Genomic DNA, 218,572 nt, shown 5'->3' with positions numbered 1-218,572 from the left:
GGGACTCGAACCCGCGACCAGGGGAGTGACAATCCATGGAGTTCCATCGGCATTCGCCATGCGTTCGGGTGCAGCGACAAGGGATGGCGGGATCTCCCGCGCCGCGGCGGACCGCGATGCGGGCGAGGCTTCGAACCTCACGGCTTGCGCCGCTCCCAGGTAATCCCGCCCGGCATTCGCTGCGGTCTACGGTCCTTTCAAAGGTTGCGCGGGTGCGGCGACAAGGGTTTGCGAGAGCTTTCCTGAGCTACCGGACCTCGCGGCCCGGGGCGGATTCGAACTGCCACCTCCTGCCTTTCGGCAGGTGCTCTGACCAATGGACTCCCGCGGGCATTCGCCGCGCGAGGGGTGTGACGACGAGGGGTGGCGAAACCATTGCTCGACCGCTGAGCGACGGGGCCGGTGATGGAAACCGGACCCGGCGGGAGTCGAACCCGCCTACATGGAGTTCCACCGGCATTCGTCACGAAACGATCGGCCGGGGGAACGAGGGATGTCGGGACGACCGCCGCCGAAGCGGCGCCTGCTTTTGACGGCAGGTTTTCAATGTACTCCCGACGGCATTCCCCCCGGCTTCCGGCCGTCCCCACCGGCCGGCCGCCGGCCCGGCGACGAAGGGTCGGGAGAGAAGCCCCGCACCGGGGTACGTTGCTGGTCGGTGCGAGTGTACTCTCCGCGGCATTCGCCGGGCCGGCGGCCGGCCGGAGGGATCCTCCGGCCATGGCGACGAGTGGTGTGCAGGAGGCGAGCTTCCGACACGGGGTCGGAGGCGTGTTTCCGGCACGCCACGCTCAGGGGGTGGATGTACTCCCGCACGGCATTCGCCATGATTCTCGGATCTCCAACCGGGAGGACGAGGGTGCCGGGACGACCGCCGCCGAAGCGGCGCCCCGTGCGCAGCCGGTTGCCCGGCCCGCCTGCGGGGTCCGATGGAGTCCCGACTGCATTCCTCCCGGCCGGGACCGGGCGCCCGGTCTCCCGGACGCCCGGCCCCGATCCGTCACAGCACGATCCGCTCGATCTCGTCGACCCAGCGGTCCGCGCCCGACCCGGCTTCGGCGAAGGCGGCGATCGCGTCGAACACCGCGTCGGAGAAGCCCCCGACGTTGAGGATGTCCGCCCGCTCCTGCGCCTGCGTCGTGGCGTAGGGCTGGATGTCGATGCAGACCAGCCTGGCCTCCGGATTGCGCTCCTTCAGCCGGGCCCAGGCCTGCATCAGCCCGGTGCCCTGGTGCGGGTGCTTCGCCGCATCGACCCAGGACTGGTTGTCCGAGACGAAGACGACGAGGTCGACCGCGGCGCGCTCCGCCACCAGCCGCTCGACCGGGGCCGAGCAGTTGGTGCCGCCGCCGCCGATGGCGGCCAGCTTCCGCGCATTGGTCATCACCGAATCGCGCGGATTGAGGTCGATCTCGACCACCCTCTGCTCGAACGGGATGACCCTGGCCGACCGGTTGGCCCGCAGCACCGCCGCCGCCACCAGCGCGGCGACGTCGATGCAGCGCACCGAAGTCGTCCCGCCGGCCCGGTGGCCGGTGACCGGGGAGCCCATCGACCCCGACACGTCGGGGCAGACGACCACCCGACCCGGCAGCGCCGGGACGTTGCCGACCGCGACCTCCATCGCGTCCTGCAGCGCCTCGCGCACCACCGCCGGCACCCCCGCCCCCGCCATGGCGTACGCCGCCATCAGCTGGTACGGGAACACCCGGGCCCGCCGGATCGCCTCCGGGTCGCGCAGCCGGGCCGCCACCCGCTCGGCGAACCCGTCCACCTCGAACACGCCGTGGCGCGCGAAGGTGTTCAGGTTCATCCGCAGCATGTGCCAGCCGGCCTTCTCCCCGATCGCCGCCCAGTGCTCCCGCGTCAGCGGCAGCGCCGTCAGCATCTGGAAGGGCACGTCCGGCACGGGCGCCGACGGGTCGCGCTTGAAGGCCTCGAAGGCCCGCACCACCTCCGGCAGCGCCGTGGCGTCGTACGGCCGGCCGATCAGCCAGCCATACAGCGCCTGGCGCGACGGATCCGCCGGCTTCGGGTGCACCATCTTGACCACGTCGGCCAGCGAGGGATCCTGCCCCACCGCCGCCCGCATGATCTCGATGTCCGAGGCCTGCTCCAGCCATGCCTGCACCAGCCGCTTCGGCCGGGTGCCCAGCGACTTCCGCCCCACGGCGCCCGACCGCATGATCTGCACGAAGCTGCGCAGCATGCGGCCGTTGTCGACCATGCGCCGGAAGGCCGGCGCGAAATCGGGCGTCTCGAGGGTGGACAGAAGGGCGACCAGCAAAGCCGGCATGTCCTTCATGTGCCCCCGCTCGCGGGCATGGACCGCGGTGCGGGCGATGAAACCGGGCTCGACCTCGCGGGCGAGGGCGAGCACCTGGTCCAGCTGCTCCCGCGCATCGGCGTAGAACGTCCGGTGGAGCGTCCCGGTCGCCGCCAGCTGCGCCAGCGCGTGGCGCGGCGTCAGGGCGTAGGCCTGGGCCCCCTCGTGGTTCACGGCGTCGCTGCGCGGAAGCAGCCTTCCCATCAGCGAAGCAAACACGGACTTGTTTGCCATGATCGTCATCCTTCGGTGTACGACCTCCCCTTAAGCGAAGCGCGTGCCAACTCCGGACGGCCGGTTCGCCGATTCCGCATAAGGGGCTGATAATGAGGGGATAAAAAATTTTAAGGCCGCGATTTACAGTGTGCTGATCATCGATGATGATGCTGAAATCCGATCCCATAGGATCGATATTTATCTTATAGGATAAATCCATGCCGAAGCGACGGGTGGTCATCGGCTTCATCGGCACCACCATGGATGCCGGCAAGCTGGACAGCCGGTGGGAGCGGTGGCGGCCCACCGTGGCGCTGTGCCAGCACGAGGACATGCTGGTGGATCGGCTGGAGCTGATCCACGACACCCATTCCGCCGCGCTGGCCAAGCGCGTCGCCGGCGACATCCAGGCCGTATCGCCGGACACGGTGGTCCGCTTCAACCTGATGAACCTGCGCAACGCCTGGGACTTCCAGGAGGTGTTCGCGGCGATGCTGGATTTCGCCCGCGCCTACGACTTCGATACGGAGGACGAGGAGTACCTGGTCAACATCACCACCGGCACGCATGTGATCCAGATCTGCTGGTTCCTGCTGACCGAGGCGCACTACCTGCCGGCGCGCCTGCTGCAGCTGACCCCGCCGAAGCGGTGGGAGGCGGGCCATCCCGGCGGCTACGACGTCATCGACCTGGACCTGTCGCGCTACGACCGCATCGCCACCCGCTTCGAGGCGGAGCGGGAGGAGGCGGCGTCCTTCCTGAAATCCGGCATCGCCACCCGCAACGCCGCCTTCAATCGCATGATCGACCAGATCGAGCAGGTGGCGATCCGGTCGAAGGCGCCCTTGCTGCTGATCGGCCCGACCGGGGCCGGCAAGTCGCAGCTGGCGCGGCGGATCTACGATCTGAAAAAGGCGCGGCACCAGGTCGAAGGGCCGTTCGTCGAGGTCAACTGCGCCACGCTGCGCGGCGACGGCGCCATGTCGGCCCTGTTCGGCCATGTGAAGGGCGCTTTCACCGGTGCGCTGCAGGACCGCGCCGGGCTGCTGCGCTCGGCCGATCGCGGCATCCTGTTCCTCGACGAGATCGGCGAGCTCGGCGCCGACGAGCAGGCGATGATCCTGCGCGCGGTGGAGGAGAAGCGGTTCCCGCCGGTCGGCGCGGACAGGGAGGTGGCGAGCGATTTCCAGCTGATCGCCGGCACCAATCGCGACCTCTCGGTCGACGTCGCCCGCGGCCGGTTCCGCGAGGACCTGCTGGCGCGGCTGAACTTGTGGACCTTCACCCTGCCGGGGCTGCGCGACCGGCGCGAGGACATCGAACCGAACCTGGAGTTCGAGCTGCGCCGCCATGCCGAGCGGGAAGGGGTGCAGATCACCTTCAACCGCGAGGCGCGGGACCGCTATCTGGCCTTCGCCACCTCGCCCGAGGCGGTGTGGAGCGCCAATTTCCGCGACCTCGGCGCCTCGATCACCCGGATGGCCACCTTCGCCCCCTCCGGCCGGATCAACGAGGCGGTGGTGGAAGAGGAGATCGAGCGGCTGAAGCGCATCTGGTCGCGCGCCGGCGAGGATGCGGGCGAGGCGCTGCTGGCCGGGCTCTTGGGGCCGGAGCGGCTGGCGCGGATCGACCTGTTTGACCGGGCCCAGCTGGCCGCGGTGGTGGGCGTGTGCCGGACCAGCAGCTCGCTCAGCGCCGCGGGGCGGACGCTGTTCGCCGCGTCACGGGCGCAGAAGACCAGCGCGAACGACGCCGACCGCCTGCGCAAATACCTCGCCCGCTTCGGGCTGGACTGGCAGGCGGTGACGGGCGGGGCTTGAGGGTGACGGTCATCAGGCAGACGGAGGGCGAGTCCACGGATTCACGATCGATGCGACCGAGGCCTCGAAATCCGAGACGTTGCGGGTCACCAGCGTGAGGTTGTGGACTTGGGCGGTGGCCGCCATGAAGGCATCCATGGCGCTGATCGGCCGGCCCATGGCGGCTCGCCGTGCAATGATAATGCCCCAAGCATCCGCCACGGCCGGATCGACCGACAGGATCCGGGACTCGAAGCGCATCGGGAGGTCATGAGTCAGCCAATGATCAAGCAGGTTGCGCCGCTTTCCATCGGGCAGGCGGTCGATGCCGTAGCGCAGCTCCGCCAGAGTGACGACGCTCAGAAACGTCCGGTCTTCATCGATGTTGGCCAGCCAAGCGACGACGCTGGCGTCGGGAGCGGGCTTCTTCCACTCCGAGACGACGTTGGTGTCGAGAAGGAAGGTCAAAGGTCGGTCTCGCGGGGGCCGTCTTTGAGCCGTTCGGTGTCCACTTCTGAGCCACGGAGAGGAGAAGCGGCAAAGAAGTCTGCGAGGGTGCCGACGCGCTTCGTTTTCCGTTCCCATTCCTCGGCGGACACCACCACGACCGCGGACTGCCCGTTCCGGGTGACAGTCTGGGGGCCTTCGCGGCGGGCACGATCGATGACTTCGCTGAACTTCGCCTTGGCTTCGGCGACACTCCAGGTTCCTGCACTCACGGTGATCTCCATCATGTGATGGTCATTATGGTCATATTGGTCATTCCGTCCCGAACCGCAAGTGCCGATGCGAATGGAAAGGGCCCGGCCATCGCTGGCCGGGCCCTTCCGCATTCCGCCCAGGATGGAATCAGCCCGGGAAGGTGTAGGCGGTCTTGACCACGGTGTAGAACTCCGCGGCGTAGCGGCCCTGCTCGCGCGGGCCGTAGCTGGAGCCCTTCCGGCCGCCGAACGGCACGTGATAGTCCACGCCCGCCGTCGGCAGGTTCACCATCACCATGCCGGCCTGGCTGGCCCGCTTGAAGTGGCTGGCGTGCTTCAGGCTCGTGGTGGCGATGCCGGCGGACAGGCCGAACTCCGTGTCGTTCGCCGTCGCCAGCGCCTGCTCGTAGTCCTTGACCCGGATCACCGAGGCGACCGGCCCGAAGATCTCCTCGCGGTTGATCCGCATGTCGCTGGTGGTCTCGGTGAACAGCGCCGGCGACAGGTAGAAGCCCTCGGTCTCGCGGTTCAGCCGCTCGCCGCCGACCGCCAGCTTGGCGCCTTCCTTGACGCCGATGTCGATATAGGACAGGTCCTGGTCCAACTGGCTCTGGTCCACCACCGGGCCGATATCGGTGCCCTGCTTCAGCGCGTTGTCGACCTTCAGCGACTTCAGCTTCTCGGTCATCGCCGCGACGAAGCGGTCATGGATGCCCTCGGTCACGATCAGGCGCGACGAGGCGGTGCAGCGCTGGCCGGTGGAGAAGAAGGCGCTGTTGGTGGCGGCCCCGACGGCGGTGTTCAGGTCCGCGTCGTCGAGGATGACCATCGGGTTCTTGCCGCCCATCTCGAGCTGCACCTTCTTGCCGCTCTCGGCGCAGCGCACGGCGATACCGCGGCCGGTGGCGACCGACCCGGTGAAGGTGATGGCGTCGACATCCTTGCTGGCGACGAAGGCCTCGCCGACCACCGAGCCGCGGCCCATCACCAGGTTGAACACGCCGGCCGGGACGCCCGAATCGACGATGATCTGCGACAGCGCCCAGGCGCTGCCCGGCACCAGGTCGGCCGGCTTGAACACGATGCAGTTGCCGTAGGCCAGCGCCGGGGCGATCTTCCAGGCCGGGATCGCGATCGGGAAGTTCCACGGCGTGATCAGGCCGATGACGCCGATCGGCTCACGCGTGATCTCGACATCGATGCCGGGGCGGACCGAGGCCAGCTTCTCGCCCTGGATGCGCAGCACCTCGCCGGCGAAGAACTTGAAGATCTGGCCGGCGCGGGCGGCCTCGCCGATGCCCTCGGGCAGGGTCTTGCCCTCCTCGCGCGACAGCAGCCGGCCCAGCTCCTCCTTCCGCGCCAGGATGGTGTTGCCGATCTTGTCCAGCAGGTCGTGCCGCTCCTGCAGCGTCGTCATCGACCATTTCGGGAAGGCGGCGCGGGCCGCGGCGATCGCCTGTTCCGCCTGGGCGCGGTCGGCGCGGGCGTATTCGCCGATCACGTCCGACAGGTCCGACGGGTTCACGTTCTTCGACGCGTCCGGGCCTTCGACCCAGGACCCGGCGATGTAGTTGGCGTGGACGCTCATCTGGTTTCCTCTCTCGACCTATTGTCGGATGAATGATGACTGGATAGGGCCCGCGGCCTTCCGATGCAACAGGGCTATGGCGTGTCTTCTTCCGCCGGGCCGTTGGAGGCGGTGGGCATCTCGGCCTCCGGCGCGTCCAGCTCCAGGATCGGCGCGGCCCGGTCCATCGGCAGCTCCTCCACCTCGCGCAGCTTGCGGTGGATGGCGCGGCTGCGGACGCCGATCTGGTGGATCACGTTCTGGCCTTCCTGCAGCTTCTTCTCGACCTTGCCCATCAGCTCGCCATAGGTGCGGAACTCGGTCTTCACCGCGCCCAGCACCTGCCAGATCTCGGCGGATTTCTCCTGGATCGCCAGGGTGCGGAAGCCCATGCGCAGGCTGGACAGGAAGGCGCCCAGCGTGGTGGGGCCCAGGATGGTGACGCGGTGCTGCTCGCGGATCGATTCGCGCAGGCCGGGGCGGCGCAGCACCTCGGCGAACAGCCCCTCGGTCGGCACGAACAGCACGGCGAAGTCGGTCGTGGTCGGCGGGCAGATGTACTTCGTGGCGATGCGCTTGGCCTCGTCGCGCATCCGCCGCTCCAGCGCCACGCCCGCCTTGGCCGCGGCCTCGGCGTCGCCGGCCTCGATCGCCAGGATCAGCCGCTCGTAATCCTCCTGCGGGAACTTGCTGTCGATCGGCAGCAGCACGCCCTCGGGCAGGCGGATGGCGAATTCCACCGTCTCGGTGCTGTCGGCGCGCGGCCGGGCATTGCGCACCAGCTGGTCCTCGGTCAGCACCTGCTCCAAGAGGGCGTCCAACTGCTCCTCGCCGAAGGTGCCGCGGGTCTTCACGCCGGACAGCATCTTCTTCAGGTCGCCGACGCCGCCGGCCAGCACCTGCATCTCGCCCAGGCCCTGATGCACCCGCTCCAGCCGCTCGCTGACGGTCTGGAACTGGGTCTGCAGCCGCGCCTCCAGCGTCGCCTGCAGCTTCTCGTCGACCGTGGCGCGCATCTGCTCCAGCTTCGCCTCGTTCTCCTTGCGCAGCGACTGCAGGTTCAGGTCCATGGTGTCGCGCAGCCGGTTCTGGCTCTGCGCCATCGATTCGGACAAGGCCTGCAGCCGGGCGGCGACGGTGTCGAGCCGGGTCTGCTGGGTCTCGCCGATCGCCCGCATGGCGCCGACCAGGGTCTCGCCGGTGTGGCGCAGCGACGATGCGATCTCCTGCCGCTGCCGGCTGTCCCGCGCCTCGGCCGAGGCCTCGCCGCGCCGCTCCGCCGTCTGCAGCTCCTGCTCCACCCGGGCCAGGTCGCGGCGCAGATCCTCGATCGCTCCGGTCAGCGGCGCGACATCCAGCCTGGGCCGGCGGAACAGCGCGACCAGCAGGGTCAGGACGGTGACGCCGAGGATGGCGAGGCCGAGGATGCGCAGATCTATCGAAGCGAGGTCGAAGCTCATGGACTCATCCGGTTGCGGGACGGGCAGAACACCCCGGAAGGGGTTACCCGCGCAAGACGCTTCGGCCGGCGAAGCGGGCGCGGGGGCCCAGCGCCTCCTCGATCCTCAGCGCCGCATTCCACTTCGCCATCCGCTCCGACCGGGCGAAGGACCCGACCTTCAGCTGGCCGACGCCCCAGCCGACCGCGAGGTCGACGATGGTGGTGTCCTCGCTCTCGCCCGAGCGGGCGGAGACGATGCCGCCCAGGCCGGCCGCCTTCGCCGCCTCCCAGGCCGCCCTGGTCTCGGTCAGCGTGCCGCGCTGGTTCGGCTTGATCAGCACGGTGGTGCAGGCCCGGGCCGTCGCGGCGTCGCGCACCCGCGCGGCATCGGTGACCAGGAAGTCGTCGCCGACCACCTGCACCCGGTCGCCGACCGCGGCGGTGACGGCGCGGAAGCCGGCCGCGTCGTCCTCGGCCACCGGATCCTCGACCGAGACGATCGGCCAACGCTTGGTCCAGCCGGCCACCAGCTCGACCATCCCGCCGGTGTCGTGATCCCGCCCCTCGAAGCGGTAGCGGCCGTGGCGGCCGAACTCCGAGGCGGCGACGTCCAGCGCGATCGCGACCTCCTCGCCGGGCCGGCGGCCGGCGCGCTCGATGGCGCGGACCAGCATGTCCAGCGCCTCCGCGGCGTCAGCGAAGTCCGGCCAGAAGCCGCCCTCATCGGCGACGCCGTACAGCTTGCCGGCGTCAGCCATCAGCGATCCGGCGGCGCGGTAGACCTCGGCGGTCCAGTCCAGCGCCTCGGCGAAGCTGCCGGCGCCGGGGCAGACCACCAGGAAATCCTGCACGTCCAGACGCCGCCCGGCATGGGCGCCGCCGCCGAAGATCTGGATCTCGGGCAAGGGCAGCAGGACGGCGTCCCCGCCGCCGAGATGGCGCCACAGCGGCAGGCCGGCGGCGGAAGCGGCGGCGTGGGCGGCTGCCATCGACACGGCGATGGTGGCGTTGCCGCCCAGCCGCGACTTGTCCGGCGTACCGTCGAGATCGATCAGCACCCGGTCCAGCCCGGCCTGGTCGGCGGCGTCGAAGCCGGCGAGGGCGCGGGCGATCTCGCCGTTCACCGCGGCGACCGCGCCCTGCACGTCATGGCCGCCCAAGGCCGCGCCGCCGTCGCGCTTGTCCCGCGCCTCGCCGGAGCCGGTGGAGGCGCCGGCCGGGGCGATGGCGCGGCCCGTGGCGCCGCCTTCGAGGCGGATCTCGGCCTCGACCGTCGGCCGCCCTCGGCTGTCCCAGACGCGCCGGCCGCGGATCCCGGCGATGGTGGTGGAGGTCACAGGCTCAGCTCCTCTGCCCAGGCGGTCCGAATGTCCACCAAGCGCGACGGCGGGTCCAGCAGCAGGGCCCGGGCCACGCGGCGCACGCGGTCCTTCTGGGCTCCATCGGTCAGGTACTCGACCGGCGACTTGCCGTCGACCCGGGCCAGGAACAGGCCGGGCAGCAGCCGGGCGGCGCGGGATTCGAAGGCGCCGGCCGGTTCCCAGTCCACGCCGGCGAGATAGACGGTTGCCATCGTGTCGAAGCAGACCAGGAAGTCCGGCGCCGACTCCGGCCGCCACAGCCCCTTCAGCAGCAGGTGGTTCAGGCAGAAGGCCAGGTCGAAGGCCGGATCGCCCCACCAGGCGCATTCGGCGTCCAGGAACACCGGCCCCTGCGGCCCGGCCAGGATGTTCTTCGGGCTGACATCGCCATGCACCAGCGCCCGCTTCGTCGTCCGGGTGGTCTCGACCAGCGCGTATAGCGCCGGGGCGCAGTCCGGATGGGCCGCCGCGGTCGCCACCAGATAGGGCTCGAGGCGGATGTCGGTGAAGATCGCGTCGGTCGGGAAGTCGGCCGCCAGGGCCGGGTCCCTCGCCGTGACGGCGTGGATGGCGGCCAGGCGCCGCCCGACCTCGGCGGCGAAGGCCGGGTCGGCGCGGCCGTCCCGCAGCTCGGCCTTCCACACCGGGTGGTCCTCCGGCGCCAGATAGGCCATGGCCAGCGCCCCGGCCGCCTCGTCCTGGCCCAGCAGCCGCGGCACCGCCGACGGCACGACCCCGGCGGCGACCCGCATCCAGCGCGCCTCGTACAGGTTGCGGGCCACCGGCGCCCGCCAGTCGGCGGCCACCCGCAGCTTGGCCAGGGCCCGCTTGACGCAGATCGGGCCCGCGGCGAGGTCGACCCGGAAGATGTCGGACGAGACGCCGCCGGTCAGCGCGGTGAAGCGCGGCGTCTCGCCCGGCCCGGCCAACCCCATCCGGCGCAGCGCCGCGAGAAGGTCGGCGTCGGCCATCGGCTCAGTAGGTCGCGCGGCCGCCCGACAGGTCGAAGACGGCGCCGGTGGTGAAGCTGTTCTCGGCCGAGCACAGCCACGCGATCATCGCCGCCGCCTCCTCGACCTTCAGGAACCGGCCGCGCGGGATGCGCGACAGCATGTAGTCGATATGCTCCTGGCTGATCTGCTCCAGGATCCGGGTCTTCGCCGTCGCCGGGGTGACGCAGTTCACCGCGATGTCGTGGCCCGCCAGTTCCTTGCCCAGCGACTTGGTCAGGGCGATCACGCCCGACTTGGCGGCGGAATAAGCGCTGGCGTTGGGGTTGCCCTCCTTGCCGGCGATCGAGGCGACGTTGACGATCCGGCCGTAGTTGCGGGCGATCATGCCCGGCACCACCGCCCGGCAGCAGTAATAGACGGCGTTCAGGTCCAGCTCGATCACCTGGCGCCAGGTGTCGATCGGATAGTCCCAGGTCTTCACCGAAGGACCGGCGATGCCGGCATTGTTGACCAGGATGTCGATCCGCCCCTGGGCTTCGACCGCAGCGGCCACGGCAGTGGCATCGGTGACGTCGATGGCGACGCCCTTGGCGCCGATCGCCTTCGCCGTCTCCTCGACCAGGGCCTGGTCGCGGTCCCACAGCACCAGCTGGGCGCCCGAGGCGATGAAGCGCTCGGCCACCGCCCGGCCGATGCCCTGCGCCCCGCCGGTGACCACGGCCAGCTTGCCGTCGAGATCGATCCTGTTCATCCGCGTTTCCCCGTGTTCCGTCGTTTTTTCTGTCATGCCCGGGCTTGACCCGGGCATCCAGAGTCTGTCGAGACCCTCTGGATTGCCGGGTCAAACCCGGCAATGACAGTAAGGGAGAGTGGTCCGTGCCCCGAGCCTACAGCGCCCGGACCGTCACCGTCTTCTCCTCGGCGCGCGCGAGGGGGTTGCGCAGGGCGCGGCCGAAAGCCTTGGCTTCGATCTCGAAGCGGTCGCCGGGCTCCGGCTTGATACCGTCGGTGACGCTCAGCGTCGCGGTGCCGAAGAAGTGCAGATGCACGTCGCCCGGCCGGCGGAAGAGGCCGTATTTGAAGTGGTGGTGCTCCAGATTGGCGATCCAGTGGCTCATATTGGCCTCGCCGCTCAGGAACGGCTTCTCCCAGATCGTCTGGCCGCCGCGGGTGATCCGGCTGGTGCCGCGCACATCCTCCGGCAGCGGCCCGACCAGGAGCTCCGGCCCGACCGAGCACTGGCGCAGCTTGGAATGCGCCAGCAGCAGGTAGTTCTGCCGCTCCAGGATGTGGTCGGAGAACTCGTTGCCGATGGCGAAGCCGACGCGCCAGGGCGTGCCGTCCGGCCCGACCAGGTAGCAGCCGGTGATCTCCGGCTCCTCGCCGCCGTCCAGCGCGAAGGACGGCATGGTCAGCGCCTGCTCGCCGGCGACGACGATCGACCCGTCGCCCTTGTAGAACCACTCCGGCGCCACGCCCGGCCTGCTGCCGTCGCGGCCGCCCTCCGGCTTGCCGCCGGCGATGCCGTCCCGGAACATCTTCATGCTGTCGGTCAGCTTCTCGGCCTCGCCGAGGGTCTTGTGCATCTGGTCGCGGGCATCGGCGCTGCCGAGATGGGTCAGGCCGGTGCCGGTGACGAAGCAATGCGCCGGATCGGGGTGGTCCAGCGGCGGCAGCAGCCGCGCCTCGGCGATCACCGCGTCATAGGATTCGGTGCCGGCGCCCTCGTCGGCCGCGACCAGCTCGGCGATGGTCTTGCGCGCGCCGATCGCCGCCTGGGCCAGCTCGTAGGTTGTGTCGAAGGCGGAGAGCAGCTTCAGCGAGTCGTCCCCGGTGACGATGCCGACGCGCCGCTCGCCGGCCTTGGTGCGCAGTTGGATCAGGTTCATTTCCGCCTCACAGTCCCGACGCCCAGCCGGCGTCCACAACGAAAGTCTGGCCGGTGCACATGGCGCTGTCGTCCGCCGCCAGCCACAGGGTCATCTGCGCCAGATGCACGGGCAGCACCTGGTCGGGGATGCACTGCCCCTTCCGGCGCTCCTCGTCCGCCTCCGGCGTCAGCCACAGATCCTTCTGGCGCTGGGTGATGACCCAGCCCGGCATCACGGTGTTGACCCGGATGTGCTGCGGGCCCCAGTCGCGCGCCAGGCCGCGGGTCAGCCCCTCGACACCCGCCTTGGCGGCGGTGTAGGCGGGCATGCCGCCCTGGCGCAGCCGCCAGGAGATCGAGCCGAAATTGATGATCGACCCGCCACCGGCGTCGCGCATCCCCGGCTGCACCGCCTGGGCGGCGAAGAACTGGTGGCGCAGGTTCACCGCCATGCGCTCGTCCCAGTAGTCGGGCTCGACCGTCTCCGGCGCGTGGCGCTGGTCGTGCGCCGCGTTGTTGATCAGGACGCGGATCGGCCCGATCGCCGCTTGAGCCTCGGCCACCGCGGCGCGCAGGTCGGCGATGTCGCGCAGGTCGCAGCGGCGGAACAGCGGCGCCGCCAGCCCCTCGGCCTTCAGCCGGGCGACCAGGGTGGTCGACGCCTCCTCGTTGATGTCGACGAAGAACACCCGCGCCTTCTGGCGGCACAGATGCTCGACGATGCTTTCGCCGATGCCGCTGCCGCCGCCGGTCACGAAGACCGGCTTGTCGCGCAGCGACGGATAGATCGCGTATTCGGTCATGATCCCTGTCTGCGAGGAAAGGGCCCGCCCCGGCCGGGACGGGCCCGGATCGTGCTCAATGGCTGTCGCGCGGCACGGCGTGACCGCGGCAGCCGACCAGGAAGTCCAGGTCGGCGCCCTTGTCGGCCTGCATCACGTGCCGGACATACAGCTCCTGGTACCCGCCCTTCATCGTCGGCTCCGGCGGCGACCAGCGCTTGCGCCGCTCCGCCAGCTCCGCCTCGGGCACGTCGAGATGCAGCCGCCGGCCGGCGACGTCCAGCTCGATCATGTCGCCGTCCTGCACCAGGGCCAGCGGGCCGCCGGCCGCCGCCTCCGGCGCCGTGTGCAGCACCACCGTTCCGTAGGCGGTGCCGCTCATCCGGGCGTCGGAGATGCGGACCATGTCGCGCACGCCCTTCTTCAGCACCTTCTGCGGCAGCGCCATGTTGCCGACCTCGGCCATGCCCGGATAACCCTTCGGGCCGCAGTTCTTCAGCACCATGACGCAGGTCTCGTCGATGTCGAGATCCGGGTCGTCGACGCGGGCCTTGTAGTGCTCGATGCTCTCGAACACCACGGCGCGGCCGCGGTGCTGCATCAGCTCCGGCGTGGCGGCGCTGGGCTTCAGCACCGCGCCGTCCGGCGCCAGGTTGCCCTTCAGCACCACGATGCCGCCCTGCTTGACCAGCGCGTTGTCCCAGGGGCGGATCACCTCCGGGTTCCAGTTGGCGGCGTTCCGGACGTTCTCCCACATCGACTTGCCGGTGACGGTCGGGGCGTCCTTGAACAGCATGCCGTTCTCGCCCAGCGCCCGGGTCACCGCGGGGATGCCGCCGGCGTAGTAGAAATCCTCCATCAGGAAGCGGCCGGACGGCATCAGGTCGACCAGAGTCGGCACGTCGCGGCCGTACTCGTCCCAGTCCTTCAGGGTGAAGTCGACGCCGGTGCGGCCGGCGAGGGCCAAAAGATGGATGACCGCGTTGGTCGACCCGCCGATGGCGCCGTTGACGCGCACCGCGTTCAGGAAGTTCTCGCGGGTCAGGATCTTCGAGATGCGCAGGTCCTCATGCACCATCTCGACGATGCGGCGGCCGGACATGTGGGCGATGACGTAGCGGCGGGCGTCCACCGCCGGGATCGCGGCGCAGCCGGTCAGGCTGGTGCCCAGCGCCTCGGCCATCGAGTTCATGGTGCTGGCCGTGCCCATGGTCATGCAGTGCCCGGCGGAGCGGGACTGCGCCTGCTCGGCCTCCATGAACTGCTGCAGGCTCATCACCCCGGCCTTGACGTCGGCGTCGAACTGCCAGACCGCCGTGCCCGACCCGATGGTGCGGTCCTGGTAGCGGCCGTTCAGCATCGGGCCGCCGGAGACGACGATCGCCGGGATGTCGCAACTGGCCGCGCCCATCAGCAGCGACGGCGTGGTCTTGTCGCAGCCGGTCAGCAGCACGACGCCGTCGATCGGGTTGGCGCGGATCGCCTCCTCGACATCCATCGCCGCCAGGTTGCGGTACAGCATAGCGGTCGGCCGCAGATTGGTCTCGCCGGTCGAGAACACCGGGAACTCCACCGGGAAGCCGCCCATCTCCCAGATGCCACGCTTCACATGCTCCGCCAGCTTGCGGAAATGGGCGTTGCAGGGGGTCAGCTCGGAGAAGGTCTGGCAGATGCCGATCACCGGGCGCCCGTCGAACAGATGGTCCGGCAGGCCCTGATTGCGCATCCAGCTGCGGTGCAGGAAGCCATCCTTGTCGTGCGGGCCGAACCAGTGGGAGGAACGGTAGCGCTTCTTGTTGTTGCCGGCGGCGTCGTCAGCCATTGCGAGGTCCTTGTTGGCTAGGCTGTGTTTAGGGTTTCGGCTTGATGTGCGGCAGGGCGCGGCGCATGTCCTGCGCCGCGTCCTCGAGCAGGATCCGCATCGCCCGGCGCGCCTCCTCCGGCTCATGCGCCAGGATGGCGTCGCGCACCGCGCAGTGCAGGGGCAGCGACACCTGCAGCGCCCCGGGCGCGTTGTTGGTGATGCGGAAGCTGGACGCCATCGCGGTTTCGATCAGGGCGCCCAGCGGCTGCAGGAACTCGTTGTTCGACGCCGCCAGGATCGACTGGTGGAAGCGCAGGTCGGGCTCGACCGAGGCGTCGCCGTCCGGTGCCGCCTCCATGTCGGCGAAGGCGCGGCTGATCGCCTTGCGCTGGTCGTCATCGGCGCGTTCCGCCGCCATGGCCGCCGCCGCCGGCTCGATGATCTGGCGGATCTCGAACAGGTCCTTGGCCAGGCGCTCCATCGGCTGGGTCGCGAACTGCCAGGCCAGCAGATCCGGGTCCAGCATGTTCCATTCGCCCCGCGGCCGCACCCGGGTGCCGGTCTTCGGGCGGGATTCGACCAGCCCCTTGGCGGCCAGCACCTTGATCGCCTCGCGCAAAGCGGTGCGGCTGACCGAGAACTGGGTCGACAGGTCGGATTCGTTCGGCAGCACGGCGCCGGGCGGGATGTCGCCGCGCACGATCCGGGTGCCGATGTCGTAGGCGATCTGGCCGTGCAGGGAGCGGCGCGAGAAGGTCTTGCTGCCGCCCTGCGTCTGGTCGGCGGGTCGCCGGTCCTCCTTGCGCCGCGATGCGGGGCGCGAGGCCACCGTCACCGCATCCGGATGGGCGGACGCCGCCATCGCGACCGATCCTTTCCCGACTGGGTTGTCCGGGTCGGACATCTGTTCCCCCTTTCCCGCGGCCGGTCAGACGCTGCCGAAGCCGCTCGGGCGCCGCAGCGTCCCGGCTTCGCCGTCTTCCGTCGGTCCGATGTTCTTGTTCCGGCCGATGCGCAGGTCGGGGCCGCAGACAACGATGCCACGGGTTGTCCGCTTGCCGTCCGCATGAACGACAGTCTCTCCGCTCTTCTCGACCACGGCCTTTCCTCAGCGGCGCGATCTGGCTTGCCGACCGCGCTCTTTGCTATTCATCATACAAATGGAGTATTGAGCCCTCGGCGGATCGGCGTCAAGCACTGCCGAACGTTGTGGGAAGGCACAGCCGAAACGGGAGGATGGAATGACGGTCGAGACGGTGCAATTGCGGGCCGGGGACAGCGGGGTCGACATCGTCCCGGCGATCGGCGGCGGCATCGCCGCCTGGTGGAGCGGCTCGGGGCCGGACCGGCGCGACTGGCTGCGCCCGGCCACGCCCGAGGCGCTGGCGGCGGGCGATCCGCTCGGCCTTGCCAACTTCCCGCTCACCCCGTTCTCGAACCGGATCCGCGAGGGCCGCTTCCGCTTCCGGGGGCGGGAGGTGCAGCTGCCGCTGAACACGCGCGAACGCCACCAGCTGCACGGCCATGGCTGGCAGCGGCCCTGGACGGTGCTGGAGCGGTCGGCGACGCGCTGCGTGCTGGTCGACGACTATGCCGCCGATTCCTGGCCGTTCCCGTACCGGGCGCGGCAGGAGTTCGAGCTGAGCCCGGCCGGCTTCGATGTCGTGCTCTCGATCGAGAACACCGGCGACGAGCCGATGCCGGCGGGGCTGGGCCAGCATTTCTACTTCCCGCGCACGCCGGAGACGGTCGTGACCGCCGGGATCGAACGGATGTGGCTGAACGATGCCGAGGTGATGCCGCTGGAGCTGGTCGAGCCGCCGCCGGAGAAGGATTTCCGGCGCGGCGTCCGGCCGGCCGCCGTGCGCATGGACAACAACTTCACCGGCTGGGACCGGCGCGCGGTGATCGAGTGGCCGGAGCATCGCGCCCGGCTGGTGATGGAAGCCGACGCGCCCTTCGACTTCCTGGTCTGCTACTCGCCCGACGACCCCTATGTCTGCATCGAGCCGGTGAGCAACGCGACCGACGCCTTCAACCTCGCCGAAGCCGGCCGCACCGACACCGGCATGGCGGTGCTGCAGCCCGGCGAGGTGCTGCGCGGCGTCGTCCGGCTGCGGCCGGAGATGGTCGCGGAGTGATCGCGTAGGTTCGTTGGGTTCGCCCTGCGAACCCAACCTACATCAAAGAATCAGTGTTGAATGGGCTCGCGGCCACAGATTCTGGGCGGCTAATTATCTTTCTCTCCTCTCCCGATCCACCGGCGACTCGAAGGTCGCCGGGCCTGCCCGCGCACCTTCCGGAACGCCGGGACACAAGGCTTTCTGCGGCTTTCCGGCGGGTGTAGAGACGGCGCCATCCGCACCGCCCCGGCGCCCTCGCCGCGGGGCGATCGTCTATATGGAGAGGCGTCATGACCAAGGTTCTGCTGCTCGGCGGCGGCAAGATCGGCACCTGCATCACCGCCCTGCTGACCGCCACCGGGGATTACGACCTGACCGTCGGCGACCAGGACCAGGGCATGCTCGACCGGCTTGAGGCCGGCGTGGCCAAGCGCCAGTTGCGCTTCGACGACCCGCAGGCGCTGCGCGACGCGGTCTCGGGCCACGACGTGGTGATCTCGGCCGCGCCGTTCCACCTGACGCCGCTGATCGCCGAGGCGGCGAAGGACCGCGGCGCCCATTATTTCGACCTGACCGAGGACGTCGAGAGCACCCGCCGGGTCAAGGCCCTGGCCGAAGGCGCAAAGACGGCCTTCACCCCGCAATGCGGCCTGGCGCCGGGCTTCATCTCGATCGTCGGTTACGACCTGGCCAAGCGCTTCGACGAGCTGCACACGCTGCACATGCGCGTCGGCGCCCTGCCGGTCTATCCCTCGAACGCGCTGAAGTACAACCTGACCTGGTCGACCGACGGGCTGATCAACGAGTACTGCAACCCCTGCGAGGCGATCCACGAGGGCGAGTTGCGCGAGGTGCTGCCGCTCGAGGGCATGGAGCACATCTCGCTCGACGGCATCGACTATGAGGCGTTCAACACCTCGGGCGGGCTCGGCACCCTGTGCGAGACGCTGGACGGCAAGGTCAAGTTCCTGAACTACAAGACCGTGCGCTATCCGGGCCATCGCGACATCGTCAAGCTCTTGGTCAACGAGCTGCAGCTGGGGCAGCGCCGCGATATCCTGAAGGACGTGCTCGAGGCGTCGATCCCGATGACCAAGCAGGACGTGGTCCTGATCTTCGTCACCGCCTGGGGCAGGAAGGAAGGCCGGCTGATGCAGGAGACCTACGCCAAGAAGGTCTACGCCAAGGAGATCGCCGGCCAGCTGTGGAGCGCGATCCAGGTGACGACCGCGGCCGGCATCTGCGCCATGGTCGACCTGCACCGCGCCGGCAAGCTGCCGCAGCAGGGCTTCGTGCGGCAGGAGCAGGCGAACCTGTCCGACTTCCTGGCCAACCGCTTCGGCCAGCACTACGCATAGGAACCGGGTTTAGGGACGGAAACGGGAAAGGGCGCAGCCGAGGCTGCGCCCTTTTCACTTGGCTCACGGCGATTCCAGCAGCCGGCGCTGCAGCAGGCTCTGCATGTCGCGCCGCCCGTCGACAACGCCGTGGACGACCACCGCATCCTCGCGGACCCGATAGATGATGCGATAGGGCTTGTAGTGTGCCTCGCGGAACTGGGTCAGTCCGAGGGCGCGCAACTCCTTCGAGATGTTGCCGCGTGACGGAAGGTTTGCCAGCCGCCGGATCACGTCGTCGAGCGATTGAAGGATGTGGCGGGCATTCTCCGCCGAGTCGTGATCGGCGATGAAGTCGACGATGTTTTCGAGGTCGCGTTCCGCTTCCCGCAGCACAATGACCGGCAGGGACACGAGGCTCAATCCCTGAGACGGGCCTCGAGACGGGCTTTCAGGTCGGAGAACACATCCTCGGCTGGCCGGAACTTGCCCGCTTCATAGTCGCGCTCGCCCAAGGCGAGAATCTTCAGCAGCGCCAGAGTCTCCTGGGTCTGCTCATAGCTGTCGATGTCCTGCAGCACCGCCTTGGCCTCGCCATTGACGGTGATGATGAACGGTTCCTGCCCCTCCCGCAGCCCTTGGATCACCTCGGGGGCGTGGGCCTTCAGGTAGCTGATCGGCTTGATGCGGTCGGACAGCTTCATCGCGGCCTCCTTGCCTCGGTCCGAATATAGACCGAATTCGGACCTGCGGAAAGCCGCCTCACTCCCGCCCCAGCACCCCATCGACGATGATGGTGGCAAGGCCGCTCGGGGTGAAGGAGGCCTTGACCGCCTTGCGGTCGTAGCCGCTCTCGACCCAGTCCCAGAAGCCGATCGGCTCGCGCGCATTGGCCTCGGCGTAGGCCTCAATGAAGCGGTCCAGCACGCCGGTCGGCGACTTCTTGAAGTGCAGGTAGCGCCAGTGCAGCTGCTTCAGCGCTTCGGCCGCCGGGCGATTGCCATGGGTGATCAGGTACAGCGCCGCCATCAGCCCGGCGCGATCCGAGCCGGACTTGCAGTGGAACAGGATCGGCTGTTCCGCCGTCTCCAGCACCTGCCGGATCCGCCGCAGCACCTCGCGCTTGGGCGCGTCGCGCGACTTGGTGGTGATGTCGACCAGGGTGATGCCGTAGCGGCGGCAGGCCTCGGCCTCGCGGCGGTAGGAGCCGCAGTCGCGCGGACCGCGCAGGTTGACGATCGTGCGGATGCCGTCGCGGGCCATGCCGCGGATCTGGTACGGCAGCGGCTGGCCCGAGCGCCAGACGCCCGGCGCGATCTCGACCCGGGTGTTGACGAAGGTCCGGAACACGCAGTGGTCGACGATCCAGCTGTCGAACGCGTCGGCCAGGCGGCCGCGGCCTTTGCGAGGCTGGTCGGGAACGGCTTCGGTCATGTCCATGGGCTATGCGGCGTCCGGAAAAACGAAGCCCGGCGGTTGGCCGCCGGGCTTCGCGCGAAACGTCCGGTCCGTCAGTTGCGGTTGCCGAGCAACCGCAGCAGGAACAGGAACAGGTTCAGGAAGTTCAGGTACAGGCTCAGGGCGCCCCAGACCGCGGTCTTGGTCTCGACCTCCTGGCCCAGACCCTCGGCATACTGCTCCTTCAGCCGCTGGGTGTCGTAGGCGATCAGGCCGGCGAAGACCAGGACGCCGATCACGCTGATGACGAAGGCCAGGCCGCTCGAGGCCAGGAAGATGTTGACCAGGCCGGCAATGATGAGGCCGAACAGGCCCATCACCAGGAACGAGCCGAAGGCCGACAGGCTGCGCTTGGTGGTGTAGCCGTACAGGCTCAGCCCCGCGAAGGAGGCCGCGGTGATGAAGAACACCCGGACCACGCTCTCGCCGGTATAGGCCAAGAGGACCGGCGCCAAACCGACGCCCTGCAGGGCCACGAATGCCCAGTACAGGGTCTGCAGCGTGGACGCGCTCATCGAGCGGATGCCCATGCTCATCCAGAAGATCAGGCCAATCGGCGCCAGCAGCGCCACCCAGCCCAGCCCGGTCAGGCCGACCTGCCCGAAGGCGTTGGCCGCCAGGAACACGCCGCCGAGCGGGGTGAACATCACCGCCGCAGCGGTCAGGCCGCTGACCAGCAGGCCGCCGGCCATGTACCAGTAGATCCGCAGCATGTACTGCCGCAGACCCTCGTCGAACGCCGCACGCTCGATGGTGCGCGCGCCGGCGCCCGGTGTCGCGTAACGGCCCTGTGGATCGAAGGCCATCTTGAAAACCTCTAGTGTGGTGAAGAACCACGCGGCTGAAATATTGGCAGCGCAGGGCCAGGATACAATATGTGCGCGCCACGTCGAAGGCTTCCTGCTGCCTATTCGTTCCGCAGCAGCGGCGCCGCCTTCTGGCCCAGCGCCACCCAGGTGCCGAGGAAGCCGAAGCCCAGGGTGATGGCGACGCACAGCGCCGCGGTGCCCAGGAGGGTGAGGGGCAGGAAGGCCCAGTCGATCTCCATCACGAAGGTCAGCACGGCCCAGGCGGCGACGCTGCCCAGCGCGCAGGCGATCACGGCGGTCAGCAGGCCCAGGAGGCCGTATTCGATCAGGAAGGCGCGCAGCACGTCGCCGCGGGTGGCGCCCAGCACCTTCAGCACCACGGCGTCGTAGATCCGGCGACGGTGGCCCGCCACCACGGCCCCGGCCAGCACCAGAGCGCCGGCCAGGAGGGTGACGCCGGCGGTCGACCGCACCGCCGCGCCGATCTGGGACAGAAGGGCGTTCACCGTCTCCAGCGCGTCCCTCAGGCGCACCGTGGTGACGTTGGGGAAGGCCTCGGTCACCGCCTTCTGCAGCGCCAGCTCCCCGGCCGCCGGCACCCGCACCGTGGCCAGCCAGGTGTGCGGCGCGGCCGACAGCGGCTTCGGCGACATGATCAGGGTGAAGTTGATGCCCAGCGTGCTCCAGTCGATGTCGCGGATGCTGGCGACCTCGGCCTCGATGTCGCGGCCCAGCACGTTGATCGTCATCCGGTCGCCCGGCTTCAGCCCGAAAGCCTCGGCGATGTCCTTGTAGACCGAGATCTTCGGCGGCCCGTCGTAGTCGGCCGGCCACCACTGGCCCTGCAGCAGCCTGTCCTTCGGCGGCATCGCGGCGGCGTAGGTGACGCCGCGGTCGCCGCGCAGCCAGTTCGATTTGCTGGGGTCGACCACCGCCTTGTCGGCCGGCACGCCGTTCACCGCCGCGATGCGGCCGCGCAGGCTCGGCACCTCGGCCAGGTCGGCGGCGCCCGGCGTATTGTGGATCAGGGCGTCGAACTGGTCCTTCTGGGATTTCTGGACGTCGACGAAGAAGAAGGACGGCGCCTGGTCGGGCAGGGTGTCGCGGATCTGCCGGTCCATGTTGCCCTGGATCAGGGCGATCGCCGCCAGCACGGTCAGGCCGAGCCCGAGCGACAGCACGATCTGCGGCGTCGGCGCGCCCGGCCGGTGCAGGTTGGCCAGCGCCAGCCGCAGCCCCGGCCGGCGCGGCCGCGGGGCGCGGCGCGACAGCGCCATGACGCCCAGCGCGGTGCCGGTGAACAGCAGGATGGCGGCGACGGCGCCGCCGACGAAGATCGCGGCCAGCTTCGGGTCCGCTGCGGTGGCGACGGCCAGGCCGGCCAGGGCGGCGGCGCACAGGCCGGTGATGGCGATGAAGCGCGGCGCCGGCCGGGCGTGGCGCGGCGCCACCCGGTCGCGGAACAGCGCCGCGGCCGGAATGCGGGCGGCGCGGGCCAGCGGCCACAGCGAGAAGGTCAGGGACGTCAGCAGGCCGAATCCCGAGGCCAGCAGCAGCGCGCCGGGATAGACCCCGATCCGCGCCTCGACGGGCAGCAGCCCCTGGATCAGCGCGGCGACCGCCGACGGTGCCGCGGCGCCGATCGCGAGGCCGATGGCGATGCCGAGGCCGGACAGCACCAGCACCTGCAGCAGATAGGTCTGGAAGATCAGCCGCCCGGGCGCGCCCAGGCACTTCAGCGTGGCGATGGTGGCCAGCCGCGCGTCCAGCCAGGCGCGCACCGCGTTGCCCACCCCGGCGCCGCCGACCAGCAGCGCGGTCAGCCCGACCAGGGTCAGGTACATGGTCAGCTGGTCGATGGTGCGGCGCAGCGACGGCGCCGCGTCGCGGTCGTCGCGCACCCGCCAGTTGGCGTCCGCGGTGCGTGCCTTGAGGTCCTCGGCGACCGCGCGCGTGTCGCTGCCGTCCGGCAGCGCCAGGCGATAGTCCCAGGTCAGCATCGATCCGGGCTGGATCAGGCCGCTGGCGTCCAGCGCGCCCCGGGCGATCATCAGCCGCGGCCCGATGGCCAGGCCGCTGCCGGCCTTGTCCGGCTCCCGTGCGATGGTGCCGCGCAGCTGCAGCACCGCGTCGCCGACCGCGATCCGGCCGCCGGCCGACAGGCCCAGCCGCGCCGCCACCTCCGGGTCGGCCACGGCGCCCCAGGCGCCGTCGCGCTGCGCCAGGGCCGCCTGCAGGTCGCCGCCGCCCTCCAGCTCCATCCGTCCGTACAGCGGATAGGCGCCGTCCACGGCCTTCAACTCGACCAGCGTCGTCGCCTCGTCCTGCGGATTGCGGGCCATGCCGCGGGTCTCGACCACCTCCGACACCCGGCCGGCGGCTTCGAACTGCGCCCGCTCCTCCGCCGTCGCCGGCTGGTACAGGCGGTGCAGCTCGATGTCGCCGCCCAGGATCGCCTGGCCGTCCTCGGCGATGCTGCGGCGGATGCCGTCGGCGACCGACTGCACCGCGGCGATCGCCCCGACGCCCAGCGCCAGGCAGGCCAGGAAGATGCGGAAGCCCTTCAGGCCGCCGCGCAGCTCGCGCCGGGCCAGGCGGGCGGCGTTATGCATGCTGGTTGCGCCGCCTGCGGCGTCGCGGGAGCTCATTTCAGCCGGGCCAGGGCGGCGGAGGGGGCGAGGCCGGCATCGGTGATGCGGCCGTCGACCAGCCGGACGATGCGGTCGCAGCGCGCCGCCAGCGCCGGGTCGTGGGTGATCAGCAGCAGCGTGGCGCCGCGCCGGCGCGACAGGTCGAACATCAGCTCGATCACCTGCCGGCCGGTCTCGCCGTCCAGGTTGCCGGTCGGCTCGTCGGCCAGGATCACGTCGGGATCGGCGGCGAAGGCGCGGGCCAGGGCGGTGCGCTGCTGCTCGCCGCCCGACAGCTGGCCGGGATAGTGGCTCAGGCGATGGCCCAGTCCGACGGCGCGCAGCCGCTCCGCCGCCTGGTCGAAGGCGTCGGCGGCCCCCGCGAACTCCAGCGGGATGGCGACGTTCTCCAGCGCCGTCATGGTCGGCACCAGGTGGAAGTTCTGGAATACGATGCCGACATGGTCGCGGCGGAACAGCGCCAGCTGGTCCTCGTTCAGCGCCGACAGCTCGCGCCCGGCGACCTCGACGCGGCCGCGGGTCGGCCGCTCCAGCCCGCCGATCAGCATCATCAGGCTGGACTTGCCGGAGCCCGAGGGGCCGACGATCGACACCACCTCGCCGGCGCCGACGGACAGGTCGATTCCGCGCAGGATGTTGACGGGGCCGGCCGCGCTCGCCAATTCAAGGTGCACATCGGTCAGCCGGATGGCGGGCGGGGCAGTCGTTCCGGCCCCGAAGCCGGCCTGCGGTGCAGGAGTGGTCCCGTCCATGCGCATCCCTTTCGCCCGATTCCGGACAGATGGCGCCGCGCGGCGCCTTTTCAATGCGGCGCTCCTGGCCCTGTGCACCGTTGCCGCGATCCAGAGCCCGGCGCAGGCGGGAACGATCCGCATCCTCGCCCTCGGCGACAGCCTGACCGCGGGCTTCGGCCTCGACGAGGCCGACGGCTTCGTGCCGCAGCTCGAGGCGGCGCTGCGGGCGAAGGGCCATGACGTGAAGGTGCTGAACGGCGGCGTCTCGGGCGACACCACCGCCGGCGGGCTGGACCGGCTGGACTGGGCCCTGGCCGACAAGCCCGACCTCGCCATCGTCGAGCTCGGCGCCAACGACATGCTGCGCGGCGTCGACCCGGCCGTGACCCGGGCCAATCTCGACAAGATCCTGGCCCGGCTGGGGCAGGAGAAGATCCCGACCCTGCTGGCCGGCATGCGGTCCGCGCGCAACCTCGGCCCGTCCTATGCCGCGGCCTTCGACCCGATCTTCCCGGACCTGGCCAAGGCCCATGGCGTGGCGCTCTACCCCTTCTTCCTCGACGGGGTGGCCACGGTCGCGGCGCTGAACCAGCCCGACGGCGTGCACCCCAACGCGGCCGGGGTGAAGGCGATCGTCGAGCGCATCACCCCCGCGGTGGTCGAGCTGATCCGGTCGAGCGGTCTGGCCCGGACCGGGTGAGTCCGCATCGCGGTTCCGTCCAGCGGCGTTTCCGGCTATAGCGAAATCGTCCGACCAATCACGATCCGCTCCCGGAGCCCCTGATGGAACAGCGTCCGCTCGGCCGCACCGGCCTCGACGTCACCGCGATCTGCCTCGGCACCATGACCTGGGGGCGGCAGAACACCGAGGCCGAGGGCCATGCCCAGATGGACTACGCGCTCGACCGCGGCGTCACCTTCTGGGACACGGCCGAGATGTACGCCGTGCCGCCGACCGCCGAGACCTATGGCCGGACCGAGGAGATCATCGGCAGCTGGTTCGCGAAGACGGGCAAGCGCAACCAGGTGATCCTGGCCTCCAAGATCGCCGGTCCGGGCGCGCATCTGAGCTACATCCGCGACGGCAAGCCGCGGCTCGACGCGAAGAACGTCAGGGCGGCGGTCGAGGCCAGCCTGAAGCGGCTGCGCACCGACCGGATCGACCTGTACCAGCTGCACTGGCCGAACCGCTCGGTGAACAGCTTCGGCAAGCTCGGCTACACCCATGACGCGGCCGAGGACTTCGTCGCGCCGGAGGAGACGCTGGCGGCGCTGGCCGAGGAGGTGAAGGCCGGCCGCATCCTCCATGTCGGCCTGTCGAACGAGACGCCGTGGGGCCTGATGCGCTTCGTCGAGGCGTCGGACCGCCTCGGCCTGCCGCGGCCGGTCTCGATCCAGAACCCCTACAACCTGCTGAACCGCAGCTTCGAGGTCGGCCTCGCCGAATGCGCCCATCGCGAGCAGGTCGGCCTGCTCGGCTACGCGCCGCTGGCCGCCGGCACGCTGACCGGCAAGTATCTCGACGGCCAGGTGCCGCCGGGATCGCGCCGCGCCATCGACGCGCGCAAGTCGCGCTACGACACGCCGAACGCCGAGCCGGCGACCAGGCGCTACATCGCCCTGGCGCGCGAGCATGGCCTCGATCCGGCGCAGATGGCGATCGCCTATGCCCTGTCGCGGCCGTTCATGACCTCGGTGATCATCGGCGCGACCTCGATGGACCATCTGCGCACCAACATCGCCGCGGCCGAGATCACGCTGTCGCCCGAGGTGATCCACGGCATCGAATCGATCCACACCGTCTATTCGAACCCCTGCCCGTAAAGGCCTCGCGGCCGGGTTGTCAGCCGGCCTCGATCCCCGGCAGGTCGGCGACCCGCCGGGCCAAGAAATCGACCAGCAGCCGGACCCGGGCGATGCCCGCCCGCTCCGGCACGATCAGCAGGCTCAGGGGCACCGGCGGCGGTTCGTAGCCCGGCAGGATCGTCTCCAGCCGCCCCTCCGCCAGCAGGTCGTCGACCAGCCAGCGATGGGTCGGGGCGATGCCGCGGCCGGCGGCCAGGGCCTCGCGCGCGGCGAGCCCGTGATCGACCCGGAACCGCCCGCCGAAGGGCACCGCATGGCGCTCGCCGCCCGGCCCCTCGAGGATGAGCGTGTCGCTGCCCGCGATGTTCGTCATCCGGATGCCCTCGTGGCCGGCCAGGTCCTGCGGCGCCGCCGGCCGGCCCCGCGCCGCCAGGTACTCCGGCGCCGCTACCAGCAGCCGCCGCGACCGGCCGAGGGGCCGCAGCTTCATCGAGCTGTCGGTGAGGGGGCCGAGGCGCAGCGCGATGTCCACCCCCTCCCGCACCAGGTCGACGCGCTCGTCGGTCAGGCTGAGGTCGACGCTGATCTCGGGGTAACGGTCCTGGAAGGCGAAGATCAGCCGGCTGACATGCAGCACCCCGAACGCCGCCGTGCAGGAGATGCGGATCGTGCCGGCCGCGGCGCCACGCGTGGCCCGCGCCTCGTCGCCCGCCTGCTCGACCAGGCGCAGGATCTGGACGCAATCGGCATAGTAGCGGCCGCCCTCGTCGGTCATGGTAACGCGCCGGGTGGTCCGGCTGAGCAGGGGCACGCCGACGGCCTCCTCCAGCTCGCGCAGATGCCGCGTCACCGTCGACTGGCCGATCCCGAGCTCGCGCGCGACGGCCGACAGGCTGCCGCGCTCGGCGACCCGGACGAAGCTGCGCATGCGCTCGAGCGTGACGTCCGGCTTATCCATTTACCGGCACAATCCTATTCATTCCCGACATATACCGGATCGGCTGCTCGCCGGCCATCTGGAGGTGCGGTTCTCTTGAAAGGATCGCCGACCATGAAAATCCTGCTTGTCTTCGCCCATCCCGAACCGGGCTCGCTCAACGCCGCGCTCCGTGACGTCGCCGTCCGGGAGCTCGAGGCCCAGGGGCATCAGGTGCGGGTGTCCGACCTCTATGCCGACGGCTGGAAATCCGAGGTCGACCGCGCCGATTTTCCGTCCCTGGCGCCGGGGGAGCGGCTGATACCGGTCGCGGCCTCCAAGAAGGCCTTCGAGGCCGATGCGCTGACCGAAGATGTCAAGGCCGAGATCGGGAAGCTGCTGTGGGCCGATGCCTTGATCCTCCAGTTTCCCCTCTGGTGGTTCGGCATGCCGGCCATCCTCAAGGGCTGGGTCGACCGGGTGTTCGCCTACGGCTTCGCCTATGGCGTCGGCGAGCACAGCGACAGTCGCTGGGGCGACCGCTACGGTGAGGGGACGCTGGCAGGCAAGCGCGCGATGCTGATCGTCACCGCCGGCGGCTGGGAGGAGCACTACGCCGCCCGCGGGGTCAACGGGCCGATCGACGACCTGCTGTTCCCGATCAACCACGGCATCCTGTATTACCCCGGCTATGACGTGCTGCCGCCCTTCGTGGCCTATCGGGTCGACCGCCTCGACCAGGCAGGATTCGAGGCCGCGGCGGAGCGGCTGCGCGAGCGGATGCGGACGCTCGCGACCACCGCGCCGATTCCCTATCGGCAGCAGAACGGTGGCGACTATCTGATTCCGAGCATGCAGCTTCGCCCCGGCCTGGGCGATCCCCAGGCCAGCGGCTTCGCGCTTCACCTGAACGGCACTGTAGCGGCCGGCTAGGACGCTCTGGTCAAGGATCCATGCGGTTTCGTATAGATGGACTTCGCCCGCCGGAGTCCATCTCTCATGGATTGGGACGACCTCAAGATCGCCTTCGCCGTGGCCCGGCACGGCTCGCTCAGCGCCGCGGCGCGGGCCCTGCGCACCACCCAGCCGACCGTCAGCCGGCGGCTGGACGGGCTGGAACGCCGGATCGGCGTCAAGCTGTTCGAGCGCTCGGCCGGGGGGCTATCGCCGACGCCGCTCTGCGCCGCGCTGGTCGACGGGCTGCAGCGGATGGAGGAAGGGGCGCTGGCGGTCGAGCGCCGGATAGCCGCGCGCGACACCGGCCTGCAGGGCGCCATCTCCGTGACCAGCCTCGACTGGCTGGGCGACTACGTGATCGCCCCGATCATGGCCCGGTTCGGGGCGCTGCATCCGCTGGTGGCGCTGGAGCTGCTGAACGAGCCGCGGCTGTTCAACCTGTCCCGGCGTGAGGCCGATGTCGCCTTCCGCTTCGTCCCCTTCGAGCAGGAGGATCTGGTCGAGCGCAAGGTGGCGGAGATCGGCTACGGCCTCTACGCCTCGCCCGCCTATTTCGACCGCCGCGGCGAGCCGGACTTTGCCGCCGGCTGCGCCGGTCATGCGGTGGTGACGATGTACGACTTCGCCGCCAAATCGGTGCAGGCGACCTGGCTGCGGACGATCGCGCCCGAAGCCCGGGTGATCCTGCGCACCAGCGGCCTCACCTCGCAGATGGCGGCGGCCGCGGCCGGCGCGGCGATGGCGGTGCTGCCGCGCCTGCTGGGCGACGCCAACCGTGGGCTCCGGCGTCTGGACCCGCCGCTGCCGGCGCCGCTGCACGCGGTGCGGATGGGGGTGCATGCCGACCTCCGCGACTCGCCCCGTATCCGCGCCTTCATCGACTTCACGGTCGCCGAGCTGAAGGCTCAAGCCCGCGAGTTGAATCCATAGCTATACGAATTCGTATGAGGATCATACGAGTCTCGCCGATGTGCGGAGAGCGCGTTCCTGCCCAAATCCGATCCGGCACCGCGAGCGGCGCCGTTCAACTGGGAAGAGGCGTGCCATGTCCGACCCGATCCGCATCCTTGGCCTGTCCGGCAGCCTGCGCCGGGCTTCGCTGAACACGGCGCTGCTGCGCGCCGCGGGCGAGCTGCTGCCCGCCGATGCCGCGCTGGAGATCCACCCGCTGCACGACCTGCCCTTCTTCAACGAGGATGTCGAGGCCGAGGGCCTCCCCGCCTCGGTGCAGGCGCTGAAGGCGAAGATCGAGGCGGCCGACGCGCTGCTGCTGGCCGTGCCGGAATACAACTACTCGATCGCGCCGGCGCTGAAGAACGCGCTGGACTGGGCGTCCCGCCCCTACGGCGCCTCGGTGCTGGTCGGCAAGCCGGTGGCCATCCTCGGCGCCTCGGCCGGGATGGGCACGGTGCGGGCGCAGCTGCATCTGCGCGATGTGGCGATCACCACCGGCCTGCATGTGCTGAACCAGCCGGAGATCTTCGTCGGCCGCGCCGCGGAGAAGTTCGACGAGGCGTTGCACCTGACCGACGAGCCGACGCGGGCGATCCTGGCCCGGATGCTGCAGCGCCTGGTGCACTGGACCCACACGATCCAGGCCAGCGCGCCGATCCGGGAGTCCGCGGCGTGACCGCAGCGTTCGCACGGGCCGAGGCGACGCCGACCCGCTGGGCCGCGGTGGCCGTGGTCGTCGCCTCCGGCGTGGTCGCGGCGCTGCAGGTCGGCAAGGGCGCCATCGCCCTGCCGGGCCTGCAGGCCGAGTTTGGCCTGGGGCTGGAGGCGGCCGGCTGGATCATGTCGGTCTTCGCTCTGCTCGGCGTGGTCGGGGGCATCCCGGCCGGCGCGGCGGTGGCCCGGTTCGGCGACCGCCGGCTGCTGGCGCTCGGCCTCGCTGCCCTGGCGCTGGGCAGCGTCGTCGGATCGATGGCGGGGAGCTTCCCGCTGTTGCTCGGCACCCGGATCGTCGAGGGGCTGGGCTTCCTTTTGGTCGTGGTCGCGGCGCCGGCTCTGCTGCAGCGCATCGTCGCCGCGCCGGACCGTGACCTCGCCTTCGGGATCTGGAGCGCCTTCATGCCGGCCGGAATGGCGATCGCGCTGCTGCTCGGCGCCTCGTTGCAGGGCTGGCGCCCGTTCTGGCTCGCCAATGCCGTGCTGGCCGGTGCCTTCGTCCTGCTGCTGCTTGTCTCTGTTCGGACGCAGGCTGCGACGGAAGACGGCCCATCATGGCGCGCGATTGGCCGTGACGCAGCGCTGACCGCGACCTCGCGCGGGCCGCTGCTGCTGGCCTCGGCCTTCGTGCTCTACAGCCTGCTGTACTTCGCCCTCGCCAGCTTCCTGCCGGTGCTGCTGATGGACCGGATGGGCGTGGCCGTCGCCGCGGCCGGCGCGCTCAGCGCCGTCGCGGTCGGTGCCAATGTCCTGGGCAACCTCGCCGCCGGCCTGCTGCTCGGGCGCGGCGCGGCCCGTTGGGTGCTGATCGCCACCGCTGCCACGGTCATGACCCTGACGGGCATCGCCGTCTTCGCCCTGCCCCTGCCGCCGCCGGTGGTGTTCCTGCTCTGTGTCGTCTTCTCCGGGGTCGGCGGGCTGCTGCCGGCCACGGTGCTGGGCGCCGCGGCGCTGGTGGCGCCGAAGCCGGGCCTGGGGCCGATGACGCTCGGCTTGACCATGCAGGGCAGCAATCTCGGCCAGGTGATCGGGCCGGTGGCGGTCGGCGGAGTGGTCGACGCCGCCGGCTGGCCGGCGGCGGCGGTCCCGGTCGCGGTCGCCGGACTGCTCGCTCTCACGGTCGCCGTGGCCCTGCGGCCGGTGTTCCGGGGCTAGGGGAGAAGATCGAGCAGCGCGGCAGCGGCCGGGGTCGGCGGGCGGTCGGCGGCGGAGACGACGGCGATCTCGCGGCGGATCGGCGGATCGGTGGCGATGCCGACGACCCGCTCGCCCGCCGGCGACAGGGCCAAAGGCGGCAGCAGGGCGACGCCGAATCCCTGCGCGACCAACTCCACCAGATCGCCGACGGTATCCGCCTCGCAGCGAATCCGGCGCTCCAGCCCGGCCTCACGGCAGGCGGCGTCGATGGTGGCGCGGAGGGCCGAGTCGGGTCGGTATTCGACGAAGTCGCGGTCGGCCAACCCGGCCAGGCGCTGTTGGCGCCGGGCGGCGAGCGAGTCTCCGGCGGCAACGGCCAGGACCAGAGCCTCCCGGCCCAGGGAGAGAACGGTGACACGGTCCGAATGGTGGCCCAGTGGGTGGTCGACGAACGCCAGTTCCAGCTCGCCCTGGGCGACGGCGGTGACCAGCGATCCGGCGCTGCCGTGGCGCAGCCGCAGCGTCACGCCGGGGTGCAGGCGATGATAGCGGGTCAGCAGGGCGGGCAGGGGGATCAGCCCGAAGGTCTGGATCATGCCGATCGCCAACTGGCCACGCAGCAGCCCGTGGACCCCGGCGACAGCGTCGCGGCCTGCCTCCGCCGCCGCCAGCGCCTGCCGGGCATGCGGCAGCAGGGCCCGCCCTGCCTCGGTGACCTCGACGTTGCGGGTGCTGCGGACGAACAGCTCGCTGTCGAGCTCCCGCTCCAGCGCCCGGATCGACGCCGACAGGCTGGATTGGGTCAGATGCACCCGACGGGCCGCGCGGGTGAAGTGCCGCTCCTCGACCACCGCAAGGAAATGCGCGAGCTGGCGCAGCTCCATCCGACTGCTCCATTCAGTGATCCTACCAATCACTGCCACAAAAATTATCCGTTTGATAGATCGCGGCGCGCGGGATTTCCTCTGTGCCGGCACATCCGATGCGGAGAGGATCATGGCTCACGAGGTCATCGCGGAACCGGACAGCACGGCGGTGCGGGTCGCCCTGTGGCGGGCGATGCATGTTGAGGTCGATGCGCCGCCGCCGGTGCTGGACGACCGGGTCGGCCTCCTTCTGGCGGCGCCGGAGGAGGGCTGGCGCAGCCGCGGCGACATGGACGCGCAGCGGACGCGGACCTTCCGCGCCTCGATCGTGGCCCGAGCCCGCTTCATCGAGGATCTGGTGGTGGAGCAGGCCGGGCACGGCGTCGGCCAGTACGTCATTCTCGGCGCCGGGCTGGACAGCTTCGCCCAGCGCCGGCCGGAGGTCGCTTCAGGCCTGGCCATCTTCGAGATCGACCAGCCCGGCACCCAGGCCTGGAAGCGGCAACGCCTGATCGAGCTCGGCCTCGGCATCCCGGACGGGCTGCGCTTCGTCCCGGTCGATTTCGAGGCGGGCGAGAGCTGGTGGGAGCGGCTGGCCGCCGCCGGCTTCGATCCGGTCCGGCCGGCGGTCGTGGCCTCGACCGGCGTCAGCCTGTACCTGACCCGGCAGGCGAACGCGGCCACGCTGCGCCAGCTCGCGGCGCTTGCCCCCGGCTCCACCCTGGCCATGACCTATCTCCTGCCGATGGAGCTCGCCGATCCCGAGGAGCGGCCGGGGCGCGAAAAGGCCGAGGCCGGCGCGCGGGCCAGCGGCACACCCTTTATCAGCATGTTCGCACCGGAGGAAATGCGGGATTTGGCCCGCGACGCCGGCTTCCGGGAGGTCCGGACGGTCTCGGCCGCAGACCTAGCCGAGCGTTATTTCGCCGGCAGGACGGACGGCTTCCGGCCATCGAAATCGGAGGAGATCCTGCTCGCGGCGACCTGAGCGCGCGCTCAGCCGAACAGCGCCCGGCTCTCCCGGAATAGGTCCGCCAGCGCGTCGGCCACCGCCCGCACCCGCGGCACCTCGGCGAGGTCGGGGCGGATCAGCAGCCAGACCTCGCGCGGGGGCGGCAGGGCGGGGAGGTCGACCGGCGCCAGCCCGGGATCGGGGTCGCCCAGGAAGCGCGGCAGCAGCGCCACGCCCCAGCCGGCGCGGGCGGCCGCGGCCTGCGCCATCTGGCTGTCGCAGCGGAAGGCCATCGGGCGGCCGGGATGATGGCGGACCAGCCAGGCGGCCTCGGATTCGCCCTCCGCGTCGCCGATCAGCGGCGGCACGCCGCCGGTCGCGGCCTCGGCCGCCACGGCGGGCGCCGCATAGGCGCGATAGGCGATGGTCGCCACCCGCCGCCCGACCAGCGCGCTGTCCGCCGGCCGGCCCAGGCGCAGGGCGATCTCGGCCTCGCGCCGGGCCAGGCTGGTGATCCGCGTCTCCAGCACCAGCTCCAGCTCGATGCCCGGGTGGCGCCGTCGCAGCCCGTCCAGCCGGTCGATCAGGAACCCCAGCGCCAATGTCCGCGCGGTGGTCAGCCGCACCGGCCCGGCTGGTCCTGCCTTCACCCGATCCAGCCGGCGCAGCAGGGCCAGCGCCCCGGCCTCCATCGCCTTGGCCTCGGCCAGCACAGCGGCCCCGGCCGCGTTCGGCCGATAGCCGTCCGGGCGGCGGTCGAACAGCGGCCGACCCAGCGCCCGCTCCAGCCCGTCCAGCCGGCGCGACACGGTGGCATGGTTCACCCCCAGCGCCCGCGCTGTCGCGGACAGGCTGCCATGTCGGGCCAAGGCGACGGCGTAGCGGACATCGTCCCAGTCCAAGGTTGTGCGGTTTCGATCGGGCATGGTGCAGGGATGATAGTTCATGCACAGGCCAGGCGGCAGCTAGAGTCGCGAATACCGACATTTCGCGAGGCCGTGATGACCCTGCTGCGCGCCGCCACCGTCCAGTTCCGCCACCAGGCCGACGACAAGCCTTACAACCTGTCGCGCATCCGCCACTTCACCGCGACCGCGGCGGCGGAGGGCGTCAAGATCCTGACCTTCCCGGAGATGTGCATCACCGGCTACTGGCATGTCCGCAACCTCGGCCGCGACGCCATCGCGGCACTGGCCGAGCCGGTGCCGGACGGGCCGTCGGTGCAGGCGGTGCGCGATCTGGCGATGGAGCACGGCATGGCGATCGGCGCCGGGCTGATCGAGGCGGGCGGCGACGGTCGCTTCTACAATTCCTACGCCGTCTGCCTGCCGGACGGGTCGGTGCATGGACACCGCAAGCTGCACGCCTTCGAGAGCGACCACATCGCCAGCGGCAACCGCTACACCGTGTTCGACACGCCCTGGGGCGTGCGGCTGGGCGTGCTGATCTGCTGGGACAACAACCTGGTGGAGAATGCGCGGGCCACCGCCCTCTTGGGCGCCGAGATCCTGCTGGCGCCGCACCAGACCGGCGGCTGCGCCTCGCGCAGCCCGCACGCGATGGGGCTGATCGACCCGGCGCTGTGGCACCGGCGGCACGCGGACCCGGCGGCGATCGAGGCCGAGTTCGCCGGGCCGAAGGGCCGCGGCTGGCTGATGCGCTGGCTGCCGGCGCGAGCGCATGACAACGGCCTGTTCCTCCTGTTCAGCAACGGCGTCGGCGAGGATGACGGCGAGGTGCGCACCGGCAACGCCATGCTGCTGGACCCCTATGGCCGCATCCTGGCCGAGACCGGCGTGGCCGACGATGCCATGGTGACGGCCGATCTCGACCTCGACCTGCTGCCGCTCTCGACCGGCCGGCGCTGGATCCGCGGCCGGCGGCCGGAGCTGTACGGCCTGCTGACCGAGCGGCAGGGTCACGAGCTCGACCCCCGCCAGGCCCGCTTCTCGCCGGATCCGGTGGTCAGACGCTGAGGCCGGCCGGGCGGAACCGGATCTCGCCGATCCATGTTCCGCTCATATGAGCGACTCATATGTGGCGAATCTCCTCGGCGCCTTCGGGCTGGCGGTGACCGATGCGGTGACGGCGGCGAGGATCTCCGTGGGCCTCGATGAGCGCGCCTGCGAGGCCCTGGTGCTGGTCGCCCACAATCGCGGGCGCAGCCTCGACTGGCTGCGACAGCGGCTGGCGCTGACCCATTCCGGCGCGGTGCGGCTGGCCGACCGGCTGGAGAGAGAGGGGCTGCTGCTCCGCTCCCGCTCCGGGCGGGAAGTCCAGCTCGCCCTATCCCCGGCCGGCGACACGGCGGTACGGCGTCTGCTCTATGCCCGCCGCCGTGCGCTCGACGCCTTGATGGCTCCGCTCGCCCTCGAGGATCGCGACCATCTCGTGCGGCTGATGGACGCGATGCTCGCCGCACCGCGCCGCAGCCGGGCAGAGGCCGACCGGGGCTGCCGGTGGTGCGACTGGCCGGCCTGCGGTCACGACTGCCCGATCGATCGCACCGCGCCGCCGGAGTGATGCCATGGCGATCTCCGGCGTGACCCGGCTGACGGCGGTGCTGCTGCTGGCGACGACGGCGGACCAGTTCATGCTGATCGCGCTGCTGTGGTTCGTGCTGGAGGAGTCTGGCGCGCCGGCGATGGCCGCGATGGTGGTGCTGGTGCATCAGGTCCCGGCGGTCGTCGCCGGGCCGCTGGCGGGCTGGCTGCTCGACCGCTTCGGCGCCGCCCGGCTGATGCTGGTGGACAACCTCGCCCGCGCCTTGTGCCTGTCGGCGGTGCCGCTGTTGCAGCTGGCGGGCGGTCTGGACCTGATCGTCATCTTTCTCACCGTCGCCGCGGCCGGGGCGCTGTCGCCCTTCACCTATGCCGGGTCGCGGGCGTTGCTGCCGACGTTGGTGCAAGGGCGCGGCCTGGCCGGCGCCAACAGCCTGCTGTCGATCGGCGACCAGCTGCCCTACATCTTCGGGCCGGCGCTGGGCGGCGTGCTGGCCGCGGCGATGGGCGGGGCGATCGCGGTGGCGGTGCCGGTCGCGCTTCTGCTCGCCGCCGGGCTGCTCGCGGCCGGGCTGCCGGCAACGGCGACTGTGGAGGCGGCGGAACCGGACGATAGCGGCGGCTGGCTGGGGTTCCGGCCGCTGCTGACCGACCCGGCGCTGCGGGCGCTGCTGTTCCTTGGCATCGTCTATTACGTCGCCTATGGTCCGCTGGAGCCGGCGCTGGCCGCCTTCGCGCGCGACCGGCTGCACGCCGGCGCCGCCGGCTTCGGCGCGCTGTGGACCGCCTTCGGCATCGGCGCCCTGGCCGGGCTGCTGCTGGTGAAGCCGCTGTCCCGCCGCGGGCCCGGGCGAATGAACGCGCTCACCGTCGTCGCCTTCGGCCTGGTCATCGCGCCACTGATGCTGGTCGACAGCCTGCCGGCGGCGACCGCGATCATGCTGCTCGGCGGCGTCGCCTGGGGACCCTATCTCGCGCTCGAGGCCTCGGTGGTCCAGCGGCGGGGGCCGGCGCGGCGCCTGGCCGGCACCCTCGCCGCCCCGCGCACCATCCTGTTGACCGTCTCGCCGCTCGGGGTCGGGGCCGGCGGGGCGTTGCTGACCGTGCTGCCGCCCGCGGCGGTGATCGGGCTCAGCGCCGCCGCCTGCATCGTCGCCGGGCTCGGCTGCCTCTTCATCCGTGACCTGCGGGCGGTGCGGGACCCGGACGCCGCGGCGCCAGCCGCCCCTGCCGCCGCGACCCCGCCGGATTGACGCCGTAGCGGGTGCGGAACGCGCGGGCAAGGGCGGAGCCGGAGGCGAAGCCGCAATCGGCGGCGACGTCGTTGACCGGGCGGTCGGTGTTTTCCAGCAGGCGCCGGGCCAGGGCCAGGCGCAGCTCGGCGTAATAGGCCTTGGGGCCGGTGCCGAGCGTGGCCCGGAAGCGCTGCAGCAAAGCGCGCGGGCCGATGCCCAGCTCCGCCGCGATCGCCTCGACCGGCAGCGGCGCCTCGATGTTCGCCTCCATCAGCCGGATCGCCCGCACCAGCAGCGGGTCCTGCCAGGTCAGCCGGCCGGCGGCGACCATGTGCTGCGGGTCGTGGCCGGGCGGCGCGCCCTCGTAGAGGAAGGTGCTGGAGACGGCGAGCGCCAGGCTCAGCCCCTGCTCGCGCCGCAGCAGGTCCAGCATCAGGTCCAGCGTCGGCAGCGCCCCGCCGGCGGTGATGCGGCGGCGGTCGACGACGAAGCGGTCGGGCACCGCGGTCACCGCCGGGAAGCGCTCGGCGAAGTCGCGCAGATCCTCCCAATGCGTGGTGGCGCGGTGGCCGTCCAGCACCCCGGCCAGGGCCAGCACATAGGGTGCCGATTCCAGCCCGGCGATCACCGCGCCGCGCCGGGCCGCCGCCCGCAGGAAGCGCCGCACCGCGGGCGTGGCCCGCGCCTCGGCCTCGTAGCTGGCGACGACGAACAGCGTGTCGGCGCCGCCGGCCGCCATCGCCGCATCGGCGTCGACCCGCAGCCCGCTGCTGCTGGTGACGGGCCCGCCATCCTCGCTCAGCACCGACCAGTCGAACAGCCGCCGCCCCGCCATCCGGTTGGCGGCGCGCAGCGGCTCGACCAGCGCCGCCAGGGTCAGGTTGGAAAAGGCGTTCAGCACCAGGATGTCGATCCGCCGGGCCTCGGCCATGTTCCGATTCCGTATCGACTGGATCCGAAACGGTATCGCCCGTCCGGCCGGCGCCGCAATAGCCTTTCGGGAAAGTCAGGGAGGCGGCGATGGATTTCGGGCTCAGCCACGAGCAGCAGCTGGTGGTCGATACGGTGCGGAGCTTCGTCGAGCACGAACTGCAGCCGCTGGAGCGGGAGGTCGAGCGCACCGGTCACGTGGCGCCGGAGGTCGGACGCGAGATCCAGCGCAAGGTGCGTGAGCTCGGCTTCTATGCCCCCAACATTCCGGAGGCGTTCGGCGGCGGCGGCCTCGACCACCTGACCTTCACGCTGCTGGAGCGAGAGCTCGGCCGCGCCTCGATGGCGCTGACGGTGTTCTGGGGCCGGCCCTCCAACATCCTCTGCGCCGGCACGCCGGAGCAGCGCGAGCGGTACCTGCTGCCCTGCGTCCGCGGCGAGGCGATCGACGCGCTGGCGATGACCGAGCCCGACGCCGGCTCCGACCTGCGGGGCATGAGCTGCAGCGCCCGGCGCGACGGCGGCGACTGGGTGATCAACGGCACCAAGCACTTCATCAGCCATGCCGATGTCGCCGATTTCGTCATCCTGTTCGTCGCCACGGGCGAGGACGGGGCCGGGCGCAACCGCATCTCCTGCCTGCTGGTCGACCGCGGCACGAAGGGCTTCGAGATCCGGCCCGGCTACAACTCGGTGTCGCATCGCGGCTACCACAACGCCACGCTGACCTTCGACGACTGCCGGGTGCCGGCGGACCAGATGCTGGGCGAGGAGGGGCGGGGCTTCGACCTAGCCAACACCTGGCTGCACGCCACCCGCCTGACCGTGGCGGCGATGTGCGTCGGCCGCGCCCGCCGGGCCTTCGACTTGGCCCTGTCCTACGCCGCGCAGCGCAAGCAGTTCGGCCAGCCGATCGGCCGGTTCCAGGGCACCGGCTTCAAGCTGGCCGACATGATCACCGAGATCGACGCGGCGGACTGGCTGGCCCTGGCCGCCGCCTGGCAGCTCGACCAGGGCCAGGACGCCAACCGCGTGGTCAGCCAGGCCAAGCTCTACGCCTCGGAGATGCTGGGCCGGGTGACCGACGCGGCGCTGCAGATCCATGGCGGCATGGGGCTGATGGACGACCTGCCGATCGAGCGCTTCTGGCGCGACGCGCGGGTGGAGCGGATCTGGGACGGCACCAGCGAGATCCAGCGCCACATCATCGCCCGGGATCTGCTCCGGCCGCGGGGGGCATGAGGATGGTCCGGACTTCTCAGGCTGTCGGAGTGTTCAACTCCAACCCAACCAAGTCCCCCCTCTCCTCGCGGGAGGGGGGTAGGGAGGGGGCTGGAGTTTGCGATGAGTGGAAGTGTGAGCGCCATGGGGCTGCTGGTCCGGACGCGCAGGCATGACCCAGCCCCGACGCTTCGACCTGTCCCGCCTTCTCCGCCCGCGCTCGATCGCCGTGGTCGGCGGCAAGCCTGCCGCCGAGGTGATCCGGCAGTGCCGGCGCATGGGCTTCGCCGGCGAGATCTGGCCGGTGCATCCGCAGCACGACACGGTCGAGGGCCTGCGCGCCTTCCGCAACGTCGCCGAGTTGCCGGAGACACCCGACGCCGTCTTCCTCGGCATCAACCGCCATGCCGCTGTCGAGGTCACCGCCGCCCTGGCCGCGCGCGGCGCCGGCGGGGCGGTGTGCTACGCCTCCGGCTTCGCCGAGACGGGCGGGGAGGGCGCCGACCTCCAGGCCCGGCTCATCGAGGCCGCGGGAGCCATGCCGGTGCTGGGCCCCAACTGCTACGGCGTGATCAACTATCTCGACGGCGCACTGCTGTGGCCCGACCAGCATGGCGGGCAGCGGGTGGAGCGCGGCGTGGCGCTGGTCACCCAGTCCAGCAACATCGCCATCAACCTGACCATGCAGCGCCGCGGCCTGCCGATCGCCTATGTCGCGACGCTGGGCAACCAGGCGGTGGCCGGGCTGGCCGAGATGGTCGAGGCCTTCCTCGACGATCCGCGCGTCACCGCCATCGGCCTGCATATCGAGGGCCTGGCCGAGCCCGCCGCCCTGGCCCGGGCGGCGGCGCGGGCGCGGCGGCAGGGGGTGCCGATCCTGGCGCTGAAGACCGGCCGGTCGGCGGAGGGGGCGCGGCTGACGCTCAGCCACACTGCCTCGCTGGCCGGGGCGGATGCGGTGACGGGCGCCTTCCTGCGCCGCATCGGCGTGGTCTGCGTCGCCTCGCTGCCGGTGCTGCTGGAGGCGCTGAAGCTGCTGCATGTCGCCGGGCCGCTTCCCGGCCGCGACATCGCCTCGATGAGCTGCTCGGGCGGGGAGGCGGCGCTGATCGCCGACGCCGCCCTCGGCACCGGGCTGCGCTTCCGGCCGTTGGACCGGGAGCAGACGGCGCGGGTGGCGGCGACGGTGTCGGCGCTGGTCACGGTGTCGAACCCCTTCGACTACCACACCTTCATCTGGGCCAACGCCCCGGCCATGACCGAGACCTTCTCGGCGATGATGGCGGCCGATTTCGACCTGACCCTGCTGGTGCTGGACCTGCCGCGCGGCGACCGCTGCAGTGACGCCGACTGGGTGCCGTCGCTGGAGGCGCTGGTGGCGGCGTCGCAGCGTACCGGCCGCAAGGCGGCGCTGATCGCCTCCCTGCCCGAGGGCCTGCCGGAGGCGCAGGCGCAGCGCCTGGTCTCCGCCGGCGTCGCGCCGCTGCTCGGCATCGACGACGCCTTGGCCGCCATCGCCGCGGCGGCGGAGGCGGGCGACATTCTCCGCCTGGCCGATATGCCGTTGCCGATGGAGCCGGTGCCGCTGGCGCCGGGCCCGGCCTGCACCCTGTCGGAATGGGACGGCAAGTGCCGCCTCGGCGCGCAGGGCGTGCCGGTGCCGGAGGGACGGCTTGTGCGGACGGCGGAGGAGGCGGTGGCGGCCGCAGAGGCGATCGGCTTCCCGGTCGTGCTCAAGGCCACCGGCGCCGATCTCGCGCACAAGACCGAGCTCGGCGCCCTGCGCCTGAACCTGGCCGATGCCGCTGCGGTGCGCGACGCCGCCGCGGCCCTGGAAGGCCTGGGCGAGGCGCTGCTGGTCGAGCGCATGGTCGGCGGCGCGGTGGCGGAGCTGATCGTCGGCATCGGCCGCGACCCGCTGCTCGGGCTGCATCTCGTGCTCGGCTCCGGCGGCACGCTGGTCGAGCTGGTCGGCGACCGGCGGATCCTGCTGCTGCCGGCCGGGCGGGCGGAGGTCGCGGCGGCGATCCGGTCACTGAGAGTGGCGACGCTGCTCGACGGCCATCGCGGCCGGCCGCCGGGCGATCTCGACGCCGCGGTCGACGCCGTTCTGGCGGTCCAGGATTTCGCCCTGGCCGAGGCCGGCCGCTTGGCCGAGCTCGACGTCAACCCGCTGATCGTGACGCGGCGGGGCGCCGTGGCCGCCGATGTCCTGCTGCGACTGGTGGAGGACCCCGATGACCGATGACCCGCTGCGCGTCACCCGCGACGGCGCCGTGCTCGAGGTGATGCTGAACCGGCCGAAGGCGAATGCGATCGACGCCGCCACCAGCCGCCGCATGGGCGAGGTTTTCGCCGGCTTCCGCGACGACCCGACCCTTCGCGTCGCCATCGTCACCGGCGGCGGCGACCGTTTCTTCTCCGCCGGCTGGGACCTGAAGGCGGTGGCGGCGGACGGCATCCGGCCGGACGAGGATTACGGCATCGGCGGCTTCGGCGGGCTGCAGGAGCTGCCGAATCTCAACAAGCCGGTGATCGCGGCGGTCAACGGCATGGCGGTCGGCGGCGGCTTCGAGCTGGCGCTGTCCTGCGACCTGATCCTGGCGGCCGACCACGCCCAGTTCTCTCTGCCCGAGATCAATGCCGGCACCCTGGCCGACGCGGCGACGATCAAGCTGCCGCGCCGCATCCCGTATCACGTGGCGATGGACCTGCTCTACACCGGCCGCTGGATGGAGGCGGCGGAGGCGGCGCGCTGGGGCCTCGTGAACCAGGTTGTGCCGGCGGCCGAACTGATGGACCGCGCCCGCGCCCTGGCCCGCCACCTGGCCGACGGCCCGCCTCTGGTCTTCGCCGCGATCAAGGAGGTGGCGCGGGAGAGCGAGGCGATGCCCGTCCAGGCGGCGCTGGCCCGGGTGATGCGCCGCGGCTTCCCGACCGTGGCAACGCTTTATGACAGCGACGACCAGTTGGAAGGCGCCCGCGCCTTCGCCGAGAAGCGCAAGCCGGTGTGGCGGGGGCGGTAGGGAGACATCGGCGCGATTCTCCCTCACCCTCCCGTCGCCAACGCGACGGGCCCCTCCCTCTCCCCAAGGAGAGGGAAACAGAGCCGCGCCCCACTACACCTCTCCTTGGGGAGAGGTCGAAATCGCGCAGCGATTTCGGGTGAGGGGGTGAGCCGGCCTATCCGAAGAGAGCGGGCGACAGTTCCCGGTCGGCGTTGGCGACCTCGGCCCGGACCTTGGAGAAGGCCGGGCGGGCGGAGAGGCGCTCGTACCAGCCGGCCAAAGCCGGGAACCCGTCCAGCCGCGGCCCGTGCAGCCGCAGGGCGAACAGCACGGTCATGAATAGGGCGATGTCGGCGACGGTCAGCGCGTCGAACAGGAAGTCGCGGCCGGCCAGCCGCGCGTCCAGCCGGCGCCAATGGCCGCGCAGCGCCGCCTCGGCTTGGCGGGCGCCGGCCTCCTGCGCCTCGCGCCGCGCCGGGTCTGGCGGCTCGCTGCGATGCATCAGCGGCCGGACGTCCGGCATCACGATTTCGTCGGCTTCGAGCTCGGCCAAGCGGCAGCGGGCGCGGCCGGCGGCGTCGCGCGGGTACAGCGGAGGCTTGGGATACGCGTCCTCGAGATAGTCGAGGATCACGGTCGAATCGAATAGGGTCAGATCGCCATCGATCAGCACCGGCACCTGGCCCTTGGGGTTGGCGGCCAGCACCGCCGGGTGCTTCGGCCGGTAGCCCTCGGCCTGGGTGAAGGGCACCATGATCCGCTCATGGGCCAGGCCCTTCTCGGCCAGGGCGATCTCGACCTTGCGCGAGAACAGGCTCAGCGGCCCGGAATAGAGCGTGATCCCCATGACGTCTCCTCATTCGGAATCGAGAGGGAACGTTAAGGGAACGGAGGTCCGTCGGCAACGCCTGACGGCGGCAACGAAAAAGCCCGCGACCGTGGGCGGGCTTTCTCCGGTTCCTTTGCGCGGCCGGGGACGGCCGCTGCGCGGGTCGATCAGGCGGCCTGGGCGGCAGCCTGGGCCTTGATGATGCGGTGCTTCAGGCCGCGCAGCTCGGCATCCAGGGCCGAGTCCGGGGCGCTGGCGAGGTAGCCGTCGAGGCCGCCGCGATGCTCGATGGTGCGGATGCCGTTGGTGGTCAGGCGCAGGCGCACCGACACGCCGAGAACCTCCGAGACCAGCGAAGTGGTCTGCAGGTTCGGCAGGAACCGCCGGCGGGTCCTGTTCTTGGCGTGGCTGACATTGTTGCCGCTCATCACGCCCTTGCCGGTCACCTGGCAGCGTCGCGCCATGGGTCTATCCTCGAAGCACGGTCAAAAAGAATTGCCCGGCATCGCTGCCGGGACGAGGGCGTTCGTATAAGGGGCCGGACGCCCGGCGTCAAGCCGAGAGTCGCGCGGCCTGGATTCTACCGTGCCGCCGCCGGGGCCGTCGGATCCTTCTGCAGGCAGGCCTCGTCCCGCAGCACCTCTCGGTCGATCCGGCCGCCGTCATAGACCGGGATCTCCGGGCACCAGCGCCTCCCCTCCGGCATGTCGACCGCGGCCCAGCGCGTCCGCGCCGTGCGCAGCAAAGGGCTGCCCTGCGCCTCCGGCCCGTAGACGTCGATCCGGATGCGGTCGATGAAGGCGCCGGGGGAGACGTCGCAGTCGCTGCCTTCCAGATCCAGCGACAGCCGCCCATCCGCTTCGACCGGCGCCGGCGCGTAATCGATCCGGCCGTGTCCGTAGCCCGGCATGACGTAGCAATAGACGATCTCGCCCTTCAGCCGCACCGGCATGAAATAGCTCTCGCCGCTATCGACCTTCTCCAGCCCGGCGCCCTTCCACTGATAGACATCGATGCCATGGTCGCAGCAGCCGGCCCGCCAAGTGCTGACGATGCGCTTCTCCTCCGGGATGAACTCGGGCGAGGTGATTTCCTGCAGCGCCGCCGGGGCGTCGGCCATGCGCCCCGTCACCGGATCGTAGATCCAGTATTGCTGGGGGATGTTCGGCGCGGCCGGCAGGAACAGCGCGATGACGAGGTCGGGCCAGCCGTCGAAGTTCACGTCCACCACCTCGGGCAGGAACATGCCGCAGGTGCCCTGGGAGTCGGTTCCCAACTCCTGCGTGGCGCCGTCCGGACCGCGCAGAAGGATCGCGGTGATCGCCGGGACGTCGTTGCAGCTCTCGGGGGCGCCCGGCGCGCCGGTGGCGCGGACGCGGATGTCGAAGGGGAAGTCATGCGCCGCGCCGGCGGTGCCCAGCACCACCGGCAGTGCCTTGCCGCCCTTCGGCCCGCGCCATTCGCCGGACAGCGGCCCCATGCCGCTGCGCAGCACCCACCGGCCGGTGACCGGGGCATCGGGGGCGGCGCGTTCCTCCAGCCGCATCTCCCCGTTCTCGACGATGCCGGCGAGGCTGATCCGCCCCGCCTTGCAGTCGCCGTAGCAATAGCTGCCGGACAGCGTGTCGGCCTCGCGCGACAACGAGAGGGCGATCCTGTGCGGACCGATGGTGCCCTCCAGGTCGCGGGTCCAGGCCGGAAACTCCTGGGCGCCATCCTGGGCCGATACCGGCTTTGCCGCCAGGCCGAGCAGCAGCAGGAAGGTGAACAGAAGGGGGAAGCGCATGAAGACCGCCTCGGGCTGAAGATGCCGGCACGATACCGCGCCGGTATCTTCAGCGCCGAATCCGGTCGAAATTCAGGCGCGCGGCGCCGCCTGGGTCACGATCACGTTCCAGCTGGCCGGCTTCAGCTTCGCCCGCAGCCGCTCGCCGTCGACCGAGACGTCCGGGTTCGCCGCCGGCGCCACGGTGTTCGGCGCCTCCTTGGTGTTCACCGCCTTCAGGTTGGCGTGGTGGATCTCGGTCGCCGCTACCAGCCGGCGGTCGGCGCCCAGCCCGCGCAGCGCCACGTCCAGGTCCATCGGGTCGGACAGGCTGCGGTTCAGCGCGAAGACCGTGGTGGTGCCGTCGGCCGGGTTGTCGACCACGGTGGCGTAGAGATACGGGATCTCCGGCCAGGACTGGGCGGCGTAGCCCGGCGATTCGACCTTGGCCTGCAGCACCCGGCCATGGCCGTGCCGGGCGGCCAGGGCGAAGGGATGGAAGATGGTCTGCCGCCAGGCGGCGCCGCCGGTCTCGGTCATGATCGGGCCGATGACGTTGACCAGCTGGGCGATGCAGGCGGTCTTCACCCGGTCGGCGTTGTTCATCAGCGCGATCAGCGCGCCGCCGACGATCAGCGCATCCTCGGCGTTGTAGATCTCCTCGATCAGATGCGGCGCCTCGGGCCAGCCCGGCTTGCGCATGTGCTCGATCTTGTGGGTCTTGTACCAGACGTTCCACTCGTCGAAGGACAGCATGATCTTCTTGCGCGACCGGCGCTTGGCCCCCACGGCGTCGCAGATCGCCGCCACCTCCTTGATGAAGGCATCCATCAGCTCGATCACGCCGAAATACTCCGGCGCCGAGTCGGCGTTGTTGTTGAAGTAGGTGTGCAGCGAGATGAAGTCGACCTGGTCGTAGCAGTGGTCCAGCACCTCGTATTCCCAGGCGCCGTAGGTCGCCATGTTGCGGTGGGACGAGCCGCAGGCGGCGAGCTGGATGGTCGGGTCGACCCAGCGCATAACCTTGGCCGTCTCCAGCGCAGCGCGGCCGTATTCCGCGGCGGTCTTGGCGCCGATCTGCCAGGGCCCGTCCATCTCGTTGCCCAGGCACCAGAACTTGACGTCGTGCGGCGCGTCATAGCCGTGCGACCGGCGCAGCTCCGACAGCGCCGAGCCGCCGGCATGGTTGCAGTATTCCAGGAAGCGGCGCGCCTCGTCCGGCCCGCGGGTGCCGAGATTGACGCCCAGCATCGGCTCGACCCCGGCGGCGCGGGCCCAGTCCATGAACTCGTTGGTGCCGAAGCGGTTGGTCTCGGTCGAGAACCAGGCCAGGTCGCGGCGCACCGGCCGCTGCTCCACCGGTCCGACCCCGTCCTCCCAGTTGTAGCCGGAGAGGAAGTTGCCGCCGGGATAGCGGATGATGGTCGGCCCCAGCTCGCGCGTCAGCTCCAGCACGTCGCCGCGGAAGCCGCGGGCATCGGCGGTCGGGTGGCCGGGCTCGTAGATGCCGCCATAGACGCAGCGGCCCATATGCTCGACGAAGGCGCCGAAGACGCGGCGGTCGAGGTCGGAGAGGACGAAGTCGCGGTCGACGGTCAGCCTTGCGGAGATCATGGGTCGGTGGTCTCGATGGGAAGGTGGAAGGTGCGGCCGCGCCGGGCGGCGCGGCCGGGAAAGGGTCAGCGGGCGTTGGCCAGCAGCTCGTTGACGCGGCTCTCGGCGTCGGCCAGGGCCTGGTCGACGGTCTTCTGGTTCTGCGCCGCGGCGTTGACCTCCTCGGTCAGGATCTCCTGCAGCCCGAACTGGCGCTTCACCGCCTGGGGCAGGGCAGTGCCGTCCTTGGTCAGGCTGACGATGTCCTTGCGGTGCGGCAGGTCGAGGAAGCCTTGGGCATTCGCCACCGACTGGCGCACCGGCAGGTGGCCGGTCCGGGCCCATTCGAAGTCGTTGTCCCACAGGAACTTCAGCAGCTTGACCGCAGCCTTGCGCTTGGCGTCGTCGAGGCCGGCCTTGGGGATCACCCAGCTGTGGCCGTCGGCCCAGACCTTGGCGTTGCCGTACAGCTGCGGGAAGGGCACGACGGTGTAGCCGTTGCTCAGCGCGCCGCCGGGCTTGGCCGCCTCCTCGTTGTAGCTGTCGATCAGCCAGGTGCCCATGATGTAGACGCCGCCGTCGCCCTGGGCGAAGCCGGCCGTCGACGCCGCGTAGTCCTGGTCCTTGGTGGTGTCGCCGTTCTGGTAGATGGTGCGGAACAGCTCGACCGCGTTGCGCGCCTCGGGCGTCTGCAGCTTGATCTGGGTCGGGTCGGCGAAGAAGTCCGAGTTCTGCTGGTACAGCAGGGTGTAGAGCGTGCGGGCGTAGTTCGCCTGCTCGTTCACCGTCGCCTGCACGAAATAGGGCTTGCCGGTCTTCTCCTTGAACTGCTTGGCCTGGGCCAGCAGATCCTCCGGCGATTTCGGCAGGATCGGCTTGCCGTCGTCGCCGACGAGGCCGGCCTGTTTGAACAGGTTCAGGTTGATGTGCCACAGCCAGGTGTGGGTGTCGAAGGGCAGGGCGTAGATCTTGCCGTCCTTGGTCACCCCGGTCTTCGCCGCCTCGGTGAAGTCGGCGGCGTCGATGCCGGCGGCCTTGAAGTCCTCGTCCAGCGGCTCCAGCAGGTCGCGCGAGGCATAGTCGCTGATCACCGATTCATGCATCACCGAGATGGTCGGCGGGTCGTCGGAGCGCAGCCGGGCGGTCAGCTGGTCGTAGCCGGGCCATTCGACGATATCGACCTTGACGTGGACGTCCGGGCTCTCGGCGTTGAACTTGTTGATCAGTGCCGTGATGATGCCGCACTCGCCGTGCGCCTTCGAGACGTCGGTGACATCGGCGTAGTCGGCCTCGCAGGCGCCGAAGAAGCGCGACAGCGAGATCTCGGTCTTGTCCTGTGCCCAGGCGGGACCCGCGGCCAGGACCAGCCCCGCCAGGGCCAAAGCAAAGCGGCTTCTCATGGCTCTCCCTCCTTGGTTCCGGCCGTTTCTGCCGCGCGTCTCAGCGGACGGCGGCGCCGGCGACGGCCGTGACGATGTATTTCTGGAAGAACAGGTAGACGATCAGCACGGGCAGCCCGGCGAAGACCGACTGCGCCATCAGGTAGCCCAGCCCCTCGGACTGGGCGAAGTTGGTCTGGGTCGAGGCCAGGCCGACGGTCAGGGTGAACATCTCCGGCTTGGTCGCCGAGATCAGCGGCCACAGGTAGTCGTTCCAGGAGCTGAGGAAGGTGAAAATCCCCAGCGTCGCCTGGGCCGGCACGGTCAGCGGCAGCAGCACACGCCAGAAGGTCTTGAAGCGCGAGGCGTTGTCCAGCAGCGCCGCCTCGTCCAGCTCGCGCGGGATCGCCTTGAAGTACTGCGTCATCAGGAAGACGCCGAACGGCGCCGACAGATGCGGCAGGATCAGCCCGAGATAGGAGTTGTGGATCTTCAGGTCGTTGAACATCTGGAAGCGGGCGATGATCACCGCCTGCTCCGGCACCGCCAGGCCGATCAGCACCAGCGCGAAGACCAGGCCGCGGCCGGGGAACTGGGCGCGGGCGAAGCCGTAGCCGGCCAGCGACGCCAGGATCAGCACGCCCACGGTCTGGCCCAGCGACACGATCACGCTGTTCAGCACCCAGCGGAACACGCCGGAATTGGCGAGGATGTCGGTGTAGTTCTTCAGCGTATAGGGCGCCCGGAACAGCGTGCCGGTGTCGACCATCAGCTCGCTGTTGGGCTTGAACGACAGCCCGGTGATCCAGGCCACCGGCACCACCCAGATCACCGCGAGCAGGATGACGGCCCACAGGATCAGCCGGTCGCCCAGGCTGCGGCCGACCATGCCCTGCCGGGCGGGCGCTGTGGTGATGGCGGTCATCCCTCGGCCCTCCGGCGGGTCAGCAGGTATTGCGCCATGGCGGCGATCAGCATCAGCCCGAACAGCACCTCGGACGCAGCGGCGGCATAGCCCAGGTCCCAGTTGCGGAAGCCCTGCTCGTAGATGAACTGCACGATCGGGCGCGAGGCGTTGTTCGGCCCGCCGCGGGTCAGCAGGTAGGACTGCCCGAACAGCTGGAACTGGTAGACGATCTCGATCACGGCCACGAGCACCACGGTCCGACGGATCGATGGCAGGGTGATGTGCCGGAACGACCGCCAGCGGCCGGCGCTGTCCAGCGCCGCGGCCTCGTACAGCTCGCGCGGGATCTGCTGCAGCGCCGCCAGGAACAGCATCATCGGCAGGCCGATGCCCCACCACACCGTGGCCACGGCGATGCCGGGCAGGGCCAGGGACGGGTCGCTCAGGATCGGGATCGGCGCCTGCCCGAACGCGCCCAGGACATTGGTCAAGAGGCCGCGGTCCGGCAGGTACATCATCTTCCAGACGATGGTGACGATGGTGACCGACAGCACCGATGTGGCGAAGAAGGTGGCGCGCAGCGCCGCGGCCATGCGGGTCGGCCGGTTCAGCGCCAGGGCCAGGACCAGGCCGACCACGACGAAGGCCGGCACGGTCATCAGCACGAACAGCGCCGTGTTCCAGACCGCGCCGAGGAAGATCCTGTCGGCGAACAGCCGCTTGTAGTTGGCCAGGCCGGCATAGCGGCCGGTGCCGTCGAACATGTCGAATTTCTGCAGGCTGATCCAGATGCCGTCGAACAGCGGCCAGACCAGCAGCAGCAGGTAGACGACCAGGAAGGGCAGGACGAAGCCGATGTTGCGCCAGTCCGGCCCGGTCCGGGCGCCGCCCAGGCGGCGGGTCCGTTCGACGGTGCGGCCGGCGGCGGTGGCGGTCACCATCCCCTCCTCACGCCCCGACCGACGTGACAGCGTGGCGGCCGACGCCGTCGGCGCCGAACAGGTGGACGGCGGCGGGGTCGATGCGCAGGCCGACCCGGTCCTCGACCGCGACGCCGCTCAGCCCCGCATCCTCGGCGATCAGGGTCGACCCGTCCTGCAGCCGGACATGCAGATGGGTGCGGTCGCCCAGCCGCTCGACCACCTCGACCGTGCCCTGCATGTGGCCCTGGCCGTCGATCCGCACCGCCTCGGCCCTGAGGCCCAGCGTGATCGGCTGGTGCGCCGGCAGCCCGTCGGCCGGCACCGGGGTGCGCAGCTCGGTCCCGTCCGGCAGGCGCAGCACGGCGCCGCCCTGCTCCCCGATTACGGTGGCGTCCAGGAAGGTCATCGCCGGCACGCCGACGAAGCGGGCGACGAACTTGGTGGCCGGCCGGGTATAGATCTCCATCGGCGTGCCCACCTGCTCGATCCGGCCTTCGTTCATCACCACGATCCGGTCGGCCAGCGTCATCGCCTCGACCTGGTCATGGGTGACGAAGATCATGGTCGCGCGCAGCCGTCGGTGCAGCCGCGCCAGCTCGACCCGGGTGCGCACGCGCAGTGCCGCGTCCAGGTTCGACAGCGGCTCGTCGAACAGGAAGGCCCGCGGCTCCTTGACGATGGCGCGGCCGATGGCCACGCGCTGGCGCTGGCCGCCGGACAGCTGGCCCGGCTTCCTTTGCAGCAGCTCCTCGATCTCCAGCGTCCGCGCCGCGGCCTGGACGCGCTGCTCGATCTCCGGCTGCTTCAGGCCGATGTTGCGCAGCCCGAACGCCATGTTCTCGAAGATCGTCATGTGGGGGTACAGGGCGTAGTGCTGGAACACCATCGCCACCCGCCGGGCACCCGGCGGCAGGGTGTCGACCCGGGTGCCGGCGATGCGGATCTCGCCGCTGTCGAGGCTCTCCAGCCCCGCGATCATGCGCAGCAGGGTGGACTTGCCGCAGCCGGACGGTCCCAGGAAGACCATGAACTCGCCCGAAGAGACCGACAGCGACAGGCCGTCGAACACCGTGACCGGCCCGAAGCGCTTGCTGACATCCCGGATCTCGATGTCGGCCACCCCATTTCCTCCCCAATGGTATTATCATATGATTCGATCATCGGTGGGATCGACGGGTTTTGTCAACCGGGCCTTCCCGGCCTATCGATAAAAGCCGGAAGGGTGGAGACGGTCTGATGCTGGAACGGGAGATGGTCCTGGTCGGGACGATGAGCGCCCAGGTCTCGAACAGCCTGGGGATGCGCATCGTGTCCGGCGAGTTCCGGCCGAACGAGTCGCTGCCGATCGAGAGCGAGCTGTGCCAGACCTACGGCGTCAGCCGGACCACGCTGCGCGAGGCGATCAAGAGCCTGGCCGGCAAGCGGCTGATCGAGGTGTCGCCCAAGACCGGGACGCGGGTGCTGCCCTTCGGCGAATGGAACCTTTTGGACCGCGACGTGCTGGCCTGGCGGCTGCAGGCGCAGTTCGACGCCAAGATCGTCGAGGACATCTTCGAGATGCGGATGTGCTTCGAGCCGCGGGCGTCCCACCTCGCGGCGCGCGACGGCACGGCCGACGACCATGCCGCGATAGAGCGCCATTTCCGCCAGCTGGCCCGCGCCTATGAGGAGAACCAGCCGGTCAAGGTGTCGTCCGAGGCGGCGCTGGAGTTCCACCTGGCGATCATCACGGCGTCGCACAACGGGCTGTTCGTGACCATCGGCGCGGCGGTGAAGTCGGCGCTCAGGGTGTCGTCGGAGATGCTGCAGCGCCACGCCGCCCGGCCGAGCGAGGACGTGGCGCTGCACGACGCGGTGCGCACCGCGATCATCGGGCGGGAGCCGGAGGCGGCGGCGGCGGCGATGGTGCGGCTGCTGGAGGCGTCGCATGCCAGGCTGCTGCCGCTGACGACGGAGCCGAAGGGGGCGTAACCGCACGTCCGATCGACAGCCCCCTACCCCCTCCCGCGAGGGGAGGGGGAGAGTGAAAGGCTAGGGCTGGGCGTGATGAATACGGGGAGAGGCTCTGCGTCGGGCATTAAAGCTCCGGCCCTTCCAATGATCCTCCCCCTCCCTCTGCGGTAGGGGGAGGGGGGCTCACCGCTGTTCAATACTGGCTGCGCTTGCCCGAGACGATGTGGATGATCCCGGCGGGGTCGGAAATCCAGAAGCCGTCGAAGCCGTCGGGCAGGCGCTCGATCTCGTCGCGGCGGGCCACGCCGGCGGCGGCGAAATGCTCCGCCGCCGTCGGCACGTCGTCGGCCACGATCTCCAGCCACAGCTCGGCCTGGCTCAGGGCGTCGACCCGGTCGATCCACAGCTGGTTGGCGCCGAATTCGAAGCCGATCGCCGGCGGGTGGTTGTCCAGCGGCCTGAGGCCGATCACGTCGCGGTAGAAGCGAACGGTGGCGTCGTATTGGTGCGGCGGCACCTTCAGCGCGATGTTGCGGCCGCCGGCGAAGGTCGCGGTCATGGTCGTCTCCTCCGATCGGGATCGTCAGCTCGCCGAGGCGATGCGCCTCTCGTACTCGGCTTCCAGCGGCGTGTGGGTGATGAAGAAGGGCTGCGGCACGCGGCCGTGCAGCCGGTCGACCAGGATGCCGAGATGGGTGTGCCAGCCGCCGGCGGCGCTCGCCATCTTCGCCGCCCCGAGGCGGCGGTGGGTCAGCACCAGCAGGACATCGTCGCCCTGCGGCGTCAGCTCGAAGGTCACCTCCGACTCCTCGCCAGGCGACCCGGGCCAGCTGTGGCTCAGGAGCCGTGGCGGCTCCCAGCGCGTCACCCGGGCGGTGGAGCTGGCGCCCTTCTCCAGCGACTTGTATTTGGCCGGAATTTCGTCCGGCAGCGGCGACAGCTCGGCGTGCAGGAAATGCAGCTCGACCTGGCCGCCGGCACGGGGCTCGACGGCGCCTCTGGCCAGCCAAGTGCCGCGCTTGTCGGACTCGGTCAGATAGGCCCAGACCCGCTCGATCGGGCCCGGCAGCAGCCGCTCGAACCGGACCGCGCCGGGGCCGATGATGGTGCCGTAGTCGCTCATGATGTCTCTCCCGTGTCGGTGGGGTCGGTCTCGGTCGGGACCGCGCGCAGCTGCCGCTCCAGCTCGTCCAGCCGGCCGGCCCAGAAGCGGCGGATCCGACGCAGCCACTCCTCCAACGCATCGAACCCCTGGGGGTCGAGCGTGTAGATGCGCCGCTGCGCCTCGGGCCGGACCCTGATCAGCCCGGCCTCCCGCAGCACCTTGAGGTGCTGGGAGACGGCCGGCCCGCTCATCGCGAATTCCCCGGCGATCTCGCCGGCGCCGCGCTCTCCCGCCGCCAGCATCTCGACGATGCGGAGCCGGGTGGGGTCGGCAAGGGCGGCGAAGGCGTTCATGGGGCCTTTATGAAGATAGTACTTAAATAAGTCAATTCTTAAGTTGTGCCGTCATTGCGAGCGGTGGGAGGGTCTCTCAGGCCGCCGCGGCGGCCGGCGCCTCGACGAGGCGTCCTGGTGCCGCGCCGTCCTTCTCGATCCGCCAGCGGCGGTTGTGGAAGACGGCGACCTTGGGGTCGTGCGAGATGGTCAGCCAGGTGGTGCCGGGCAGCCGCTCGCACAGCAGCGCGAACATCCGCTGCTCGGTGGCCTCGTCCAGCGCGCTGGTCGCCTCGTCCAGGAACAGCCAGTCCGGCCGGCCCAGGACCGCCCGGGCCACCGCCAGGCGCTGCTGCTCGCCCGGCGACAGGCGGCGGGCCCAGGACTCCTCCTGCTCCAGCGCCGGCACCAGATGGCCGAGATCGACCGCGCGCAGCGCCTCGGCGGCGGCCGCGGCGGAGACCTCCTCCGGCCTGGCCGGATAGGCGACGGCGGCATGCAGCGTGCCCAGCGGCAGGTAGGGCCGCTGCGGCAGGAACAGCACCTTGGCGTCCCGGGGAATGCGGATCTGCGCCCGGCCGAAGGGCCAGATCCCGGCCAGGGCACGGAACAGCGTCGACTTGCCGGCGCCGGACGGGCCGGTCAGCAGCAGCCGGTCGCCGGGGCGGACGGAGAGGTCCTGGCCCTCGATCAGCGCCCGGCCATCGGGCAGGGCGAGGTGGACCGAGTTGATCGCAAGGTCGCGGCGCGGCTCGGCCGCCACCTGGATCTGCGTCGCCCGCGCCTGCGCCTGGGCGTCCTGGATGCTGCGGCGGAAGCCGGTCAGGCGGTCGACGGTCGCCTTCCATTCGGTCAGGTCGGTGTAGGCGCTGACGAACCAGGACAGGGAATCCTGGACGTTGCCGAAGGCCTGGACCGTCTGGATGAAGCCGCCGAGCTCGAAGGTCCTGGCGAAATACTGCGGCGCGGCGAGGATGCCGGGGAAGACGGCCGAGGCCTGGCTGTAGCCGAAGGTCAGGAAGCCCAGCAGCTTCTGCCGCCGCATCAGCGCGTAGTAGTTCTCCACGACGCCTCCGAACAGCCGCAGCAGGCCCTGTCGTTCCCCGGCCTCGCCGCCGTACAGGGCGACGGCCTCGGTGTTCTCACGGAACCGGACCAGGCCGAAGCGGAAATCCGCCTCGCGCTTCTGCTGCTGGAAGTTCAGCCCGATCAGCGGCCGGCCGACCCAATGGGTCAGGAGGGTACCGATCACGGCATAGGCGATGGCGGCCCAGACCATGAAGTGCGGGATCACGATCTCCATCCCGAACAGCGGGATGGAGAGCGTTCCGGACAGGCCCCACAGGATCGCCATGAAGGAGAACAGGTTGACGAAGTTGCCGAGGAACCCGATGCCCAGGGTCAGCGTGCTGCTGACGAAGAGCTGGATGTCGCTGGACACGCGCTGGTCGGGGTTGTCCGTCGGGCTGCCGGCGAGCTGCTGCCGGTAATACGCCTTGTCCTGCAGCCACTCGCCGATCAAGTGGTCGGTCATCCAGCGGCGCCAGCGGATCTGCAGCCCCTGGTTCAGATAGGCGTTGTAGACGTTGACCAAGACCCAGACGGCCGCCAGCCCGGCGAAGACCAGGATCTCATGCCAGAAGGCCGGGGCGTCGTAGTTCTGCAGCGCCGTGTACCAGCGGTTCCGCCAGTAGCTGAACTGGACGCTGAGGAAGACGGTGCCGAAGGTCAGGGTCAGAACCGCGGCCAGCAGCCCGATCGCCGGCCACTTCTCCTTCGACCGCCAGAACGGCATCAGGAGGGCGAAGAAATCCTTCCAGAACCGGCGTGTGCTTGGCTTCATCGGGTGCGTCCGCCGCCCGGCGGATCCTCGGCTGCGACTGCAACCGTGATATCCCCCGCGGGCGGACCGCACCCGTGAATTTCACGTAAGTTTCCGGTAATCCAGGCGTTATCAGCGCAGGCCGGACAGGATTTCGCTCCGCTCCACCGTGCTCCAGGTGCCGGGCGCCAGATCGCCGAGCGCCAGCCCGCCGAGGGCGATGCGGACCAGCCGCAGCGTCGGATGGCCGACCGCCGCCGTCATCCGCCGCACCTGGCGGTTGCGGCCCTCGGTCAGGGTCAGGCGCAGCCAAGCGGTCGGGATCGACCTGCGGGTCCGGATCGGCGGGTCGCGTGGCGGCAGGTCCGGCTCCTCCGCCAGCCGCTCCACCCCGCAGGGGCGGGTCGGGCCGTCGGTCAGGGCGATGCCGCCGGCCAGGACGGCCAGCGCCTCCTCCGCCGGGTCGCCCTCGACCTGCGCCAGATAGGTCCGCGGATGGCCTTGCTTCGGGTCTAGCAGGCGCTTGATCAGCGGCCCGTCATCGGTCAGCAGCAGCAGCCCCTCGCTGTCGGCGTCCAGCCGCCCGGCGGCGTAGATCCCGGGCGGCAGGCCGAACTCGTTCAGGCCGCGCCAGCGCCCCTCCGGCGTGAACTGGCTCAGAACGCCATAGGGCTTGTGGAAGACGACGTAGCGGCACTGGTCCGGCTCCGGCGTCGGGCGCTTGCGCCGCTCCTCGCGCCAGCGCTCGCCCGGCTTGGCTGCCGGGGCGTCGCCCGCGACCCGGCGCGACGAGGTCAGCGGCCGACGGGGCCGGGTGCGGGCCGCGGGCGCCTCGGCCGGCTCAACACGCTCCTCCGGCACTGGGCCGCGTGGGCGGCCGCGGCGGCGAGGGGCAGCTTCTTCCACCGGCTCCTCGCCGTCCCACAGCCATTCCGGCATGGCGGCGCGCGCAGCCTCCTGCGGCGTGGTTGCCTTGGACCGCGGTCCGCGCGTCTTGCCCGGCGGGGGGCGCCGACCCGGCGCTGCCGGACCGGTCCGCGTCGCGCGGCGCGGAGCCCTCTCATCGTCGGCCTTGCCGGCGGCGATGCGGCCCGGCCGCTTGCCGTCGCGGGGCGGCCGGCGCTTCGCCGCCGGCTCCGACTCATCCTGCCGGGCGCCGCGGCCGCCGGAACCACGAGAGACGCGGCGGGGCGCGCGTTCGGCCTCCTCGCGCTCGACCGGGGCGCCACGAGGCGGTTTGCCCGGGCGCCGCTCGCCGCGCGCCGGCCGGTCGGCCTGGGCCTCGGCCCGGCCGGTGGGCTTGCGTCCGCGCGGCTGCCGCCGTTCGTCGCCGTCGCCGGTGGGCTTGCCGGGGCCGCCTGCGCGCCCGGCGCCGGATTTCGGGGGGCGAGGAGGCTTGCTCATGCCGTGGTCTGCCGGCGCAGGAAGGCGGCCATGCTGCGGCGCGCCTCGGCCGGGGACAGGCGCTCGGTCGGCGGCGCATCGCCGGTGGCGGCGGCGATGCGCTCCAGCATCCGGGCGATCTGCGGGTCCAGTGCCATGATCTGGCCTTCTTTACTTGATGAAACCGATCGCCGCCCGGCTGGTGGGAACCAATAGATCGATGCAGCGTTCGACCGCTGCGTCACCCGCCTTGCAAGTCAACACATCGTTCAGCAGCACACGGCCGAAATTCCCGCAATCATGACCGGCGATCTCGAACACCTTGACCATGGTCTTGCCCGCGCTCAGCGGGGCCATGTCCACGGCCAGCTGGTCGACGATGATGCCCTTCGGGTCGAAGACCACGAGGTCGAGCTGCAGATTGCTGTAGCTCCGGTTGGTGCCGTTGTGCATGACCATGAACGCCCGGCAGCCGTTGTTGCCGGGCTCGAGCTTGTTCAGCTCGATGTCGATCCCCTCCTTCGGCGCCGACTCGGCGGCGGGCTTGTCCTGCGCCAGGGCCGGAAAGGTGGCAATCGCGATAAAAAAAGCGAAAAAACGTGCCGGGCGAACCCAGGCGAAACGGCGGATCTCAGCGGTTTTGCGGGACATATGGCCTTCCGTACGTCTGGACTCGCAGGGCGCGCCATGATACCCGCGCCCCCCGTGACCGCAATGAAATGCACTTGGGCGGTCGGTGTTCCCCGGTTTGCCGACACCATTCCGGGCCCCGACCGTCGGCGCAGAACGTTGCCCCGTCTCCCGGCGACGCCGGGCGGATTGCGCCCGGACGGGCTCCGCCCCGCGCGCCGACAAGGGGGGAGGCGGGCATGACGTCGAAGGGCCTCCTTCTTCTGTCGATCGCTCTGGTCGGGGCTGCGGCCCTCGGCGGCGCGATCGCGATCGATTCTGCGCGCCCGCCTTCGCCGCCCGTCGTCGCCGTCGATCTCGCCGGGATCGCGGTCGAGCCCGCGCATGTCGTCGACCCGGCGGACGCGGCCCGGCCGCAGCCGGTCATCGCCACGACGCGGCGCCTGGCCGAGATGTCTCCGGCCCCTGCCGCCGCGACGCCCGGCAATCCGCTGCAGATCCTGTTCGGCACCGCCTTCGCCGCGGTGCCGCGCATCACGGCGCCGCCGCAGCCCCCGCTCGACCCCTGGGCCGGCGCGCTGCAGGAGGTGACGCGTTCGGCTCCGGTGCCGCAGGAGGGCGAGCCGGTGCTGGTGCCGGTCGGACTGCCGGGCCCCGGGGCCGAGGCCGCGCGGCTCGACCCGCCGGCCCGCCTGGCCGACCCGCTGCCGCCGCCCGCCGGGTTGCCGGTGGCCACGCCGCCGGCGCAGGAAACCACCGAGCCGCCATTGGCCGCGGCCGAAGGCGTGGCGGACACGGCGCCGGTGGAACCCGTCGTCGCTCCGGCGGCCCGGTCCGGCGCCGCGACCCTGATCGACGTCGCACCGAACGAGGCGAAGCCCGTGGTCGTCGCCTCGCTGGGGCCGACCGACGGCCTCCTGGCCGAGACCGCGGCCGCGTCGCCGTTGTCGATCGCGCCGGTGGCCGCGGTGGCGCCCGCGACCGCCGACGCCGTCCCGCCCCAGCCGGCGCTGGCCACCCCATCCGGATCGGGACAGGCGGTGGTCGCGGCCGACGCCGTGGCTATCGTGCAACCCGCCGCGCCCGGGGCGGCACCGGTCTGGGCGCGGCCGCGCTCCTCGCTGCTGCGGGTCGACCGGCCCGAGCCGGAGGAGATCGAGCGGCTGGACACGGCATTGGCCCGCGCCGTGTCGCTGATCGAGCCTGCGGGCGCGCCCTGGCTGCGCGACGCCGAGGCCGATGGCAGCGGCCGCCGCCTGACCGGCTGCGGCCCGGGCGACCTGGCCTGCACCATCTTCGTCTCCGGCCGCGGCAGTGCGCTCGACCAGCCCTCGCCCTTGCTGCGGCAGCTGGGGACGGCGCCGATGAGCATCGGCGGCGTGCCCCTGCCGGCCGAGCCGGCGCAGGCGGAGCGCGCGCTGCGCTGCCTCGCCTTCACCGCCTACACCGAGGCGGGAAACCAGGGCACGCGCGGCATGGCGGCGGTGGGCTGGGTGGTGATGAACCGCATCGCCGTGGCCAACGACTTCGGCGATTCACCCTGCGAGGTCCTGGCAGACCCCGGCCAGTTCGAGCCGCTGTCGCGCCCGCGCTTCCGCGCCTTCGCCAAGGCGGTGCGGAGCGGCGCGATGCCGCAGTTCCCGCAGCCGCTCAGCGCCCAGGACGAGATCCTGCAGCGCACCGCGCGGCTCGTCGTCTGGCAGATGCTGGACGGCTATTTCGCCGACGACCCGACCGACGGCGCCCAGTATTTCCTGGCCCCCGCGGCGATGCGGGCGCTGGGCCGCGGCATGCCAGCCTGGACCAGCCGTTTCCGCCGCAGCGCCTCGATCGGCGATCACGTCTTCTACCGGCCGAAGCGGGGCGGCTGATCCAGCGCGGGAAGGGGTGGCCGGTCCGGCGTCCTGCACCACCTTATCTGCGGGCGGGGACCAGCGGGCCGCCTTGCCCTGAAATCGTCACGAATCTTCCCTGGTCCCGGCCCGTCGCCCGACCTAGAACGGACGTGATGGCCGCCACCGATTCCGCCTCTCCGCCGCCTTCCCTCGGCTCGGTCCTCCTGGCCGTGGCGCCGCTGCTGTTCAGCGCCGCCATCATGATCATGGGCAACGGCCTGTTCGGCACGCTGGTCGCGGTGCGGATGGATCTCGACGGCTTCGACGTCGGCACCATCGGCCTGGTGCTGGCCTTCTATTCCGGCGGCTTCGCCCTGGGCACGCTGATCTGCCCGCGGATCGTGCTGCTGGTCGGCCATATCCGAACCTTCGCCGCCTTCGCCGCGATCGCCTCCGCCGCCGCCCTGTTCCATGCGCTCTGGGTCGACCCGATCGTCTGGGCGGTGCTGCGCCTCGTCACCGGCATCAGCATGGCGGTGCTGTTCACGATCATCGAGAGCTGGCTGAACGCCCGTGCCTCGAACGCCGTGCGCGGCCGGGTGATGTCCTCCTACATGGCGGTGAACTACACCGCCTTCGGCCTGTCGCAGCCCTGGCTGACGGCGATGGACCCGGCCGGCTTCGCCCTATTCTCGGTGGTGGCGATGCTGGTGTCGCTGTCGCTGGTGCCGCTGTCGCTGACCCCGGTCGAGACGCCGCCGGTGATCAAGGTCAAGCGCTTCGGCCTGCGCGCCCTGATCGCGATCTCGCCGCTCGGCGTCGCCGGCTGCTTCTCCGTCGGGCTGATCAGCGCCGCCTTCTCCGGCATGGGGCCGGTCTACGCCCGCACCATCGATCCGTCGCCGGACTGGATCGCCGGCTTCATGATGACGGCGATCTTCGCCGGGTTCCTGCTGCAATACCCGGTCGGCCGGCTGTCCGACCGCTTCGACCGGCGCCAGGTGTTCCTCGGCATCACCGTCTCGCTGGCCCTGATCAGCGCGGCGTTGGCACTGTTCGGCGGGCTGTCGATGACGCTGCTGCTGGTGCTGCTCGCGGCCTTCGGCGGGCTGTCCTACACCATCTATCCGCTCAGCCTCAGCCACGCGAACGACTTCATGCGGCCGGAGCAGCTGGTGCCGGCCGCCGCCGGCCTGCTGCTGTGCTATGGCGTCGGCGCGGTGTTCGGGCCGATCGTGGCGTCGCGGGTGATGCAGCTGCTGGGCCCGTCCGGGCTGTTCGTCTGGACCGGCTCGGTCGCGGCGCTGCTGGCCCTGTTCACGATCTACCGCATGACCCGGCGCGCGGCGATGCCGAACGAGGAGCAGGGCAGCTTCGTCGCCGTGCCGACCACGACGCCGGTCGCGGCCGAGCTCGACCCGCGCGCGCCGGACGAGACGCCGCCGACCATGCGCGACGCCGCCTGAAGGGAACCGCCATGCTGACCCGCCGCCGCCTGCTGACCTCGGTGCTTCCCGCCGCCGGGATGGCCGCGGCGGGGCTCGGCGGGATGCGATCGGCGCGGGCGCAGGACCCGCTGTTCTTCCGGATCGGCACCGGCACCACCGGCGGCACCTACTTCCCGATCGGCGGCATCATCGCCGGCGCCATCTCCGGCCCCCCCGGCCTGCCCCCCTGCGGCAGCGCCGGCGGCAGCTGCGGGGTCTCCGGCCTGATCGCGGTGGCCCAGGCCAGCGCCGGGTCGATCGACAACATCCGGCGGATCCATGACGGCGAGTTCGATTCGGGCCTGGCCCAGGCTGACGTCGCCTTCGCCGCCTACACCGCCGAGGGGCCTTTCGCCGGCCAGCCGCCGGTGACCAGCCTGCGCGCCATCGCCCATCTCTTCTCCGAATTCGTCCATGTCGTGGTGCCGGCCGACAGCCCGGTGCAGTCGGTGGCGGATCTCAAGGGCAAGCGCGTCTCGGTCGGCGCCGAAGGCTCCGGCACGATCTACGACATCCGCCTGATCCTGGCCGCCTACGGCCTGAAGCAGACGGATGTGACCGAGATCTACGAGCGGCCGGAGCCGTCCGCGGACCTGCTGGCCGAAGGTGGGCTCGACGCCATGGTGATGACCGGCGGCCCGCCGCTCGGCGTGATCGCCGACTTGGCGCGGCGGCGGCCGATCCGGCTGCTGCCGGTCACAGGGCCGGAGGCGGAGGCCCTGATCGCCAAGGTGCCGTTCTTCACCCAGGAGCCGATCCCCGCAGGCCTGTATGACGGCGTCGCGGCGGAGGTGCCGGGCCTGTCGGTCGGGGCGATCTGGCTGGTGGCGGAACGGATCGCCGAGGCCACGGTCTACGAGATCACCCGCGCGCTGTGGCAGAAATCGACGCTGGACCTGTTGGCGGCGGGCCACCCGCGCGGCAAGGAGATCGCGCTCGAAGGGGCCACGCGGGGCCTCGGCGTGCCGCTTCATCCCGGCGCCGCCCGCTACTATGCCGAGCATGCGGTGCTCAGCCTGCCCGCCCGGGCGACGCCCTAGAGACCATTCGGGAATGCTGCTGGTGCGGCCGTCTGACGGCGGTTTCTCCGCTTCCGGTGCTCACGGACTTCACGTCCGCTGCGCTCCGGTTCTCGAAACCCCCGCCAGCCGACTCACACCAGCGCATTCCCAAACGGTCTCTGAACGATGCCTCTCAGCTAAGCCCGGCGGACCGGATGTCGATCCACATTCATCCAGTTGAAATGTGCCGGCCGACCCCGTAGAACTTGACGCACATCAGGAGTTGGGCACTGCCCGACGCCAACCTGCTTCCCCGAGCAAGGTGGCGCTCCCGAAAGGGAGGATGTGGTCGAACCGACAACCAAGCGGGTCATTCCACAATCGGTCCTGCCCACGACGCGTGGAAACCGACCGAAGCTATGCCGATCAAGATTCCGAACGACCTGCCCGCCCGGTCCGTCCTCGAAGCGGAAGGGGTCATGGTGATGCTCGAGGCGCAGGCGGTGCGGCAGGACATCCGGCCGATGCGGATCGGCCTGCTGAACCTGATGCCGAACAAGGTCAAGACCGAGACCCAGTTCGCCCGGCTGCTTGGCGCCTCGCCGCTGCAGGTCGAGCTGACGCTGGTCAAGATGACCAACCACGTCCCGCGCAACACGCCCAGCGACCACATCCTGTCCTTCTACCGCGACTGGGAGGATGTCCGGACAGAGAAGTTCGACGGCTTCATCGTCACCGGCGCGCCGGTCGAGACGATGCCGTTCGAGCAGGTGACCTACTGGGACGAGCTGCGCCGGGTCTTCGACTGGACGCAGACCAACGTCCATGGCTGCTTCAACATCTGCTGGGGGGCCCAGGCGGCGGTGCACCATTTCCACGGCGTGCCCAAGCACGCGCTGCCCCAGAAGAAGTTCGGCGTGTACCGCCACCGCATCGTCGAGCCGGCCTCGCCTTATCTCCGCGGCTTCTCGGACGACTTCACCATTCCGGTGTCGCGCTGGACCGAGACGCGGCGCGAGGACATCCCGGCCGAGAGCGGCATGAAGGTGCTGATGGAGTCGGACGATGCCGGCCTGTGCCTGCTGGACGACCCGGGGCGCCGGTCGCTGCACATGTTCAACCATGTCGAATACGACACCGACACGCTCGGCGACGAATATTTCCGGGACGTCGCCGCCGGCAAGCCGATCGCCCTGCCGCACGACTACTTCCCGGGGAACGACCCCGCTCGCCGCCCGCAGAACCGGTGGCGCAGCCACGCCCATCTGTTGTTCGGCAACTGGATCAACCAGCTGTACCAGACCACGCCCTACGAGATCGACGACATCGGCCGGGGCTGAGGCAGGGCCGCCTGGCGGTTTGTCGGCGTTCGTCCCTCATCGTCATTGCGAGGAGGCGAAGCCGACGAAGCAATCCAGGGGGTGCGTGCACCAGCCTCTGGATTGCTTCGCTGCGCTCGCAATGACGGTTGAAGGCGATCGGGAAGGGGCGGCGCTCTCAGAACATCAGCACCCAGGGCTCGGCCATCCCCGCCTCGACCCAGCGCCGCATCGCCGGCAGGTCCAGGATCGCGTCGGCATAGGTCCGGCAGGCGGGGTCGAGCGGCACCCGATAGCGGTCGAATCGCACCACCACCGGCGCATACATGCAGTCGGCCGCGCCGAAGGCGCCGAACAGGAAGGGGCCCTCGGCGCCAGCCGCCGCGCGGCACTGCCGCCAGATCGCGGTGATGCGGGCGATGTCGGCCCCGGTGGCGTCGCTGCGGGCCTTGCCCGGATCGACCGGCGCCAGGTCCATCGGCAGCTCGTTGCGCAGGGCCGTGAAGCCGCTGTGCATCTCGGCCGAGACCGACCGCGCCAGCGCCCGCCGCGCCGGGTCGCGCGGCCACAGGGCGAGATCCGGGAAGCGCTCGGCCAGGTATTCGAGGATCGCCAGGCTGTCCCACACCGTGGTGCCGCCGTCGATCAGCGCCGGCACCTTGCCGCTCGGCGAATGGCGCAGGATCGCCTCCTTCGACCCGTCACGGTACAGCGGGATCAGGACCTCCTCGAAGGCGACGCCGTGATGCGCCAGGGCCAGCCAGGGCCGCAGCGACCAGGAGGAATAGCGCTTGTTGCCGATGACGAGGCGCATGGCGGGTCCGCTCCGGCTGAGGGGTTGGCAAGGCAAACGGGCTGGAGCATGGTGTGCCGCCCCGAGTTCCCGAACGCAAGAAGGCCTGCGCCGTGCTGCCTCAACTGGTCGATGCCGCCGAGGGAGAGACCGTCTCTCTGATCCCGCTCAGCAAGGCCGCGTTGGACGGCTGGCGCGCCGCCGCGACGCCGGCGCAGCGGGCCTGGGCCGAGGCCAACGGCTTCGCCGCGGAATCGGGCCGCACCCTGGCGCTGCCGGGCGAAGGCGGGCGGGTCGACGCGATCCTGGTTGGCATCGACTCCGCGGCCGATGCCTGGGCTTTCGCCGGGCTGCCGACGTCCCTGCCGGCAGGCACCTATTCGCTGGATGATTCGGCCGAGCCGGCGACCGCCACCGCCGCCGCCTTCGGCTGGGCGCTCGGCGGCTATCACTACGGCCGCTACAAGGGGCCGGAGCGGGCCTCGGCCAAGCTGGTCTGGCCGAAGGCGGCCGACCGCGCCGCGGTCGAGCGCGCGGCCAGCGCCCCCACGCTGGTGCGCGACTTGGTCAACACCCCGGCCAACGACCTCGGCCCGGCCGAGCTGGCCGCCGCGGCCGAGGCGCTGGCCAAGGAGTTCGGCGCCCGCTTCAGCGTCACCGTCGGCGACGAGCTGCTGACCCGCAACTACCCGCTGATCCACGCCGTCGGCCGCGCCTCCAGCCGGGCGCCGCGGCTGATCGACATCACCTGGGGTGATCCGTCGGCGCCGAAGGTGACGCTGGTCGGCAAGGGCGTCGTCTTCGATTCGGGCGGCCTCGACCTCAAGGATTCCGGCAACATGCTGCTGATGAAGAAGGACATGGGCGGCGCCGCCCATGCCCTCGGCGTCGCCCGCATGGTGATGATGGCGCAGCTGCCGGTGCGGCTGCGCGTGCTGGTGCCGGCGGTCGAGAACGCGGTGTCCGGCGACGCCTTCCGGCCGATGGACGTGTACCGCAGCCGCAAGGGGCTGACGGTCGAGATCGGCAACACCGACGCCGAGGGGCGGCTGGTGCTGTGCGACGCGCTGGAGGAGGCGTCGTCGGAGAAGCCCGAGATCATCGTCGATTTCGCCACCCTGACCGGCGCCGCCCGGGTCGCCCTCGGCACCGACGTGCCGGCGATGTTCTCGAACGACGACGCCACCGCCGACGCGCTGGCCGCGGTGTCGCGCCGGGTCGAGGACCCGCTGTGGCGCCTGCCGCTGTGGCAGCCCTACAACCGGCTGCTGAGATCCGGCATCGCCGACATCAACAACGCGCCCGACACGCGCTTCGGCGGGGCCATCACCGCGGCCCTGTTCCTCGAGCGCTTCGTGGCGCCGGGCGTGCCCTGGGTGCATATCGACCTCTATGCCTGGAACGGCGCCGACCGCCCGGGCCGGCCGAAGGGCGGCGAGGCGATGACGATGCGGGCCGTCTACGCCCTGCTGGAGGAGCGGTTTGGAGGCCGGCGCTGATTCGATCGACCGTATCGCCGGAGCCGAGGGAGAGGACGGCATGACCGTCGCCCTGACCTCGCACCAGGCGCTGGAGCTGTGGCGCCACGCCCTGACCGCGGCGGTCCGGCGCGAGGCGCCGGACCTGTCGTCGCGGCAGATCGCGCTCCTGCTCACCATCTACCTGACCCCGGCGCCGCACACGGTGCGCGGCCTGTCCTCGACCCTGCACATCTCCAAGCCGGCGGTGACCCGCGCGCTCGACCGGCTGGGCGAGCTGGGCCTGACCCGCCGCACCGTCGACCCGGCCGACCGGCGCAACGTGCTGATCGAGCGGACCGAGGCCGGCCAGGCCTATCTCGACGGCTTCGCCGACCTGGTGCGCCAGGCCGCCAGCATGATCGGCGCCGCGGCGTGACCACCTCGCCCGATATCGACCGCAACCTGGTGCCCTGGCGGCCGGACCTCGCGTCCGAGAGCCTGCGCGGCGTCCATGCGGCGGAACGCTACGCCGCCGGCACGCTGCACCAGGCGGTCCGCGGCATCGTGCCGATGCGTTCGGCCCCCGACGCGTCGCGCGGCCAGGCGACCGAGATGCTGCATGGCGAGACCATCACGGTCTACGAGGTGAAGGACGGCTGGGCCTGGGGCCAGCTCACCGCCGACGGCTATGTCGGCTATGTCGAGGCGGCGGCACTGTCCGACCGGGTCGCCGCGCCGACCCACCGGATCCGGGCCTTCCGCGCCTTCCTCTATCCGGATCCCGACTTCAAGCGCCCGCCGGTCCGCGCGCTGAGCTTCCGCAGCCCGGTCGAGGTGGTGGAGACGGCGAAGGGCTATGCCCGGATCCGCGAGGCCGGCGAGCCCGGCGGCTGGGTGCCGGAGGTGGCGCTGGGGCCGCTCGACGCCGCCGAGCCCGATGTGGTGGCGACGGCGCAGCGCTTCCTCGGCGTGCCCTATCTGTGGGGCGGCCGCTCCAGCCTCGGCATCGACTGCTCCGGCCTGGTCCAACTGGCCTGCGCCGCGGCCGGCCACGCCATCGAGCGCGACACCTACCGTCAGGCGCGGACCGCGGGGACGCTCGTGGGCACGGGTGAGGGCGCCGGGCTGCGGCGCGGCGACCTGGTCTATTTCCCCGGCCATGTCGGGCTGATGGCCGACGGCGAGACCCTGATCCACGCCAATGTCCGGGCGGCCTGCGTCTCGCTCGACCCGGTGCGCGAGGTAGCCGCCCGTGTCGAAGCGGACGAGGGCAGGGGCATCACAGCGGTGCGGCGGTTCGGGTAGGTCCCGTCACCGCCGCTCCGCCGTCTCCCCGATCGTCGCTTTGATCAGCTGGCGTAGCCAGCGGTGGCCGGCATCCTTGTCGAAGCGCGGATGCCAGGACTGGACGACGGTGACCGTCGGCACCGTCACCGGCAGCTCGAAGGACCGCACCGCCAACCCCAGCGCCGCCGCGCGCGCGACGACGGCAAGCGGCAGCGCGGCGACGATGTCCGAAGAGGCGGCGGTGAACAGCGCGGCGTAGAAGCTGGGCATCACCAGCGTCACCCGGCGCGATAGGCCCTGCCGCTCCAGCGCATCGTCGATCAGGCCGCGGCTGCGGCCGCGCCGGGACGCGCTGATATGGGGCGCGGCGGCGAAGCGCTCGGCCGTCATGGCGCCCCGCAGCAGCGGATGGCCCTCCCGCACCACCCCGACGAAGCGGTCCTGCAGCAGGGTCTGGACGCGGATCTCGGGGCCGGTCTCGCTGCCCAGCACGCCGATATCGAGGTCGATGCGACCCTCGCGCAGATCTTTGACGTCCTCCCGGCCCTGGTCGGTGAAGCGCAGGGTGACCCCCGGCGCCTGCCGTGCCGCCGCCGCGGCCAGCCCGGCCGAGAACACACCGGCGGCGTAGTCGCTGGCCCGGATGGTGAAGGTGCGCTCCAGCGTCGAGGGGTCGGTGGCGCCCTCCGGCCGCAGCAGCGCCTGCGCATCCTCCACCACCGCGCGGACGCGGTCCCGCAGCTCGATCGCCCGCGGCGTCGGCACCAGCCGGCGGCCGGCGCGCACCAGCACCGGGTCGCCGACGGCGTCGCGGATGCGGGCCAGCGTCCGGCTCATCGCCGGCGCGCTCAGATTCATGCGGCGGGCGGCGCCGGCGACGCTGCCTTCGGCCAGCAGCGCGTCGAGCGCCACCAGCAGGTTCAGATCCATGGAATGCATCGAACGCAACTATAAAGTCAGAAGACTGCACTGGAAAGCATACCCGAGACGGGTCAGCTTCGGGCCGACCGTTCAACCGAGAGATCCGTCATGTCCTCCACCGCATCCTCCGACGCGGCCGCGGCCCCGTCCGGCGCGGCCCGGCAGCTGCTGCCCTTCGCCCTGATCGTCTTCCTCGGCTACGGCATGGTCGGCCTGCCGCTGGCGGTGCTGCCGGTCCATGTCCACGAGACCCTGGGCCAGGGCCCGCTGGCCGTGGCCCTGGCCGTGGCGCTGCAGCCGGCGGTCACGCTGCTGACGCGGCCCTGGGCCGGCGGGCTGTGCGACCGGCTCGGCGGCAAGGCCGCGGTGCTGGCCGGCGTGGCCGGCGCCGCCCTGTCCGGCCTGCTCTACGCCGGTGCTTCGCTGCCGGCCGACCCCCGGCTCGGTCTCGCCCTGCTGCTGCTCGGCCGGGCCGCGGCCGGGCTGGGCGAGGGGCTTCTGATGGTCGGCGGGCTGGCCTGGAGCATCGCCGCGGTCGGCGGGCCGCGGGCCGGCAGGGCCATGGTCTGGATCGGCATCGCCATGTACGGCGCCATCGCCGCGGGCGGCCCGGCCGGACTGGCGCTGCGCGGCTGGGGCGGCTTCGGCGCGGTGGCCGGCGCCATCGTCGTCGCGGCGCTGCTGGCCGGGCTGGTCGCGATGCCGCTGCTGGCGGTGCGCGGGGCGGGCGGGGCGCGACTGCCCTTCCTGCGGGTGCTGGGCATGATCCTGTGGCAAGGGGCCGGGCTGGCTCTCGCCTCGGTCGGGTTCGGCGCGATCTCATCCTTCATCGCCCTCGACTTCCAGGCGGAGGGATGGGGCGGCGCCGGCTTCGCCCTCAGCGCCTTCGGCGGGGCCTATATCCTGGCGCGGCTGCTGTTCGGGCACTTCCCCGACCGCTTCGGCGGCGCCTGGGTGGCCGCGGGGTCGCTGGCCGTGCAGGTGCTCGGCCTGCTGCTGCTGTGGGCGGCGGCGGTGCCGCAGGTGGCGCTGGCCGGCGCCTTCCTGACCGGGGCCGGCTTCTCGCTGGTCTTCCCCTCCTTTGGGGTGGAGGCGGTGAAGCGCGTGCCGGCCGCCAGCCGCGGCGCCGCACTCGGGGCCTATGTCGCTTTCTTCGACATCGGCCTGGCCGCGACCGGACCGGTGATCGGGCTGGTGGTGACGCGGTTCGGCTATTCCGCCGCCTTCGCCGCCGGCGCGCTCTGCGCCGCGCTGGCCCTGCTGTCGACGCTGCGCCGGGCGACGTCGTGACCGCCGGGTCAGTACCCCCGCGACCGGTCGACCACATCCTCCATCTGCTCGCCGCGTTCGAATCGGGCGATCTGCTCGGCCAGGCGCAGCGTCGCGTATTTGGCGTTGTTGTTGGCGGCGACGTGCGGGGTCAGCACCACCTTCGGATGGGTCCAGAACGGGTGGTCCGGCGGCAGCGGCTCGGTCCGGAACACGTCCAGCACCGCGCCGGCGAGGTGGCCGGAATCGAGCGCCGCGATCAGATCGGCGTCGACCAGGTGATGGCCGCGCCCGGCATTGATCACCCAGGCGCCGCGCGGCAGGGCCGCGAACAGTTTCCGGTCGAGGATGTCCTCGGTCTCCGCCGTCAGCGGCAGCAGGCAGACCAGGATCTCGGACCGGGCCAGGAAGGCGTCGAGCTGCGCCGCGCCGGCGAAGCCCTCCACCCCCTCGACCGCCTTGGGCGTGCGGCTCCAGCCCGCGACGCGGAAGTTCAGCGCCTTCAGCGCCCGGGCCGCGGCGCCGCCCAGCGTGCCGAGGCCGAGGATGCCGACGGTGACGTCGCGGGCCAGCCGCTGATCGTGCTGCAGCCACACCCCGGCCGCCTGCTGGGCGCGGTAGGTCCGGGCCTGGCGGTGGATCGTCAGCACCTGCTCGGCCACGAACTCGACCATGCCTTCGGTCAGGCTGAGATCGACCATGCGCACCAGCGGCACGTCGGCCGGCAGGGTCGGGTCGCGCAGCATGGCGTCGATGCCGGCGCCGAGCGAGTAGATCACCTTGAGGTTCGGCAGCCCCGCCAGCATGCCGGCCGGCGGCTTCCAGACGATCGCGTAGTCGATCTCGGCCGGATCGCCGATCCCGGGCCAGACCCGGACCTCCAGCGCCGGCATCGCCGCGCGCAGCGCCGGCAGCCACTGGGCGGGATCGTCGGTGGCCGAGGCGAAGACGGCGACGGGCATCGGAAGCTCTCCGGGCAGATCCTGTGTCGCCCAGCGCATGCCCGATCCGGCGGGATCAGGCAAGATCCGGGCGAGAGGATTGATCACAGATTCTGGATGCTGAATGTAAATAATAGCAATAGACATATGTATATGATTGTAATTTATCTGCGCTGATGACAATCGGCCGGGGAAGGCCTATCTCATCTCCATGGTCATTGTGCCGGGCGGACCTTCCCGCCGCCCGGTCCGGCAAAGGGGAAGAGGCCATGCCCGACACCGCCCTGGCGCGGAAGGCCGAAGCCGCGATCGCGTTCGACAGGAACGCCGAGGTGTTCGCGCTGATGCGCGACTCCGCCGCTGTCCTGGCGCGGCAGGAGCCGATCCTGGCCCCGGTCGTCGAACGCATCGTGCTCGGCGCCGCCGATTTCAGCGATGCGCTCGCCCGCCTGCTGGCCACCAAGCTGGAATGCGACACCGCCTGCCATGACCGGCTGCTGGCGCTGGCGACCGAGGCGATGCGCGCCGACCCGGCGATCGCCGGCCATGCGGTGCTGGACCTCGACGCGATCAAGGACCGTGACCCGGCGGCGCGCAACCACCTGACGCCGTTCCTGTTCTTCAAGGGCTTCCACGCGCTGCAATGGTACCGGGTGGGCCACTGGCTGCTCGGCCAGGGCCGCCACGCCCTCGCCAGCTTCCTGCAGAGCCGGGTGTCGGAGAGCATGGGGGTCGACATCCATCCCGCCGCCCGGATCGGCTGGGGGCTGCTGATCGACCACGGCACCGGCGTCGTCATCGGCGAGACCGCGGTGGTCGGCAACGACGTCTCGATCCTGCACGGCGTCACCCTCGGCGGCACCGGCAAGGAAAGCGGCGACCGCCACCCGAAGGTGCGCGACGGCGTGCTGATCGGCGCCGGCGCCAAGATCCTCGGCAATATCGAGATCGGCGAGGGCGCCAAGATCGGCGCCGGCAGCGTGGTGTTGGCCCCGGTGCCGCCGCACCGGACGGCGGTGGGCGTCCCCGCCCGCATCGTCGGCTCGTGTACGGAGCCGCTGCCCGCCCTGACCATGGATCACTCGATCCCGGTACCGCCCGGCATCGACTTCGTGATCTGACCACATCGGGGTTTACCAGCGACCACTGATCGGCTCTCTGGCTCCCGTCATCGCGAGCCGGCGTGGCGATCCAGCGGCACCGGTCTCTGGATGGCCACGCCCCTTCGGGGCTTGCCAGGATGGGTCAGTATGTCGGATCGCTGGTTCCGGCTACACCCCGGTGACCCAGTCGAACAGCAGCTTGACGTTGAGCACGATGATCACCGCCGAGACCGCCCAGGCCGTCCATTTCAGCCAGGCCGGGTTGGCGAAGCGGCCCATCTTGGCCCGGTCGCTGGTGAAGGCGACCAGCGGCACCACGGCGAAGGGCAGCTGCAGGCTCAGCACCACCTGGCTCAGCACCAGCAGCTGGGCGGTGCCGCTCTCGCCGTACATCGCGGTCACGATCACCGTCGGCACGATGGCGATGCCGCGGGTGATCAGCCGCCGCAGCCAGGGCTTCAGCCGGATCGACAGGAAGCCCTCCATCACGATCTGCCCGGCCAGGGTGGCCGTGAGGGTCGAGTTCTGGCCGGAGGCGAGCAGCGCCACGGCGAACAGCGTGCTGGCGATGCCGACGCCCAGCACCGGCGCCAGCAGTTGATAGGCGTCCTGGATCTCGGCCACCTCGGTCCGGCCGGTGGTGTGGAAGGCGGCGGCGGCCAGGATCAGGATCGCGGCGTTGATGAACAGGGCGAACATCAAGGCCACGGTCGAATCGATGGTGGCGTAGCGGATCGCCTCGCGCTTTCCGGTCTCGCCCCGGTCATAGGCCCGGGTCTGCACGATCGAGGAGTGCAGGTACAGGTTATGCGGCATCACCGTCGCCCCGATGATGCCGATGGCGATGTACAGCATCTCCGGGTTGGTGACGATCTGGGGCGAGGGCAGGAAGCCGCGGGCGATCTCGGCGATCGCCGGCTGGGCCAGGATCAGCTCGACCAGGAAGCAGCCGGCGATGATCAGCATCAGGCCGACGATGAAGGCCTCGAGATGCCGGAAGCCGCGATTCTGCAGGTACAGCACCACCATGACGTCGAGCGCGGTCAGCACCACGCCCCACAAGAGCGGGATGCCGAACAGCAACTGCAGCGCGATCGCGGTGCCGATCACCTCGGCCAGGTCGCAGGCGACGATCGCGACCTCGCACAGCAGCCACAGGGCCATGGCGATCGGGCGCGAATAGTGGTCGCGGCAGGCCTGGGCCAGGTCGCGCCCGGTGACGATGCCCAGCTTGGCGGCCAGCGCCTGCAGCAGGATCGCCATCACGTTCGACAGCAGGATGACGGAGAGCAGCGTATAGCCGAAGGCCGAGCCGCCGGCCAGGTCGGTCGCCCAGTTGCCCGGATCCATGTAGCCGACGGCCACGAGATAGCCGGGGCCGACGAAGGCGAATAGCTTGCGCAGCCAGCCCACGCCCTTCGGCACGGCGATGGTCCGGTGCACCTCGGGCAGGCTCGGGGCGGCCGGCGCGGTGCGCCAGCCGGACCCGGCGGCGCTGCCCTGCTGGGCGATCTCCTGGGCGGCGATGTCGCTTCTCATCATGCGCGCTCGTTTCTCTCCGCTGCCGTGCAGCGGCTGCAAATCGGTATCCGATCGATTTCCCCTTCTCCTGTATAATGTAGCCACGGCTAAATTCTTGGCAAGCGTCATCACCTTGTCATTTTCCGATCAGCCGGTATGATGCGCCGCAACCGCGCCGGCCTCAGGGACCGCAAGCATCGCGGCCCCGATTCAGCAATGGAGCCGGAAGGGATTCGGCTCTCGAGGACAGACGAGATGACGGAACAGGACCGCCCGACCGACACCGGGCTCCAGGCCGCGGGGTTCAGCCGGGTGCGCCAGGCCCGGCAGACCGAGACGGCGGAAGACTATGTCGAGATGATCGCCGAGCTGATCGACAGCCAGGGCGAGGCGCGGATCGTCGAACTGGCGGAGCGGTTCGGCGTGGCCCATGCCACGGTGAACAAGACCATCGCCCGGCTGCAGCGCGAAGGGCTGGTCAGCGCCCGGCCGTACCGCTCGATCTTCCTGACCGACGCCGGCCGCGAGATGGCCGATTCCTGCCGCCGGCGCCACCGCATCGTGGTCGAGTTCCTGAAATCGATCGGGGTCAGCGACGAGGCGGCGGAGATCGACGCCGAGGGCATCGAGCACCATGTCAGCGCCGAGACCCTGGCCGCCTTCGAGCGCCTGGTGGTGCTGAAGAGCTGAGCCCGGGAGCCGGCTTCATCAACCGGATCCGTCCAAGGGCCTGCCGAACCGCATATCCTGAACCGAATCTCCCATTCCGGCTTCACTCGTTCGTATGACGCGCCATCCCGCGGGATGTGATCGCATGGCGGACCTTCGGTCCGGACAGATGGGGAAGCGCAAATGCCGACGCAGATTTATGCGGGAAATACGATCGGTACCGGCTTGGTCGCCAATCTCGGCACCGAGGACGATGTCTTCGTCTCCAGCGGCGCGACTTTGGGGTCGACCGACGGGACAGCGATCTACGGGGTCGGCAGCGATCATACGGCGACCATTCTGGGCACGGTCTTCGGCCATCGGATCGGGATCCAGCTGGGCGGCTCCATCGACGACACGAGCAACCGGATCACGATCGCCGAGGACGCCTATGTCGGAGGAGGCGACAGCGCCATCGTGCTCTCAGGCCGGTTCGGCCGGTTGACGAACGAGGGCACGGTCGCCGGCGATCTGGCCGGCATCTATATCGGCGGTTCACTCAATGACGGCGAACCCACCGCGCTGACCTCAGCGATCGAGAACACGGGGCGAATCGAGGCGAACGACTGGGGCATCGTGCGGATAGATGATTCCGAGATGACGATCACCGTGAACAACAGCGGCGTGATCTCCGCCCGCATTTATGCCTATCTCGGAGATAGGGGAGACGGTATCGACCAGATCACCAACACCGGGACGATAGAGGGCGATATCAGGCTCGGAGCCGGAGACGATCTGTTCGACAGCCATCTGGGCCGGTTCCGCGGCTATGTGTCCGGTGACGACGGCAACGACCGGATCCTGTGCTCGGCCGGCGACAACATCCTCGATGGCGGCATGGGCGCCGATTTCATGCAGGGCGGGGCCGGCAACGACGGCTATGTCGTCGACGACGTGCGGGACACCGTGGACGAAAGCGTCGCCGGGTCGGGCGGCACCGACACGGTCTCGGCCTATATCAGCTTCAGCCTGGTCGCTTCCGCCCGCCTGCTGGGCACGATCGAGAACCTGCAGCTCGGCCCGGGGAACATCAACGGCACCGGCAATGCGCTGGCGAACACGATCACCGGCTATACCGGAAACAATGTGCTCGACGGCGGCGCCGGCGCGGACACCATGATCGGCTATGTCGGCAACGACACCTATGTCGTCGACAATGCCGGGGACGTGGTCGACGAGAGTCTCACCGGCTCGAACGGCGTCGACATGGTGCGCTCGACGATCGGCTTCAGCCTGGCCAGCACGACGGCCGTGCGCGGCGCCGTGGAGAACCTGGCGCTGCTCGGCAGCGCCAATCTCAGCGGCACGGGCAACAGCCTCGGCAACCTGCTGGCGGGCAACGGCGGCGCCAACACGCTGAGCGGCCTGGCCGGCAACGACATCCTCCGGGGCGAGGCCGGCGCCGACACGCTGATCGGCGGTGCCGGCATCGACACGGCGAGCTACTACACCGCGTCGGCCGGTGTCGCGGTCAATCTCGCCTCCGGCACCGGCGGCGACGCCCAGGGCGACACCCTGAGCGATATCGAGAATCTCGCGGGCAGCCGGTTCAACGACAGCCTGATCGGCAACACCAACGCCAACGCGCTGCACGGCGGAGACGGCAACGACGTGCTGGTCGGGGCGGGAGGGGCCGATGCGATGACCGGCGGCGCCGGTGCGGACCGTTTCGTCTACGGTTCCGCGGCCCAGAGCCTGACGGGCGCCGGCGCCGACCGGATCGCCGATTTCAGCCACGCCCAGAGCGACCGCATCGACCTGTCGGCGATCGACGCGAACACGGCGGCCGCCGGAAACCAGGCCTTCGGATTCATCGGCACCGCCGCCTACACCGGCGTCGCGGGCCAGCTCCGCTACGCCGTGGGCGGCGGCGTCACCACGATTGCCGGCGACCTCGACGGCGACCGGGCCTCCGACTTCGCCATCACACTCACCGGGGCGGTCAGCCTCGTGGCCGGCGACTTCGTGCTCTAGCTACGCGGCTTTGCGCGCCTCGACATACTCGGCCGACTGCATCTCCATCAGCCGGCTCTCGGTGCGGGCGAATTCCAGCGCCTGGCTGTCGCCGGCATAGAGCTGGGTGACCGGCACCTCGGCCGCGATCACCACCCGGCGGCGCGCCTCGTACAGGCTGTCGATCAGCACGATGAAGCGCTTCATCTCGTGGCGCTTGGCCTCGGTGAAGCGCGGCACGCCCTCGATGATCACGGTGTGGAAGGCGTCGGCCAGGGTCAGGTAGTCGGCGGCGCCGAGCGGTCGGGCGCACAGCGCGTCGAAGTCGCACCAGGCCACGCCCCTGGCGGCGCGCGGCACCTCCAGCGTGCGGTTGCCGGGGACGGACAGGGTGACGGGGGCGCCCTCGGCGCCGTCGGTCAGGTCGGCGAACAGGTCGCTCAGCGCCCGGTGCGCCAGGGCGCCGAGCGGCGAGTGGTAGACCGGCCGGCCGCGCAGCCGGTCGAGCCGATAGTCACGGCCGCCGTCCAGCTCCGCCACCTCCAGCTTCTTCTTGATCATGGCGATGAAGGGCAGGAAGCGGTCGCGCTGCAGCCCGTCCTTGTACAGGTCGTCCGGCGCCCAGTTCGAGGTCGCGACCACGATCACGCCGAGCCCGAACAGCGCCTGGAACAGCCGGCCCAGGATCATGGCGTCGGCGATGTCGACGACATGGAACTCGTCGAAGCACAGCAGCCAAGCCTCGGCAGCGATGCGGCGGGCCAGGGGCGGGATCGGGTCCGCGTTGTCCGCCTCGGCCGCGGCGCCGGACTGGCGCCATTCATGGATGCGCTGATGCACCTCGAGCATGAAGGCGTTGAAATGCACCCGGCGCTTCCGCGGCACCGGCGTGGTCTCGAAGAACAGGTCCATCAGCATGGACTTGCCGCGCCCGACGCCGCCCCAGAAGTACAGGCCGCGCGGCGGGTCGATCGCCGGCTTCTTCTTGCCGAAACCGAGCCGGGCCAGCAGGCCGTTGCCGTTGTCGGGTTCGGGCGGGGTGTAGCTGCGCAGCTGCCGGTGCAGCCGCTGCAGCTTCTCGACCGCCGCGGCCTGGGCGGGGTCGGGCCGCAGCACGCCCTCGGCGATCCGGCGGCGATAGAGGGCAAGCGGCTCGTCGTCTTGCGCTGCAACATCGGGCATGGCGAGCGTGCTTACCGCAAGCCCCGGCGAATTGCCAGACAAGGCGGCGCATCCCTGGCCTGAACCGGCGGCGCGTCAGGCCAGTCCAGCGGCGTGGCGCAGCGCCTGCATAACGTCCTCGCGGTCCAAGTAGGGATAGTCGGCGAGGACCTCGTCGATGCTGTGACCGGCGCCGATTAGGCCGACGATCATGCCGACGGTGACCCGCATCCCGCGAATGCAGGCCCGCCCGCCCATGACCTCGGGCTGTTGGGTGATGCGACCCATCGGTTCCATCGTGTTCTCGTTCTAACGTCCTTTAAATTGGCATGAAGCGTCTCCAGCGGATGCAGTCCGATTGCCTCTCCCGCTTGCGGGAGAGGTCGGAGACGCGAAGCGGCTCCGGGTGAGGGGATTTTGTTGAGGCCGGGACCAGCCCTCACCCGGCCGTCCTACGGACGTCCGACCTCTCCCGCGTCCGGCGGGAGAGGCAATGCGAAGACGCTCGACGTCCACTGTTTTCAAGCGATTGCCCTGCGCTGGTGTCAGGCCGCACGGAGGTCCAGCTGCACCCGGCGCTCGATCAGGGCGAAGCCGGCGCGCTCATAGACCCGGCAGGCGGCCGGGTTGGCGTCGTTGGTGGCCAGCAGCGCCGTTTCCGTGCCCTCTGCCCGCAGCACCGCCAGCAGGCCGGCCAGCACTCGCCCGGCCAGTCCCTCGCCGCGGCGGGCGGGGGCGACCAGGAAATTGCCGATCATCGCCCGGCCGCCGGCGCGGGTGATCGCGCCGGCGGCGGCGACCGGCCGGCCGTCCTCGACGATGGCGACGAAGGGCAGATCCAGCATCCAGCTGGAGAACACCGTCGCCGGATAATGCGCCGCGTAGAATCGGCGCAGCGGCTCCAGATCCGTCGGCCCCATCCGCCGGCAGCCGGGATCGGGCTCCGGGATATCGGCGAGCGGCCGGGCGTAGAAGCGCAGCCCGTCCTCCAGCGCCAGCCGGTGGCCGCAGGCCGGGCGCAGCCGGTCGGCCTGCTTCGACGTCAGATGCAGCTCCAGTGGGCGCGGATCGGCGGCCAGGGACAGAAGGGCAACGTCGCCGACGGCGCCGACCGGGGTGTAGATCGACAGCCCGTCGAAATCGATGCCCAGGACGACGCCCTCCGGCTCCAGCCGCGCCGATCGGCAGCGGTCGCCGACGGCCGCGGCGTCGAGCGCCGCGGCCCAATAGAGCGCGAACACCGGATGGCCGGCCACCAGGGCGCCGACCCGCGCCCGCTCATCGCGGGACAGGCCGGCGACCGGGCGGAAGCCGGTCACACCACCCGGATGTTCTTGAACTGCCAGGGATCCTCGGGGTCGATGTCCTCGGGGAACAGCTTGCCGCGGTCCTGCAACGGGTTCCAATCGGTGAAGGCGCCGGCCAGCTCGCCGAGATAGGGGCGGGCCACCTCGAGCACCCGCTCGTGGTCCATCTCCTCGGGCTCGACCAGGCCGCGGTCCGGGTTCTCGATCGCCCAGACCAGGCCGGCCAGCACGGCCGAGGTCACCTGCAGGCTGGTGGCGTTGTTGTGCGGCGCCAGCTCGCGCGCCTCGCCGATGGTCAGGCGCGAGCCGTACCAGTAGGCGCCCTTGGCATGGCCGGCCAGCAGCACGCCCAGCTCGTCCATGCCCTCGGTGATCTCGTCCATCATCAGCCGCTTGTTCGGCTGCAGCTCGTAGTTGCGGCCCGCGAACTCATGCACCGACAGCACCGCATCGTCCGACGGATGATAGGCGTAGTGCACGGTCGGCCGGTACTCCGGCTGGGCACCCGAGCCGACGGTCAGGTAGTCGGCCAGCGAGATCGCCTCGTTGTGGGTGATCAGGAAGCCGTGGATCGGCCCGGCCAGCGGGGTCCAGGTCCGCACCCGGGTGGCGGCGCCGGGGCGGGCCAGCCAGATCGCCGCCTGCGAGCCCGCGGCGTGGCGGTTGCCGTCGGCCGGGAAGTGGCGCTCATGGCTGCCCCAGCCCAGCTCGGCCGGCTGGCAGCCCTCGCCGACGAAGCCGTCGATCGACCAGGTGTTGACGAACTCGCCCGGCTTCTTCGGGAAGCGGGCCACCTGGGTGTCGCGCTCGGCGATGTGGATGACCTTGACGCCCAGCGTCTTGGCCAAGCCGGCCCAGCCGGCGCGGTCGGCCGGCACCGGCGGCTCGAAGCCGGTCGCCGACGCGATGTTCAGCAGTGCGCGCTTGACGAAATGCGAGACCAGTCCGGGATTGGCGCCGTGGGTCAGCACCGCGGTCGGGGCGCCCGGGCTGCGGCCCAGCGCCAGGGCCGATTCGCGCAGCGCGTAGTTCGACCGGTCGGCCGGCCCGAGATTGGGGTCGGTGTAGCCGCCCAGCCAGGGCTCGATGCAGGTGTCGATGTAGAGCGCCCCGCGCTCCCGCGCCAGCTTGATCAGCTCGACCGAGGAGACGTCGACCGAGAGGTTGACCAGGGCGTCGCCCGGGCCGAGCAGCGGTTCGAGCAGTGTCCGATAATTGCCGCGGGTCACCGGTTCCAGGATGAAGCGGACGCCGTAGAGCTCCGCCTCCTTCTGGCCTCTCGTCTCGGCCGTCACGATGGTGACGCGGTCGGAGGTGAGGGTCAGGTGCCGCAGCAGCAGCGGCAGCACGCCCTGGCCGATGGAGCCGAAACCGACCATCAGGATGCGGCCGGCAAAGGGTGTGCGCGCGGGTTTTGCCATTTAGAAGGACACTCCTCGAGTGTGTTGCGTGCAGGATCGCTCCGTGACGTGGATCGGGCGGTTGATATGAAAAAAGCGCTGGGGCCACCAGCGCTTTTTTGTGACGGTTTCCGGCGCTGCGCGGTTCAGCCGGCCCGTTCCAGCATCAGCTTCTTGATCTCGCCGATCGCCTTGGCGGGGTTCAGACCCTTCGGGCAGGTCTTGGTGCAGTTCATGATGGTGTGGCAGCGATAGAGGCGGAACGGGTCCTCCAGCGCGTCCAGCCGCTCGCCGGTCATCTCGTCCCGGCTATCGGCGATCCAGCGATAGGCCTGCAGCAGCACGGCGGGGCCGAGATACTTGTCGCCGTTCCACCAGTAGCTCGGGCAGCTGGTCGAGCAGCAGAAGCACAGGATGCACTCGTAGAGCCCGTCCAGCTTCTCGCGCTCCTCCGGGCTCTGCCGGCGCTCGCGGTCGGGCGGCGGCGGGCTCTCGGCCTGCAGCCAGGGCTTGATCGACGCGTATTGCGCGTAGATGTGGGTCAGCTCCGGCACCAGATCCTTCACCACCGGCATGTGCGGCAGCGGGTAGATCTTCACGTCGCCCTGCACCTCGTCGATCGGCTTGAGGCAGGCCAGGGTGTTGGTGCCGTCGATGTTCATCGCGCAGGACCCGCAGATGCCCTCGCGGCAGGAGCGCCGGAAGGTCAGGGTCGAGTCGATGTCGTTCTTGATGTGGATGATCGCGTCCAGGACCATCGGCCCGCAGCGCGCCAGGTCGATCTCGTAGGTGTCGAGCCGCGGATTCTCGTCCGTGTCCGGGTCCCAGCGATAGATCTTGAAGGTCCGCGGCTTCTTGATCTCGCCGGAGACGCGGATGGTCTTGCCGGGCTGGACCTTGGAATTGCGGGGCAGGGTGAATTCGGCCATGGCGTCCTCAGTACACCCGCGCCTTCGGCGGGAAGCTCTGGACCTCGTTGGTCATCGGCTGGAGATGGACCGGGCGGTAGTCGATGCGGGTCTTGCCGGCCTCGTCGATCCAGACGACGCTGTGCTTCATCCAGTTGACGTCGTCGCGCTCGGGGAAGTCCTCGCGGGCATGGGCGCCGCGGCTCTCCTCGCGGTTGACGCCGGAGCGGATGGTGGTCACGGCGTTGATCATCAGGTTCTCGAGCTCCAGCGTCTCCACCAGGTCCGAGTTCCAGATCAGCGACTTGTCGGCGACGCCCAGGCCCTTCTGCTTGTCCCAGGTGGCTTCCATCTTCTCGCAGCCCTCGGCCATGGTCTGGCCGGTGCGGAAGACGGCGGCGTCGTTCTGCATCGTCCGCTGCATCTCCAGGCGCAGGTCGGCGGTGCGGACCTCCTGCTTTGCGTGGCGCAGCCGGTCCAGCCGGGACAGCGCGAACTGGCCGGCATCGGCCGGCGCCGGCTTGTGCGTCTGGCCGGGCTTGATCAGCTCGGCGCAGCGGATCGCGGCGGCGCGGCCGAACACCACGAGGTCGAGCAGCGAGTTCGACCCCAGCCGGTTGGCGCCGTGCACCGAGACGCAGGCGGCCTCGCCGATCGCCATCAGCCCCGGCACCACGCGGTTCGGGTCGTCCGCCGTCGGGTTGACCACCTCGCAATGCACGTTGGTCGGCACGCCGCCCATGTTGTAGTGCACCGTCGGCAGGACCGGGATCGGTTCCTTGGTCACGTCGACGCCGGCGAAGATCTTGGCGCTCTCGGCGATGCCGGGCAGGCGCTGGTGGATGATGTCGGCGTCGAGATGCTCGACATGCAGGTGGATGTGGTCCTTGTTCGGGCCGACGCCGCGGCCCTCGCGGATCTCGATCGTCATCGACCGGCTGACCACGTCGCGCGACGCCAGGTCCTTGGCCGAGGGGGCGTAGCGCTCCATGAAGCGCTCGCCCTCGCTGTTGGTCAGGTACCCGCCCTCGCCGCGCACGCCTTCGGTGATCAGGCAGCCGGCGCCGTAGATGCCGGTCGGGTGGAACTGCACGAACTCCATGTCCTGCAGCGCCAGCCCGGCGCGCGCGGCCATGGCGCCGCCGTCGCCGGTGCAGGTATGGGCCGAGGTGCAGGAGAAGTAGGCGCGGCCGTAGCCGCCGGTCGCCAGCACCGTCTGGTGGCCGAAGAAGCGATGGATCGTGCCGTCGTCCAGGTTCCAGGCGACGACGCCGCGGCAGGCGCCTTCCTCGTCCATGATCAGGTCGATGGCGAAGTACTCGACGAAGAACTCCGCCTCGTGCTTCAGCGCCTGCTGGTACAGGGTGTGCAGCATGGCGTGGCCGGTGCGGTCGGCCGCGGCGCAGGTGCGGTAGGCGCGGCCCTTGCCGTATTCGGTGGTCATGCCGCCGAAGGCGCGCTGGTAGATCTTGCCCTCGGCCGTGCGGCTGAAGGGCATGCCGTAATGCTCGAGCTCGATGATCGCCGGGATCGCCTCGCGGCACATGTACTCGATCGCGTCCTGGTCGCCGAGCCAGTCGGAGCCCTTGACGGTGTCGTACATGTGCCAGCGCCAGTCGTCCGGCCCCATGTTGCCGAGCGCGGCAGAGACGCCGCCCTGGGCCGCCACGGTGTGGCTGCGGGTCGGGAAGACCTTGGTGATGCAGGCGGTCTTCAGCCGCTTCTCGGCCATGCCGAAGGTGGCGCGAAGGCCCGCGCCGCCGCCGCCCACCACGACGACGTCGTAGTAGTGATCGATGAAGGTGTAGGACGCAGGCATGGGGTTACCCCAGGATGGCGATCTTGAGGACGGAGACGGTCATCGCCGCCCCCAGGAACAGGGCCAGGCCCTTGGTCGCCAGATCGGCGACCAGCTTGGCGGCGTGGCCGTGGATGTAGTCCTCATAGACCTCGGTCAGGCCGTTGGCGGCGTGATGCAGGCCGATGGCGATGAACAGGATGAACAGCGCGGCGTTGACCGGATGGGCCAGCCAGGCCCGGACCTCGGGCAGCGGCGATCCCAGATGGGCGATCACCGAGATCACGAACCAGATGGTCAGGGGGATCAGCGCCAGGGCGGTGACGCGCAGGCCGCGCCAATGGGCGAAGCCGGACTTGGCGGAGCCGAGGCCGCGGGCATGGGCCAGCGGGGTGCGGAGCGAGGTGTTCTTGGTCGTCATCACCACACCACCAGGCCGATGATCCAGGCCAGCACGGTCAAGACCGCGGTGGCGATCAGCACGGCGTAGCCGGTCTTGTGCATGGTCGGCAGGTCGTAGCCCCAGCCGGCATCCCAGGCCAGGTGCCGGATGCCGGCGCAGAGATGGTAGAACAGCGACGCCGTCCAGCCGAACAGCATCAGGAGGCCGAGCCAGGAGCCGAGGAACCACTGCGCCGCCTCGAAGGCCTCGGGGCCGGCGGCCGCCGCGATCACCCACCAGGCCAGCAGCAGGGTGCCGATGGACAGGGCGATGCCGGTGCCGCGGTGGAAGATCGAAAGCGCGCTCGAGATCTGCGGACGGTAGATCTGCAGATGGGGCGAGAGTGGCCTCGGCCGTTTCTGAGGAACTGCCTCGGAGGCGGACATGCGGAATTTACTCCGATGCGCAAATGGGCATCAGGCACGGGCGCGCCTGTCGCGATCGAGCCTGAAAGGGTCGGGAGTGACTTACGCGCCGCACTGCAGCAAGTCAACGAACAGGCCAATACTTTCAAGCAGATGCGAGCCGTTCGCAACTAGGTCCGAATGGGCCGCAACCGCTACGCGTTGCTGCGGTCCGCGATGGCGCGATGCAGGGCGACGACCCGCTCCGCATCGCTGACATGCAGCGCCTCGACCAGCCGGCCGTCAACCACGGTGACGCCCTGGCCGGTGGCCAGGGCCGCGGCATGGGCGGCGATCACCCGCAGCGCGGTCTCGACCGCCTCGGTGCTCGGGGCGAAGGCGGCGTTGGCGGCGGCGATGGTCTTCGGGTGGATCAGCGACTTGCCGTCGAAGCCCAGCGCCGCGCCCTGGCGGCACGACTCGGCGAAGCCGGCCTCGTCCTCCAGGTCGAGATGCACCCCGTCGATCACCGCCAGGCCGTGGGCGCGGCCGGCCAGCAGGCACAGGCCCAGCGCGGTCAGCAGCGGCTGCCGCCCGGGCTCATGCGCCGCCCGCAGGTCCTTGGCCAGATCCGAGGTGCCGAGGACGAATCCCACCACACGGGCGGAGGATCCGGCGATGGCGGCGGCGTTGAGCACGCCGAGCGGCGTCTCGATCATGCACCACAGCGCCAGGCTGTCGGGCGCGCCGGCGTCGGTCAGGGCGGCTTCGGCGGCCTTCACCGTCTCCGGCCGCTCGACCTTGGACAGGACGACGCCGTCGGCGCCGCTGCCGGCCAGGGCGGCCAGGTCGTCGGCGCCCCAGGGCGTGTCGGCAGCGTTGGCGCGGACCAGCACCTCGCGCGGCCCCCAGCCGCCGGCGCTGACGGCCGCCACCACCCGCTCGCGCGCCGCCACCTTGGCGTCGGGCGCGACCGCATCCTCCAGGTCCAGGATCAGCCCGTCGGCGTCCAGGGTGCGCGCCTTGTCCAGCGCGCGGGGGGTCGAGCCGGGAACGTAGAGCAGCGAGCGGCGGGGGCGGATGGTCATGGCATCTCACTCCGAAACGGGTTCCGGATCGTCAGGCCGTCGATCGTGTGGCCGTCCTGCATGTCCTCGGAATAGAGAATCCGGCATTTCGCCTGGAGCGCCGCGGCAATGATCAGCGCGTCGTAGACATTCACGCCCTGCCGCTCCGCGATCCGCAGCGCAGCCTCGTGAGTCTCGACCGTGACCGGTGCTGCCGGCGCGCAGAGGGCGCGAATGGCGGACAGCGCCTCGGTGACCTCGTCCCAGGACAGGCCCAGCTTGCGGCGGGCGACCGAGGTGAACTCATTCAGCACCTGCACGCTGATCATGCCGCCGGCCGCCAGCAGCGCCTCGGCGGTCGCGGCCCGCGGATCGTCGCGGGCGATCGCGTAGAGCAGGATGTTGGTGTCGAGGAACACCTCAGCGCTCATTCGCTTCGTCGCGGTCGAAGCGGAAGCCGGGTGGCAGAGGCCGCCGCAGCCGGCGTAGCCGGTCCAGCGCCTGCTGCCGGCTACGGTCGCGCTCAACCAGGAAGGCACGATCGGCCGCGATGCGGATCTCGACCTCGTCGCCTTCCTTCAGCTCCAGCGCCTCGACGACGGCCGAAGGCAGCCGCACAGCCAGGCTGTTGCCCCATTTCGCCACGCGCATGGCATCACCAGGATGATATACGTTGCCATCTGTATATCATAGGAAACGGCTTTCGGCTATTGCGACAGCGTGAATCTTCCCCGTGACCGCCGTCACATCTCATTCACGGAAGGCGGCGTAGACATGATCCAGGGCCTTGAGCCCGAGGACAGGACCATGTTGCTCCGCACCATCATCTGGGTTTACGGCGTTCTGCTGCTGATCGGCTTCTACATGGGTTCCACGCCCATCTGAGCCGTCAGGCCGACCCGGCCTTTCCGCGATCGAGATAGAAGCGCAGCAGCGCGACCGAGCTGTCGTCGTCCCATTCGGCGGCGCCTTCCTGGCGGCCCACCACCGTGCCGTCGCGGTCGATCAGCAGCGTCGTGGGCAGGCCGCGGGCGCCGAACGCCGCCGGCGACCGGCCGCCGGGGTCGAGATAGGCCGGCAGCGCCGCGATCTTGTTGGTGGCGAAGAAGGGCTGCACCTTGGCCAGCCCCTCGCGGTCGATCGACAGCGCCAGCACGGTGAAGTCGGCGCCGCCCAGCTTCGCCTGCAGCCGGTCCAGCGCCGGCATCTCCTTGACGCAGGGGGCGCACCAGGTCGCCCACAGGTTGACCAGCACCACCTTGCCCTTGAAGTCGGCGAGACGAAGGGTGTTGCCCGCGGCGTCGGAGAAGGTAATCTCCGGTGCCGGCTCCGGCCGGTCGGCCAGGACGAAGCTGGCGACGGTGCCGCCCAGGGGCGGCCGGCCCTCCGGGGTCCGCAGCGTCCACCAGGCCGCGCCCGCCGCCAGCAGCAGCGCCAGGCCGGCCATGCCCGCGGCGATCGTTGCTCTCTTCCTCATCCGGTCCGCACCCCATGTCCGATCCGACCCAGCCTGCCACCCCCGTCGCGCCCGATAAAGGCGCCAACACCATGTGGGGCGGCCGCTTCGCCGGCGGGCCGGCGGCGATCATGGAGCGGATCAACGCCTCGATCGGCTTCGACCGCAAGCTCTGGGCGCAGGACATCGCCGGGTCGCGCGCTCATGTCGCAATGCTCGCCCCCCAGGGCATCGTCTCCGCCGAGGACGCCGAGGCCATCACCCGCGGCCTCGACCAGGTCGAGCGCGAGATCGCCGAGGGCCGGTTCGAGTTCAAGACCGCGCTCGAAGACATCCACATGAATGTCGAGGCGCGGCTGGCCGAGATCATCGGCCCGGCCGCCGGGCGCCTGCACACGGCGCGCAGCCGCAACGACCAGGTGGCGACCGATTTCCGCCTGTGGGTGCGCGACGCCTTCGACCGGCTGGAGCAGGGGCTGAAGGCACTGCAGGCGGCGCTGATCGCCCAGGCCGAGCAGCACGCCGACACCATCCTGCCGGGCTTCACCCATCTGCAGGTGGCGCAGCCGGTCACCTTCGGCCATCACCTGCTGGCCTATGTCGAGATGCTGGGCCGCGACCGCAGCCGCGTCGCCGACGCCCGCGCCCGGGCCAATGAATGCCCGCTCGGCGCCGCGGCATTGGCCGGCACGCCCTTTCCGATCGACCGGCACCTGACCGCCAAGGCCCTCGGCTTCGACCGGCCGACCGCCAACTCGCTCGACAGCGTCTCCGACCGCGACTTCGCGCTCGACTATCTCGCCACCGCCGGCATCTGCGCCATGCACCTGTCGCGGCTGGCGGAGGAGATCGTGTTCTGGTCGACGCCGCAGTTCCGCTTCATCCGCCTGTCCGACGGCTTCTCGACCGGGTCGTCGATCATGCCGCAGAAGCGCAACCCGGACGCGGCAGAGCTGGTGCGCGGCAAGACCGGCCGGGTGTTCGGCAGCCTTGGCGCGCTGCTGACCGTGATGAAGGGCCTGCCCCTGACCTACCAGAAGGACATGCAGGAGGATAAGGAGCCGGTCTTCGACGCCGACGACACGCTGATGCTGTGCCTGGCTGCGATGACCGGCATGGTCGAGAGCTGGACCGTCAATGCCGAGGCGATGCGCCGGGCCACCGAGGCCGGCTTCCCGACCGCGACCGATCTGGCCGACTGGCTGGTGCGGCAGCTCGGCGTGCCGTTCCGCGAGGCGCACTACATCACCGGCCATCTGGTGAAGCTGGCGGAAGACAAGGGCTGCCGCCTGTCCGAGCTGACGCTGGCGGAGATGCAGGCGGTCCATGCCGGCATCACCGACGCCGTCTACGCCGTGCTGACCGCCGAGGCCTCGGTCGCCAGCCGCAAGAGCTATGGCGGCACCGCGCCCGACCGGGTGCGCGAGGCCGTCCAAGCCGCAAAGGAGCGTTTCCTGTGATCCTGCGAATCCTGCTCGCCATAACCCTCGCCTTCGGCCTCGTCGCCTGCGGCAAGAAGGCGGCCTCGGTCAGCCCGCCCGATCCCAAGACCTCGGCCTATCCGCGGAGCTACCCGAGCACATGACCGCTTTCGGTTATCGCAACGGCGCCCTCTTCGCCGAGGACGTCGACCTCGCCGCCGTGGCCGCGCAGGTCGGCACGCCGGCCTATGTCTATTCGAGCGCGGCGCTGGTCGCGAACTATCGCGCCTATGTCGACGCGCTGGCCGGGCTGCCGATCGCCGTCTGCTTCGCCGCGAAGGCCAATTCCAACCTCGCGGTGCTGCGCACCCTGGTGCGGCAGGGCGCCGGCATCGACGTGGTCTCGACCGGCGAGATGAAGCGGGCGCTGGCCGCCGGCTGCCCGCCCGACCGCATCGTCTTCTCCGGCGTCGGCAAGACCGCGGAGGATCTGGAGGCGGCGCTCCTGGCCGGCATCCACCAGATCAATGTGGAATCGCTGCAGGAGCTGGAGCTGCTGTCGCGGGTCGCGGTGCGGGTGCGGCGGGACGCGGTGGTCGCCTTCCGGGTGAACCCCGACGTCGACGCCAAGACCCACACCAAGATCTCGACCGGCCGCAAGGGCGACAAGTTCGGCATCGAGCTCGAGGACGCGGCCCTGGCCTATGAGCGGGCACGGGCGCTGCCCGGCGTCCGCCCGGTCGGCATCGCCGCCCATATCGGCAGCCAGTTGCTGGACCTGTCGCCCTATCGCGACGCCTATCGCCGCCTGGCCGAGCTGGTGCGCGAGCTGCGCGGCGCCGGCCATGTGGTCGAGCGGCTCGACCTCGGCGGCGGCATCGGCATCTCCTACAAGGGCGACCCGGCGCCGGCGCTGGCCGATTACGCCCGCATCGTGCGCGAGACGGTGGGCGACCTGGGCTGTCACCTGATGGTCGAGCCCGGCCGGTCGATCTGCGGCGATGCCGGCGTCCTATTGTCGCGGGTGATCTTCATCAAGCCGGGGCGGACCCGCAACTTCGTGATCCTCGACGCGGCGATGAACGACCTGATCCGCCCGGCGATGTACGAGGCGTGGCACGGCATCGTGCCGCTGCGCCAGCCGGCGGAGGGCGCGGCCGAGGCCGAGTTCGACGTGGTCGGCCCGGTCTGCGAGAGCAGCGACACCTTCGCCAGGGCCCGGTCCCTGCCGCCCCTGGCCGCCGGCGACCTCGTCGCCTTCACCGGCGCCGGGGCCTATGGCGCGGTGATGGCGTCGACCTACAACACCCGGCCGCTGGTGCCGGAGGTGCTGGTCGACAAAGATCGATTTGCTATCGTCAGAAAACGGCCCACATTTGAAGAGATGGTCGCCGGGGAGAGCCTGCCGCCCTGGCTGGCCCGGGTGGACTGACGACGGAGGCGTAGGAGGAGAGGTGGCCCGCAGCCCGACCGAGGCCCCCAGGACGACCGAGCCGGCCGAGCCGCGCGTCAAGATCGCGCTGGCATGGCTGGCCGCGGCCTGGGAGGCGGCGTGGCGCGCCGCCTGGCCCGTCGCCACCGTGCTCGGCGCCTTCCTCGTCCTCGCCGGCTTCGACCTGCTGCCCGACCTGCCGGGCTGGCTGCACGCCCTGATCCTGGTTGCCTTCGCCGCGGCGCTGGTCGTCGCCAGCCGGCCGCTGTGGCGGCTGCGGCTGCCCGACGGCCTGGCGGCGCGGCGCCGGCTGGAGCGCGACAGCGGCATCGAGCACCGGCCGCTGACCGGGCTGCGCGACACCCAGGCCACCGGCACCTCCGACCCGCTCAGCCGGGTGCTGTGGCAGCGCCACCTGGCCCAGCGCGCGGCCCAGCTGCGGCTGCTCAAGCCCCGCCTGCCGCGGCCGCGCAACGCCGAGGCCGACCGCTTCGCCCTGCGCGGCCTGGTGGTGATCGGGCTGATCCTGGCCGTGGTCGCCGCCGGCGACGACTGGCGCGGGCGGCTCGGCCGGGCGCTGTCGCCCGGGCTGTTCGGCGCCACCGCCGCCACCGCCCCGCGGCTCGACCTGTTCGTCACCCCGCCCTCCTACACCGGCCGGCCGCCGATCTACCTCACCGCCGGGCAGGTGGCGGCGCCCGGGAGCGGCCAGCCGGTGCCCGGGCCGGTCGAGATCCCGACCGGCAGCGCCCTGGTCGGCCGGGTCGCCGGCGGCGACGGGGTCCCGACCCTCAGCCTCGCCGGCAGCGACACTGCCTTCACCCCGATCGAAGGGGGCAATTACGAGCTGCAGGCCAAGGTGACCGGCGGCGACCGGCTGTCCGTCAGCCAGGACGGCGCGGTGCTGGGCGACTGGCCGGTGAAGGTGCTGCCCGACGCGCCGCCGACCGTGGCCTTCACCGACAAGCCGAAGCCGACCGAACGCCAGGCGCTGCGGCTCGATGCCACCGCGACCGACGATTACGGCATCGCCACCCTGACCGCGACCATCACCCTGGCGCCGGGCGCGCCCGCGGTGCTGGACCAGACGCCCATGACCATCCCGCTGTCGGTGCCGGGCCGCTGGCCGCGCGAGGTCAAGACCACCAGCTATCAGGACCTGACGCCGCATGCCTGGGCCGGGCAGGCGGCCGACATCGTGCTGACCGCGACCGATGCGGCCGGGCAGAGCACGAAGACCGCGCCCGAGCGAGTGACGCTGCCGGAGCGCGAGTTCCACCATCCCGTGGCCCGCGCCATCATCGAGCAGCGCCGGATCCTGACCCTGCAGCCGGACCAGTCGGAAAGCGTGGCCGAGACGCTGGACATGCTGTCGCAGCGGCCGGACCGCTACTATGACGACCGGGTGGTGTTCCTGGCGCTGCGCACCGCCGCCCGGCGGCTGTTCTTCGCCCAGGACCCGAAGCCGCATGTGGCGCCGCTGCGCGACCTGCTGTGGGACACCGCGCTCCGGATCGAGGACGGCGACATGTCGCTGGCCGAACGGTCGCTGCGCGAAGCGCAGCAGCGCCTGGCCGACGCGCTGGAGCGCAACGCCAGCGACGAGGAGATCAAGCAGCTGACCGAGGAGCTGCGCCGGGCGATGGACCGCTACCTGCAGGCGATGGCCGAGCAGATGCGGGAGAAGATGCAGCGCGGCGAGCTGAGCGAGATGATGCTGCCGCCGGACGCGCAGATCATGGACCGGAAGCAGTTCCAGGACATGATCGACCGGATGCAGCAGCTGTCCGAATCCGGCGCCAAGGACCAGGCGCGGGAGCTGCTGTCCCAGATGCAGAACATGATGGAAAACCTGCGCATGGGGCAGATGAGCCAGCAGCAGGCGGAGGCGCAGCAGCGCGCCATGAACCTGCTGAAGGACCTGCAGAAGCTGACCAACGCGCAGCGCCAGCTGCTGGACCAGACCTACCGCCAGCAGCAGGCGCAGGAGGGTGGCGAGCAGGGCGACCCCTCGCAGCAGCAGGGCACGCCGGAGCAGAACGCCCAGACCCAGGAAGCGCTGCGCCGGGCGCTGGGCGAGCTGATGCGCGAGCTCGGCGACATGGGCGGCGACATCCCGATGCCGCTCGGCCGGGCCGAGCGGGCGATGAAGCAGGCGGGCGAGTCCCTGGCCCAGGGCGACCCCGGCGGCGCCGTGCCGGCGCAGACCGAGGCGCTGGACCAGCTGCAGCAGGGGCTGCAGGGCATGGCGCAGCAGATGATGGAGGCCATGGGCGCCCAGCCGGGCATGGTCGGCCGCGCCCAGAACGGGCAGAATTTCGAGAACCAGGATCCGCTGGGCCGGCCGATGACCAACAGCGGCGGCACCACCAATGGTGATGTCGGCCTGCCGACCAAATTCGACACCGAGCGCGCCCGCGCCATCCTCGACGAGCTGCGCCAGCGGCTGAACGACCGCTCGCGCCCGCCGCCGGAACGGGATTATATCGAAAGGCTGCTGCGCCAGTTCTGAGCGCGGCCCGATTCCGCCAGGACGAGGATTCCCGTGACGGCGATCACGCTCGAGACGATCCGTGCGGCACGCGCCCGCATCGCCCCCCATGTGTTGCGCACCCCGACCCTGCCGCGCGAGCTGCTCGGCAGCCTGCTCGGCCTGCCGGTGGTGACGAAGCTGGAGCTGCTGCAGCATGGCGGCTCGTTCAAGGCGCGCGGCGCCTTCAACGCCATGCTCAGCCTGGGCGAGGCCGAGCGGGCGGCGGGGGTGGTCGCGGTCTCCGGCGGCAACCACGCGCTCGGCGTCGCCTATGCGGCCCGGGTGCTGGGGCTGAACGCCACGCTGATCATGCCGGCCGTGACGCCGGAGAACTACGTCGCCGGCACCCGCGCCGAGGGGGCGGAGGTGGTGCTGGTCTCCGACATCGCCGCCGCCTTCGCCGAGGCCGAGCGCCAGGCCGCCGCCGGCCGCACCCTGATCCACCCCTTCGACGACCCGCGGGTGATCTCCGGCCAGGGCACGATGGGGCTGGAGCTCTTGGAGGACGCGCCGGACGTCACCGACATCATCGCCTCGATCGGCGGCGGCGGCATGATCTCGGGCGTCATCACCGCGGTGAAGGCGCTGCGGCCGGAGATCCGGATCTGGGGCGTCGAGACCGAGGGCGCCGACGCTATGAGCCAGGCGCTGGCCGCCGGCAAGCCGGTGCGCCTGCCGGCCGTCACCTCGATCTCCACCACCCTCGGCGCGCCCTCGGTCTCGGAGCGCACCCTCGCGATCGTGCGCGACGCGGTGGAGGAGGTGCTGGTGGTGCCGGATGCCGAGGCGGTGCGCGGCGTGCAGATCCTGGCCGAGCAGGCGAAGGTGGTGACCGAACCGGCGGCCGGCTGCACCCTGGCCGCGGCGCTGCGGCTGAAGGACCGGCTGCCGCGCGACGCGCGGGTGGCGCTGATCCTGTGCGGCGGCAACGTCTCGCTGGCCGACATCGAGCGCTGGCGGGTGCGCTTCGGCATCGCCTGAGCCGGCCGGCTCAGAAGCTGGGGGGCGTGATCGCCCAGATCACCCGGGTGATGCCGGGGCCGGGATTGCGGTAGCGGTGCGGCCGGGTGCTGGCCAGGGCGAAGCTGTCGCCGGCGCCCAGGACGTAGAGCTTCTCGTCGACCCATAGCTCCAGCGCGCCGGACAGGATGAAGCCGGCCTCCTCGCCCTCATGGGTGTAGCTGTCCGGGCTGCCGGCGCCGGGCTGGATGGTGCACAGCAGCAGCTCCAGCTTGCCGTCGAGGTTCGGCACCAAGAGCTCGTCGGTCAGGCCGAGCCCGCCCATGTCCAGCACTTTGCGCCGGCCGGCGCGGACCACGACCCGGTCCTCATCGTCTCGTGGCGCGGGGTCGCGAAAGAACCAGCCGATGGTCACGCCCATGGCGCTGCTGATCAGCTGCAGCTGCCGGATCGTCGGCGTCGACAGGCCGCGTTCGACCTGCGACAGGTGGCCGACCGACAGTCCGGTGGTGGCCGCCAGCTTCGTCAGGGTCAGGCCGCGCTGCTGCCGCAGCTCGCGGATCTGCGGCCCGATCGTGTCGACCGGATCGCCGGAGGACGGGTCGGAGTCCGCCGTCTGCAGATCGGGATCGGGGTGCTCGCCTTCGGTCATGACCCTACCTTCACGCCGGCCTCACGCCCGCCGGGCCTTGACGTCGCGCAGGATCTCGCGCGCGGCGTTGTGGCCCGGGATGCCGGAGACGCCGCCGCCCGGATGCATCGACGAGCCGCAGATGTAAAGCCCCCGGAACGGCGTGCGGTAATCGGCATAGCCGGAGACCGGGCGCTGGAAGAACAGCTGGTCGGTCGACAGCTCGCCATGGAAGATGTGGCCCTGCGGCAGCGCCACGATGCGCTCGATGTCCGGCGCCACCAGCAGCTGGGCCTCGATCACGTCGTTGGAGAAGCCGGGCGCGTGCTCCTCGATCGTGTCGAACACGGTCTTGCGGAACTCGTCCTTCTCCACCGCCCAGTCGCCGCCCTTCAGCGTGTAGGGGGCGTGGCCGCCGAACAGGTTGACGACATGCTTGCCGGGCGGGGCCAGGCTGTCGTCGACGATGGTCGGCACCACCGGCGTCAGGAACGGCCGGCTGGAGTACCAGCCGTATTTGGCGTCGTCGTACGCGCGCTCGAGATAGTCGATGTCGGGCGCGATGTGCATGTAGGTCGGGTAGCTGAAATTGCCCAGCGCGCCGTCGGCCCTGACCTTGTCGAGGATGCGGTACTGCGGCGGCCGCTCGCAGGCGATGTTCATCTTGAAGGCGGTGGAGAAGCTGCGATAGCCGCGGATCTCGCGCAGCAACTCGGCCGGCAGATGCGCCTCGCCGATCATGTCGAGGTACAGCGTCTTGGCGCTGGCGTTGGAGACGATGATCCGCGCCGAATAGGTGTCGCCCGCCTTGGTGGTGACGGCTGTGGCCCGGTCGCCGGTCAGCCGCACCTCCGCGATCTCGGCCTCGGTGACGTGGTCGACGCCGATGCTGCGGCCGTAGGAGGCCAGCGCCTGGGTGATTGCGCCCATGCCGCCCTTGATGAAGCCCCAGCCGCCCGCGCCCTCATGTTCGCCCATGATGTGGTGCATGATGACGTAGGCCGACCCCGGGGTCTTCGGCCCGGCGAAGGTGCCGATCGAGGCGTAATAGGCCAGGACCGCCATCACCCGGTCGTCCTCGAACCATTCGCGCAGGAAGTCGTAGGCGCTCATGCTCAGCATGTCGGCGACGCGGTACATCCTGCGGCCGATCTTGCGGTGCCGCCACAGCAGGGCGGCGGTGTCGCGGAAACCGCGCCAGTCGCGCCTTGCGGGGTCGACCGGCGTCTCCCACAGCAGCTTGCGCACGATCTGCGCCGCCTCCTGCAGGTAGCGGTCGAACTCCGGATAGATCGCGGCGTCCTTCTGCGAGAACTTGGCGAAGCTGGCCTGGGTCTTGGCCATGTCGTCGGAGAACAGGATGTAGTCGTCGCCGCCGACCGGCGAGACCATGTCCGAGCAGGGCAGCACCTGCAGCCCGTGCTTCGCCAGCTCGAAATCGCGGATGATGCGGGGATGCAGCAGGCTCATCAGGTAGGAGAAGATCGAGGCGCGGAAGCCCGGCGCGATCTCCTCCGTCACCGCGGCGCCGCCGAGGACCCTGCGGCGCTCCAGCACCAGCACCTTGAGGCCGGAACGGGCCAGGTAGTTGGCGCAGACCAGGCCGTTATGGCCGGCGCCGATGATGATGGCGTCGTAGCGCTTGGCCGCACCGTTGGTGGACGGGGACGTCGTGGTCATCGGTCTCTCTATTCGGCGGCGGCGCGGTGGGTCGGGGCAGGGTCGGCCATGCCGCGGCGGACCATGTCCTGGAAGGCATGCACGGCGTGCTCGTGCTTCGGCGACAGCGGCCCGCGCTGGTAGATGCCGGCGTTCAGGTTGCGCTGCACCCCGGTGATGATGTCGAGGTCCTCGCTGACGATCTGGGCCGACCATTCGATCGACCGGCGGTTCTCCTCCGCCTTCTCGGGCGAGATGTCGGTGAAGAAGTACCAGTTGACGTGCCGCAGCCTTCCGGCGCCCAGCGGCTCCAGCGTCGCGATCGAGCTGCCCCAGTCGTAGAGGTTCAGCATCAGGAACGGGAAGCGGTAGAAATAGACGCCGCGGGTCAGCCCGCCGTCCCGCTTCGGCGCGTGCAGGTGGAAGACGCCGGCCTCGTCATGCACGTCGATGCTGTAGCGTTCCATGTCCAAGGAGGCGCACAGGCCGGGATGCATGGTCCGGCAGTGGTAGCATTCGAGGTAGTTCTCGCCGTAGGTCTTCCAGTCGACCTCGCAGTCGCGGTTCTTCTCGGCGAACCAGTGCTGCTGCTCCAGCGGAGTGTCGGCGGCCAGGGCGTCGATGGGCCCGAGCCAGTCGCGCAGGCCCTCGCCCTCCGGCGCGATCCGCAGGAAGACCAGACCGCGCCACTCCTCGGCCGCGATGCGGAAGAGGCCCCATTCCTCCGGGTCGAAGGCGGGGGCGGAGCCGAAATCGGGCGACCGCTTCAGCTTGCCGTCGAGCGTGTAACTCCAGCTGTGATAGGGGCAGACCACCAGCCGAGAGCACTGCCCTTCCGGCTTGGTCAGCAGCTGGGCGCCGCGGTGGCGGCAGACATTGTGGAAAGCGCGGACCTGCCCGTCCTCGCCGCGGAGGACGAAGACCGGATAGCCCGCGACCGTGCCGGTGACGTAGTCGCCCGGGTTCTGCAGCCGGCCGGACCAGGTGAACAGCATCCAGTGCCGGGCGAAGATGCGCGTGCGCTCCTCTTCGTAGCGCTCCGGGTCGCGGTACCAGGCAGCGGGCAGGGTCCAGGTGAAGCCGTCCGCCGCGGCGGGGCTCGTCATCGTCATGGCGCAACCTCTCGGTCGGTCGCCGCCGGCTCGCGGCCGGCGCGCAGGATCTGCAGGAGAACCAGCAGCAAGGTCAGGGCGAACAGCACCGTCGCCGCCGCCGCGATGGTGGGGTCCACCCGCTCGTTGATGCCGTCCCACATCTTGCGCGGCAGGGTGTAGACCGCGCGGGCGGCGATGAAGAGCGTGACCACGATCTCGTCCCAGGAGGTGAGGAAGGCGAAGACCCCGCCGGCCAGGATGCCGGGCAGGATCTGCGGCAGGATCACCCAGCGGATGGTCTGGGACTGGGAGGCGCCGAGCGAGCGCGACGCCTGGTCCTGGCGCGGATCGACCGAGGCCAACGCGGCCGAGACCGTGACCAGGACATAGGGCGCGGCCAGCAGCGTGTGCGCCAGGATCACCCCGGCGAAGCTGTCCAGCAGCCCGATATTGGCGAAGAAGCGATAGAAGGCCAGCGCCGACACCACCGGCGGCACGATCAGCGGCGCCAGGGCCAGCATCCGGGCGAATTCGCCCAGCGCCGAGGACAGCCGCCACAGCCCGATCGCCGCCAGCGTGCCCAGCGCCACCGACAGCGCGGTGACGGCGAGGCCGATGCCGAGGCTCTGCAGCATCGCCGAGCGCCACTGGTCGTCGCCGAACAGCGTGGCGTAGTGCTGGAAGGAGATGCCGTCGGCCGGCAGCGACAGGTACCGGTTCGGCGTCACCGACAGCGGCATTGCCACCAGCGTCGGCAGCATCAGGAACAAGAGCACGGCCCAGCACAGGGCGACCAGGACGGACCAGCGCATCAGGCCCCTCCCCCGAACAGGCGGCGGACATCGACGACGCGGGACAGCGCCGCGATCAGGAGCAGGACGGAGAGCAGCAGCACCGACGCCATCATGGTGCCGACGCCCCAGCGCACGGTCTGGAAGATCTGCAGCCGGACATATTCCGCGATCATCACCACCTTGCCGCCGCCGAGGATCGCGGGCGTGACCAGGAAGCCGAGCGACAGCACGAAGACCAGCAGGCTCGCGGCGAAGATCCCGGGCAGCGACAGCGGCAGGAACACGCGGGCGAAGGTGCGCAGCGGCCCGGCGCCGAGCGAGCGCGAGGCGGCGGCCAAGGCCGGGTCGATGCCCTTCATCCCGGCATAGAGCGGCAGCACGGCGTAGGGCACCATGTAGTGCACCATGCCGACCAGCACGCCGAACTCGTTGCGCACCAGCGGCAGCGGCTCGGTGATCAGGCCGAGCCCGGCCAGCGCCCCGTTCACCAGCCCCTCGCTGCGCAGCAGGGTCAGCCAGGCGAAGGCGCGGACCAGCACCGACACCCAGAACGGCACCAGCACGAAGGCGGTGATCCAGACCCGGTGCCGCGGCGAGGCGTGCAGCATGACAAAGGCGACGAGGTAGCCGAGGACCACGGCGCAGAGCGTGGTCCAGGCGGCGACGCGGAAGGTGGTCCACAGCACCCGCTGCATGGCGTCGGAGTCCGCCAGCCGCTGGTAGTTGCCGAGGCCGGGCGCCGGGTCGGTGACGCTGATCCACAGGATGTTGGCCAGCGGCAGCAGGTAGAGCAGCAGCAGCGCCGCCATCAGCGGCAGCACCAGCGCCCAGGCCGACGCCGTGGTCCGGCGCCGGGCGGCGAAGGGCAGTGCGCTGTCGAGGGCGGGCGCTGCTGTCATGCCGGCTGCCCGAAACGCAGCCCGAACCATCGACCCGTTATGGCGAGCCCCGCAGGGGCGTGGCCATCCAGGGCGGCTCGCACCGGCCCCTGGATGGCCACGTCGCTTCGCTCCTCACCATGACGGAGAAGGGCTGAGGAGGCGATCTCAAAGGCCGGCGCCACCATCCCTCAGCTCGCGATCAGGTCGAGGAAGTCGTTCTGCACGGTGTCGTAGTTCTCGGCATACCAGGCGCTGTCGATCGGGATCTGCCGGCGATAGTTCGGCTCGTAGCCGCAATCGATCTTCTGCAGTTCGGGCGTCAGGCCGGCGCTGGCGGCCGGGTTGGCCGGGCCGTTGCCGAGCAGCTTCAGCAGCTCGACCTGCCGCTCCGGCACCTGGGTCGAGGCGATGAAGTCGAACACCGCCGGCCCGGCCGGGTTCTTCGCCAATACCGGCAGCACGCCCGGCGCGACGATGCCGTGGTCCCAGGTCCAGGTGATCTTGCCGCCGGAATCCCGGTCCAGCACCGAGGCGCGGGTGCACCAGATCGGGCCCATCGTCACCTCGCCCTCGCGGAACAGCTGCTGGCTTTCTGCCCCGCCGCCCCACAGCAGGAACTGGTCGCGGTGGTCCTTGATGATGGCGAAGGCCTTCTGGACGTCGAGCGGGTACAGCTTGTCCGGCTCGACCCCCGACCCCAGCAGCACCGCCTCCAGCGACCCGACCAGCCATTTGTAGATGGCGCGCTTGCCCGGGAAGTCCTTGAAGTTGAGGTAGTCCTTGAAGCCGTTCGGCGTCTTGCCGCCGGTCTTCTCCAGGCTGAAGGCGTTGACGGTCGAGTACATGTAGGCGGCGCAACCGTATTCGAAGGTGAATTCCGGCCGCACCTTCGACTTGTCGACCTTGGAATAGTCGTAGGGCTGGATCAGCCCCTGCTTGCTCAGGATCGGCAGGTAGAAGCCGTCGGCGTCGGTGCAGTCCCACACCACGTTGCCGCTGTCGATCATCGCCTTGATCGCGCCGGGCGTCGGCTCGGCGCCCAGCACCGTGACCTTGAGGCCGCTGTCCTTGGTGAAAGGGTCGCCCCAGGCCTTGCCCCAGGCCGGCACGGCGTCGCCGCCGAAATTGACCACCACCACCTCCTGTGCCGCGGCCTTCGCCGGGCCGGAGGCGAGCAGCGGCGTGACGCCGAGCGCGCCGAGCACGGCCAGGAAGCCGCGCCGGTCGAGATGCCCTGCCGCGAACCGCTCCGCCGCCATGGCCGCGAGATCCGCGCGATATCGGGATGCCGTCATGATTTGCCCCCTGTTTCAGGCCGAGCTGTCGTCGGCTTCGTCTTCGATCAGAACGGTGGCCTCGGGTGCCCAGCCGACCCAGGCGGCGGCGCCGAGACCGAGGTCCGGCGCCGCCTCCCAGGCGAAGCCGGTCGCGGTCAGCGGGCCGAAGGCGTCGGTGCCGACCACCACCTGCCTTGTGGCGCCGAGATAGGCGATGTCCAACACCCGCCCACGCACCCGGTTGGGCATGTCGCGCGGCTCTTGCGCCGCGACCCGCAGCTTCTCCGGCCGCAGTGCCAGCAGCACGCCGCGGCCCTGGGCCGGCGCCGAGGCACCGCGATGCAGCACCGCGGCGCCGCCGGTCTCGAGCCGGATCAGCCCGCCGTCGCGCCCGGCGATGCGGCCGGCGATGCAATTGCTCTTGCCCAGGAACTCGGCGACGAAGCGGGTGCGCGGCCGTTCGTACAGCTCGTCCGGCGCGCCGGCCTGGACCAGCCGGCCGCGATTCATCACCGCCACCCGGTCGGCCATCGACAGCGCCTCGTCCTGGTCGTGGGTGACCAGGATGAAGGTGGCGCCCAGGTCGCGGTGCAGCGTCTTCAGCTCCAGCTGCATCTCGGCCCGCAGCTGGCGGTCGAGCGCGCCCAGCGGCTCGTCGAACAGCACGATGCCGGGGTCGAACACCAGGGCCCGGGCCACGGCGACGCGCTGCTGCTGGCCGCCGGAGAGCTGCCGGGGGTACCGGTCGTCGAAGCCGTCCAGCCGCACCCGGGCGACGGCGCCGGCGACCCTGGCGGCGATCTCCGCCCGCTTCACGCCGCGCACCTTGAGCGGATAAGCGATGTTCTCGGCCACGGTCATGTGCGGAAACAGGGCATAGCCCTGGAACACCATGCCGAAGTTCCGCTTCTCCGGCGGCACGGCGGTGACGTCGCGGTCGTCGACCGCGATCCGGCCGGCGCTGGGCGCGACGAAGCCGGCGATCATCATCAGCAGCGTGGTCTTGCCGGAGCCGGAGGGGCCGAGCAGCGTCAGGAACTCGCCGCCCGGGATGTCCAGCGACACGTCGTCGACGGCGCGGACCGGGCCGTAGCGGCGAGACAGCCGGGTCAGCACCAGGCCGTGCGCCCCCGGCGCGGCCTGGGAGGATGGCGCCTGCGATCGGGTGGCCCGCATCAGCATCGACCTCGCCCCCTGTCGGGAAGATTTTCATTCTTGTGAAATCAGCCTGCGGGCAGCGGGCGGCGGCTGTCAAGCCTGTTCCGGTCGAAGCCCTACGGTCCGGGATGCCAGAGAAACAGCCGATCCTGCGCTCCGGTCGGATCGCCGGCCAGGTTCGCTGCCGGAATCGCTCGATCTCGCCTGTTTCACTGCTGTGAAAGCGATGGTGATGATCCACCGGTTTCTCCGCGTCGGGGCGAGGGCCCGGATCGGCTCGTTCGGCGGAGGTTCCGTCGCTTACCGCGGTTTAATCTTTCGGAAAGATCGCCGACAGAATCCGCGGCGTAACCATCTTTCCGCCTCGGTCCGATCCCGGCCCGACGCGGCCGCAAGCGCGCCGGGCCGGCGATGCCGACGAGACGCCTTCTCGTGGTGACGAGATCTCTCGCGGAGCTTCATCGATGCGTCTTCCCGCTACCTTCGCCGTCCTGTTGCTGCTGACCGGACTGGCCGGTCCCGCTTTGGCCCAGGAGACGGCCAAGCCGGCCGTCTCCGGCATTTTCCTGACCACGCGCTACCCCGCCTTCACCGTGCGGGCGGGAGAGGCGACGACCATCGACCTGTCGCTGCACGATTACGGCCGGCCGCCGCAGGCCATCCCGCTGTCGGTCGACGGCCTGCCCGCCGGCTGGAAGGCGACGGTGCTGGGCGGCGGCCAGCCGGTCGCGGCCGCCACCGCCGTGCCGGACACCGAGGTGCCGCTGCAGCTCAAGCTCGAGCCCGCGGCCGACGCCAGGCCCGGCACCTACCCGATCACCGTGAAGGGGGCGGGCGAGGGCGACCCGCTGATCCTGGCGCTGGCCGTCACCGTCGGCGAGCAACTGCCGGCCAAGCTGACCGCCACCACCCAGCTGCCGGCCCTGCGCGGCACCGCCACCTCGGCCTTCCAGTACCGCATCACCATCGCCAACGACAGCGGCCGCGACAGCACCGTCAGCCTGCAGGCCGACGCGCCGCAAGGCTTCGAGACCTCATTCACCGAGGCCTATGGCAGCCAGCAGATCACCGCGATCCCGATCCAGGCGGGCAAGAGCAAGGACGTCCAGCTCTCGGTCACGCCGCCGCGCGACGCCGCCGCCGGCAACTACCCGATCAATGTCGGCTTCAACGGCGACGGCGCCTCGGCCCAGCTGAACCTCGCCGCCACCATCACCGGCCAGCCGCGCCTGTCCCTGGTCGGCGACGACGGGCGGCTCAGCGGCGACGCCACCGCGGGCGAAAGCACCACCTTCAACCTGGTGCTGCGCAACGGCGGCAGCGAGGCGGCGCAGGACATCGACCTGTCGGCCTCGCCGCCCGCCGGCTGGAAGATCGAGTTCGAGCCGAAGAGCATCCCGTCGCTGGCCGCCGGCGCGTCGCAGCCGGTGCAGGCCGTGGTCTCGCCGGCGGCGAAGGCGATCGCCGGCGATTACCAGGCGACCTTCCGGGCCAGCGGCAAGCCCGCCGCCTCGGCCTCGGCCGACTACCGCATCACGGTCGAGACCTCGACCCGCTGGGGGCTGATCGGCCTCGCCATCATCGCCGTCGCGGTGCTGATCGTGGTCGCCACGGTCGTCCGCTTCGGCCGCCGGTAAGGCCAGCCATGGCGGAGGATATCGTCCTGTCCACGCGGCAGCTGGTCAAGCGCTACGGCAGCCGCGTCGCCGTCGCCGGCATCGACCTCGAGGTCCGGCGCGGCGAGATCGTCGGCCTGCTCGGCCCCAACGGCTCGGGCAAGACCACGACCATCCTGATGCTGCTGGGCCTGACCGAGGCCTCGCATGGCGAGGCCCGGGTGCTGGGCCGCGACCCGATGCGCGACCCGCTGTCGGTCAAGCGCGCCGTCGGCTACCTGCCCGACGCTGTCGGCTTCTATGACGGGCTGTCGGCGGCGACCAACCTGGTCTACACCGCACGCCTCGCCGGCATCCCGCGGTCGGAGATCCGCGGCCGGATCGACGACGCGCTGGCCCGGGTCGACCTGACCGAGCACGCCGACCGCCGGGTCGCCACCTTCTCCCGCGGCATGCGCCAGCGGCTCGGCCTGGCCGAGATCCTGATGAAGCGGGCGCAGATCGCGATCCTGGACGAGCCGACGGCGGCGCTGGACCCGCATGCAACGCTCGAATTCCTGGCGATGATCCGCGGACTGCGGGAGGCCGGCATCACTGTTCTCCTGTCCTCGCACCATCTCGACCAGGTGCAGAGCGTCTGCGACCGCGTCGCCCTGTTCCACCAGGGCCGGATCGTGCTGTCCGGCACGGTGCGTGACCTGGCGGCGCAGGTGCTGGGCGGCGGCTGGGTGATCGACGTCGCCACCGACCTGCCGGGGGCCGAGGCGCTGCTGCGCACGGTGCCGGAGGTGCAGGCGGTGCTGCCGGTCGAAGCCGGCCGGTGGCGCGTCCAGGCCCGGTCAGACATCCGCAACGCCGTGGCCGCTGCTGTGCTCGGCGCCCGCGGCACGCTGCAGCGGCTCGGCCTGGCCGAGCCCAGCCTGGCCGAGATCTATCGGCGCACCTTCGAGGAGGCGAGAGATGTCGCGGCGTGAAGGCTCCCCCTGGGCCGGCGTCGGCACGGTGCTGGCGAAGGAGACGGCCGACCACCTGACCAGCGTGCGCATGCGCCTGCTCGAGGCGCTGGTGTTCCTGACCGCGCTCGGCGCCACCTACGCGGCGCTGCGCTCGATCCGCGACACGGTCGGCCAGGACCCGTTCCTGTTCCTCAACCTGTTCACGCTGTCGCAGGCGCCGCTGCCGTCCTTCGTCGCCATCCTGGGGTTCCTGGTGCCGCTGGTGGCGATCGCCCTGTCCTTCGACACGGTGAACGGCGAGTTCAGCCGGCGCACGCTCGGCCGCCTCCTGTCCCAGCCGATCTACCGGGACGGGCTGATCTTCGGCAAGTTCGCGGCGGCGCTGCTGACCCTGGCGGTCGCGCTGGTGGCGCTGTGGCTGGCGGTGATCGGCCTCGGCATCCTGCTGCTGGGCCTGCCGCCGAGCACGGAGGAGATCGTGCGCATGGCCGGGTTCCTCCTCGCCACCCTCGCCTTCGGCGGCGTGTGGCTGGCGGTCGGGCTGCTGTTCTCCACCCTGTGCCGGTCGCCGGCCACGGCGGCCCTGTCGGCGCTTGCGGTCTGGCTGGTGGTCGGCATGTTCTGGGCGCCGGTCACCTCGATGATCGCCGATCTGGTCTCGGGCCCGATGATGGGGCCGATGGGCCCGAACATCGATCACCTCCAGACCGCCCAGGCGCTGTCGCGGATCTCGCCCAACGGCCTGTTCGCCGAGATCGCGGTGGCGCTGCTCAACCCCGCCACCCGGACGCTCGGCCCGGTGCTGTACAGCGACCTCGACGGCGCCCTGATCGGCGCGCCGTTGCCGGCGGGGCAGAGCTTCCTCCTGGTCTGGCCGCAATTCACGGCGCTGAGCGCGGCGGTGATCGTGCTGTTCGTCCTGGCGTATCTCATATTCCTGCGCCAGGAGGTGAGAGCGTAGGGCTACGGCGCGGCGCCGGTCTGCGCGCCGATCTCCAGCCGGGTGGCGGCGTCGGGCAGGGTCTCGACCGTCGCCGCCACCTGCACCGACTGGTCCGGCGCCAGCGATTCGGTCGTCACCAGCAGCGGCGTGCGCGCCACCACGGTGCGGCTGGCGTCCAGCAGGCGCACCTCGATCGGCGGCACCGGGCGGGTCACCAGGGCCCGGTTCTCGACCCGGCCGGTGACCACCACCTGCTCGACGCCGGTGCCGGCGACGCGCCGCACCTCCAGCCCCTGCAGCACCAGGCCGCGGCCCAGCGCGCCGGTCTCGACCGGCTGCGCCACCGGCACGCCGAGGGTGTCGTAGAGGCGGATCGCCGGCGGCCAGAAGCGGACGATCGAGTCGCGTGCGAAATAGCCCACCCCGGCCAGGCCGCCGACCAGCAGCACCGCCAGCGCCAGGCCGACCGCCGGCCCGTCGCGTCGGCGCGGCGCGATCACCACCGGCAGGTTGGTGATGTGCCCCGCGGCCGGGCTCGGTGTCGCCGCCTGCGCCGCCGGGCCGACCAGCACCGGCTGCGGCTCGACCGGCGCCGCCGCCGGCACCGGCTCGACCGCCGATTCGCGCCACACATGGCCGCAGCGGGCGCATTTGACGCGCCGGCCGTCGGGGCCGATCGCCGCCGGATCGACGAGGTAACGGGTCGAACAGCTGGGGCAGGTGACGATCATGGCGCCTTATCGCATGCCGCCGTGCCGCTGCCTATATCATCTGCGGCGATTTTATGAACGGTGTGAACGGGTTGCGAATCCCGCCGGCCGGCGTCGCTCCGGGGCCGTGACGCGGCCGCATAATCTTGCCACGATCCGCCCCTTTCCTGTCCGGGCGCCGTGACTGCGGCCGCGGCGCAACAGCAGTCCGTTCATGTCGAGCACCGTCGATCCTCCTCCGAAGCCCCGGCCCTGGCGCCGCCGCCTGCGCCGGGCGCTGCTGCTGCTGGTCGTGCTGGCGGCGGCCTGGGGGCTGGGCCTGGCCTGGTTCGTGGCCCAGGCCGGGCGCGGCGGCGAGGTCGACCCCGACCACACCGACGCCATCGTGGTGCTGACCGGCGGCAGCGAGAGGCTGCGCGCCGGGCTCGACCTGCTGGCGCGCGGCACGGCCGAGCGGCTGCTGGTCAGCGGCGTGCACCGCGACGTCAGGCTGGAGGAGCTGTTCGCCTTGTCGCCGACCGACGATTCGCTGCGCTGCTGCGTCGATCTCGGCTACGCCGCCAGTGACACCATCGGCAACGCGCGGGAGGCGGCGGCCTGGATGCGGGCGCATGGCTTCCGCAGCCTGCGCCTCGTCACCTCGAACTACCACATGCCGCGCAGCATGCTGGAGTTCCGGGCCGCGATGCCGGACATCGAGATCAAGCGCCAGCCGGTCGATCCGGGCACGGTGCATCTCGACCGCTGGTGGGCCTGGCCCGGCACGGCGCGGCTGATCGTCTCCGAATACAACAAATTCCTGGTTGCGCTGGCGCGTGTCACCCTCGGCAGGATATAGGGCGTCATGGTCATCCTGCGCTCGGCCCTCTACACCCTGCTGTTCTACGGCTGGACCACGGTCTGCTGCTTCGCGCTGCTGCCGTCCATGCTGCTGTCGCACCGCACGATGATGGCCTGGATCTTCGTCTGGCTGCGGGTGACGTACTGGCTGGAGAAGACCATCCTCGGCATCGACTACCGCGTGGTCGGGCGCGAGAACCTGCCGGACGGCGCCTGCATCGTCGCCGCCAAGCACCAGTCGGCCTGGGAGACGCTGAAGCTGCACCTGCTGCTGCCCGACCCGGCGATCGTGCTGAAGTCCGAGCTGCTGAAGGTGCCGGTCTGGGGCAAGTACCTGCTGAAGACCGGCATGATCCCGGTCGACCGCGGCGCCGGCAGCCGGGCGATCCGCAGCATGATCGACCACGCCAAGGTCCGCGTGGCGGAAGGCCGGCCGATCGCGATCTTCCCGCAGGGCACCCGGACCGCCCCCGGCACCTGGCGGCCCTACCGCATCGGCGTCGGCGCACTCTATGAGGGGCTGGGCGTGCCGGTGGTGCCGATGGCGCTGAACTCCGGCGTGTTCTGGGGCCGCCGCGCCTTCCGCAAGCGCCCCGGCACGATCACGGTCGAGTTCCTGCCGCCGATCCCGCCCGGCCTGCCGCGCGAAGAGATGATGCGGCGGCTGGAGGACGAGCTGGAGACGGCGTCCGAGCGCCTGTCGGTCGCAGCCGGCGGGCCGCCGACGCCGCGCCCGGCCAAGGCGACGGCGACTGTCTGACCGCGGGTTGCGCGGCCTTCGCCTAATTCTGCTTCTCGTCGCCGTCGCCGGCCTGTCGCTGCTGGCCACGGCGCTGGTGCTGCGCCTGCCCGGTGCCGCCGGGCCGGTCGGCAATGCCGATGTCCTCTACCTGCCGGCGCTGTTCGACGACCTGCATCGCGGCCTGGATGCCCTGCGCGGCTGGCACCTGACGCCTGGCCCCTATGTCTTCCCGGACATGGCGGTCTACGGCTTGGCCGACCTCGCCGCCGGCGATTTCCGCCGGGCCCTGCCGCTCGCCGCGGCGCTGCAGTTCGGCCTCTACCTGATGCTCGGCGCCGCGGTGCATCGCGCCGCCGGCGGCCGCTCTGTCGCCATGGCCGTGGCGGCTCTGGCGATGGTGGTGGCACTGCTCTTCGCCTTCGGCTGGGGCCTGGCCGGCTTCTACGCCCTGAACTGGCTGGTCTATCCTTTCGTCGTCACCTTCCATTTCGGCGCCGTCCTGATCGCGGCCGCGGTGCTGCTGCTGGTGATGCGCCAGCTCGACCGGCCGGGCCCATGGCCGCTGGCGGGGCTGGCCGCCCTGATCCTGGCCGGGGTGCTGTCGGACAGCTTTGTCCTGCCTTATGCCGCCGCCCCGGCCGTGGCGCTCTCGCTGCTCTGCGCCCTGGTGCCGCGCACCCGCGGCGCGGCCCTGGCTGCTGCGGTCGCGGTGGGTGGTGCGGCGTTGGCCGCCTACCTTCTGCAGGGCTGGGTCAACCCGCTGAACGGGATCTATCGCGCCCAGCTCGACCTCGGCATCGGCTACGGCCTGTTCCGCCTCGGCGGCGTGCTCTGGCGCGCCGATGCGGCGGAGACGGCGGTCAATCTCGGCCTGATCGCCTTCGCCCTGCTGCCGGTGGCCCGCATCCTCCTGGTGCTGCGCGGTCTGGCGGCCGGAGAGCGCGAGATCGCCCCTTCGGGCCGGATCGCGGTCTTCGCCGCCGCCTCCTCGCTGGCCACGCTGCTGGCGGTGGTGCTGTTCGGCATCTTCCGCGACGATTCGTTCCTGCGCTACTTCCAGCCCTGGCTGTTCCTGACCGCGCTCTGGCTCGCCCATCTCGCCGCCGACCGGCTTCGGGTGCCGGCCTGGCCAGTGGGGGCGGCCTCGGCCATGGTGCTGGCGGGCGCCGCCGCGCTCCGGGCCCCGCCGGCCCAGCTGGCGGCGGGGATCGAGCCGCCGCGGACGCTGGCCTGCTTCCAGGGTTCGGCCGCCGGCCTCGCCGGCTACTGGTGGGCCAAGCCGCTGGTGCTGCATTCCGGCCGCCGGGTCCAGATCGCCCAGGTGGCGCGCAACGGCGCCCCGTATCACTGGATCATCAATGAGGGCTGGGCCCGGCGGGACTGGGCCGGCGGCGCCGGCGCGCCGCCCTTCGGCTTCATCCTGATGGACGGGCTGAACGCCCGCGCCGTGGTCGCCCGCTACGGCATGCCGGACCGGGTGGAGCGCTGCGCCGGCATCCCGCTGTGGCGCTACGACGACCCCGACCGGCTGCGCCGTCCCCTGGCCGCGGCGACGCCGGTGACGCTGCCGGACTAGCCCCGCGACCGAAGCCTCCGCTATCCTCGCGGTCCTTTCGGGGGAGGGGACAATGAATGCCGAGACGCCCATGCCTGCCTGGCAGTCGATCGCCATTCTCGTCGGCCGGCTGATCTTCGCCGCGGTCTTCCTGATGGCGGCGGTCTTCAAGTTCATGGACATGACCACCACCGCCGCCTACATCGACTCGGCGGGGTTCCCGGCGCCGCTGCTGCTGGCCTGGCTGGCGGCGATCTTCGAATGCCTGCTGGTGATCTGCTTCCTGACCGGCGCGTATTTCACCGAGGCGTCGCTGCTGGCCGCCGTCTATGTCGTCTTCCTGGCCTTCGCCTTCCACGGCCCGTCGCGCTGGACGGGGAACCAGGCCGAGTTCGGCTTCTTCGTCGACCACTTCACCTTCCTGGCCGGGCTGCTCTTCGCCGCGGTGCACGGGCCGGGACGGATCCTGGCGCTGCGCCGGACCGTCCTCGGCCGGGCATAGCCGTCCTTCCGAAGCCGGAGTTTCACGATGACCCTGTTCGACGCTCCCGATCCCGCCCTGTCGCCGCGGATCGACGCCGCGATCGACCGGGCGCTGGCGGAACAGCGCATCGTCGGCACCGTGGTGCTGGTGGCGCGGGACGGCCGGCTGGTCTACCGCCGCGCCGCCGGCCTGGCCGACCGCGAGGCCGGGCGGCCGGTGCGCGAGGACACCGTGTTCCTCTACGCCTCGCTGACCAAGCCGATCGTCACCGCCGCCGCCCTGCGGCTGGTGGAGGAGGGACGGATCGCCCTGGCCGACCCGGTGACGAGATACCTGCCCGACTTCCGGCCGAAGCTGGCCGACGGCACCGAGCCGGTGATCACCATCCGTCACCTGCTGACCCACACTGCGGGGCTCATCTACAGCTTCGCCGAGCCGGCGGACGGCCCCTATCACCGCGCCGGCGTCTCCGACGGGCTCGACGCGCCGGGCCGGTCCTTCGCCGACAACCTGCGCCGCATCGCCTCGGCGCCGCTGGCCTTCGCCCCCGGGTCAGCCTGGGCCTATTCGCTGGCGCTCGACGTGCTCGGCGCCGCGCTGGAGCAGGCAGCGGGTGAAAGCCTGCCGGATCTGGTGCGAAGCCGCATCACCGGGCCGCTCGGGCTCGAGGACCCCGGCTTCGCCCCGCCGGACCGGTCGCGCCTGGCCGCCGCCTATGCCGACGGCGAGCCCGGCCCGGTGCGGATGGGCGACCACTACGCCATCCCCGCCCCGCGGCCCTTCGCCGGGCTCAGCTACGCCCCCGGCCGGATCTTCGACCCGGCCTCCTACCCCTCCGGCGGCGCCGGCATGGCCGGCACGGCCGGCGACTTCCTGGTGTTCCTCGAAGCCCTGCGCCGCGGCGGCGCGCCGATCCTGCGGCCGGAGACGGTGCAGGCCATGGCCACCGACCAGATCCCCGGCCTCTCGATGCCGAACACGCCGGGCACGACCTTCGGCTATGGCTTCGCGCTGGTGACCGACCCGGCGGCGGCCGGCGTGCCGATGACGGCTGGGACCTGGCGCTGGGGCGGCGTCTACGGCCATTCCTGGTTCGTCGACCCGGCCCGGCGGCTGAGCGTCGTGGGCCTGACCAACACGGCGCTCGAAGGCATGAACGGTGCGTTCGTCGCCGACCTGCGCGCCGCGATCTATGCCGGGCCGGGCTAGAGATCCCTGATCTCCGGTTTCCGGCGCGCCTCCTCCCTCCCAGGATCGGTGGGGAAATCTTACGGAAATATGAAGATTTCCGTCCTATTCCTAAACGTGTATGAACGACCCCTCCGGATCAGAAGGGGGGGAGAGATGACGTTCAGCATCGAACGCGCCGGCCGGCCCGTTATCGGCAGCCGGGTCCAGGCGCCGGACCGGCAGGTCCCGCAGGGGGCCTCCTTCCAGGCGGCGCTGCAGCGGGCGTCGTCGTCTTCGCCGGCCTCCCAGCCGAGCGACGAGCCGCAGACGGAGGAGCAACTGATCGAACGGCTCCACCGCGATATCGTAACGGACTATCAGCCCGAGGCGGACGAGATGCAGGGCGCCATGGTCCTCGACCAGGTGAAGCCCTTCCTCGACCGGCTGCCTCCCGACCAGCGGCAGGCGACCGTGCTGCGGCTGCTCAAGGCATTCGAGACGCCGGAGGGGCACATCCCCGGCGAGAAAGCCGCCACCACTTACGACATCCGCCAGAGATATGCCTGGGTGCGGGACGGCATCGGATACGCTGCCACCCTGTCCGGGCTGGCCACCGATCCCGCGGAAGCGCAGCGGCGCGAGGGCGAGGAGGCCTTCGCGTCGAAACTTTACGACCGCGGCAACAAACTGGAGTACCGCCCGGACGAGACGCAGGACAGCCAGGCGGCGATGGCGACCGACATCCGGGCCTTCCTCGACGAGACGACGCGCGGTGCCGAGGGCAAGGCCGCCACGGAGATGAAATGGACCGTGCTCAACCGGCTGTATGAGCGGGACTGGGTCGATGCCGGGCCGGTGATGGGGGCGATCGAGCAGGTCGCCGCGCAGGATTTCGGCCGCGAGCTGCTGCCGACCATGCATCGCGGCGCGGGCACGCATGCGGCAGCCGAGGCCATCCGCAACCGGGCCGGCATCATGGGCGGCGATCCCGATCGGGAGGCGCTCGGCATCGCCAACCCGCAATTCTACAGCCTGGCGATCGGGGCAAGGCACGCATCCCGGGCGGCGCAGCTGGAGCTGGCGGACACCCTGTCCGGCGAGCGCGTTCCCTTCTCCGACGTTACCCAGTTCATCACCATGCCGCTCCTGGACAAGAGAAACTCCCTTCAGGAGAACGGGCTGGAGATGTTCCGGCGCCTCGAATGGATGACGCGGGACATGGAAGGGCCGCTGGCCGCTCAGGTCGTCGGCAAGACCCTGGACGAGATGCAGAGCACGGGCGGCTTGCCCGATCCGATCGACTTCAACCACTGGCAGGCAGACCACGAGTCCTGGGGAGGCAGCCTTCTGGCGGACGTGAATGCCGTCGCGGATCGGATCAAAGGGACTTCGGCGGGCGACGCCGTGCTCGCGCGGATGCGCGGCTACGGCATGATTCGCGACTAACGCCCCGCCTCCGATCCATGCCTGGCGGGTATGGCCGGGTCCTAGGGACTGCCACTGTCCCTGGTTGACCCTATAGGGCCGCACCCCCATCCTTTGGGGGTGCGTCAGTCTGCGGGAGGTCCATGGTGGCCGAGCCGGGCGATATCGCGACCCAGATCTGGGACATGAAGTACCGGCTGAAGCAGCCGGACGGCACGCCTGTCGACCAGTCGGTCGAGGACAGCTGGCGCCGGGTCGCGACCGCCGTGGCCGCCGCCGAATCGGACCCGGATCTCTGGGCCGGGCGCTTCCTCGACATCCTGCGCGACCATCGCTACCTGCCGGCCGGGCGCATCCTGGCCGGCGCCGGCACCGGCCGCGACGTCACCCTGTTCAACTGCTTCGTCATGGGCACGGTGCCGGACAGCATGGCCGGCATCTTCGCCCATCTGCGCGAGGCGGCGCTGACGCTGCAGCAGGGCGGCGGCATCGGCTACGACTTCTCCACCATTCGGCCGAAGGGCGCGCCGGTCGCCGGCGTCGGGGCCGACGCCTCCGGCCCGCTCTCCTTCATGGATGTGTGGGACGCGATGTGCCGCACCATCATGTCCGCCGGCTCCCGCCGCGGCGCGATGATGGCGACGCTGCGCTGCGACCATCCCGACGTGGTCGAGTTCATCGAGGCCAAGCGCGCCCCCGGCCGGCTGCGCATGTTCAACCTGTCGGTCCTGATCACCGACGCCTTCATGACGGCGGTCGAGGCCGATGCGTCCTGGGACCTAGTGTTCGGCGGCCGCGTCTTCCGCACCCTGCCGGCCCGCGAGCTGTGGGACCGGATCATGCGCTCGACCTATGATTCGGCCGAGCCCGGCGTGATCTTCATCGACCGCATCAACGATCGGAATAATCTTCAATATTGCGAGCAAATTCAAAGCACTAATCCTTGCGGAGAGCAGCCGCTGCCCCCCTACGGAGCCTGCCTGCTCGGCTCGATCAACCTGGCGAAGCTGGTGCGGGATCCGTTCACGCCCGAGGCCCGCTTCGACCACGCGGCGCTGGCGGAGATCGTGCCGGTCGCCATCCGGCTGATGGACAATGTCGTCGACGTCTCGCGCTTTCCGCTGCAGGAGCAGCAGGCCGAGGCCTGGGCCAAGCGGCGCATCGGTCTCGGCGTCACCGGCCTGGCTGACGCCTTCCTGATGCTGGGCGTGCGCTACGGCTCGCCCGAATCGGCGGCCCTGGTCGAGGAATGGCTGGGCGCGATCAAGCTGCATTCCTACCGCGCCTCGGCCGAGATCGCGGCGGAGAAGGGGGCCTTCCCGCTGTTCGACCGCGACGCATTCCTGGCCGCGCCGGGCGTCGCCGGGCTGCCGCGGGAGATCCGCGACCTGATCGCCCGGCATGGCATCCGCAACGCGCTGCTGACCTCGATCGCGCCGACCGGCACCATCTCGCTCTTCGCCGGCAACGTCGCCTCGGGCATCGAGCCGGTCTTCGCCTGGACCCATACCCGCAACGTGCTGCTGCCCGACGGCAGCCGGCGGGCGGAGACGGTGGAGAACTACGCCTATCGCCTGTTCCGCGAGATCCACGGCGCCGACGCGCCGCTGCCGGATTACTTCGTCGACGCCCAGACCCTGCAGCCGGCCGATCATCTGGCGATCCAGGCGGCGGCGCAGAAGCATATCGACAGCTCGATCAGCAAGACCATCAACTGTCCCGAGGACCTGTCCTTCGACGCCTTCAAGGACGTCTACGCCCAGGCTTATGCCCTCGGCTGCAAGGGCTGCACCACCTACCGGCCGAACCCGATCACCGGCGCGGTGCTGGAGGCCAGGCCGACGCAGAAGGCGGCCGACGCCCCCGGCCTCAGCACGCCCGCGGCCCGGCCGGAGGTGCTGCCGGGCGAGACCTACAAGCTGCGCTGGCCGGACAGCGACCACGCCATCTACGTCACCCTCAACGACGAGGTGGTCGACGGCCGCCGGCGGCCCTTCGAGATCTTCATCAACTCGAAGAACATGGAGCACTACGCCTGGACCGTGGCGCTGACCCGGATGATCAGCGCGGTGTTCCGGCGCGGCGGCGACGTCGCCTTCGTGGTCGAGGAGCTGAAGGCCGTGTTCGACCCGCGCGGCGGGCAGTGGATGGGCGGGCGCTACGTGCCGTCGCTGCTGGCCGCGATCGGCGAGACGATCGAGCGGCACATGGTGGCGACGGGCTTCCTGGCGAAGCCGGAGGGCATCGTGCCGGAGGTGGCGGTCGAGGTGACGGCCGAGCCGGTGGGCGGCAATCCCGGCCGGCCGCCGGGCCGGTCCTGCCCGAAATGCGGCCACCCGACCCTGATCCGGCAGGAGGGCTGCGACACCTGCCTGAACTGCGGCTATTCGCGCTGCGGGTAGCGCGCATTGGCGCGGCCTCTGCGGAATGGATGGGCCGGCGCCGCCCCCTCACCCGAAATCGCTGGCGCGATTTCGACCTCTCCCCAAGGAGAGGTGAAGGGCCTGCGGCTCTCATTTCCCTCTCCTCGGGGAGAGGGAGGGGCCCATTCGCGTTGGCAAATGGGAGGGTGAGGGGGGACCGCGCCGCTGAGGAAACGCGGCGTCTCCTCTATGCGATCTCGACCGCCGTCTGCGCCGGGACCGCCTCCGCCGCCTCCGCCACCTTCTTCGCCAGCGCGAACAGGGCGCCGTCGCGGATGCCCAGCTCGCGCAGATGCTCGACCGTGTTCAGCAGGTAGTCACGGTTCGGTCCGCTGCTGCCGACGCCGGTGCGGATCATCGCCAGCGTCTCCTCCGGCCCCAACTCGCCCCGGTACTGGCGGTGGCGGCGATCGGCCAGGAAGCAGCAGGCCGTGACCGGGCCGGAGAGCAGGCGGATCTGCTTCAGGCTCGGGCGGTAGACGCCGGTCACCATCTCGCGTTCCCAGAGATAGGCGACGACCTCCTGCACATGCTCCGGCGCCACCTTGAACGCCATACCGCGGCAGGAGCCGCCGCGGTCCAGGCCCAGCACCAGCCCCGGCCGCTCCGGCGTGCCGCGGTAGCGGTGGGAGAGGACGCAGAATCGGCGGTGATAGCCGTGCAGCACCGCCGGCTGCCGCTCGAGATGCGGGAAGCCCGGATTCCACATCAGCGAACCGTAGCCGAACACCCAGAGCGGCTCGCCCGGGGGCAGCGGCAGGGTCGGTGGCTTCCAGTCAGGGTGACCATCGGCCATCCGCAAGATGTAGCGTTTCGCGGGGGCGAAGGGGAGGGGCGTCGTGTCGCGTTCCGCTGGTTCGGCTTGACTCCAGGGCCCGGTCGCGGCCACGTGCCCGCCTGCGCCACTGCACGGGACCCTCCATGCGCCGCATCGTCGCCGTTCCCACCGCCCTCGTCGCCCTGATCGCCGCCGGCTGGACCGGCGGCTGGTACTGGGCCGCGGGGAAGGTCGAGGCCCAGGCGCAGGCCTTCGCCGCCAACCCGCCGCCCGGCGTCACGGTCGATCCCGGCACGCTGAGCGTCGAGGGCTTCCCGCTGGCCTTCACCGTCGAATCGCAGGCGCCCAGCCTGCGCCGGGTCGACGGGCTGACCTGGAACGCCGCCGGGGTGGTCGCCACCGCCAGGCCCTGGACCCTGCCGGAGGTCGGCTTCACCATCGCGCCGCCCCAGCGGATCACCCTGCCGGGCAGCCCGGCCCTGACCGCCGAGGTGAAAGGGGCGGGCAGCGGCAGCGCCCGGATCGGCGGCGACGGCAAGCCGAACCGGGTGCTGCTGACGCTGTCCCAGATCGAGCTGGCCGGCGGGCTGCTGCCGGCGCCGCTGCCGATCGCGCGGGTCAACGGTTCGGTCGACCGCGCGCCGGAGGAGGCCGGGGCCGGCGCCGCCGGGTCGCTCGACATCGAGGGGCTGGAGACGCCGGATCTCGGCCTCGAAGCCATGGGCCGGCGGGTCGACATGGTGGCAGCGCGGCTGACCGTGCTGGGCCCGATGCCGAAGGCCGCGACGGCGCCCGAGCTGACCGCCTGGCGCACCGCCGGGGGCAAGCTCAGGGTCGACAAGCTGGCGCTGCGCTGGGGGCCGCTGGTGATCGATGCCGACGGCACCCTCGACCTCGACGACCGGCTGCAGCCGCAGGGCACGCTGACGGCGAAGATCCGCGGCTACGGCGCGGTGATCGAGGACCTGCAGAAGGCCGGGGTGGTGCGCGACCGCGACGCAGGCTTCGCCAAGGTCGGGCTCGACCTGATGGCCGGCCAGCCGGCGGCGGACGGCACCCGCACGGTCACCGCCCCGATCACGATCGAAAAGGGCAAGGTTTCCTTCGGCCCGCTGCAGGTGGCGAAGCTGCCGGAGATTCGTTGGGCGCAGTGACCGCGTAGATCGGGTTCGCGACGCGAACCCAACATCTCGATCCTAGTCCCTCTATTGTCATGCCCGGGCTTGACCCGGGCATCCAGGGACTATCGAGGCCGTTCTGGGTGGCCCTGGATTGCCGGGTCAAGCCCGGCAATGACAAGAAGGGGAGATTGCCGCGTTGGATTCGCAGGGCGCACCCAACCTGCGACCAGGGCGCCTCAATCCTCTTCCTTGGTCAGACGCGCCGCCTTCTCCGGCTCCATCTCCTCCTGATGGGCGTCGACGACGCCGCGGCGGATGGCCCGGGTGCGGGTGAACCAGGATTGCAGCGTGTCGCCCTCGCCGCGGCGGATGGCGCGCTGCAGCCGCACCAGGTCCTCGGTGAACTGCTGCAGCACCCCCAGCACCGCGTCCTTGTTGGTCAGGAACACGTCGCGCCACATCACCGGGTCGGAGCCGGCGATGCGGGTGAAGTCGCGGAAGCCGCCGGCGGAGAAGCGGATCACCTCGGCCTTCGTCGCCTCCTCCATGTCCGAGGCGGTGCCGACGATGGTGTAGGCGATCAGGTGCGGGATGTGCGAGGTGATGGCCAGCACCCGGTCGTGATGCTCGGCGGTCATCCGCTCGACCATCATGCCCATGCCGCGCCACAGCGCCTCGACCTTGGCCACCGCTTGCGCGTCGACGCCCGGCTCCGGCGTCAGCACGCACCAGCGGTCGATGAACAGCTCGGCGAAGCCGGCCGAGGGGCCGGAATGCTCGGTGCCGGCGATCGGGTGGCCGGGCACCAGATGCACGCCGGCCGGCAGGTAGGGCGCGATGGTCTCGGCCACCATGCCCTTGACCGAGCCGACATCGGTCACGACCGCGCCCGGCGCCAGGGCCGGGGCGATGGCCTTCGCCAGCTGCTCATAGGCGCCCATCGGGGCGCAGATCATCACCGCGTCGGCGCCGGCCACGGCGGCGGCCGGGTCGGCCTCGACCCGGTCGAGGAAGCCGAGCGCCATCGCCTCGTCGCGGGTCTCGGGCCTGCGGGCATGGCCGACGATCTCGCCCACCAGCCCGTGCTTGCGGGCGGCGCGCGCGACGGAGGACCCGATCAGGCCGATGCCCAGGAGGGCCAGCCGCTTGAAGACCGGCGCCCCGGCTTCGTTCGCCGGCGCGGTCATCGGCCGCGCAGATGCTCGGCCAGCGCCGCCACCACCGCCCGCATCTCCTCCTCGGTGCCGATGGTGATGCGCAGGCAGCTGGGCAGGCCGTAGCCGCCCATCTGACGGACCAGGATGCCGGTGTCCTTCAGGTAAAGGCGCGCCGCCTCGGCGTCGCGATCGCCGAAATCGACCAGCAGGAAGTTGCCGGCGGAAGGCAGCGGCGACAGGCCCAGCTTCGCCAGCTCCGCCGCGGTCCAGCTGCGCCATTCGGCGTTGTGGGCGCGGCTCTTCTCGATGAAGGCCTCGTCGGCCAGCGCCGCCACGCCCGCCGCCTGGGCCGCGGCGCTGACGTTGAACGGGCCGCGGGCGCGATGCAGGACGTCGGTGATGCCGGCCGAGGCATAGGCCCAGCCCAGCCGCAGCGCGCCCATGCCGTAGATCTTCGAGAAGGTGCGCAGCATGACGACGTTCTGCGCCCGGTCGACCAGATCGGCGCCGGGGCTGTAGGCCGGGTCGTCGATGTATTCGGCATAGGCGGCGTCGAGCGCCAGGATCACGTCCGGCGGCAGGGCGGCGTGCAGCCGCTCGACCTCGGCCTTCGGCAGCAGGTAGCCGGTCGGGTTGTTCGGGTTGGCCAGGAACAGGATGCGGGTGCGCGGCGTCACATGCGCCAAGAGGGCGTCGACATCGGTCTTGCGGTCCGCCTCGGGCGCCGCGACCGGCGTGGCGCCGACCGCCTTGGCCGCGATCGGGTACATCAGGAAGCCGTGCCGGCTGTACAGCACCTCGTCGCCGGGCCCGGCATAGCTCTTGGCCAGCAGGGCGATCAGCTCGTCCGACCCGGCGCCGGCGACGATGCGGCCCGCATCCAGGCCGAAGCGGGCGGCCAGGGCCTCGCGCAGGGCGGTGCAGCCGCCGTCGGGATAGCGATGGATCTCGCCGCCCAGCTCGCGATAGGCCGCGGTCGCCTTCGGGCTCGGGCCGAAGGCGCCCTCGTTCGAGGCCAGCCGGATCGGGCGGCCCAGCTGCGGGTGCGGCACCGTCTTGGCCTCGCCGCCGACATAGGGATCGATGTCGAGCAGGCCCGGGCGGGGGCGCGGGGCTTGGATGGTCGTCATGGCTCTGGTCAGCTCCGGCGGCCGATGGCGATCGGGGTGGCGAAGCCGCCGATCAGGCGGATGCGGGGGGCCAGCTCCTCCAGCCGCTCGCCCAGGCCGCCGAGCCGGGGGTCGCCGGCGGCGACGAAATCGGCCACGTCGACCAGGTGGACGGCAGAATCCTCGGCGCTGCGGGCCGGCCGGGTCCAGAACGCCACGGGCGGCAGGCCGGCGGCCTCGAAGATCTGCTTCAGCCGGCTGCGGCTGATGTCGCCGGCGACCTCGACCGCCACCAGGGCATGATCGTCGCCGGTCGGCTCGGGGTCGAGCTGGGCGACGGCCAGGGCCAGTGGCTCGTCGCGGTGCCGCTCGGTGACGACGAAGGGCAGGCTGCCGACGATCCGCGGCGTGCGCGGGTCGTCCGAAAGCAGCACCTGCCACCAGGGGTCGCTGTCGGATTCGACCGGCCAGGGCAGGATGGCCACCGCGGCGCTGCCGTCATGGACGGCGCGGATCGCCTGGATCGGCCCGGCCACCGCAGTGGTCGGGGTGTGGCTGCCGTAATGGTCGCGCGCCAGGTCCCACAGCTCCGTCCGCCCCTCCGGCGCATGCACCGCGACGGCGAAGGGGGCCTGCATGCGGGTGCAGCCGGCGATCAGCTCGCGCCAGATCCGGGTCAGCTCGGGCAGCGGAAAGCCGCCGCTGTGCCGCTCGGCCAGCCGGCGCAGGATGGCGGCCTCGCGGCCCGGCCGCATCGCCAACGGGTCGCCGTTCTTGGCGACGGCGATGTCGTGCACCACCCCGGCCCGCTGCATGATCAGGTCATGGAGCGCTTCGTCGATCTCGTCGATCCGGCTGCGCAACGAGTCGAGCGTCTGGGGGGTGTCTGGCATCGTCGGGACGGGGCTGAAACCTGCCGGGTCGAGGGCGATCAGATGTAGAACGGGCAGGGGGCGAAAGCAAAGGAAACATCTGGGGTTTTAAGCATCTCGGGATTGACGCGCCGGAACCCCGGACCGGGGCGATCCCGCCCCGATTCCCTCGCCTGCCTAGCCCGGCTGCTCCTCGCCGTCGCGCTGCACCCCCAGCACTGGCTGCGCCGCCCCGACCGGCACCAGCACCGGCCGGCGGTGGCGCACCTTCTTGCCGCGCGACAGCTGGTAGATCTGCTTCGACGCCTCGATCATCACCGTGCCGGCGACGCGCTGGAACCAGCGGGCGCCGACCTCCTCCCACACCGGGGCGGTGGACAACAGGAAGCGCGACCGGGTCGGCGGCAGCCACAGGGCGCGGGCCACCCGCTCCGGCACGAACTGGTGCTGGCGCAGCACCTGGTTCAGCTGGCTGGCGGAATAGGGCTTGCCGTGGCCGAACGGGGTGCGGTCGGACCGGGCCCACAGGCTGCGCCGGTTCGGCGCCACCACCAGGAGCCGGCCGCTGCCGTTCAGGACGCGCCAGATCTCGCGCATCAGCTCGCCCAGCTGCTCGGTCGCCTCCAGCCCGTGCACCAGCAGCACCCGGTCGACCGACATGTCGGGCAGCGGCAGCTCGGTCTCCTCGCTCAGCGCCACCAGCCCGCGGCCGTCCGGCGGCCAATGGGTCACGCCCTGCTCGGCCGGCATGCAGGCGATCACCCGTTCGGCCTCGCCCAGGAAGGGCCGCAGGAACGGCGTGGCGTAGCCGAGGCCGAGGATGATCTGGCCCTGGGTGTCCGGCCACAGCATGCGGATCTGGCGGCGCACCATGCGGCGCACCACCAGCCCAAGGCTGGTCTCGTAAAATTCACGCAGATCGATGACGTCGCTGTACATCCGCCGGTCGTCCCAGGGCCTCGCCCACGTTAGGATAACGCATCGGCGGCAAGCTTCGAGCCCTCGCCGCATCGGCTGTCCCTCAACAGGATATGTCAGGAGTCGCCTGATGGCCCGCAAGACCGAGCCTCGTGGAATCGACCCGGAGCGCCTGAAGCAGGCCGCCCGCGAGGCCGCGGACCTCTATCTCGACCATCCGAACGTCACCTCGGTCGGGATCGGCCGGAAGCCCGAAGGCGGCAAGCCGACCGGCGAGCTGTGCATCCAGTTCACCGTCGGCCGCAAGGCCGCGCCCCAGGCGCTGGTGGACGAGGGCATCCCGCCGCTGCCGAAGAGCATCACGGTCGACGGCGTCACGATTCCGACCGACGTGGTCGAGCGGCGCTACAAGCCGTCCTGGCAGCTGGTGCCGCAGGTGGTGAAGGACGAGCGCAAGCTGCGCCGCGATCCGCTGGTGCCGGGCATCAGCGTCAGCCATCCCGCAGGCACGGCCGGCACCCTCGGCTGCATCGTCTACGACCGGCAGGAGGGGCGGCCGCACATCCTGTCGAACTGGCACGTGCTGCACGGCGAGGAGGGCCGGCTGGGCGACACGGTCGTCCAGCCCGGGCCGTTCGACGACAACCGGATCGAGAGCAACGGCTGCGGCGTGCTGGTGCGCAGCCATCTCGGCCTGGCCGGCGACTGCGCCATCGCCCGGATCGAGGGCCGCGAGGTCGACCCGAAGATCCTCGACCTCGGCGTCAGGGTCGCCCGCCTGGGCCGGCCGGAGCTCGGCGACCGGGTGGTGAAGTCCGGCCGCACCACAGGCGTCACCTGGGGCATCGTCACCCGGATCGAGACCACGGGGAAGCTGTCCTACGGCGACCAGATCGGGTTCAAGCGGATCGGCGGCTTCGAGATCGGCCCCGACCCCGACCGACCGGCGGCGGAGGACGAGATCAGCAAGGGTGGCGATTCGGGCTCGGTCTGGCTCGGCGTCGACGGCAAGGGCGACCCGGCCGACGTCATGCTCGGCCTGCATTTCGGGGGCGAGGCCGACGGCGCCGAGGCCGACGAGGGCGACTTCGCGCTCGCCTGCGGCGCCGAGGCCGTGTTCAAGAAGCTGGAGATCGAGCCGACGCCGCCGGATCTGGCGCAGGCCGCTCCGGCGGCCACCGGCGGCGGCTACGACCCGCAGTTCCTGGGCGGCAGGACCGTGCCGATGCCGGCGCTGTCGCGGGCGCAGGAGACGGACGCGGCGAAGGTCGGCGGTTCGCCCGTGATCCGCCACACCCATTTCTCGCTGGTGCTCAGCAAGTCGCGCCGCCTGGCCCGCTGGGTGGCCTGGAACGTCGATGGCGGCCAGATCCGCATGCTCAGCCGCAGCGGGCTGAAGTTCACGGTCGACCCGCTGGTCGACGCGAAATGGCAGACCGGCGACGCCCTCTACGCCTCCAACCGCCTCGACCGCGGCCATATCGCCCGGCGCCAGGACCTGGTCTGGGGCACGCCGGAGGAGGCGGCGAGGGCCAACCGCGAATCCTTCTACTTCACCAACATCGCGCCGCAGCACGAGGCTTACAACCAGTCCGGGCTGAACGGCCTCTGGGGCCTGCTTGAGAATGCGATCCTGGAGGAGGTGGAGGTCGAGCAACTGCGCGTTTCGGTGCTGGGCGGGCCGGTGTTCCGCGACGACGACCCGGTCTATCGCGGCACCGCCATCCCGCGCGACTACTGGAAGATCGTGGCCTATGTCGAGGCCGGCGCGCTCAAGGCCAAGGCCTTCCTGCTGACCCAGGAGGACCTGCTGAACCGGATCGAGGCGCTGGGGCTGGAGCCGTTCCGCCTATACCAACTGCCGATCGCGGAGCTGGAGAGCCGCACCGGCCTCGACTTCGGCGACCTCAAGGCCGCCGACGACCGGGCCGCCCCCGCCCGCCCGGCGCGCGGCCGCCGCGCCGCGGCCGAGGCCCTGCCGCGCGTGACGCTGATCGAGAGCCTGGCCGACATCGAGCTCTGATTGGGTCGCGGAGCGGGTCGGGAGCGGCTATGCTGCCCGACCCGTTTCGACCTCGGTCCAGGAGGACGCATGGCCTCGCTTCGCGTCACGCTGATCCCCGTCCTGAAGGACAATTACGCGTATCTGCTGGAGGACGACTCGACCGGCATGGTCGCCGTGGTCGATCCCGGCGAGGCCGACCCGGTGGCGGCGAAGCTGGAGGCCAAGGGCGGGCGGCTGGACTGGATCCTGAACACCCACCATCACGGCGACCATGTCGGCGGCAACCACGAGCTGGCGAAGCGCTACGGCGCCTCGATCGTCGGGCCGGCGGCGGAATCGGCGCGCATCCCCGATCTCGACCGCGGCGTGGCGGAGGGCGACCACGTCATGGTCGGCGCTGCGCGGGGCTCCGTGCTGGAGGTGCCCGGCCACACCGCCGGCCACATCGCCTTCTGGTTCGAGGATGCCGGCGTGCTGTTCTGCGGCGACACGCTGTTCGCGCTCGGCTGTGGCCGCCTGCTGGAGGGGTCGCCGGAGCAGATGTGGTCCAGCCTGCTGAAGCTGCGGGCGCTGCCGGACACCACCCGGATCTATTGCGGCCACGAATACACCCAGTCGAATGCCCGCTTCGCCCTGACGGTCGACGGCGCCAACCCGGTGCTGCAGGCCTATGCCGAGGATGTCGACGACGCGCGCGAGAGCGGTGCGGCGACCATCCCGGCCCAGCTCGGCCGCGAGAAGCTGGCCAACCCCTTCCTGCGCGCCGACAAGCCGGAGCTGCAGGCCGCGATCGGCATGGCCGGGGCCGACCCCGTCTCCGTCTTCGCCGAGATCCGCGGCCGCAAGGACCGGTTCTGAACGCTTCTCCAACCCGGGACGATCATGAAGCTCCTCTACAGCCCGTTCTCGCCCTTCGCCCGCAAGGTCCGCATCGCCGCCATCGAGACCGGCCTGCAGGACCGGATCGAGGCGGTGCCGACCAGCACCGAGGACCCGGCCAGCGGCCTGTCGGCCCGCAACCCGCTGAACAAGATCCCGGTCTTGGAGACCGAGTTCGGCCCGCTCTACGACAGCCCGGTGATCTGCGAGTATCTCGACACGCTGCATGACGGGCCGAAGCTGTTCCCCGCCTCCGGCCCGGCCCGCTGGCAGGCCCTGCGCTGGCTGGCGCTGGCCGACGGGCTGCAGGACGCGGCCCTCCTGATCCGCTACGAGCTGACGCTGCGCCCGGCCGAGAAGCAGCACGAGCCCTGGATCGAGCGGCAGAAGGCCAAGATCCGGACCGCGCTCGACCGGATGGAGGCCGATGCGGCGGAGCTCGACGGGCCGCTGACCATCGGCACGATCGGCGCCGCCTGCGCCCTCGGCTATCTCGACCTGCGCTTCGCCGACTGGGGCTGGCGCGGGACCCATCCGCGCCTCGCCGCCTGGCATGCGGGCTTCGCCGAGCGCCCGTCCTACATCGCGACCATCGCCCAGGCATGAGCACGATGACGCCGGAAGCGATCATCGCCAAGCTCGGCATGAAGCCCCACCCCGAGGGCGGGCATTATGTCGAGCTGTGGCGCGACCCGCCGCCGGAGGGCGGCCGCGGCCGGGCCTCGCTGATCCACTTCCTGCTGCGGGCCGGCGAGGTGTCGCACTGGCACGCCGTGGACGCGCCGGAGATCTGGATCTGGCAGGCCGGCGCGCCGCTGGAGCTGTCGATCGCCGAGACCGGGCAGGCCGGCGAGGTGCTGCGCCTCGGCCCGGATCTCCTGGCCGGCGATCGCTTCCAGGGCGTGGTGCCGGAAGGGCACTGGCAGGCGGCGCGCAGCCTGGGCGACTGGACCCTGGTCAGCTGCGTCGTCGCCCCGGCCTTCCGCTTCGAAGGCTTCACCCTGGCCCCGCCCGGCTGGCGGCCGGAGCTGGGATAGGCCTCAGGCGCTCGCCGGCCGCCGGGCCCAGAGGTCGCGCCCGGCCAGGATCGCGCCGCCGACGATCAGGGCGCAGGCGCCGCCGACCGACGGGGTCAGGGCACCCTGGCCGAAGGCGATCAGCAGCAGGGTCGACAGGAGCGGCGCGGCATAGGCGAAGGCGCCCAGGGCGCGGATGTCGCCGCGCTTCACCCCATGGTCCCAGACGAAGAAGGCCAGGCCGACCGGCCCCAGGCCCAGCCCCGCCACCGCGGCCCAGCCGGCGGCGTCCGGCACCACCGTCTCCTCCAGCGCCAGGTGGCACAGCAGGGACAAGAGGGCGGTGCCGCCGCAGAACCAGCCGACCGTCTCGGTCGGCACCGCGCCGATCCGCCGGCTCAGCACCGAATAGCCGGCCCAGATCATCGCCGACAGCATGGCGGCGCCGTAGCCCAGGGCGAAGCGCGGCTCGAAGGCAACGCCTCTTCCTCCGATCAGCACCACGACTCCGAGCAGCCCCAGCGCCGCCCCGGCGACATGCCACCAGCGCAGCCGCTCGCCTGGCAGCAGGGCCGAGAACAGCACGATCAGCAGCGGCCAGGCGTAGTTGATCAGGTTGGCCTCGACCGGCGGCGCCAGGCGCAGCGCCATGAAGAAGACGAGGTGATAGCCGAACAGCCCGCCGACGCCGAGCAGCCAGACCGCCGGCCGCTGCCGGGCGGCTTCCAGCGGCGGCCGGCCCTGCAGCGCCATCCAGCCGAGCCCGATCAGGAAGGCGACGGCGAAGGCCATGCCGGTCAGCTGGAACGGCGGGATGGCGCGCGACCAGGTGGCGAGCAACGCGAGCGTCGCCCACATCAGCACGGCGGTGCCGCCGATCAGCGTGGCCCGCCGGACGGCGGCAAGGTCGGGGGACATGGGCGTTCGCTGCAGCCCTACTGTTGGAGGCCGGGATAGGCCCACAGCCCGGAGGTGCGCATCAGGTCGCGATAAACCACCAGCCGCTCGTCGGGGCCAACCTTCGCCGCCTCCTCCAGCGACGGCGCGTCGAGCGCGATCGCCGGCAGCACGGCGAGGGTCAGCCCGTACTGGGCCAGCGCCTCCTCGACCACCACCCGCGCGCGGCGCATATGGCTGGCGCTGGTCACCAGGATCACGGCGTCGCCGCCATGGCGCTTGATCAGCGAGGCCGCGTTCAGCCCGTTGCCGACCGTGTCCTTGGCCTTGTCCTCGCCGATGATGCGGTCGCGGTCCACGCCCTTCTCCACCAGCCAGCGGGTCATCAGATCGGCCTCGGTCACCCCGGCCTGGGGCTGGCCGCCGGTGACGATCAGCCGGGCCGTGGGGTTGGCCTGCGCCGCCTTCAGCGCCACGTCCAGCCGGTCCAGCAGCGTCGGCTGCATGGTGCCGTCCTTGGCCAGGGCATAGCCCAGCACCAGGATCACCGGCCTGCCCGGCAGCGCCGGGACCGCGGTGGTCGGCGGGTCGGCCAGGATCGCCTCGGTGCGGGCGAAGCGGGCGCGGTACCGCTCGGCCAGCGGGCGATCGAGCCCGGCCAGGGCGATGTCGGCCAGCGCCGCGGCGTCGGCGTCGCCGCGCACCCGGGCCAGCGCCGCCAGCCAGGCATAGGCGTCGGTGGCGCGCGGGTCGTGCCGGGTGATCTCCCGGTAGGTCGCCTCGGCCTCCGGGATCTTCTTCTGGATGACCTGGGTCGAGGCGACGGCGTAGCGGAAATCCAGCCGCTCCGGCGCCAGGGACGAGGCCTCGGCGAAGGCCTGCTCGACCACGTCGTAGCGGCCGTGCAGGGTGATGCCCTTGAACACCTCCGCCTCGGCCTTCTTCACGTCGCCGCCGGACCAGTAGTACTGCATGCCGGTCTCGACCAGGGTCCGGATGCGGGCCTCGGTGGCGTCGTCATAAGCCAGGGCCGGTCCCGCCAGGGCGCCCAGCAGGGCCAGGCCGCAGGCGATGCGGCGGATCGTGCGTGTCTGTGTCATGAAGCCCCTCCGTGGCCGGTTCATACGCTAGATTCGCGGCCCGGAGAATCGCCCATGACCGATGACGGTGTTCGTATCCGCCCGTGGCGGCCGGAGGACCGGGCCCTCGGCCTCGCCCTCTTCGACAGCAACGTGCCGCGCTTCTTCGCGGCGCAGGAGCGGCAGGATTTCATCGACTTCCTCGACGCGCTGAGTGGCCCGTATTTCGTGCTGCAGGATGCGGCGGGGGGGGCGGTGGGCTGCGGCGGCTACGAGGCCGCCGAGGGCGATCCCTCGGTCGCGGTGCTGTGCTGGGGCATGGTGCGCGGCGACCGGCACCGGACCGGGCTGGGCACGGCGCTGCTGACCGAACGACTCGCCCGCATCGCCGCCGACCCGGCCTTCCGGTCGGTGGCGATCGAGACGACGCAGCACAGCTGCGGCTTCTTCGCCCGCCACGGCTTCGTCCAGACTCGGCAGGTGCCGGACGGCTTCGCCCCCGGCATGGACCTGGTGGAGATGACGCTGGACCTGGACGCTTATCGGCAGTCGCGAAAGGGCTGAAATCCCCTTGCTGTCATGCCCGGGCTTGACCCGGGCATCCAGAAGGTCTCGACGCTCTCTGGATTGCCGGGTCAAGCCCGGCAATGACAGGGATGAGAGTCAGGGTTTGAGGAGAAAGACCACATAGCCGCGGAACCAGGGGCTGTCGGCCAGGCTGCCCGGCGCCTCCCACTCGCCGTCCTGCACCAGCCCGATCCTGAAGGGCAGGGTCAGCCGGGCGATGCGCGGCAGGTAGGCGCGGTAGTTCGGGATCGTGCGCCGCCCCTGATAGGTCTGCACCACAACCTCGTCCACCACCCCCTGCAACTGGTTGATCGCCTCCGGGTCGGCATTGCTGCCCCAGTCCATCAGCCCTGTGATGCTCAGCCGATATTCGGGCGGCAGCTGCGCCCGCAGCCCGCGCAGGAAGGTCGCGTATTCCTGCAGGTGGCGGGTGCGGGCGTCGAAGTCGATCTGGATGCCGATCACCGGGTTGCCGGCCTGTTTCCAGCGCCGGGCCTGGGCCAGGATGGTTGGCAGGATCTGCGGCGGCCAGCGCAGCGTGTGGGCGCGGTAGGCCAGCCAGACCTCGCCCTGGCGCAGCCGCGGCACGGCGATGCCCTGGGCGATCATCCGGGCGGGGCCGGGGCCGCCGCGCGGCGGCGGATCGATCTGGCCCTGCAGGATGTAGAGGGTCCGGGCCTGGGCCAGCACCGGCGGCGGCTGCACCCCCGCCCACAGCCAGAAGGCGTCGTGCTCCGTCGCGTCCACCGTGGCGCTGGCCGGCTGTGCCGCCAGCAGCAGCACCGCGGCCAGGAGCGCCAGGCCGCGCATCGTCACCAATAGTATTTCAGGGTCTTCGCCCAGACCGTGTTGCCGTAGCGCGACTTCAGCGTCTGGAACCACTGCTTGCGCTGGTTCTGCGGGATCTCCTGGTGGCCGCAGCCGTTGTTCTGGCTCGGCGCGAAGCAGTTGATGGCGCGGTATAGGGCATAGGCGCGGTCGTTGCGGCCGGCCTTGCTGTCGGCCATCACATGCATGTAGCCGTCCAGCCGGGAATAGGGCTTGCCCGGGAACTGGGTGGCGGTGCCGCCCAGCTGCGTGTCGTCCGGCTGGCTGTCCAGGGCGTAGAAGTCCAGGCCGTTGCGCAGGATGAACTCGCCCAGGCAGTTCAGCCCCTGCGGATTGCCGGCATCGCGCTGCAGCGTCGCCGCGATCTCGCGGATCGACGGGCAGGTGTAGTCGGATTCGGCCGAGGCGCCGTCCCAATGGAACAGGGTCAGGGACTGGTCCCAGGGCACGGACGGGTCCTCCGGCAGCGGGTCGGGCAGCAGCGCCAGATCGGTGCCGAAGCCGTGGTAGTGGCCGCGCATCAGGTCCTTGTACAGCAGCGTGAACAGGGCGGTGCGGCGCTCTTCCTCCGTCGCGTCCGCCGCCTTGGCCTGCTGGCGCAGCAGCGCCTGCCCGGCCAGGTTGCGCAGCAGGATCCGGCGGATCTCCGGCGTCTTGATCGGCGATCCCGGCTCGAACACCGCCGCCAGCTTGCCGCTGCGCTCGTAATTCATGGCCAGCGCCAGCTCCAGCTGGGCGCGCTGCAGCGGCCTGGCCAGCGGGATCAGCTGCAGCCACAGCGCCTGCGCCCCGGCCCAGTCGCCCTTGGCCTCGAGCGCGAAGCCGCGCAGCGTCTGGCGGCTGAACTCGAGATTGCTCATCGGGCCGGCCGGCACCGTGTCCGGCAGGCTCTTCAGCGTCTCGTCCGGGGACTGGGCGACGTAGAACTGATAGACGGCGACGAGGTAGGCGTGCAGCTCCGGCCGGTCGGCGAAACGCGGCTTCTGCTCCTCCAGCGCCTGCAGATCCATGATCGGGCCGCCGTCGCCACGGACGTCGATGCCCTTGTCGCGCAGCATCATCAGGTCCATCACCGCCAGCAGCGTCGGGTCGGTGACATCGGCGCTGCGCATCGGCACCAGCAGCTTGTTGTCGGTCTCCTGCACCAGCGCCTGCAGCGCGTCGGCGTCGGCCGGGGTCTTGCCTAGCAGCTCGGCATAGGCGGCGGCCAGCCGGGTCGGATCGTTGCCCAGCCAGTAGATCCGGCGCAACAGGCCGCGGGCCGAGGCGGTGTACAGGCCGTTCGGATAGGCCTGGAGATAGGCCTCGAACGCCTTCTCCGAATCCGCCAGAACGGTGCGGTCGACATTCTCCAGCTTGGGATAGCCCATCTCGTCGAAGGCGTTCTGCTGTGCCTGGTTCAACAGGGTGCGCGCTTCCATGTAGCGCGCCGTCTCCTCGAGCCAGGGCTGACCGCTGCCCTCCAGCGCCTTGAACGCCTCGGTCGCCTGCGGGAAGTCGCCGGCATAGAAGGCGACCGCGCCGCGCAGATAGCCGGCGAACTGCTTGCCCGGGGCCGACTGCATATCGGCGGGCACCAGGCCGGCCCGCTTCGCCTCGTCCCAGCTGCAGTTGCCCAGCATGGCCAGGCGCGCGCGGGCCAGGGACAAGCGCTCGGACGCGGGCAGCTCGACGCTGCCGACCAGCTGCTGCAGGAAGGCCCGCGCCGCCGCATCGTCGTTGCTGGCGCAGCGGCTGCCCTCGCCGGTGGCGAACAGGTTGGCGCTGCTGTCCGCGGCGGCGGAGGACACGGCCTCGGGCGGCACGCCGATTTTCTGGGCCAGCTCCGCCACCGCCGTCCGGTCGGGATCGGCGGCGGGCGGGGTCTCGACCACGGCCGCGCCGCCGCTTTCGGCGCCGCCGGCGGGCGCCTCCGCCGGCGTCTCCTCCTGCGGGGCCAGCCGCTCGAGCGGGAACGGCACCAGCGCATAGCCCATCTCGCGGTCGTATTCCGACGGCGGGCCGTCCGGGATCGGCGCCAGCCCCTGGTCGGCCCGCAGCAGGCGCAGATTGACCCGGCTGTCGTTGGCAGGGGTGAGGAAGGGCAGGTTGTTGCAGCCGTCGAGCCCGTCCTGCTTCAGCGACCACATCACCGAGCAGCCGAAATCGCCGCTCGCCTGGGCCGCCTGGATGCCGACGCCGCCGAGCAGCAGCACCATCGGAAGCAAACCGCGCCGGATCATCGTTCCTCCCTCGCCACGCCGCGACCGTGGGAATCATCTCCGTCCGATCGTCCAGTATCAGATCAGGGCCCGATCGGACAGGTGTCGATCCTGCCCAGGGCTGGCGGCGAAATCTTGGCCGGCGCGAGGCGACGTCAGACGCCGCCCGCTACCTTCAGCACCGTGGCGGTGGCATAGCGCGCGGCGTCCGACAGCAGCCAGGCCACCGCCTCGGCGATCTCCTCCGGCTCGCCCGGCCGGCCGGCGGGGATCCGCGCCGTCACCCGCTCCAGCCGTCCCGGCGCATGGATCTCGGTGCGGATCATGCCCGGCGACACGGCGTTGACCCGGATGCCCTCGGCCGCCAGCTCGCGGCCCAGGCCGATGGTGAAGCTCTCGATCGCGCCCTTGGTCGCGGCATAGTGGACGTATTCGCCCGGGCTGCCAGTCTGCGCCGCGATCGAGGACAGGCTGACGATCGCGCCCTTCGTCCCGGCGGCGCGAAAGCGGCGCACCGCCTCCCGCGCGCACAGGATCGGGCCGACCAGGTTGACGTCGACCACCCGGCGCAACGTCTCGGCCTCCAGATCCGCCAGAACGCCGTTGCGGCCGGTGATGCCGGCGTTGTTGACCAGCCCCTGCACCGGCCCGAAGGCGGCCTCGGCCCGGTCGAACAGCGCCCGGATCTCGTCCTCGCGCGATACGTCGGCGGGCAGGGCGACCGCCCGGCCGCCGGCGCCGGCGATCTCCGCGACCACCGCCTCGGCCGCGGCGGCGTCGGCGCGATAGTTGACGCAGACCGCCCAGCCGTCCCGCGCCGCCCGGCGGGCGATGGCGGCGCCGATGCCGCGGCCGCCGCCGGTGACGATCAGGAGGCTCATAGCGACAGCAGCCTCTCGGCGAAATCGGCGATCGGCGCGCCGTCGACCATCAGCCCGGCCGGCACCGAGAAATGGCCCTGCGGCCGGATGTGGACCTGGGCCTCGGGCACGCCCCAGCGCCGGGCGATCGCCTGGCCGCCGGCGAAGGGGGTGACGTCGTCCTTGCTGCCCAGCACCATGAAGACGTTGCCGGTGTCCATCTGCGGCCGCTCGACCGGATCGGTCAGCGGGCGCCAGCGGCTCAGCGCCGTCTCGGTCCAGCCGGCCGCGGTCAGGGCGCGGTCCAGACCGAAGGCGCGGGCGAAGGAGCCGCCGAGCGCGATCTCCTCGATTCCCTCGGACGTGGTGAACAGCAGCAGCGCGTCCGGCCGGCAGGCGGCCGGCCAGCCGCCGCAATGGGCGGCGGCCAGCTGCGCCGTCAGGGCGCCGAAGCTGATGCCGCTCCAGCCCACCGTGCCGCGGCTGGTCTGCCGGGCCCAGCGGGTCAGGATGCCGACCTCGCGCACCGCCGCCGACAGGTGGTCCAGCGCGCCGAGCGGCGTCGACGCCACCATCGGCTCGCCGGCATAGGTGCCCGGCCGCTTGCGCCTCCCGTGCCAGGGCGCCTCCACCAGCACCACGCGGAGGCCGCGGCGGACCAGGGATTCGATCTCGCTCAGCGGCCCGCGCAGATGGTCCGGCTCCATGCAGACGCCGTGCAGGTGGATCACCGTCGGCGGGTCGACCGCGTCGCTCGGGGTGAACACCCGGGCCCAGCACGGGCTCTCCGCCGCCGGGTCGGGCGTCGGGAAGGTCAGCCAGTGGTCGGTGCCCAGCTCGCTCGGCAGCCGCCGGGTCTCGGCGACGGCCGGCATCCGCTCGGGCAGCCGGTAGGCGTTCTCCGGATCGGCCAGCCGGGCGCCGTGCCGGGCCTCGACCTCGTCCTCGGTCGGGATCGCCCAGCGGCAGGCCGGGATCTTGCGGTTGTTGCCGAACAGCGCGAAGCGCAGCCGGCTGGTGGTCAGGGCCGAGGCGGCATCGAGGCGCGCCTCCTCCGCCGCCACCGCATCGGCCAGGGGCGCGGTGGTGGAGAACAGCAGGCGCTGCCACTCCGCCTCGGCCTGGCGGTGCTGCTCGGCCAGGCGGGCGACGTCGCGCAGGGTCCGACCCAGCCAGACCGGCCGCTTGCCCAGCGCGTCGGGCGGGATCGCCAGCTCGGCGCAGAAGCGGCGCAGGTCGCCGTCGGAAACGATGGCCGCGGCCAGGCTGCGCGAGGCCGGCAGGAACCAGCCGCGCAGCAGGGCCAGCGACATGCCGTCGAACCAGGGCCGCGCCACCAGCCGGCCCAGGGGCGTGCGCATCAGCCGCATCAGGTCCGGCCGCGGCTTCAGCCGCACCGGCCCGGGGCCGCGCCGGCGCTGCGCCCGCTGCCGGGCCGACAGGTGCAGCACCCGCCGCAGCTCCGGCCATTCGATCAGGTTGTCGGCCTCCTCCAGCGTCGCCCAGCGCGCCTGGGCGGCGTCGTCGCCGGCCACCGGCTCGCCCGACCGCCACTCGGCCTCGACGTCGATGATGGTGTAGTGCCACTCGACCCCGCCCTCGGCGTCGCGGTGGATCGAATCGACCGCGGTGACGATGCCGATGGCCTCGGCCTCGACCCCGGCCTCCTCGCGGGTCTCGCGCAGCGCCGCCTCGAACAGGGTCTCGCCCAGCTCCTGGCTGCCGCCGGGGATGCTCCACTGCCCGGCCTGGGGCGCCTTGCCGCGCTGGATCAGCAGCAGCCTGTCGTCGCGCCAGACCACGGCGCCGACCCCGATCTTCGGCCGATCCATGTGGGATGCGGTGCGGCTGTCCTCCGGCATCGGCCTACTGGAACGCCACTTCGGCGAAGCTGCGCAGCTTGCGGCTGTGCAGCTGCTCCAGGCCCAGCTCGCGCAGCCGCTCCATGGCGCGGATGCCGATCTGCAGGTGCTGACCGACCTGCTGCTTGTAGAAGGCGTCGGCCATGCCGGGCAGCTTCAGCTCGCCGTGCAGCGGCTTGTCGGAGACGCAGAGCAGCGTGCCGTAGGGCACCCGGAAGCGGAAGCCGTTGGCGGCGATGGTCGCGCTCTCCATGTCCAGCGCGATGGCGCGGCTCTGGCTGAAGCGCTGCACCGGCTCGCGATAGTCGCGCAGCTCCCAGTTGCGGTTGTCGATGGTGGCGACCGTGCCGGTGCGCATCACGCTCTTCAGTCCGTAGCCGGAAAGGCCGGTGATCTCGCCGACCGCGCGCTCCAGCGCCACCTGGATCTCGGCCAGGGCCGGCACCGGCACCCAGACCGGCAGGTCGGCGTCCAGCACATGATCCTCGCGGACATAGCCGTGGGCCAGGACGTAGTCGCCCAGCTTCTGGGTGTTCCTGAGGCCGGCGCAATGGCCCAGCATGATCCAGGCATGCGGCCGCAGCACCGCGATGTGGTCGGTGATGGTCTTGGCGTTGGACGGGCCGACGCCGATGTTGACCATGGTGATGCCGGAATGGTCCGGCCGGGTCAGGTGGTAGGCCGGCATCTGCGGCAGCCGCGCCGCCGGGGTGCCGCGGGCCCGCCCGCCGGGCATGGTGACGCGGTCGCCCGGCTCGATGAAGGCGTCGTAGCCGCCACCGTCACCCTGCATCAGCTCATAAGCGATGCGGATGAACTCGTCGATGTAGAATTGGTAGTTCGTGAACAGGACGAAGTTCTGGAAGTGCTCGCAGCCGGTGGCGGTGTAGTGCTTCAGCCGGAACAGCGAATAATCCGCCCGCGGCGCCGTGAACAGGGCCAGCGGGTGCGGCTCGTCCGGCGGGATCACGGCAGTGCCGTTGACGATGCTGTCGTCCATCATCGCCAGGTCCGGCAGGTCGAACACCGCCCGCATGTGCAGCATGCGCTCGCGGGTCAGGTCGCCCTCGACATGCATGCCGTCGGGGAAGGCGAAATGGATCGGGATCGGCGTGTCGCTGACCCCGACCTCGACCGGGACGTGGTGATTGTGGATCAGCTGGCCGATCTGCTCGGTCAGGTAGCGGTGGAACAGCGACGGCCGGGTGATGGTGGTGGAGAAGGTGCCCGGCCGGTCGACGAAGCCGTAGGACAGGCGCGTGTCGGCCCGGCTGAAATCCTCCACCCGGACCGTGAGGTAGGGATAGCAGGCGCGCACCCGCCTCGCCGGCTCCTCGCCGCGGGAATAGGCGCGGAAGGCGTCACGCAGCAGGCCGGTGTTGGCGTCGTAGATCGCGTGCAGCCGGGCCACCGCCTCGGCCGCGTCGCGGAACTGCTCGGGGGCGAAGGTCTGGGCGGTCTTGCTCATGCCTCGACTCCCATCAGCGACCGGCCGAACTGGTCGGCGTCGAAGGGTCGCAGGTCGTCGATGCTCTCGCCGACGCCGATCGCGTGCACCGGCAGGCCGAAGCGCTCGGCCAGCGCCACCAGAACGCCGCCGCGGGCGCTGCCGTCCAGCTTGGTCAGGATCAGGCCGGTGACCGAGACCATGTCGCGGAACACCTCGACCTGGCTGTGCGCGTTCTGGCCGGTGGTGGCGTCCAGCACCAGCAGCACGTCGTGCGGCGCCTCGGGGTCGATCTTCTTCAGCACGCGGACGATCTTGGCCAGCTCGGCCATCAGATTGTCCTTGTTCTGCAGCCGGCCGGCGGTGTCGATCAGCAGCACGTCGCGGCCCTCGGCCCGGGCCCGGGTCAGCGCGTCGAAGGCCAGGCCGGCGGCGTCGGCGCCGGGATTGGCCGTGACCACCGGGCAGCCGGAGCGCTCGCCCCAGACCTGCAGCTGATGCACCGCGGCGGCGCGGAAGGTGTCGCCGGCCGCGATCATCACGGAGCGGCCTTCCTCCCGCCACTGCTTGGCCAGCTTGCCGATGGTCGTGGTCTTGCCGGTGCCGTTCACCCCGACCACCAGTACCACCTGCGGCTTCCGGCCGGGCGAAAGGGTCAGGGGCCTGGCCACCGGGCGCAGGATCTGCGCCACATGGTCGGCCAAGGCGCGCCGGACCTCGTCGCCCGACACCTCCTTGCCGAAGCGGGTCCGGGCCAGCTCGGCGGTCAGCTTGGCGGCGGTGGCCGGGCCCAGATCGGCCTGGATCAGCAGCTCCTCCAGCTCCTCCAGCGTCGCATCGTCCAGCTTGCGCTTGGTGAAGATGCTGGTGATGCCTTCGGTCAGCTTGGCGGAGGAGCGCGAGAGCCCCTCCTTCAGTCGGGTGAACCACCCTTTTTTTGGCGCCCCTGCGCCGTTATCGGTCATCGGGTCTGTCATGCGCGCTTCTTAACACGCCGTGTGTGACCTCCGTAAGTCGGCCGGGCGCGGGGCAGGGGTGCCCTGGGGCGGGTCACAAAAAAGGGGTTGCAACCCGCCCGCCTCCGGGACTGAAATGGCGGCATCGGCTGGGGTGCCCGTCGTCATGGCGGGCTGAGATCATACCCATCGAACCTGACCTGGATCATGCCAGCGGAGGGAGCCTGAGATGACCGGCATTCCGATTCCGTCCCTTTTGCAGGCCGACTCCGTCGGCCCGACGCCTTTGCGCGGCGCAAGACCGCGCGTCGCCGTCATCGGCGCCGGGGTCAACGGCCTGGCCATCGGCTGGCGCCTGGCCCGCGCCGGCTGCCCCGTCGACGTCTATGACCGCGGGCCGGTCGGACGCGAGGCCAGCTGGGCCGCCGCCGGCATGCTCGCCGCCGGGCTCGAGGCCGAGCCGGGGGAGGAGGCGCTGTTCGGCTTGTGCCGCCGCGCCCAGGAGCTCTGGCCCGGCTTCGCCCGGGAGGTCGAGGCCGCGTCGGCCCGGCCCGTGGGCTATCGCGACGAGGGCACGCTGGCCGTGGCCCTGACCCGCGACGACGCGGCGGAGCTGCGCTTCTCCGCCGATTACCAGGCGAAGCTCGGGGTCGAGCTGAACTGGCTGACCGGCGCCGAGCTGCTGCGGCGCGAGCCGATGCTGCGGCCCGGCCTCGCCGCCGCGGTGCACAGCCCGGCCGACCATCAGGTCGACAACCGGTGGCTGGTCCCGGCCCTGGCCGAGGCGCTGCGCCGCGCCGGCGGCGGGCTGCACGACCATGCGGCGGTCGAGTCCGTCATCCTGGACCACGGCCGCGCCGGCGGCGTGGTGGTGGCCGGCGAGGTGCTTTCGGCCGATGCCGTGGTGCTGGCCGCCGGCGCCTGGTCGGGCGGCATCCCGGGGATCCCGCGTGAGGCGCTGCCGCCGGTGCGGCCGGTGAAGGGCCAGATGCTGGCGCTGCAGATGGACCCGGCGGCGCCGCTGCTGCGCCATGTGCTGTGGGCCGGCAAGGCCTATCTGGTGCCGCGGCTGGACGGCCGGCTGATCGTCGGCGCCACGGTGGAGGAGCGCGGCTTCGACACCACCGTCACCGCCGGCGGCATGCTGTCGCTGCTCGACGCCGCCTGGCGGGCCCTGCCGGGGATCGAGGAGCTGCCGCTGATCGAGAGCTGGGCCGGGCTGCGCCCCGGCAGCCGCGACGACGCGCCGGTGCTCGGCCCCTCGGCGATCGAGGGGCTGGTCTTCGCCACCGGCCATCACCGCAACGGCATCCTGTTGCTGCCGGCGACGGTCGAGGCGGTGGCCGGCACCATCCTCGACGGCCGCCTGCCGGAGGCGGCGGAGCCGTTCCGGATCGACCGCTTCACCCGGATCGCGGAGGCGGCGCAATGAGCGTGCCAGGGACCGTCAATGTGAACGGAGAGGCGGAGGCCGTGGCCGGGCTCAGCGTGCTCGACCTGCTGCTGGCCAAGGGCATCGACCCGGCGGCGCGCGGCACCGCCGTGGCACTCAACGACGCCGTGCTGCCGCGCGCCCGCTGGCCGGAGCATCGCCTGGCGGCCGGCGACCGGGTCGAGATCGTCCGCCCGTTCCAGGGCGGCTGAGGAGAGTACCGAGATGCAGGACCCCTTCATCATCGCCGGCGTGGCGCTGCGCTCGCGCCTGTTCATCGGCACCGCCGGCTATCCGAACCGCCAGGTGATGCTCGATTCGATCGAGGCCTCGGGGGCCGAGGTCGTCACCGCCTCGATCCGCCGGATCAGCCTGGAAGGCTATGCCGAGAGCCTGGTCGACCTGGTCGGCGACCGCTGGCGCCTCTTGCCCAACACCGCCGGCTGCATGACCAAGCGGGATGCGATCCTGACGGCGCAGCTGGCGCGCGAGGCGCTGGGCACCAATTGGCTGAAGCTGGAACTGATCGGCGACCGCGAGACCCAGTACCCGGACGTCGCCCAGCTGGTCGAGGCGGCGGAGGAGCTGGTGCGCGACGGCTTCGTGGTGCTGCCCTACTGCAACGACGACCTCGTCACCTGCATGCGCCTGGCCGATGCCGGCTGCGCCGCGGTGATGCCGCTCGGCTCGCCGATCGGCTCCGGCCTCGGCATCTCCAACCCGCATGCGATCGAGATGATCTGCAGCCGGATCCAGGTGCCGGTGGTGCTGGATGCCGGCATCGGCACCGCCTCGGACGCGGCGCTGGCGATGGAGCTCGGCTGCTCCGCCGTGCTGCTGTCGACCGCCGTGGCGAAGGCGCGCGACCCGGTGCGCATGGCCCGGGCCATGGCCGCGGGGGTCGAAGGCGGGCGGCTGGCCTCTCTGGCCGGCCGGATCCCGAAGCGCCGCCTGGCCGACCCCTCCAGCCCGCAGCTCGGCCTGATCGGGACGTGATGGGCTCATGACCGGGCTGCCGTCGCCGCCGCTGCTGCTGATCACCGATCGGCGCCAGGCGGCACGGCCGCTGGCCGGCGTGGTGGCGGATGCGCTGGTCGCCGGCTGCCGCTGGGTCAGCCTGCGCGAGAAGGACCTGTCGGCGACAGAGCGCTTCGCCCTGCTGCATCGGCTGCGGGCCCTGGCCCGGCCGGTCGGCGCAGTCGTGACCGTCCATGCCGATCCCGACGCGGCCGCCGAGGCCGACGGGCTGCACCTCGCCGCCGGCGGCGACCCCGCCGCGGCCCGGCGGCGGCTCGGTCCCTCCGCCCTGATCGGCGCCTCCTGCCATTCGGGCGACGAGGTCGACGCCGCGGTCGCGGCCGGGGCCGACTACGTCACCCTCGGACCCCTGGCGCCGACCGCGAGCAAGCCGGGTTACGAACCCATCCTGTCCCTGGCGGAAGCCGGCGTCGTCGCGCGCCGCCATCCCGGCCGGGTGATCGCCCTCGGCGGGGTCGAGCCAGGGCTGGTGCCGGGGCTCATGGCCGTCGGCTTCGCCGGAGTCGCGGTGATGGGCGGGGTGATGCGGGCGGGTGATCCCACCGTCGCGATCCGTGCCCATCTCGCGGCGCTCCGCGGCGGCCTGGCCTGACCGCCTGTCGGGAGGCCTGCCCGCCATGCTATAGGTCGGGGCCGGATGAGTATCCCGACTCCATGAAGCTGCGGCCGCTGCGCGTCCTGGAATTCCTCCTGATCACGGTCCCGGGGCTGATCGGGCTGGTCCTCGCCCTGCGCGCCGCCATTCCGCTGATGGAGCTCGTCCAGGCCGAGCTGGCCCGGACGCCGGAGGCGCAGGAGGTCGAGGCCGCGCTGACCGCCTGGACCCGGGCCGGGACCTCGCCGGAACAGATCGATGCCGGGCTCGCCACGGCCTTCGCCGAGGACGACATCGACGGGGCCGCAGTCTGGCTGAAGGTGGCCGGGATGACGGGATACCCGGTCAGGCCGGAATGGCGGGAGCGGTACGAGGACGAGACCTCCACGACCAGCAGCGCGGCCCGGGCTGCCCGGCAGGCGGTTGCCGGCGCCGTGACAGGGGAGGGCCACGGCCTCTCCGGCCTGGCCGGCGCCTTCGCCGCCGACATGACCTTCGTCGGCGACCTGCGCGACATCGGCCGCGAGCTCTGGCATTTCGGCGGCGGCGACCCGGTGGACGAGCTGGCGCTGGGCCTGTCGGGCATCGGGCTGACCCTGACCGCGGCGACCTGGGGCTCCGGCGGGGCCGCGGCCCTGCCGCGCGGCGCGGTGTCGGTGTTCAAGATCGCGCGGCGGACGGGCCGGCTGTCGGCGCGCTTCGCCGAGCGCCTCGGCCGGATGGTGGCCGACGTGGTCGATTTCCCGGCGCTGCGCCGGCAGGTGCGGGAGGCCGGCTGGCAGGACACGGTGATGCGGCCCGGCGCGGTCTTCGCCGCCGCGATCCGCCGCGACCGCCTGGACGGGCTGGACGAGGCCGTCGGCGCCGCGGGCAGGGTGGCCGACCGGGTCGGCCCGGCGCAGTCGGTCGAGCTGCTGCGCTATGTCGACGACGTGCCGGACCTGCGCCGCATCGACGCGGTGTCGGCGGTGATGGGCGACCGCACCCTGGCCGTGTTCAAGGTGCTGAAACGCGGCGCGCTGACCACGGTGAAGGCGACGATCCGCTGGTCCCGGCGGCTGGCCGACCTCACCGCCACCGTGCTGTTCGGCGCGATCGGGTTCGTCTTCGCCCTGGTGTACTGGCTGCGGCTGCTGCTGCTCGGCCTGATCACCGGCGTGTGGTGGGCGTGCCGGGCCGCCTGCCTTGCCGCCCGTTGAGCGGTCAGCCGTCCAGCAGGTCGCGCGAGAGGATGCCGGCGAAGCTGGTCTCGGCCGGGCCGGTCATCAGCACATGGCCGTCGCTCTCGCGCCATTCGATCAAGAGCGTGCCGCCGTCCAGCTCGACCCAGGCGGTGCGCTCGGCCAGGCCGCGGCGCACCGCGGCCACGGCGGCGGCGCAGGCGCCGCTGCCGCAGGCCTGGGTGACGCCGACGCCGCGCTCCCACACCCGGTAGCGCAGCCGGTCGCGGGCCAGCATCTGGACCACGCCGATATTGGCGCGCTCGGGGAACAGCGGGTCGTGCTCCAGCACCGGCCCGACGCCGTCGATCTGCACCTTCTCGGCATCCGGCACGAAGAACACGGCGTGCGGGTTGCCCATGGACACGCCGACCCCGTCCGACAGCGCGCCGGAGGACACCGGCAGGTGCAGCGTGTCGGCCTCATGCGCCAGCGGGATGTCCTGCCAGCCCAGCCGGGCCGGGCCCATGTCGACCGTGACGCCGCCCTGGGGGGCGCCGCGGCATTCCAGCAGGCCGCCGCGGGTCTCGATCACGGCCTTGTCCACACCGCTGTCGGCCATGACCAGGGCGGCGACACAGCGCGTGCCGTTGCCGCAGGCGCCCGATTCGGTGCCGTCGGCATTGAGGATGCGCATGAACACGTCGGCGCCCGCGGTCTGCGCCGGCTCGATCACCAGCAGTTGGTCGAAGCCGACGCCGCGGTGCCGGTCGGCGATGCGGCGCGCCTGGTCGGGATGGATCGCGATCGGCCGCTCGCGTGCGTCCAGCACGACGAAGTCGTTGCCCAGCCCGTGCATCTTCCAGAACGGCAGGCCGTCCATTGCCCGCTCCCAAGGTCTCTCCCGCTCTCATATGGCATCAACCGGCCTCCGGACGCGAGGGCGGAGCCCTGCGTGATCGACAGGGCGAGGGCCGGCGGCTAGCATGGCGGCCGACGGTGCCCCGGGGAACCGGGGTGAAAAGGGAAGCCGGTGAGCCTGTCGGGCAAGGCCGGCGCTGCCCCCGCAACTGTAGGCGGCGAGCCCGCGCCCGAAGCCACCGGCTGACCCCGGGAAGGGGGCGTGCGGCGACGACCCGCGAGCCAGGAGACCTGCCGTCGAGAGTATGCGTGTGACGGGGCGGGGTGTCCCCGGGCGGCGCGTCGGGCGGCACCTGTCCGGCCGGCCTCCTCCCGCGACCCCTCGCCGAAGGCGGGAGATGCTGTGGTGTCCGATCTGACCGTGCGGCCGCTGGTGGCCGCGGATGTGCCGATGCTGCTCGACATGCTGCGCGAGCTGGCGGCGTTCGCCGGCGATGCGGCGGCGATGACGGCGCAGCGCGCCGACCTCGACGAGGCGCTGGCCGAGGCGCCGCCGCGCTTCCGCGGCCTGATCGCCGAGGACGGCAGCGGCGTGGTCGGCTACGTCACCTACACCATCGACTATTCGGTCTGGACCGGGGGCGACTTCATCCGGGTCGACGACGTCTATGTCCGCGAGCGGGCGCGCGGCCGCGGCGTCGCCCGGCAGCTGATGCGGGCCCTGGCCGATATCGGCGTGTCGCAGGCGATGCGGGTGCGCTGGGAGATGGCGTCGGACAATGCCGGGGCCCGCCGGCTCTACGACGGCATCGGCGCGGCGCCGCAGGACAAGACGATCTGGCGCTGGCCGGTGGCCGCCATGGAGTCCTTCCTGAACCGAACCGAGCCGCCGCCGGCCTCGGGCGGCGACGCCGTCCCCTCCGAATCCGGCCGCGGTCTGCCGGGCGAGGACGGCTTTATCCTGGTGCTGCGCCGGGAGAAGGACTGACCGTCGGCGGGGCCGCATTGACTCCGCGGCCCCGCCCGTCTAGAAGACCCGGCGCTGCGGGATGGGCCCGCAGCGAGACCCCACGGGGTGCCGCCAGTCCGCGAGTGTCGCGCACTGGCGCTTTTCCGTTTGGGGTCGCGCAATTCGAAGGGCGATCATGTTCGAAGGTCTGAGCGGCCGTCTCGGCGACATCTTCGACCGGCTTCGCAAGCGCGGCGCGCTGACGGAGGCCGATGTCGGCGCCGCCATGCGCGAGGTGCGCGTGGCGCTGCTCGAGGCCGATGTCGCCCTGCCGGTGGTCAAGGACTTCATCGACAAGGCGCGTGAGCGGGCGGTGGGCGCGGAGGTGCTGCGCTCGGTCACCCCCGGCCAGCAGGTCATCAAGATCGTCCATGACTGCCTGGTCGAGATGCTGGGCGGCACCGCGGGCGAGGCGCCCGACCTCAACGCCGCCACCCCGATCAACCTGATCGCCGTGCCGCCGGTGCCGGTGCTGATGGTGGGATTGCAGGGCTCGGGCAAGACCACCACCACCGGCAAGATCGCGCTGCGCCTGAAGAGGCGGGACAACAAGAAGGTCCTGATGGCGTCGCTCGACACGCGGCGCCCGGCGGCGCAGGAGCAGCTGAAGATCCTGGGCGAGCAGATCGGCGTCACCACCCTGCCGATCATCCCGGGGCAGGAGCCGCTGGCCATCGCCCGCCGCGCCATGGAGCGCGGCCGGCTCGAAGGCTTCGACGTCGTCATGCTCGACACCGCCGGCCGCCTCGCCATCGACGAGGAGCTGATGGCCGAGGTGGTGGCGATCCGCGACGCCACCAAGCCCACCGAGACCCTGCTGGTGGCCGACGCCATGACCGGCCAGGACGCGGTCAACGTCGCCCGCACCTTCCATGAGCGGGTCGGCGTCACCGGCATCGTCCTGACCCGTGTCGACGGCGACAGCCGCGGCGGCGCCGCCCTGTCGATGCGCGCCGTCACCGGCCAGCCGATCAAGCTGATCGGCATGGGCGAGAAGATGGATGCGCTGGAGCTGTTCCATCCCGACCGCATCGCCAACCGCATCCTCGGCATGGGCGACGTCGTCAGCCTGGTCGAGCGCGCGGCGCAGACGATCGAGAAGGAGGACGCCGAGAAGCTCGCGGCCAAGATCCAGAAGGGCGAGTTCGACCTGGAGGACTTGGCCTCGCAGCTGCGCCAGATGCGCAAGATGGGCGGTCTGCAGGGGCTGATGGGCATGCTGCCCGGCGTCGGCAAGATCAAGGACCAGATGAAGACCGCCGGCCTGGACGACAAGATGATCAAGCGGCAGGAGGCGATCATCTCCTCGATGACGCCGGTCGAGCGCCGCAACCCCAAGATCATCCACGCCAAGCGCAAGGTGCGGATCGCCGCCGGCTCCGGCACCTCGGTGCAGGACGTGAACAAGCTGCTGAAGCAGCACCAGCAGATGGCCGACATGATGAAGCGGATGAAGAAGCTGGGGAAGGCCGGGATGATGCGCGGCATGCCCAAGCTGCCGCCCGGCATGCTGCCGCCCGGCTTCAAGATGTAGGAGCGGCCCCGGCCGTTCTTCGTGAGTTTCGAGAATTCTAGAGTTTGACCTGAGGAGAGTACGTCAATGTCCGTCAAGATCCGCCTGACCCGCGGCGGCGCCAAGAAGCGCCCGTTCTACTCGATCGTGATCGCCGACACGCGCAGCCCGCGCGACGGCCGCTTCATCGAGAAGGTCGGCACCTACAACCCGATGCTGGAGAAGGATCATCCGGAGCGCCTGGTCCTGAAGGCCGAGCGCATCAAGCATTGGCTGTCGGTCGGCGCCCAGCCGACCGAGCGCGTCGCCAAGTTCCTCGGCCAGGCCGAGCTGGCGCCGATGCCGAAGTACCGCGAGACCCCGTCGAAGTCGGCCCCGAAGGCGAAGGCCCAGGAGCGCGCCAAGGCTGCGGCCGAGGCCGCCGCCGCGGCCGCCGAGGCTCCGGCCGAGGCCTGATCCGACCGGGCGCCCTTTCCCCACGCGGGGTGAGGGGCGTCCGCCGGACCGCCCGCTATGGCTCCATCCTCCAAGGTCTGCGTCGGCCAGATCACCGGGGCGCACGGCGTCCGCGGCCTGGTGAAGGTCAAGCCCTTCACCGCCGCCCCTGAGGACCTGACCGCCTACGGCCCGGTCTCGGACGAGGCCGGGGCGCGGCGCTTCGCCCTGCAGCTGCTGTCCTGGGCCAAGGACCAGTGGATCGTGCGGGTGGAGGGCGTCGCCGATCGCGACGCGGCCGACGCGCTGCGCGGCCTGCGCCTCTATGTCGACCGCGCCGCGCTGCCGGAGACGGAAGAGGACGAGTTCTACCATGCCGACCTGATCGGCCTGCCGGCGGTGCTGGCGGACGGATCGGCCTTCGGCACGGTGCGCGCTGTGTTCGACTTCGGCGCCGGCGAGATGCTGGAGATCGCGCGGCAGGGGGCAGGGGCCGTCATGATGCCCTTCACCCGGGCCGCGGTGCCGGTGGTCGACATCGCCGGCCGCCGCATCGTCGTCGACCCGCCGGCCGGTCTGCTGGAACCGGCGGAGCGGCCGCCGGAAGAGGGCGAGGATGACGACGCCGGGACTGGGGCCTGAGATGCCTTGGACCACCCGCGTCCTGACGCTGTTTCCGGAAATGTTTCCGGGCCCGCTCGGCCAGTCCCTGGCCGGAAAAGCGCTGGCGCGCGGCGACTGGGTGCTGGAATCGGTGGACATTCGCGGCTTCGCGCGCGATAAGCACCGCTCGGTCGACGACGCCCCCTTTGGGGGCGGCGCCGGCATGGTCATGCTTCCCCAGGTTCTGGACGACGCCGTGCAGGCGGTCCGCCGCCCGGGGGAGCGGCTGATCTATCTGAGCCCCCGCGGCCGGCTGCTCGATCAGGCGCTGGTGCGGGAGCTGGCGGCGGAGCCGGCGGTCGTCCTGCTCTGCGGCCGGTACGAAGGGGTCGACCAGCGGCTTCTCGACGCCCAGGGGGCGGAGGAGGTCAGCCTGGGCGATTTCATCCTGTCCGGCGGCGAGATCGCCGCGCTGGCCCTGATCGATGCCGTGGTGCGCCTGCTCCCCGGCGTCATGGGCAACGCGGAGAGCGCCGGGGAGGAGAGTTTCGGGGCCGAGTTCGGGGCGGGTCTCCTGGAGTACCCGCACTACACCCGGCCGGCCCTGTGGACGGGCGCCGATGGCGCATCCCGCGCGGTGCCGGAGATCCTGGTCTCCGGCGACCATGCGAAGGTGCGGCGCTGGCGGCTGGAACAGGCGGAAAGCATCACCCGGGAGCGACGCCCGGACCTCTGGCAGCGATACCTCGCCGCGAATCCCGAAAGGGCCGAAGGCGGCGGGAGCCACGTCCGAAAGCGCCCGGGCCGAGACCGACGTAGAGACACCAAGGAACAAGAAGGACGAGAGCCATGAACATCATTCAGACGATCGAGCAGGAGCAGGTCGACAAGCTGACCGCCGACCGCAAGATCCCGGATTTCCAGCCCGGCGACACCGTCAAGGTGAACGTCAAGGTCATCGAGGGCACGCGCGAGCGCGTCCAGGCCTATGAGGGCGTCTGCATCGGCCGCAAGAACGCCGGCCTGAACAGCCACTTCACCGTCCGCAAGATCAGCTATGGCGAGGGCGTCGAGCGCGTCTTCCCGCTGTACAGCCCGCGCATCGACTCGATCGAGGTCGTCCGCCGCGGCGCCGTCCGCCGCGCCAAGCTGTATTACCTGCGCGACCGCCGCGGCAAGGCCGCGCGCATCACCGAGCGCCGGGACAACAAGCCCCAGCAGGAGCAGCAGGAGGGCTGATCGCCCGCCCGCATCCATCGGGTCCGATCGAGGGCCGGCGCCGCGCGCCGGCCCTTTTCGCATGCGGCATCCCCATCCGGCCGGACGAGATCCCGCTTTCTCGGGGATGACGATTTCTGCGGCGGGGAGGACGGCCGGTCACCCGGGGTCGGGGCCGCTGGGCTTGTCGGGTGCGTGAGGTTCGGGGGGGGCCTCGTAGTCGCCGGCGAAGTCGACGCCGAGGGAGCGGCGGAGGCGGGCGGCGGCCCGGCCGGGCGGCTCGGCGTCGATCAGCTCTTCGGCATCGGGCTCCTCGAGCCGGGCCTCGATCCCGGCCGCGAGGCCGGGAGCCTTGCCGGGATCGACGGCCTTGACCGCCCGCCTCATCAGTTCGTGCAGCCGGGCCCGGCGCCGCGCCCGGATCTCGCCCGGGCTGCCGGTCGGCGGCGGCGGATAGGGCGGGTCCGACCAGTCGGCCGCCCGGCGGCGCCATTCGTCGGACAGGCCGAGGCCGCAGGCCAGGCCGGTGATGACCGCGCCTACCGGCCGGTCCTCGATCCGGTCCTCCTCGTCCTCGTACAGCGCGTCGAGCCGCTCGTGCAGCATGCCGGTGCGATGGTCGGCCTCGTCGAGCTCCTCGATCGACTGGGCGGGGTCCCAGATCAGGGCGTAGAGGGCCTCGGTGACGTGGTTGCGCTGGCGGGCCCGGCGGGCGCGGCGGGCGGCCCCGTCGCGGGGGCCGAGGTCGGCGGCGGCGCGGGGGCGCTGCATGAGGGCCCGCTGCACCGTGCCGGCATGGCGGGCGAAGGCAAGGCCGTGGTCCTTGGCCGGCGGGGCGCTGGGCTGCTCGGCCTCAGGCTGCTCGGCCTGGGCGATGGCCTTGGCGCCCTCCGCCTCGACCAGCCGCATACCGATCTCGGCGATGCGGGTGAGCATCCCGATCTGCTGCAGCGCGAGGCTGCGGCAGGTGGCCTGGATGTCGAGATCGGAGTCCGTGCCTGCGTCCATGGAACGTATCATGAACGAGATGCGGGCGGTCAAGCAATGAACATTGCGTTAACCAGCGATCACCGGCCGATCCCTGTCGGCTCGACGTCCGGCGCGTCACTCCGGAAGGCCGGCCTTGCGGAAGCCGTCGACGAAATGCTCGAGCGTCGCGGCGTCGCGGAACGGTTCTGACTCGGCCCAGTGCCGGATCGTGAATTGCGGGTTGGCGACCAGGAACAGCTCGGCCTCCGCGCGCGCCTCGTCGAGCCGGCCCAGCTGGGCCAGGCTGGCCGCCAGGAAACGGCGCGAGCTCGTCCGATAGGTCTCGTCCCGGCGCAGCGTCTCGACCGCCGCGTCGTAGTCGCCGGCCGCGTACTGCGCCTGGCCGAGCGTCAGATAGTACCAGCCGGCCGGGAACGGGTTCAGCCGGAACGCCTTGCGGATATGCTCGAGGCCCTCCTCGACCCGCCCGGCCAGGATCGCGATGTCGGACAAGGCGGCCCAGGCGTCGGCCTCGTTCGGGTCGAGCTCGATCGCCCTGGCGAACTCCGCATCCGCCTCGGCGAAGCGGCGTGCATAGGCCAGCAGATAGGCCAGGACCCAGCGGCAGCCGGCATCGTCGGGGTCGATCGCCACGGCCTTGTGCGCCAGCTCCAAGGCAGTGCTGCGGGACGATTCCGTCGGTCCGCCCGAATGCACCCACCCCATCCAGTGGTTCACGGCGAGCCAGCGATAGGGCTCGGCGTATCCCGGATCCAGGGAGACCGCGCGCGTGAGCATCAGATGCGCTTCCCGCGCCGTCTGCGGCTGATCATCCATCAGCTTGCGCGCCCGCACGCAGAGATTGTAGGCCTCGAGGTTCCTTGGCCGCTTGCGCGGCGGCGTCGCGCGCAGCCGGCCGAGCAATGCCTCCACGATCCTGCCCGTGACCTCGTCCTGGACGGCGAAGATGTCGTCCAGGCCGCGGTCGAAGCGCTCCGCCCAGAGATGATCGCCGCTCACCGCGTCGACCAGCTGCGCGTTGACGCGCACGCGCCCCGCGGCGCGCCTTGCGCTGCCCTCCAGCAGGTAGCGCACGCCGAGCTCCCGGGCGATCCCGCGTACGTCCATCGCCTTGCCCTTGTAGGCAAAGACCGAGTTGCGGGCGATGACGAACAGGCCGGCGTTCCGGGACAGGTCGGTGATCAGGTCTTCGGTCAATCCGTCCGCGAAGGACTCCTGCTCCGGATCGTTGCCGACACTGACGAAGGGCAGCACGGCGATCGACGGCTTGTCGGGCAGCGGCAAGGGGCCTCGCCCGGCGCCGCCGAGCCGCTCGACGGCCCCCGTGAAGCGGTAGCCGACGCGCGGAACCGTGACGATCCATTCACCGCCGTCGGCGGCGGGACCCAGCAGCTTCCGCAGCTGCGTGATCTGGACGGTGAGGTTGCCTTCCTCGACCGCCGTGCCCGGCCATGCCGCGTCCATCAGCTCGGCCTTGCCCAGGATCTCGCCGGGCCGCCCGGCGAACGCCGCCAGCAGCTTCAGCCCGCGGTGGCCGATGGCGACGGGGGCACCGTCCCGAAGGAGCGTTCCCGCACCCGGATCGAGCACGAACGGACCGAAGGCGAAGCGCGACCCCTGCATGCGGCGGATCTGTAGCCCGTTTGGAAGTTTTTGCGAAGGTTTTGGGAGAGCTTAAGGACGGCGCTGCCCGCCGCCGGCAGCATTCATCCTCCGGCAGATCGGGGGTTCCCGGACCCTCGGCCGATATGGAGGTTGCGATGAACGATATCCTCGGGTCTGCCCAGCATCGGGCGACATGGCCAGGAACGACCGTCGGGCCGGCGGAAACGTCGCGGCGGCCCGCCGGCCTGGCGGCCCTGCGAAGCCTGATCGCGACCTGGCGCGAGCGGATCCGCCTGCGCAGGAAGCTGGCGGAAATGGCGAAGGCCAACCCCTATCTGATCGACGATATCGGCCTGACGAAACGCCAGGTCGAGGCGGAGATCGCCAAGCCCTTCTGGCAGGACTAGGACGAATACCGTAGACGGCCGTCCGTGTCGCGAAGCCATGGGGCGGCGCGCATGTCGGCCCCCAGCGTCGAGCCGACGCGCCCGGTTCGAACCGCCCGGCCGTCCGGGGTGTTGTCCGATCGGACAGCCACGAAAGGACGGATCCATGGGGGTGACCATCAGGCCGCAGGTCGGCGCGCTTCCCGTCCGTTTCGATGAGGACGGCATCCTCCAGGTCCTCCTGATCACCAGCCGCCGGTCGCGGAAGTGGATCATCCCCAAGGGCAATCCGATGAAACGCCTAGCCCCGCACCATGCCGCCGCCCGCGAGGCGTTCGAGGAGGCCGGCGCCATCGGCGAGATCGAGGGCCGGTCCCGTGGCCACTACCGGCATCGCAAGCGCAAGGCGCGGCGCCAGTTCCGCTGCCGGGTGGCCGTCTATGTCATGACGGTGGAACGGCGCGTGGAGCGGTTTCCGGAACGGGGCGAGCGCGCGGTCCGCTGGTTCACGGTCGACGACGCCCGAGGCGCCATCCGGAACCGGAGGCTGAGAGAGCTGATCGCCCGGGTCGCGGCGGATCTCGCCTCCTCCGGCCGCCCGGCGGCCGGGCAGCCCGCCTGACGCCGGCCGTTGCCTTGATCCGATGGGATGACCCGATCCGGTCGAAACCCATCCTGCCCTGACGATGCGTCCTGCGGCCGAGACGGACGCCGACGCATAGGGCGGCCCATCGCCGACCGATCGGTGATCAATGGGTCCGGCCGGCCCGGCCCGAATGCCCGTTCTTCCTGCTGCGCGCCTTCCCGCCGCCGGACGGGGCCGCCTTGTCCGAAGGGTCCCAGGACAGCGGGTGCGGGACGTCGTCATAGCCTGTCCACGGATCGCCGGGCTCTCCTTCGGCGGCCGAGACCTCGCCGCTCCGCTGCCGGCTCAGCTTCTTCTCGACCTTGTCTCCGTCGGCGCCGTCCTCGACGTCGCGGTCGCCGTGCAGGGCTTCGCCCTGGGTCACCCCGACATTGGCCACCGGATCCGAGATGTAGAGCCAGTCGCGGCCGAACGGCGCCTGGGCGCCCTCGTTCCACGGGCCGCGCTGATCCTCGCCCTGCGACATGTTGAAGGCGGTCGCGACATGGCGCGGATCGCCCTGCAGGATCCCCGGCGGATAGTTCGGCTGGATGGTCTCCAGCGCCGCCTCGAACTGCCGGAAATGCGTGATCTCGCGGGTCATCAGGAACCGCAGCGTCTCGCGCACATAAGGGTCGTCGGTGAACTTCAGCAGGTACTCGTAGACGATTTTGGCCCGGGATTCGGCCGCGATGTTGGAGCGGAGATCGACCGTCAGGTCGCCATTGGCGTTGACATAGGCGCCGCTCCAGGGATTGCCCTGGCTGTCCTCGAGCAGCGGGCCGCCGCCGCTGAGGGTGGCGAAGTGGGGCATCGCCAGGGCCTCGTGGATCAGATCGTCCCGGCCCGTGCCGCCGCCTTCTCGCAGGCTGGGCAGGCCGCTGACGTCGAGCGCGTTCTTCAGCTCGCCGTTCACGCCCTTCAGCAGCATGGTGATGGTGGCGCCGACGATCTCCAGATGCGACAACTCTTCCGTCGCGATATCCATCAGCAGGTCGTATTTGTCGGGATAGGGCTTGCGCGCGGCATAGGCCTGGACGAAGTACTGCATCGCCGCCTTCAGCTCGCCGTTGCCGCCGCCGAACTGCTCCAGCAGCAGCCTGGCGAAGCGGGGATCGGGCTCGGAGACGCGGGCGTTGAACTGCAGCTGCTTGATATGGATGAACATGGACCACCTTTCGGGTGAGAGGTAAGGATCCTCCGGCGTCAGCGCTTGGCGGTGGCGCCGGCCTCCGAGCGGCCGAGATAATCCTGGGTGAGCATCGGCATCCGCTCCCACAGCCAGTCGCCCATCGCCTCCTCCTCGCGCTGGATGCGCTCGCAGGTCTCGGCGATGCCGGGCTCGCCGGCTTCGCGCGCGGCGGCCGCGAGCATGCGGTAGCTCGCCGCCTCGAACTGCTCGAAGGAGTAGCCGCCGAGGGCGTGCTTCAGCACCTCGTCCTCGCTCATGGCGTGGAACAGGCCCTGGACGTTGGCGATGGTCTTCTGTGTCAGGTCCTTCAGGGTGGAGGGGTCGGAGCCCAGCTTGTTGAGGCATTCCTCGACAGCATCGCGCTGGCGGTGGGTCTCCTGCAGATGCGCCTCGACCTTGGCGCGGGCCTCGGGGTAGGTCTCCAGGCGGCCGGCCTGGGTCTCGAGGAGCGAGACCGCCTGGCTCTCCATCGCATAGGCGTCGCGAAGCCAGTGCACGAGGTGTTCGCGGGCGTCGGTCATGGCCGTCTCCTAGTGGGTTCGCTAGGGTGCCAATGGCGCCGGCCGGAAACACGTTCCGCTGCCCGCCGAGCCGGCGGCCAGGGCGGTCGGACCGTCCGGGAGTGCTGCCGCGGCTGCGCGCCGCCTCAGCCTTCCCCGTCCCGCAGCCGCGGCAGGGTCGCGAGGCACAGCACGGCCAGGAGGTGGAGGGCCAGGGCGATCGCCGCCAGAGGCGCCAGCCCGCGGTCGATCAGCGGCGCGGCCGCGGCGGTGCCGGCGGCCGCGGCGGCCAGGATCGCCAGCACCACCAGGGCGGAGCCGCGGGCGTCGTCGCCGCGCGCCGCCATCACCGCGCGGAAGAAGCCCGGCGGGCCGCGCAGGCCGAGCCCGGCATTCACCGGCACGAACAGCGCCGCGATCAGCCAGGGGTCGGCGCCGCCCAGCAGCGCATAGGCCAGGGTCGCCGCGGCGCCCAGCGCGGCGACGCCGGTGCCGAGGCCGATCAGCCGCTCCGCCCCCAGCCGGGCGACCAGGCCGCCGGCGAGGTTGGCGGTCAGCATGAAGCTGGCGATGCCGCAGACCTGCATGACGATGAAATCGGCGATGGTGCCGCCCAGCGCGTGCACGAACACCGCCGGCATGCCGAAGACGAAGGTCAGCAGCCCGCCCAGGACGAAGGCCTGGCTGAGGGCGTAGCGCAGGAACACCGGGTCGGCCACCAGGCGGGCATAACCGCCGCGCGGCCGCCGCGCCACCTGCGGCAGCAGGCCCGAGGGCCCGATCATGGCCGTCAGCGCCAGCGCGGCGGCCGCGATCAGCGCGAAGGACAGCCGCCAGCCGCCCAGCGCCAGCAGCCAGGCGCCGAGGATCGGGGCCAGGGCCGGCGCCAGCGCCTCGATGCTGCCGAGCAGCCCCAGCGCCCGGACGGCGCGGGTCTCGTCGAACAGCGCCCGGACGATCCCAGGCGCGAACACCGCCGGGCCGGACGCGACCGCGCCCTGCAGCGCCCGCAGCGCGATCAGGGCGCCGATATCCGTCGCCGCCGCGCAGGCCGCAGAGACGGCCGCGGTGGCCAGCAGCGAGGCCAGGAACAGGGTGCGGGTGGCGATGCGGTCGCCGAGGGCGCCATAGGCCAGGAGGCCGCCGCAACTGCCGGCCACATAGGCGGCGAGGACCAGCTGCGCCCGGGCCGGGTCGCCGCCGAGCGTCTCCGGCAGGGAGGGGACGGCCGGCAGGACCAGATCGGTGCCCAGCAGGCCGAGCACGGTGCTGGCCACCACCGCCCCGAGCACCAGCCACGGCGCCCGCGCCACCCTGTCCTCCGCCATGCCGGTCCCCCCTGCCGCGCCCGCCGCAAAGACGCCTGTTGTAGGCGGCCGAGCGCGGGCGGGCAACGCGGGGGTGGACGGCCGAGGGACCGTCGAGCATCGTTCACGGCCGAGACGGATGACCGGCTCACTGGACAGGTCAGATCATGCCGCCGCCGAGAATGCCCAGGGACGCGGGGCGCCGAGCCTTCGGAGCGGACCCGGCCAACTATCACCGGGCGCGTCCCGATTACCCGGACTGGGTGTACCGGACGCTCCGCTCCCGCTGCGCCCTCGGCCCCGGGACCGCGACCTTCGAGATCGGCGCCGGGACGGGCAAGGCGACCCGCCGGCTGCTGGAGGCCGGCGCCGATCCGCTGATCGCGGTCGAGCCGGATCCCCGCCTCGCCGGATTCCTCCGGGCCACCCATCCGGACCCGGCCCTGACGGTGCTGGTCTCCGCCTTCGAGGATGCGGAGCTCGAGGACCAGGCCTTCGACCTCGGCGTCAGCGGCACGGCCTTCCATTGGCTGGAGGAAGAGGCCGCCCTGGCCAAGATCGCGCGCCTGCTCCGCCCCGGCGGCTGGTGGGCGGCGTTCTGGAACGTGTTCGGCGACGACAGCCGGCCCGACCCCTTCCACCTCGCGACCCGGGATCTTCTCAAGGGGCCGGACAATCCCGCGGCCGGCGAGCGGGGCATCCCGTTCGGCCTGGACAGCGAGGCCCGTCTGGCGGCGCTGACGCGGACCGGCGCGTTCGACATCGTCGACACAATCATGAGCGCATGGTCGCTGGTGCTGGACGAGGACCAGGCGGCGGCGCTCTACGCGACCTATTCGACCGTCAGCCTCCGCGCCGACCGCGAGGCCGTGCTGGCCGAGCTGCGCCGGATCGCGCGCGACACGTTCGGCGGCCGCGTCGTCCGCAACATGACGACCAGCCTGTATATCGCCCGCCGGGCGGCCTGAGGGTCCGCGCCGGCCGCCACCAGAGGAGGCCGCATGCATCGTCCCGGACGGATCGCCACCAGCCAGCCGGAGCGCAAGGCGACGGCCTCGGCCTTCGACGATGCCGACGTGGCCCGCTGCTACGCCGCCCGGCCGCCCTATGCGCCGGCACTGTACGCGTTCCTGCTCGGGCAGGTGGCGGGGCGGGGCCGGGCGCTGGACCTGGGCTGCGGGCCGGGCAAGATCGCCATCGTCCTGGCCGATCACTTCGCCGAGGTGGTGGCGCTCGACCCGTCCGCGGCGATGATCGAGGCGGGGCGGGCGGCGGATGCCGGCCGGCACGGCGGCATCGCCTGGACCTGCGAGACGGCCGAGGCCTACCGGACCGATCGCGGCTTCGACCTGGTCACGGCCGGCACCTCGATCCACTGGCTCGACCACGAAGCGGTGTTCCCGAAGCTCGCGGGCTGGACCGGAACCCTGGCCGTGATCGCCGGCGACGAGCCGGCCGCCGCCCCCTGCGGCGATGACGCCTGGACGGCGTTCCTGGCGCGGTGGCTCGCCCGGCTCGGCGGCCGGTACGATCCGGCGGGCGCCGCGGCGGAGGCCCGGCGCCACGAGGCCTGGATGGACATCGCCGGGCGCAGGGAATTTCCGTTCACGGTCCGGCAGAGCGTCGCCGACTTCATCCGGGGCCAGCATTCGCGCGCGACCTGGAGCCGCGCGGTGATGGGAGAGGCCCTGGCCGCGGAGTTCGACCGCGAGCTCGAGGACCTGATGCGGCCCTTCGCGTCCGACGGGCAGCTGGAGCTCGCCATGGTCTCGACCCTGACCTGGGGCGCGCCGCGCCGGACGCCGCATCCCGCGGCCTCGCCGGCGAGCGTCGGCTGAGCCGATCGGGAAGCCGCCGGAACTCCTGCGACGGCGGCGCCGTTGGCCGGGCATGGTCGATGTCGCGCCGCTCCTCGCGCTCGCCGCGGTTCATCTGGCCGGCAACCTGACTCCCGGCGCCAATTTCGTGCTGATCAGCCAGGTGTCCGCGACGCAGTCACGGACCGCCGGGGCCGCTGCCGGCCTCGGCCTGACGCTCGGTGCCGTGCTGTGGGCGACGGCCGCCGCGATCGGCCTCGGCTTCCTCGGCTATCTGAGCTGGTTCCAGGAGACCCTGCGGCTGCTGGGCGGTGCCTATCTGCTGTATCTCGGCGCGACCATGATCCTGGGGCCGCGACACGCGATGCCGAGAGCCGTCCGGCTCTCGACGTCGCAGGCGTTCCGCACCGGGCTGCTGATGAACCTGTCGAACCCTTATTGCCTGATCTTCTTCGGCGGCACCTTCGCCGCGCTGATCCCGCCCGGCAGCCCGGCCTGGATGCGGGCGGCGGCCGTCGGGGTCATCCTGGTCGACGCCCTGGTGTGGTACAGCGTGCTTGCCGCCATGTTCTCATCGGGGCCGATCCAGTCGTGGTACCGGGGGTTGCGGCGATGGCTGGACCGCGTCGTCGGCAGCGTCCTCGGCGCGCTCGGCCTGCACCTGATTCTGTCGTCGCGGTAGACGGGTCAGCCGCGGAGCGCCCGCCGTACCACCGGCTCCAGCACCGCGTCGACCGCGACCGGGTCGTCCCAGGCCAGGTCGACGCGCAGCGCCTCGACCATCGGCCGGGCCTCGGGCGGCAGGCGGACCCGGTCCTTCTCCGTCGTCACCGGCACCGCGCCGCGCTCCTGCGCCGTCTCGGCCAGGCGCATCACCTCGTCCGGCGTGTAGGCGTGGTGGTCGGGGAAGGGCACGGCGCCGGCGATCTCGGCCCCCAGCTCCGCCAGCGTGGCGAAGAACTTCTCCGGCCGGCCGATGCCGGCGAAGGCCAGGACCTTGCGGCCGCGCAGGCGCGCCGCGTCCGAAGCATCCGGGACCAGCCGGGCGCCGAGTGCCGGCAGGCCGTGGCGGGCGGCGAGATCCCCGATCCCGGCGCGGTCCGAGCCCATCACCACCAGGGCGTCGGCCCGCTGCAGCCCGTCCTCGGGCCGTTCGCGCAGCGGGCCGGCCGGCAGGATCCGGCCGTTGCCGAAGCCGCTGCCGCCATCGACCACCAGGAGGGACAGGTCCTTCGCCAGGCTCGGATTCTGGAAGCCGTCATCCATCAGGATCAGCCCGGCCCCGGCTGCGGCGGCGGCGCGGGCCCCGGCCGGCCGGTCGCGCGACACCCAGGCGGGCGCGGCCCGGGCCAGCAGCAGCGGCTCGTCGCCGACCTCGGCGGCCTTGTGCCGTTCGGGGTCGACCCGCACCGGGCCGGCCAGCGAGCCGCCATGACCGCGGCTGAGGACATGCACGGCGATGCCGATCTCGGAGAGGCGGCGGGCAAGCGCCAGCGCCACCGGGGTCTTGCCGGCGCCGCCGGCCACCAGGTTGCCGACGCAGAGCACGGGCACCGGCGCCCTTTGCGGCTTGATCAAGGCGCGGCGCAGGCGGGAGGCGAGGTCGTAGAGCGCGCCGGCCGGGGCCAGGAGGCGGGCCGCCGGCGTCGCCTGCGGGCGATACCAGAAGCCGGGGGTCTTCATGCTTTCTTGTCCCCCTCCCACAAGGCTACGGGATTCACACATCGATCGGCGACACCGACGGCGGGCGTACAACCGGATTGCCTCTCCCGCTTGCGGGAGAGGTCGGACGTCCGCAGGACGGCCGGGTGAGGGGATTGCGGCCTTGCCGAAAGCACAGCGCTGCGGCGAGCGAGCATACGATGCGCCCGGTCCTGAAGCGTGGCTCCTGGTGTCGCGGCCGGGTTGCCCTCACCCGGGCTCGCTGTGCGAGCCCGACCTCTCCCGCAAGCGGGAGAGGCAAATGGGGGGAACTCGAAGAGCTGTGAATCCGATAGTCCCCACAAGGGGAGGGGGGACTTATAAAAGCCGGGCTGGAGAGGGGCCTCGACCGACAGCGCCCTCATGCCAGGATCGGCGTGATCAGCGGCTCCAGCGTCGCCATCACGGTGGAGACCACGCCGCGGTTGCGCTGGGCCACGGCGCCGGCGGCGCGGGCCATGCGGCGGCGCTCCACCGGGTCGTCCAGCAGGCGGCCGACCGCGGCGGTCAGGGCTGCGGCATCGGCCACGGGCATGGCCCCGCGGGCCTGGCCGAGCTGGGCGGTGATGTCCGGGAAGTTGGTCATGTGCGGGCCGTAGACCAGGGCGGCGCCCAGCTGTGCCGCCTCGATCGGGTTGTGGCCGCCGAACGGCACCAGCGAGCCGCCGATGAAGGCGACCGGGCAGACCCGCAGCCAGATCCCCATCTCGCCGATCGTGTCGGCGACCAGCACGTCGGTGTCGGACCAGGGCAGCTTCGCCTGGCTGCGGCGCAGGGCGCGCAGCCCGGCGGCCCCGACCATCCCGGCGATCTCCCCGCCGCGGTCGGGGTGGCGCGGCGCCAGCACGGTGAGGAGGCCGGGCCGCTTCGCCGCCAGCGCCTTGTGGGCCTGGACGATCTGCTCCTCCTCCCCGGCATGGGTGCTGGCGGCCAGCCAGACCGGGCGGCGGCCGATCGCGGCGCGCATCGCCGCCAGCGCCTCGAGATCGGCGTCCGGCGGATCCGAGGAGAACTTCAGGTTGCCGACCTGGCCGACGCCGCGGGCGCCGAGGGCGCGGAAGTTGCGGGCCGAACGCTCGTCCCAGGGCAGGATCACCCGGAAGATGCCGAGCAGCCGGCGGATCAGCCGCGGCAGCCGGCGCCAGCGGCGGAACGACCGCTCCGACATCCGCGCGTTGACCAGGGCGATCGGCAGGCCGCGCTTCTCGGTCTCCACCAGCATGTTCGGCCAGATCTCGGATTCGACCCAGATCGCCAGATCCGGCTTCCAGTGGTCGAGGAAGCGGCGAACGAAGGCCATGCGGTCGAGCGGCGCGAACTGGTGCATCGCCCGCTCCGGCAGCCGCTCGGCGATGAGGCGGGCCGAGGTGACGGTGCCGGTGGTGACCAGGACCGACAGGCGCGGGTCGCGCTCCAAGAGGCGGCGCACCAGCACCTGGACCGACAGCACCTCGCCGACGCTGGCGGCGTGGACCCAGACCAGCGGGCCCGCAGGGCGCGGGAGGCTGGCATGGCCCAGCCGCTCGCCGCGACGGGCGGGATCCTCACGGCCTGCGGCGGTGCGGCGGGCCAGCAGCAGGGGCACGAAGGGGCCGGCGGCGTCGGTCAGCCCACGATACAGCGCGTAGATCATCCAGACTGGCTAAGGATCATCGGAAGGGATGCAGATGAGTCAGGAACTGATCTGTACATGCCTCCCAGGAATAGCGCAGCGCAAAACTGCGGCAATCCTCCGACGGCACCTTCAGGGCCTCGCGGATGGCGCGGCCCAGATCCTCGTCCAGCCGGCCGACCGGGGCGTCGCCGATGACGTCGGCCGGACCCTGCACCGGATAGGCGGCGACCGGCACGCCGCAGGCCAGCGCCTCCAGCATCACCAGGCCGAAGGTGTCGGTGCGCGACGGGAAGACGAAGACGTCGGCATCGGCATAGGCGTCGACCAGCGCCTGCCCCTCCTTGGCGCCGGTGAAGGTGACGTCGGGGTACTTCGCCTGGAAGGCGGGCAGGGACGGGCCGCCGCCGACCACCACCTTCTCGCCGTCGAGCGGCAGCGACAGGAAGGCGTCGAGGTTCTTCTCCACCGCCACCCGGCCGACATAGAGGTGGCGCGGCCTTTCGCGCTCGGCCCGCGCCGCCGGGCGGAAGCGCTGGGTGTCGACGCCGCGGCTCCAGCGCGCCAGGCGGCGGAAGCCGCGGCTGTTCAGGTTCCGCTCCAGCGTGTCGGTCGCCACCATCACGGCGCTGGCGGCGCGGTGGAAATGCCGCAGCAGGGCGTAGGTCGAGGCCAGCGGCATGCCGGTGCGCAGCTGGACGTATTCCGGGAACTGGGTGTGGAACGAGGTGGTGAAGGACAGGCGCCGGCGGATGCAGTAGCGCCGCGCCGCCCAGCCCAGCGGCCCTTCGGTCGAGATGTGGATGGCGTCGGGGTCGAACTCGTCGATCAGCCGGGCCATGCGCCGGCTCTGGCCGATCGCCAGGCGGATCTCGGGATAGGTCGGGCAGGGGATCGAGGCGAAGCGGTCCGGGCCGATCACCTCGACCAGATGGCCGCGGCGGCGCAGCTCGTCGCGGGTCGATTCGATGGTGCGCACCACCCCGTTGACCTGGGGCAGCCAGGCGTCGCTGACAATCAGGATGCGCATCAGCCGACTGTGGATCCCGTCTCTGCCATGTCCACGGAGACTATAGCCGATCGGATCAAGCGGCGCGCTGCGGCTTCAGCGCGGGCTCCGGCAGCGCCGCCACGTCGCGGGCCGCCACGATGTCCGCCCAGTGCAGGATCTCCAGCCGGCCGTCCTCGTGCTCCACCAGCGCGGTGCAGCTCTCCACCCAATCGCCGTCGTTCACATAGGTCATGCCCTGCATGTCCTTCAGCTCGGCGGTGTGGATGTGGCCGCAGATGACCCCGTCCACGCCGCGCCGCTTGGCCTCCTCGACCAGCGCGAGCTCGAACCGGCCGACGAATTCGACCGCGCGCTTCGCCCGCTGCTTCATATAGGCCGAGAGCGACCAGTAGGAGAAGCCGAGACGGCGACGGATGATGTTGAGAAGGGTGTTGGTGTGCAGCAGCAGCTCATAGGCCTTGTCGCCGACATGGGCCAGCCATTTGGCGTAGCGCACCACCACGTCGAACTGGTCGCCGTGGATGACCAGGAAGCGGCGGCCGTCGGCGGTCTCGTGGATGCAGTCGTCGGCGACGTCGACATCGCCGAAGTTCTGGCCGACGAACTGCCGGGCGGCCTCGTCGTGGTTGCCGGGGATGTACAGCACGCGGGTGCCCTTGCGGGCCTTGCGCAGCAGCTTCTGGATCACGTCGTTGTGCGGCTGCGGCCAGTACCAGCTCTTCTTCAGCCGCCAGCCGTCGACGATGTCGCCCACCAAGTATAGCGTGTCGGAGTCGGTGTGCTTCAGGAAGTCGAGGAGGAGGGCGGCGTTGCAGGCCCGGGTGCCGAGATGGACGTCCGAGATCCAGATGGTGCGATAGCGCGTCACCTGATCCATGGGCATCGGTCCTTCGGCGGTCATATACCGTCCGTATAACCGAGACGCCGTCGGCAAACAACATCTTGATGTCGTCTGCCATCTCGCAGGTGCAAAACTTAATAAAACGGTCACGAGTGTTTCCGCGCCGCCGATCTGTTGCCGGCTTTTCGGCCGCCATGGCGGTGGGATGTGAATCTTTTCTGAAGCGGCTGGATCGGTGCCGTCCCCGGCGGCGGGGACCCGCCCTCCCCCGGTTGCGGACGAGGGAGGGCGGGCGCGGCGGCCGCGCGAAAGCGCGAAGCGGCCGCCGACAGCGTGTGACCGGACTAGAGGGGGATGACCGGATCCGGCGTCCCGCCGCCGTCGAGCCCCGCGAAAACCGCCATGGAAATGCCGTCCCCCAAACGATGCGCGCCCCGACCGTCGAAATCGCGGCCGCGCCGCCGCCTTGGATCGGAAACGGCTCACGATCGGCGAAAATCTTGCGCGATTCGAGTGGGTTTCCGCGCGTCGGCGAAGAACGCAGCAAACGATCGCGCCGCCGGAACGAAATTGCCGGCGGCCGTTTCCGATCCTGCCGGCCGGCGCCTGTCGAAAAACCCGCCCTCCCCCGGTTGCGGACAGGGGAGGGCGGGCGCGGCGGCCGTGCCCTACAGCACGAAATCGGCCGCCGTCAGGGCGTGGTCGGAATAGACGCTGATGATCGAATCCGGCTGCTTGTCGCCGTTGACGTCGAGATAGACGCCGTAGCGGCTGTTGGCGAAGGCGACCACCCGCACCTGCCCGGCGACGCCGGTGAAGTTGCCGACGTCGAAGCTGAAGGCGGTGTCTCCGTTCACGCTGTTGCCGTCGGCGTCGATCGGCGACAGGTCGATCTTGTCGCCGGTGGTGAAGCCGATGACCGCGTCCTTGCCCGCGGCCGCGACGGTGCTGTCGCCGACCGCGACATAGCGGAAGCTGTCGTCGCCGGCGCCGCCCTTCAGCACGTCGGCACCGCCGCCGCCGGTCAGGACGTCGTCGCCGCCCAGGCCCCACAGCGTGTTGGCGCTCGCGTCGCCGGTGATGCTGTCGTTGCCGGCCGAGCCCATCACCTGCTCGATGTCGGACGACAGGGTGTCGCCCTCCGCATCGCCGCCGGTCGAGGTGCCGCCGAGCACCACGGTCACGGCCAGGGCGGAGCCGGCATAGCTCACCGTGTCGATGCCGGCGCCGCCGGTCATGGCATCGGCGCCGCCATTGCCTTCCAGGATGTCATTGCCGTCGCCGCCGTCGAGGGTGTCGTCGCCGGTGCCGCCATAGAGGGCGTCGTTGCCGGCCCCGCCGGAGACGGAGTCGTTGTCGGCGCCGGCATCGACCGAGTCGTTGCCGTCGCTGCCGACGATGGTGTCGGCGCCGGCGCCGCCGACCAGCCTGTCATTGCCGTCGCCGCCGTCCAGGCTGTCGGTGCCGGCTTCGCCGGACAGGGAATCGTCGCCGCCATTGCCGACCAGGGTGTCGTCGCCCAGCTCGCCGCCGATGATGTTGCGGACGTCGTTGCCGGTCAGGATGTCGTTGTGGCTGGAGCCGTACAGGTTCTCAATATTCGTCAGCGTGTCGCCCTGGGCGTGGCCGCCGGAGGCGGTGTTGGCCAGGAGGTTGACGTTCACGGTGGCGTCCGAGCCCTGGTAGTTGGCGAAGTCGGAGCCGTTGCCGCCGTCGAGATTGTCGCCGCCGGCACCACCCCTCAGGGTATCGTTGCCGTCATAGCCCTTGAGGGTGTCGGCCATGCTGGAGCCGAAGATCCGGTCGTCTCCCGAGAAGATCACGGCGAGGATGGTCTCCTCGTCGCCGCCGTTGACCAGTCCGGCCAGGGTCGACAGCAGGATGTTCATGCCGGTGATGGAGAAGACCGGCGTGGCCGCCGGCTTGCTGTAGGTCATGCTGTCGACCGTTCCAGTGAAGGTCGACGGCGGGGTGAAGCTCATCCCGGTGCCGGTAAGGGACAGCCGCCCCCCACCGACGAAGTTGATGGTGCCGCTGGTCGGCGAGATCGACGGATTGCCGGCGATGCCGGACGGGGCGATCGACGTCCCGATCGTTCCGAACTGGACACCGTTGCCATTGATGCCGGTGCCGTTGAGCACGGTGAAAACAGCCATTGGAAATGCCTCCCCAATATCCTCCCGATCTTCGAAAGCCCGGTCGTTGCGGCCGGTTATGAGCGGGATTGACTAAATATTGGCCGAAATTTTAGGCAATTCGAGCGCGATCCCGGCCTTCGGCAAAGAACGCAAGGAGACTGTCAAATCGATGAAAGCAAATTTCATTAAACTTTTCCGAAAATATTAAATTCGTGCCATGAAAGGTCCGGCGCGACATTCCGTGTCTCGAATACGAATGAAATGATCGAAGCCGCGCGGCCCGGCAGGTCTACCGTCCGGCCCCCCGCATGTCCTTCAGGTTGCCGGCAATGGTGACCTCGTTGACCGGGTTGGGCGATGCGGCCGTGTGCTCGATTCAGAAGCCGTGCGCGCGGCCGCCGTGCCCTACAGCAGGAAATCGGCCGCCGTCAGGGCGTGGTCGGAATAGACGGTGATGATCGCATCCTCCACCCTGTTGCCGCTGGTCTCGAGATAGACGCCGTAGCGGTTGCCGGCGAAGGCCAGGACCCGGATCTGGCCGACGGCGGTGAAGGCGCCGGTGCCGAAGGTGAAGGCGGTGTCGCCGTTGACGCCGTTGCCGTCGGCGTCGATCACCGACAGGTCGATCCTGTCGCCGGTGGTGAAGTCCGTGATCGTGTCCCGGCCCGAGGCCGCGAGGGTGCTTTCATTGGCGTTGCTGTAGACGAAGCGGTCGTCGCCGGCGCCGCCCTTCAGGATGTCGGCCCCGGCCGCCCCGAGGAGCAGGTCGTTTCCGGCGTTGCCCCAGAGGGTGTTGTTGCCGGAATTGCCGGTCAGATTGTCGGCGAAGGCGGATCCGAGGATCTGCTCGATCCCGGTCAGCGTGTCGCCGTCGGCGTCCCCGGAGGTGCCGGTGCCGGCCTGGAGGTGGACGGCCACGCCCTGGGCGGAACCGACATAGGACGCCGTGTCGATGCCGTCCCCGCCGGCGAGGGCGTCGGTGCCGGCCCCGCCGTCGAGAATGTCGTTGCCGTCGCCGCCGTCGATCGCGTCGTCGCCGGTGCCGCCGGTAACGCTGTCGTCGCCGGCATCGCCGAAGATCTGGTCGTTCTCGGCCCCGCCATCGATCGAATCATTGCCGCTGCCGGTTTCGGCGCTGTCGCCGTGCAGCGTATCGGCCCCGGCGCCGCCGACCACGCGGTCGTGGCCGTCCTGGCCGTCGATGATGTCGTTGCCGGCCTCGCCGGACAGGTGGTCATCGCCGGCATTGCCCTTGATCAGGTCGTCGCCGTTCTCGCCGCCGATGATGTTGCGGGCATCGGACCCGGCCAGGGTGTCGCCGAAGCTGGAGCCGTAGATGTTCTCGATGTCGGTCAGCGTGTCGCCCGTGGCGTGGCCGCCGAAATACAGGGCGCCCATCAGGTCGACCAAGACTTCAGCGTCGGAGCCCTGATAATTGGCGAAGTCCGATCCCGCGCCGCCGTTGAGAGTGTCGGCGCCGGCGCCGCCCCTCAGCATGTCGTCGCCGTCGCCGCCGCTGATGGCATCGGCGCCGTCGAAGCCGAACAGCCGGTCGGCCTGGGTCGAGCCGCCGATCGTGTCGCCGCCGGAGAAGATGGCGGCGAGCACCGCCAGCTCGTCGCCGCCGGTGGCGAGCGCGGCCACGGTGGCCAGCGGCGTGTTCATGCCTGTGATGGAGAAGACCGGCGTGATCGCCGGCATGCTGTAGGTCAGGCTGGTGACCGTGCCGCCGAAGGTGCCCGGAAAGGTGAATGACATCCCGGTCCCGCCGATCGACAGCAGCCCGGTGTCGTTGAAGAAGATGCTGCCGATGGTCGGTGTGATGATCGGGAAGCCGGCGATGCCCGAGGCTGCGATCTGCGAGAGCGTGCCGAACTGGATGCCGTTGCCGTTCAGGCCGGTGTCGTTGAGGACGGTGAAGACCGCCATGAAAATGCCTCCCCCAATATGCGCGCCCGAAATTTGTCTAAAGATTGACCGGAATCATACGCAATTCGAGGCCGTTTCCGCGCCTTGGCAGAGAACGCAAAGAACTGGCCGGAGCGGCGGAAGGAAATTTCCGGCGACTATTTCAGCTGTTTCGCCGACTCGGCGTCGGTCCGCATGACCGGCCGTCCGAAACGGCCCGGGCCGGCTACCGCCCGGCCACCGTCATGCCGTCGATCCGCACCGTCGGCGCGTCCATGCCGTAGCGCAGCACCAGGTCGTTGGCCGGCACCAGGGCGCGGTACATGTCCTTCAGGTTGCCGGCGATGGTGACCTCATTGACCGGATGGGCGATGCGGCCGCGCTCGATCCAGAAGCCGTGTGCGCCGCGGCTGTAGTCGCCGGTGACGCCGTTGACCGACGACCCCATCAGCCCGGTGACGTAGAAGCCGTCCCGGATGTCGGCCATCAGCTCCGCCGGGGTGGCGCTGCCGGGGGCGAGGTACAGGTTGGCGGGCGAGGCGCCGGGCGGGCCGCCGGTGCCGCGCACGGCATGGCCGGTCGGGGCCAGGCCGAGCTGCCGGGCCGAGCGCAGGTCGAGCAGCCAGGTGGTCAGGCGGCCGTCCTCGATCAGGGCGCGGCGGGTGCTGGCCACGCCCTCGCTGTCGCAGGGGCGCGAGCGCAGGCCGCGGCGGATATGCGGGTCGTCGATCACCTCGATGCCCGGGGCGAACACGGCCTGGCCCATCCTCTCCTTCAGGAAGCTGGTGCCGCGGGCGATGGCGGCGCCGTTGATGGCGCCGACCAGATGGCCCAGCAGGGTGCGCGACACCCGCGGGTCGAACACCACCGGCACCCGCGCGGTCGCCGCCTTGCGCGCGCCCAGCCGGGCCACGGCGCGCTCGCCGGCGCTGCGGCCGACCGCCTCGGGCGCTTGCAGGTCCCCGGCATGGACGGCGCTCGAATGATCGTAGTCGGTCTCCATCGCCGTGCCCTCGCCGGCGATGGCGGAGACCGAGATGCTGCTGCCGGTCGACCCGGTGACGCGGGCGAAGCCGTTGCTGGCCACCATCGCCGCCATGCTGCGGCCGAAGCCGGCGCTGGCACCCTCGGAATTGGTCACGCCCGCCACCTCCAGCGCCGCCGCCTCGGCGGCCCGGGCGCGCTCCGCCAGGGTCTCGGTCGAGGGCTCGACCGGGTCGACCAGGTCGAGCTCCGGCAGCTCGGTCGCGAGCTCGGACGGGTCGGCGATGCCGCAATAGGGGTCCTCCGGCACCACCCGGGCCATGGCGACGGCGCGCTCGGCGATCTCGTCCAGCGCCGCCGGACGGCGGTCGGAGGAGGAGACGATCGCCATGCGCTTGCCGATGAAGACGCGCAGGCCGAGATCGCTGCCCTCGGAGCGCTCGACATGCTCGAGCTGGCCGAGCCGGTGGCTGATCGAGATCGAGGTGCTGTCGAACAGCACGGCGTCGGCGGCGTCGGCGCCGGCCCTCCGCGCCTTGTCGATCAGGCCGGACAGCAGGTCGAGGGTCGCGTCGTGGGAGGAGGGCATCGTCCGGTCCGTCGGTTCCAGGGCCTCCCGTCATGTAGCGACGCCGCCCCCGCCGCCGCAAGGAGGAAGGGGCAGGTGGTCGCACGCAACAGGCTTCACCCTTGCCGCCCGCGGAGGCATCCTGGCGGGGCGAGTCGGGGCATGGAGGGATCGGCGTGATCGGGATACGGATCGGGGCGGCGCTGGCCGCCGCCTGGATGTTGGCCCCCCTGTTGCTGACGGGGGCGCCGGCGGGCGCGGCGGAGGAGGATCCCGCCTGGGCCCAGGTGCGGCTGGGCACCCAGGGGCCGCCGCAGGTGATCGGCACCTATTCCAACGGCTGCATCGCCGGCGCGGTGCAGCTGCCGCCGGAAGGCCCCGGCTACCAGATCATCCGGCTCAGCCGCAACCGCAACTGGGGCCATCCGAACCTGGTCGCGACGCTGCAGGATCTCGGCCGACGGGCCGAGGCCGCCGGGCTGCCGCCGATCCTGATCGCCGATATGGGCCAGCCGCGCGGCGGGCCGATCACCGACCATGCGGCGCATGAGAACGGCCTCGACGCCGACATCTGGCTGCGTCTCGACCTGCCGCTGCTGGCGCGCGAGCAGCGCGAGACGCTGAAGCCGGAATACATCACCGGGGCCTGGACCGACTTCGTCCCGCGCGGCGCGCTGAAGCCGCAGCAGGCGCAGCTGATCCGCCTGGCGGCGACCGAGCCGCGGGTCGAGCGCATCTTCATCCACCCGGCGATCAAGCGCGAGCTGTGCGCGATGTCCTGGGACGACCGGTCTTGGCTGAACAAGGTGCGGCCCTGGACCGGCCACAACGAGCATCTGCACATCCGCATCGGCTGCCCGTCCGACAGCCCGCTGTGCCGCGAGCAGGACCCCGCCCCGCCCGGCGACGGCTGCGGGTCCGACCTGATGTCCTGGTTCCCGATGCGGGCGCCGAAGCCGTCGAAATCGACCAGGCCCTACATCCCGCCGCCGATGCCGGCCGCCTGCACCGCGGTGCTGAACGCGCCGCCGGTGGTAGCGGGGCAATAGGGGCGCGCCGCGGCACGGCATCGACGAGCGGCCGCCGCGCCCCCATCTCCATCGGCATGCCATCCGAGTCCGAACGGAGCAGGCCGATCGGGAGCGGCCGCCTGACCGTCAGGCCGGCCGGCGGAAGAACGCCCGGCATCGAGGCGACCTTTCCCTACGACCGGGGCCTGGTGCAGCGCTTCATGAACGCCTTCCCGCGGGCCCGCTGGCGCGAGAAGGAGGCGGCCTGGTTCATCCCGGGGGTGACCGCAGAGCGCCGGCTGGCCCGGTGGCTCGACCGCGAGCTGCCGGCCGGCGGAGACTACGGCGATGCGAAGGGGCGGGACGCCTTCGCCTTCGATCCCATCGTCAGCCCGTATCTCGAGGTCGCCGACGACCTGCGGATCCGCACGCCCTATTCCAGGACCGTGGTCGACCAGATGCGCGCCATCCCCTGGTCCTGGTGGGACGGCGACACGCGGGCGTGGCGGGTGCCGGTCCGGTCATATGAGGAGCTGTGGCGCCGGTGGCCGGTGATCGAGGCCGCGGCCCGGCGGAACGAGCCCGAGGAGCGCCGGCGGCGCCGGCTGGCCGAGTGGGACCCGGAGGCCCAGCGCCGGGCGGCGGTGCTGGCCGCCGAGCGGCGGCGGCACCGCTATCCCGTCGCCGCCGGCGACCTGCCGCCCTTCGGCCGGCCGGTGATGACCGAGCGGTTCGGCATGGTGGTGTTCACCGGGACCGAAGGGGAGCTGGCGGAGCCGCCCGACGGCGCCGCCATCTACCCGCATCTGGCGCCGGGCGTCGTCGACCATGTGTGGGCGACCTGGCGCCGGCCGGAGCTCGACGAGCTGATCGGCGTCTGGGCGAGCCGGGCGGCGGCGGGACCCGCCGAACGGGCCCGAGGGTGGTGGACGCCCACCCGAGAGGAGCTGCGGCAGGCCCGGCGGGAGGCCCGCGTCAGGGACCGCATCCGGGAGCGCCGCGCGGCGTCCGCTTCGTCCGGGGGCGCCTCGCCTCCGTCGGAATAGGCGGGCTTCGGGCCGGTCGGGCGTCCCGGCTCGGGCAGGCCGCATGGATCGCGAGAACCGGCCTCTTGAACTCGCAAGCGGCTGATCCACATCAACAATCGCTCGGCCGCCCAGCCATGGGGGCCGGGCTTCAGGAGGCGCCGGCCGCTGTCGGACTCCCGGCGCCCTCTCGTATCCATGTTGCTCATGAGGAGGATATGGCTATGAGGACGACCCTCGATTTCTCTCCGCTGTTCCGGTCGAGCGTCGGCTTCGACCGCATCTTCAACCTGCTGGAATCGGCCGGACGGGTCGAGCCCATCGACGCCTGGCCGCCCTACGACATCACCAAGACCGGCGATGACGACTATCGCATCACCATGGCGGTGGCCGGCTTTACCGAGGATGAGCTGACCGTCACGCAGGAGCCGAACCTGCTGGTCGTGCGCGGCGCGAAGCCGGGCGAGGACCAGGCCCAGTATCTCTATCGCGGCATCGCCGCCCGGCAGTTCCAGCGGCGCTTCGAGCTGGCGGATCACGTCAGGGTGGTCGGCGCCGGCCTGGCGAACGGCCTGCTGACGATCGACCTGAAGCGCGAGCTGCCGGAAGAGATGCGGCCGCGCCGGATCGAGATCGCGCGCGGCACCGCCCTGCCGAAGGCCGGGACCCCGCAGCTCGAGGCCAAGGTCAAGGCCGCCTGACGCTGCAATGGAAGGCGCGGCGCCGGGCCCGGGCCCGGCGCCGCTGCGCCCGTGCCATGATCAGGGGAGAGCCAGCGATGGAACTGCGGAGAGGCTGCGAGACCTTGCAGCTCGTCCCGGCAACCGTGTCGCAGGGGCTGCCGGGCAACGACAACCGACAGGGGCGGCCGGCCGACGGCCGCACGGCGTTCCCGCCGGACACTGTCGCCCACATCTTCCGCCCGGCCCGGGCGCCGCTGACGTCGGGCCGGGCGGCATCGCGTGACTGGCGGCTGGTCTTCGAACGCCGGAGGCCCGGCCGGGTCGAGCCGCTGATGGGCTGGATCGCGGGCGACGATCCGCTGGCGCAGATCGAGCTGCGATTCCCGACTGCCGCGTCCGCGATCGCCTATGCCGAGCGCCAGGGCCTGGACCACATCGTCCACGACGATCGCCGGGCGAAGCCGCGTGCCGCGGAGGAGCGCACGGCCGCCGGCGCGCGGCCGGCCCATGAACCGATCCCGAACCAGGCCTGGCTGGTCTGGCTGCACGAGGGCTATGGCGCGGGGACGGCGGTCGACGCGGCGAATGACGCAGAGGCCGTCCGCGACGCGGAGCGAGCGGACGACGGCGCCGTTCGGACAGCCGCCGAAGGCCTGGCCGACACCGTCTGGACCGAATATCTGGCCGATCTCGCCACCGCCGAAGGCATGCCGGAGAACGGCCGCCCCTCCCGGCTCCAGGAGGTCAGCCTGGCGCTCCTGGCGCTGGCCGCGGCGGGCAGCGCCGCGCGCCCTTCGGCGCAGCGCGCGGCATGAGGCGTTGAACCGGCGGCTGCCCGATCGCGTCCCGTGCGGCCGTCACGGCAGGCTCTCATACACTGCCGGGCCCTCGAAGTCCTGCTTGCCCAGGGCGACGCCGGCGTGGCGCAGGATGGCGTAGGCCATGGCGATGTGGAACTGCAGGTTCGGCAGGGCGTAGTGCAGCAGGAAGGGCAGGCCGGCGAAGCGGCGGGTGCGACCGCCCATGACGACGTCGACCACCCGCGCCTCCGACCCGTCGATCTGCTCGGGCCGCAGAGCCTCGATGAAGGCGACGGCGGCATCGAGCCTGGCGGTCAGCGCCGCGAAGCTGACCGGGCCGGGCGGGAAGCGGTGCTGGATGCCGCGGTTGAACACGGCGAAGTCCTCCGCCTCCGGATCGGGCAGGGCCAGGCCGGCCAGGCGGCGCGCGGCGCCGCGGGCGCCGTCGGCGGCGATCTGGACCTGGCGGTGCAGCGGGAACATGTCCGGCGCCAGCCTGGCCTCGAGCAGGGTGGCGGGGTCGATCCCCTCGGCCGCGGCATGGGCCTCGGCCTTGGCCAGGATGCCTCGGCAGTTCGTCAGCGCCCGGGAGAAGACCGGCACCGAGGCCTGGTGCATCGAGATGGTCATGCCCTTCGACCTTCCCAATTGTCATCGCCGGGCTTGACCCGGCGATCCAGGGGCCGACCAGAGAGACGTCGACATTCCTGGATGCCCGGGTCAAGCCCGGGCATGACAGTTAATGATGGAACCGTCGGCTCTGAAACCCTTCCCTGTGCCGTCCGTCCGCCTATCGCGGCCTGAGCGCCACGGCGTAGACCAGGCTGTCGGCCTCGGCGCCGCGGAGGTGCGGGGCGCGGTCGTCCTCGTCGGTGATCACCGCGGTCTCGCCCTCGGTCACCGCCAGGTGCCGGCCGATGTCGATCACCGCGGTGCCGCGCAGGACGTAGAACAGCCAGGCCGGCGCCGGCTCCAGCATCGCATCGGCGTCGTCCAGCGCCGCCACCCGGTGGTCGATCTGCAGCGACCGGTCGGCGATCACGTTCAGGTCGCGCACCGGCCCGGCGATCAGCTTGCAGGTCGTCGCGGCCTGGCCGTCGAAGTCGAAGGGCTCATAGGGCCGGTCGATGCGGACCGTGCGCGGCGCCCCGCCTTCGGCGATGCCGAGTTCCATGCCGCGGCCGGACAGCAGCATGATGGTGCGGCAGCAGCCGGGGAAGGTGGAGAAGGGGCCGTCGGCCTCGACCTCGGCCAGGCTCAGCCGCCAGCGGAAGCCGCACGGGGTGTCGCCCGGCTCGACCGCGATCTCGGCCGTCCGGCCCCCGCCGTTGCGCCAGGGCATCAGGCGGTGCTGGGCGGGCGAAATGATGCGGGTGGGCATGGGCGACCTCGGGCAGCGGAGGCCGGAATCATACCATAGGAGGAGCCGCGTCCACCCGGGATCGCATCATCTCGGCCGCCTTATCTACCATGGTGATCGCAGCTGTCGGGGCGGGGCTTCGGGCCGCGGCGGTCGGGCGGCACCTTGCAGTTGTCGACGCGTTGCTCGTCATCGGCCTTGCCGCCCAGCCGCTCCTTACCCGTCTTCTGGGGCTCCGTCTCGACCGGAGAGGCGGGCGCGCCCCGGTCCTGGGGACCGGCGGCGCCCAGAGCCAACGCGAGACCCGCCGCCAGAACGCCGCGGAGACTCCGGGCCATCCGCTCTTCCTCACCTGGCATCGTGGAAGATGATGCCGAGCGTGTGCCTGCAGCCGCTGCGCAGCCGGCTGACGCCGTGGCGGAGATTGACCCGGTAGTCGCCGCGGGTGCCGGAGACCGGGCGGTGATGCACGGCGAAGGCGACGCCGTCGCCCTGGCGCAGCGGCACCACCTCGGGCCGCGACTGCATGCGCGGCCGCTGCTCGGTCAGCACGAACTCGCCGCCGGTGAAGTCGTGGCCGGGCTCGGACAGGAGGATCGCGATCTGCAGCGGGAAGGCCAGGTCGCCGTATAGATCCTGGTGCAGGCAGTTGTAGTCGCCGGGCCCGTATTGCAGCAGCAGCGGCGTCGGCCGGGTCTGGCCGGCGGCGTGGCAGGCCTTCAGGAAGGTCTCGTGCCGCTCCGGATAGCGGGTGCCGATGCCCATCCGCGCGTTCCAGCCATTGGCGACCGGCGCCAGCCGGGGGTAGAGCGCGGCGCGCAGCCCGGCGACCGGGTCGGGCAGCGGATAGGCGAAATACTTGTACTCGCCGCGGCCGAAGCCGTGCCGGGCCATCACCACCCGGCTGCGGAACGGCTTGTCCTCCGGATACAGCGCGGCGACGGCGCGGCATTCCTCCGGCGTCAGCAGCGCCGGCAGCACCGCCGCGCCGTGCTGGTCCAGCTCTGCCGCCGCGGCGTCCCAGTCGATCGCGGCGACCCGGTCGGCGGGGGAGGGAAGGGTATCGTTATGAGGGCGGAGTGCGGTGCGGGGCATCGGTCGGGCCTCTCTGTCGCTGTCATGACAGCAGGGTGGGATGTCCGGTTCCGGCCGGCACTCCGGCTCTTGCGATCAAATTCGCGTCAGCGCGGCACCGGCGTGTAGGTCACCAGGCGCAGATCGGGCGCGCCCTCGACCAGGAAGGTGGCGTGGGCGAATTCCAGCTCGCCCAGCGTGTCGTGCCGGATCCGCTTCAACCCCTCGCTGCGCTCCGACACGTCGTGCCGCGGCCACCAGCGGCGGAACTCCGGACTGGCCGCCTGCAGCGCCTCGACCAGCGCTGCGAAGGCGGGATCGCCGCCGGCCCGGCCATGGTCCAGCCGGAACTTGGCGAGGACGCGGCGGGCGGCCTCCTCCCAGTCCGGGATCATCCGGCGCCAGCGCGGGGCGGTGAAGATCATCCACAGGCTGTTGCGCTGGTCCGGCGGGATCAGCGCGCAATCGCCGAAGATCGCGGTGTTGGCGGCGTTCCAGGCCACGATGTCCCAGCGGGCGGTCTTGACGTAGGCGGGGTTCGGCAGGCTGTCCAGCAGGGCCTGCAGGATCGGCGACACCGCCGGCAGGCCGGGCGCCGGATGCGGCGGCGGCCGGTGCTGCGCCAGGGCGTAGAGATGCTGCCGTTCGGCCTCGGTCAGCCGCAGCGCCCGGCACACCCGTTCCAGGAAATCGGCCGAGACCTGGATGGCGCGGCCCTGCTCGAACCAAGTGTACCAGGTGACGCCGACCCCGGCGAGCTGGGCCACCTCCTCGCGCCGCAGCCCCGGCGTGCGGCGGCGGGGTCCGGAAGGCAACCCGACCTCGTCCGGCATGGTTCGGGCCCGACGGTCGCGCACGAAGTCGGACAAGGCACGGCGGTCGTCGGTGCGCTGCAGGGTGGAGACAGGCATAGGCTGTTGCTGCCGCTAATAGGATAAGAACTTATCTTTTCCTATTATAGCGTAGATCCCAATCTCTGTCGCGGGCGGACGGAGCCACCGTGCCCGCCGATGGAGATCCCGCATGACCGATGTGACCTGTCCCGCCGCGGCCGCGCGCCCGGCGACCCCGGCGCGACTCTGGCTCGGCCTGGCCGTGATGCTGCTCGGCCCCTTCATGACCGTGATGGACGCGATGATCGTGAACGTGGCGATCCCGAGCATCCGGCGGGGGCTCGGCGCCAGCTATGCCGAGGCCGAGCTGGTGGTGGCCGGCTACAGCCTGGCCTATGCGGTGGCGCTGATCACCGGCGGGCGGCTGGGCGACCTCTGCGGGCGACGGCGGATGTTCGTCGCCGGCCTCGCCGGCTTCACCCTGACCTCGGCGCTGTGCGGCCTGGCGCCGGGCGCGGAGACACTGATCCTGGCCCGGCTGCTGCAGGGCGTCGCGGCGGCGCTGCTGTTCCCGCAGGTGTTCTCGCTGATCCGCGTCACCTTCCCGGAGCCGCAGGCCTGCGCCAGGGCCTTCGCCGCGCTCGGCGTGGTGCTGGGGCTGGCCGCGGTGGCCGGGCAGGTACTGGGCGGCATCCTGGTCGCTGCCGACCTGTGGGGGCTGAGCTGGCGGCCGATCTTCCTGGTCAACGTCCCGATCGGCCTCGCGGCCGCGCTGGCGGCGCCGCGGCTGATCCCGGCGGACATGGTGAGGCCCGGCCAGCGGCTGGACCTCGCCGGCGTGGCCTTGAGCGCGCTCGGCCTCGGCCTGCTGCTGTATCCGCTGATCGAGGGGCGCGAGGCCGGCTGGCCGGGCTGGTCGCTGGCCATGCTGGCCGCCGCGGTTCCCGTGCTGGCCGCCTTCGCCCTGCACCAGCACGCCCGGTCGCGCCGCGGCGCCTCGCCGCTGCTGCAGACGGCGCTGTTCCGCGACCGCGCCTTCGCCGCCGGGGTGCTGCTGGTGCTGGTGTTCTATTCGACGCTGAACTCGGTCTACCTCGCCTATGCCTTCCTGGCGCAGCTCGGGCTCGGCCGCTCGGCGCTGGCGGCGGGGCTGGTGTTCTCCCCGGCCGCCGTCTCCTTCATGGTCGCCTCGATCGCCGCCGGCCGGGTGGCGCCGGAGCACCGCCGCGCGGTGCTGATGGCCGGGGCCGCGATCGCGGCGCTGGGCGAGTTCGCCGCCGCCGCCACGGCGCTGGTGGCGGCGCCGCTGCAGGCGGAGGCGCTGATCCCGGCGCTGCTGCTGCTCGGCACCGGCCAGGGCCTCTTGATGACGCCGCTGCTCAACACCGTGCTCGGCGGCATCCGCGACGGCGACATCGGCTCGGCGTCGGGCATGCTCAGCACCATGCAGCAGGTCGGCGGCGCCTTCGGCGTGGCCCTGGCCGGGATCCTGTTCGCCGCGGTGCTGGACCGCGCCCGCGCCGCCGGGGCGAGCGAGGCCGTGGCCTACGCCCGCGCCTTCGCCACAGCGGCCGGCTATGGCGGGCTGGCGACGCTGGTCACGCTCGGGCTGCTGTTCGCGCTGCCGCGGGGGAAGGTCGGTTGAGCAATTCCTGTTGAGTCCCCCTCCCGCAAGGGGAGAGGGACTCATGAGGAGAATTGCACCGCGGGAATGGTGACGATTCCGGGCTTTGGGCCGGCGGCCGGCTGTGGCATGACTTCCCGGCTGACTTTCCCTCTGGCCCTTTGAGCACAGCCGCACGCCATGCAGCCCTTCACCACGCTCACCGCCGTCGCAGCGCCGCTGCCGATCGTCAATGTCGACACCGACATGATCATCCCCAAGCAGTTCCTGAAGACGATCAAGCGCACCGGCCTCGCCGCCGGGCTGTTCTACGAGCTGCGCACCGACGAGCAGGGCAACCCGAAGGATTTCGTGCTCGACCGGCCGGCCTACCAGAAGGCGCAGATCCTGGTCGCCGGCGACAATTTCGGCTGCGGCTCGTCGCGCGAGCACGCGCCCTGGGCGCTGCTGGATTTCGGCATCCGCTGCGTCATCGCGCCCAGCTTCGCCGACATCTTCTACAACAACTGCTTCAAGAACGGCATCCTGCCGATCGCCCTGCCGCAGGAGCAGGTCGACCTGCTGATGAAGGACGCCGAGAACGGCGCCAACTCGACCGTCACGGTCGACCTGGAGAAGCAGGAGATCACCCGGCCGGACGGCCAGACCATCCGCTTCGACCTCGACCCGTTCCGCAAGCACTGCCTGATCAACGGCCTCGACGACATCGGCCTGACCCTGCAGCAGGCCCCGGCGATCGACAGCTTCGAGGCGAAGCGGAAGACCGCCCAGCCCTGGCTGGCCGCCTGAACCGACGGGCTTCCCTCATCCACCATCGTTCCTCCAACCTCCGCTGAAGGTCGTTTTCCCATGGCTGCCAACAAGAAGCTCCTCGTCCTGGCCGGTGACGGCATCGGCCCGGAGGTGATGGGCGAGGTCAAGCGCGCCGCCGAATGGCTGGGCAGCCACCGCGCGGTCGGCTTCGACATCGACGAGCAGCTGGTCGGCGGCTGCTCGATCGACGTCAACGGCGTGCCGGTCACCGACGCGACCATGGAGAAGGCGCTGGCGGTCGACGCCGTGCTGCTGGGCGCGGTCGGCGGGCCGAAATGGGACGGCGTCGACTTCTCGATCCGGCCCGAGGCCGGCCTGCTGCGCCTGCGCAAGGACCTGGAGCTGTTCGCCAATCTGCGGCCGGCGCTGGTCTATCCGGCCCTGGCCGACGCCTCGACGCTGAAGCGCGAGGTGGTCGAGGGCCTCGACATCCTGATCGTGCGCGAGCTGACCGGCGGCGTGTATTTCGGCGAGCCGCGCGGCATCACCGATCTCGGCAACGGCGAACGCCGCGGCGTCAACACCCAGGTCTACACCACCTCGGAGATCCGCCGCGTCGCCGCCGTGGCCTTCGAGCTGGCGCGCAAGCGCGGCAACAGGCTGTGCTCGGTCGAGAAGATGAACGTCATGGAATCAGGCCGGCTGTGGCGCGAGGAGGTGACCAAGCTGCACCAGGAGCAGTATTCGGACGTCCAGCTCAGCCACATGTTGGCCGACAACTGCGCCATGCAGCTGGTGCGCAACCCCAAGCAGTTCGACGTCATCGTCACCGACAATCTGTTCGGCGACATGCTGTCGGACGAGGCGGCGATGCTGACCGGCTCGCTCGGCATGCTGCCCTCGGCCTCGCTCGGCGCCCCCGACGCCACCGGCCGCCGCAAGGCGCTGTACGAGCCGGTGCACGGCTCGGCGCCCGACATCGCGGGGCAGGGCAAGGCCAACCCGATCGCCACGCTGCTCAGCTTCGGCATGATGCTGCGCTACAGCTTCGACCTCGCCGCCGAGGCCGACCTCTTGGAGGCCGCGGTGTCGGACGTGCTGGACCGCGGCATCCGGACGGCGGACATCGCCGGCACCGGCGCCACCCAGGTGGTGTCGACCGGCGACATGGGCACGGCGATCCTCGAAGCGATGGCCGCTCGGTCCCGTTAAACCGGTTCTCAGTATTTGTGCAGTGCGAAAGGGCGGGGCCGTCGGCCTCGCCCTTTTTGTCTGGCCTTTCGCCAATCGCCGCGCATATCCGAATCAATTTTACGCGATTCGCCCCCGGCCGCCGGCGAGGATCGCGCGCGGCTGTTCTTCCTGGCGGCATTTTTCGCGGCGGGTTGACGTAGCGTCCGGCTGGGCTTTGCAGCGCCGCAGGTATTCAATCTCATCGAGACCTTGAACAGTGCTTGACGACACCGCCTTGTTCAGCGTGACGTATTGTTACAAGCGCAACGTTGCGCAACAGATCGGTCGACAAGGGGGGAACACGCCGAGATGAAGCAGGGGATTTCGCGTCTGGCGCTGGGGGTGGCGGCCATGTCCGCCGTGGCGGGGCTCGGGTCCGGGGCGGCGAATGCGGCGGGCTTCTACATCCAGGAGCAGAGCGTGCCCGGCCTCGGCCGCGCCTTCGCCGGCTCCGCCGCCGCAGCCGACGACGCCAGCACCATCTATTTCAACCCGGCCGGCATGGGTTTCCTGAAGCAGGGCGAGGCCCAGTTCGGCGGCAGCCTGCTGATCCCGGATTCCCGGCTGAAGGACGACGGCTCGACCATCGACTATCCCGCCTTCCGCACGCCGCTCGGCATCTTCGACCCGCCGCCCGGCGCCGTCTCGGGCGAGAGCAAGAGCAACAACCCCTACGACCCGACCCTGGTGCCGCACGGCTATGTCGCCCTGCCGGTGCCGTCGACCGACAACCGCCTGTGGTTCGGCATCGGCCTCGGCGCACCCTTCGGGCTGGAGAGCCAGTACAACAGCAACTGGTTCGGCCGCTACGACGCCACCAAGACCGAGCTGCAGGTCTACAACTTCTCGCCGACCGTGGCCTACCGCGTGAACGACTGGCTGTCGATCGGCGGCGGCATCGACATCTCCTATGCCTGGGCCAAGCTCGAGAGCAAGGTGCCGAACCCGGTCGGGCGGCTGGTGCCGGCCTTCTCCGACGACGGCGACCTGACGATCAAGGGCGACAGCTGGGCCATCGGCTACAACATCGGCGCCATCGTGCAGCCGGTGGAAGGCACCCGGATCGGCGTGCATTTCCGTTCCGGCGTCGACCACATGCTGGACGGCAACGCCAAGCTCGACGGCATCGACTTCCCGCCGCTGCCGGGCCTGCCCGGAAGCGCCGATTTCGACACCGGCGGCCGGGCCAAGCTGAACCTGCCGCCGATCCTGTCCTTCGGCATCCGGCAGGAGGTCACGCCGCAGATCGCGCTCCTGGGCGGCGTCACCTGGTACGGCTGGTCGTCCTTCAAGGAAATCCGGGTCAAGCGCTCCGACGGCGGCGACGACCTGGTGAACGAGCAGCGCTATCAGGACACGGTCGGCGTCTCGATCGGCGGCGAATACTATTGGAACGACGACCTGACGCTGCGCGCCGGCTTCCAGTACGACCCGACGCCGACCAAGGCCGGCTTCCGCTCCAGCCGCACCCCGGACGGCGACCGCTACTGGCTGTCGGCCGGCGCAAGCTACGACGTGATGGAGAACCTGTCGGTCGACTTCGCCTACACCCACATCTTCATCGACGGCCGCAAGATGGACGCCGAGCGCGACTTCTACACCGGCACGCCGCTGGAGATGCAGGTGGATTACGACGCCAAGAACAGCGGCAGCGTCGACATCGTGGCGCTGGGGCTGCGGTACCGGTTCTGATCGTCCCGTTCCGTCCCCCATACTGTCATGCCCGGGCTTGACCCGGGCATTCAGAGGGTGTCGACGCCCACTGGATTGCCGGGTCAAGTGTATGGCCCGGGGAGATCCCAGACGGGTGTTCTGGGAGATGACTGACACATTGAGCCATGGCATCGGCGTCTTGGGAGGCGGCCATGGCGTGGCGGGAGGTGTCGGTCATGGAGCAGCGTCGGGAATTTGTCCGGCTGGCGGAGCAGGAGGGGGCGAACCGTCGGGAGCTGTGCCGCCGGTTCGGGATCAGCCCGGATGTGGGCTACAAATGGCTGGCGCGGTGGCAGGCCGGCGATGCCGAGCTGGCGGACCGCTCGCGCCGGCCACATGTGAGCCCCGGCCGCAGCACGGCAGAGCTGGAGACGGCAGTGCTGGCGGTGCGGGATGCGCATCCGGCGTGGGGCGCCCGCAAGATCGTCCGCCGCCTGGCCTGGGACGGGATCGCACCGCCGGCGGCCTCGACCGTGCACGCGATCCTGGTCCGGCACGGCCGGATCGATCCGGTGGCAGCCGAGGCGACCCAGCCCTATCGGCGTTTCGAGGCGGCGGCGCCGAACCGGCTGTGGCAGATGGACTTCAAAGGCTGGGAGCCGCTCGTCCGGGGCGGCCGGTGCTATCCCTTGACCGTGCTCGACGACCACTCCCGCTTCTCGCCTTGTCTGCAGGCCTGTGCCGATCAGAAGAGCCAGACCGTGCAGGACCGGCTCACGGCGACCTTCCGGCGACACGGCCTGCCCGAGGCCATCTTCATCGACAACGGCGCCCCCTGGGGCGACGCCTCGGGCGAGCGCTGGACCCGGCTTGCGGTCTGGTTCCTCAAGCTCGGCATCCGGGTCCTGTACAGCCGACCCTATCATCCCCAGAGCCGCGGCAAGATCGAGCGCTTCCACCGCACCCTCGCGGCCGAGGTCTTCGCCCTCGAGCCCTTCCCCGACCTCGCCGCCGCCCAGCGCGCCTTCGACCGCTGGCGCGAGCTCTACAACTGGCAGCGCCCGCACCAGGCGCTCCAGCAGCAGGTCCCCGGCAGCCGCTACCGCTCCAGCCCCCGCGCCATGCCCAGCCGCCTGCCCGAGGTCGAGTACGACAGCCTCGATCTCGTCCGCACCGTCGGCACCACCAAAGCCTATGTCAGCTTCCGCGGCCGGCTCTGGAAGGTCCCCCAGGCCTTCCGCGGCGAACGCGTCGCCATTCGGCCACAGACCACCGACGGCCGCTTCGGCGTCTTCTTCGCCAGCCACCTCATCGCCACCATCGACTTGACCGACCCATGATCTGTCCGCCATGTCTCCGAACAGGTGTCCGCCATCTCCCCGGGCCATACATCAAGCCCGGCAATGACAGCTGATACCAGCGAGTCCATGAAAAGATCGTCATTGCGAGCGCAGCGAAGATTCCATGAGGGTGGATAGCGGCCAGGAGTCGGCCCAGGCTGAGGTTGCTATCCCACTCACCCTGGAGACGACCGATGCTCGATCAACCTTGCGAGGGACAGGCCGCTATCCGGACACAGATTGGCGCAATTTTTGTGTCATTGGAACTGAGCCGTTCGAGTTGGCTGATCACCTCACTGTCGCCCGGCGGCGGGGAGAAGATGTCCAAGCACAGCGTCGGGGCGGGCGATGTCGCGGGGCTGCTGGCGCTGTTTGCAGAGTTCAGGCGCAAGGCGGCGATGCGGACGGGCCGGAGCTATCCGATCATCACCGTTCAGGAGACTGGGCTGGACGGGTTCTGGCTGCACCGGGTTCTGTGTCGGGAGGGGATCGAGAGCCACGTGGTGGATCCGGCGTCGATTGCGGCGCCGCGTCGGCGCCGGCGGGCCAAGACGGACCGGCTCGACGGCGAGGCGCTGCTGCGGGCGCTTCTGGCCTACAAGCGCGGCGAGCCGCGGGTCTGCGCCATGGTGGTGGCGCCCTCTCCGGAAGAGGAGGATCGGCGCCGGCTGTGCCGCGAACGCCAGACGCTGATCTGTGAGCGGACCACGCATGTGAACCGGATCAAGGGGCTTCTGTTCGCGCAGGGTATCACCGACTACGCGCCGCAGCGGCGCGACCGGCGGGAGCGGCTTGCGGCCTTGCACACGGCCGACGGGCGGGCGCTGCCGCCGCACTTGACGGCGCAGATCAGCCGCGAGTTGGACCGGCTCGAGCTGCTGGTCGACCAGATCAAGAGGGTCGAGGCCGAGCAGGAGGCCGTGCTGGCCGAGACCGGCGCCGGTGAGACGGCCGCCTCGGAGCCGGTGGCGATGCTGTCGGCAGTGCGGGGGATCGGCGCCACCTTTGCGGCGGTTCTCTGGTCGGAGGGCTTCTATCGATCCTTCGCCAATCGCCGCCAGGTGGCCGCCTATGCGGGGCTGGCGGCGACGCCGTGGCGCAGCGGCAGCATCATGCATGAGCAGGGTGTGTCGAAGGCCGGCAATCCGCGGCTGCGCACCGTGATGATCCAGCTCGCCTGGCTGTGGCTGCGGCACCAGCCGCAGTCGGCCCTGGCACGCTGGTTCCAGGCCCGTGGCCAGCGCGACCGCAAGCGCGCCATCGTCGCCCTGGCGCGCAAGCTTCTGGTGGCCTTGTGGAAGTACGTCACAGCCGGCGTCGTCATCGAGGGCGCGGTGATCAAGACGGCCTGACCACAGGCCGCCGCCCAGCCGTTCCGCCGAGGCCCGATCAGCCTCGGCCGATCCGGGTGGACGAACCGATGGATTGCATGGCTCATCGCCGCAACGAAGACTGGTCTCGTCCTCTCGAGCCTGCCCGCCGCAAGCGGAAGCGTGGTGCTGTCGCCTCGCGCGACGACCGAATGTGAGTTTGATCTGGCCGGCAACCCAGATCGTCGCACCGGCTCGACCCAGGGATCGCCACGGCCCTCCGCTCCGGTGCTGCCGACCGCACCAGCTTGATGGCGCGCTCGATCACGTCAAGACCAAGCCGCTTCGCGGCGCCCCTGCGGGCCGGCCTTGACTTGATCTGCGCGCGCCATCGGTCACGCCATCGCCGCCAGCAACAACGAAAGACCTCTCGCCCCCCCTTGACCCATACACTCCTCATGTGAGCAATCCAGGGCGGCTCGCACTGGCCCCTGGATTGCTTCGTCGGCTTCGCCTCCTCGCAATGACGGTTCTTTCTTGGGAGAGGAAAGAGTCGGATCACGAGCTTGCCGGTATGAGGGGCAGGGGCGCGACTGCAGCGTTACGGCTGCACTCCCGCCCGGCGCAGCTCGTCCTCCAGCCGGCCGGAGACCCACAGCCCGTACATGCGGAAGTCGCTGAAGAGCGACCACAGCGGATAGGTGAAGGTCGCCGGGCGGTTATGCTCGACGAAGAAGTGGCCGATCCAGGCGAAAAGGTATCCCGAGACCAGCGCCGCCAGGAGCCACCACCAGCTGCCGGTGACGATCAGGAGCACGAGGCAGAGCAGCGCCAGGCTGGTGCCGAAGAAATGCAGCGCCCGGGTCCGCGGCTGCGCATGCTCGCGCAGGTAATAGGGCCAGAAGGCGGAATAGCTCGGCAGCCTCTCGGCCATCTCCGTTCCTCCCTTGTCCAGCCGCCAGCCGGCACCTGGCGGCATGATCGCCGCGCGCGAATCGCATGGCTGTCCCATTGCGCGCGGATCGGCATACATTCTACCGAGTGCGTCCCCTGCAGCAATCGAACAGCCGGATTACGGATATGGGCTATCGGGTCGCGGTCATCGGTGCCACCGGCAATGTCGGTCGCGAGATGCTTTCCATCCTCGCCGAACGGGAATTCCCGGTCGACGAGGTCGTCGCGCTGGCCTCGGAGCGGTCGGTCGGGCGCCAGGTCTCCTTCGGCGAGGACGACGTCCTCGACGTGCAGGACCTCGCCAAGTTCGACTTCAAGGGCATCGACATCGTGCTGTCCTCGCCGGGCGCCAAGGTCTCGGCGGTGCACGGGCCCCGCGCGGCCAGGGCCGGGGCGGTGGTGATCGACAACACCTCGCAGTTCCGGATGGACCCGGACGTGCCGCTGGTGGTGCCCGAGGTCAACCCGCAGGCGATCGCCGGCTTCCGCAGGAAGGGCATCATCGCCAACCCGAACTGCTCCACCATCCAGATGGTGGTGGCGCTGAAGCCGCTGCACCAGCTGGCCAAGATCCGCCGCGTCGTGGTCTCGACCTACCAGTCGGTCTCCGGCGCCGGCAAGGAGGCAATGGACGAGCTGTTCAACCAGACCCGCGCCGTCTATGTGAACGACCCGATCGTCAAGGAGCGGTTCACCAAGCAGATCGCCTTCAACGTCATCCCGCATATCGACGTCTTCATGGACGACGGGTCGACGAAGGAGGAGTGGAAGATGGTGGCCGAGACCAAGAAGATCCTCGACCCCGCCATCAAGGTCGTGTCGCATTGCGTGCGCGTGCCGGTCTTCATCGGCCATTCCGAGATGGTGAACATCGAGTGCGAGAACCCGATCTCGGCCGAGGAAGCGCGGGCCGCGCTGAAGCGGGCGCCGGGGATCTCGGTGGTCGACCACCGCGCCGATGAGGGCTACGTCACCCCGGTCGAATGCGCCGGCGAGGATCTGGTCTATGTCAGCCGCATCCGCGAGGACAGCACGGTCGAGAACGGCCTGTCCTTCTGGGTGGTCGCCGACAATCTCCGTAAAGGCGCGGCGCTGAACGCCGTCCAGATCGCCGAAGTTCTGGTCAAGGACGGCCATCTGGGCAAGGCCGCCTGATCTTATCCGATCATTGTGGCGAAGGGGATCCGGACCGGGATCCCCTTCGGCTCTGCTGGCGGCCGAACTTTCCTAATCGATTTTGGTTCGATCTCCGTTTCAATGTAGACAATTTTATATACTCGCCATAGACAGGGGTGACGTCCCCCCTGTTTCCGGACCGCGCGCATGAGCCGCCTGACCGCCCATGAGCTCGAGCTCTCCGCCCGGGTGCTGCTGCGCCGGCACGGACCGGCGGCGCCGGAGGAGGCGCGGCGCCAGGCCGAGGCCTGCGCGCCCGGCCGCGAGCGGCACTGGGTGGGGACCTGGCTGGTGATCGCCGAGCTTTGCGAGGAGCTGCTGGCCTCGGCCGGCCCGGTCACGCATCCGGCAGGGTGAAGACGGCGCAGGGCGCCGCGATGCCGCGCAGCGGGTGCTCGCCCAGCGATACCAGGGGCGCCGCGGTCTCGGCTGCCAGCGCGCCGGAGATCAGCACCGCCCGGCCCAGCGGCCGGCACAGCCCCTCCAGCCGGCTGACCAGGTTGACGGCGGGGCCGATGGCGGTGAAGTCCAGCCGGTCGGCAGCGCCGATGTTGCCCCACATCATCTCGCCCAGATGCAGCGCCGCGCCGAAGGGCAGCGGCGGCAGGCCCCGGGCCTGCCGCGCGGCGTCGAGATGGGCCATGCCGGCGCGGGCGGCGGCGACCGCGCGCAGCGCCGCCTCGCAGGCCTCGCGGGTCTCGCCGGCGACCGGGAAGATCGCCAGCAGCCCGTCGCCCATGAACTTCAGCACCTCGCCGCCGAAGGCGTGCACCGCCCCGGCGATGCGGTCGAACCAGGCGTCCAGCGTGGCGATCACCTCGGCCGGCTCGGTCTGCTCGGACAGGGCGGTGAAGTCGCGGAGGTCGGCGCAGAGCAGGGCGGCGCGGATGGTCTCGCCGGCGCCGCGGCGCAGCGCGCCGGCCTGCACCCGGGCGGCGCTGCGCCGGCCGAGATAGGCCTCCAGCAGGGCCGCCAGCGCTGCCCGCGAGGCCAGGGCGGAGAGCGGCGCCGCGGCGAAGCGCGCGGCCTGGCGCAGCCGGTGGGATTCGTCGGGGTCGAACGGCCGGGTGCCGGCCCAGGCCAGCACCGCCGGCCCGGCCGTCTGCTCCTGCACCGGGCCCGGCCCCAGCCCCGACAGCCAGTCGCGGCCGCCCCGGCCGGGCGGGCCGGCCGCCGCCAGCGGCATGCCGGCGAAGCCCAGCGCCTCGATCACCGCGCCGGTCCCGGCCCGCCACAGCCAGGTACGGCGGGCGACGATCGGATGCGGTACCGCCAGGGTCAGGGCGGCGCCGGCCAGCGGCAGCCCGTCGGCCAACAGGCGGCCGCCGAGCTCGGCCAGGAAGCGGTCGGGGCCGGGCGAGGCGCCGGCATCGTCCAGCAGCCAGGCGAGGGGCGCGGGTAGGTCCATGCGGGGATGATGCCGCCGTGGGGCGGGATCTGTCACCCGCGCAGAGGGCCGACGGACGCCGCTACCACGGCACCGTCTCGCCCCTATAATCGAAAAACTGCAGCCCGGGCCGGCCGCGCCGCGCCTCCAGCGCATCGGCCACGCCGGGGATGCTCTCGCCGGTGTCGAGGCTGGCCTCCGCCCCGCCCATGTCGGTCCGGACCCAGCCCGGGTCCACCAGGGCCAGGCTGTGCCGGTCGCCGGCGTGGCGGGCGGCATAGGACCGCATCAGCATGTTGAGGGCCGCCTTGCTGGCCCGGTAGACCTCCCATCCGCCGGTCTCGTTCAGCGCGACGCTGCCCAGGCTGGAGGACATCACCGCGATCGTGCCGTCCGGACGGACCAAGCCGCCCAGCCGCTCGACGATGCGCATCGGGGCCAGGGCGTTCGTCACCATCACCCGGCTGAACTCCTCCGTCGTGACCCGGTCGACACGCTCGCTGGCGCCGTTGGCCACCGCGGCATTGACGAACAGCAGGTCGAGCGCGCGGCGCGACAGCCGGTCGCGCAGCGCATCGACCGCGGCGGGATCGGTCATCTCCAGCGTCTCGACGGTGAGCCGGCCGTTCGAGGAATCCGCCAGCTCATGCAGGGCGGTCCGGCCCGCGCCGCGGACCGTGGCCAGCACGGTCCAGCCGCGCGCCAGCCACTCGCCGGCCAGGGCCAAGCCGAGGCCGCGCGAGGCGCCGATGATCAGGGCAGTCGGGGAAACGCTCATGGGAAGACCTGGCGATAGGAGCGAGGAGCGGCTAGGATATGAAGGATCCTTCAGTTCCGGGAATTCGCTTTTGCAGGTCTCGCCGCCCGCCGCCCTGAAGCCCCGGAAGTGGCCGCGCCAAGCGCGAGCCGAGGCGACCGTCGACGCGATCTTCGAGGCGACCATTCAGGTTCTGCTGGCCGAGGGGGAGCGGCGGCTGACCACGACCCGCGTGGCGGAGCGGGCGGGCGTTTCGGTCGGCACGATGTACCAGTACTTCCCGCACAAGCAGGCACTGCTCTATGCAGTGCTGCAGCGGCATCTGGCGCATGTCGCGGATGCGGTCGCGGCGGCCTGCGACCGAGGCCGGGGCCGCCCGGTTGCCGAGCTGGCGGATCTCCTGGTCGGCGCCTTTCTCGACGCCAAGGCGGCGCGGCTCGACGTCACCCAGGCCCTGTACCTGATCGCCGAGGACCTGGATTCGACCGCGCTGCTGGCTGCGGCGGTCGACCACAACGTGGCCGCGGCGGCCGGGCTGCTGGCCAGCGCGCCGGACGCGGATTTCGCGAGCCTGCCCACTGTCGCCTTCGCGGTGTTCTCCAGTATCGCCGGCAGCACGCGAGTGGTGTTCGAGCGCGGCGCAACGCCGGCTGCGCTGCAGGAGCTGCGGCGCGAGCTGACGCTGATGTGCCGATCCTACCTGCAGGCCTCCCTGCGGTCGGCCCGCAGCGGGTGGTGAAACCCGTCCGCGCCGTGTTATTTTGCCGGCCTGAACCGGGACCGCCGGAGGGGAAGCCCATGGACGAACCGACCGTCTTCCGGCGCGAGATCCAGGTCCCGGCGCCGCCCGCCACCCTCTTCGCCTTCCTGACCGACCCTGAGAAGCTGCTGCGCTGGATGGGCATCGGCGCGACGCTGGAACCGCAGCCCGGCGGGCTCTACCTGCTCGACGTCGACGGCATCAACATCGTGCGCGGCGCGTTCCGCGAGGTGGTGCCGGTGCACCGCCTGGTCTACAGCTTCGGCTGGGAGGGCAATGCCGAGGTGCCGCCGGGCTCCAGCCAGGTCGAGATCGACCTGATCGAGCAGCCGGACGGCACCCTGATGCGGATGACCCATAGCGGCCTGCCGCCCTCGGCCCTGTCTTTGCATGAGCGGGGCTGGGCGTTCTTTCTCGAACGCCTCGCGGCGGTGGTCGCCGGCCGCGATCCGGACTCCGTGCCGTCGCCCGGCTGCCCTCCGTCGAAGGATGAGGCCTGACCGTCAGAACCGTGGAGGAGACCGATGCCAGACGATCTCATCGTCCGCCGCGAAACCCATATCCCGGCGCCGCCCGCCGCGGTGTTCGCGCTGCTGACCGACCCGCAGCAGATCCTGCGCTGGATGGGCACCGAGGCGCAGCTCGACCCGCAGCCCGGCGGGCTCTACCTGGTCAACGTCACCGGGGCCCGCTTCGCCCGCGGCGCCTTCCGCGAGGTGGTGCCGGTGCATCGCCTGGCCTACAGCTTCGGCTGGGACGGCAGCGAGGCGGTGCCGCCGGGGTCGAGCCTGGTCGAGATCGACCTGGTCGAGCAGCCGGACGGCACGCTGCTGAAGATGACCCACACCGGCCTGCCCACGGCCGAGCAATGCGCCGGCCATGCCGAGGGCTGGGCGCATTACCTCGACCGGCTGGCCCAGGCGGCCGGCGGCCGCGACCCGGGCCCGGACCCCTGGCTCGGCCGGGACGGACGGGACTGACACGGGGCTGTCGGAGTCCGGCATCCCCGTTCGTCCTCCGGGGAGACTCATTCCGGAGGGGAGCCATGGACGAGCAGCCGGTCATCACATCGCGCCGCAAGGGCCGGAGCGGGACGCAGAGCATGCTGATCCCGAGTGAGGGGATGGTCGCCGACGCCCTGCGTGCTGCGCCGGCCGGCCGGCTGTCGGACCTGGCGGCGCTGCGGCGGGGGCTGGCGGCGCGCTACGGGGCCGATGCCTGCTGCCCGGTCACCACGCAACGCCACCTGGTGCGACTAAGCCAGGACGCCAGCGCCCCGGTCTGGCGCGTCGTCGACCCCGACCGGCCCTTCGCCCGGCGGCTGGCCGGCGGGCCGGACCGCATCCGCGAAAGGCTGGCCGCGGAGCGCTGACGGCCCCCCGGTCCGGATCACCTTCGCCTGCATACCATGATGCCGTTCCTGCATTGGGCGGCGGATCCCATTCCCATTACCTGAATATGACCGATCCGTTACAGCCGGCTGCCCGCCCGGCGACGGTCTCGGCGACGGGGCGGTCGCGGCACGGCCGGCCGTCCCGCCGGATCCTGGCCAATTCCTCACAGGACCGCCGTTCCCGATGGATGTGTAGAAACGTGCCCGCCGAAGCGGGCCGGAGACTGGGGAGCCCATGAAGAAGAAGTCGCGAATCTCGGGGCCCAGTATGGCCCTGTACGTCAACAGGCTGACCACGGCCATCGTCCCGACCGGGGCCAATGCCGGCGACCCTCTGGACCCCTTCGTCCAGACGCGGAGGACCGGGAACGGCCGGACCGAGATCGTGGTCGGGACCCGCACCTTCTTCGCCGGGACGCTCGATGTCGACGGTACGGAGCCCGTGCAGGTGGTGGCCGAGCGCCGGTCCCGCGGCGACGGCAAGGGTGGCGGCGAGCAGGAGACCTTCCATCCGGTGAAGGCCGACCTGACGCTGGACACCGCGGTCGAGCTGTACAAGCAGCCACAGGGCCGCTGGGGCGTCCGCGGCGGCCGGGCGATACCGGCCTCGACCGCATGGCTCGCCGCGGACGGGCTCGACGCCCTGAACGCCGCGGCGTTCCAGCCCGGCTTCCGCCAGCTCGGGTCGCGCGAATGCTGCGTCGGCGAGGTGATGTTCCGCGGCAAAGCCAGCGAACGGTCCGCGCCGGTGCTGGTCGAGCGGGTGCTCGGCCCGGACCCGGCCGATGATGGCTACCGCCTGGTCAACGCCGATCTCGGCCGGGGCGTCGCGGTCGAGCTGGTCGACGGGGCGGCCCGGTCGGACCCCTTCGCCACCGAGGTGCTGCGCCGGATCGGGGCGGCCTGGGGCGCCGGGCCGGGTCGCCAGACCGCCGAGGCGGCGGCGCTCAACGCGCTGAAGGCCGGCGCCTCGGTGGAGGCCGCGGTCGCCCTGGCGAATGATCTGCTGCCGCGGGCCGGAAAGGATCTGGGCCCGGCGGCGGCCCCGACCTATGCCGCGGCCGGCGCCGCCGCCGGAGCCTGCCGGCGCGCCGGCATGCCGCAGGAGGCCGCCGCGATCACGGCCCGAAGCCTGGTCGGCATGGCCGAGTTTCTGGACGACCGGCCGGCGGTGGTCGCCGGGGCGAATGCCGCCGCGAATGCCGGCCGCCATCCGGATGCCCGGATGAACGATCTGCTGGCGGGGGTCCCTCTGCCGACGGCGGAGCAACGGCGATCCACGGTCATCGCCGTGGCCCATGAAACGGCCGGCGCCAGGCTGGCAACCGCCCAGGCCGCGGTGGCCGCGCAGGATCGCCGGGCCCTCGGCCCCGACCTCAGCGCGATCAACGCCGCCGCCCGGGAGCTGCTGATCGAGAAGAAGATCCCGACGGAGGGGCTGACCGCCGTCGCCGCCCGGGCGGCGGAGAAGCGGGTCGCTCTCGTCCGGGGCCATGCCGAAGATCTCTCTGCCCAGGCGGCGAAGACCAGGGACGAGCTGGGCGGCGTCGAGGTCGGGATCGCGAAGCTCGAGGCCGACTTGGCCAACGCGACCACCGACCGGGACCAGGCAGCGATCCAGGCGTCGCTGGAATACGAACGGCGAAAGCGGGCCGAGCTGACCGCGGCCTGGCGCCGGCAGGGGCAGCAGGCGCAGGCCGCGGAGGTGGAGCTGGCGGCGGTGTCCGGCGATGCCGGGCCACGCATCGCCGCCGCGGTCAAGGCGCTGGAGGCGGCCCATGCCGCGGCGCCGGACCGGCAGCACGCCGCGGTCGCCGCGGCGAAGGCGGCGTCGACGGCGATGCGGAGCGGGGACGACCCGGTGCGGGCGGAGCGTGCGGCGGGCGCCGCCCATCTCGCCGCCCTCGCCGGGGCGGACGAGGACGGCGCCGAGGTCGCGGGCCGTCTGATGGCGGACTATCTCGATGCCGCCGCGGGCTCGCTCGACGACCTGGACGCCAAGGCGGCCCAGGCCGCCATCGTCCAGCTCGTGATCGATGGCGTCCCGGCCGATGCGGATGCGCGGAAGCGGCAGCTGCTGGCTGCGGCAGCCGCGACCGCCGCGCTGGAAGCGGCCAAGCCGAACCCCGCCGCCGCCGCGGCCATGGGCCCGGCCGTCGCCGCGGCGGACGCGACGCCGGCCGCCGGGATCCATGCCCCGCCGGTGTTCTCCATGGCCGATCCGAACGCCGGTCCGGCCGGGAAGACGGCGCCGGCGCTGCCGGCGATCCCGAAGCATTACGAGCCGGTCGAGACCCGCTTCGATCCCGCCAAGGCGGTCGCCGTCGACGAATGGAAGCACGCCAAGATCCGGCAGGTCACCGATCTCGGCCTGGTGGGGGCTTCGGCACCGAGCACGACCACCTACATCATCGAGGTGATGGGGCCGAAGGGCCGGTACTGGGCGGATTTCGACTGGTCGCCGAACGCCAACCAGCTGTATGGCGAGATCCCGATCAAGCCCAGCGCCGCCGGGGCGGACGGGCTGGCGGCGCAGGCCCGGACCGTGATTGCCTACAACGGCATCACCGGCGACTGGGGATCGTTCGAGCAGCGGGCCAGGGACCTGACGGCGCGGACCGACGCCGCCTTCGCCGAGGTCGCCAGGCTGCTGACCTCGCGCGACCATGACGGCAGCCTGAGTCAGCTGCGCTATCACGGCGGGGAGAGCGGCCACATGGCCAATCTGCTGCCCTATGTCAGGACCAGGATGGAGGAGGAGATCCGCCTGTTCGTGCAGGGCCGGCACAGCCAGCCGGCGTTCAAGGAGAACCTGTCCAAGATGTTCATCGACCTGGTCGAGAAGATCGAGGGCGACCGGTCGCGCAAGAAGGCGATCCTCCGGCACCAGGTCGACACGATGATCCGGATCGTGATCGCCATCGTGATCGGCGGCGGCGTCGGCGGCGCCCGCGTCGCGGCGGGCTTCATGGGAGGGGGAGGGTAAGGGGCAGTCAGTCCTCGCCCTTGCGCGCCAGCCGGGCCTCGCGCGCGTCGTTGATGTACTGGGCGGCGACCAGCCAGCCCTTCAGCGGCCGCAGCAGCGCCAGGCAGCCGCCGATCAGCAGCGGCACCGAGGTCAGGAGATGCACCCAGACCGGCGGCTCATAGGCGAGCTCCAGCCAGGCTGCGAAGGCAATCACCGGGAAGCTGACGATCGAGATGACGAAGAAGGCCGGGCCGTCCGCCGGGTCGGCGAAGCCGTAGTCCAGCCCGCAGGCGTCGCAGCGCGGCGCCAGGGTCAGGAAGCCGCGGAACAGGTGGCCCCGGCCGCAGCGCGGGCAGCGCGCCCGGATGCCGACCTCGAAGGGCTTCAGCGTCGGGTATTCGGCCATGGTGATCCCCTGTGGCGGGCCGCAGGGCGGCTGCGGCCGATTGTATGGAGCGGTATCTAGAGTTGCCATACATCTTGGTCAAGTGTATGGTTATGCGATGAACCGCCGCAGCTGCTGACCCATGTCGAAATACCGCTCGATCGTCACCAGCCTGGCCGACCGTATCCGGTCCGGCGAGCTGCTTCCCGGCTCCCGCCTGCCCCCGCAGCGTCAGCTGGCGGCGCAGCTCGGCGTCGACCTGACCACGGTGACGCGCGCATACACCGAGCTGAAGCGTATGGGTCTGGTGGAAGGGCGCACCGGCAGCGGCAGCTTCGTCCACGGCGTCCCCGCCGCCGCGGCTCCGGCGGCGGATGGGTTCGACCTCAGCATGAACGTGCCGCCGCGGCCGGCGGGGCTGGGCGACCGGGTGACGCAGGGGCTGGCGGCGGTGCTGGCCGGGCCGGAGGGCGGGGCCAGCCTCGGCTATCAGCCCAGCGGCGGCACGGCCCGGGACCGGGCGGCGGCGGCCGGCTGGCTGGGCCGGCGCCTCGGCCCGGTTGAGGAAGACCGGGTGGTGGTCGCGGCGGGGGCGCAGAGCGCGCTGTTCGCCGTGCTCGACCTGCTGCTCGACCGCGGCGACACCCTGGCCTGCGCCGGCCTGACCTATCCGGGCGTGCGCGCGATTGCCGCCCATCTCGGGCTGCGCATGGCCGGGCTGGCGCATGACGGCGAAGGCCTCGACCCCGGCGCCTTCGCCGAGCTGTGCCGGACCAGCCCGCCCAAGGCGCTCTACATCGTGCCGACCATCGCCAGCCCGACCACGGCGACGCTGCCGCCGGAGCGGCGGGAGGCGGTCGCCGCCATCGCCCGCCGGCACGGCGTCGCCATCGTCGAGGACGACGCCTATGGCGCGCTGCCGGAGACGGCGCCGCCGCCGCTCGCCGCCCTGGCGCCGGAGACCGTCTGGCACGTCGCTTCGCTGTCGAAATGCGCCACGCCGGCGCTGCGCGTCGCCTATGTCGCGGCGCCCGACGCCCGCGCGGCGCTGCCGCTGACCGCGGGGCTGCGCGCGATCAGCCTGATGGCCTCGCCGCTGACCGCGGCCCTGGCCACGCGCTGGATCGGCGACGGCACGCTCGACGCGCTGACGGCGGCGATCCGGGCGGAGAACCGGGCCCGGCAGCGCCTGGCCGCATCCCTGCTGCCGGCCGGCGCCGTCGCCGCCCATCCGGACGGCAACCATCTCTGGCTGGCGCTGCCGGAGGGCTGGACGGCGGCGGCCTTCACCGCCGCTGCGCGCGAGTCCGGGCTGCTGGTGGTGCCGGCCGATGCCTTCGACGTGGCCGGGTCGCCGCCGCGGGCGGTGCGGCTGTCGCTCGGCGGCGTGCCCGACCGAACGGGGCTGGAGCGGGCATTGCTGCGGCTGTCGGGCCTGCTCACCTGGACCGGCGGCGCGGGCGGCGCGATCGTGTGAGGCGGATCACCCCGTCGGCAGCGCCGTCCAGCGGCCCTTCACCTTCTCGAAGCCATGCGCAGGCATCGGCACGAAGCCCGCGCCGTCCCAGCGCCGCGGCTCCAGCGTCAGCCGGTCGCCGTCGACCAGGATACGGTTGTAGGCGTTCGGCTCGTTGCGCCGCCGGCTCGAGGTCGCGGTCGCCGCCTGCGCCACCAGGATCGGCCGCCGCACCCGGCCATGATGGGTGGTGACCTCGCCGTAGAAGCCCCGGTGCAGGTGGCCGGTCAGGATCAGGTCGACCCCGGCGGTGGCGAAGAAGCGCAGCGCCGTCTCGGCCCGCCCGATCAGCCTGGTCTCCGGCGCGTCGGGCGGCGGCAGGAAGGGGTGGTGCGCCACCACCACCTTCAGCATGCCGCGCGGCAGGGCGCGCAGCGTCTCGCGCACCCGCTCGATCTGCTCCAGGCTGATCGAGCCGTGCGACCAGTTCCAATGCGCCACCAGCCGCCGGGCGGTATTGACGCCGATCAGCACGATCCCGTCCTGGACCAGGAGCGGCGCGGTGTCCGGGGTGATGTAGCGGCGGTAGCGCGAGAACGGCTTGGTGAAGCGCGACAGCAGGTTGTGCCGCGGGATGTCGTGGTTTCCCGGCACCACGAGATAGGGCGCCGGCAGCCGGTCCAGGAAGTCGCGCGCGGCCGCGAACTCGCCGCTGCGCGCATCCTGGGTCAGGTCGCCGGAGACGGCGATGACCGACGGGGCCAGCGCCTTCAACTCGGCCAGCAGGGCCTCGACCAGGGCCGGCTCGGTGCGGCCGAAATGCAGGTCGGAGATGTGGGCGACGCTCTTCATCACTGCGGCGTTTCGGGCGTGTCGGGATCGGCGCGCGGCACCATCACGGTCAGCGCCTTGGCCAGGATGCGATAGCGCAGGGGCGTCGCCAAGAGGTGGTTCTCCCCGTCATTGGCGACCCATAGCCGCGCCCGGCGCGAGACCACGTTCACCCGGCGCGCCGCCAGTGCCGCCGCGGCCGGGTCGTGCTGCCAAGTGCCGGCGACGATGCGGGCGATCAGGCGCCACAGGTCCAGCCGGCGGTCGATCCGCGCGGCGTAGACGCCCAGCGTGCCGCCGTCCAGCGCGACGCGGCTGTGGATCGCGGCGAAGCCTTCGGCCAGCGGGTTGTTGGTGATCGCCAGGGTGCGGGTGACCAGCCGCACCGGCCGGCCGTCATCCTGCAGCACGACATGCAGCCGCGGCCCGCGGTCGAAGCCGCGAAGGAAGGCGCGGACCAGGCGCAGCCATTTCATCGGCCCCGGGTCGTGCCGCATCCGCTCGCGCTGCAGCACCATGCGCGGGGCGATGCCGGGCAGCGAGCTGTTCAGGAAGATCCGGTCGTTGACCAGGGCGACGTCGATCCGCCGGGTGGTGCCGGCCAGGAGGACCGGCAGCGCCGCCTCGGGCGACAGCGGGATGCCGAGGTCGCGGGCCAGCAGGTTGGCCGTGCCCATCGGCAGGATGCCGAGCGGGCGGCCGGGACCGGCCCGGTTCTCCGGCAGCAGGCGCTCGGCCGCGGCGATGATGGTGCCGTCGCCGCCGCCGACCAGGATCGCCTCGGCGTCCGAGGCGACGGCGGCGTCCAGCGCCCGGCACAGTTCGGTCCCTTCGGCCAGCGTCACGCGGGGCTCCAGCCCGGCCTCGGCCAGGATCTGCTGCAGCCGCGCGGCGATCGCCTCGGTCGGCCGGCCGAGCAGGGCGCCGGCGGCGCCGTTCAGCACCAGCGCCACGCGCATCGGGCCGTCCTCAGCCGGTCATCGCGCGGTGCCGGTGGTGCCGCCCGCGCAGGTGCAGGCGGTGCTCGGGATGGCGCCACCCGGGATCGGGCAGCTGCCATACATCGTGACACAGCGCTGGGCGGCGCCGGCCGAGGGCAGCGGCAGCAGGGGCGTGCTCGGCGCTTTGCGGTCCAGGCTCTCCGCCTCGCGCGGGGCCGGCACCGGCTGCGCCCGGAACGGCGCCAGCTGCGGCGGGCGCAGCTGCCCCGGCGGGGTGATCGGCTGGACCGCCGGGGGGCGGCCGCGGACGATCGGCGGCGACCCGATGCCGCCGGCGCAGGGGCTGCCGATCTGGCCGGGGTCGACGATGCATTGCGCCAATGCGGGCGCCGGGACGGCGGGGGCGGCCGCCGCGGCGAGGCCGGCGGCGAGCGCCAGGCGGATCAGCGGGCTCATGCTGATGAATTGTGCGGGGGACCGCATTCTTCAATGGTCGAAGGCCGCGATGTTTCGCTGCGTTTCCGTCCTGTTTCGTTCTAAGCTGCGGACGAATCAGGAGTCGGGCGCGGCGCCGGGCCATGGACGGCCGGCGGGGCGCAGCCGAGCTTCACAGACAGTCGCAGATCGTATCGATGACATGCAGCCGGCCGGCGCCGTCCAGGTCGGCCGGCCGCGTCCCGTAAGCCCCAGCCACCCGAGAGGCAGCCATGGCTTTCACCTTGAAGATCAACGGCACCCCGCACGAGGTCGATGTCGACGGCGACACCCCGCTGCTGTGGGTGCTGCGCGACGTGCTCGGCATGACCGGCACCAAGTTCGGCTGCGGCATGGCCCTGTGCGGCGCCTGCACCGTGCATGTCGACGGCCAGGCCGTCCGGTCCTGCCAGACGCCGGTCGACAGCGTCGGCGACAGCGCCGTGACCACGATCGAGGCGATCGGCGAGACGCCGCAGGGCAAGGCCCTGCAGCAGGCGTGGCTGGAGCTGGAGGTGGTGCAGTGCGGCTACTGCCAGTCCGGCCAGATCATGTCGGCCGCCGCGCTGCTGGCCGAGACGCCGAAGCCGACCGATGACGACATCGACGCCGCCATGTCCGGCAATGTCTGCCGATGCGGCACCTATCAGCGGATCCGCGCCGCGATCCACAAGGCCGCGGCCTGAGAGGGAGGGACCGACCATGCCTGATGGTTCGCTGAACTCCCGGCTCGACCGCCGCGGGTTCCTCAAGGTCGGCGCCGCAATCGGCGGCGGCCTTGCCCTCACCGTCGCCCTGCCGCCGGCGCTGCGCCCGGCCCTGGCCGAGACCCAGGTGTCGCACCGCTTCGTGCCGAACGCCTTCATCCGCATGGACCCCAAGGGGCTGGTGACGCTGGTGATGCCCTCGGCCGAGATGGGGCAGGGCATCTACACCGCCGAGGCCATGCTGCTGGCGGAGGAGCTGGAGGTCGGGCTGGACCAGGTCCGGATCGAGCATTCGCCGCCGGACGACGCGGCCTACGGCAACGCGCTGCTGGGCAGCCAGGCGACCGGCGGGTCGACCTCGATCCGCGCCTTCTGGACGCCGCTGCGCCAGGCCGGCGCGGTCGCCCGCACCATGCTGGTCGCCGCCGCCGCCCAGCAGTGGAAGGTCGATCCGAAGACCCTGAAGGCCGAGCGCGGCGCCGTCACCGACGGCAAGCGCAGCCTGAGCTACGGGGAGCTGGTCGACCTGGCCGCGACGCTGCCGGTGCCGGATCCGAAGAGCGTGGCGCTGAAGGATCCGAAGGACTTCACCCTGCTGGGCAAGCCGGCCAAGCGCCTCGACTCGCCGGACAAGGTGAACGGCAAGGCGGAGTTCGGCATCGACGTCAAGCTGCCGGGCATGAAGGTGGCGGCGATCGCGATCTCGCCGGTGACCGGCGGCAAGCCGAAGACGGTCGACGAGGCCGCGGCGATGGCGGTCAAGGGCGTGCGCCAGGTGGTGAAGACCGACGCCGCCGTGGCCGTGGTCGCCGACCATATGGGCGCCGCCAAGAAGGGGCTCGAGGCCGCCGCCGTGCAGTGGGACGACGGCCCGAACGCGAATGTCAGCAGCGCCGATATCGTCCGGGCGCTGGAGGAGGAATCGAAGAAGCCCGGCGCCGTGGCGCGCAACGACGGCGACGCCGAGAAGGCGCTGGCCGGCGCGGCGCAGCGGCTGGAGGCGATCTACCAGGTGCCGTTCCTGGCCCCTGCGACGATGGAGCCGATGAACTGCACGGTGCATGTGCGGAAGGACGGCTGCGACATCTGGGTCGGCACCCAGGTGCCGACCATGGCCCAGGGCGTCGCCGCCGAGATCACCGGCCTGCCGAAGGAGAAGGTGCAGGTCCACAACCACCTGCTGGGCGGCGGCTTCGGCCGGCGGCTCGAGGTCGACGGCGTCGCCCATGCGGTCAAGGTGGCGCAGCAGGTCGACGGCCCGGTGAAGGTGGTCTACAGCCGCGAGGAGGACACCCAGCACGACATGTACCGGCCGTACTACTACGACCGCTTCGCGGCCGGCCTCGACGCGCAGGGCAAGCCGGTGGCCTGGACCCACCGCATCGCCGGATCCTCGATCATGGCGCGCTACTTCCCGCCGGGCTTCCAGAACGGCATCGACCCGGACGCGGTCGACGCCGCGGCCGAGCCGCCCTACGCCTTCCCCGCGATCCGCGTCGAATATGTCCGGGTCGAGCCACAGGGCGTGCCGACCTCCTGGTGGCGCGGCGTCGGGCCGACCCACAACGTCTTCGTGGTCGAGAGCTTCATCGACGAGCTGGCGGCCGCGGCGAAGCAGGACCCGGTCGCCTACCGCAAGGCGCTGCTGGGCCACAATCCGCGCGCCCTGGCCGCGTTGACCCTGGCGGCGGAAAAGGCCGGCTGGGGCACGCCGATGCCGAAGGGCCACGGCCGCGGCGTCATGGTGCAGTTCGCCTTCGGCAGCTATGTCTCGATGGTGGCGGAGGTCGAGGTGGCGGGCGACGGGTCGATCAAGGTCCATCGCCTGGTCTGCGCCGTCGATTGCGGCCTGACCGTCAATCCGGACACGATCGAGGCGCAGGTCCAAGGCGGCGCGATCTTCGGCCTGACCGCGGCGCTGCACGGCAACATCACCTTCGCCGACGGGCGGGTGGAGCAGGGCAACTTCGACACCTACCTGCCGATGCGGATCGACGAGGTGCCGGTGGTCGAGACCCATCTGATCAGGAGCGCCGAGGCGCCGGGCGGCATCGGCGAGACCGCGACCGCCGCCGTCGCCCCGGCGGTGGCGAACGCGATCTTCGCCGCCACCGGCAAGCGCCTGCGCGCCCTGCCGTTCGACACGGATCTGCTGAAGTCGTCCTCGTGACAGGCTGAACTCCGGCGGGGGCCGCGGGCTCCCGCCGGCGCAACCCGGACGACATCCGGGATCCCGAAGGAAGAGGAAGAGAATGAAGCTGACGCAGTGGGCCCTCGCGGCCCTGCTGACCGCCGGTGCCGTGTCGCCGGCGCTGGCCGAAGGCGACGCGGCGCGGGGCCAGACCCTGTTCTCGCGCTGCAGCGCCTGCCACACGGCGACCGAGCAGAACAAGCTCGGGCCGCACCTCTCCGGCGTGTTCGGCCGCACCGCCGGGACGGTGGCGGGCTACACCTACTCCAAGGCCATGGCCGCCTATGCCAAGCCCTGGGACGAGGCGACGCTCGACGCCTTCCTGGCCGGCCCGAACAAGGCCGTGCCGGGCACCAAGATGACGGCGGGCGCCATCGCCAACCCGCAGGACCGCGCCGACATCATCGCCTATCTGAAGACGCTCGGGGCGTCGTAGGGGCTGCGAACGGGATTGCACGGCTCCGCCCTTTTACTCTCCCCCTCCCCTCGCGGGAGGGGGGCAGGGGGAGGGGTCTGCGCGCGTCCGCGCGCGAATGGGCAGGGCACCGAACTCGCCGTCCATGCCGGTTTGCGACAGTCTGGGTCGGCACGAGCCGAGAGAACCCCCTCCCCCTGCCCCCTCCCGCAAGGGGAGGGGGAGGACAAAGAGGGCGAGGCGTGAGCCGGAGGTCATGCTGCGGCTATCGGGGCCAGCCTTTCTTGGAGGATCTTGCGGTCGCCCCGGGCGGCCTTGCGGAAGCGCTGGGGCGAGACGCCGGCGGCGCGGTGGAAGCTGCGGACGAAGTTCGACAGGTCGCCGAAGCCGACGTCATAGGCGATGTCGGTGACCGGCTGCGCATCCTCCGCCAGCAGGCGGGCGGCGCGGCGCAGCCGGGCGCGGACCAGGTACTGGTGCGGGGTGACGCCCAGGCTGCGGGCGAAGATCCGCAGGAAATGGAAGGGGCTGAGGCCGACGGTCCGGGCGGCGCCGTCCAGGTCGACCGGCTGGTCGGCATTCGCGTCGATCCACAGCGCCGCCTCCACCGCCCGGCGACGGTCGCGCGCCGCCGGCGCGGCCCGCGGCGCCTGCCGCCCGGTCACCAGGGCGACGAAGCGGGCGGCGAAGGCGATGCCGACCTCGTCCAGCCCCAGGTCGCCGCGGCCCTCGGCCGTGGCCTGGGCCAGCTCGCCCAGCACCATCAGCCCGGGCAGGGGCGGCATCGCCCCGGCGCGCCAGGCGGCGCGGTCGTCGCCGATCGCCTCGACCAGCGCCGGGGCCAGCTCGAAGGACAGGCACTCGTCGCCGCCATGATGGTGCTCATGGGTGCAGGTGAACTCGTCGCCCGGATGGCCGACCAGCACCGATCCGGCCACCAGCTCGTCGGCCCGGCCCAGCTGCCGGCAGCCGAAGCTGCCGCGCCGGACATAGGAGACGGAATGGCCCGTGTGCAGCTCGGTGAAGGGACGGTCGCCCGGCCCGGCGCTGCACCGGTAGTCGTAGACTGCCATCGACGGGCGCTGCAGGATCTGCTCGGCGGGCATGCGCCGACTCTGCGCGCGCCCGCCGCGCCGGGCAACGGGATTCGGGCCGCTCAGGGGTCGAACAGAGAGGCCTGGGCGGCGGCCGCGGCGCCTTCAATCCGCAGCATCCGCAGCTTGGTGTCGACCCCGCCGGGGGCGGAGAAGCCGCCGGGCTTGCCGCCGGCCGCCAGCACCCGGTGGCAGGGCACCACGATCGGGAACGGGTTGTGCCCCATCACCTGGCCGACGTCGCGGGCCAAGAGCGGGTCGCCCAGCCGCTTCGCGATTTCGCCATAGGTCATGGTCGACCCCGGCGGGATGGCGCGGGCGACGGCGTAGACCCGGCGCTCGAACTCCGGCACGCGGTCGAGGTCGACCGGCACGTCGGACAGGTCGACGCGCTCGCCGCGCAAGAGGGCGTCGATGCGCTCGATCACCCGGGCGATGTCGGGCGGGGCCGCGCCCTCCTCGGCACCGGGGCAGCGGCGGAGGAGGCGCATCCGCGTCTTCTCCGCGCTCGACCCCGGCAGTTGCACGCCGGTGATGCCGCGCGGGCCCCAGGCGATGCCGCAGGGACCGATGGCGGTCTCGAACAGGGTGTAGAGATGCTCGCTCATGGGCCGGATCCTACCACCCGGCCGGGGGGCGGTCGGCCCGGTTCTTGCGGTCAAATTCAGTGCCCGACGGCCGGGCCGGGCTCGGCGGCCGCCTCGATCTCCGCCTCCTGCGGCCGGGCGCCGGCCGGCCTCGGCGCGATCGGGATCAGCCAGATGGCGACGAAGGTCAGCACCGCCACCCCGGCCACGCCCCAGAAGCTCCAGTGCAGCGCCTGGTCGAACACCGTGCGCACCGACGGGTCGGCGGCCAGGTCGGCCAGACCCTCCGGGCGGTTCAGCGCGTCGTGCACGGCGGCGGCCAGGGCGCCGCTGCCGAAATGGGCGATGCCCAGGTTCAGGATCGCGCCCAGCGCCGTGGCGCCGATGGTGTTGCCCAGGCTGCGGGCGAAGATGATCGAGGCGGTGGCGCTGCCGCGCATCGACCATTCGACGCTGTCCTGCACCACGGCGATGGTGGTCAGGCTGATCAGCCCCATGCCGAAGCCCATCAGGAACGACCCGGCGCCGGCCAGGGCGGGATGGCTCTGCGGCGTCAGGAACAGAAGGACGGCGGCGCCGACCGGGAACAGCAGGCTGCCGGCGCGCAGGGTGCGGCGGATGCCGAAGGCGCGGTAGAAGCGGCTGGACAGCATCACCGCCATCGGCCAGCCGACGACCAGCATGGTCAGGGTGAAGCCGGCCGTGATCGGCGACCGGCCCAGCACGCCCTGGACATAGACCGGCAGGATCGTGGTCAGGCCGATCAGCGCCATGCCGGCCAGCAGGGTGGCGGCGTTGCTAGTGGCGATCAGCCGCCGGCCCCACAGCGCGATCGAGATGATCGGCTCCGGCGCCCGCCGCTCCTGCCGCAGGAACAGCCAACCGGACAACAGGAACAGCAGCCCCAGGCCGCCCAGCAGCGGCGCGCCGGCATCGGTCTCGGTCAGGATCACCAGCAGCGACACCACGGCGACGGTGAACAGCCCGGCGCCGGCATAGTCGATCTTCACCTCGCGCGGCTCGATCCGCTCCTTCAGGAACAGGATGAAGCCGGCGATGGTCAGCACGCCGAAGGGCAGGTTGATCCAGAAGATCCAGGCCCAGGACAGGGTGTCGACGATGACGCCGCCGGCCAGGGGGCCGATGACGGCGGAGGTGGCCCAGACGCTGGCCATCATGCCCTGGGCGCGGCCGCGCTCCTCCAGCTTGTACAGGTCGCCGATCACGGTCATGGTCACCGGCGCGATCGCCCCGGCGCCGAGGCCCTGCAGCAGCCGGAACAGGATCAGCGATCCCATCGACCAGGCGAAGCCGCACAGCACCGACCCGGCCAGGAACACCGCGGTGCCGCCGATCAGCACCGGCTTGCGGCCGAACACGTCGGCCATCTTGCCGTAGATCACCGTCGCGGTGGTCTGGGCCAGGAGGAAGGCCGAGAACACCCAACTGTAATAGGTGAAGCCACCCAGCTCGCCGACGATGCGCGGCATGGCGGTGGCGACGATCGTCGCCTCGATCGCGATCATGAAGGTCGCCAGCATGATCGAAGCGATCAGGAACGGTCGCTTCGACCGGTCGACGGCAGTGGACATGGCGTTCCTCCGGGCCCGAGTCGGGCCGGTGCGGCGGGCGGGTCTCTGCGGATGACGGATGATCGATCCTACATCCGACTCTGCGCCGGCGGATGGGGGTGCAAGGCTGCCATGCGTCCGGAACGCCGCGGGGATTGCCCATGGGCGCCGGCCGGTCCAGTTTTCTGGAGGAGACAGCACGGGGAGGGGACCATGCTCTACAAGGGAAGCTGCCATTGCGGCCGCGTCGTCTTCGAGGTCGAGGGCGAGCTGACCGGCGCCGTCGCCTGCAACTGCTCGATCTGCTCGCGCAAGGGGGCGCTGCTCTGGGCCGTGCCGCATCTCAGCCTGCGCGTGCAGGCGCAGCCCGTGGACCTCGGCACCTATCTGTTCAACCGCCACGCCATCCAGCACCGCTTCTGCCGGAACTGCGGCATCCACACCTTCGCCGAGGACACCGCGCCGGGGACGGAGCGGTCGGCCTACATCAACATCCGCTGCCTCGAGGACATCGACCTCGCCGCGGTGCCGGTGCACGAGTTCGACGGCCGTTCGATGTAGCGGCCCGGCGTCGCGGGACCTGGCGCTTCAGGGCGGGGGGCCGCGACGCGCCCAGGCGGCGACGAACAGGCAGAAGGCGATGATCGCCCCGATCTCGGCCCAGAAGAAGATCAGGATGTCGGCGCGGACGCCCAGCGGCGGGATGCCCGGCAAGGCGCCGCGCAACGCGGGCAGCGCGAAGATCACGGCGCCGAGCGCGCCGGCGAGCGTGACCTCGATCCGCCGCGTGCCGATGAAGACGAGGCTGCCGATGACGAGGGCGCAGAGCGCCATCACGACGATGGCGCCATAGATCGCGATGCCGAAGAACGAGACGGCGCCCGTGCGGCGGATCGCGAATTGCAGCTGCAGGTCACCGGCGGTCTGTGCCGCCGCCTGCTGCGCCTTCACGGTATAGCCGAGCAGGCCTTCCCAGACCGTGACCCGGATCGGCAGCGGCGCCTCGGCGCCGTCCGGGGTCCGCTCGCTCGCCGCCAAGGTCATGGCGGATCCATACCGGTCCAGGGGGTAGTCGCGCACATTGCCGTCCTCGAGGTCGAATTCGAAGGTGACCTCGGGAAGAGGCTGGCCGGCGCCGATCTGCACATGTTCGATCTGCTTGCCGCGCCTGATCTTGATCAGGAAATCGTGATCCGCGGTCGCCGCCGTCGCGCTGGCCAGGGCGGGATCGGGCGTCACGCTGATCCGCATCTGCACGGAATCGTTGACCGGGTCGACCTCGATCGGCTGGACATAGAGCCTGACCCGGGCGTCCCGGGCCGGGGCGCCGAACTCGGTCTCGGCCGGCGCGCTCGACACGTCGAACCGGGCCAGGATCAGGATATAGGCGATCGCGCATCCGGCCAGCAGCACGGCCAGCACGACGGCCCGGCGCGACGGCGACGCCGAGCGGGCTCGAGGGGTTTCGCCTCCGGCTGCATCGCCGGCCGGTTTGTCGGAGACGTCCTGCATGGCCTCGCACCGGGGTTTGCGGGGATCATTTCAAAGCCCCGGCCGGGACGGCAAGGTCCGATCGGCGCCGTTACGCCTTAAGCCTTAGTCCCGGTCCAGCCCCGGGATCGCCGGCAGCGCCGCGGCCAGGTGGTCGACGAAAGCGCGGACCCGGCGCGGGACGAAACGGCCGGAGGGGTAGACCGCGTGCACCTCCAGCGGGGCATAGGCATAGTCCCGCATCACCCGCACCAGCGCGCCCTGGTCGAGCAGCGTCTGCACCAGGGGCAGCTGGGCGCCGCCGATGCCGATCCCGGCGCGGATCGCCTCGATCAGCACGAAGGCGTTGTTGGCCAGGAAGCGCGACCGCACCCGCACCTCCAGCGGACCGTCCGGGCCGACCAGCGGCACCGCGTCGCCGGAAGCGGCCCAGCTGAAGCGGACATGCGGGTGGCGGGCGAGATCCTCCGGCGTCTCCGGGCTGCCCCGGGCGGCGACGTAGTCCGGCGACGCCACCAGGATCCGCCGCAGCGTCGCCAGGCGCCGGGCCACCAAGCCGGGCGAGGCCAGGGTGCCGAGGCGGATGGCGACGTCGACGCCCTCGCCGATCAGGTCGGCATAGCGGTCGTTGGCAATCAGCTCGACCGAGAGATCCGGATGGCGCCGCTGAAAGCCGATCAGGATCGGCGCCAGATGCGCCTGGCCCAGCCCGGCCGGTGCATGCACGCGCAGGCTGCCGGCCAGCGTGTCCGACGCCTCGGCCAGCCCGTCCTCGGCCTCGGCCACCGCCTCCAGGATGCGCAGGGCCTGGGCGTGGTAGCGCTCGCCCGCCTCGGTCAGGGCCAGGCGGCGGGTGCTGCGGTTCAGCAGGCGGACGCCCAGCCGCCGCTCCAGCGCCGCCACCTGCTGGCTGACCGCCGGCTGGGTCAGGCCGAGGTCCCGCGCCGCCGCCGACAGGCTGCCGAGCTGGGCCACCCGCACGAAGGTGGCCATGGCGGTGAAGCGGTCCATGGGCGATGGCCTCAAAGTTATGCTTATGGATGATAGTCAATCCGGCGCCCTACTCAATCCCATCCAAATGAATGATCTCTGGGCCGAACGATCGGCACGGAGAAGAGCGATGGACCGGAAGACGGCGCTGGTGGTCGGGGCCCAGGGGGTGATCGGCCGCAACCTGGTGGAGCATCTGGCGACGCTGGAGGACTGGCAGGTGATCGGCCTGTCGCGCCGCGGCGGCGAGGCTTCGGGGCAAGTCCGGCACATCGCCGTCGACCTGCTCGACCCCGCCGATGCGCGCGACAAGCTGGGGGGCTTGCGCGAGGTCACCCACATCTTCTACGCCGCCTTCCAGGACCGGCCGAGCTGGGCCGAGCTGGTGGCGCCGAACCTGGCCATGCTGGTCAACGCGGTGGAGGCGGCCGAGGCGCCGGGGCTGCGCCATGTCAGCCTGATGCAGGGCTACAAGGTCTATGGCGGCCATCTCGGCCCGTTCAAGACCCCGGCGCGGGAGGACGACCCCGGCCCGATGCCGCCGGAATTCATGATCGACCAGCTGGCCTGGCTGCAGCAGCGCGCCGCGGCGCGCGGCTGGTCCTGGTCGGCGATCCGCCCGGCGGTGGTCGGCGGCACCGCGCTGGGCAACCCGATGAACCTGGCCGTCGCCATCGCCGTCTATGCGTCCATGGCGAAGGAGCTGGGCGTGCCGTTCCGGTTTCCCGGCAAGCCCGGCGCCTATGATAAGCTGCTGCAGATGACCGATTCCGGCCTGCTGGCCCGGGCCACCGTCTGGGCGGCGACCGAGCCGCGTGCCGCCGGCCACGCCTTCAACATCGCCAATGGCGACCTGTTCCGCTGGACCGATCTGTGGCCGCGCCTGGCCCGGTTCTTCGGGCTCGAGACGGCGCCGCCGCTGCCGATGCCGCTCGAGACGATGATGGCGGATAAGGAGCCGCTGTGGCGCTCGATGATCGACCGGCACGGGCTGGCGCCGACCCCGTATCGCGACGTGTCGTCCTGGCGCTTCGCCGACTTCGTCTTCGGCTTCGACTACGACATGTTCGGCGACACCTCGAAGTCGCACCGCTTCGGCTTCCACGAGATGGTCGACACCGAGACCATGTTCCTCGACATCTTCCGCGACCTTCGCCGGCGCCGGATCATCCCATGACGAAACGGGTCCCCGGCGTCGACCGCCGGGGACCCGTCGCCGTCACCGGGCCAGATCGAAGCGGTCGAGGTTCATCACCTTGGTCCAGGCCGCCACGAAGTCGCGCACGAACTTCTCCTGCGCGTCGGAGCTGCCATAGACCTCGGCCAGCGCCCGCAGCTGCGAATGCGACCCGAAGATCAGGTCGACCCGGGTGCCGGTCCATTTGAGCTCTTCCGTCTTCCGGTCCCGGGCCTGGAACACGTTCTCGGCGTCCGAGGACGGCCGCCACTGCGTGCCCATGTCGAGCAGGTTGACGAAGAAGTCGTTGGTCAGCACCCCCGGCCGCTTGGTGAAGACGCCGTGCGGGGAGTTCCCGGTGTTGGCGCCCAGCACGCGCAGGCCGCCGACCAGGACCGTCATCTCCGGCGCCGTCAGCGTCAGCAGCTGCGCCCGGTCGACCAGCATCTCCTCGGGCGTCAGGCTCAGCAACGTCTCGCCGAGATAGTTGCGGAACCCGTCAACCTTCGGCTCGAGCGGCGCGAAGGAGGCGACGTCGGTCTGCTCCTGTGACGCATCGGTGCGGCCCGGGGAGAAGGGCACCTGCACGTCCTGCCCGGCGTCCTTCGCCGCCTTCTCGACCGCGGCGCCGCCGGCGAGGACGATCAGGTCGGCCAGCGAGATCTTCTTGCCGCCGGATGCCGAGGCGTTGAACTCCTGCTGGATCGCTTCCAGCTTGGCGAGCACCATCGCCAGCTGGTCCGGCTGGTTGACCGGCCAGTCCTTCTGCGGCGCCAGGCGGATGCGCGCGCCGTTGGCGCCGCCGCGCTTGTCGGAGCCGCGGAAGGTCGACGCCGAGGCCCAGGCGGTGGAAACCAGCTGCGGGACGGTGAGGCCGGAGGCGAGGACCTTCGCCTTCAGCGCCGCGACGTCCTGCGCGTCGACCAGCGGGTGGTCGACCTCGGGCACCGGGTCCTGCCAGATCAGCGTCTCCTTCGGCACGAGCGGGCCGAGATAGCGCACCTTCGGCCCCATGTCGCGATGGGTCAGCTTGAACCAGGCGCGGGCGAAGGCGTCGGCGAACTCCTCCGGATGCTCGAGGAAGCGCCGCGAGATCTTCTCATAGGCCGGGTCGAAGCGCAGCGCGAGGTCGGTGGTCAGCATCGCCGGTGCGTGCCGCTTCGACGGGTCGTGCGCATCCGGGATCGTGCCGGCGCCGGCGCCGTTCTTCGGCCGCCACTGATGCGCGCCAGCCGGGCTCTTGGTCAGCTCCCACTCGTACTGGAACAGGTTCTTGAAGAAATCGTGGCTCCACCGGGTCGGCGTCGAGGTCCAGGTCACCTCCAGGCCGCTGGTGATCGCGTCGCCCGCGTGGCCGGTGCCGTGGGTGCTGCGCCAGCCCAGGCCCTGCTCCACGATGTCGGACCCTTCCGGCTCCGGTCCGACCAGGGCCGCATCGCCGGCGCCATGGGTCTTGCCGAAGCTGTGGCCGCCGGCGATCAGGGCCACCGTCTCCTCGTCGTTCATCGCCATCCGGCCGAAGGTCTCGCGGATGTCGCGCGCCGCGGCGACCGGGTCCGGGTTGCCGTTCGGGCCTTCCGGATTGACGTAGATCAGCCCCATCTGCACGGCGCCGAGATGGCCCTGCAGCTCGCGCTCGCCGCTGTAGCGCTCATCGCCCAGCCACTTGCCCTCCGGGCCCCAGAAGATGTCCTGGTCGGGCTCCCAGGTATCCGCGCGCCCGCCGCCGAAGCCGAAGGTCTTGAAGCCCATCGATTCGAGCGCGACATTGCCGGCCAGGATCAGCAGGTCGGCCCAGGAGAGCTTGCGGCCGTATTTCTGCTTGATCGGCCACAGCAGCCGGCGCGCCTTGTCGAGATTGGCGTTGTCCGGCCAGGAGTTGAGCGGCGCGAAGCGCTGCTGGCCCCGCCCGCCGCCGCCGCGGCCGTCGCCGATGCGGTAGGTGCCGGCGCTGTGCCAGGCCATGCGGATGAACAGGCCGCCATAGTGGCCGAAATCGGCCGGCCACCAGTCCTGCGAATCGGTCATCACCGCATGCAGGTCCTTGATCACGGCGTCCAGGTCGAGGCTCTGGAACTCCTTGGCGTAGTCGAACGTCTCGCCCATCGGGTCGGACAGGGAGGAGTGCTGGTGGAGCACCGAAAGGTTCAGCTGGTTCGGCCACCAGTCGCGGTTGGTGTGGCCGCGGGTTCCGCCCGTGACCGGGCACTTGCCTTCGGTAGACATGTTCCCTCCGTTCGCGTTCCACAGTTTTGAATTATTCTAAAACCAAACTCTAAGACCAACGCGGCGCTTTGGCCAAGGGCGAATGGATGGCACTTGCCTCAGCGCGCCAGCCTGGCCGCGATGCCGTCGAGCAGCAGGCCGAGGCCGTGGTCGAACTCGGCATCCGGATCGGCGTCGCGCAGCGCCGCCATGCCCTCGGCAAACAGCGGATAGCCGGCCAGGTCGGCGGCGGCCATGCGTTCGCCCTCGCGCGCGCCGGCGTCGGCGGCATCGGCCTGCTCCTCCAGCACCCAGCCCACGACATAGCGGCTGATCGCGATCTGGGCGCGCAGCGCGTCGGCCGGGGCGAGGCCCTGCGCGCACAAGAGGGCGGTCTCGGATTCGACCGCGGCGAACTCGGCCGGCTCCGGCCGCGTGCCGGCGTGCAGCCGGGCGCCGTCGCGCCGCGACAGCAGCGCCCGGCGGAACCGGCGCGCATCCTCGGCGATCCAACTCCGCCAGTCGGCGCCGGGCTCGGCCGGCCGCTCCATCCCGGCCTCCACCATCATCGCCTTGGCCATGGCGTCCAGCAGGGCGCGCTTGTTCCGGAAATGCCAGTACAGCGCCGGGGACTGCACGCCCAGCCGCTCGGCCAGGCGGCGGGTGCTCAACCCGTCGATGCCGACCTCGTCCAGCAGATCCAGCGCCGTCCGGATCACCTCGTCCCGCTGCAGCTTCATTGTCCGCCTCTCATCCACCCACTTGACAGACTAGCCGCGATCAGTTCCTTATCGCTGATAAATTTATCATCGATAAGGATCCCCCGTCATGGTCTCCATCGCCCCGGCCGCGAAGCTGGAGAGGATCCCGGCCGCGCTGTGGCGCCAGGCCGCGATCCTGGTCGTCGGCGGCTTCCTGTCGCGGCTCACCACCTCGATCGTGAACATCGGCCTGGCGCCGATGGGCGAGGGCTTCGGCGTGCCGCTCGACACCATGCAATGGGTGGCGACCGGCTATCTGCTGGCCCTGGCCGCCTCGATCCCGATCTGCGCCTGGGCGGCGCGGCGGGTGGGGCCGACCCGGCTGTGGTTCGCCAGCCTGGCCCTGTTCGTTCTGGCTTCGGCCGCCTGCGCCCTGTCGGCCACGGCCGGGCAGCTGATCGCGGCACGGGTGCTGCTGGGCCTGTGCGGCGGCCTGCTGGTGCCGGTCGGGCAGATGCTGCTCGGCATGGCGGCCGGGCCCGGGCGGATGGGCCGGATGATGGGCACGATGGGCATCGTCGTGGTGCTGGCCCCGGCGATCGGCTCCACCGTCGGCAGCGCGCTGCTGGCCTGGCAGGGCTGGCCCTGGCTGTTCTGGATCAACGTGCCGCTCGGCCTCGCCGCCCTCCTCGCCGGCTGGCTCTGGCTGCCGCGCGCCGAGGCCGGCGCGGCGGGCCCCGCCGGGCGCCTCGACATCCCCGGCCTGGTGCTGCTGACCCTCGGCCTGCCGCTGATGACCTGGGGCGTCTTCGCCATCGCCCAGGCCGGGGGCCTCGGCGCCGCGGCGGCGGATGGCGCGCTGCTGCTCGGCCTCGCCCTGATCGCCGGTTTCGTGCTGCGGGCGCGGGGGATGGAGGCGCCACTGATCCGCATCGGCCTGCTGCGCGAGCGGATCTTCGGCCCGGCCGGGCTGATCCTGTTCTGCGGCGGCTTCACCGTGTACGGGGCGCAGATCGCGCTGCCGCTCTACTATCTGCTGGTCCGGCACGAGACGGTGTTCACCACCGGCCTCCTGATCCTGCCGCAGGATCTCGGCATCGCGCTGGCCATGCCGCTCGGCGGACGGCTGGCCGACCGGTTCGGCGGCGGCCGGCTGGCGGTGGCCGGCATCGTCCTGACCGTGCTCGGCACCGTGCCGCTGGCCTTCCTCGAGGCGCAGACCAGCTATCTCTGGCTTTCCGCCGTGCTGGCGGTGCGCGGCTTCGGCATGGTGCTGTCGGCGATGCCGGCGATGACAGTGGCTCTGGCCTCGCTGCCGAAGGAGCGGGTGCCGGACGGGGTGCCGCTGCTGAACATCCTCGACCGCACCGGCGCCTCGATCGGCGCGGCGCTGGCGGTGGCGCTGTTCGGCCTGTTCCTGCCGCCGGGGCCGCCCTATCCGATGGGCGCGCTGGCCGCCTTCGACGCCACGCACGGCATCCTGGCGCTGGTCGCGGCGCTGCCGCTGCTGCCGGCGATGGCCCTGCTACGGGCGGAGCGGCGAGGCTAGCGGCCCCGGCTGCGGCGCTGCTGCGGCCGGCGGCGGTCGGGCCGCGGGCCGGCCGGCCGGGGCGGCCGCGCCGGCTGCGTGGCGCGGTAGCGGTCGAGCATCCGGGCGAAGCTGGCGAGAAGCGCGGTCTCGATCTCCGGCCGCCCCTCCAGCCGGCTCAGCAGGAAGGCCGCGGATTCCAGCGTCGACAGCGCCTCGCGCCGGGGCTCGCGCCGCAGCTTGCCGTACAGCGACGGGCGCTGCGGCTTCAGGGCGATGCGCCGGCCCTTCAGCATCCAGGGGTTGCGCCACCACAGCGTCTTGGCCTGGCTCCAGGTGCCGTCCAGCACCACCACGCCCTCGATCTCCTCCAGCGCCGCCTCCTGCTCGGGCAGCGGCGCGCCCTTCCGGTCCAGCACCACCAGCTCGCGCCCCGGCGGGAAATCCTCCGGCCGCATCGAGCCGAGATACAGCACCGCCCAGCGCTTCGGATCCGCCGGCCGGCCCAGCGCCGCGGCCAGGCTGGGCCAGGACAGGCCGATCCTGAACTCGGCATCGGTCAGGTGCAGCGCGGTCAGCCGGGCGGTGCCCAGCTCCTTCGCCTGTTCCTGAGGGTGCTGCAGGATCAGCAGGCCGATCCGGTTCTCGATCGGCTCGACCTCATCGCAGACGCACAGCGCCGCCGGCTTCAGGCAGCGCGGGCATTCGACGTCCGCCGCCGCGGGCTCGGGGGCGATGTCGTCGGTGTCGAGGGGATCGGTCATCCCGGTGTTGAACCGCAGTCCCGGCGTGCTGGCAAGCGGGGATCGGGATGGACAAGGCTCTACGCGCAGGCGACCGCTACAGCCAGCCCCAGCGCTTGAACCGCCAGTACAGGAAGCCGCACAGGCCGGCGATCACGCCCAGCACCACGAAATAGCCGTAGGGCAGGCGCAGCTCCGGCATGTTGTCGAAGTTCATGCCGTAGATGCCGGCGATCGCGGTCGGCACCGCCAGGATCGCGGCCCAGCCGGCGAATTTGCGCTGCACCTGGTTCTGGCGCGAGGCCTCCAGCAGGAGGCCGGCCTCGAAGGTGTGGGTGACGATCTCGCGCAGCGCGTCGATATGGTCGCTCACCCGCCGCACATGGTCGGCGACGTCGCGGAAATAGGGGTGGATCGCCTCGTCGATGCAGCCCACCTCGGTGTGCTCCAGCTGCTTGCACACCTCCGCCGTCGGGGTGACGGTGCGGCGGATCACCATCAGCTCGCGGCGCAGGGCGTGGATGCGTTCGATGTCGGCGGCGGTCAGCGGCGCCTTCAGCACCCGCTGCTCCAGCGCCGTGACCTCGGCCTCGATCGCGTCGACCACCGGGGTGTAGTTGTCGACCACGAAGTCGAGGATCGAATAGAGGATGAAATCCTCGCCGTGCTTCAGCAGCGCGGGGGTGGCCTCCGCCCGTTCCCGCACCTTGGTGTAGGAGGAAGACGGGCCGTGCCGCACCGAGACGACGTAGCCGGGGCCGACGAAGACGTGGGTCTCGCCGAACTCGGTCTCCTCCTTCACCCGGTGGGCGGTGCGCAGCACCACGAACAGGGCGTCGCCATAGGTCTCCAGCTTCGGCCGCTGATGCGCCTTCAGCGCGTCCTCGACCGCCAGCGGATGCAGCCCGAACTGCTGCGCCAGCTCGCGCAGCTCGGCCTCCTCCGGCTCATGGATGCCGATCCAGACGACATGGCCGGGCTTCTCCGACCAGCTCCGCCCCTCCGACAGGGCGATCTCGGCAGTCCGGCGCCCTTCGGCATAGGCGACCGCCGCAACCACACGACCCAAGGCGTTCCTCCGTCTTCCGGCGCCGGCCGCACGATACAGCACGGCGCCGCGTCGCCGCCAGCCGGGCCGGGCACGATGCTCCCGAATACGGCGGCAATTGAGATTCCACCTTCATCGACATTTGTAACAACTTGATGTTACGGTGATTCGCAATTCGGCTCGGCGTCCGAAGATCGCGGCTCAAGACGGTGCGATGCCTGCCAGACCGTGCAGACACTCCCTTGCGGCTCTCCTTCTGGTCTCGGCGTCGGCGCTCGCCGGCTGCAGCTCTCTGCTGCATGAGGGCACGGCGGATCTTGCCGGCGTCGGCGGCGCGGCCGCGGCCACGGCGGTCACCGACAACGCCCTGGTGGCGACCGGCATCGGCCTCGGCGTCCGCTCCGCCGCCAGCGCCGGGCTGCAGTATGGCGAGCGCAAGGTGCACCAGGCCGAGCAGGACCGGATCGCCGCGGTCGCCGGCCCGCTCGCGGTCGGCCAGGTGGCGCGCTGGGACATCGCGCACGACGTGCCGATCGAGGCGGACGAGCAGGGCGAGGTCACGGTCAGCCGGCTGATCGGCGCGCCGCGCTGGCCTGCAAGGAGATCGTGTTCTCGGTCGAGGGCGAGAAGGACAAGGCGTTCTACGTCGCCGTCATCTGCCAGAACGGCGAGACCTGGAAATGGGCCTCGGCCGAGCCGGCGACGGAGCGGTGGGGTTCGCTGCAGTGAAGGGGCGGCGTCGCCGTCTCCTATGGCGCCTGCTGCCGATTCTGGTCATGCCGCTGTCGGGCTGCGCCATGGTGGCGGATGTCAGCGGCATCGCCACCGGCGGCACGGTCGGCGCCATCACCGCCAACCCGGTGGTCGGCTACAGCGTCGGCATGGGCACCCGGGCCGCGGTCGCCGCCGGGGTGAAGTCGGTGATGCGCGGCCTGCACAAGGACGAGCAGGACGCGATCGCCGCCGTCGCCGGCTGGATGCAGCCGGGCGAGACCAAGCTGTGGCGGGTCGACCACGACCTGCCCTTCGGCTATGCCGACGAGAACGGCGCGGTCCAGGTCACCCGGCTGATCGAGACGCCGCTGGCCGCCTGCAAGGAGATCCTGGTCACGGTCGAGGAGGGCGAGGGCGCCAAGGCGACGCGAGGGATCTATGTCGGGACGATCTGCCGCCAGGGCGACAGCTGGAAATGGGCCTCGGCCGAACCGGCCGTGGAGCGCTGGGGCTACTTGCAGTAGCCGCCCCACTCACTCCCGCGGCATCGCCGCAATCATCTCGATCTCAACCCGGGCGCCGAGCGGCAATGCTGAGACGCCGATGGTCGAGCGGGCCGGGTAGGGCGGCCGGAAATGGCGCTCATAGACCGCGTTCATGGCCGCGAAGTCGGCCATGTCGGTCAGGAACACGTTGACCTTCACCACCGCGTCGAAATTCAGGTCCGCCGCCTCCAGGATATGGCTCAGATTGGCCAGGCACTGCTCGGTCTGGGCGGCGGCGTCGCCTTCGACCAGGCGGCCGGTGGCGGGGTTGATCGGGGTCTGGCCGGAGAGGAAGAGCAGGTCGCTGCGTCCCACCACACCGTGCGAATAGGGGCCGATGGCCTGCGCCTGCGCACTCGTCACAGCCTTGCGTGCCATCGCACCCCCATCTCGCCCCCTCAGGCGTGTGCCGCGCCAGGCGGCGCGAGGCGATGATGCCGCGACCGGTGCGCGGTTGGAAGATGGTTTCGCGATGCCGGCAAGATTTCGCGGCGAGGGCGGCCGGAACCTTGTCCCGGCCGCGATCCCGCTTGCCGGCAGGTGGCCCCATCCATAAGATTTTCTCCCTGTGCCCTCCCCGAACGGCAGCCGCCGCGGGGCGGGCGCGATGCGGATATTCGGGGGCAACAATCGGCCGGGACGCCGGCAGCCGGGGAGGCAACCCGGCGCGGGCGATCCCGATCGGAGCGGGGAGAATCACATCATGCATGCAATGCCGGCCGTTCCGGCCGGGATGGCGCGTGCCCGGGCAGCGCGGCCCGGGTCGTCGCGCGGGGATGCCTGGCGCCGCGGGCTGGCCGCCCTGGCCGGGCTGCTGCTGGCCGCCTGCCAGACCAGCGGCCCCGAGATGGCCGCGATCGGCGGCAGCAACCAGCAGTTTCCCGGGCTGATCCGGCAGCCGCTGTCGCTCCAGGTCACGATGCCGGACGGGGATCAGGAGACGCTCGAGGCCCTGGTCACGCGCCCCAGCGCGCCCGGCCGCTACCCGGTCGCGCTGATCACGCACGGCACGTCGGAGGACGCCTACAACCGCGCGCTGACGCCCAACCGCTATTCCGGCACCGCCATCGCCTTCGCCCGCCGCGGCTATGCCGCCGTGGTGGTCCTGCGGCGGGGCTACGGCCGGCCGACCGGCCGCGGCATGGTCACCGGCCCGTCCTGCGACAACCCCCAGCATCAGCGCGCGGGAGAGGTCGCCCGCACCGACCTGCTGGCGGCGCGGGACGCGGTGCGCCGCCAGCCCTGGGCCTCGCCGGACAAGGCGGTCCTGCCCGGCTCCTCGACCGGCGGCTGGGCCGTGCTCGCCGCGGCCGCGACGAACCCGCCGGGCGTCCAGGCCGTGCTCGACTTCGCCGGCGGGCGCGGCGCCTCCTGGGTCAATGTCTGCGGCAAGGAGAGCCTGCTGGAGGCCGCGACCGGCTTCGGACAGACCGCGCGGACGCCGGCGCTGTGGGTCTATGCCGAGAACGACAAGGAGTTCCCGCCGGCCCTGGCCCGGGAGATGTTCGCCCGCTACCAGGCGGCCGGCGGCGCCGGGGAGCTGTTCGTGACCCCCGCCTCCGGCGACAACGGCCATTTCATCATGGCGTCGGCGCCGCCGACCCTGTGGTGGCCGCGGGTCGGCGAGTTCCTCGCCGCACGCGGGCTGCCGTCGGCCGAGATGGTCAAGCCCCAGGCCGCGGAGCTGTCGCCGCCGCCGGAGCTGTCGGAGGACGGGAAGAAGAGCTTCGCCCGCTACCTCGCCAGCGCCAGCTACGAGAAGGCCTTCGCCACCGACGGCCGCAAATACTGGTCCTGGAACTCGGGCTACCGCACGCAGCAGGAGGCTGCGGCCACCGTGCTGTCCTATTGCCGTGCGCGCGTGTCGGGCTGCTTTCTCTATGCCGTCGGCGACCGGATCGTCGCGCCGGAGCCCTGACCGGTGGCCGGGGCGGCGCCCCTCCGCGAGGACGGGCGCCGCCGGCTGCTATTCCGCCGCCTGGGCCAGCGGCGCCTCGGGCGTCCAGCGCAGCACCGGCTTGCGGGCGGCGGCGGTCTCGTCCAGGCGCCGGCGCGGGGCGTGGTAGGGCGCGCCCTTGAACCACTCCGCCTGGCCGGACTTCGCCTTCTCCACCAGCGACCGCATCATGCCGATGAACTGGTCCAGCGTCGCCTTGCTCTCGGTCTCGGTCGGCTCGATCAGCATGGCGCCGTGCACCACCAGCGGGAAGTACATGGTCATGGGGTGGAAACCCTCGTCGATCATCGCCTTGGCGATGTCGAGCGTGGTCACCCCCGTGTCCTTCAGCGCCCGGTCGTCGAACAGCGCCTCATGCATGCAGTACCCGTTGTCGAAGGCCGGGGTCAGCACGTCCTTCAGCCGGGCCTGCACGTAGTTGGCGTTCAGCACCGCGTCGCTGGCCACCTGCCACAGCCCGTCGGCGCCGTGGCTCATCATGTAGGCCAGCGCCCGGACGAACATGCCCATCTGGCCGTGGAACGCCTTCAGCCGGCCGAAGCTGTGCTCCGGCGCGCCGTCGCGGCCCTTGTGCTCGGCGACGCGGAAGCCGTTCGCGTCGTGCACCACGGCCGAGATCGGGGCGTAGGGCGCCAGCGCCGCCGACAGCACCACCGGGCCGGAGCCCGGGCCGCCGCCGCCATGCGGGGTGGAGAAGGTCTTGTGCAGGTTGATGTGCATGGCGTCGACGCCCAGGTCGCCCGGGCGCACCCGGCCGACGATGGCGTTGAAGTTGGCGCCGTCGCAGTAGAAGAAGGCGCCGGCCTCGTGCACCACCCGCGCGATCTCGACGATGTCGCGCTCGAACAGGCCGCAGGTGTTCGGGTTGGTCAGCATGATCGCCGCCACGTCCGGCCCCAGCTTGGCCTTCAGCGCCGCGAGGTCGACATGGCCGTCCGCCGTCGCCGGGATGGCGTCGACGGTGTAGCCGATCGCCGCCGCCGTCGCCGGGTTGGTGCCATGCGCCGATTCCGGCACCAGCACCCGCCGGCGATGGCCCTCGCCGCGGGCCTCCTGGGCGGCGTGGATCGCCATCATCCCGCACAGCTCGCCATGCGCGCCGGCGGCCGGGGACAGGGCGACGGCCGGCATGTTGGTCAGCGTCTTCAGCCAATGCGCCAGCGTGTCGATCAGCTCCAGCGCCCCCTGCACGGTCGCGACCGGCTGCAGCGGGTGGATGTCGGCGAAGCCCGGCAGCCGCGCCATCCGCTCGTTCAGCCGCGGATTGTGCTTCATGGTGCAGGAGCCGAGCGGGTAGAGGGCGGTGTCGATCGCCATGTTCATCCGCGACAGGCGGGTGTAGTGGCGCATCACCGTCGGCTCGGCCAGGCCGGGCAGGCCGACCCGGGCGCGCGGCTTGACCCCGCCCAGGCGCAGCGTGTCGGTGGCGGGCTCCGGCAGGTCGACGCCGGACTGGCCGGGCGTGTCCTGCTCGAAGATCAGCTTCTCTTCGATATCCAGGCCGCGGTTGCCGGTGAAGGTGTCAACCTGGGTCATCACAGCACCTCCGACAGGCCGGCGCACAGCGCGTCGATATCGGCCTCGGTGTTGGTCTCGGTCGCCGCCACCAGCAGCAGGTCGGCGAAGGCCGGGCGGTTGGCATAGATCCGGCTGACCGGCACGCCGCCCAGGATGTTGCGCTTGGCCAGCACGTCGATCACCGGCTCCGCCGGCTTCGGCAGCCGGATGGTGATCTCGTTGAAGAAGCTGTCGTTCAGCACCGCCACGCCCGGTACCTTGGCCAGCTTCCCGGCCAGGGTCACGGCCTTGGCGTGGTTGATCCGCGCCAGCCTGGTGAACCCGGCCTCGCCCAGCAGCGACAGATGGATGGTGAAGGCCAGGGCGCAGAGGCCGCTGTTGGTGCAGATGTTGCTGGTCGCCTTCTCGCGGCGGATGTGCTGCTCGCGGGTCGACAGGGTCAGCACGTAGCCGCGCTTGCCCTCGGCGTCGACGGTCTGGCCGCACAGCCGGCCCGGCATCTGGCGCAGGAACTTCTCGCGCGTGGCGAACAGGCCGACATAGGGGCCGCCGAAGTTCAGCGCGTTGCCGATCGACTGGCCCTCGCAGACCACGATGTCGGCGCCCATCTCGCCCGGCGGGGTCAGGAGCCCCAGCGACACCACCTCGGTGACCACCACGACCAGGAGGGCGCCCTTGGCGTGGCAGGCCTCGGCCAGGGCCGACAGGTCGTGCACATGGCCGAACACCGACGGGTTCTGGACCACGACGCAGGAGGTCGTGTCGTCGATCCGGCTCGCCAGGTCTTCGACCCCGTCGGGGCAGGGCACCGCCTCGTCCAGGGTGAAGCCGGTGAAGTCGGCATGGGTGCGGCAGACGTCGCGGTACTGCGGGTGCAGCCCGCCGGAGATCACCGCGCGCGACCGGCGGGTCACGCGGTTCGCCATCATGATGGCCTCGGCGCAGGCGGTGGAGCCGTCATACATCGAGGCGTTGGCGACCTCCATCCCGGTCAGGAGGGCGACCTGGGTCTGGAACTCGAACAGATACTGCAGCGTGCCCTGGGTGACCTCGGGCTGGTACGGCGTGTAGCTGGTCAGGAACTCGCCGCGCTGGATCAGGTAGTCGACCGTGGCCGGGACGTGGTGGCGATAGGCGCCGGCGCCGCAGAAGAAGGGCACCGAGCCGGCCGGCACGTTCTTCGCCGCCATGGTGCCCAGGGCGCGCTCGACCTCCAGCTCGCCCTGGTGCGGCGGCAGCTCCTTCAAGGGGCCGGGCAGCCGCGCGCTCTGCGGCACGTCGCGGAACAGGTCGTCGACCGAGCCGGCGCCGATCGCCGCGACCATCTCGCGGCGGTCGGCCTCGGTCAGGGGCAGGTAACGCATCAGTGCAGGCCCTCGACATAGGCATCATAGGCGGCCTGGTCGAGCAGCGCGTCGACCGCGCCGGCATCGGCCAGCCTGATCTTCATGAACCAGCCCTCGCCGGTCGGATCCTCGTTGACCAGGTTCGGCGTGCCGACCAGCGCCTCGTTCACGGCGACCACCTCGCCGGCCACCGGGGCGTAGACCTCGCTCGCCGCCTTGACCGATTCGACCACCGCGGCCTCGCCGCCGGCGGTCAGCTGCTTGCCGACCTCGGGCAGCTCGACGAACACGACGTCGCCCAGCTGCTCCTGCGCATAGGCGGTGATGCCGACGGTGGCCGTGTCGCCCTCGACGCGGATCCACTCATGGTCCTTGGTGTACCGAAGCGTGCTCATGCTGCTGGCGTCCCTGTTCGTTCAGCGGTGGAAGTTCGGGGCGACGAAGGGCAGGGCGGCCACCACGGCCGGATGCGCCTTGTCGCGGATGAGGAGGGAGACGGCGGTGCCGGGGGCGGCGAAGCCGGATTCGACATAGCCCATGGCGACCGGGCCGCCGACCGAGGGGCCGAAGCCGCCCGAGGTGACGTGGCCGATCTCGCGCCCGTCGGCGGTCAGGATCGGCGTGCCTTCCCGCGCCGGGGCGCGGCCCTCGGGCCTGATGCCGACCCGCTTGCGCGCCGGCCCTTCGGCCAGCTGCTTCAGGATGCGGTCGGCGCCGGGAAAGCCGCCCTCGGCACGGCGGCGCTTGCCGATGGTCCAGGACAGACCGGCCTCGACCGGGGTGGTGGTGGTGTCGATGTCGTGGCCGTAGAGGCACAGCCCCGCCTCGAGCCGCAGCGAGTCGCGGGCGCCGAGGCCGATCGGCGCCACCTCGGGCTCCGACAGCAGCAGCCGGGCGATCCGCTCGGCCTCCTCGGCCGGGACCGAGATCTCGAACCCGTCCTCGCCGGTGTAGCCGGAGCGGCTGATCATGCATTCGACCCGGTCCAGCGCGAAGGTGCCGGCTTCCATGAAGGCCAGGTCGTCGGCGCCGAAGGCGTGGCGGGCCAGCACCGCGGCGGCCTTCGGGCCCTGCAGCGCGATCAGGCCGCGGTCGTCCAGCCGCACCAGCCGGGCGCGGCCGGCCAGCTTCGCCGCGATATGGGCGAAGTCGGCGTCCTTGCAGGCGGCGTTGACCACCAGGAACAGCCGCGACGGGTCGGGCGTCCGGGTCACCATCAGGTCGTCGAGGATGCCGCCCGCGTCGTTCAGCAGCAGGGAATAACGGATGCGACCCGGCGCCAGCGCGGCGATGTCGCCCGGCAGCAGCGTCTCGATCAGCGGCGCCGCGTCCTCCCCCGCCTCGGCCTCCAGCCAAGCCTGGCCCATATGGCTGACGTCGAACAGCCCGGCCTGGTCCCTTGTGTGCAGATGTTCCTTGAGGATGCCGGCCGGATACTGCACCGGCATCTCGTAGCCGGCGAAGGGGACCAGCTTGGCGCCGAGCTCGACGTGAAGGTCGAAAAGAGGCGTGCGCTGCAGGGGGGTATCGGTCACGGTCCCGGGTCCTCGTCGACAAAGTTGGGGCGTGCGGGACCATCCCGCGCGCCACCCCCTCTGTCTGGGACCTGAGAGAATCGCCGGGAACTCTGTCCGGCTTACCCCATCGGTGAGGCAGCGGCGGGCGCCGATGCCTGCTCTCCAGAGTGCCTTACCCTTGGCGGTCCTTTGGCCTGAGAGTTTCCGGGGCGTTTGCTCCTTCGGCGCCGGTCCCGCTGTCACACGGTCCCGGTCTCTCCCGCCAGGGTCGTAGGCCGTATCAATGCGCAGGCGGACACTCGTCCGTCGCGCCGGAAAAGTCAATCCGCGACGGTTACGGGCCTGCTTCCGTCATTTCTCATTGCGGCGGGGCGCTCGTGTCCGGATCGCGCGGATCGGGGACCACCGGGGCGATGGTGCGGCGGCCGGCGGCCTGGGCGGCGGCGCCGGGCGTCCGCGGGTCGTTGCGGTGCTTGTTGAACTCGAGCTGCTGCGGCGTCAGCTGGAAGCCGATCATGATCTTGTAGGAGCCGCCCTCGGCCGGGCTGGAGACCGGGATCACCTGCTCCAGCGGCTCCTGGATGGTCTCGCGCGGGGTGACCTGCAGCCGCGGCACCGGGATCTTCACGTCGAAATTGGCCTTGTTCAGGATCCGGTCCTGCGCGTCGGTGACGGCGACGAAATACTGGGCCGGGACGTCCTTCTCCAGCCAGGCCGCCGGGCCGCGCCAGGCGGTGAACTCGACGTTCACATCCATGGTCACGGCGTTGTCGCCATAGGTGCAGTCGCCGCGGGTGTTGGTGATCCGGGCTTCGACCAGCACGTCCTTCGGGTTGGTGCTGTTGTTGCGCACCACGTCGTAGATCGCGGCCTCCTGCGGGATGACGATCTGCGGGCAGCGCAGCCCGGCCCGCTGCGCCGCATTCTCGCCACCACAGGCTGCTAGGCCTGCGAGCAGGAGGACGGAACCGCCGGCCCGAAGGCGCCCTGAGACGCCGTACCGCGCTTTCCTTGAGAGAGCACCTATATTAGGGTCGCGGCGCGAGACTTCGGCGGGCATCGCCCTCTCCTTCAACAACGGGTTCAGGACCATAGGAAATGGCACAGGCTGGCACAAGCGCAGGCGCGGAGGCGCGGGACGCGCGGCCGTCCTTGACGGTGATGCTGGCCTCGCCGCGCGGGTTCTGCGCCGGGGTCGACCGCGCCATCCAGATCGTCGAGCGGGCGATCGAGAAATACGGCGCCCCGGTCTATGTCCGGCACGAGATCGTGCACAACCGCTTCGTGGTCGAGACGCTGGAGGCCAAGGGCGCGATCTTCGTCGAGGAGCTGGACGAGGTGCCGGACGACGCGCCGGTGGTGTTCTCCGCCCATGGCGTGCCCAAGTCGGTGCCGGCGGAGGCGGAGCGGCGCAAGCTGCTGTATCTCGACGCCACCTGCCCTCTGGTCAGCAAGGTGCATCGCGAGGCGGAGCGGCACTACCGCACCGGCCACACCGTGATCCTGATCGGCCATGCCGGCCACCCGGAGGTGATCGGCACCATGGGCCAGCTGCCGCCCGGCGCGGTGCGGCTGGTCGAATCGGTCGAGGACGTGGCGACGCTGGAGGTCGACGACCCCGACAACCTCGCCTTCGCCACCCAGACGACGCTGTCGCTGGACGACACGGTCGAGATCGTCGACGCGCTGAAGGCGAAGTTCCCGACCATCTCGGCGCCGAACAAGCAGGACATCTGCTACGCCACCACCAACCGGCAGGAGGCGATCAAGGAGATCGCGCCGCATTGCGACGCGGTGCTGGTGATCGGCGCGCCGAACTCCTCCAACTCGGTGCGGCTGGTCGAGGTCGCGCGCCGGGCCGGCTGCGACAAGGCGATGCTGGTGCAGCGCGCGGCCGATCTCGACTGGTCCTGGTTCGACGGTATCGGCACCCTCGGCGTCACCGCCGGCGCCTCGGCACCCGAGGTGCTGGTCGAGGAGGTGATGAGCGAGCTGCACAAGCGCTACGCCGTCACCATCCAGTCCGAGCCGGTCACGGTCGAGACCATCACCTTCAAGCTGCCGCGCGAGCTCAGCGCCGTCTGACCATGCCCAAGGACGGACATCTTCCTCCGCAGCGCCTGCGGAGCCCCGAATCATTGGTCGAGGCCGGCCTGGCGGGGCATGAGCGCCTGGCGGAGCTGCGCGACGTGGCGCAGCGTTACGCCATCGCGGTGACGCCGACGATGGCGGACCTGGTCGACCCGGCCGATCCGGCCGACCCGATCGCACGCCAGTTCGTGCCTTGCGGGGCCGAGCTGGAGACGAGGCCCGAGGAGCTGGCCGACCCGATCGGCGACGGCGCCCACAGCCCGATCCCGGGGCTGGTCCACCGCTATCCGGACCGCGTGCTGCTGAAGCTGCTGCACGCCTGCCCGGTCTATTGCCGCTTCTGCTTCCGGCGCGAGATGGTCGGGCCGGGCGGCGAGGCGATGGGCGAGGACGATCTCGCCGCCGCGATCGGCTACATCCGCGCCCGGCCGCAGGTGTGGGAGGCGATCCTGACCGGCGGCGACCCGCTGATGCTGGCGCCGCGGCGCCTGGCCGATGTCGTGGCGCGGCTCGACGCCATCCCGCATCTCGGCGTGGTCCGGCTGCACAGCCGGGTGCCGGTGGTGGAGCCGGAGCGGGTGACGCCGGAGCTGGTGGCGGCGCTGCAGGCGCGGGACAGCGCCGTCTGGCTGGCCGTCCACAGCAACCATCCGCGCGAGCTGACGCCCGCGGCCCGGGATGCGATCCGCCGCCTGGCCGATGCCGGCGTCGCCCTGGTGTCGCAGACCGTGCTGCTGCGCGGCGTCAACGACGACCCGGCGGTGCTGGAGCAGCTGTTCCGCGACTTCGTGCGCCTCAGGATCAAGCCCTACTACCTGCATCACGGCGACCTCGCCCCCGGCACGGCCCAGTTCCGCACCGGGATCGAGGACGGGCGCCGGATCATGAAGGCGCTGCGCGGCCGGCTGTCGGGCCTGGCCCAGCCGACCTATGTGCTCGACATCCCGGGCGGCCGCGGCAAGGTGCCGGTCGGGCCGGACTATCTCGACGGCTCCGACGCCGAAGGCTGGTCGGTCGAGGACCCGAACGGCAGCCGCCACGCCTATCCGCCGAAGGGCTGAGGCGTCTGCGTCTCTTCCTTCGACAAGCCGTCCCCTCTCGCTCTATGAAGGCGGCTCAGCCGTTTTCACCGGGCGATCCATGGCCGTCTACACCGAAGTCACCGACGAGGATGTCGCCGCCTTCGTGGCGCAGTACGACATCGGCTCCGTCCTGTCGCTGAAGGGCATCGCCGAGGGCGTCGAGAACTCCAACTACCTGCTGGTGACCACGGCCGGGCCGCATATCCTGACGCTCTACGAGAAGCGGGTGGCCGAGGCCGACCTGCCCTTCTTCCTCGGCCTCATGCAGCATCTGGCGGCGCGTGGTATCGAATGCCCGCAGCCGGTCGCCGCCCGCGACGGTCAGGCGCTGCGCCGCCTGGCCGGGCGGCCGGCGGTGATCGTCACCTTCCTCGACGGGCTGTGGCCGAAGCGGATCCAGCCCTGGCACTGCCAGGCCCTGGGCCCGGCGCTGGCCCGCATGCACGAGGCCGGGGCCGATTTCCCGATGACCCGGCCGAACAACCTGTCGCTCGACGGCTGGCGCCGCCTGGTGGCGGATTGCGCCGACCGCGCCGACACCGTGACGCCCGGCCTCGCCGAGGGCATCACCCGCGAGCTCGCCTTCCTCGAGGCGCGGTGGCCGACGGACCTGCCGGTCGGGCTGATCCATGCCGACCTGTTCCCGGACAACGTGTTCTTCCGCGACGGCCGCCTGTCCGGGCTGATCGACTTCTACTTCGCCTGCACCGACATGCTGGCCTACGATCTGTCGATTTGCCTGAACGCCTGGTGCTTCGAGCCGGACGGCGCCTTCAACGTCACCAAGGCGCGGCTGCTGCTGTCCGGCTATCGGGCCGAACGGCCGCTGTCGCCGGCCGAGGTCGCGGCCCTGCCGCTCCTGGCCCGCGGCAACGCGCTGCGCTTCCTGCTGACCCGGCTCTACGACTGGCTGAACCACCCGCCGGGCGCCTTCGTCCGGCCGAAGGACCCGCTCGAATACTGGCGCAAGCTGCGCTTCCACCAGCAGGTCACCAGCGTGGCCGCCTATGGGATCGACCCGTGACCGACACCGCCGCGACGACGAAGAAGCCGATGAAGCTGCCGCCCCAGAAACTTCCTAAGGTCGAGATCTTCACCGACGGCGCCTGCAGCGGCAATCCCGGCCCCGGCGGGTGGGGCGTGCTGCTGCGCATGGGCGAGATCGAGCGCGAGCTCTATGGCGGCGAGACGCTGACCACCAACAACCGCATGGAACTGATGGCGGCGATCCAGGCGCTGGAGGCGATGAAGCGCCCGGTCGACGCGGTGCTGACCACCGACAGCCAGTATGTCCGCAACGGCGTGATGCAGTGGCTGAAGGGCTGGAAGGCGCGCGGCTGGGTCACCGCCGACCGCAAGCCGGTGAAGAATGTCGACCTGTGGCAGCGGCTCGACGCCGCCGCCGCACCGCACAAGATCCGCTGGGAATGGACCCGCGGCCATGCCGGCCACGCCGAGAACGAGCGCGTCGACGAGCTGGCGCGGAAAGGCCTGCGCGAGTTCGGCCGCGGTCTGGCGCCGGCCGAGGCTTGATCCGGACCATCCTCCCTCCATATTACGAATGGTAAGTTACTATTAGTAATATCGCCGCATGGCGGCCTGGGAGAAGGGGAAGGATCATGGTTCAGCGAGTCCTGATCGCCGGCGGATACGGCGTGGTCGGCGGCACCGTCGCCCGGTATCTGCGCCGGGCGGCGCCGGATCTCGAGATCATCCTGGCGGGGCGGTCGCCGGAGTCCGGCGCCGCGCTGGCGCGGGAGATCGGGGCGGCGACCCAACGGCTCGACGTCGCCGACCCGGCGGCGGCGTTGGCCGATCTCGGGCCGGTCGACCTGATCGTGGCGGCGCTGCAGGACCGCGGCGACGCGCTGATCCAGGCCGCCATGGCGCAGGGCGCCGCCCATATCGGCATCACCAAGGTGGTGGAGGAGACCGGGCCCGCGGTGTTCGCGGCGCTGCATGCGCCGCCGCGGCGGCCGGTCGTGCTGGCCGGGCACTGGGCGGCCGGGGTGCTGATCCTGGCGGCCCGGCCGGCGATCGTGGATTTCGACCGGATCGACTCCGTCGCCATGGCCGCCCTCTACGACGCGGCGGATTCGGTCGGGCCGATGAGCGCCGCCGATGCCGCGTCCTTCTCCGGCCGGGCCCTGCTGCGCCGGGCCGGACAATGGGCCTGGGTCGAGGCCGGCGACCACGCCCGCACCCTGCGCCTGGCCGAAGGATTGGAGGCTACGGTGCAGCCCCTGGCCGCGCTCGACGTGCCCAGCCTGGCGGCGATCACCGGCGCCCCCGATGTCCGCTTCGATTTCGGCGAGGGCGACTCGATCGGCACCCGGGCCGGCGGCCGCGCCTCGCATGAGGGCCTGATCGAGATCGACGGGGTACTGCGGTCGGGACAGCGGGCCCGGCGGCGGATCCTGGTGTCGGACCCGAAGGGGGTGGACCATATGACGGCGCTGGGCGCCGTGGTCATTGCCGAGCGCGTCCTGGGCCTCGACGGCCAGCCGCTGCCGGCCGGCGGCCTGGCCCTGCCCGAGACCCTGGTCGCGCCCGAGGCGGCGATCGCGCGGTTCGAGCAACTCGGCGTGCGGATCACGGTCGAGATGGAGGCGGCGTAGGGACGGCCCGACTCCCCTTTTCCTGTCATTGCCGGGCTTGACCCGGCAATCCAGAGGGTGTCGACGCTCTCTGGATGCCCGGGTCAAGCCCGGGCATGACAGGAAAAGGGGACGAAAGAAGCGCGTTTACAGCGCCGCCAGGATGGCCTCGCCGCTCGACACCTCGAAGGCGCCCGGCTTCTCGACGCCGAGATGGGTGACGACGCCGTCCTTGGCGATCAGGGCGAAGCGCTGCGACCGGGTGCCCAGGCCGTAGCCCGACCCGTCCATCTCCAGCCCCAGCGCCTTGGTCAGGGTGGCGTTGCCGTCCGGCAGCATGAACACGGTCTCGCCGACCTCGTTCCTGTCGGCCCAGGCCTTCATCACGAAGGGGTCGTTCACCGCCAGGCAGGCGATCGTGTCGACGCCCTTGGCCTTCAGCGCCTCGGCATTGTTGACGAAGCTCGGCAGGTGCTTGGCCGAGCAGGTCGGGGTGAAGGCGCCCGGCACCGCGAACAGGGCGACCGTCTTGCCCTTGAACAGGTCGTCGGTGTTGATCTCGGCCATGCCCTCCTTGCCGAGGTATTTCAGCGTGACCGACGGGATGCGGTCGCCAACCTTGATCGTCATGGGGTTCTCTCCGCCAGAGTGTGTGGGGCCGGCCCGCATCGGCCGACGCTACGAGCTCGCGCCGCGGGCCTGCTTCAGCGCGTCCAGGACCGCCTCGGTGCTCAGGAGCTCCGGCAGCAGGATCCCGTCCGGCGCTCCCGGCCCGTACACGGCGTTGAACGGTATGCCGTAGCGGCCATGCGCCGCAAGGTAATCGGCGATCGCCTGGTCGGGACTGGTCCAGTCGGCCAGCATCGGCACCACGCCCGCCGTGCCCAGCGTCGCGGCCACCGGGTCGCGCCCGATCACCAGCAGCTTGTTGACCTTGCAGGTCAGGCACCAGTCGGCGGTGACGTCGACGAACACCACCTTGCCCTCGCGCACCAGCCCGGGAATCGCGGCCCGGTCGAACCGGGCCCAGGGGATGGAAG

The 218,572-nt window shown here is 71.1% G+C and carries 213 protein-coding genes and 4 riboswitches (1 of these 217 cut by a window edge); of the genes, 97 read left to right on the top strand and 116 right to left on the bottom strand.

Going from position 1 to position 218,572, the window contains the following annotated elements:
* Positions 1-1,000: 1,000 nt before the first annotated feature.
* A complete protein-coding gene (locus tag LG391_RS25220) occupies positions 1,001-2,560 on the bottom strand; it encodes an RNA-binding protein (RefSeq protein ID WP_225770807.1) in 1,560 nt (519 codons plus the stop codon).
* A gap of 200 nt (positions 2,561-2,760) precedes the next feature.
* On the opposite strand from LG391_RS25220, the gene rtcR reads away from it, so the two are divergent.
* Complete coding sequence (gene rtcR, locus LG391_RS25215; RefSeq protein ID WP_225770806.1) at positions 2,761-4,362, top strand: RNA repair transcriptional activator RtcR; 1,602 nt, start codon at positions 2,761-2,763, stop codon at positions 4,360-4,362.
* Between the two features lie 12 nt (positions 4,363-4,374).
* Here rtcR and LG391_RS25210 read toward each other — a convergent pair whose 3' ends face one another.
* From LG391_RS25210 to LG391_RS25155, 12 genes are all read right to left on the bottom strand, one after another.
* Positions 4,375-4,809, bottom strand: a complete 435-nt coding sequence (locus LG391_RS25210; RefSeq protein WP_225770805.1) for a type II toxin-antitoxin system VapC family toxin — start codon at positions 4,807-4,809, stop codon at positions 4,375-4,377.
* Complete coding sequence (locus tag LG391_RS25205) at positions 4,806-5,075, bottom strand: type II toxin-antitoxin system Phd/YefM family antitoxin (protein ID WP_225770804.1); 270 nt, start codon at positions 5,073-5,075, stop codon at positions 4,806-4,808. Before LG391_RS25205 ends, LG391_RS25210 begins: the two co-directional genes overlap by 4 nt.
* 115 nt (positions 5,076-5,190) lie before the next feature.
* Positions 5,191-6,630, bottom strand: a complete 1,440-nt coding sequence (locus tag LG391_RS25200; RefSeq protein ID WP_225770803.1) for an aldehyde dehydrogenase family protein — start codon at positions 6,628-6,630, stop codon at positions 5,191-5,193.
* A 74-nt stretch (positions 6,631-6,704) separates the two neighbouring features.
* Positions 6,705-8,069, bottom strand: a complete 1,365-nt coding sequence (rmuC, locus tag LG391_RS25195) for a DNA recombination protein RmuC (RefSeq protein WP_225770802.1) — start codon at positions 8,067-8,069, stop codon at positions 6,705-6,707.
* Between the two features lie 43 nt (positions 8,070-8,112).
* Positions 8,113-9,387, bottom strand: coding sequence for a phosphopyruvate hydratase (gene eno, locus LG391_RS25190; RefSeq protein ID WP_374200779.1), 1,275 nt, complete (start codon positions 9,385-9,387; stop codon positions 8,113-8,115).
* Entirely contained in the window at positions 9,384-10,382 is a 999-nt protein-coding gene (locus tag LG391_RS25185) for a phosphotransferase family protein (protein ID WP_225770801.1), read from the bottom strand. The genes eno and LG391_RS25185 overlap by 4 nt, the downstream gene beginning before the upstream one ends.
* Positions 10,383-10,386: 4 nt before the next feature.
* Positions 10,387-11,115 (bottom strand): SDR family NAD(P)-dependent oxidoreductase, encoded by a 729-nt coding sequence (locus LG391_RS25180; RefSeq protein ID WP_225770800.1) that lies wholly within the window; start codon positions 11,113-11,115, stop codon positions 10,387-10,389.
* A gap of 136 nt (positions 11,116-11,251) precedes the next feature.
* A complete protein-coding gene (araD1, locus tag LG391_RS25175; protein ID WP_225770799.1) occupies positions 11,252-12,253 on the bottom strand; it encodes an AraD1 family protein in 1,002 nt (333 codons plus the stop codon).
* A gap of 7 nt (positions 12,254-12,260) precedes the next feature.
* The gene (locus tag LG391_RS25170) at positions 12,261-13,037 is read right to left on the bottom strand and encodes an SDR family NAD(P)-dependent oxidoreductase (protein WP_225770798.1); all 777 of its coding nucleotides are present in this window, start codon (positions 13,035-13,037) and stop codon (positions 12,261-12,263) included.
* Positions 13,038-13,092: 55 nt separating this feature from the next.
* Positions 13,093-14,838, bottom strand: a complete 1,746-nt coding sequence (locus tag LG391_RS25165) for an IlvD/Edd family dehydratase (RefSeq protein ID WP_225770797.1) — start codon at positions 14,836-14,838, stop codon at positions 13,093-13,095.
* Positions 14,839-14,866: 28 nt separating this feature from the next.
* Entirely contained in the window at positions 14,867-15,682 is an 816-nt protein-coding gene (locus LG391_RS25160; protein WP_225770796.1) for a FadR/GntR family transcriptional regulator, read from the bottom strand.
* A gap of 66 nt (positions 15,683-15,748) precedes the next feature.
* A complete protein-coding gene (locus LG391_RS25155) occupies positions 15,749-15,919 on the bottom strand; it encodes a hypothetical protein (RefSeq protein WP_225770795.1) in 171 nt (56 codons plus the stop codon).
* A 142-nt stretch (positions 15,920-16,061) separates the two neighbouring features.
* Here LG391_RS25155 and LG391_RS25150 point away from each other — a divergent pair, with 142 nt between their 5' ends.
* Positions 16,062-16,961, top strand: a complete 900-nt coding sequence (locus LG391_RS25150) for an aldose 1-epimerase (RefSeq protein WP_225770794.1) — start codon at positions 16,062-16,064, stop codon at positions 16,959-16,961.
* A gap of 272 nt (positions 16,962-17,233) precedes the next feature.
* Complete coding sequence (locus LG391_RS25145; protein ID WP_225770793.1) at positions 17,234-18,301, top strand: saccharopine dehydrogenase family protein; 1,068 nt, start codon at positions 17,234-17,236, stop codon at positions 18,299-18,301.
* Positions 18,302-18,364: 63 nt separating this feature from the next.
* Here LG391_RS25145 and LG391_RS25140 read toward each other — a convergent pair whose 3' ends face one another.
* The 6 genes from LG391_RS25140 to LG391_RS25115 form a co-directional block, all read right to left on the bottom strand.
* Entirely contained in the window at positions 18,365-18,694 is a 330-nt protein-coding gene (locus LG391_RS25140; protein ID WP_225770792.1) for a type II toxin-antitoxin system RelE/ParE family toxin, read from the bottom strand.
* A 5-nt stretch (positions 18,695-18,699) separates the two neighbouring features.
* The gene (locus tag LG391_RS25135) at positions 18,700-18,984 is read right to left on the bottom strand and encodes a type II toxin-antitoxin system Phd/YefM family antitoxin (protein ID WP_225770791.1); all 285 of its coding nucleotides are present in this window, start codon (positions 18,982-18,984) and stop codon (positions 18,700-18,702) included.
* Positions 18,985-19,042: 58 nt separating this feature from the next.
* Complete coding sequence (locus LG391_RS25130; RefSeq protein WP_225770790.1) at positions 19,043-19,714, bottom strand: tyrosine-protein phosphatase; 672 nt, start codon at positions 19,712-19,714, stop codon at positions 19,043-19,045.
* A gap of 77 nt (positions 19,715-19,791) precedes the next feature.
* The gene (locus LG391_RS25125) at positions 19,792-20,544 is read right to left on the bottom strand and encodes a Bax inhibitor-1/YccA family protein (protein ID WP_225770789.1); all 753 of its coding nucleotides are present in this window, start codon (positions 20,542-20,544) and stop codon (positions 19,792-19,794) included.
* A gap of 101 nt (positions 20,545-20,645) precedes the next feature.
* Positions 20,646-23,159, bottom strand: a complete 2,514-nt coding sequence (locus tag LG391_RS25120; RefSeq protein WP_225770788.1) for an ABC transporter permease — start codon at positions 23,157-23,159, stop codon at positions 20,646-20,648.
* Between the two features lie 32 nt (positions 23,160-23,191).
* Positions 23,192-23,950: an ABC transporter ATP-binding protein gene (locus LG391_RS25115; RefSeq protein WP_225770787.1), complete on the bottom strand. Its 759-nt coding sequence runs from the start codon at positions 23,948-23,950 to the stop codon at positions 23,192-23,194.
* On the opposite strand from LG391_RS25115, the gene LG391_RS25110 reads away from it, so the two are divergent.
* Positions 23,949-24,632, top strand: a complete 684-nt coding sequence (locus tag LG391_RS25110; protein WP_225770786.1) for an arylesterase — start codon at positions 23,949-23,951, stop codon at positions 24,630-24,632. The two genes, LG391_RS25115 and LG391_RS25110, sit on opposite strands and share 2 nt — an antisense overlap.
* Before the next feature lie 83 nt (positions 24,633-24,715).
* Positions 24,716-25,756, top strand: coding sequence for an aldo/keto reductase (locus tag LG391_RS25105; RefSeq protein ID WP_225770785.1), 1,041 nt, complete (start codon positions 24,716-24,718; stop codon positions 25,754-25,756).
* A gap of 19 nt (positions 25,757-25,775) precedes the next feature.
* On the opposite strand, the gene LG391_RS25100 is transcribed toward LG391_RS25105, so the two are convergent.
* A complete protein-coding gene (locus tag LG391_RS25100) occupies positions 25,776-26,696 on the bottom strand; it encodes a LysR family transcriptional regulator (protein ID WP_225770784.1) in 921 nt (306 codons plus the stop codon).
* 93 nt (positions 26,697-26,789) lie between these two features.
* Between LG391_RS25100 and LG391_RS25095 the strand changes: the two genes are divergently transcribed.
* The 4 genes from LG391_RS25095 (at position 26,790) to LG391_RS25080 (ending at position 30,434) form a co-directional block, all read left to right on the top strand.
* A complete protein-coding gene (locus LG391_RS25095) occupies positions 26,790-27,587 on the top strand; it encodes an NAD(P)H-dependent oxidoreductase (protein ID WP_225770783.1) in 798 nt (265 codons plus the stop codon).
* Between the two features lie 66 nt (positions 27,588-27,653).
* Positions 27,654-28,541: a LysR family transcriptional regulator gene (locus tag LG391_RS25090; RefSeq protein WP_225770782.1), complete on the top strand. Its 888-nt coding sequence runs from the start codon at positions 27,654-27,656 to the stop codon at positions 28,539-28,541.
* A 115-nt stretch (positions 28,542-28,656) separates the two neighbouring features.
* Positions 28,657-29,241: an NADPH-dependent FMN reductase gene (locus LG391_RS25085; RefSeq protein WP_225770781.1), complete on the top strand. Its 585-nt coding sequence runs from the start codon at positions 28,657-28,659 to the stop codon at positions 29,239-29,241.
* Positions 29,238-30,434: an MFS transporter gene (locus LG391_RS25080; protein WP_225770780.1), complete on the top strand. Its 1,197-nt coding sequence runs from the start codon at positions 29,238-29,240 to the stop codon at positions 30,432-30,434. Before LG391_RS25085 ends, LG391_RS25080 begins: the two co-directional genes overlap by 4 nt.
* Here the strand turns inward: LG391_RS25080 and LG391_RS25075 are convergent.
* Positions 30,431-31,300, bottom strand: a complete 870-nt coding sequence (locus tag LG391_RS25075) for a LysR family transcriptional regulator (RefSeq protein WP_225770779.1) — start codon at positions 31,298-31,300, stop codon at positions 30,431-30,433. The genes LG391_RS25080 and LG391_RS25075 overlap by 4 nt on opposite strands.
* 112 nt (positions 31,301-31,412) lie before the next feature.
* Between LG391_RS25075 and LG391_RS25070 the strand changes: the two genes are divergently transcribed.
* Complete coding sequence (locus LG391_RS25070; protein ID WP_225770778.1) at positions 31,413-32,270, top strand: class I SAM-dependent methyltransferase; 858 nt, start codon at positions 31,413-31,415, stop codon at positions 32,268-32,270.
* Between the two features lie 8 nt (positions 32,271-32,278).
* Here LG391_RS25070 and LG391_RS25065 read toward each other — a convergent pair whose 3' ends face one another.
* Complete coding sequence (locus LG391_RS25065) at positions 32,279-33,136, bottom strand: LysR family transcriptional regulator (RefSeq protein WP_225770777.1); 858 nt, start codon at positions 33,134-33,136, stop codon at positions 32,279-32,281.
* A gap of 99 nt (positions 33,137-33,235) precedes the next feature.
* Here LG391_RS25065 and LG391_RS25060 point away from each other — a divergent pair, with 99 nt between their 5' ends.
* From LG391_RS25060 to LG391_RS25050, 3 genes are all read left to right on the top strand, one after another.
* Positions 33,236-34,210, top strand: coding sequence for a nitrilase family protein (locus LG391_RS25060; protein WP_225770776.1), 975 nt, complete (start codon positions 33,236-33,238; stop codon positions 34,208-34,210).
* Positions 34,211-34,271: 61 nt separating this feature from the next.
* A complete protein-coding gene (locus tag LG391_RS25055) occupies positions 34,272-34,757 on the top strand; it encodes a MarR family winged helix-turn-helix transcriptional regulator (RefSeq protein WP_225770775.1) in 486 nt (161 codons plus the stop codon).
* Positions 34,758-34,761: 4 nt separating this feature from the next.
* A complete protein-coding gene (locus LG391_RS25050; RefSeq protein WP_225770774.1) occupies positions 34,762-35,988 on the top strand; it encodes an MFS transporter in 1,227 nt (408 codons plus the stop codon).
* Here the strand turns inward: LG391_RS25050 and LG391_RS25045 are convergent.
* Positions 35,909-36,901 carry a GlxA family transcriptional regulator gene (locus LG391_RS25045; protein ID WP_225770773.1) on the bottom strand — a complete coding sequence of 331 codons (993 nt, stop codon included), beginning with the start codon at positions 36,899-36,901 and terminating at the stop codon, positions 35,909-35,911. The two genes, LG391_RS25050 and LG391_RS25045, sit on opposite strands and share 80 nt — an antisense overlap.
* Positions 36,902-36,990: 89 nt before the next feature.
* Here LG391_RS25045 and LG391_RS25040 point away from each other — a divergent pair, with 89 nt between their 5' ends.
* The 3 genes from LG391_RS25040 (at position 36,991) to LG391_RS25030 (ending at position 41,147) form a co-directional block, all read left to right on the top strand.
* Positions 36,991-38,142: an acyl-CoA dehydrogenase family protein gene (locus tag LG391_RS25040; protein WP_225770772.1), complete on the top strand. Its 1,152-nt coding sequence runs from the start codon at positions 36,991-36,993 to the stop codon at positions 38,140-38,142.
* Positions 38,143-38,293: 151 nt separating this feature from the next.
* On the top strand, positions 38,294-40,369 hold the full coding sequence (locus LG391_RS25035; RefSeq protein ID WP_225770771.1) for an acetate--CoA ligase family protein: 2,076 nt from the start codon (positions 38,294-38,296) through the stop codon (positions 40,367-40,369).
* A complete protein-coding gene (locus tag LG391_RS25030; protein ID WP_225770770.1) occupies positions 40,359-41,147 on the top strand; it encodes a carnitinyl-CoA dehydratase in 789 nt (262 codons plus the stop codon). The genes LG391_RS25035 and LG391_RS25030 overlap by 11 nt, the downstream gene beginning before the upstream one ends.
* A gap of 157 nt (positions 41,148-41,304) precedes the next feature.
* On the opposite strand, the gene LG391_RS25025 is transcribed toward LG391_RS25030, so the two are convergent.
* From LG391_RS25025 to LG391_RS24990, 8 genes are all read right to left on the bottom strand, one after another.
* Positions 41,305-41,976 carry a glutathione S-transferase family protein gene (locus LG391_RS25025; protein ID WP_225770769.1) on the bottom strand — a complete coding sequence of 224 codons (672 nt, stop codon included), beginning with the start codon at positions 41,974-41,976 and terminating at the stop codon, positions 41,305-41,307.
* 149 nt (positions 41,977-42,125) lie between these two features.
* Positions 42,126-42,422, bottom strand: coding sequence for a 50S ribosomal protein L28 (gene rpmB, locus LG391_RS25020; RefSeq protein ID WP_034836850.1), 297 nt, complete (start codon positions 42,420-42,422; stop codon positions 42,126-42,128).
* Positions 42,423-42,538: 116 nt separating this feature from the next.
* Complete coding sequence (locus LG391_RS25015) at positions 42,539-43,744, bottom strand: hypothetical protein (protein ID WP_225770768.1); 1,206 nt, start codon at positions 43,742-43,744, stop codon at positions 42,539-42,541.
* Positions 43,745-43,816: 72 nt separating this feature from the next.
* Complete coding sequence (locus tag LG391_RS25010; RefSeq protein WP_225770767.1) at positions 43,817-45,337, bottom strand: alpha-N-arabinofuranosidase; 1,521 nt, start codon at positions 45,335-45,337, stop codon at positions 43,817-43,819.
* 65 nt (positions 45,338-45,402) lie between these two features.
* The gene (locus tag LG391_RS25005; protein ID WP_225770766.1) at positions 45,403-46,716 is read right to left on the bottom strand and encodes an extracellular solute-binding protein; all 1,314 of its coding nucleotides are present in this window, start codon (positions 46,714-46,716) and stop codon (positions 45,403-45,405) included.
* 40 nt (positions 46,717-46,756) lie between these two features.
* On the bottom strand, positions 46,757-47,620 hold the full coding sequence (locus LG391_RS25000; protein WP_225770765.1) for a carbohydrate ABC transporter permease: 864 nt from the start codon (positions 47,618-47,620) through the stop codon (positions 46,757-46,759).
* A complete protein-coding gene (locus tag LG391_RS24995; protein WP_225770764.1) occupies positions 47,617-48,540 on the bottom strand; it encodes a carbohydrate ABC transporter permease in 924 nt (307 codons plus the stop codon). The genes LG391_RS25000 and LG391_RS24995 overlap by 4 nt, the downstream gene beginning before the upstream one ends.
* Positions 48,541-48,550: 10 nt before the next feature.
* Positions 48,551-49,645: an ABC transporter ATP-binding protein gene (locus LG391_RS24990; RefSeq protein WP_225770763.1), complete on the bottom strand. Its 1,095-nt coding sequence runs from the start codon at positions 49,643-49,645 to the stop codon at positions 48,551-48,553.
* Positions 49,646-49,761: 116 nt separating this feature from the next.
* Here LG391_RS24990 and LG391_RS24985 point away from each other — a divergent pair, with 116 nt between their 5' ends.
* A complete protein-coding gene (locus tag LG391_RS24985) occupies positions 49,762-50,496 on the top strand; it encodes a FadR/GntR family transcriptional regulator (RefSeq protein ID WP_225770762.1) in 735 nt (244 codons plus the stop codon).
* Between the two features lie 175 nt (positions 50,497-50,671).
* On the opposite strand, the gene LG391_RS24980 is transcribed toward LG391_RS24985, so the two are convergent.
* From LG391_RS24980 to LG391_RS24950, 7 genes are all read right to left on the bottom strand, one after another.
* The gene (locus LG391_RS24980; RefSeq protein ID WP_225770761.1) at positions 50,672-51,037 is read right to left on the bottom strand and encodes a hypothetical protein; all 366 of its coding nucleotides are present in this window, start codon (positions 51,035-51,037) and stop codon (positions 50,672-50,674) included.
* Between the two features lie 24 nt (positions 51,038-51,061).
* The gene (locus LG391_RS24975) at positions 51,062-51,601 is read right to left on the bottom strand and encodes an SRPBCC family protein (RefSeq protein ID WP_225770760.1); all 540 of its coding nucleotides are present in this window, start codon (positions 51,599-51,601) and stop codon (positions 51,062-51,064) included.
* A complete protein-coding gene (locus LG391_RS24970; protein WP_225770759.1) occupies positions 51,598-51,936 on the bottom strand; it encodes a helix-turn-helix transcriptional regulator in 339 nt (112 codons plus the stop codon). The genes LG391_RS24975 and LG391_RS24970 overlap by 4 nt, the downstream gene beginning before the upstream one ends.
* A gap of 76 nt (positions 51,937-52,012) precedes the next feature.
* The gene (locus tag LG391_RS24965) at positions 52,013-53,758 is read right to left on the bottom strand and encodes an ABC transporter ATP-binding protein/permease (RefSeq protein ID WP_225770758.1); all 1,746 of its coding nucleotides are present in this window, start codon (positions 53,756-53,758) and stop codon (positions 52,013-52,015) included.
* A gap of 111 nt (positions 53,759-53,869) precedes the next feature.
* A complete protein-coding gene (locus tag LG391_RS24960) occupies positions 53,870-55,141 on the bottom strand; it encodes a pseudouridine synthase (RefSeq protein WP_225770757.1) in 1,272 nt (423 codons plus the stop codon).
* Entirely contained in the window at positions 55,138-55,278 is a 141-nt protein-coding gene (locus LG391_RS24955) for a hypothetical protein (protein ID WP_225770756.1), read from the bottom strand. Before LG391_RS24955 ends, LG391_RS24960 begins: the two co-directional genes overlap by 4 nt.
* Positions 55,279-55,291: 13 nt before the next feature.
* A complete protein-coding gene (locus tag LG391_RS24950) occupies positions 55,292-55,771 on the bottom strand; it encodes a Tat pathway signal sequence domain protein (protein ID WP_225770755.1) in 480 nt (159 codons plus the stop codon).
* A 218-nt stretch (positions 55,772-55,989) separates the two neighbouring features.
* Between LG391_RS24950 and LG391_RS24945 the strand changes: the two genes are divergently transcribed.
* The 4 genes from LG391_RS24945 to metA all read left to right on the top strand — a co-directional run bounded on the left by LG391_RS24945 (position 55,990) and on the right by metA (position 61,413).
* Positions 55,990-57,621, top strand: a complete 1,632-nt coding sequence (locus tag LG391_RS24945) for a cell wall hydrolase (protein ID WP_225770754.1) — start codon at positions 55,990-55,992, stop codon at positions 57,619-57,621.
* Positions 57,622-57,758: 137 nt separating this feature from the next.
* Complete coding sequence (locus tag LG391_RS24940; RefSeq protein ID WP_225770753.1) at positions 57,759-59,051, top strand: MFS transporter; 1,293 nt, start codon at positions 57,759-57,761, stop codon at positions 59,049-59,051.
* Positions 59,052-59,062: 11 nt separating this feature from the next.
* Complete coding sequence (locus LG391_RS24935; protein ID WP_225770752.1) at positions 59,063-60,112, top strand: TAXI family TRAP transporter solute-binding subunit; 1,050 nt, start codon at positions 59,063-59,065, stop codon at positions 60,110-60,112.
* Positions 60,113-60,341: 229 nt separating this feature from the next.
* Positions 60,342-60,448, top strand: a riboswitch (SAM-I-IV-variant riboswitch).
* Between the two features lie 44 nt (positions 60,449-60,492).
* The gene (gene metA, locus LG391_RS24930; protein WP_225770751.1) at positions 60,493-61,413 is read left to right on the top strand and encodes a homoserine O-succinyltransferase; all 921 of its coding nucleotides are present in this window, start codon (positions 60,493-60,495) and stop codon (positions 61,411-61,413) included.
* Between the two features lie 157 nt (positions 61,414-61,570).
* Here metA and LG391_RS24925 read toward each other — a convergent pair whose 3' ends face one another.
* Entirely contained in the window at positions 61,571-62,206 is a 636-nt protein-coding gene (locus tag LG391_RS24925) for a glutathione S-transferase family protein (protein ID WP_225770750.1), read from the bottom strand.
* 92 nt (positions 62,207-62,298) lie between these two features.
* On the opposite strand from LG391_RS24925, the gene LG391_RS24920 reads away from it, so the two are divergent.
* The 3 genes from LG391_RS24920 to LG391_RS34890 are packed head-to-tail and all read left to right on the top strand — an operon-like array spanning position 62,299 to position 64,950.
* Entirely contained in the window at positions 62,299-63,684 is a 1,386-nt protein-coding gene (locus LG391_RS24920; protein WP_225770906.1) for a M17 family metallopeptidase, read from the top strand.
* Positions 63,685-63,724: 40 nt separating this feature from the next.
* Positions 63,725-64,081, top strand: coding sequence for a MarR family winged helix-turn-helix transcriptional regulator (locus tag LG391_RS24915; RefSeq protein WP_225770749.1), 357 nt, complete (start codon positions 63,725-63,727; stop codon positions 64,079-64,081).
* Positions 64,078-64,950, top strand: a complete 873-nt coding sequence (locus tag LG391_RS34890; RefSeq protein ID WP_304608562.1) for an NlpC/P60 family protein — start codon at positions 64,078-64,080, stop codon at positions 64,948-64,950. Before LG391_RS24915 ends, LG391_RS34890 begins: the two co-directional genes overlap by 4 nt.
* A gap of 6 nt (positions 64,951-64,956) precedes the next feature.
* Here LG391_RS34890 and LG391_RS24900 read toward each other — a convergent pair whose 3' ends face one another.
* Positions 64,957-65,862 carry a LysR family transcriptional regulator gene (locus tag LG391_RS24900; protein ID WP_308013067.1) on the bottom strand — a complete coding sequence of 302 codons (906 nt, stop codon included), beginning with the start codon at positions 65,860-65,862 and terminating at the stop codon, positions 64,957-64,959.
* Between the two features lie 99 nt (positions 65,863-65,961).
* Here LG391_RS24900 and LG391_RS24895 point away from each other — a divergent pair, with 99 nt between their 5' ends.
* The gene (locus LG391_RS24895; RefSeq protein ID WP_225770747.1) at positions 65,962-67,143 is read left to right on the top strand and encodes an MFS transporter; all 1,182 of its coding nucleotides are present in this window, start codon (positions 65,962-65,964) and stop codon (positions 67,141-67,143) included.
* Between the two features lie 8 nt (positions 67,144-67,151).
* Here LG391_RS24895 and LG391_RS24890 read toward each other — a convergent pair whose 3' ends face one another.
* Positions 67,152-68,084, bottom strand: a complete 933-nt coding sequence (locus LG391_RS24890) for a glyoxylate/hydroxypyruvate reductase A (RefSeq protein WP_225770746.1) — start codon at positions 68,082-68,084, stop codon at positions 67,152-67,154.
* A 248-nt stretch (positions 68,085-68,332) separates the two neighbouring features.
* Between LG391_RS24890 and cysE the strand changes: the two genes are divergently transcribed.
* Positions 68,333-69,184 carry a serine O-acetyltransferase gene (gene cysE / locus LG391_RS24885; RefSeq protein ID WP_225770745.1) on the top strand — a complete coding sequence of 284 codons (852 nt, stop codon included), beginning with the start codon at positions 68,333-68,335 and terminating at the stop codon, positions 69,182-69,184.
* A gap of 150 nt (positions 69,185-69,334) precedes the next feature.
* On the opposite strand, the gene LG391_RS24880 is transcribed toward cysE, so the two are convergent.
* Positions 69,335-70,708, bottom strand: a complete 1,374-nt coding sequence (locus LG391_RS24880) for an Nramp family divalent metal transporter (RefSeq protein WP_374200777.1) — start codon at positions 70,706-70,708, stop codon at positions 69,335-69,337.
* Positions 70,709-70,942: 234 nt separating this feature from the next.
* On the opposite strand from LG391_RS24880, the gene mntR reads away from it, so the two are divergent.
* Both mntR and LG391_RS34885 read left to right on the top strand, forming a co-directional pair.
* Positions 70,943-71,377, top strand: a complete 435-nt coding sequence (gene mntR, locus LG391_RS24875; protein WP_225770744.1) for a manganese-binding transcriptional regulator MntR — start codon at positions 70,943-70,945, stop codon at positions 71,375-71,377.
* A gap of 162 nt (positions 71,378-71,539) precedes the next feature.
* A complete protein-coding gene (locus tag LG391_RS34885; RefSeq protein ID WP_304608561.1) occupies positions 71,540-73,369 on the top strand; it encodes a calcium-binding protein in 1,830 nt (609 codons plus the stop codon).
* Here the strand turns inward: LG391_RS34885 and zapE are convergent, their stop codons facing one another.
* The 12 genes from zapE to LG391_RS24800 form a co-directional block, all read right to left on the bottom strand.
* Positions 73,370-74,530 (bottom strand): cell division protein ZapE, encoded by a 1,161-nt coding sequence (gene zapE, locus LG391_RS24855; RefSeq protein ID WP_225770743.1) that lies wholly within the window; start codon positions 74,528-74,530, stop codon positions 73,370-73,372.
* Between the two features lie 75 nt (positions 74,531-74,605).
* A complete protein-coding gene (locus LG391_RS24850) occupies positions 74,606-74,797 on the bottom strand; it encodes a DUF433 domain-containing protein (protein ID WP_225770742.1) in 192 nt (63 codons plus the stop codon).
* Between the two features lie 257 nt (positions 74,798-75,054).
* A complete protein-coding gene (locus LG391_RS24845) occupies positions 75,055-75,828 on the bottom strand; it encodes a GNAT family N-acetyltransferase (protein WP_225770741.1) in 774 nt (257 codons plus the stop codon).
* Positions 75,825-77,237: a homospermidine synthase gene (locus LG391_RS24840; RefSeq protein ID WP_225770740.1), complete on the bottom strand. Its 1,413-nt coding sequence runs from the start codon at positions 77,235-77,237 to the stop codon at positions 75,825-75,827. Before LG391_RS24840 ends, LG391_RS24845 begins: the two co-directional genes overlap by 4 nt.
* 125 nt (positions 77,238-77,362) lie before the next feature.
* Positions 77,363-78,145: a succinate dehydrogenase iron-sulfur subunit gene (locus tag LG391_RS24835; RefSeq protein WP_225770739.1), complete on the bottom strand. Its 783-nt coding sequence runs from the start codon at positions 78,143-78,145 to the stop codon at positions 77,363-77,365.
* Positions 78,146-78,152: 7 nt separating this feature from the next.
* Positions 78,153-79,943 (bottom strand): succinate dehydrogenase flavoprotein subunit, encoded by a 1,791-nt coding sequence (gene sdhA, locus LG391_RS24830; protein WP_225770738.1) that lies wholly within the window; start codon positions 79,941-79,943, stop codon positions 78,153-78,155.
* A gap of 4 nt (positions 79,944-79,947) precedes the next feature.
* Positions 79,948-80,343, bottom strand: a complete 396-nt coding sequence (gene sdhD, locus LG391_RS24825) for a succinate dehydrogenase, hydrophobic membrane anchor protein (protein ID WP_225770737.1) — start codon at positions 80,341-80,343, stop codon at positions 79,948-79,950.
* Positions 80,343-80,750, bottom strand: a complete 408-nt coding sequence (gene sdhC / locus LG391_RS24820; RefSeq protein WP_225770736.1) for a succinate dehydrogenase, cytochrome b556 subunit — start codon at positions 80,748-80,750, stop codon at positions 80,343-80,345. The genes sdhD and sdhC overlap by 1 nt, the downstream gene beginning before the upstream one ends.
* A gap of 173 nt (positions 80,751-80,923) precedes the next feature.
* Positions 80,924-81,796 (bottom strand): CoA ester lyase, encoded by an 873-nt coding sequence (locus tag LG391_RS24815; RefSeq protein WP_225770735.1) that lies wholly within the window; start codon positions 81,794-81,796, stop codon positions 80,924-80,926.
* Entirely contained in the window at positions 81,793-82,206 is a 414-nt protein-coding gene (locus tag LG391_RS24810) for a PIN domain-containing protein (RefSeq protein ID WP_225770734.1), read from the bottom strand. Before LG391_RS24810 ends, LG391_RS24815 begins: the two co-directional genes overlap by 4 nt.
* Positions 82,196-82,426, bottom strand: a complete 231-nt coding sequence (locus tag LG391_RS24805; RefSeq protein WP_225770733.1) for an AbrB/MazE/SpoVT family DNA-binding domain-containing protein — start codon at positions 82,424-82,426, stop codon at positions 82,196-82,198. Before LG391_RS24805 ends, LG391_RS24810 begins: the two co-directional genes overlap by 11 nt.
* A 238-nt stretch (positions 82,427-82,664) precedes the next feature.
* Positions 82,665-83,252 carry a TlpA disulfide reductase family protein gene (locus tag LG391_RS24800; RefSeq protein ID WP_225770732.1) on the bottom strand — a complete coding sequence of 196 codons (588 nt, stop codon included), beginning with the start codon at positions 83,250-83,252 and terminating at the stop codon, positions 82,665-82,667.
* Positions 83,253-83,266: 14 nt separating this feature from the next.
* Between LG391_RS24800 and argH the strand changes: the two genes are divergently transcribed.
* The 5 genes from argH to LG391_RS24780 are packed head-to-tail and all read left to right on the top strand — an operon-like array spanning position 83,267 to position 89,598.
* Positions 83,267-84,691, top strand: a complete 1,425-nt coding sequence (argH, locus tag LG391_RS24795; RefSeq protein ID WP_225770731.1) for an argininosuccinate lyase — start codon at positions 83,267-83,269, stop codon at positions 84,689-84,691.
* The gene (locus tag LG391_RS34770; protein ID WP_255646839.1) at positions 84,688-84,816 is read left to right on the top strand and encodes a hypothetical protein; all 129 of its coding nucleotides are present in this window, start codon (positions 84,688-84,690) and stop codon (positions 84,814-84,816) included. Before argH ends, LG391_RS34770 begins: the two co-directional genes overlap by 4 nt.
* Entirely contained in the window at positions 84,813-86,084 is a 1,272-nt protein-coding gene (gene lysA / locus LG391_RS24790; protein WP_225770730.1) for a diaminopimelate decarboxylase, read from the top strand. The genes LG391_RS34770 and lysA overlap by 4 nt, the downstream gene beginning before the upstream one ends.
* 22 nt (positions 86,085-86,106) lie before the next feature.
* A complete protein-coding gene (locus LG391_RS24785) occupies positions 86,107-88,596 on the top strand; it encodes a TIGR02302 family protein (RefSeq protein WP_225770729.1) in 2,490 nt (829 codons plus the stop codon).
* Positions 88,597-88,629: 33 nt separating this feature from the next.
* Complete coding sequence (locus LG391_RS24780; protein ID WP_225770728.1) at positions 88,630-89,598, top strand: threonine/serine dehydratase; 969 nt, start codon at positions 88,630-88,632, stop codon at positions 89,596-89,598.
* 10 nt (positions 89,599-89,608) lie between these two features.
* Here the strand turns inward: LG391_RS24780 and LG391_RS24775 are convergent, their stop codons facing one another.
* The 7 genes from LG391_RS24775 to LG391_RS24745 all read right to left on the bottom strand — a co-directional run bounded on the left by LG391_RS24775 (position 89,609) and on the right by LG391_RS24745 (position 97,089).
* A complete protein-coding gene (locus LG391_RS24775; RefSeq protein WP_225770727.1) occupies positions 89,609-90,229 on the bottom strand; it encodes a cupin domain-containing protein in 621 nt (206 codons plus the stop codon).
* Positions 90,230-90,250: 21 nt separating this feature from the next.
* Positions 90,251-91,888, bottom strand: a complete 1,638-nt coding sequence (locus LG391_RS24770; RefSeq protein WP_225770726.1) for an NAD(P)/FAD-dependent oxidoreductase — start codon at positions 91,886-91,888, stop codon at positions 90,251-90,253.
* Positions 91,889-91,896: 8 nt separating this feature from the next.
* On the bottom strand, positions 91,897-92,979 hold the full coding sequence (locus tag LG391_RS24765) for an aromatic ring-hydroxylating dioxygenase subunit alpha (protein ID WP_225770725.1): 1,083 nt from the start codon (positions 92,977-92,979) through the stop codon (positions 91,897-91,899).
* Positions 92,976-93,773 (bottom strand): ABC transporter permease, encoded by a 798-nt coding sequence (locus LG391_RS24760; protein WP_225770724.1) that lies wholly within the window; start codon positions 93,771-93,773, stop codon positions 92,976-92,978. The genes LG391_RS24765 and LG391_RS24760 overlap by 4 nt, the downstream gene beginning before the upstream one ends.
* A complete protein-coding gene (locus LG391_RS24755; protein ID WP_225770723.1) occupies positions 93,773-94,654 on the bottom strand; it encodes an ABC transporter permease in 882 nt (293 codons plus the stop codon). Before LG391_RS24755 ends, LG391_RS24760 begins: the two co-directional genes overlap by 1 nt.
* Before the next feature lie 170 nt (positions 94,655-94,824).
* Positions 94,825-95,931: an extracellular solute-binding protein gene (locus LG391_RS24750; RefSeq protein WP_225770722.1), complete on the bottom strand. Its 1,107-nt coding sequence runs from the start codon at positions 95,929-95,931 to the stop codon at positions 94,825-94,827.
* Between the two features lie 15 nt (positions 95,932-95,946).
* Positions 95,947-97,089, bottom strand: coding sequence for an ABC transporter ATP-binding protein (locus LG391_RS24745; protein ID WP_225770721.1), 1,143 nt, complete (start codon positions 97,087-97,089; stop codon positions 95,947-95,949).
* 446 nt (positions 97,090-97,535) lie between these two features.
* On the opposite strand from LG391_RS24745, the gene LG391_RS24740 reads away from it, so the two are divergent.
* From LG391_RS24740 to LG391_RS24730, 3 genes are read left to right on the top strand one after another with little or no spacing between them, the layout of a single operon-like run.
* Positions 97,536-98,708: an NEW3 domain-containing protein gene (locus tag LG391_RS24740; protein ID WP_225770720.1), complete on the top strand. Its 1,173-nt coding sequence runs from the start codon at positions 97,536-97,538 to the stop codon at positions 98,706-98,708.
* A gap of 8 nt (positions 98,709-98,716) precedes the next feature.
* Entirely contained in the window at positions 98,717-99,661 is a 945-nt protein-coding gene (locus LG391_RS24735; RefSeq protein WP_225770719.1) for an ABC transporter ATP-binding protein, read from the top strand.
* Positions 99,648-100,604: an ABC transporter permease gene (locus LG391_RS24730; protein ID WP_225770718.1), complete on the top strand. Its 957-nt coding sequence runs from the start codon at positions 99,648-99,650 to the stop codon at positions 100,602-100,604. Before LG391_RS24735 ends, LG391_RS24730 begins: the two co-directional genes overlap by 14 nt.
* A 2-nt stretch (positions 100,605-100,606) precedes the next feature.
* Here LG391_RS24730 and LG391_RS24725 read toward each other — a convergent pair whose 3' ends face one another.
* Entirely contained in the window at positions 100,607-101,317 is a 711-nt protein-coding gene (locus tag LG391_RS24725) for a DUF3426 domain-containing protein (protein WP_225770717.1), read from the bottom strand.
* A 193-nt stretch (positions 101,318-101,510) separates the two neighbouring features.
* Between LG391_RS24725 and LG391_RS24720 the strand changes: the two genes are divergently transcribed.
* The 7 genes from LG391_RS24720 (at position 101,511) to LG391_RS24690 (ending at position 109,914) form a co-directional block, all read left to right on the top strand.
* On the top strand, positions 101,511-102,134 hold the full coding sequence (locus LG391_RS24720; RefSeq protein ID WP_225770716.1) for a YdcF family protein: 624 nt from the start codon (positions 101,511-101,513) through the stop codon (positions 102,132-102,134).
* Between the two features lie 6 nt (positions 102,135-102,140).
* Positions 102,141-102,896, top strand: a complete 756-nt coding sequence (locus LG391_RS24715) for a 1-acyl-sn-glycerol-3-phosphate acyltransferase (protein WP_225770715.1) — start codon at positions 102,141-102,143, stop codon at positions 102,894-102,896.
* A gap of 7 nt (positions 102,897-102,903) precedes the next feature.
* Complete coding sequence (locus tag LG391_RS24710; protein ID WP_225770714.1) at positions 102,904-104,454, top strand: hypothetical protein; 1,551 nt, start codon at positions 102,904-102,906, stop codon at positions 104,452-104,454.
* A gap of 70 nt (positions 104,455-104,524) precedes the next feature.
* Positions 104,525-104,935 carry a DoxX family protein gene (locus LG391_RS24705; RefSeq protein ID WP_225770713.1) on the top strand — a complete coding sequence of 137 codons (411 nt, stop codon included), beginning with the start codon at positions 104,525-104,527 and terminating at the stop codon, positions 104,933-104,935.
* A gap of 27 nt (positions 104,936-104,962) precedes the next feature.
* Positions 104,963-106,126, top strand: coding sequence for a serine hydrolase (locus LG391_RS24700; protein ID WP_225770712.1), 1,164 nt, complete (start codon positions 104,963-104,965; stop codon positions 106,124-106,126).
* 69 nt (positions 106,127-106,195) lie between these two features.
* On the top strand, positions 106,196-107,533 hold the full coding sequence (locus LG391_RS24695; protein WP_225770711.1) for a hypothetical protein: 1,338 nt from the start codon (positions 106,196-106,198) through the stop codon (positions 107,531-107,533).
* A gap of 122 nt (positions 107,534-107,655) precedes the next feature.
* Entirely contained in the window at positions 107,656-109,914 is a 2,259-nt protein-coding gene (locus tag LG391_RS24690) for an adenosylcobalamin-dependent ribonucleoside-diphosphate reductase (protein ID WP_225770710.1), read from the top strand.
* 208 nt (positions 109,915-110,122) lie between these two features.
* On the opposite strand, the gene LG391_RS24685 is transcribed toward LG391_RS24690, so the two are convergent.
* On the bottom strand, positions 110,123-110,731 hold the full coding sequence (locus LG391_RS24685; RefSeq protein WP_225770709.1) for a gamma-glutamylcyclotransferase: 609 nt from the start codon (positions 110,729-110,731) through the stop codon (positions 110,123-110,125).
* A 125-nt stretch (positions 110,732-110,856) separates the two neighbouring features.
* Between LG391_RS24685 and LG391_RS24680 the strand changes: the two genes are divergently transcribed.
* A complete protein-coding gene (locus LG391_RS24680; protein ID WP_225770708.1) occupies positions 110,857-111,867 on the top strand; it encodes a DUF2125 domain-containing protein in 1,011 nt (336 codons plus the stop codon).
* 203 nt (positions 111,868-112,070) lie between these two features.
* Here the strand turns inward: LG391_RS24680 and LG391_RS24675 are convergent, their stop codons facing one another.
* From LG391_RS24675 to LG391_RS24660, 4 genes are all read right to left on the bottom strand, one after another.
* The gene (locus tag LG391_RS24675; RefSeq protein ID WP_225770707.1) at positions 112,071-113,021 is read right to left on the bottom strand and encodes a prephenate/arogenate dehydrogenase family protein; all 951 of its coding nucleotides are present in this window, start codon (positions 113,019-113,021) and stop codon (positions 112,071-112,073) included.
* A complete protein-coding gene (hisC, locus tag LG391_RS24670; RefSeq protein WP_225770706.1) occupies positions 113,018-114,121 on the bottom strand; it encodes a histidinol-phosphate transaminase in 1,104 nt (367 codons plus the stop codon). Before hisC ends, LG391_RS24675 begins: the two co-directional genes overlap by 4 nt.
* An 8-nt stretch (positions 114,122-114,129) precedes the next feature.
* A complete protein-coding gene (locus LG391_RS24665; RefSeq protein ID WP_225770705.1) occupies positions 114,130-114,993 on the bottom strand; it encodes a chorismate mutase in 864 nt (287 codons plus the stop codon).
* A 156-nt stretch (positions 114,994-115,149) separates the two neighbouring features.
* Positions 115,150-115,911, bottom strand: a complete 762-nt coding sequence (locus LG391_RS24660; RefSeq protein WP_225770704.1) for a class I SAM-dependent methyltransferase — start codon at positions 115,909-115,911, stop codon at positions 115,150-115,152.
* 109 nt (positions 115,912-116,020) lie between these two features.
* Between LG391_RS24660 and LG391_RS24655 the strand changes: the two genes are divergently transcribed.
* The 4 genes from LG391_RS24655 to LG391_RS24640 all read left to right on the top strand — a co-directional run bounded on the left by LG391_RS24655 (position 116,021) and on the right by LG391_RS24640 (position 119,811).
* A complete protein-coding gene (locus LG391_RS24655; RefSeq protein WP_225770703.1) occupies positions 116,021-117,913 on the top strand; it encodes a DNA/RNA non-specific endonuclease in 1,893 nt (630 codons plus the stop codon).
* A 69-nt stretch (positions 117,914-117,982) separates the two neighbouring features.
* On the top strand, positions 117,983-118,753 hold the full coding sequence (gene gloB / locus LG391_RS24650) for a hydroxyacylglutathione hydrolase (protein WP_225770702.1): 771 nt from the start codon (positions 117,983-117,985) through the stop codon (positions 118,751-118,753).
* A 24-nt stretch (positions 118,754-118,777) separates the two neighbouring features.
* Entirely contained in the window at positions 118,778-119,380 is a 603-nt protein-coding gene (locus LG391_RS24645) for a glutathione S-transferase (protein ID WP_225770701.1), read from the top strand.
* Positions 119,377-119,811 (top strand): cupin domain-containing protein, encoded by a 435-nt coding sequence (locus LG391_RS24640; protein WP_225770700.1) that lies wholly within the window; start codon positions 119,377-119,379, stop codon positions 119,809-119,811. The genes LG391_RS24645 and LG391_RS24640 overlap by 4 nt, the downstream gene beginning before the upstream one ends.
* A 3-nt stretch (positions 119,812-119,814) precedes the next feature.
* Here the strand turns inward: LG391_RS24640 and LG391_RS24635 are convergent, their stop codons facing one another.
* On the bottom strand, positions 119,815-120,708 hold the full coding sequence (locus LG391_RS24635; RefSeq protein ID WP_225770699.1) for a DMT family transporter: 894 nt from the start codon (positions 120,706-120,708) through the stop codon (positions 119,815-119,817).
* Positions 120,709-120,725: 17 nt separating this feature from the next.
* Positions 120,726-121,787 carry an ElyC/SanA/YdcF family protein gene (locus LG391_RS24630; RefSeq protein WP_225770698.1) on the bottom strand — a complete coding sequence of 354 codons (1,062 nt, stop codon included), beginning with the start codon at positions 121,785-121,787 and terminating at the stop codon, positions 120,726-120,728.
* Positions 121,788-121,841: 54 nt separating this feature from the next.
* On the opposite strand from LG391_RS24630, the gene LG391_RS24625 reads away from it, so the two are divergent.
* Positions 121,842-122,330 carry a GNAT family N-acetyltransferase gene (locus LG391_RS24625; protein ID WP_225770697.1) on the top strand — a complete coding sequence of 163 codons (489 nt, stop codon included), beginning with the start codon at positions 121,842-121,844 and terminating at the stop codon, positions 122,328-122,330.
* A gap of 99 nt (positions 122,331-122,429) precedes the next feature.
* Here LG391_RS24625 and LG391_RS24620 read toward each other — a convergent pair whose 3' ends face one another.
* The 6 genes from LG391_RS24620 to ftsY form a co-directional block, all read right to left on the bottom strand.
* Positions 122,430-123,143 carry a DUF3142 domain-containing protein gene (locus tag LG391_RS24620; protein ID WP_225770903.1) on the bottom strand — a complete coding sequence of 238 codons (714 nt, stop codon included), beginning with the start codon at positions 123,141-123,143 and terminating at the stop codon, positions 122,430-122,432.
* A 2-nt stretch (positions 123,144-123,145) separates the two neighbouring features.
* The gene (locus LG391_RS24615; protein WP_225770696.1) at positions 123,146-125,383 is read right to left on the bottom strand and encodes a tol-pal system YbgF family protein; all 2,238 of its coding nucleotides are present in this window, start codon (positions 125,381-125,383) and stop codon (positions 123,146-123,148) included.
* A gap of 134 nt (positions 125,384-125,517) precedes the next feature.
* On the bottom strand, positions 125,518-126,243 hold the full coding sequence (locus LG391_RS24610) for an SDR family oxidoreductase (protein WP_225770695.1): 726 nt from the start codon (positions 126,241-126,243) through the stop codon (positions 125,518-125,520).
* Entirely contained in the window at positions 126,240-128,054 is a 1,815-nt protein-coding gene (locus LG391_RS24605; protein ID WP_225770694.1) for an NUDIX hydrolase, read from the bottom strand. The genes LG391_RS24610 and LG391_RS24605 overlap by 4 nt, the downstream gene beginning before the upstream one ends.
* 34 nt (positions 128,055-128,088) lie before the next feature.
* Entirely contained in the window at positions 128,089-129,552 is a 1,464-nt protein-coding gene (locus LG391_RS24600) for an AMP nucleosidase (protein WP_225770693.1), read from the bottom strand.
* Positions 129,549-130,496, bottom strand: a complete 948-nt coding sequence (ftsY, locus tag LG391_RS24595; RefSeq protein WP_225770692.1) for a signal recognition particle-docking protein FtsY — start codon at positions 130,494-130,496, stop codon at positions 129,549-129,551. Before ftsY ends, LG391_RS24600 begins: the two co-directional genes overlap by 4 nt.
* Positions 130,497-130,627: 131 nt before the next feature.
* Positions 130,628-130,726, top strand: a riboswitch (TPP riboswitch).
* Here ftsY and thiO point away from each other — a divergent pair.
* The 5 genes from thiO to LG391_RS24570 all read left to right on the top strand — a co-directional run bounded on the left by thiO (position 130,717) and on the right by LG391_RS24570 (position 134,751).
* Positions 130,717-131,919: a glycine oxidase ThiO gene (thiO, locus tag LG391_RS24590; protein ID WP_225770691.1), complete on the top strand. Its 1,203-nt coding sequence runs from the start codon at positions 130,717-130,719 to the stop codon at positions 131,917-131,919. It overlaps the preceding riboswitch by 10 nt.
* A complete protein-coding gene (gene thiS, locus LG391_RS24585; protein ID WP_225770690.1) occupies positions 131,916-132,131 on the top strand; it encodes a sulfur carrier protein ThiS in 216 nt (71 codons plus the stop codon). The genes thiO and thiS overlap by 4 nt, the downstream gene beginning before the upstream one ends.
* A 13-nt stretch (positions 132,132-132,144) precedes the next feature.
* On the top strand, positions 132,145-132,915 hold the full coding sequence (locus LG391_RS24580) for a thiazole synthase (RefSeq protein WP_225770689.1): 771 nt from the start codon (positions 132,145-132,147) through the stop codon (positions 132,913-132,915).
* A 7-nt stretch (positions 132,916-132,922) separates the two neighbouring features.
* The gene (locus LG391_RS24575; RefSeq protein ID WP_225770688.1) at positions 132,923-133,549 is read left to right on the top strand and encodes a thiamine phosphate synthase; all 627 of its coding nucleotides are present in this window, start codon (positions 132,923-132,925) and stop codon (positions 133,547-133,549) included.
* Positions 133,550-133,611: 62 nt separating this feature from the next.
* The gene (locus tag LG391_RS24570; RefSeq protein ID WP_225770687.1) at positions 133,612-134,751 is read left to right on the top strand and encodes a hypothetical protein; all 1,140 of its coding nucleotides are present in this window, start codon (positions 133,612-133,614) and stop codon (positions 134,749-134,751) included.
* A gap of 4 nt (positions 134,752-134,755) precedes the next feature.
* Here LG391_RS24570 and dapF read toward each other — a convergent pair whose 3' ends face one another.
* Positions 134,756-135,595, bottom strand: a complete 840-nt coding sequence (gene dapF, locus LG391_RS24565) for a diaminopimelate epimerase (protein ID WP_225770686.1) — start codon at positions 135,593-135,595, stop codon at positions 134,756-134,758.
* Between the two features lie 97 nt (positions 135,596-135,692).
* Positions 135,693-135,887: riboswitch (cobalamin riboswitch) on the top strand.
* Positions 135,888-135,979: 92 nt separating this feature from the next.
* Between dapF and LG391_RS24560 the strand changes: the two genes are divergently transcribed.
* The 6 genes from LG391_RS24560 to rplS all read left to right on the top strand — a co-directional run bounded on the left by LG391_RS24560 (position 135,980) and on the right by rplS (position 140,372).
* Positions 135,980-136,561 (top strand): GNAT family N-acetyltransferase, encoded by a 582-nt coding sequence (locus LG391_RS24560; protein ID WP_225770685.1) that lies wholly within the window; start codon positions 135,980-135,982, stop codon positions 136,559-136,561.
* Positions 136,562-136,718: 157 nt separating this feature from the next.
* On the top strand, positions 136,719-138,116 hold the full coding sequence (ffh, locus tag LG391_RS24555) for a signal recognition particle protein (RefSeq protein ID WP_225770684.1): 1,398 nt from the start codon (positions 136,719-136,721) through the stop codon (positions 138,114-138,116).
* Between the two features lie 66 nt (positions 138,117-138,182).
* Positions 138,183-138,551, top strand: a complete 369-nt coding sequence (gene rpsP / locus LG391_RS24550) for a 30S ribosomal protein S16 (RefSeq protein WP_225770683.1) — start codon at positions 138,183-138,185, stop codon at positions 138,549-138,551.
* A 57-nt stretch (positions 138,552-138,608) separates the two neighbouring features.
* A complete protein-coding gene (rimM, locus tag LG391_RS24545) occupies positions 138,609-139,172 on the top strand; it encodes a ribosome maturation factor RimM (protein WP_225770682.1) in 564 nt (187 codons plus the stop codon).
* Positions 139,147-139,986, top strand: coding sequence for a tRNA (guanosine(37)-N1)-methyltransferase TrmD (gene trmD, locus LG391_RS24540; RefSeq protein WP_225770681.1), 840 nt, complete (start codon positions 139,147-139,149; stop codon positions 139,984-139,986). The genes rimM and trmD overlap by 26 nt, the downstream gene beginning before the upstream one ends.
* Positions 139,983-140,372: a 50S ribosomal protein L19 gene (rplS, locus tag LG391_RS24535; RefSeq protein ID WP_225770680.1), complete on the top strand. Its 390-nt coding sequence runs from the start codon at positions 139,983-139,985 to the stop codon at positions 140,370-140,372. Before trmD ends, rplS begins: the two co-directional genes overlap by 4 nt.
* 138 nt (positions 140,373-140,510) lie before the next feature.
* Here the strand turns inward: rplS and LG391_RS24530 are convergent, their stop codons facing one another.
* Both LG391_RS24530 and LG391_RS24525 read right to left on the bottom strand, forming a co-directional pair.
* Positions 140,511-141,359, bottom strand: coding sequence for a hypothetical protein (locus LG391_RS24530; RefSeq protein WP_225770679.1), 849 nt, complete (start codon positions 141,357-141,359; stop codon positions 140,511-140,513).
* 96 nt (positions 141,360-141,455) lie between these two features.
* A complete protein-coding gene (locus LG391_RS24525) occupies positions 141,456-142,964 on the bottom strand; it encodes a winged helix-turn-helix domain-containing tetratricopeptide repeat protein (protein WP_225770678.1) in 1,509 nt (502 codons plus the stop codon).
* Between the two features lie 137 nt (positions 142,965-143,101).
* Between LG391_RS24525 and LG391_RS24520 the strand changes: the two genes are divergently transcribed.
* Both LG391_RS24520 and LG391_RS24515 read left to right on the top strand, forming a co-directional pair.
* Entirely contained in the window at positions 143,102-143,353 is a 252-nt protein-coding gene (locus tag LG391_RS24520) for a DUF1127 domain-containing protein (protein ID WP_225770677.1), read from the top strand.
* 145 nt (positions 143,354-143,498) lie between these two features.
* The gene (locus LG391_RS24515) at positions 143,499-143,954 is read left to right on the top strand and encodes an NUDIX hydrolase (protein ID WP_225770676.1); all 456 of its coding nucleotides are present in this window, start codon (positions 143,499-143,501) and stop codon (positions 143,952-143,954) included.
* A 127-nt stretch (positions 143,955-144,081) separates the two neighbouring features.
* Here LG391_RS24515 and LG391_RS24510 read toward each other — a convergent pair whose 3' ends face one another.
* The 3 genes from LG391_RS24510 to LG391_RS24500 all read right to left on the bottom strand — a co-directional run bounded on the left by LG391_RS24510 (position 144,082) and on the right by LG391_RS24500 (position 146,977).
* Positions 144,082-145,125, bottom strand: coding sequence for a manganese catalase family protein (locus LG391_RS24510; RefSeq protein WP_225770675.1), 1,044 nt, complete (start codon positions 145,123-145,125; stop codon positions 144,082-144,084).
* A 38-nt stretch (positions 145,126-145,163) separates the two neighbouring features.
* Entirely contained in the window at positions 145,164-145,670 is a 507-nt protein-coding gene (locus LG391_RS24505) for a ferritin-like domain-containing protein (protein WP_225770674.1), read from the bottom strand.
* A 125-nt stretch (positions 145,671-145,795) separates the two neighbouring features.
* Positions 145,796-146,977, bottom strand: a complete 1,182-nt coding sequence (locus LG391_RS24500; protein WP_225770673.1) for an MFS transporter — start codon at positions 146,975-146,977, stop codon at positions 145,796-145,798.
* 161 nt (positions 146,978-147,138) lie between these two features.
* Here LG391_RS24500 and LG391_RS24495 point away from each other — a divergent pair, with 161 nt between their 5' ends.
* Genes LG391_RS24495 through LG391_RS24485 form a run of 3 tightly spaced genes read left to right on the top strand, consistent with a single transcriptional unit; the run spans position 147,139 to position 149,455 of the window.
* Positions 147,139-147,924: a class I SAM-dependent methyltransferase gene (locus LG391_RS24495; protein ID WP_225770672.1), complete on the top strand. Its 786-nt coding sequence runs from the start codon at positions 147,139-147,141 to the stop codon at positions 147,922-147,924.
* 33 nt (positions 147,925-147,957) lie between these two features.
* Positions 147,958-148,794, top strand: coding sequence for a trans-aconitate 2-methyltransferase (locus LG391_RS24490; protein ID WP_225770671.1), 837 nt, complete (start codon positions 147,958-147,960; stop codon positions 148,792-148,794).
* A 52-nt stretch (positions 148,795-148,846) separates the two neighbouring features.
* Positions 148,847-149,455 carry a LysE family translocator gene (locus LG391_RS24485; RefSeq protein ID WP_225770670.1) on the top strand — a complete coding sequence of 203 codons (609 nt, stop codon included), beginning with the start codon at positions 148,847-148,849 and terminating at the stop codon, positions 149,453-149,455.
* 5 nt (positions 149,456-149,460) lie between these two features.
* Here the strand turns inward: LG391_RS24485 and lpxK are convergent, their stop codons facing one another.
* The 7 genes from lpxK to LG391_RS24450 form a co-directional block, all read right to left on the bottom strand.
* Complete coding sequence (lpxK, locus tag LG391_RS24480) at positions 149,461-150,456, bottom strand: tetraacyldisaccharide 4'-kinase (protein WP_225770669.1); 996 nt, start codon at positions 150,454-150,456, stop codon at positions 149,461-149,463.
* Positions 150,457-150,835: 379 nt separating this feature from the next.
* The gene (locus tag LG391_RS24475) at positions 150,836-152,107 is read right to left on the bottom strand and encodes a 3-deoxy-D-manno-octulosonic acid transferase (RefSeq protein WP_225770668.1); all 1,272 of its coding nucleotides are present in this window, start codon (positions 152,105-152,107) and stop codon (positions 150,836-150,838) included.
* Between the two features lie 16 nt (positions 152,108-152,123).
* Entirely contained in the window at positions 152,124-153,116 is a 993-nt protein-coding gene (locus LG391_RS24470) for a glycosyltransferase family 1 protein (RefSeq protein ID WP_304608560.1), read from the bottom strand.
* A gap of 55 nt (positions 153,117-153,171) precedes the next feature.
* Positions 153,172-153,975 carry a UDP-2,3-diacylglucosamine diphosphatase gene (locus tag LG391_RS24465; RefSeq protein ID WP_374200775.1) on the bottom strand — a complete coding sequence of 268 codons (804 nt, stop codon included), beginning with the start codon at positions 153,973-153,975 and terminating at the stop codon, positions 153,172-153,174.
* A gap of 632 nt (positions 153,976-154,607) precedes the next feature.
* A complete protein-coding gene (locus LG391_RS24460; protein ID WP_225770666.1) occupies positions 154,608-156,095 on the bottom strand; it encodes a calcium-binding protein in 1,488 nt (495 codons plus the stop codon).
* A gap of 387 nt (positions 156,096-156,482) precedes the next feature.
* The gene (locus LG391_RS24455; RefSeq protein ID WP_225770665.1) at positions 156,483-158,006 is read right to left on the bottom strand and encodes a calcium-binding protein; all 1,524 of its coding nucleotides are present in this window, start codon (positions 158,004-158,006) and stop codon (positions 156,483-156,485) included.
* A gap of 205 nt (positions 158,007-158,211) precedes the next feature.
* Complete coding sequence (locus tag LG391_RS24450; RefSeq protein ID WP_225770664.1) at positions 158,212-159,558, bottom strand: TldD/PmbA family protein; 1,347 nt, start codon at positions 159,556-159,558, stop codon at positions 158,212-158,214.
* A gap of 155 nt (positions 159,559-159,713) precedes the next feature.
* Here LG391_RS24450 and mepA point away from each other — a divergent pair, with 155 nt between their 5' ends.
* The 4 genes from mepA (at position 159,714) to LG391_RS24430 (ending at position 163,070) form a co-directional block, all read left to right on the top strand.
* Positions 159,714-160,586 (top strand): penicillin-insensitive murein endopeptidase, encoded by an 873-nt coding sequence (mepA, locus tag LG391_RS24445; RefSeq protein WP_225770663.1) that lies wholly within the window; start codon positions 159,714-159,716, stop codon positions 160,584-160,586.
* A gap of 182 nt (positions 160,587-160,768) precedes the next feature.
* Entirely contained in the window at positions 160,769-161,593 is an 825-nt protein-coding gene (locus tag LG391_RS24440; RefSeq protein WP_225770662.1) for a hypothetical protein, read from the top strand.
* 203 nt (positions 161,594-161,796) lie between these two features.
* Complete coding sequence (locus LG391_RS24435; protein WP_225770661.1) at positions 161,797-162,273, top strand: Hsp20 family protein; 477 nt, start codon at positions 161,797-161,799, stop codon at positions 162,271-162,273.
* Positions 162,274-162,350: 77 nt separating this feature from the next.
* On the top strand, positions 162,351-163,070 hold the full coding sequence (locus LG391_RS24430; protein WP_225770660.1) for an NADH dehydrogenase ubiquinone Fe-S protein 4: 720 nt from the start codon (positions 162,351-162,353) through the stop codon (positions 163,068-163,070).
* Between the two features lie 42 nt (positions 163,071-163,112).
* Here LG391_RS24430 and LG391_RS24425 read toward each other — a convergent pair whose 3' ends face one another.
* From LG391_RS24425 to LG391_RS24410, 4 genes are all read right to left on the bottom strand, one after another.
* Positions 163,113-163,685 (bottom strand): DUF1993 family protein, encoded by a 573-nt coding sequence (locus tag LG391_RS24425; RefSeq protein ID WP_225770659.1) that lies wholly within the window; start codon positions 163,683-163,685, stop codon positions 163,113-163,115.
* Positions 163,686-163,845: 160 nt separating this feature from the next.
* Positions 163,846-164,436, bottom strand: a complete 591-nt coding sequence (locus LG391_RS24420) for a HutD family protein (RefSeq protein ID WP_225770658.1) — start codon at positions 164,434-164,436, stop codon at positions 163,846-163,848.
* A gap of 327 nt (positions 164,437-164,763) precedes the next feature.
* Positions 164,764-165,510, bottom strand: coding sequence for a 2OG-Fe(II) oxygenase (locus LG391_RS24415; protein WP_225770657.1), 747 nt, complete (start codon positions 165,508-165,510; stop codon positions 164,764-164,766).
* Between the two features lie 86 nt (positions 165,511-165,596).
* Positions 165,597-166,400, bottom strand: a complete 804-nt coding sequence (locus LG391_RS24410; RefSeq protein WP_225770656.1) for a helix-turn-helix transcriptional regulator — start codon at positions 166,398-166,400, stop codon at positions 165,597-165,599.
* 112 nt (positions 166,401-166,512) lie between these two features.
* Here LG391_RS24410 and LG391_RS24405 point away from each other — a divergent pair, with 112 nt between their 5' ends.
* The 6 genes from LG391_RS24405 to LG391_RS24380 all read left to right on the top strand — a co-directional run bounded on the left by LG391_RS24405 (position 166,513) and on the right by LG391_RS24380 (position 174,277).
* The gene (locus LG391_RS24405; protein ID WP_225770655.1) at positions 166,513-167,967 is read left to right on the top strand and encodes an MFS transporter; all 1,455 of its coding nucleotides are present in this window, start codon (positions 166,513-166,515) and stop codon (positions 167,965-167,967) included.
* A 159-nt stretch (positions 167,968-168,126) separates the two neighbouring features.
* Complete coding sequence (gene leuD / locus LG391_RS24400; protein WP_225770654.1) at positions 168,127-168,735, top strand: 3-isopropylmalate dehydratase small subunit; 609 nt, start codon at positions 168,127-168,129, stop codon at positions 168,733-168,735.
* 60 nt (positions 168,736-168,795) lie between these two features.
* Positions 168,796-169,911, top strand: a complete 1,116-nt coding sequence (leuB, locus tag LG391_RS24395) for a 3-isopropylmalate dehydrogenase (RefSeq protein ID WP_225770653.1) — start codon at positions 168,796-168,798, stop codon at positions 169,909-169,911.
* A 330-nt stretch (positions 169,912-170,241) separates the two neighbouring features.
* Positions 170,242-171,624 (top strand): OmpP1/FadL family transporter, encoded by a 1,383-nt coding sequence (locus LG391_RS24390; protein WP_225770652.1) that lies wholly within the window; start codon positions 170,242-170,244, stop codon positions 171,622-171,624.
* A 173-nt stretch (positions 171,625-171,797) separates the two neighbouring features.
* A complete protein-coding gene (locus LG391_RS24385) occupies positions 171,798-172,925 on the top strand; it encodes an IS481 family transposase (RefSeq protein ID WP_225770651.1) in 1,128 nt (375 codons plus the stop codon).
* Between the two features lie 194 nt (positions 172,926-173,119).
* Positions 173,120-174,277, top strand: a complete 1,158-nt coding sequence (locus LG391_RS24380) for an IS110 family transposase (RefSeq protein ID WP_225767413.1) — start codon at positions 173,120-173,122, stop codon at positions 174,275-174,277.
* A gap of 559 nt (positions 174,278-174,836) precedes the next feature.
* Here LG391_RS24380 and LG391_RS24375 read toward each other — a convergent pair.
* A complete protein-coding gene (locus tag LG391_RS24375) occupies positions 174,837-175,169 on the bottom strand; it encodes a DUF962 domain-containing protein (RefSeq protein WP_225770650.1) in 333 nt (110 codons plus the stop codon).
* Between the two features lie 146 nt (positions 175,170-175,315).
* Here LG391_RS24375 and LG391_RS24370 point away from each other — a divergent pair, with 146 nt between their 5' ends.
* Entirely contained in the window at positions 175,316-176,344 is a 1,029-nt protein-coding gene (locus tag LG391_RS24370) for an aspartate-semialdehyde dehydrogenase (protein ID WP_225770649.1), read from the top strand.
* Positions 176,345-176,512: 168 nt separating this feature from the next.
* Positions 176,513-176,722, top strand: a complete 210-nt coding sequence (locus LG391_RS24365) for a hypothetical protein (protein ID WP_225770648.1) — start codon at positions 176,513-176,515, stop codon at positions 176,720-176,722.
* Here LG391_RS24365 and LG391_RS24360 read toward each other — a convergent pair.
* Positions 176,703-177,773, bottom strand: a complete 1,071-nt coding sequence (locus LG391_RS24360) for an adenylate/guanylate cyclase domain-containing protein (protein ID WP_225770647.1) — start codon at positions 177,771-177,773, stop codon at positions 176,703-176,705. The genes LG391_RS24365 and LG391_RS24360 overlap by 20 nt on opposite strands.
* Before the next feature lie 61 nt (positions 177,774-177,834).
* Positions 177,835-178,530, bottom strand: a complete 696-nt coding sequence (locus LG391_RS24355; protein ID WP_225770646.1) for an SDR family NAD(P)-dependent oxidoreductase — start codon at positions 178,528-178,530, stop codon at positions 177,835-177,837.
* Positions 178,531-178,600: 70 nt separating this feature from the next.
* Between LG391_RS24355 and LG391_RS24350 the strand changes: the two genes are divergently transcribed.
* From LG391_RS24350 to LG391_RS24330, 5 genes are all read left to right on the top strand, one after another.
* A complete protein-coding gene (locus LG391_RS24350; RefSeq protein ID WP_225770645.1) occupies positions 178,601-179,248 on the top strand; it encodes a TetR/AcrR family transcriptional regulator in 648 nt (215 codons plus the stop codon).
* Positions 179,249-179,307: 59 nt separating this feature from the next.
* A complete protein-coding gene (locus tag LG391_RS24345) occupies positions 179,308-179,769 on the top strand; it encodes an SRPBCC domain-containing protein (protein ID WP_225770644.1) in 462 nt (153 codons plus the stop codon).
* 24 nt (positions 179,770-179,793) lie between these two features.
* Positions 179,794-180,249, top strand: coding sequence for an SRPBCC domain-containing protein (locus LG391_RS24340; protein WP_225770643.1), 456 nt, complete (start codon positions 179,794-179,796; stop codon positions 180,247-180,249).
* Between the two features lie 65 nt (positions 180,250-180,314).
* Positions 180,315-180,641, top strand: coding sequence for a hypothetical protein (locus LG391_RS24335; RefSeq protein WP_225770642.1), 327 nt, complete (start codon positions 180,315-180,317; stop codon positions 180,639-180,641).
* Positions 180,642-180,930: 289 nt separating this feature from the next.
* Positions 180,931-183,648 carry a hypothetical protein gene (locus tag LG391_RS24330; protein WP_225770641.1) on the top strand — a complete coding sequence of 906 codons (2,718 nt, stop codon included), beginning with the start codon at positions 180,931-180,933 and terminating at the stop codon, positions 183,646-183,648.
* A gap of 7 nt (positions 183,649-183,655) precedes the next feature.
* On the opposite strand, the gene LG391_RS24325 is transcribed toward LG391_RS24330, so the two are convergent.
* A complete protein-coding gene (locus tag LG391_RS24325; protein ID WP_225770640.1) occupies positions 183,656-184,036 on the bottom strand; it encodes a DUF983 domain-containing protein in 381 nt (126 codons plus the stop codon).
* A gap of 121 nt (positions 184,037-184,157) precedes the next feature.
* On the opposite strand from LG391_RS24325, the gene LG391_RS24320 reads away from it, so the two are divergent.
* Complete coding sequence (locus LG391_RS24320) at positions 184,158-185,492, top strand: PLP-dependent aminotransferase family protein (RefSeq protein WP_225770639.1); 1,335 nt, start codon at positions 184,158-184,160, stop codon at positions 185,490-185,492.
* A gap of 6 nt (positions 185,493-185,498) precedes the next feature.
* On the opposite strand, the gene LG391_RS24315 is transcribed toward LG391_RS24320, so the two are convergent.
* Genes LG391_RS24315 through LG391_RS24305 form a run of 3 tightly spaced genes read right to left on the bottom strand, consistent with a single transcriptional unit; the run spans position 185,499 to position 187,699 of the window.
* Positions 185,499-186,323: a metallophosphoesterase gene (locus LG391_RS24315; RefSeq protein WP_225770638.1), complete on the bottom strand. Its 825-nt coding sequence runs from the start codon at positions 186,321-186,323 to the stop codon at positions 185,499-185,501.
* The gene (locus tag LG391_RS24310; protein WP_225770637.1) at positions 186,323-187,261 is read right to left on the bottom strand and encodes a diacylglycerol kinase family protein; all 939 of its coding nucleotides are present in this window, start codon (positions 187,259-187,261) and stop codon (positions 186,323-186,325) included. Before LG391_RS24310 ends, LG391_RS24315 begins: the two co-directional genes overlap by 1 nt.
* A gap of 18 nt (positions 187,262-187,279) precedes the next feature.
* A complete protein-coding gene (locus LG391_RS24305) occupies positions 187,280-187,699 on the bottom strand; it encodes a hypothetical protein (RefSeq protein ID WP_225770636.1) in 420 nt (139 codons plus the stop codon).
* A 251-nt stretch (positions 187,700-187,950) separates the two neighbouring features.
* Between LG391_RS24305 and LG391_RS24300 the strand changes: the two genes are divergently transcribed.
* The 3 genes from LG391_RS24300 to LG391_RS24290 all read left to right on the top strand — a co-directional run bounded on the left by LG391_RS24300 (position 187,951) and on the right by LG391_RS24290 (position 191,051).
* Positions 187,951-188,403 carry a (2Fe-2S)-binding protein gene (locus tag LG391_RS24300; protein WP_225770635.1) on the top strand — a complete coding sequence of 151 codons (453 nt, stop codon included), beginning with the start codon at positions 187,951-187,953 and terminating at the stop codon, positions 188,401-188,403.
* Between the two features lie 16 nt (positions 188,404-188,419).
* Positions 188,420-190,594: a xanthine dehydrogenase family protein molybdopterin-binding subunit gene (locus tag LG391_RS24295; protein WP_225770634.1), complete on the top strand. Its 2,175-nt coding sequence runs from the start codon at positions 188,420-188,422 to the stop codon at positions 190,592-190,594.
* 82 nt (positions 190,595-190,676) lie between these two features.
* Positions 190,677-191,051 carry a cytochrome c family protein gene (locus LG391_RS24290; protein ID WP_225770633.1) on the top strand — a complete coding sequence of 125 codons (375 nt, stop codon included), beginning with the start codon at positions 190,677-190,679 and terminating at the stop codon, positions 191,049-191,051.
* Between the two features lie 233 nt (positions 191,052-191,284).
* Here LG391_RS24290 and LG391_RS24285 read toward each other — a convergent pair whose 3' ends face one another.
* Genes LG391_RS24285 through LG391_RS24275 form a run of 3 tightly spaced genes read right to left on the bottom strand, consistent with a single transcriptional unit; the run spans position 191,285 to position 194,303 of the window.
* Complete coding sequence (locus tag LG391_RS24285) at positions 191,285-192,136, bottom strand: AraC family transcriptional regulator (protein ID WP_225770632.1); 852 nt, start codon at positions 192,134-192,136, stop codon at positions 191,285-191,287.
* Positions 192,137-192,186: 50 nt separating this feature from the next.
* Entirely contained in the window at positions 192,187-192,732 is a 546-nt protein-coding gene (locus LG391_RS24280) for a methylated-DNA--[protein]-cysteine S-methyltransferase (protein ID WP_225770631.1), read from the bottom strand.
* A 56-nt stretch (positions 192,733-192,788) separates the two neighbouring features.
* Positions 192,789-194,303 (bottom strand): MDR family MFS transporter, encoded by a 1,515-nt coding sequence (locus tag LG391_RS24275; RefSeq protein ID WP_225770630.1) that lies wholly within the window; start codon positions 194,301-194,303, stop codon positions 192,789-192,791.
* A 192-nt stretch (positions 194,304-194,495) separates the two neighbouring features.
* On the opposite strand from LG391_RS24275, the gene LG391_RS24270 reads away from it, so the two are divergent.
* The gene (locus LG391_RS24270; protein WP_225770629.1) at positions 194,496-194,843 is read left to right on the top strand and encodes a GFA family protein; all 348 of its coding nucleotides are present in this window, start codon (positions 194,496-194,498) and stop codon (positions 194,841-194,843) included.
* A 27-nt stretch (positions 194,844-194,870) separates the two neighbouring features.
* On the opposite strand, the gene LG391_RS24265 is transcribed toward LG391_RS24270, so the two are convergent.
* Both LG391_RS24265 and LG391_RS24260 read right to left on the bottom strand, forming a co-directional pair.
* Positions 194,871-195,794: a DUF4436 family protein gene (locus tag LG391_RS24265; RefSeq protein WP_225770628.1), complete on the bottom strand. Its 924-nt coding sequence runs from the start codon at positions 195,792-195,794 to the stop codon at positions 194,871-194,873.
* An 84-nt stretch (positions 195,795-195,878) separates the two neighbouring features.
* Complete coding sequence (locus LG391_RS24260) at positions 195,879-196,784, bottom strand: LysR family transcriptional regulator (RefSeq protein ID WP_225770627.1); 906 nt, start codon at positions 196,782-196,784, stop codon at positions 195,879-195,881.
* A 109-nt stretch (positions 196,785-196,893) separates the two neighbouring features.
* Here LG391_RS24260 and LG391_RS24255 point away from each other — a divergent pair, with 109 nt between their 5' ends.
* Entirely contained in the window at positions 196,894-197,940 is a 1,047-nt protein-coding gene (locus LG391_RS24255) for an SDR family oxidoreductase (protein ID WP_225770626.1), read from the top strand.
* A gap of 42 nt (positions 197,941-197,982) precedes the next feature.
* Here LG391_RS24255 and katG read toward each other — a convergent pair whose 3' ends face one another.
* Positions 197,983-200,166: a catalase/peroxidase HPI gene (gene katG / locus LG391_RS24250; RefSeq protein WP_225770625.1), complete on the bottom strand. Its 2,184-nt coding sequence runs from the start codon at positions 200,164-200,166 to the stop codon at positions 197,983-197,985.
* A gap of 98 nt (positions 200,167-200,264) precedes the next feature.
* Positions 200,265-200,885 carry a TetR/AcrR family transcriptional regulator C-terminal domain-containing protein gene (locus LG391_RS24245; protein WP_225770624.1) on the bottom strand — a complete coding sequence of 207 codons (621 nt, stop codon included), beginning with the start codon at positions 200,883-200,885 and terminating at the stop codon, positions 200,265-200,267.
* An 88-nt stretch (positions 200,886-200,973) separates the two neighbouring features.
* Here LG391_RS24245 and LG391_RS24240 point away from each other — a divergent pair, with 88 nt between their 5' ends.
* Positions 200,974-202,395 (top strand): DHA2 family efflux MFS transporter permease subunit, encoded by a 1,422-nt coding sequence (locus tag LG391_RS24240; RefSeq protein WP_225770623.1) that lies wholly within the window; start codon positions 200,974-200,976, stop codon positions 202,393-202,395.
* Here the strand turns inward: LG391_RS24240 and LG391_RS24235 are convergent.
* Positions 202,392-203,138 (bottom strand): tRNA-uridine aminocarboxypropyltransferase, encoded by a 747-nt coding sequence (locus tag LG391_RS24235; RefSeq protein WP_225770622.1) that lies wholly within the window; start codon positions 203,136-203,138, stop codon positions 202,392-202,394. The two genes, LG391_RS24240 and LG391_RS24235, sit on opposite strands and share 4 nt — an antisense overlap.
* Positions 203,139-203,214: 76 nt before the next feature.
* The gene (gene corA, locus LG391_RS24230) at positions 203,215-204,177 is read right to left on the bottom strand and encodes a magnesium/cobalt transporter CorA (protein WP_225770901.1); all 963 of its coding nucleotides are present in this window, start codon (positions 204,175-204,177) and stop codon (positions 203,215-203,217) included.
* Positions 204,178-204,771: 594 nt separating this feature from the next.
* Here corA and LG391_RS34765 point away from each other — a divergent pair.
* Complete coding sequence (locus LG391_RS34765) at positions 204,772-204,894, top strand: hypothetical protein (protein WP_255646830.1); 123 nt, start codon at positions 204,772-204,774, stop codon at positions 204,892-204,894.
* A 47-nt stretch (positions 204,895-204,941) separates the two neighbouring features.
* Entirely contained in the window at positions 204,942-205,403 is a 462-nt protein-coding gene (locus LG391_RS24225; RefSeq protein ID WP_225770621.1) for a hypothetical protein, read from the top strand.
* Between the two features lie 9 nt (positions 205,404-205,412).
* Here the strand turns inward: LG391_RS24225 and LG391_RS24220 are convergent, their stop codons facing one another.
* Positions 205,413-205,802: a Rid family detoxifying hydrolase gene (locus LG391_RS24220; RefSeq protein WP_225770620.1), complete on the bottom strand. Its 390-nt coding sequence runs from the start codon at positions 205,800-205,802 to the stop codon at positions 205,413-205,415.
* Positions 205,803-206,127: 325 nt separating this feature from the next.
* Between LG391_RS24220 and LG391_RS24215 the strand changes: the two genes are divergently transcribed.
* Complete coding sequence (locus tag LG391_RS24215; RefSeq protein ID WP_225770619.1) at positions 206,128-207,342, top strand: S9 family peptidase; 1,215 nt, start codon at positions 206,128-206,130, stop codon at positions 207,340-207,342.
* 48 nt (positions 207,343-207,390) lie between these two features.
* Here LG391_RS24215 and gcvPB read toward each other — a convergent pair whose 3' ends face one another.
* From gcvPB to LG391_RS24190, 5 genes are all read right to left on the bottom strand, one after another.
* Positions 207,391-208,917 (bottom strand): aminomethyl-transferring glycine dehydrogenase subunit GcvPB, encoded by a 1,527-nt coding sequence (gcvPB, locus tag LG391_RS24210; protein ID WP_225770618.1) that lies wholly within the window; start codon positions 208,915-208,917, stop codon positions 207,391-207,393.
* A complete protein-coding gene (gcvPA, locus tag LG391_RS24205; protein ID WP_225770617.1) occupies positions 208,917-210,263 on the bottom strand; it encodes an aminomethyl-transferring glycine dehydrogenase subunit GcvPA in 1,347 nt (448 codons plus the stop codon). The genes gcvPB and gcvPA overlap by 1 nt, the downstream gene beginning before the upstream one ends.
* A complete protein-coding gene (gene gcvH, locus LG391_RS24200) occupies positions 210,263-210,640 on the bottom strand; it encodes a glycine cleavage system protein GcvH (RefSeq protein WP_225770616.1) in 378 nt (125 codons plus the stop codon). Before gcvH ends, gcvPA begins: the two co-directional genes overlap by 1 nt.
* 21 nt (positions 210,641-210,661) lie before the next feature.
* Positions 210,662-211,780 carry a glycine cleavage system aminomethyltransferase GcvT gene (gene gcvT / locus LG391_RS24195; RefSeq protein WP_225770615.1) on the bottom strand — a complete coding sequence of 373 codons (1,119 nt, stop codon included), beginning with the start codon at positions 211,778-211,780 and terminating at the stop codon, positions 210,662-210,664.
* Between the two features lie 154 nt (positions 211,781-211,934).
* A riboswitch (glycine riboswitch) is annotated at positions 211,935-212,034 on the bottom strand.
* Between the two features lie 86 nt (positions 212,035-212,120).
* Positions 212,121-212,822, bottom strand: coding sequence for a hypothetical protein (locus tag LG391_RS24190; RefSeq protein WP_225770614.1), 702 nt, complete (start codon positions 212,820-212,822; stop codon positions 212,121-212,123).
* 38 nt (positions 212,823-212,860) lie between these two features.
* Between LG391_RS24190 and ispH the strand changes: the two genes are divergently transcribed.
* The 5 genes from ispH (at position 212,861) to LG391_RS24165 (ending at position 217,553) form a co-directional block, all read left to right on the top strand.
* On the top strand, positions 212,861-213,847 hold the full coding sequence (gene ispH / locus LG391_RS24185; RefSeq protein WP_225770613.1) for a 4-hydroxy-3-methylbut-2-enyl diphosphate reductase: 987 nt from the start codon (positions 212,861-212,863) through the stop codon (positions 213,845-213,847).
* A gap of 2 nt (positions 213,848-213,849) precedes the next feature.
* Positions 213,850-214,914 carry a lysine-2,3-aminomutase-like protein gene (locus LG391_RS24180; RefSeq protein ID WP_225770612.1) on the top strand — a complete coding sequence of 355 codons (1,065 nt, stop codon included), beginning with the start codon at positions 213,850-213,852 and terminating at the stop codon, positions 214,912-214,914.
* A 79-nt stretch (positions 214,915-214,993) separates the two neighbouring features.
* Positions 214,994-215,959 carry a homoserine kinase gene (locus tag LG391_RS24175; protein ID WP_225770611.1) on the top strand — a complete coding sequence of 322 codons (966 nt, stop codon included), beginning with the start codon at positions 214,994-214,996 and terminating at the stop codon, positions 215,957-215,959.
* Between the two features lie 29 nt (positions 215,960-215,988).
* Positions 215,989-216,468 carry a ribonuclease HI gene (gene rnhA / locus LG391_RS24170; RefSeq protein WP_225770900.1) on the top strand — a complete coding sequence of 160 codons (480 nt, stop codon included), beginning with the start codon at positions 215,989-215,991 and terminating at the stop codon, positions 216,466-216,468.
* 86 nt (positions 216,469-216,554) lie between these two features.
* Positions 216,555-217,553, top strand: coding sequence for a saccharopine dehydrogenase NADP-binding domain-containing protein (locus LG391_RS24165; protein ID WP_225770610.1), 999 nt, complete (start codon positions 216,555-216,557; stop codon positions 217,551-217,553).
* A 126-nt stretch (positions 217,554-217,679) separates the two neighbouring features.
* Here LG391_RS24165 and LG391_RS24160 read toward each other — a convergent pair whose 3' ends face one another.
* Positions 217,680-218,162: a peroxiredoxin gene (locus LG391_RS24160; protein WP_225770609.1), complete on the bottom strand. Its 483-nt coding sequence runs from the start codon at positions 218,160-218,162 to the stop codon at positions 217,680-217,682.
* 48 nt (positions 218,163-218,210) lie between these two features.
* Positions 218,211-218,572, bottom strand: the end of a protein-coding gene (locus tag LG391_RS24155; RefSeq protein WP_225770608.1) for a protein-disulfide reductase DsbD. The gene runs 1,759 nt beyond the window's last position; only the last 362 of its 2,121 coding nucleotides appear in the window; its start codon lies beyond the right edge, outside the window; it ends in the stop codon at positions 218,211-218,213.

Origin of the sequence: Inquilinus sp. Marseille-Q2685, from assembly GCF_916619195.1 — a bacterium.
Lineage (GTDB): Bacteria > Pseudomonadota > Alphaproteobacteria > DSM-16000 > Inquilinaceae > Inquilinus.
This window is presented reverse-complemented; position numbering and strand designations above follow the sequence as displayed.

What these genes read in the sequence shown, in the direction of transcription:
- rpsP (WP_225770683.1), top strand. Translation starts at nt 138,183, where the DNA reads ATGTCCGTCAAGATCCGCCTGACCCGCGGCGGCGCCAAGAAGCGCCCG.
- LG391_RS25205 (WP_225770804.1), bottom strand. Translation starts at nt 5,075, where the DNA reads ATGATGGAGATCACCGTGAGTGCAGGAACCTGGAGTGTCGCCGAAGCC.
- LG391_RS24525 (WP_225770678.1), bottom strand. Translation starts at nt 142,964, where the DNA reads ATGCAGGGGTCGCGCTTCGCCTTCGGTCCGTTCGTGCTCGATCCGGGT.
- gcvPA (WP_225770617.1), bottom strand. Translation starts at nt 210,263, where the DNA reads ATGCGTTACCTGCCCCTGACCGAGGCCGACCGCCGCGAGATGGTCGCG.
- LG391_RS24615 (WP_225770696.1), bottom strand. Translation starts at nt 125,383, where the DNA reads ATGATCCGGCGCGGTTTGCTTCCGATGGTGCTGCTGCTCGGCGGCGTC.
- sdhD (WP_225770737.1), bottom strand. Translation starts at nt 80,343, where the DNA reads ATGACGACCAAGAACACCTCGCTCCGCACCCCGCTGGCCCATGCCCGC.
- LG391_RS24765 (WP_225770725.1), bottom strand. Translation starts at nt 92,979, where the DNA reads ATGACGATGACGAGCCCCGCCGCGGCGGACGGCTTCACCTGGACCCTG.
- LG391_RS25180 (WP_225770800.1), bottom strand. Translation starts at nt 11,115, where the DNA reads ATGAACAGGATCGATCTCGACGGCAAGCTGGCCGTGGTCACCGGCGGG.
- LG391_RS25090 (WP_225770782.1), top strand. Translation starts at nt 27,654, where the DNA reads ATGGATTGGGACGACCTCAAGATCGCCTTCGCCGTGGCCCGGCACGGC.
- LG391_RS24680 (WP_225770708.1), top strand. Translation starts at nt 110,857, where the DNA reads ATGCGCCGCATCGTCGCCGTTCCCACCGCCCTCGTCGCCCTGATCGCC.
- LG391_RS24235 (WP_225770622.1), bottom strand. Translation starts at nt 203,138, where the DNA reads ATGACCGATCCCCTCGACACCGACGACATCGCCCCCGAGCCCGCGGCG.
- LG391_RS25150 (WP_225770794.1), top strand. Translation starts at nt 16,062, where the DNA reads ATGACGGTCGAGACGGTGCAATTGCGGGCCGGGGACAGCGGGGTCGAC.
- LG391_RS24180 (WP_225770612.1), top strand. Translation starts at nt 213,850, where the DNA reads ATGCCCAAGGACGGACATCTTCCTCCGCAGCGCCTGCGGAGCCCCGAA.
- LG391_RS24610 (WP_225770695.1), bottom strand. Translation starts at nt 126,243, where the DNA reads ATGAGCCTCCTGATCGTCACCGGCGGCGGCCGCGGCATCGGCGCCGCC.
- LG391_RS24410 (WP_225770656.1), bottom strand. Translation starts at nt 166,400, where the DNA reads ATGCCTGTCTCCACCCTGCAGCGCACCGACGACCGCCGTGCCTTGTCC.
- LG391_RS24345 (WP_225770644.1), top strand. Translation starts at nt 179,308, where the DNA reads ATGGACGAACCGACCGTCTTCCGGCGCGAGATCCAGGTCCCGGCGCCG.
- hisC (WP_225770706.1), bottom strand. Translation starts at nt 114,121, where the DNA reads ATGACGACCATCCAAGCCCCGCGCCCCCGCCCGGGCCTGCTCGACATC.
- LG391_RS24620 (WP_225770903.1), bottom strand. Translation starts at nt 123,143, where the DNA reads ATGCGCGGCCTGGCGCTCCTGGCCGCGGTGCTGCTGCTGGCGGCACAG.
- LG391_RS24370 (WP_225770649.1), top strand. Translation starts at nt 175,316, where the DNA reads ATGGGCTATCGGGTCGCGGTCATCGGTGCCACCGGCAATGTCGGTCGC.
- mntR (WP_225770744.1), top strand. Translation starts at nt 70,943, where the DNA reads ATGACGGAACAGGACCGCCCGACCGACACCGGGCTCCAGGCCGCGGGG.
- LG391_RS24960 (WP_225770757.1), bottom strand. Translation starts at nt 55,141, where the DNA reads ATGAGCAAGCCTCCTCGCCCCCCGAAATCCGGCGCCGGGCGCGCAGGC.
- LG391_RS25110 (WP_225770786.1), top strand. Translation starts at nt 23,949, where the DNA reads ATGCGCATCCCTTTCGCCCGATTCCGGACAGATGGCGCCGCGCGGCGC.
- LG391_RS25040 (WP_225770772.1), top strand. Translation starts at nt 36,991, where the DNA reads ATGGATTTCGGGCTCAGCCACGAGCAGCAGCTGGTGGTCGATACGGTG.
- LG391_RS24955 (WP_225770756.1), bottom strand. Translation starts at nt 55,278, where the DNA reads ATGGCACTGGACCCGCAGATCGCCCGGATGCTGGAGCGCATCGCCGCC.
- LG391_RS24655 (WP_225770703.1), top strand. Translation starts at nt 116,021, where the DNA reads ATGGCCCGCAAGACCGAGCCTCGTGGAATCGACCCGGAGCGCCTGAAG.
- LG391_RS24440 (WP_225770662.1), top strand. Translation starts at nt 160,769, where the DNA reads ATGAACGCCTTCCCGCGGGCCCGCTGGCGCGAGAAGGAGGCGGCCTGG.
- LG391_RS24675 (WP_225770707.1), bottom strand. Translation starts at nt 113,021, where the DNA reads ATGACCGCGCCGGCGAACGAAGCCGGGGCGCCGGTCTTCAAGCGGCTG.
- LG391_RS24720 (WP_225770716.1), top strand. Translation starts at nt 101,511, where the DNA reads ATGTCGAGCACCGTCGATCCTCCTCCGAAGCCCCGGCCCTGGCGCCGC.
- LG391_RS25005 (WP_225770766.1), bottom strand. Translation starts at nt 46,716, where the DNA reads ATGAGAAGCCGCTTTGCTTTGGCCCTGGCGGGGCTGGTCCTGGCCGCG.
- LG391_RS25105 (WP_225770785.1), top strand. Translation starts at nt 24,716, where the DNA reads ATGGAACAGCGTCCGCTCGGCCGCACCGGCCTCGACGTCACCGCGATC.
- LG391_RS24705 (WP_225770713.1), top strand. Translation starts at nt 104,525, where the DNA reads ATGCCTGCCTGGCAGTCGATCGCCATTCTCGTCGGCCGGCTGATCTTC.
- gcvPB (WP_225770618.1), bottom strand. Translation starts at nt 208,917, where the DNA reads ATGACCCAGGTTGACACCTTCACCGGCAACCGCGGCCTGGATATCGAA.
- LG391_RS24900 (WP_308013067.1), bottom strand. Translation starts at nt 65,862, where the DNA reads ATGGATCTGAACCTGCTGGTGGCGCTCGACGCGCTGCTGGCCGAAGGC.
- LG391_RS24735 (WP_225770719.1), top strand. Translation starts at nt 98,717, where the DNA reads ATGGCGGAGGATATCGTCCTGTCCACGCGGCAGCTGGTCAAGCGCTAC.
- LG391_RS24775 (WP_225770727.1), bottom strand. Translation starts at nt 90,229, where the DNA reads ATGACCGAAGGCGAGCACCCCGATCCCGATCTGCAGACGGCGGACTCC.
- LG391_RS24325 (WP_225770640.1), bottom strand. Translation starts at nt 184,036, where the DNA reads ATGGCCGAATACCCGACGCTGAAGCCCTTCGAGGTCGGCATCCGGGCG.
- LG391_RS24835 (WP_225770739.1), bottom strand. Translation starts at nt 78,145, where the DNA reads ATGGCCGAATTCACCCTGCCCCGCAATTCCAAGGTCCAGCCCGGCAAG.
- LG391_RS24625 (WP_225770697.1), top strand. Translation starts at nt 121,842, where the DNA reads ATGACCGATGACGGTGTTCGTATCCGCCCGTGGCGGCCGGAGGACCGG.
- LG391_RS24465 (WP_374200775.1), bottom strand. Translation starts at nt 153,975, where the DNA reads ATGGATCAGGTGACGCGCTATCGCACCATCTGGATCTCGGACGTCCAT.
- LG391_RS24285 (WP_225770632.1), bottom strand. Translation starts at nt 192,136, where the DNA reads ATGCCCGCCGAGCAGATCCTGCAGCGCCCGTCGATGGCAGTCTACGAC.
- LG391_RS24430 (WP_225770660.1), top strand. Translation starts at nt 162,351, where the DNA reads ATGGAACTGCGGAGAGGCTGCGAGACCTTGCAGCTCGTCCCGGCAACC.
- LG391_RS24740 (WP_225770720.1), top strand. Translation starts at nt 97,536, where the DNA reads ATGCGTCTTCCCGCTACCTTCGCCGTCCTGTTGCTGCTGACCGGACTG.
- metA (WP_225770751.1), top strand. Translation starts at nt 60,493, where the DNA reads ATGCCGATCAAGATTCCGAACGACCTGCCCGCCCGGTCCGTCCTCGAA.
- LG391_RS24515 (WP_225770676.1), top strand. Translation starts at nt 143,499, where the DNA reads ATGGGGGTGACCATCAGGCCGCAGGTCGGCGCGCTTCCCGTCCGTTTC.
- LG391_RS24270 (WP_225770629.1), top strand. Translation starts at nt 194,496, where the DNA reads ATGCTCTACAAGGGAAGCTGCCATTGCGGCCGCGTCGTCTTCGAGGTC.
- LG391_RS25075 (WP_225770779.1), bottom strand. Translation starts at nt 31,300, where the DNA reads ATGGAGCTGCGCCAGCTCGCGCATTTCCTTGCGGTGGTCGAGGAGCGG.
- LG391_RS24415 (WP_225770657.1), bottom strand. Translation starts at nt 165,510, where the DNA reads ATGCCCCGCACCGCACTCCGCCCTCATAACGATACCCTTCCCTCCCCC.
- leuD (WP_225770654.1), top strand. Translation starts at nt 168,127, where the DNA reads ATGCAGCCCTTCACCACGCTCACCGCCGTCGCAGCGCCGCTGCCGATC.
- LG391_RS24690 (WP_225770710.1), top strand. Translation starts at nt 107,656, where the DNA reads ATGGTGGCCGAGCCGGGCGATATCGCGACCCAGATCTGGGACATGAAG.
- LG391_RS24925 (WP_225770750.1), bottom strand. Translation starts at nt 62,206, where the DNA reads ATGCGCCTCGTCATCGGCAACAAGCGCTATTCCTCCTGGTCGCTGCGG.
- LG391_RS24660 (WP_225770704.1), bottom strand. Translation starts at nt 115,911, where the DNA reads ATGTACAGCGACGTCATCGATCTGCGTGAATTTTACGAGACCAGCCTT.
- LG391_RS25165 (WP_225770797.1), bottom strand. Translation starts at nt 14,838, where the DNA reads ATGGCTGACGACGCCGCCGGCAACAACAAGAAGCGCTACCGTTCCTCC.
- LG391_RS24730 (WP_225770718.1), top strand. Translation starts at nt 99,648, where the DNA reads ATGTCGCGGCGTGAAGGCTCCCCCTGGGCCGGCGTCGGCACGGTGCTG.
- LG391_RS24485 (WP_225770670.1), top strand. Translation starts at nt 148,847, where the DNA reads ATGGTCGATGTCGCGCCGCTCCTCGCGCTCGCCGCGGTTCATCTGGCC.
- LG391_RS24265 (WP_225770628.1), bottom strand. Translation starts at nt 195,794, where the DNA reads ATGCAGGACGTCTCCGACAAACCGGCCGGCGATGCAGCCGGAGGCGAA.
- gloB (WP_225770702.1), top strand. Translation starts at nt 117,983, where the DNA reads ATGGCCTCGCTTCGCGTCACGCTGATCCCCGTCCTGAAGGACAATTAC.
- lpxK (WP_225770669.1), bottom strand. Translation starts at nt 150,456, where the DNA reads ATGAAGACCCCCGGCTTCTGGTATCGCCCGCAGGCGACGCCGGCGGCC.
- LG391_RS24220 (WP_225770620.1), bottom strand. Translation starts at nt 205,802, where the DNA reads ATGGCACGCAAGGCTGTGACGAGTGCGCAGGCGCAGGCCATCGGCCCC.
- LG391_RS24330 (WP_225770641.1), top strand. Translation starts at nt 180,931, where the DNA reads ATGGCCCTGTACGTCAACAGGCTGACCACGGCCATCGTCCCGACCGGG.
- LG391_RS24165 (WP_225770610.1), top strand. Translation starts at nt 216,555, where the DNA reads ATGGTTCAGCGAGTCCTGATCGCCGGCGGATACGGCGTGGTCGGCGGC.
- LG391_RS24405 (WP_225770655.1), top strand. Translation starts at nt 166,513, where the DNA reads ATGACCGATGTGACCTGTCCCGCCGCGGCCGCGCGCCCGGCGACCCCG.
- LG391_RS25115 (WP_225770787.1), bottom strand. Translation starts at nt 23,950, where the DNA reads ATGGACGGGACCACTCCTGCACCGCAGGCCGGCTTCGGGGCCGGAACG.
- katG (WP_225770625.1), bottom strand. Translation starts at nt 200,166, where the DNA reads ATGTCTACCGAAGGCAAGTGCCCGGTCACGGGCGGAACCCGCGGCCAC.
- leuB (WP_225770653.1), top strand. Translation starts at nt 168,796, where the DNA reads ATGGCTGCCAACAAGAAGCTCCTCGTCCTGGCCGGTGACGGCATCGGC.
- LG391_RS25220 (WP_225770807.1), bottom strand. Translation starts at nt 2,560, where the DNA reads ATGGCAAACAAGTCCGTGTTTGCTTCGCTGATGGGAAGGCTGCTTCCG.
- LG391_RS24520 (WP_225770677.1), top strand. Translation starts at nt 143,102, where the DNA reads ATGAACGATATCCTCGGGTCTGCCCAGCATCGGGCGACATGGCCAGGA.
- LG391_RS34885 (WP_304608561.1), top strand. Translation starts at nt 71,540, where the DNA reads ATGCCGACGCAGATTTATGCGGGAAATACGATCGGTACCGGCTTGGTC.
- LG391_RS24895 (WP_225770747.1), top strand. Translation starts at nt 65,962, where the DNA reads ATGTCCTCCACCGCATCCTCCGACGCGGCCGCGGCCCCGTCCGGCGCG.
- LG391_RS24630 (WP_225770698.1), bottom strand. Translation starts at nt 121,787, where the DNA reads ATGACACAGACACGCACGATCCGCCGCATCGCCTGCGGCCTGGCCCTG.
- LG391_RS24390 (WP_225770652.1), top strand. Translation starts at nt 170,242, where the DNA reads ATGAAGCAGGGGATTTCGCGTCTGGCGCTGGGGGTGGCGGCCATGTCC.
- LG391_RS24950 (WP_225770755.1), bottom strand. Translation starts at nt 55,771, where the DNA reads ATGTCCCGCAAAACCGCTGAGATCCGCCGTTTCGCCTGGGTTCGCCCG.
- LG391_RS24605 (WP_225770694.1), bottom strand. Translation starts at nt 128,054, where the DNA reads ATGGATCGGCCGAAGATCGGGGTCGGCGCCGTGGTCTGGCGCGACGAC.
- LG391_RS24380 (WP_225767413.1), top strand. Translation starts at nt 173,120, where the DNA reads ATGCTCGATCAACCTTGCGAGGGACAGGCCGCTATCCGGACACAGATT.
- LG391_RS24760 (WP_225770724.1), bottom strand. Translation starts at nt 93,773, where the DNA reads ATGCGCTGGTCCGTCCTGGTCGCCCTGTGCTGGGCCGTGCTCTTGTTC.
- LG391_RS24770 (WP_225770726.1), bottom strand. Translation starts at nt 91,888, where the DNA reads ATGACCACGACGTCCCCGTCCACCAACGGTGCGGCCAAGCGCTACGAC.
- LG391_RS24255 (WP_225770626.1), top strand. Translation starts at nt 196,894, where the DNA reads ATGGACCGGAAGACGGCGCTGGTGGTCGGGGCCCAGGGGGTGATCGGC.
- LG391_RS24985 (WP_225770762.1), top strand. Translation starts at nt 49,762, where the DNA reads ATGCTGGAACGGGAGATGGTCCTGGTCGGGACGATGAGCGCCCAGGTC.
- zapE (WP_225770743.1), bottom strand. Translation starts at nt 74,530, where the DNA reads ATGCCCGATGTTGCAGCGCAAGACGACGAGCCGCTTGCCCTCTATCGC.
- LG391_RS24505 (WP_225770674.1), bottom strand. Translation starts at nt 145,670, where the DNA reads ATGACCGACGCCCGCGAACACCTCGTGCACTGGCTTCGCGACGCCTAT.
- LG391_RS25135 (WP_225770791.1), bottom strand. Translation starts at nt 18,984, where the DNA reads ATGAAGCTGTCCGACCGCATCAAGCCGATCAGCTACCTGAAGGCCCAC.
- LG391_RS24425 (WP_225770659.1), bottom strand. Translation starts at nt 163,685, where the DNA reads ATGACCATCTCGATGCACCAGGCCTCGGTGCCGGTCTTCTCCCGGGCG.
- LG391_RS25015 (WP_225770768.1), bottom strand. Translation starts at nt 43,744, where the DNA reads ATGCGCTTCCCCCTTCTGTTCACCTTCCTGCTGCTGCTCGGCCTGGCG.
- rtcR (WP_225770806.1), top strand. Translation starts at nt 2,761, where the DNA reads ATGCCGAAGCGACGGGTGGTCATCGGCTTCATCGGCACCACCATGGAT.
- rnhA (WP_225770900.1), top strand. Translation starts at nt 215,989, where the DNA reads ATGAAGCTGCCGCCCCAGAAACTTCCTAAGGTCGAGATCTTCACCGAC.
- LG391_RS24215 (WP_225770619.1), top strand. Translation starts at nt 206,128, where the DNA reads ATGCATGCAATGCCGGCCGTTCCGGCCGGGATGGCGCGTGCCCGGGCA.
- rpmB (WP_034836850.1), bottom strand. Translation starts at nt 42,422, where the DNA reads ATGGCGCGACGCTGCCAGGTGACCGGCAAGGGCGTGATGAGCGGCAAC.
- argH (WP_225770731.1), top strand. Translation starts at nt 83,267, where the DNA reads ATGTCCGATCCGACCCAGCCTGCCACCCCCGTCGCGCCCGATAAAGGC.
- LG391_RS24470 (WP_304608560.1), bottom strand. Translation starts at nt 153,116, where the DNA reads ATGCGCATCCTGATTGTCAGCGACGCCTGGCTGCCCCAGGTCAACGGG.
- LG391_RS25070 (WP_225770778.1), top strand. Translation starts at nt 31,413, where the DNA reads ATGGCTCACGAGGTCATCGCGGAACCGGACAGCACGGCGGTGCGGGTC.
- LG391_RS25085 (WP_225770781.1), top strand. Translation starts at nt 28,657, where the DNA reads ATGTCCGACCCGATCCGCATCCTTGGCCTGTCCGGCAGCCTGCGCCGG.
- LG391_RS25000 (WP_225770765.1), bottom strand. Translation starts at nt 47,620, where the DNA reads ATGACCGCCATCACCACAGCGCCCGCCCGGCAGGGCATGGTCGGCCGC.
- LG391_RS25160 (WP_225770796.1), bottom strand. Translation starts at nt 15,682, where the DNA reads ATGGCGGCGTCCGCCCATCCGGATGCGGTGACGGTGGCCTCGCGCCCC.
- LG391_RS24245 (WP_225770624.1), bottom strand. Translation starts at nt 200,885, where the DNA reads ATGAAGCTGCAGCGGGACGAGGTGATCCGGACGGCGCTGGATCTGCTG.
- LG391_RS25050 (WP_225770774.1), top strand. Translation starts at nt 34,762, where the DNA reads ATGGCGATCTCCGGCGTGACCCGGCTGACGGCGGTGCTGCTGCTGGCG.
- sdhC (WP_225770736.1), bottom strand. Translation starts at nt 80,750, where the DNA reads ATGTCCGCCTCCGAGGCAGTTCCTCAGAAACGGCCGAGGCCACTCTCG.
- LG391_RS24365 (WP_225770648.1), top strand. Translation starts at nt 176,513, where the DNA reads ATGAGCCGCCTGACCGCCCATGAGCTCGAGCTCTCCGCCCGGGTGCTG.
- dapF (WP_225770686.1), bottom strand. Translation starts at nt 135,595, where the DNA reads ATGGACGGCCTGCCGTTCTGGAAGATGCACGGGCTGGGCAACGACTTC.
- LG391_RS25035 (WP_225770771.1), top strand. Translation starts at nt 38,294, where the DNA reads ATGACCCAGCCCCGACGCTTCGACCTGTCCCGCCTTCTCCGCCCGCGC.
- LG391_RS24915 (WP_225770749.1), top strand. Translation starts at nt 63,725, where the DNA reads ATGACCGTCGCCCTGACCTCGCACCAGGCGCTGGAGCTGTGGCGCCAC.
- LG391_RS25130 (WP_225770790.1), bottom strand. Translation starts at nt 19,714, where the DNA reads ATGACCGAAGCCGTTCCCGACCAGCCTCGCAAAGGCCGCGGCCGCCTG.
- LG391_RS24850 (WP_225770742.1), bottom strand. Translation starts at nt 74,797, where the DNA reads ATGGGTCGCATCACCCAACAGCCCGAGGTCATGGGCGGGCGGGCCTGC.
- LG391_RS25030 (WP_225770770.1), top strand. Translation starts at nt 40,359, where the DNA reads ATGACCGATGACCCGCTGCGCGTCACCCGCGACGGCGCCGTGCTCGAG.
- LG391_RS25120 (WP_225770788.1), bottom strand. Translation starts at nt 23,159, where the DNA reads ATGCATAACGCCGCCCGCCTGGCCCGGCGCGAGCTGCGCGGCGGCCTG.
- gcvH (WP_225770616.1), bottom strand. Translation starts at nt 210,640, where the DNA reads ATGAGCACGCTTCGGTACACCAAGGACCATGAGTGGATCCGCGTCGAG.
- LG391_RS24970 (WP_225770759.1), bottom strand. Translation starts at nt 51,936, where the DNA reads ATGAACGCCTTCGCCGCCCTTGCCGACCCCACCCGGCTCCGCATCGTC.
- LG391_RS24260 (WP_225770627.1), bottom strand. Translation starts at nt 196,784, where the DNA reads ATGGACCGCTTCACCGCCATGGCCACCTTCGTGCGGGTGGCCCAGCTC.
- lysA (WP_225770730.1), top strand. Translation starts at nt 84,813, where the DNA reads ATGACCGCTTTCGGTTATCGCAACGGCGCCCTCTTCGCCGAGGACGTC.
- LG391_RS24840 (WP_225770740.1), bottom strand. Translation starts at nt 77,237, where the DNA reads ATGGCAAAACCCGCGCGCACACCCTTTGCCGGCCGCATCCTGATGGTC.
- LG391_RS24225 (WP_225770621.1), top strand. Translation starts at nt 204,942, where the DNA reads ATGCCGCTGTCGGGCTGCGCCATGGTGGCGGATGTCAGCGGCATCGCC.
- LG391_RS24725 (WP_225770717.1), bottom strand. Translation starts at nt 101,317, where the DNA reads ATGATCGTCACCTGCCCCAGCTGTTCGACCCGTTACCTCGTCGATCCG.
- thiS (WP_225770690.1), top strand. Translation starts at nt 131,916, where the DNA reads ATGAGCGTGCCAGGGACCGTCAATGTGAACGGAGAGGCGGAGGCCGTG.
- LG391_RS24455 (WP_225770665.1), bottom strand. Translation starts at nt 158,006, where the DNA reads ATGGCGGTCTTCACCGTCCTCAACGACACCGGCCTGAACGGCAACGGC.
- LG391_RS25100 (WP_225770784.1), bottom strand. Translation starts at nt 26,696, where the DNA reads ATGGATAAGCCGGACGTCACGCTCGAGCGCATGCGCAGCTTCGTCCGG.
- LG391_RS25145 (WP_225770793.1), top strand. Translation starts at nt 17,234, where the DNA reads ATGACCAAGGTTCTGCTGCTCGGCGGCGGCAAGATCGGCACCTGCATC.
- LG391_RS24460 (WP_225770666.1), bottom strand. Translation starts at nt 156,095, where the DNA reads ATGGCTGTTTTCACCGTGCTCAACGGCACCGGCATCAATGGCAACGGT.
- cysE (WP_225770745.1), top strand. Translation starts at nt 68,333, where the DNA reads ATGCCCGACACCGCCCTGGCGCGGAAGGCCGAAGCCGCGATCGCGTTC.
- LG391_RS24500 (WP_225770673.1), bottom strand. Translation starts at nt 146,977, where the DNA reads ATGGCGGAGGACAGGGTGGCGCGGGCGCCGTGGCTGGTGCTCGGGGCG.
- LG391_RS24175 (WP_225770611.1), top strand. Translation starts at nt 214,994, where the DNA reads ATGGCCGTCTACACCGAAGTCACCGACGAGGATGTCGCCGCCTTCGTG.
- LG391_RS24300 (WP_225770635.1), top strand. Translation starts at nt 187,951, where the DNA reads ATGGCTTTCACCTTGAAGATCAACGGCACCCCGCACGAGGTCGATGTC.
- ffh (WP_225770684.1), top strand. Translation starts at nt 136,719, where the DNA reads ATGTTCGAAGGTCTGAGCGGCCGTCTCGGCGACATCTTCGACCGGCTT.
- thiO (WP_225770691.1), top strand. Translation starts at nt 130,717, where the DNA reads ATGACCGGCATTCCGATTCCGTCCCTTTTGCAGGCCGACTCCGTCGGC.
- LG391_RS24375 (WP_225770650.1), bottom strand. Translation starts at nt 175,169, where the DNA reads ATGGCCGAGAGGCTGCCGAGCTATTCCGCCTTCTGGCCCTATTACCTG.
- LG391_RS24340 (WP_225770643.1), top strand. Translation starts at nt 179,794, where the DNA reads ATGCCAGACGATCTCATCGTCCGCCGCGAAACCCATATCCCGGCGCCG.
- LG391_RS25170 (WP_225770798.1), bottom strand. Translation starts at nt 13,037, where the DNA reads ATGACCGAATACGCGATCTATCCGTCGCTGCGCGACAAGCCGGTCTTC.
- LG391_RS24580 (WP_225770689.1), top strand. Translation starts at nt 132,145, where the DNA reads ATGCAGGACCCCTTCATCATCGCCGGCGTGGCGCTGCGCTCGCGCCTG.
- araD1 (WP_225770799.1), bottom strand. Translation starts at nt 12,253, where the DNA reads ATGAACCTGATCCAACTGCGCACCAAGGCCGGCGAGCGGCGCGTCGGC.
- LG391_RS24965 (WP_225770758.1), bottom strand. Translation starts at nt 53,758, where the DNA reads ATGAAGCCAAGCACACGCCGGTTCTGGAAGGATTTCTTCGCCCTCCTG.
- LG391_RS25185 (WP_225770801.1), bottom strand. Translation starts at nt 10,382, where the DNA reads ATGGCCGACGCCGACCTTCTCGCGGCGCTGCGCCGGATGGGGTTGGCC.
- LG391_RS24600 (WP_225770693.1), bottom strand. Translation starts at nt 129,552, where the DNA reads ATGAGCAAGACCGCCCAGACCTTCGCCCCCGAGCAGTTCCGCGACGCG.
- LG391_RS24980 (WP_225770761.1), bottom strand. Translation starts at nt 51,037, where the DNA reads ATGACCGCGACCTTCGCCGGCGGCCGCAACATCGCGCTGAAGGTGCCG.
- LG391_RS24275 (WP_225770630.1), bottom strand. Translation starts at nt 194,303, where the DNA reads ATGTCCACTGCCGTCGACCGGTCGAAGCGACCGTTCCTGATCGCTTCG.
- LG391_RS24510 (WP_225770675.1), bottom strand. Translation starts at nt 145,125, where the DNA reads ATGTTCATCCATATCAAGCAGCTGCAGTTCAACGCCCGCGTCTCCGAG.
- LG391_RS24385 (WP_225770651.1), top strand. Translation starts at nt 171,798, where the DNA reads ATGGCGTGGCGGGAGGTGTCGGTCATGGAGCAGCGTCGGGAATTTGTC.
- LG391_RS24640 (WP_225770700.1), top strand. Translation starts at nt 119,377, where the DNA reads ATGAGCACGATGACGCCGGAAGCGATCATCGCCAAGCTCGGCATGAAG.
- LG391_RS24805 (WP_225770733.1), bottom strand. Translation starts at nt 82,426, where the DNA reads ATGCGCGTGGCGAAATGGGGCAACAGCCTGGCTGTGCGGCTGCCTTCG.
- LG391_RS24475 (WP_225770668.1), bottom strand. Translation starts at nt 152,107, where the DNA reads ATGATCTACGCGCTGTATCGTGGGCTGACCGACGCCGCCGGCCCCTTC.
- LG391_RS25010 (WP_225770767.1), bottom strand. Translation starts at nt 45,337, where the DNA reads ATGATCTCCGCAAGGCTGACCGTCGACCGCGACTTCGTCCTCTCCGAC.
- LG391_RS24420 (WP_225770658.1), bottom strand. Translation starts at nt 164,436, where the DNA reads ATGCCCACCCGCATCATTTCGCCCGCCCAGCACCGCCTGATGCCCTGG.
- LG391_RS24575 (WP_225770688.1), top strand. Translation starts at nt 132,923, where the DNA reads ATGACCGGGCTGCCGTCGCCGCCGCTGCTGCTGATCACCGATCGGCGC.
- LG391_RS24815 (WP_225770735.1), bottom strand. Translation starts at nt 81,796, where the DNA reads ATGACCATCCGCCCCCGCCGCTCGCTGCTCTACGTTCCCGGCTCGACC.
- LG391_RS25125 (WP_225770789.1), bottom strand. Translation starts at nt 20,544, where the DNA reads ATGGCCTTCGATCCACAGGGCCGTTACGCGACACCGGGCGCCGGCGCG.
- LG391_RS24800 (WP_225770732.1), bottom strand. Translation starts at nt 83,252, where the DNA reads ATGAGGAAGAGAGCAACGATCGCCGCGGGCATGGCCGGCCTGGCGCTG.
- LG391_RS24320 (WP_225770639.1), top strand. Translation starts at nt 184,158, where the DNA reads ATGTCGAAATACCGCTCGATCGTCACCAGCCTGGCCGACCGTATCCGG.
- LG391_RS24335 (WP_225770642.1), top strand. Translation starts at nt 180,315, where the DNA reads ATGGACGAGCAGCCGGTCATCACATCGCGCCGCAAGGGCCGGAGCGGG.
- LG391_RS24745 (WP_225770721.1), bottom strand. Translation starts at nt 97,089, where the DNA reads ATGCGGGCCACCCGATCGCAGGCGCCATCCTCCCAGGCCGCGCCGGGG.
- LG391_RS24755 (WP_225770723.1), bottom strand. Translation starts at nt 94,654, where the DNA reads ATGACAGCAGCGCCCGCCCTCGACAGCGCACTGCCCTTCGCCGCCCGG.
- LG391_RS24315 (WP_225770638.1), bottom strand. Translation starts at nt 186,323, where the DNA reads ATGAAGAGCGTCGCCCACATCTCCGACCTGCATTTCGGCCGCACCGAG.
- LG391_RS24715 (WP_225770715.1), top strand. Translation starts at nt 102,141, where the DNA reads ATGGTCATCCTGCGCTCGGCCCTCTACACCCTGCTGTTCTACGGCTGG.
- LG391_RS24190 (WP_225770614.1), bottom strand. Translation starts at nt 212,822, where the DNA reads ATGCCCGCCGAAGTCTCGCGCCGCGACCCTAATATAGGTGCTCTCTCA.
- LG391_RS24305 (WP_225770636.1), bottom strand. Translation starts at nt 187,699, where the DNA reads ATGAGCCCGCTGATCCGCCTGGCGCTCGCCGCCGGCCTCGCCGCGGCG.
- LG391_RS25200 (WP_225770803.1), bottom strand. Translation starts at nt 6,630, where the DNA reads ATGAGCGTCCACGCCAACTACATCGCCGGGTCCTGGGTCGAAGGCCCG.
- LG391_RS24530 (WP_225770679.1), bottom strand. Translation starts at nt 141,359, where the DNA reads ATGGACGCAGGCACGGACTCCGATCTCGACATCCAGGCCACCTGCCGC.
- ispH (WP_225770613.1), top strand. Translation starts at nt 212,861, where the DNA reads ATGGCACAGGCTGGCACAAGCGCAGGCGCGGAGGCGCGGGACGCGCGG.
- ftsY (WP_225770692.1), bottom strand. Translation starts at nt 130,496, where the DNA reads ATGACCGATAACGGCGCAGGGGCGCCAAAAAAAGGGTGGTTCACCCGA.
- LG391_RS24570 (WP_225770687.1), top strand. Translation starts at nt 133,612, where the DNA reads ATGAAGCTGCGGCCGCTGCGCGTCCTGGAATTCCTCCTGATCACGGTC.
- LG391_RS24360 (WP_225770647.1), bottom strand. Translation starts at nt 177,773, where the DNA reads ATGGACCTACCCGCGCCCCTCGCCTGGCTGCTGGACGATGCCGGCGCC.
- LG391_RS24495 (WP_225770672.1), top strand. Translation starts at nt 147,139, where the DNA reads ATGCCCAGGGACGCGGGGCGCCGAGCCTTCGGAGCGGACCCGGCCAAC.
- LG391_RS24290 (WP_225770633.1), top strand. Translation starts at nt 190,677, where the DNA reads ATGAAGCTGACGCAGTGGGCCCTCGCGGCCCTGCTGACCGCCGGTGCC.
- LG391_RS25025 (WP_225770769.1), bottom strand. Translation starts at nt 41,976, where the DNA reads ATGGGGATCACGCTCTATTCCGGGCCGCTGAGCCTGTTCTCGCGCAAG.
- rplS (WP_225770680.1), top strand. Translation starts at nt 139,983, where the DNA reads ATGAACATCATTCAGACGATCGAGCAGGAGCAGGTCGACAAGCTGACC.
- LG391_RS24880 (WP_374200777.1), bottom strand. Translation starts at nt 70,708, where the DNA reads ATGATGAGAAGCGACATCGCCGCCCAGGAGATCGCCCAGCAGGGCAGC.
- LG391_RS24750 (WP_225770722.1), bottom strand. Translation starts at nt 95,931, where the DNA reads ATGACGGCATCCCGATATCGCGCGGATCTCGCGGCCATGGCGGCGGAG.
- LG391_RS24810 (WP_225770734.1), bottom strand. Translation starts at nt 82,206, where the DNA reads ATGAGCGCTGAGGTGTTCCTCGACACCAACATCCTGCTCTACGCGATC.
- trmD (WP_225770681.1), top strand. Translation starts at nt 139,147, where the DNA reads ATGACGACGCCGGGACTGGGGCCTGAGATGCCTTGGACCACCCGCGTC.
- LG391_RS24665 (WP_225770705.1), bottom strand. Translation starts at nt 114,993, where the DNA reads ATGCCAGACACCCCCCAGACGCTCGACTCGTTGCGCAGCCGGATCGAC.
- LG391_RS24435 (WP_225770661.1), top strand. Translation starts at nt 161,797, where the DNA reads ATGAGGACGACCCTCGATTTCTCTCCGCTGTTCCGGTCGAGCGTCGGC.
- LG391_RS24645 (WP_225770701.1), top strand. Translation starts at nt 118,778, where the DNA reads ATGAAGCTCCTCTACAGCCCGTTCTCGCCCTTCGCCCGCAAGGTCCGC.
- LG391_RS24975 (WP_225770760.1), bottom strand. Translation starts at nt 51,601, where the DNA reads ATGAGCGACTACGGCACCATCATCGGCCCCGGCGCGGTCCGGTTCGAG.
- LG391_RS24280 (WP_225770631.1), bottom strand. Translation starts at nt 192,732, where the DNA reads ATGAGCGAGCATCTCTACACCCTGTTCGAGACCGCCATCGGTCCCTGC.
- rimM (WP_225770682.1), top strand. Translation starts at nt 138,609, where the DNA reads ATGGCTCCATCCTCCAAGGTCTGCGTCGGCCAGATCACCGGGGCGCAC.
- LG391_RS24450 (WP_225770664.1), bottom strand. Translation starts at nt 159,558, where the DNA reads ATGCCCTCCTCCCACGACGCGACCCTCGACCTGCTGTCCGGCCTGATC.
- LG391_RS24310 (WP_225770637.1), bottom strand. Translation starts at nt 187,261, where the DNA reads ATGCGCGTGGCGCTGGTGCTGAACGGCGCCGCCGGCGCCCTGCTCGGC.
- LG391_RS24160 (WP_225770609.1), bottom strand. Translation starts at nt 218,162, where the DNA reads ATGACGATCAAGGTTGGCGACCGCATCCCGTCGGTCACGCTGAAATAC.
- LG391_RS24635 (WP_225770699.1), bottom strand. Translation starts at nt 120,708, where the DNA reads ATGTCCCCCGACCTTGCCGCCGTCCGGCGGGCCACGCTGATCGGCGGC.
- LG391_RS24490 (WP_225770671.1), top strand. Translation starts at nt 147,958, where the DNA reads ATGCATCGTCCCGGACGGATCGCCACCAGCCAGCCGGAGCGCAAGGCG.
- LG391_RS24240 (WP_225770623.1), top strand. Translation starts at nt 200,974, where the DNA reads ATGGTCTCCATCGCCCCGGCCGCGAAGCTGGAGAGGATCCCGGCCGCG.
- sdhA (WP_225770738.1), bottom strand. Translation starts at nt 79,943, where the DNA reads ATGCCTGCGTCCTACACCTTCATCGATCACTACTACGACGTCGTCGTG.
- LG391_RS24935 (WP_225770752.1), top strand. Translation starts at nt 59,063, where the DNA reads ATGCTGACCCGCCGCCGCCTGCTGACCTCGGTGCTTCCCGCCGCCGGG.
- LG391_RS25095 (WP_225770783.1), top strand. Translation starts at nt 26,790, where the DNA reads ATGAAAATCCTGCTTGTCTTCGCCCATCCCGAACCGGGCTCGCTCAAC.
- LG391_RS24695 (WP_225770711.1), top strand. Translation starts at nt 106,196, where the DNA reads ATGAAGATTTCCGTCCTATTCCTAAACGTGTATGAACGACCCCTCCGG.
- LG391_RS24295 (WP_225770634.1), top strand. Translation starts at nt 188,420, where the DNA reads ATGCCTGATGGTTCGCTGAACTCCCGGCTCGACCGCCGCGGGTTCCTC.
- rmuC (WP_225770802.1), bottom strand. Translation starts at nt 8,069, where the DNA reads ATGAGCTTCGACCTCGCTTCGATAGATCTGCGCATCCTCGGCCTCGCC.
- LG391_RS24685 (WP_225770709.1), bottom strand. Translation starts at nt 110,731, where the DNA reads ATGGCCGATGGTCACCCTGACTGGAAGCCACCGACCCTGCCGCTGCCC.
- LG391_RS24355 (WP_225770646.1), bottom strand. Translation starts at nt 178,530, where the DNA reads ATGAGCGTTTCCCCGACTGCCCTGATCATCGGCGCCTCGCGCGGCCTC.
- LG391_RS24940 (WP_225770753.1), top strand. Translation starts at nt 57,759, where the DNA reads ATGGCCGCCACCGATTCCGCCTCTCCGCCGCCTTCCCTCGGCTCGGTC.
- LG391_RS24700 (WP_225770712.1), top strand. Translation starts at nt 104,963, where the DNA reads ATGACCCTGTTCGACGCTCCCGATCCCGCCCTGTCGCCGCGGATCGAC.
- LG391_RS24945 (WP_225770754.1), top strand. Translation starts at nt 55,990, where the DNA reads ATGACGTCGAAGGGCCTCCTTCTTCTGTCGATCGCTCTGGTCGGGGCT.
- LG391_RS25045 (WP_225770773.1), bottom strand. Translation starts at nt 36,901, where the DNA reads ATGGCCGAGGCCCGGCGGATCGACATCCTGGTGCTGAACGCCTTTTCC.
- LG391_RS24890 (WP_225770746.1), bottom strand. Translation starts at nt 68,084, where the DNA reads ATGCCCGTCGCCGTCTTCGCCTCGGCCACCGACGATCCCGCCCAGTGG.
- LG391_RS25060 (WP_225770776.1), top strand. Translation starts at nt 33,236, where the DNA reads ATGACCCTGCTGCGCGCCGCCACCGTCCAGTTCCGCCACCAGGCCGAC.